Genomic DNA, 184,344 nt, shown 5'->3' with positions numbered 1-184,344 from the left:
AACGCCCGCCGTTAACGGCGGGCATTTGCTATCTATGGCGACACAATCAATCGGCAGTTAAGAGCGGTGGCTTATCTCCACCATCAGTGATCTTACCTTGCTCTGGGGCTTCATAATTTAAGACAAGTGCGCCACCTTTGACGCCTACCTTAACGATCCCACCCTTGACCAACTTGCCAAACAACAGTTCTTCGGCAAGCGGTTTCTTGATGTGCTCTTGAATAACACGGCCAAGCGGGCGGGCGCCCATCTTTGCATCATATCCCTTGTCTGCCAGCCATTCCGCTGCAGCCTTGGTCAGTTCAATATGGACGTTGCGGTCAATCAGTTGTGCTTCTAGCTGAAGCACAAATTTCTCGACCACTTGCATAATCACTGGTTTCGGCAGTGCGCCAAAGCTAATGATCGCATCTAATCGGTTGCGGAATTCAGGCGTGAACGTCCGCTCGATCGCGGCGGTATCTTCGCCTTCGCGGGTTTCGCGACCAAAGCCCAATGCGTTTTTCGACATTTCAGACGCACCAGCATTCGATGTCATGATAATGATCACGTTGCGGAAATCCGTTGTGCGACCGTTGTGGTCGGTCAGTTTCCCGTGGTCCATGACTTGCAGCAAGATGTTGTAAACATCCGGATGCGCCTTTTCCATTTCGTCGAGCAACAATACACAGTGCGGGTTTTGGTCAACGCCGTCAGTCAGCATGCCACCTTGGTCAAAACCGACATAACCCGGAGGTGCGCCAATCAGACGTGATACCGCGTGTTTTTCCATGTATTCAGACATGTCGAAACGTAGCAGCTCTACCCCCAATGTGTCGGCCAGTTGTTTGGCCACCTCGGTCTTACCGACACCGGTTGGGCCCGCGAACAGGTAGTTACCGATTGGTTTTTCCGGTTCACGCAACCCAGCACGCGCCAGTTTAATCGCCGAAGACAATGCCTCGATTGCGGTGTTCTGACCAAAGACGACACGCTTGAGAGACTTTTCAAGATCCTTCAAAACTTCGGCATCATCTTTAGACACGTTCTTGGCTGGAATACGCGCGATTTTTGCGACGACCGCCTCGATGTCCTTAGCGCCAAGCGTCTTGCGGCGTTTGGATTCAGACAGCAGGTGCTGTGCTGCACCAGCTTCGTCGATGACGTCGATCGCCTTATCCGGCAGTTTGCGGTCGTTGATGTAGCGCGCAGAAAGCTCTACTGCAGTTTTGATCGCGTCAGCTGTGTATTTGATGCTGTGATGCTCCTCGAAATACGGCTTCAGCCCCTGCAGAATTTTAATCGCGTCTGGAACCGAAGGTTCAGTCACATCAATCTTCTGGAAACGACGGGATAGCGCACGGTCTTTTTCAAAGTGCTGACGGAACTCTTTGTATGTCGTTGACCCCATGCAGCGCAGTTTGCCGCCCTGCAACGCAGGTTTCAGCAAATTGGATGCATCCATCGCGCCACCCGATGTCGCACCAGCACCAATAATGGTGTGGATTTCATCGATAAACAGCACCGCATCAGGATGGTCTTCCATTTCCGTCATCACGGCTTTTAGCCGTTCTTCGAAATCACCGCGGTAACGCGTACCAGCAAGCAAAGCCCCCATATCAAGCGAATAGATCGTCGCCTTAGACAGAACCTCGGGTACTTCGTTATTTACGATTTTATACGCCAAACCTTCGGCAATCGCGGTTTTGCCTACGCCCGGATCACCCACCAACAGCGGGTTATTCTTACGACGGCGGCAAAGCACCTGAATGCAACGTTCAACTTCGTGGGTACGGCCGATCAACGGATCAACATCGCCCTTTGAGGCCTTCACATTCAAATCAACGCAGTATTTGGCAAGTGCGCTTTCTTTTTCCTCGGCTTCGCCACCGGATGAAATCGTTTCACCATCTTCTGGTGATCCGGTTACCGGGCGCGATTCGCCAAAAGCGGGATCTTTGGCGACGCCATGCGCGATAAAATTCACAGCATCGTAACGCGTCATATCCTGTTCTTGTAGGAAGTAAGCCGCGTTACTTTCGCGTTCAGCAAAGATAGCAACCAATACGTTGGCGCCGGTTACTTCGCTACGACCAGACGACTGCACATGGATCGCTGCGCGTTGGATTACCCGCTGGAACGCGGCTGTTGGCACGGCCTCTGATCCTTCGACATCTGTGATCAGCGTCGCAAGATCGTCGTCGATAAAATCTTCTAGATCTTTGCGCAGATCGTCCAGATTGACCGAGCAAGCACGCATAACACGCGCCGCATCAGGTTCATCAATAAGCGAGAGCAAAAGATGCTCTAGCGTGGCAAGTTCGTGTTTGCGGGCATTCGCAAGGGCCAGCGCCCCATGAATGGCTTGCTCTAGTGTGGTCGAAAATGATGGCACTTTTGTGCTCCTTCACATCGTGGGTCTGCTCGTGCTGGGCACAAACCAACCGTGGCCTCTTATCCTTAAGGTTTGGTTTTATCCCGGAACCTTCAAGGACTTTTTTCCGATTCATCCTCACAAAACATGTGAAAAGTGGCTTTTGCGCGAAATTCTGGCCCAATCGGGTAAAATGGCTGTCAGAATCTGTCTTTTCTTGCGCGTATTTCAGCAAACACCTCGACGTCAGTCGACATTTCCATCCCTAGAACTGCTTTGAAGGCAGTGTCGTCGGCCCGTAAAAACGGGTTTGTCCGCTTTTCGTCGCCTAAGTTTGAGGGAATCGTTGGCTGATTGGTCGTCCGTGCGGCTGTGATCTTCTCTATACGAGAGATAAGCGCAGAATTCTCAGGATCAAGGGACAGAGCGAAACGTGCGTTCGATTCTGTATATTCGTGACCGGAACAAACAACCGTACTGTCAGGCAGTGCGCGCAGCTTTTGCATGCTGTCCCACATTTGCGCAGGCGAACCTTCAAATAGCCGTCCGCATCCAAGCGCCATTAAACTATCTGCCGTGAATGCATAACCCGGATCGGGCATGTAGAACGCGATATGACCTAAGGTATGCCCTGACACGTCAAACACATCCGTTTGTGTACCACACACGGTCAGCATGGCGCCTTCACTTACTTCGACATCTAGCGGCGGAAGACGGTGAGCATCTGCTTTTGCACCAATCACGCGCGCGTCCCCACGCAGTTCTTTGACGCCATCAATATGATCCGGGTGGTGATGGGTCAGTAAAATGTCGGATAGAACCCAACCACGCGCATCAAGTTCTGCTTGGATTGGGGCCGCCTCCGGCGCGTCGATCAACGCAGTTTCGCCAGTCTGTGCATTGTGGACCAAAAACGCATAGTTGTCCGACAAACACGGCACAGTGACCAATTCTAATGTCGTTGAAGTGTTTCCCATGGCAATGCGCCCTTCTGTTGATATGGTTAAACGTAATCTTTGCCCAAGGAACTGCAACCGCAATGCACCTAGATGTTTTGGATCTGCGTCAATTCTATTACCGAAGCGCCCTTGGGCGGGCGGCCCAAAAGGTAATCCGCACAGAGCTAACCCAAATGTGGCCAGAGGCCCAAGGCCAGATGGTTGTCGGCTTTGGTTTTGCTGTTCCGCTATTGCGACCATACCTAAAAGACGCTCGGCGCGTTATCGGGCTGATGCCTGGTCCACAAGGCGTGATGCCTTGGCCGCCGGGCGAAAAAAACCAAAGCGTTTTGTGCGAAGATACCCTTTGGCCCATTGAAACCGGTCACGTCGACAAGCTGGTGATGATGCACGGGCTGGATACAACTGAACAACCAACAGCATTGCTGGACGAAGCATGGCGTGTGTTGGGTCCAGGGGGGCGGGCTGTTTTCATTGTACCGAACCGTGCTGGGCTTTGGTCGCGATCGGACAAGACCCCATTTGGCTACGGGCGTCCATATTCACCTAGCCAACTTGAATCGCAACTACGCAAACATCGGTTCGTGACAGAACGAACGCTTTCTACGCTCTATCAACCGCCCTCAAGCGGACGAATTTGGCGTAAGTCAGCCGGGCTTATTGAACGTGTTGGGCACTCCATGCCATTGATCGCTGCAGGAGGCGTTCTTATGGTTGAAGTCAGTAAACAAATGGCTGCACCCACCCCAACAGGGCTTTCTGAAACCGTAAAGCGGCCGTTAAGGGTGTTAGAAGGCATGACCAAACCCGTACCAAAACCTGAAACCGCCTAGCGCTACATCTCTGTTGCTAACACCAACACCCAATAGGTGTTGCTACCTGAACCTGCCTTGGCTAATGCATAGTCTTCAAACGCTGGGTTGATGTTATTTGCATGGTGGCCCGGTGAATTTGTCCAGCCCTCCATCACCTGTTCTTCGGATGTCTGCCCCTTGGCAATGTTTTCACCATACGTACGCCAGACATAGCCGGTCGCGGTAATCCGATCACCGGGTGACGAACCGTTCAGCCCTGTGTGGCTAAAGTAATTGTTCGCAAGCATATCGTCAGCATGGCCTTGCGCGGCAGCACCCAGCCGCGCGTCATATGTAACCGCCCCAGCACCGTTGGAAGCGCGCACATCGTTTAGCATACCCTGAAACGACGCATCTACAGGTGTCGATGGCACCGTCGGGGTGCTTGGGGCCGTCGGCGTTCCGGTGCTGGTATCAGCACCCGAGGTTCCGCTGCTGCATGCGCCTAAAACTGATATAGCAACGACTGCGAGATAGGATTTCATAGCGTGACCTCATTTAGCTTACAGAATGCGTAGTCGAGTCCGATACAGCATCAAAGCCGTTTTCACGCCCCCATCAAAGCTGGCGACGAAACGCCGATCCACCGACTAAAGCGGTCAAAACGTTGCTGGTATCTCTGCACCGTATTAGCGATACTATTATGAAACGCTCATGTTACGCCATCATATTTGCGATCCTATTGTGTTTCGGAATCTCAGTCAGGAACGCCCACGCGTCCCCCACAGACATACTGTCACAATCGGAACAAGCACTGGTCAGTGGCAACCCAGAACGCGCGCGTGCACTGGCCGACGTTGTCATCGACCAAGAGCCATCCAATTACGCGGCGCTCATCTTACTTTCATTAGCACATGCGGACCTTGGCGCTGACCATGCCTCTGCAGACGCCGCGACGTATGCCTATCGGGTCGCCACAACAGCCGACCAACGGCTTCAAGCCGCCCGGATCGTTGCAAGTGCGCATTTTAAGGTGGGGCAATACACACGTGCACAATGGTGGCTTAGGCGCGCAGGCAACCACATCGATACACGTCAAGATGCAGCGAAAGTACAACAAGAGTTCACGAGAATTCGCACCAAAAACCCGTTGCGCGTCAATCTTGGTTTCTCGGTCGCGCCATCTGACAACATCAACAACGGATCCGAATCGGAATCGTTTTTCCTAGAAGGATTGGACTTTGAATTTTTTCTGCCCGAAAGCAGTCTCGCGCTAAGCGGCATCGAATACGCTGGCGATGTATTCGCGGCCTACGATTTGTCACAAGGGCCGAACCATCGCACACAGCTACAGGGCTACATTTTTGGCCGAACGTTTTCACTGTCTCGTAAATCCCAAGAAGCGGTGCCGGATATTTCCGGCAATGACTATGCCCTGATGTTGACAGAGGCAGCGATAAACCACAGTCGGTTATTGCAAAGCGGCTGGGGCCCAACCAGCGTCTCAGCACATATCGGCAAGGCATGGTTTAGCGGCGACCCTCTTTGGGATTATAGAAAGCTATCATTGGCGCAGACGATACCAGAGGGCGTTAACGACACGTTAACCATTGGGGGTAGTTTTGAAGACCGCACAGCACGTCGTGCGACACAGTCTGACACTCAGGTCACATATCTTTACGCAAGCCAGCACCATATACGTACAAACCAAGACAAGGTTACGATCACTGTTTCAGGACTTTCGCAGGACGCTGCATTCGAAACCGACAGTTTCACAGAATATCGGGGAAACATCGTCTACCATTTCGACCAACCGTTGATAGGAACACATGTCTCCGTATCCGGCGAACTTGGCTACAAAAACTACGACGAATTCACCCTTTCGCTTGATGGGCGTAGGGATCGCTATGCCAGCCTTGGCGGCACAGTGGTTTTTGACAGCATCAGCTATTTCGGGTTCGCTCCGACGGTTGCGCTTACCGCCACGCGTACGGAATCCAACGTGACCCAATTTACGACATCTCAACTACAAGCTCGCGTTGGCGTCCAATCCACGTTCTAAACGGAGCTTGCGCAGACGCCGTGCTTGGCCCTATGCACGGCGAATGAGCCAATTTGAAATATTCATGACCGCCACGCCCGGACTCGAATCTGCGTTACACGCAGAAGCGTTGGAAAACGGGTTCCTTGATGCCAAAGTCACACCCGGTGGGGTGACGATCATGGGCGGATGGCCAGATGTTTGGCGCGCCAACCTCATAATGCGCGGTGCAACCCGCGTTTTAGCGCGGGTGGGATCATTCATGGCGTTTCATTTGGCGCAGCTCGATAAACGGTCGCGCAAATTCCCTTGGGGTGACATATTAGACTCTAATGTGCCTGTTAGGGTCGAAGTTAGTACGAGCAAGAAATCCAAAATCTATCACGCTGGCGCTGCGACACAGCGGATCGAAACCGCACTACGCGAAAGCCACGGCATGACGATCAGCCCCGAGGCCGAGATCGTGATCAAGGCGCGCATAGACGATAACAGGGTAACCATCAGTCTCGATACATCCGGCGAAAGCCTGCATAAGCGCGGTCACAAAGAGGCGGTGAACAAGGCCCCGATGCGTGAAACGTTGGCTTCGCTGTTCTTGCGTGAATGTGGTTATGACGGAAAAGAGCCTGTGTTAGACCCTATGTGCGGCTCTGGCACCTTTCCGATTGAGGCAGCAGAAATCGCGCGTGGTTTGAACCCAGGTCGGTCACGCAGTTTCGCGTTCGAAAAGCTCGCCAGCTTTGATCAATCAGCATGGGAAGACATGCGCAAACAATCACCAAAGCCAACGACACAGCATTTTTACGGCAGCGACCGCGACGCGGGTGCCATCCGGATGAGCAAAGCAAACGCATTGCGCGCTGGTGTCGATGACCTGATCACTTTTGAAAACCACCCGGTGTCCGACCTGCAACGCCCTGACGGGCCACCCGGCCTGATCATCTGCAACCCACCATATGGTGGCCGGATCGGGAATCCCAAACTTCTGTTTGGACTGTACGGTAGCCTAGGTCAGACGCTCAAAGAACGGTTTGGCGGCTGGCGCGTCGGGATCATCACAAGCGACGCTGGGCTCGCCAAGGCCACTGGCCTGCCGTTCAAACCAAAAGGCGCGCCCGTTCCGCATGGTGGGTTAAAGGTCTGGCTGTTCCAAACAGGGCCGCTTTAACTCTGCACTTCCAATGTAATGACTCTACCACCTGCGGCGCGGGCGTCTTCGGCGTCGTGGGTCACCATCAACACAGGCAACGAACGGGCCCTTGCCCGTATGAACACCAAATCGCGAACCTGAGCGCGTAATGCGGTATCCAGCCGTGAAAACGGCTCATCCAATAGCAATGCGCAGGGTTCGGACAATAGCATCCGCATCAACGCGACACGTGCCTTTTGCCCACCAGATAGGGTAGCGGGATCGCGATCTTCAAAGCCGGCCAAGTCAACCTCCGCTAGTGCTTCAGCTATCTTCGCCCGGCGGTCTGCTGGTGAACCGCCCGGCGCGAGCCCAAACGCGAGGTTTGCGCCAACGGATAGATGCGGGAACAGCAGATCATCTTGGAACAAGATGCCAACGTGTCGCTTGTGCGCGGGTGCATTTGTGATGTCACGCCCATCCAAAACAACACTGCCGCTTCCGGTAAAGTCGGGTGAAAGGGTGCCGGTAATGTACGCTAGCAGCGTCGATTTCCCCACGCCCGACGGGCCCATGACGGTCAAAACCTCGCCCGGTGCGATGTCGTGTGACAACGTTAGCAGCGGCTGTGCACCGTTCGAAATTTCAATATTCCGCAGGAATAGACCCTTATTCATGCCGTAGACCCTTTCGATTGCGCCAGACTAAGGTTGGGATCAGCAGCGCCATAGCAAAGGGTAACAACGCGGCACCCGTTTGCATTAAACCATACACCCCAATCGCACGACGGTCGCCACCTGACGCAAGTGCCACTGCCTCGGTCGTTAGGGTCGCGACACGACCGCCGCCGATCAATAGCGTTGGCAAATATTGCCCCACTGAAACGGCAAGCCCAACGGCGAACGCCGTTAGTATGGGGCGTAGCAGCATCGGCAGCCGCACGCGCCACAGCACACCATCAGGGCTTGCGCCCAATGCAGCGGCGACCGTTCCAGTCCGCGCGTCCCACGCACGAAATGGATCGGAAAGTGACAAAAACACATAGGGCAATACGAAAACCAAATGCGCCAGCATGACAGGTATCCGCCCGACTTCGGCCCCGATCCCCAGCATTAGTGTCTGCAAGCCCGGTAAAAACGCCGTTTGCGGAACCAACAACGGCAGGTAAAGCAACCACACCGCTCGCTGCGTTACACGTAGCCCATGGCGATACTCTGCTTCTAGGCATCCGATGGTTAGGATCAAAGCGCTGAACCCCACCGCGACCGCGATGAACGCGGTTTCACCAAGCGCCGCGAATGCCCCCGGCCCATGCCGCATCCAATTGCGTGATGTGAACCCGTCTGGGAACGCATCGGGAAAGCCCCAATAACCCGCGACCGACCAGATCGCCAAGACGAACAGTCCAAACAGCACCACCAAGACCGATACCCCACCTGAAAAAAGGGCTACTTGGGCAATAATAGGGTCACATCTTCCACGCGCACCTGAAGCAATCCAACGTCGACCGAAATGGGCGAAAGCGATCTCTCCCACTCGCCAAAACGCGAGCGCGCCGACAACCAAGGCAAGCTGCATGATCGCACCAGCCGCAGCCAACAGGCGCATAGAAAGTTCCGGGTCCGACATCCATTTCACGATCTGTACCGACAGCGTCGGCGGCGTGTTTGGCCCAAGTATCACCGCGACATCAACGACCGACATCGAATAGGCCAACACCACATACACCGGTGGCCTGATCTGGGCATAGACACATGGAAACACCGTCTTAAGCCAACCTGTCACGCGCCCGTATCCCAATGCTTGGGCGATAGTGACACTGTTTTGCGCCTGCGCTTGGCCAAGGGCTGCGATGCTAATCAGGATAAGGAACGGGATTTCTTTGATGATAAGACCTGCCATCATGGTCAGGCCCAAAGGGTCTTGGACGATCAAAATATCCGGCGGGCGGTCCCAGCCAGTCACAATCGGAGACAGCAAACGCGCGATCCAGCCAGACGGCGCGATCAGAAACGCCAGACCAAAGGCGGCGGCGGCATGTGGCACTGACAAAAGCGGCGACAATAGCCTTTCAAGAACCCGAAACTGGCGGGTTCCCGACCACCCCGCCAACAGAAGGGTAACAACAGCTAACGACACGACGGTTGCGCCCACCCCCGTTGTCACTGAAAGCAATACAGCGCGCGCAAGGCCGGGCCAATCGAACAAAGCCACAAAGGGCTCCAACGACGGCCCTGTCAGCCCTGCGGCTGGCAGATGACCGAAGGCAGGCAACAGCGTTCCCCAAATGCCAGCGGCGACAGGCCCCAGCATAAGCAAAAGGGTCAGCGCGGGTAGAAGGGGTAAAACGGGACGTCGCATATGTATCAACGTCCCAAGATCGCGCTTATTGCGCAACACCGTAGCGTGCCGACCAATCATCAGCGATGCGTGTCATCCAGCTTGGGTGCGGTTCAGCCTGAACAGTGCCAAGCTCGGCCGGGGTCAGCGTCGCGACACCCAATTCCAGCCCGTCAAAGGCCGCACGATCTTCGGCGGTGAGCGCGTCCATGTTCAACACGGTCCCATACCCCAAGATCGCGGGGTCTTGTGCACGGGCTTGAGCCTCTGGTGACATCAAAAAATCTGCGACGACCATCGCGCCTGCTTTGGACCCGGAATTATACGGGATCGCCACAAATGACGCGTTGCCGATTGTTCCTTTGTCCAAAACAAACGTCCGAACGGTGTCAGGAAGTTCATAATTCGCAATCGCTGTAGACGCAGCACCCGGGCTGAAGGAGATCGACAGATCAAGTTCACCATCCGCGATCAACGGGAACATCGCTGTGCCGGTCGCCGGGTATGCTTTGCCTTCGCGCCATAGGTTTGGCGTGAGTTCATCAAGATAAGCCCACAATGGCGCTGTCACGGCATCATAGTTTTCATCGGTCGCAGGCGTGGCCAAGACCGATGGATCGTCCAAAATATCGACCAAAACCTGTTTTAGGAAAGTCGTGCCTAGGAAATCTGGCGGTTGCGGATAGCTAAAGCGGCCGGGGTTGGCTTGCGCCCAATTCTGCAGCGCCTGCATTGAGCCCACCCGATCAGGCATCGTCGCAGTGTTGTGGACAAATACCACTTGGGCCATGGCCCATGGGCTCTCGTATCCTTCGACGGGAACAGTGAAATCCGTCTGCACTGCTTTGCCTTCAGCATCGACCAAAGCCCAGTTTGGCAAGTCTTCGGCATAGGGGCCAAACAATAGGTCCGCGTCTTTCATCGCGGCAAAGTTGGACCCATTAATCCAGATCATATCAATCGCGCCGTCGTCGTTTTCGCCCGCCTGTTTTTCCGACAAAACACGCGTAACGGCATCGGATGTGTCAGTCAGCTTAACATGTTCCAGCGTGACACCGAATTCTGCAGACACCCGGTCACCGACCCATGCGATGAATTCATTGGTTGTGGTCGATCCACCCCATGCATTCCAATAAACGGTTTGCCCTGTAGCCTCGGCCAGAACGGCATCCCAGTCGGCGGGGTTCACATCAGCCAGGGCAGGCAAAGGCGCCAAGAGCGCGGCCAGAACAGCAAGGTGTTTCATCAAGATTGATCCTTTATTCGGTGAATATCTGTTTCGCGGCGTATAGCCGAAGTGTTGCGGTCGCAAAGCAAAGCGCGCCAAAAACCCAAGAGAGCGGAGCAAAATAACTGGGCAGCAAGCAAAGCACGACGAAAAACCCGATGGTTTCTGTACCTTCAAGAATTCCGTTCGAGTAATAAAGCGATTTTTGCCCTTGTGCGTCGGTCTTGTGGCCATGTTTTTCGGCAAGAATTGCATAACCTAAAAAGCTGGCACCGTTGAAATAGAACGACGCCAGCAAAAACGCGCCCGCAGCACCGTTCGTTGCGGGTGACATCCAAACGAACGCCATCGGGATCAGCCCGTAGAACAAGAAATCTACGGTAATATCGAGATATCCACCAAAGTCAGTTTTACGGGTCGCCCGTGCAACCGCGCCATCCAACCCATCTGCAACCCGACTTAGCAACAGCGGAACCAGCGCTACCCGCGGCGCATCAAGCGCAATAAATACAGCGGCCACCCCACCAAGGAACAAACCAGAAAGCGTGATGAAATCAGCTGTAATGCCACGCGCCGCTAACCCTTGGCCAAGCTTGTTCAGCGGCGGGTCAATCAATCGGCGTGCATATCGGTCGAGCATTCGTACCTCCCCAAGGTTTAAACCTTGTCGCCGATGCATTCATCAGGCGCAATCACGGTGACATGAATGTGAGAAAATCAACTGTTTTGACACATTAGACGTGGGCAATGCGCGGTCGCCCACTTGCAGTAACCCGCATGGTTGCCTCGATAAATGTATTCTGGCCTTCAATTTCGGCCTCTTTCACGTCACATGCGACAGTGATCCGCGGGTCCGTCACACCAGCGGTGGCTGCCTTTGACTTAGCCACATCTGTTAACGCCCGTTCTAATGCTGCAAGGCCGGTATCTTTGTCTGCAAAGCGATGCGGCCCATCCGATAGATATGCTGTAAACCCGCCGTCATTTATTAACGTACCGGTTTCTTGCATTCTGACCTGCCCAACGACGGCACCAACAGCGTTGGCCACATCAGCATGTTTCGGCAACACCATTTTTGCGCCAAGCCGTTTACCAACCGCCCCATAGTAGGCCGGCGCAGAGGCCCCGAGCCCGACAATCGGCACACCAATCGACAACTGCATTTGCAGCACACCTTGGTGTCGATCAAGCCCAGCCAGCGTCAGTGGATGTCGCGCAAGGTTTGTGGATTCGCCTGCAATCCCATCTTCTGCAAACGCAGTCTCAAGCAAGCAATTCACAGTTTGTGTAGTCAGCTGATCCACGATCATCTGTGCCAAAGCTTCAGAATGCGGCGCAATGCATTGACCAGAACCAGCCCGGCGACGGGCAAACAAGGTCAGCGCTTTGTCCGCTGCATCGCGGTCCCAGCTATCTGATCTGCCCAAAACATGTGATGCATCCGATGGGGTTACACCTGCAATCATCACCAGTCCGCGATTTATCAAACGAGTGATCGCAGGGCTTTCGACACGTGTCTGTACAGCTTTGCCAAGTCGCATCGGTCCATCAGAAAGCCGCGTTGCAACCATCAATTCGCGGTCGTCTAAACCATTGGGAAAGTTAGACCATAAAGGGATAGCAAATTGTCCGCCATCTTGCGCAGGAATGTCATGGGCCAACGCCCGATCTAGCTCGGGGTGGATAAGTTCGGGGAACTGGGTTGCCGCAAGTGAAATAGGCATTAACCGTCGCGGCCCCAGTAGCAACACACCCTCTAACCCATCCTGCACATGGACTTCGCTATCGCCACCTAGGCCGGTAGTGCGCATTGCGACGGCTTCGACCATCGTGCGAAACGGGCCCACGCGCGCGCCTTGCGGGTCGATCATGGGACGACCATCGCGCAGCAAGCACACGTCTGTCGTGGTCCCACCGATATCGCTTACTAATGCATCTGTTTCGCCGCTTAACCAGCTTGCACCCGCAACGGACGCCGCCGGTCCGCTAAGGATCGTTTCAATCGGTTTATCGCGTGCGACATCGGCAGGAATAAGCGCACCGTCGCCGCGCACGACCATCAAATTTGCCGTGATACCACGCTGATGAAGGTGACCTTTGCACGCTGTGATAAGCTGGTCGATCAGTCCGATTAACCGTGCATTCAAGACAGCAGTCAGTGCGCGTTTTGGCCCGCCCAAAGCCTGTGATAGCTCGTACGAACACGTCACAGGCTTTCCCGTCATCTTGCGAAGATAGTCACGTGTCGCGCGTTCGTGCGCTGGATTGCGGGTGGCAAAACTACTCACCACAGCAAAACCGGACACATCGACATCCAACGACTTAACCTCATCCTGCAGTGTTCGCATGTTAAGCTGAGCCACTTCGACGCCAGCGTGATCATGCCCCCCTGAAAGCCGGATTAACGGATCCCCGCCAAGCGCATCGGCCAAGCCTGACCTTTGCAGATCAGAGTCATCGAATCCGACGGCGATGAGGGCTATTCGGCCACCTTGCCCTTCGACCAAAGCGTTAGTTGCAAGGGTCGTCGACAGCGAAACCATAGCGATATCACATACCGGGACACTGGCCTGTGCCAAGGCTGCATCAATAGCATTACCAACACCGATCGCTAAGTCAGGTCGGGTCGTTAGCGCCTTTGCAGAGGCGACGATCACGTCGGTTTGTTCCGCTAAAACAACGGCATCAGTATAGGTTCCCCCGGTGTCCACACCCAATAGATACGCCATCAAACCTATCCTTTAGCTTTCGTCGGATGGCATACCTTAGCGCAATATCTCGAACAACAGCTGATCTTCGTGCGACACCGGAACGCGTCGTAACCAATCAGCCTCTTCACCAGTGGAAAGCCCGCGCACATATTCGCTTTGATAGTTAAAGCCTCGACATAGAAGAAGATGCGTTGCTTTGGTTTCCATTACGTAGCTTTTGAAGGCATCTTGATCGAACTGAAAGGGAACAATCCCGTTCATGAATGCCTCTGTGCTGCGGTGGTACGGTGCCGACAATACGCTATGGTGTGTCGCCCAAATCAATGCAGGCCCGAAATTTACATGGTTCAAGATAATCGCAGGCGCGACTTCGTTCAGCGTATTTAATGATGAATAGCTGCGGCAATCTCCCCGCGGACGTTCTTTGGATTGACTGCGAACCTCAAGCAAAGGCTCAACCGTCTTTACCAGCACCGTCGACCCTAAAACAGCCGTCGTAACCAACAGGCCAACAAGTCCGTCAGACAAGCTTCGGGTTCTAAGATAATTTCGCATTAAATTTGCGATCACCACGCCAGCGATCATCGGGACAACCGAAGCTGGTATAATTACCGCGCGGATTTGGATGAACATAATCGGTAGCCCAGCCAAACCAATAATGATTAACGTTCCCAAAGCAGCATGAGCATGACGGCCGAGATCCCCCCGCTTTCGCTCAACAAACCACAGAATGCTCCCTGCGATTAAAACCGTGAATATCGGCAACGCAAACACCAGAGCGCTCGCGGTGTTTGCTTTAAAATAAACCCAAGCGGGCTTGGCCTCGTTGATCTGGCGACCAATCAAATCGCGTAAATCATCTGGGATTTGCGCATATGGCCCAGCCATACAGTGTGACAAAAATGGCCACACCAGAAAAAGCCCCAAAAGTACGACCAAAAGGCCCGTACCTACGTGCACAAAGATGCCGCGCTCATATTGCGCTATAAGAACCAGAGCTACGCATGCTATACATGCAATACCAACCAACATCAGCGTTGGAGGGGCCAACTGGTCACACATCAGATCCATCCGTATTGCTGGACCAGTTTGCCCCAACCATAGCACGACGCTACCAATCGTAAGCGACACACAAAAGATGACCAGAAATTGTCGTTGAGGACGTGCATTTTCGACGGCGGCGCGTACGAACGCCACCGCACCAAGACCGACAATAAAAACAAGGCTCTCTAACCCTACGGCAAGTGATACGGCTGCAGCCAACCCGCCTACAATACCCGCCACATATGGCCAAGATGGCCAAGATGGCCAAACAACGGCAAAGGCCATCAGTGTCATCATTAGCATTTGGACGTTGTGATGGTCCACATCGCCCGCGCTTACATGAGTGCTCGACAGGACTGGCCAGCACACCGTGCACATCACGGCAAAACAAGCAGCCCATGCACCAAAAACGCGCCTTGTGCCGAACCCTATGACAAATATGCTGATTATCAAAAGAGCAGTAGGCCAAACCGTGACAGCTAACATTTCCGCTTGCGCCATAGGTAGAAACAGCGACGCTGGAATAATAATAGAAGCCATCCCTGCATCTATATAACGTGACCAATGCAACGATACGCCTTCGGGTGGCATCAGACGATACTGAGCAACATCATACCATCCCTGCCCCGCCAACCAATCGCGGACAGTAAGCAAGCGCATTACACTGTCGGTCCCCCTACCCGCAAAGTTCTCGTGAATTCCGAGGCCAGCTACAATCGCTTTGAAAACCGTGATTAATACCGCAAAGATCAACACAGCCGAAAATGCATTTTTTTTAAGAATATTAAGGAAGGGGTAGCGCGACATTAACAGTTCAATCCTTTTCAAAGTTCTAGCGTATTTGACGAGGCAAAGACGTTAGCTTTCATTGCGAAACGCGATTTCTCGCGCGCCCCAAAAATTAATAAACATCCCAACGAACGACCCAAGCAACAACCCCAACAAGATTGTCGCCCCAGCGCCGCTAAAACGGTGTACCACCAACGTGTAGACAGAAAAGTTTGCCGTCGCTCCGATGAGTTGAACCGTTAAATAACGATTGAACTGTCGAAGCTTTCTAGACCGATCGGCAGTTGTAAATGTCCAAATACGATTGAGCGCCCAGGTCGCAACGATCGCCACCGGAAATGAAAATGCGCGTGCTATGTAAGGGTTAAACCCACATGCTAACAAAAGCCAAAGCATGCCACCGTCGATAATAAAGCCCACGCCACCGACCATACCAAAGCGCACTATCTGCCTGACAAGCATTGCATCCACCAAAGACTACTGGTCCCGTGGGGCGTGGTGCGACAAGTAAGCTAATCGCTTCATCTCGCGACGGCCACGCGTTACGGTATCGAGGATCAGTCCGGTCATGAACGACAAGGTGGCAATAATCATAATCGCAGAAGCCAAGACCGCAGAGGGAATCCGCGAAACTAACCCAGTCGCGATGAACTCTGTTACAACAGGATAGCCGATTACGATGGATAGGAATGCTAAGGTTGCCGCGATACCGACAAAGAAAGGGAATGGTCGCTCTTCTTTCACCAGCGAAATAATCACTCGTAAAATGCGTATTCCATCACGAATTGTGTTTAGCTTACTGTTTGAACCGGGCATTCGATCAATATAGACTGTATCATGATCGGCAATTGGCATCCGTAGCTCTAATGCATGCACGGTCAGTTCAGTCTCTATTTCAAACCCCTGCGACAAGGCAGGAAAACTCTTGACAAACCGGCGTGAAAAAACGCGATAGCCTGTAAGCATGTCTTGGGTACGTCGGCCAAAAATGCTTGCCACCAAACCTGTCAACATCCAGTTCCCGAGCCGATGCCCAGGGCGGTATGCCTCTTGAATTTCGGTGACGCGGCAACCGCTGACCATGTCCAGCGTATCGCGTTTTAATAAAGCAATCATGTCAGAGGCCGCCGCTGCCTCGTAGGTGTTATCGCCATCGACTAAAACGTAAATATCCGCGTCAATATCCGCAAACATACGCCGCACGACGTTCCCCTTACCTTGCTGAGGTTCGGTACGCACAATAGCCCCCGCTTCCTTGGCAACGGCAATTGTATCGTCAGATGAGTTGTTATCGTAAACATAGATACTCGCCGTCGGCAGCGCGTTTTTGAAATCCTGCACGACAAGGCCAATAGGCTTGGCCTCGTTATAGCACGGGATCAAAACAACGATTTTGTCATTGAATTCTGCCACGATAGCATCCAGTCAAATTACCTGATTTAAAGCGCTGTATAAGTGACCATCGGTTTTGTTAACAGACTTAACTGCGTGCATACTAAATGACGATACAACGGGTGGTATTGCTGCCTCAGTTGTTTTGCCCAATAGTCATAGCATGACTGACCAAACTGCATTGATGAACGCCATTGATAATCGGCGCGAAGACCTGATCGCACTGACACAAGACTTGATCCGTATTCCGACGCTCAACCCGCCGGGTGAAAACTATCGCGAGATTTGTGAGTATTTGGATCATCGTTTACGAAAATCGGGCTTTAGTACCCAGATGGTCCGGGCACATGGCACCCCCGGTGACTGCGAAAAATATCCCCGCTGGAATATCGTCGCCCGCCGCGAAGGAACACGCACAGGTGATTGCCTACATTTCAACAGCCACACGGATGTTGTTGAAGTCGGCAAAGGTTGGACCGTGGACCCATTTGGTGGTGACCTAATCGACGGCAGAATCTATGGGCGCGGTGCCTGTGATATGAAAGGCGGTCTTGCCGCGTCAATCATTGCGGCCGAAGCTTTTTTAGAAGTGCACCCCGATTTTTCCGGCGCGATTGAGATTTCCGGCACGGCGGACGAAGAGTCCGGTGGTTATGGCGGCGTCGCTTATCTGGCCGAGCATGGATTCTTTGCCAACGTGCAGCACGTCATCATTCCTGAACCCTTGAACAAAGACCGTGTGTGTCTGGGCCATCGTGGCGGCTGGTGGGCCGAGATCGAGACCTTTGGCGAAATCGCCCACGGGTCAATGCCGTTTTTGGGCGATTGCGCGGTACGGCACATGGGTGCCGTGCTGGGCGAATTCGAAGACAAACTATTCCCTGCTATGGCTACCCGCCGCACCGACATGCCGGTCGTCCCCGAAGGCGCGCGATCATCGACGATGAACATCAATTCCATCCACGGCGGTCAGGCCGAACAGTCCGACGATTTCACCGGCCTACCCGCGCATTGCGTGCCTGATAGCTGTCGAATCGTGATTGATCGGCGTTTCTTGGTCGAGGAAAGTCTAGATCAAGTCCGTGACGAAGTGACTGGCCTGCTTGAAGGGCTCAAATCCACCCGTCAAAAATTCGACTATTCCCTGACCGAATTAAACAGCGTACTGCCCAGCATGACGGACCGCGATGCGCCCGTGGTTAAAACCGTCGCCGCGCAGATCGAACAGGTCTTAGGTAAACCCGTCAAATTCGTGGCCTCGCCCGGAACCTACGACCAAAAACATATCAACCGGATTGGGAAGCTGAAAAACTGCATCGCCTACGGGCCGGGAATTTTAGAACTCGCCCACAAACCCGACGAATACATCGGCGTAGATGACATGATTGTCAGCGCCAAGGTAATGGCGGGGGCGTTGCGGGAAATTTTGGTGGGGTGAGTTCCTCAACGATGAAGGTCAGCTTAGAGTCCAAATTACCTATTGCTGCGTTGTGCTCGAATGATTGCTCTTGTTAGTATTCAGATATAATTGCTTCAATTGAATCGCTGCCAGACAAGTTTTATACTTATGCCCATATTCGCGCTTCACAGCGCCCAAGTTTAGACTGGATTCGATCAGTTGTATGTCACCTTCTACCTTATCTTTCTTGTGGCATGGCTTGTAGGGATATCACGATCGGAAACTAAGGCTGTAAGAGCTCGAAAAGCTGGATTTCGAATAGCTATCAGGTCTTTCCTGTGGATCGTCGCCTTCTTTGTCGTTATCAATGGCATTCAAATGGGAGGGCTGATATTTTTCGCAATCCCAACTTTCATTCTTATACCTATCTTCTTGATCGGCGTTGGCCTTGCCGTTTCAACGACAGCGAAGATTGCACACGTTAGAGGCGTCAATAGCCTTGCGTATGCAGTTGGCGCAATTTCACTTTTTGCTCCGCTCAGTGCTATTCTTGTTTTGTGGTTGAGTAATCAAAGCTACGAATTGGAACGCCGAGAAAATTTGGCAAGATTCCAAGAAGGCAACGTTATTGGAATCTTAGGCGGCCAAGTGGTAAGACTTCCAGCAAGTCCACAATTGGAAACCATCCATAATTGTTTAGAATATGGCCGCTGTCGAACTCGCTTTCGGCGGAGCGGTGAAATGCTTCAAGTTCTGGAAAGTGACCCTACTGAAGAGGTGTTATTTGAGGAAGTCGAGTTAATCCCCATTCATGAAACCTGTGAGGGCAGCTCAGCGCCTATTAACGCATGCTTGCGTTTGTCCAAACTCCGAGAATGGTGCTCAACGCGAGTCGAACTGTCTCTGAGCATTTGGTGCAAGGGAACGCCGAGACATAGGCTCGTATTTGTTTCGGCAGAACAAAACGAATTTTCCTTTTATGATGATACACAGTTCTGGAGTGAAGAAGAAACAAAACACATCGGCATAGATGCTATTGGCGCGCCAATCACGGTTGAATGTCACAACCATCGTGATGATTTAATACGGCACAATGCTCACCTCAGTCGATATTGTCGTATCAGCTACAATGTGTCTGAGAGTATAATTACTACGATCTTTCTTGATAAGTTTGTCACCTCCGAAATGAACTCTCAGGCAACAATCATGGTGGACTACGCAAGTGGAATTTGGGAGACTATCAGGCAATAACGCTTTGTATCCTTGCCTTGTGACTATTATGAAAAACTGTTTTCAAGCGACCATTGGCGCAAACGCAGCGAAAGTCGGCAAAGTCCCGCACAGTGGGCGTACGTATTTGCGTATCTAACCTACCGCAATATTATCAATCAACCGCACACCCGCCAGCCACGCTGCTGCAAATAACCGCGCATCGGGTTTCGTTTTGTCCAATAGTGACAAATCCCCACCGTCGCGCAGTTCGAGGTAGTCGATGTCGTTGAACCCTACGGCCAGCAGGCGTGCGCGTGCGTCGGCTTCGATGTCTGACATTGCGGCACCTGCCAAAAGCTGATCGCGCAGGTCGTTCATCACCTCGGCCAGAACGGGCGCGTGAATGCGGGATCGGTCGGATAGCAGCAGGTTGCGCGATGACATCGCCAGCCCGTCTTCTTCGCGGATTGTAGGGCATCCGACGACTTCGATAGGGATATCCAGGTCAGCGGCGAGACGGCGCACGACCTGTAGTTGTTGATAATCTTTTTCGCCAAAGAACGCTTTGTCGGCACTGGTTTGCAAGAACAGTTTCGGCACCACAGTCGCGACGCCATCAAAGTGGCCAGGGCGGGTTGCCCCGCATAGCATATCGGTCAGGCCTGAAACGGTCACAGACGTCGCAAAGCCTTCGGGGTAAATTTGATCAGCTGAAGGCACATAGATTAGGTCAACGCCAATCGATTCCAATTTGCGCGCGTCGTCGTTTTCCGTGCGCGGGTAGTTCTCCAGATCGTCCGGGTTATTGAACTGTTTGGGGTTTACAAAAATCGTAACAATCACTCGGTCACATGCCGCGCGCGCGGCCCGGGCCAGCGACAAATGCCCCTGATGCAGCGCGCCCATTGTTGGGACAACGCCAATTATCTCGCCTGCTTTGCGCCAGACAGCCGTCTGGGCGCGTAACGCGGCAAGGGTCCGTTCAATCGGTGCGATCATTTCTTGGGGGCCTCGTCCGCGAAAATATGTTCTTGGGCTGGGAAGGTCCGTGCGCGGACTTCTTCTGCGTAGTTGGCGATCGCTGCTGCGCCATCGTCGCCCAAATGCGCATAGCGCTTCACGAACTTTGCCTTGAACGCCGTGAACAAGCCAAGCATGTCGTCAACGACCAGAATTTGGCCATCGCAACCCGCGCCTGCGCCAATGCCGATGGTCGGGATCGCAATGTCTGCGGTGATCTCATCCGCCAGCGTTGCGGGTACTTTTTCAAGGACCACGGCAAAAGCGCCTGCATCTGTGATAGCGCGCGCATCCGCAATCAGCGCGTCACGTTCATCACCGCGCCCTTGGACCTTGTAACCACCCAAAGTGTTCACGGATTGCGGGGTCAGGCCGATGTGCGCCATGACAGGAATACCGCGCGATACAAGGAACGCGATGGTTTCGGCCATCACGACGCCGCCTTCTAGCTTTACCGCGCCAGCGCCTGTTTCAGACATCAATCGCGCCGCATTACGAAATGCTTGCTGTGGGCTTTCTTCGTATGACCCGAATGGCATGTCCACAACCATCATCGCGCTTTTTAACCCGCGCGCGACAGCCTGAGCGTGCATGATCATCATCTCCATCGTCACGCCAAGCGTCGAAGGAAGACCATGAAGGACCATCCCCACACTGTCACCGACAAGAACGAAATCACAGTGTTCGTCCATCATTTGTGCCATGGGTGTGGTGTATGCGGTCAGGCTGACCAGTGGCGCACCACCTTTTGCAGCACGGATATCATCCGGCAAAGGGGCTCGTTTTTTCGCAGTCGCGCTCATCTGGTCCTCCAACCTAACGCCTAGTTGCACGTCAGATAACAGCCGAGCGGGGGTGTTTCCAGCGACAAGCCTCGAGAAACAGACAATCTAACCCAACGTTGAAACATTATTTCGTGTCCGATTTAGACGACAAACGCAAACGTATCACTGCAAATTTTGCATCATCCTCATTGTTTTAAGAGGCTTAAACATGCCAGCATGCAAACCATGACATATAGACCCGGACCGAAGAATCTGATCACCGACATAGCGGGGTTGCGCGTCGGGAATGCCCAAGACGCTGCACTAAAGTCAGGCAGCACCGTGTTAGTTGGTGATGCGCCGTTCGTTGCGAGCGTTCATGTGATGGGTGGGGCACCCGGCACGAAAGAAACTGATCTGCTGGCACCAGACAAAACCGTGGGTGCGATTGACGCGCTTGTGCTGTCTGGCGGGTCCGCATTTGGGTTGGATGCGTGTTCTGGTGTGATGGATGGTCTGCGTGCAATGGGCCGCGGATTTGCCGTTGGCAAGTTGGCGATCCCAATTGTACCGGGTGCAATTGTGTTTGATCTGATCAATGGCGGTAACAAGGATTGGGACGAAAATCCCTATCGCGCCTTAGGTCATACCGCGCTGCAAAACGCGGTCCCCGATTTTGATTTAGGAAGCGTCGGTGCAGGGACAGGCGCACTTGCCGCGATGCAAAAAGGTGGGCTTGGCTCTGCGTCAATGGTGTTACCCGATGGTACGACCGTGGGCGCGCTGGTTGTCGTTAATTCACTTGGCAGTGTGACGACCCCAGGTGATCGGCATTTCTGGGCCGCCCCGTTTGAAATTGACAGCGAATTTGGCGGCATCGGCCCTGATCCTGCCAGCGGGCTGGTCGCCCCACAAGAAAGCCGCAAAGAAAAGGCGATGGCGTTACAGGGTGCCGAAAACGCAAATACGACAATCGCCATCGTCGCAACTGATGCGCCTCTGACCAAGACGCAATGCCACCGCATGGCGGTCACTGCCCACGACGGAATGGCCCGTGCAATCGTTCCGTCGCACACTCCGCTAGATGGGGACTTGGTGTTCGCTGCAGCGACCGGAGACGGCTCAGGTGTTGATCCGACAGCCATGCGTGAAATCGGCGCTGCAGCGGCTGTTTGCCTAAGTCGCGCAATTTGCCGTGGCGTTTACGAAGCAACACCTGCAGCCAACGACCTTATTCCGTGCTATCAAAGCCGATCAATCCGGTAGGCGTACCGTTAGCTCTAGCTCAACCTTGAACTCTGGCGAAGCGAGCGCCGCAACGCCCACACCTGTGATGCATGGCTGTGCACCATCGAAAAGCGCGAGGATCGGTGGAAATACCTGTTCCAAACTTGCCGGGTTCAGGTCAGTCATAAAGCACCGTAAAATCACGATATCCTGTGGGGATGCGCCCAACGCGTCGAGCGCCGCTTTTGCATTATCGACCGCGATCTGCGTTTGCTCGATCAAGCCCTCGGGTACAGGTTCACCTGTTGCCCGTGTCGCGACCTGCCCCGAAACATAAGCCATCCTGCCCGGTTCAACGATTGATATCTGCGAATACCCCATTGCGCCTGCATCCGGCATCGTCGGGGGGTTCATACGTGTAATTGTCTGTGTCATAAGATCATCCAATAAGAAAAATTCTACTTCTGATTCTTAAATTGCTACATATGTAGAGGATGCAATTCAATGGCGCAAAAAGCCGAACGCAAGACCGCAATCCTGATGGGGGTAATCGGGCTGCTTGCATCAAGGGGGCTGGATGGGGTCACGCACCGCGCCGTGGACGAAGCCGCAGGTTTGCCGCAGGGCTCAACAACCTACTACTTTCCGAAAAAGACTGCTCTTTTGCTGGCAGCTGCCGATCATCTTGCTGATCTACTGGGCAAGGATTGTGATGAACTTCAAGTGGCGTTTTCTGATATCGCCGCCAAACAAGGCATGACCGCAGCGATCGCATATGTTGGCGATGAAATGGTTCGCTATGCAGAAGACAGCAAAAATTTATTCCTAGCCCGAATCGAGCTGACGGTCGCGTCATCCCGGCGCGAAGACCTAAGCGCGGTGGGCGATAAACTGACAGCAGCCGCACGCCGCCCTATCGCATTTTTTTTACAGCTTGTTTCTCACGGACGCGCAGATGTGCCAGTTGATACCTGTGCAGGGCTCGTTGACGGGATCACGCTCATGTACGTAACCGGACAAGGGCCAAAGCCAACAACTGATCAGATCAACGCCGTGTTGAAAGCGCTACTTTGAAAAGAAATAAGCGACGGACACGCCGCCGCTTATTCTTAGCATAGATGATGCTGTTTAATTCAGCGCAGCGTCCGTAATGACGCTTGTCCATGCGCCTTCGGGTGCAGCAGAGATCACAGGATCAGAACCGCCAGCAAGCAGCGTATCGACCGTCCGCTGATAATCAGCGGGATCAAGCGCGCCATTGGAACCAGCAGTCAGCTTAGCGATTTCGCCCATCATGCGAACCTGTGCAGCTTCGGTTTGCGCACCTGTTTCGTCGTTATCCAAAACGATACCAGCAGCATCTTCCGCATTCTCTTCGGCCCATTTCCAACCCTTCATAGATGCGCGCACAAAGCGGGTCATCTTGTCGACAAATGCCGGATCTTCAAGGTTATCCTCCAGCACATACATACCGTCTTCTAAGGTTGCGACGCCTTGGTCTTCGTAAAGGAATGTCACCAATTCGTCAGGTGAAACGCCCGCATCCAAGACCTGACCATATTCGTTGTAAGTCATCGTCGAAATGCAGTCTGCCTGACGCTGCAACAGTGGATCAACGTTAAAGCCCTGCTTGAGAACGGTCACGCCCTCCTCGCCGCCGTCAGTTGGAATGCCTGCTTGGGACATCCATGACAGGAACGGATATTCGTTACCAAAGAACCAGACGCCGATGGTTTTACCACGGAAATCTTCGACACTTTCAATGCCGGTATCTTTCCAGCAGGTCAGCATCAGACCCGATGTTTTGAACGGCTGCGCGATGTTCACAACAGGCAGACCTTTTTCACGGGCCGACAGTGCGGATGGCATCCAGTTCAGCATCACATCAGCGCCACCACCAGCAAGCACCTGCGGCGGTGCAATGTCAGGGCCGCCGGGCAAGATCGTGACATCCAGCCCTTCTTCTTCGTAGAACCCTTGGTCGAGCGCCACATAATAACCCGCGAATTGGGCTTGTGTGACCCACTGCAACTGCAGTGTTACTTCGTCGTCGGCAGATGCTGCACTGCCTAGACCTGCGGCAAGAGCTGCCGCCATCATCAATTTCTTCATTTTGACCTCCAAGTCAGATTAGAGCCCTCTTTGCGGGGCTTAATGTTATTTTCTTTGCGAAGGGTGCCAAAATGTGACCCGCCCTTCGACCCATGCCATCAGCCCGTAAAGCGTGCTTCCGGCGATTGCTGCCACCACAATTTCAGCCCAGACCATATCAAGCGCAAGCTGCCCGACGCTGGTTGATATGCGAAAGCCCATCCCAACCGTCGGAGAGCCAAAAAATTCAGCAACAATAGCCCCGATAAGCGCAAGTGTTGTCGCAATCTTGAGGCCATTGAAAATGAATGGCATCGCAGCAGGCAAACGCAATTTAAACAGCGATGCCCAATATCCAGCACCGTAAGTCCGCATCAAATCCCGCTGCATGGTGGTCGTATCCCGCAACCCGGCAACGGTGTTCACAAGGATCGGAAAAAACACCATAACGCCAACGACAGCTGCCTTAGATTCCCAGTCACTACCTAGCCATTTAACAAAGATCGGGGCGGTCCCCACAATTGGCAAAGCCGCCATAAATCCGCCAACCGGTAGAATACCACGCGTCAGAAACTCTGACCGATCAGCAAAGATTGCGACACCAAACGCGGCAGCTGCGCCAAACAAATATCCGGTCATCGCGCCTTTAATGATGGTCTGCTCAAAATCAGCCCAAAGGCGCGGCAGCTCGCTAACCAACCTTACACCAATAGACGATGGCGGCGGTAAAATCACCGCATTCACCTCCAACATGCGAACCAGCCATTCCCACATTAGCAGAAGGGTCAGTCCGAAAATGATAGGCACAAGCAGCCCTACCATACGGGTTTCAGACTTTACCCCATTTGCCAGCCGCGCGTTGATAAACCACCCAACAGCCCAAATGGCCAAGGCCCCGAAGATTGCGATCCACGTCATGCGTGCGCCATCCCCATCCGACGTAAGGTCAGACGTTCCAATAGGCTAAACAACCCCACCAAGGCCGCCGCCGTGATCGCCGCAGCAAACAACGCCGCCCAAGTCACAAGCGGTTGCCCATATTGGTCACCCACCAACATCCGTGCGCCAAATCCAGCACGTGCACCCGTCGGCAATTCAGCAACAATTGCCCCAACAAGTGACGCCGATATCCCAATCTTCAACGACGCAAACAGATAAGGAACCGAAGCTGGCAACCGTAGTTTCCAAAACCCTTGGGCGGGGCTGGCATGATAGGTCCGCAGCAAATCAAGCTGCATAGCATCCGGGCTACGCAGTCCCTTTACCATCCCCACGACAACTGGGAAAAAACTCAGGTAAGCACTAATAATCGCCTTCGGCAGAAGCCCCTGAATACCGATCGCACCTAACACAACGATAATCATCGGGGCCAACGCAAGGATTGGAATCGTCTGGCTCGCAATGGCCCAAGGCATCACGCTCATGTCCATCGCACGGTTGTAAACAATCCCAACCGCCAGCAGAATGCCCAAACCAGTACCAATCGCAAAACCAAGCAAAGTGGCGGAAAGCGTCACCCACCCATGATAAACAAGCGACCTCTTCGAGGTGATCTTCTTCATCACAATCGTATCCCACATCTCAGCCGCAACCTGATGTGGTGACGGAAGCCGTGGGCGTTCTTGAACAAAGGTCAGCCCCAACAATGACGGATTGCGAAGCGACAGCCCCAAACCATTGTACTCTTGGCGCTCTGCCGGTGTTTCGGGGGACACAGCCAGCCCATCACGCTGCGCCTGATCCGCAGTCAGATGCATATTCATCGGAATAACCGCCAGCACCCAAATCAGCAGAATCGCAACAACAATGGTCAAAACGGGAATGATAGACTTCATCGCATCATCCCCTCGCTTTGGGCAAAGTACTCCCGCCGGAGGCGCCTACACATCATCATGCCCCGCCCTCAATCCATCGCGCACGCGATGAGCAATCTCGATGAATTCCGCACTATCGCGAATGCCCAATGGGCGTTCTTTGGGCAGTGGGCTTTCGATGACATCCGTAATGCGACCGGGGCGCGGTGACATAACAACGATCTTGGTCGACAGATAAACCGCTTCGGGGATCGAATGGGTTACAAAGCCAATTGTCTTTTCAGTCCGCGCCCACAACTGCAATAGCTGCTCGTTCAAGTGATCGCGGACGATTTCATCAAGTGCACCAAAGGGTTCATCCATCAACAAAATATCAGCATCAAACGCTAGCGCCCGCGCGATTGACGCGCGCTGTTGCATACCGCCCGATAGCTGCCACGGGAATTTCTTTTCAAACCCGGTTAAATCGACCAGCTCCAAAACACGCGCAACACGCTCTGCCTGTTCAGACTTAGAAAAACCCATGATCTCAAGCGGGAGCTTGATATTCCCACCAATCGTACGCCAAGGATACAACCCTGCGGCCTGAAATACGTAACCATAGGCACGCGCGCGACGGGCCTCGTCTGGCGTCATTCCGTTAACAGTGATCGCACCCGAAGTTGGCGTCTCTAACCCTGCCATACAGCGCAAAAACGTCGTCTTGCCGCATCCAGAAGGCCCGATAAAGCTGACGAAATCACCCTTCTTGATCTCTAAATTCACACCCTTCAGCGCGTGCACCGGGCCGTCGTTCGTTTCAAACGTCAGGTTTAGCCCCTGCGCATTTATTATTGTTGGCTGGTTCAACACTTGCACCCTTATAAATTAAACCCCTGTCGCCGGAATGCCGGTACGTTCCACGGGCCGCGGAGCGGTTAGGTCTTTCCATTTCGACAGCGCAGTGTTCACCGTACCATTTGGATCGCGGGCGACGAATTCACCATGACCCTCCTTGGCCTTCAGTTCGCCATTATCCACCGCGACGTAACCGCGGGTTAGCACATAGCGAGGGGTCGCCGAAACTTCGACGCCTTCAAATACGTTATAGTCAATCGCTGACGCTTGGGTGCTGGCCGAGATGGTTTTCTTGGCGTTCGGGTCCATCACGACGATATCCGCATCTGCACCCACAAGGATCGCGCCTTTCTTTGGATAGCAGTTCAAGATTTTCGCGATATTGGTCGACGTCACAGCGACAAATTCGTTCATCGTGATACGGCCTGTTTCCACACCGTAAGTCCACAGCACAGGCAAACGGTCCTCTAGCCCGCCGGTCCCGTTGGGGATTTTTGAAAAATCGCCCACGCCATAACGTTTTTGGTCGGTGGTAAAGGCGCAGTGGTCGGTCGCTACGCAAGACAACGTACCCGACGCAAGCCCGGCCCACAGGCTATCTTGATGCTGTTTGTTCCGGAATGGGGGTGACATTACGCGGCGCGCGGCATGGTCCCAATCTTCGTTGAAATATTCGGATTCGTCCAAGACAAGGTGCTGCACCAACGGTTCACCCCAAACGCGCTTGCCCTGCATTTTGGCGCGACGGATTGCTTCATGGGATTCTTCGCAGGATGTGTGCACGACATACAGTGGCGCGCCGGCCATATCGGCAATCATGATCGCGCGGTTCGTGGCTTCGCCTTCGACTTGTGGCGGGCGGGAATAAGCGTGCGCTTCGGGGCCTGTGTTGCCTTCGGCCAGCAATTTAGCGGTTAATTCCGCGACAACATCACCGTTTTCGGCGTGCACCAGCGGGGTCGCACCCAATTCAGCACAGCGTTTGAATGATGCATAAAGCTCGTCATCGTTCACCATCAATGCGCCTTTGTAGGCCATGAAATGTTTGAACGTGTTGATGCCATGTTCTTCGGTGATCGTCTTCATGTCGTCAAAGACCTGTTCACCCCACCACGTGATCGCCATGTGATAAGAATAATCACAAGCCGCGCGGCCCGATTTATTGTCCCAAACCTTGAGCGCATCCAGCAGACTGTCACCCGGGCTGGGCAGACAGAAATCGACAACCATCGTCGTGCCGCCAGCCAGCGCCGCACGGGTACCCGTGGCAAAGTCATCTGCTGAATACGTACCCATAAAAGGCATCTCAAGATGGGTGTGCGGATCAATTCCACCCGGCATGATAAAACAGTCGGTCGCGTCTAAAACTTCGTCGCCCGACAGGTCCAGCCCGATCTCAATGATCTTACCGCCGTCAATCAGCACGTCTGCCTTATAAGTCAGATCAGCCGTAACGATGGTTCCATTTTTGATGACTTTGGTCATTTGTTTTTCCTCATTCTTTCACTCCCGCAGGCGGGCCTGGGCAATTCATCAGCTTTGTGATGAATTCAGCTTACAATCTCTGCCGTTTCAACGACCGCATGGAACAATACATCCGCCCCCGCCGCTGCCCATTCTTGGCTGATCTCTTCAGCTTCGTTGTGGGACAGCCCGTCAACGCAAGGGCACATGACCATCGCGGTTGGTGCCAGCCGATTGATCCAGCACGCATCGTGGCCCGCGCCCGAGATGATATCCATGTGGGAATAGCCCAGACGATCCGCCGCGCTCCGCACGGCTGTCACGCAACCTTCGTCAAATGTAACCGGGTCAAAGTGCCCAACAGGTTCTATTTCCATTGTTAGCCCAAGTTCTTCGATTATTGGCACTGCTTCGGCTTCTAGCCGAGCTTTCATACCGTCGAGTTTGTCCTGATCTGGTGAACGGAAGTCGATGGTAAACACGGCCTTGCCCGGGATCACGTTGCGTGAATTTGGGTAGACATCGCAGTGACCAATCGCGCCAACCGCCCCCGGCTGGTTATCCATCGCGATCGTGTGCACCAGTTCCGTGATCCGCGCCATGCCAAGCCCAGCGTTCACCCGCATATTCATAGGTGTCGATCCGGTGTGCGCGTCTTTGCCGGTTAGCGTGACCTGTAACCACCACAGGCCTTGGCCGTGAGTGACAACGCCAATTTGTTTGTTTTCCGCTTCAAGAATGGGCCCTTGTTCGATGTGCAACTCAAAGAACGCATGCATCTTACGATCACCGACCTTTTCTTCGCCCTTCCAGCCAATGCGCTCTAACTCTGCGCCAAATCTTTTACCCTCAGCGTCTTCACGGTCATAGGCCCAATCTTGGGTATGCATCCCGGCAAACACACCAGAGGCCAACATCGCAGGCGCAAAGCGCGTGCCTTCTTCGTTCGTCCAGTTTGTTACAACGATTGGGTGCTTGGTTTTGATGTCGAGATCATTCATCGTGCGCAGCAGTTCCAGCCCACCTAACACACCCAGAACACCATCATATTTGCCGCCAGTCGGCTGCGTGTCCAAATGCGACCCGACATAAACGGGTAGCGCATCGGGGTCAGCACCTTCGCGGCGCGCAAACATGTTGCCCATCTGGTCTAACCCCATGGTGCAACCCGCAGCTTCGCACCATTTCTGGAACAGGTGGCGGCCTTCGCTATCTTCGTCGGTCAGGGTCTGGCGATTGTTGCCGCCAGCAACACCGGGGCCAATCTTAGCCATTTCCATCAGACTGTCCCACAAACGTGCACTATTGATCTTTAAATTTTCGCCTGGGGCTGCCATGAGTTATCTCCGCCGTAGGATAAGTCTAATTTGACCATTCGGTCAAAGTGAGGCTAACAGAGACATAGGCCCAGTCAAGTTTTCTGCGCAGAGAACATGCAGTTGCCGCAAAAGGATGCAAATACGCTAGGCAGTGACCACCGACGCCCTAAAATTGAGCAATTACATACTATGAGTAAACCTGAGACACGTATTCAACAGCGTAACCGCGCCGCAATTTTATCCGCAGGGCTTGAGATTTTTTCTCAGTTTGGCCTTAGAGGATCGACGCTTGACCAAATCGCCGAGGCCGCCGGGTTATCTAAGCCTAATTTGCTTTATTATTTTAAATCGAAAGACGCGATTTACACCGCATTGTTGGAACGTCTTCTGGAAACGTGGCTTGACCCACTCCAGAAAATGGATGCCAACGGTGACCCCATCAAAGAAATACTTGGTTATGTGCATCGCAAACTGGCGATGAGCAAAGACTACCCCCGCGAAAGTCGTCTGTTTGCGAACGAAATCTTACAAGGCGCTCCGCATATCGCTAATCACCTTAGTCAAGACTTACGACAACTTGTCGATGAAAAAGCAGTGGTGTTAAAAGAATGGGAAGCGGCCGGTAAGATCGCGCCTATCGACCCACATCATCTTGTCTTTTCAATTTGGGCAATGACCCAGCACTATGCTGATTTTGACGTGCAGGTCCGTGCTGTTCTGGGTGACAAGGACCCGTTCGAAGACGCGATGACCTACCTTGATACGCTCTTCCGACGGATGTTAACGCCGCCTAAGCCATAGGCCGGCAACAGCAAAGACCTTGGCAGCGTTCACCTGCCAAGGCGCACCGCGTTAGAAATGATGATATTTCTACTGGACGATGCATGATCAAGAACCGATTAGTGAAAACTAACACCACCATCAGGTCTTGCGGTCCCAGCGTTGCTACGGCACCACTGCTTTATGACCCATACACTTCTTTCTTTCGGTCACGGCTTTAGCGCACAGGCGCTTGCACGTGTTTTACTGCCGCAGGGCCACACCATCATCGGAACAACACGCACCGTCGATGGCGTTTCCGAAATCGCGAAAACGGGGATCGATGCTATGCTATGGCCCGGCACCGATATGATACCTGCGCTGAACAAGGCGACGCATCTGCTGATCTCGACCGCGCCCGACGAAGGTGGTGATCCTGTACTTGCAGCCCTGAAAGACGCGATCGCAGCACGCGCCAAGCAATTCGAATGGGTCGGCTATTTGTCCACCACTGGCGTTTACGGCGATCATGACGGCGATTGGGTAGATGAAACGACACCGTTAACCCCTGCCACCAAACGCGGCATCGCGCGGGTCAAGGCAGAGGCCGCTTGGGCAGACATCCCTGACCTACCGCTGCATATTTTCCGACTTGCGGGCATCTACGGCCCCGGTCGTGGGCCGTTTTCTAAGGTTCGCAGTGGCAGTGCGCGACGGATCATCAAAAAGGGACAGGTCTTTAGCCGTACCCACGTTGATGACATCGCGCAGGTTCTTGCCGCTTCTATCGCCAAGCCGAACCCCGGTGCAGTCTATAACGTCTGCGACAACGACCCGGCGCCACCCGAAGACGTGATCGGTTACGCCGCCCAACTGCTAGGGTTACCCCTACCGCCCGCCGAAGACTTTGAAACGGCCGAGATGTCCCCAATGGCACGCAGCTTTTACGCTGAAAGCAAAAAGGTCCGGAACGACAGGATCAAAGAAGAACTGGGCGTAAAGCTTATCTACCCGGACTATCGCAGCGGGCTAATGGCACTATTGGCGCAGGAAGAACGCGCCTAACGGCCCACGCAACGGCGGCGAACAAAATCAAAAGCACGATGGCGATCGCAAAGTTTGATCCATAGAAAACCATCCGCTGTGGCAATTCTAGATCGTTCAAGAACCGGTACGGCAAGCCGCTTGTCACTGCACCCATAGGCGTCGGGTTGGTTGGACTAATCACAAGTTCGGTCCACAACACGTAGCCACCAATCACCCCGACAAGCCACGCCAAAGGCGCACCCAACCGCCGATAGCTACGATGAATAAAGATCGTGTCAATCAGCTGAAGCAGCGGTCCGAAAAGATGTAGGTACAGTTCTAAATGCCATGCCATCAGCTGCCCATTATCGGTGACCGAGGTCGGGTCTGCGAAATACAGCCGCCAAAACAAGAATACGACCATCGTGTTGATCACAGCGGTCATGCAGACGAACCCATCCCAGCGGCGCTCGCTACGTCCCTCTTGGATCGCCATCATACGGCTGGCTGCAAAGAATGATGCGAACAGCGCCCAAACAGTCAGATACCGCAATGGCCCACCAAATCCATCATAACTGCCAAAGAACAGCGTCCGCAGCACGTAACCTCCCGCTAGCAAAAAGACAGCCCAACGATAGATGTGAACAAAACGCGCCATTTAAATTCCTCCCGACATTTATGGTGCGTTAGTTAGGTCGTTGAGGTCTATAAGAACGCTACTCCGATCACATAAAGCAGTGTGATGATGGCCAACGCTCAGATTTCACATGAATGTCTTGGGCAATCACTTGCGCATTAAACTGGGTCACGCCATATGAAACCAATAAAATTGGTGGACTGATGACTTACAAAGAAACGCTTGCGCACTACCTAAGCCTACCATTCACACGCAACTTTATCATTGGTGTCATTCTATTTAATGCCCTGATACTTGGCCTTGAAACATCCGACGCCGTCATGAACCGCTTTGGCGGTTTGATCGAAGCGCTCGACACGCTGTGCCTTACAATCTTCGTTATCGAAATCGCTGCCAAGCTTATTGCGCATGGGCGGCAATTCTTCCGAAGCGGCTGGAACCTGTTTGATTTCATCATCGTAGGCATTGCCCTGATCCCTGCAGCGCAGGGTCTTGCTGTGTTACGTGCGCTAAGAATCTTACGGGTGATGCGGATTATGTCGGCGGCGCCCCGACTGCGGCGCGTGATCGAAGGCTTCGTGACTGCGCTCCCCGGCATGGGCAGTGTGTTCCTTTTGATGGCAATCATTTTTTATATCGGTTCTGTCATGGCGACGAAACTGTTCGGGGACAGCTTTCCCCAGTGGTTCGGGAGCCTTGGCCAATCGGCATATTCACTGTTTCAAATCATGACGCTTGAAAGCTGGTCCATGGGAATTGTTAGACCAGTGATGGCGACCTACCCCTATGCGTGGGCGTTCTTTATCCCATTCATCATGGTCACAACTTTTGCAGTCGTGAACCTTCTGGTTGGTCTGATCGTGAACTCAATGCAGGATGCCCACGCCGAAGAAGCGAACGCAAGCACCGACGCCTATCGCGATGCCGTACTCCAGCGTTTGATCGCGATTGAAAAACACTTGGATATGAAAAAGGCGCCTGAAGACTAGGCGCGTTTTCCAATCACTTCGACGCCCAAGACATCCAAAATCTTCGCTTCAATATCATCGGCGTTCAGCCCGGCTGTGTCATACATCGCACGCGGGCTGGCCTGATCGATAAAGGTATCGGGCAGTACCATCGACCGGAATTTCAAACCGTGATCGAACACGCCCTCGTCCGACAAAAACTGCGCGACATGAGACCCAAAGCCACCGACACTGCCTTCTTCGATACAAATCAGTGCTTCGTGATCTGCGGCTAGTTTCAGAATCATGTCTTTATCAAGCGGCTTCGCAAAACGTGCATCGGCCACGGTTGGGTTGATACCCTTTGCCGATAGCGCTTCGCAGGCGGCTGTGACCTCTTGCAGGCGCGTCCCGAAAGATAGGATCGCAACGCGCGACCCTTCTTTGATCATCCGGCCTTTGCCGATTTCCAGCAGCTCTGGATTTTGCGGCATCTCGACACCGACGCCTTCGCCGCGTGGGAAACGGAACGCAATCGGACCGTCGTCATATGCAGCAGCCGTCGCAACCATGCGCACCAATTCAGCCTCATCTGCGGCGGCCATCACAACCATCCCCGGCAAGTTCGCCAAGAACGCCACATCGAATGCACCTGCATGGGTCGCGCCGTCAGCACCAACAAGCCCAGCGCGGTCAATCGCGAAACGGACAGGCAAACGCTGGATCGCCACATCATGCACAACCTGATCATAGCCACGCTGCAAGAACGTCGAATAAAGCGCACAGAACGGACGCATCCCACCAGCGGCAAGACCCGCACTAAACGTCACCGCGTGTTGTTCGGCAATGCCAACATCAAAGCAGCGACTGGCGTAGCGCTTCATGAAACGGTCGAGGCCAGTGCCGTCTGGCATCGCAGCAGTAATCGCGCAAATCTTGGGATCATTGGCGGCCAGATCAATCAAAGTCTCAGCAAAGACCGAAGTATAAGACGGCGCGTTGCTTGGCGCTTTTTTCTGTTCGCCAGTAACAACGTCGAACTTTGCGCGGGCATGACCCTTATCGCTCGCATCTTCGGCAGGGGCGTATCCCTTGCCCTTTTTGGTAATCGCGTGAATCAGGATCGGCCCATCAGCGCGTTCTTTAACCGTGCGCAACACAGACAAGAGCTGATCCATGTCGTGCCCGTCGATAGGTCCGAGGTAGGAAAAACCAAGTTCTTCGAACATCGTGCCGCCGACGGTCATATGCTTCAGCATATCTTTGGCGCGTTTGGCACCTTCGCGGAATGGTTCGGGCAACAATGATACCGCACCTTTGGCCGCGGCTTTAAATTCCTGAAATGGCTCGCCAGCATATAGACGCGACAGGTATGAAGACATTGCGCCAGTCGGCGGGGCAATCGACATTTCATTGTCGTTCAGAATCACAATCAAACGCTTGCCCAAATGGCCTGCGTTATTCAGTGCCTCATATGCCATCCCGGCCGACATCGCACCATCGCCGATCACGGCAATCGCATCGCCACCTTCGCCGCCCAAATCACGTGCAACAGCAAAGCCCAGCGCGGCAGAAATCGACGTGCTCGAATGCGCAGCGCCGAACGGGTCATAGGGGCTTTCAGATCGTTTGGTGAAACCGCTTAGCCCACCTTCGGTCCGCAGCGTGCGAATACGATCACGCCGCCCGGTCAGTATTTTATGAGGATAGCATTGGTGGGATACATCCCAGATGATCTTGTCCTTGGGCGCATCGAACACCGCGTGCAAGGCGACGGTCATCTCAACCACACCCAGCCCAGCACCCAAATGGCCGCCGGTCACGGACACCGCTGCGATAGTTTCGGCGCGCAGATCATCGGCCAGCTGCCGCAGCTCTGCATCCGATAGCTGCTTCATGTCATCTGGCGTATTCACGCGATCCAAAATGGGGGTATCTGGCTGGCTGGTCATCTTGCTACCCTTCAATGCGTCCGCGAAATCACAAAGCGGGCGGCTTCTTTTAACGTCTCAGCGTCGTTTCCATAGATAGATAGCGCATCACAAGCGGTTTGTACTAGGTCCGCAGCGCGACGTTTCGCCCCGTCCAGCCCCAAATGCGACACAAAAGTCGCCTTGCCTGCGACGGCATCCTTGCCGACGGCCTTGCCCACTTGCTCAGCGTCGCCTTCAATATCCAAAACATCGTCCCAAATCTGGAACGCAAGGCCAAGGGCGTCACCGTATTGCTTAAGCGGAGCTGTATCAGCTTGCGCCATACGCGCACCTGCCATCGCAGACCACGAGATCAAAGCGCCGGTCTTACCCGCTTGCAACGCCATCACCTGTCCAAGGCTAAGCGGTGCACGTGCAGTCTCAGCTGCGATATCAGCGGCCTGCCCGCCGACCATTCCACGAACACCAGCGGCCCGCGCCAGTGTCTGTGCTAACACAATGCGTGCATCAGCTGCGATATCGGGGCGTAGAACACACTCGAAGGCAAGCGACTGCAGCGCGTCACCGACAAGTACGGCGGTCGCCTCGTCCCATTTCACGTGCACTGTCGGCTGGCCCCGGCGCAGCGCATCATCATCCATGCAGGGCAAATCGTCATGCACCAGTGAATAGGCGTGCATGCATTCAATCGCGGCAGCAACTGGCAGCGCTGAGGCCATCCCGAACAACTTGGCCGTTTCCAACACAAGAAACGCGCGCAAAGCTTTGCCGCCTTGCGTCGCATATACCATACCCTTGCCGATTTCACCGGGCAGGTTGTCCAGTTCACCAGCAATATATCGTTCGGTTTGCGCGGCGGCGGTCCGTAGCGCGACTTCAAATCTCTTAGCCATCCAGCGGTGCAGTCCCTTTAGGTTCACCGTTTTCGCCAAACGTAATGCGAGCGACTTTCTCTTCGGCTTCTTTCAGCTTTGCCTCGCAGCGCGCCTTTAGCGCGGCACCGCGTTCATAAAGGGCAATCGATTGATCCAAGGCCACATCACCACGCTCAAGCTGGCCAACAACGGCCTCTAGCTCTTTCATTGCGTCTTCAAAGCTCATCTCTTCAACAGGCGTGGTCATCGGCCTCTTTCCTCCAATACGCTGACATGGGCGCGGGCGGCATCGCCCAGTGCGTTCAGGTCATACCCACCTTCGAGCATGGACACAACGCGGCCTTCGCAATGTTCGTCTGCCACATCGCACAGACGCTGTGTTACCCAGCCAAAGTCGTCGGTTTGTAATCTCATGCCCGCCAATGGATCATCTTCATGTGCATCAAATCCCGCCGAGATCAGCAGAAGTTGAGGAGAAAACGCAGCAACGCGCGGGAGCACCACACGATCCATCACATCGCGAAACGCCGCTGAACCTGTTCCTTCGGGCAATGGCACGTTCAGCACATTCCCAACACCCGTTTCATGTGCTGCCCCGGTACCGGGATATAGCGGCGATTGGTGCGTTGAACAAAACAGGATACGCGGATCATCCTCGACCAAATCCTGCGTGCCATTCCCGTGATGGACATCAAAATCAACAATAGCGACACGCTCCAAACCATGGTGGTCCAGCGCATATTTCGCGGCGATCGCGATATTCCCAAAGAAACAAAAACCCATGGCTGTTTCACGTTCTGCATGATGCCCTGGAGGGCGTGTTGCGCCAAACGCATTCGCGGCATCACCGGACATGACCATATCGACACCACGAACAGCGGCACCCGCCGCACGATAGACCGCCTGCAAAGTACCAACCGACATATGGGTATCAGCATCCAATGATCGCCAACCACTTTCAGGGGCAGCGTCCCTGATCGCAGCAACATGCGATTTGGGATGGGCGCGAAGCAAGTCATCATCCGCAACAAGCAGGGCTTTTACCCTATGCAAATTCAGATCGGATAGCGCATTTAGAACCGCATCCAACCGCGCGACTTGTTCTGGGTGACCCGGCGGGGTCACATGATCATAACAGTCGTCATGGGTAATTAATGCGGTGACCATAGCGCAGCCTTTCGTCCGAAGTACAAAATCTCGATAAGACTAACCTAATAAATGTCGGGCGCCCACAGGGCGCACAACGAGGTCACTCCGGAGCGAGCATATATCCTGCACCGCGAACGGTTTGCAGATAGCGGGGTTGCTTTGGGTCCGCTTCAATCTTGCGACGTAGCCGCGTGATTTGCACATCAACGGCACGTTCTTGAGTCTGACCACCAGACCGGCTTAGCTCTTCAACCAATTGCGCGCGGCTCATCGGCTCTCCGGGATGCCCTGAGAAAATACGCATGAGCTGGCTTTCGGTTGCGGTTAAACGCACCAAGGCCTCACCCTCCCAAAGTTCTCCACGCTCAATATCATAGCGGACCGGCCCCATGTGCATGACCTTGGGCAAAACGACAACTGGTTCAGTCTCTGGCATGCGGCGCAGGATCGCATTGATCCGTAACAACAGCTCTTTGGGTTCAAAAGGCTTGGCTAGATAATCATCTGCACCAGCCTCTAGCCCGGAAATACGGTCATCCGTTTCCGCCTTAGCGGTCAGCAACATGATAGGTGTTGTCAGCTTTTGGCGCAGATCACGGCACAGCGTGACACCGTCTTCGCCCGGCATCATCACGTCCAACACAATCAGGTCAAATTCCAAACCTGACAAAATACGCCGCGCATGCGCCGCGTCACGTGCTGTCGTTACAAGAAAACCACTTCTGACCAAGAATTTACGCAACAGGCTGCGAATACGTTCATCATCGTCCACAATCAATAAATGGGCGTCGTCAGCCTTCATTCCGCTCTATCCTTCATCGCCTCATAATGGTGACGCGTCTGGTCATCCATCATGGCCTCCAACACTTGCCGAAACCCCGCCACAGCGTCAGGTCCAACAGTACGATATGCCGCCCGCATTCGATCACGTTGCGCATCCGACAATGCACGTTCTAACACAGCTCCCTCTGGTGTTAGATGCAAATGTCGTTCTCGCTTGTCCTTTTTACCGACAGTGCTCGCCACCAAACCGTCTTCGATCAATGTACGCAACACACGATTAAGCGATTGTTTTGTAACACCCAGAATTGACAGCAGGTTATTTACTGTCGTACCGGGACTGCGATGAATGAAATGGATAGCGCGGTGATGTGCCCGACCATAAGATTTTTCCTCAAGGATACGGTCTGGATCAGCGGTAAATCCACGATAGGCGAAAAACATCGCCTCGATTCCTTTACGCAACTGTTCATCCGTCAGGAAAAGCAGACTTTGCCCAGTCTGTTGCTGCGGCCCGTCACTCATGCGCGTACTCCTTTTAACTAAAGGAACAATACGTCAGCTTTGTTGACATTCCAAGAATCAACTGCTAGCGAAACCCACAAAATACGCAATATTATGTCCAAAACGGACCTAATGTCGTAACAAATGCAAATTCCCATGGAGGCAATGATGGCTGGTGCATATGATGACCGTGATGGCAAAATCTGGATGGACGGCCAATTGGTCGAATGGCGCGACGCCAATGTCCACATTCTGACTCACGCCATGCACTATGCTTCGTCCGTTTTCGAAGGCGAGCGCTGCTATAACGGCAAGATTTTCAAATCTGTCGAACACTCTGAACGTCTGATCAAATCTGGCAAACTGTTGGATATGGAAATTCCATACACCATCGAAGAAATTGAAAAAGCAAAATATGATGTTCTAAAAGCCAACGGTTGGGATGATGCCTATGTACGTGTGATCGCATACCGCGGCGCAGGCGAAGACATGGGTGTCGCTTCAAACAAAAACCCAGTGCGCATGGCTGTTGCAGCATGGGAATGGGGTGCCTATTACGGCGACGCCAAGATGAAAGGCGCAAAGCTGGACATCGCGAAATGGAAACGCCCATCGCCAGAGACCATTCCAACAGCGGCCAAAGCTGCTGGTCTTTACATGATTTGCACAATGTCTAAACATGCCGCCGAAGCCAAAGGCTGTTCTGACGCGCTGTTCATGGATTATCGTGGGTATGTCGCCGAGGCGACTGGCGCAAACATCTTTTTCGTCAAAGACGGCGAAGTGCACACACCCGACCCAGACGCGATCCTGAACGGTATCACGCGCCAGACAGTGATCGAAATGCTCGAGGCCAAAGGCATTAAGGTCAATGTACGCCGCATCATGCCGGAAGAGCTTGAAGGATTTGAGCAATGCTGGCTAACCGGCACCGCAGCCGAAGTAACCCCAGTCGGTCAAATCGGTGATTACACATTCGAAGTTGGCACGCTTACACGCGAGATCGCGGAAGATTACGAAAAGCTCGTTCGCGCGTAAAATTTGCGGCGCTTGGCTATCATACGTGCAAGCGCTGCACCCGATACGCATTTATCAGACCGTCGCTGGCTCTTGCTCGGCGGCGGCGCTGCAATGTTAGGCTTTGCTTACTTGGTTTCGCATTTCTTACAACAGCAATGAGCCGTCCTAAGGTGAGTCTGGTAGGGCTTTCTGGTTGATCAAGCATATGTTTTGTCATGTTGTCCTCCAAAGTAGGCCCTCATGATAGCACATTTTACATGCATTAGCTGTAAGTCAGCCATCTTTTTCTGCTTAAATCGATCATCTCATAGTTGAAGAACAAAATTCGGCCAGTTTTCAGAGTATAAACAGCACCGTAACCAGTTCTTTGAGACGATGAGAAGACACGAGAGCATGTATTCGACACGACGCAAGCATGACCAACCGAATGCGGATCTTTCCATCAGGCATGTTCTAAAGGGTGCGCCCCAGGATTTATGGCTAGATACGATCAGGCGCGCAAAATATGCATCGCACAATACGCTCATCTCGTGGATGCTAAGCCAACCCGAATGTGACTTTGCAATCGCAGTTCATGCGTTTTATCGCAGCAATCCCGCAAAACATCTGGATGACCCGAAACCGCTACCAGCCCACCCCGAACCAGACGACATATTCTCTCGGGTATTGATACAGTGGGACATCGGTTTTTATCGCACGCACCGGCTGGCTGTAGAAGAACGCGATGCCCCATTACGACAGATCGCACGGCTCAACCAAAAAATTATTGCGCGCCCCCGTGGATCGCTACCGTTTCAGGTGCCCGCACGGTTCTTAGAGCCAAAGGGCGGCACCACGCTGAGCCTTCCAGCACATCTTTCGCCGACAGCTGTGCATAATATCTGGAAAAAATACGCCGATGCCGGGCTTGATGTCCCCGCTTCAGCGCCCGGCTTACCGCGCCAAATCGCGCAGATTAAGAACCGTTTCCTACGACGGACAGAACGTCACTAAACTAGCCGCCCACATTTCCTGTCGCCTTGCGCTGTTGGGACCGTTTTAGCCCAAGCTGTCGTTCGCGCCAGATAATCAGCACACCCGCTGCTATAACAACAAAAGCCCCTAACAACATCGTTCGTGTCGGAACTTCGTCAAAAATGAAATATCCGATAACAAGCGCAAGAATCATCGAACTATAGTCAAAGGGCGCAACAAGCGAAGCGTCGGCAAAACGGTAACTAGAGGTCAAGAATATCTGCCCGATACCTCCGAAAAGCCCTGCAAAAATCAACATCAACGCCATAGGCGCTGACGGTATCGTCCACCCCCACGGAATCGTAAATAACGCCATGATCGACGATGTGATGGTGAACCAAAATACAATCGCCGCGGTGCCCTCAGTATTGACCAGTTTTCGGACAAACACCTGCGCCAAAGCCGCCATGACCGCCCCCATAAGCACAACGATTGCACCTAATGTTTCAGATGCGCCCAACGACGCACCGACCGACAGTCGGGGCGACAAGACGATCAAAACACCGACCATCCCCAATGCAACCGCAGACAACCGAAAAACACCAACCTGTTCGTTTAAAAACATCGCGGCAAAGATAACAACCAGCAGCGGCGCAGCGTAGCCAATCGCCGTCACTTCTGGCAAAGGCAGTAATCCCAGCCCAGTAAAGCCTAAGCCCATTGCAGACGTTCCAACCAAGCCGCGCCAAAAATGCCCCATCGGATTACTTGTCTTCCAGCCATGGCGTAGCTCACCCCGCAAAGCGAGCCAGCCAAGTATAATAGGAAGCGCGAAAAACGACCTAAAGAACACTGCCTCTCCTGGTGGTACGTCAGCCGACGCCGCTTTGATCAAGCTAGCCATAGCCATGAACATACAGACTGACATCACCTTGAGAAGAATTCCGCGTAGGGGCTGCATGATTGTCTCCTTTTGGGCACCCTAGGACGCATACCCAACACATTGAAGCCTTTATTGCTTGCTACCGCTCAGCGTTAAGGTATCCGTCACACAGTCACAATAAGAAGCACTGCATGCACTCAGATAACACCCCCCCGACATCGCCTAGCCCACGTGATTGGGTACGAATTCTCGCAAACTATCGTGAACCCAACAGCCTGCGTAGCAGCATAGAATTGGTAATAAGCTTTGTTCCGTTCATTGGCCTGTGGATATTGGCCTGCCTCGTGGCCCCTTACAGCTATATCGGCGCATTTTTGATCTCTGCATTTAACGGCTGTTTTCTTCTTCGCCTGTTTTGCATTCAACATGATTGCGGGCACGGATCATTCTACGGCAACCGCACAGTCAGCGATTGGGTTGGCCGCGTATTGGGCGTTGTTACACTAACCCCCTATGACGTATGGCGCCGTACGCATTCAATCCACCACAGCCACGCCGGTGACCTTGATCATCGCGGCATTGGTGACGTCATGACGCTAACCGTTGAAGAATACCACCAGCGCACCGCATTTGGTCGCTTTATGTACCGTGCTTATCGCCATCCGCTGGTCATGTTCGGCCTTGGTCCGACATATTTGTTCATCCTTCAAAACCGTCTACCTTTGGGGCTGATGAACCAAGGTAAAAAGTATTGGATTAGCGCGATGGGGACGAACGCCGCAATCGCGGCAATCCTTGGCACGATCGTGTATTTCGGCGGATTGCAGGCGTTGTTCCTCGTATTTCTTCCAACGACCCTGATCGCAGCATCGATTGGTGTGTGGTTGTTCTACGTCCAGCACCAGTTTGAAACCACGCACTGGGAACAGGCACCAGATTGGCAACTACACGAGGCCGCGCTTCACGGCAGCTCTCACTATGATTTGCCACCAATCTTGCGTTGGTTCACAGCGAACATCGGGATCCACCACGTACACCACCTGTACAGCCGTATCCCGTTCTATCGCCTGACAGAAGTACTGCGCGATCACCAAGAACTGGTCGAAGTGAGCCGCCTGACAATGCTACAAAGCGTTAAATGCGCGAGCCTTGATCTTTGGGATGAGAAAAAGCGCCGGTTGGTTTCATTCGCTGCTGCGCGCCGCGCTGCTGCCTAACCGATCCAGCGCCCACGCTGCAGCTTCTGCGACGGTGGGATCAGAATCGTTAATCAATCGGGCGACCACACCAGCAAGGGTTCGGTCGCCCGAATTGCCTATGGCATATGCGACATTGCGCACGAACCGATCACGTCCGATGCGTTTGATGGGCGACCCTGAAAACCGCGCCCGAAATGCAGCATCATCAAGCGTAGCAAGCTCTGACAACGGTGGTGCGATCAGATCTTCACGCGCGGCATATTTCGCGTCACGGCCCATGTTTGCGAATTTGTTCCACGGACAAACACCCAAGCAATCATCGCAGCCGTAAATCCGGTTCCCCATTAGGGATCGAAGTTCGAGGTCAACAGGACCTTTGTGTTCAATCGTCAGGTAAGAAATGCACCGCCGGGCATCCAACTGATACGGCGCTGGAAAGGCCGAGGTCGGACAAACATCAAGGCACGCGGTGCAGCTGCCGCAGTGGCTGACCTCTGGCGTATCTGGTTCTAATTCAACGGTCGTAAAAATCGCGCCAATAAAGAACCAAGATCCAAGATCGCGCCCTAAAACATTCGTGTGCTTTCCCTGCCAACCAAGCCCAGCGGCTTGGGCCAGCGGTTTTTCCATAACGGGGGCCGTGTCTACGAACACCTTGATCTGAGCCTCTGGCACCTGTTCGATCAGCCAACGCCCCACGCGCTTTAGGCGCTTTTTTACAACATCATGGTAATCCCGCCCTTGGGCATAGACGCTAATCGCTGCACGGTCAGGATGATCTAATACCTCAAGCGGGTCATGTTCCGGCGTATAAGGCTCTGCCAGCATGATAACCGATTTTGCCTCTGGCCACAGCGCGGCAGGGTTTCCCCGCCAATGCATACGTTCCGCCATCCATTCCATTTGCCCATGCATCCCTGCATCAACAAATGTCGCTAACCTCTCCGCGATTTCGGGAACTGCATCCGGGCGGCAGATGCCTACCTTAGCGAAACCCACCTCTTGGGCGTATGTGACCAACCGGTCCTTCACAGGCTTACAGCAGAACGTGTTCCGCGACCTTTAGAAATCCAGATCAGCATAATGCGCAGCCGGTTGGAAACCAGGCACCTCATCCGCCAAAAGCGACCGGAACGCGGGACGCGATTTAATCTTGGCGTACCAATCCTTCACGACCTCGTGGCGATTCCAGTCAACGTCGCTTGTGTAATCTAGGCAGGACAAATGCGCCGCTGCCGCGAAATCTGCGATAGTCATTTCGTTGCCAGCAAGCCAACGGCGGTCTTCCAGCAAATAGGCCATGTAATCGAGATGGTACTTGATCGCACGCGCCCCTGCTTTGACGTTCGTGCTGTCCGGGTAACCCGTTCCCATAACCTTGCGATATACACGTTCGCCGATCAGCTTTGTTGTGACCTCGTGATAGAATTTGTCGTCGAACCAACCAACAAGGCGTCGCGCCTCGTAACGGGCATCCAACTCGCGCGGCAAAAGAGCTGGCGTTGGGTGGAGTTCTTCGAGGTACTCAAAAATCGCGTTACTGTCGGCCATCATCCGACCGTTCATTTTTAGAATAGGTATTTTCCCGGCCGGGTTACGGCGCAAGAACTCAGCGTCCTGTTCCCAATAACGTTCTTCGACAAGACCGACTTCGATCTTCTTCTCGGCAAGGCACAACCGCACTTTGCGCGAATACGGTGACAACGGGTAATGATACAGGGTGTTCATGACGGACTCACAAATCGGTTTTCCCTTCAATGCAGCAAGGGCGCGTCCGGATCAATGGTTGGATCAGCTTTCGAAACAATCCGCGCGACCATCCGCCTTGATTGTTTGGGCTCCGCTGATGATGGCAGAAGTCCGATCGCGGGTGTAAGGGCTGGGGTTTGATGCCGAACGGGTTTTCGGCGCAGGTAGAATCGCGGCAAGCCGTGCGGCCTGTGTCGCAGACAGATTCGCAGCATCCACGCCAAAGTAATGGCGCGCAGCAGCCTGTACACCAAACACACCCTCATCAAATTCAGCGACGTTTAGGTACAGCTCAAGAATGCGGCGTTTGGTCCAAACGGCCTCTGACAATGGGGTCCATAATGCCTCCATCGCTTTGCGCAGCCAGCTGCGCCCGTGCCAAAGATAGACGTTTTTGATGACTTGCTGTGAAATCGTCGATGCGCCACCACGCCCACGATCAATCGCGGAACGGATGGCATTGACGTCCAACCCCCAATGCAAACAGAAATTGGCATCCTCTGCGGCCACCGCAGAACGCGCCATCACTGGTGCGATATCCTCGATCGGGGTCCAGTCATATTTGATTGAACCCAAACGGCTGCGTTCCGAGAACATATATGGCGTCGTTGGCGGCGGGACGACCGCGTATAGCAAGGTCGCCAACAAAACGAATCCAAGCACTGCAAAACCAAAGCCCCAAATCACCCGGCGCACCAATTGCCAGCCCCGCTCGATCAAGCTGGGCTGTTTTTTCCGCGTGTTTCGCTTTTTGGGCGCGGGTTTCTTTTTGGATGTTTTACGCTCTGCCATCGGCACCATAAGCCACGCGCCGGGTTGTGTGGTCAAGAAGCAGATCGCCCCCACACTTATTTCAGTGCAGGGGCGTTGTTTTTATTCAGCAGGTATTGCTGCGTCTTCGATGCTGAGCGGATGCTTGAGGTGCACCAGCATTTCTTTTGGGCAGATTTGGACAAAGTTGCCTTTTTCCAGTTCCCAGTGCTGCAGTAAATCAGCCGCTTTACGGCTACCTGTTTCTTTTGCGTGGCGTTCGATCAGGCCTTTCAGTTGGTCAAGCCAGTGATCCACGGTCACCGGGTTCGTCACCAGTGTCTCCATGTTGATCAAATCGGCAGCTTCGCCTTTTGGATCGTATAGATAGGCCATACCGCCCGTCATACCTGCACCAAAGTTCGCGCCAATTGACCCGAGGATTACCGCAACACCGCCAGTCATGTATTCACAACCGTTGGTTCCGCACCCTTCAATCACGACAGTCGCGCCAGAGTTACGCACAGCGAAACGTTCGCCTGCACGGCCCGCCGCAAACAGATAACCGTCAGTCGCACCGTATAGAACAGTGTTCCCAATTATCGTGTTATCGGCAGCGACCAGCGGGCTAACCATTGGAGGTCGTACAACGATCGTGCCGCCTGACAGACCCTTACCGACATAGTCGTTCGCGTCGCCAGAAACCTCGAGCTTGAGGCCCGGCGCTGCAAATGCACCCAGCGACTGCCCGGCAGAACCACGCAATTTGACCGTTAGGTGATCAGGTTGCAGTTCATTGCGCATGCCAAAGTTCTGAACGATATGGCTGGATGTGCGTGTACCGATGGTCCGCAGAGTGTTTTGCACTGCATAATCCAACTGCATTTTCTCGCCCTCGTTCAAGAAGCGCGCAGCGTCTTGAACGATTTGCGCATCCAATGTGTCATCGACAGCGTTACGTGGCTTGTTGCGGTCATAAGTGATCTTTTCAGCGCCATCGACTGTGATCAGCAACGGGTTCAGGTCAAGATCATCAAGATGCGCTGAACCACGGCTAACCTGCGTCAACAGATCGGCACGGCCGATAACATCGTCCAATGAACGCGCACCGATGCTCGCGAGGATTTCGCGTACTTCGGTTGCGTAGAAGGTGATCAGGTTCACGACCTTGTCCGCGTTACCAGTGAACTTGTCGCGTAGCGATTGGTCTTGGGTACAAACGCCGACAGGGCAAGTGTTTGACTGGCACTGGCGCACCATGATGCAGCCCATCGCGATCAGCGCAGCGGTACCGATGCCGTATTCCTCGGCACCCAGCATCGCAGCCATGACGATGTCGCGACCAGTGCGTAGGCCACCGTCTGTCCGCAATGTGATACGTTCACGCAAGTTGTTCATCGCAAGCACTTGGTGTGCTTCGGTCAGACCCATTTCCCACGGCAGACCAGCGTATTTGATCGACGTACCCGGTGATGCGCCCGTACCGCCGTTGTGACCTGAAATCAGGATCACATCGGCCTTCGCCTTAGCGACACCAGCGGCGATCGTACCAACACCAGACGCAGCAACTAGCTTCACTGTCACTTTACAGATCGGGTTGATCTGCTTGAGGTCATAGATCAGCTGGGCCAAATCCTCGATTGAATAGATATCGTGGTGTGGCGGAGGTGAAATCAGCGTCACGCCTTTGGTTGAGTGGCGCAGCTTAGCGATCAGGTCAGTGACCTTCATGCCGGGTAGCTGACCGCCTTCGCCGGGTTTCGCACCTTGGGCGACTTTGATCTCTAGCTCTTCACAGGCCAAAAGGTATTCGGCTGTAACGCCGAAACGACCCGATGCAACCTGTTTGATCTTTGCAGACGCGTTGTCACCGTTTGGCTCTGGTGTGAAATCCTCTGGGCTTTCGCCGCCTTCACCAGAATCCGACTTTGCCCCGATACGGTTCATCGCAATCGACAGCGTACGGTGTGATTCAGGGCTAAGCGCCCCCAAGGACATGCCGGGCGTCACGAAACGCTTACGGATCGCTGTGATGCTTTCCACTTCTTCGATCGGAACTGGCTTGCCCATAGGCTTAATCGCTAGCAGGTCACGCAAATGGATCGGCGGGTTAGCCTGCATTGATTTGCTGTATTGCTGCCACATCGGATATGATGCGTTGTTACAAGCAGCCTGCAGCATGTGCATTGTCTGCGCTTCCCACGCGTGCTTTTCACCTGAACGGCGGGCTTTGTAGAAACCACCGATTGGCAGGATATCAGACGGATTTTTCCAACCGCGCGCGTGGACTTCTTCCAGCTTGGTTTGAATACCGCTTGTCCCGATACCAGAGATACGGCTTTGCATACCCGGGAAGAATTCAGCAACCATAGCACGCGACAGGCCGACAGCTTCGAAGTTCAGACCACCACGGTAAGACGCAAGAACTGAAATCCCCATCTTCGCCATGATTTTCAACAGGCCTGCATCAACCGCTTTGCGATAATGAGACACGGCTTCGGCAAGTGTCCCTTCAAGCAATCCGCGTTCAACGCGGTTCGCAATCGAATCCTGCGCAAGATAGGCGTTCACAGTCGTCGCGCCACAACCAATCAACACCGCAAAGTAATGCGGGTCTATACACTCCGCAGACCGCACGTTGATCGAACAGAATGTGCGCAGACCTTTGGACGTCAAGCCAGAGTGCACAGCAGATGTCGCAAGGATCATCGGCATTGGCACGCGGTCAACGTTTTGGTGCTGATCTGTCAGTACCAAGTGCCCAGCACCTGAACGTACGGCATCCTCGGCCTCTTCGCGAATACGCTGAAGACCTGCAGAAAGCGCACCGCGACCTGCTTCAAAGGTACAATCGATAAAGGCAACGTTATCACCGAAATGGCGAACCATTTCATTGAATTCACCGTTTGAAACGAACGGGCTTTCGAGTACCAGAATTTCTGCTTGCGAAGAGTTTTCGTCCAGCACATTTTTCAGGTTACCAAACCGTGTTTTCAACGACATGACGCGTGTTTCACGCAGGCTGTCGATTGGCGGGTTGGTCACCTGGCTAAAGTTTTGACGGAAGAAGTGCGACAGCGGACGGTAGACGCTTGAAAGAACCGCAGATGGCGTATCATCACCCATCGACGCGATCATCTCTTTGCCGTCTTCGGCCATGGGCGCAAGCACTTGCTCTAGGTCTTCGATGGAATAGCCTGCAGCAACCTGACGCTGACGCAACTCTGCGCCCTTGAACATGGCCTCTTCTGCGACATCGCCCATTGAATCGGTTAGATCGGTAACTTTTTCGATCCAATCGCTAAATGGCTGCGCACCAGACAGGACATCTTTCATTTCAGTATCGTGGAACAGTTTGCCTTCTTTCATGTCGACGGCAATCATCTGTCCGGGACCAAGCGCGCCCTTTTCAACAACAGTGGCTTCGTCGATTGGCACCATGCCGACCTCGGAACCTGCGATCAGCAAGCCGTCACCTGTCACAACATAACGCAGTGGGCGCAAACCGTTCCGGTCCAAACCGCCACAGACCCAACGGCCATCAGTCATTGCCAACGCAGCGGGGCCATCCCATGGCTCCATCACGGCATTGCAATAGCTATACATGTCCTGCCACGCCTGCGGCATGTCAGATGTTTGCATCGCCCACGCTTCGGGAACCAGCATTGTTTTTGCCATTGGGGCATTCCGACCCGCACGCACCAAAACTTCGAAAACAGAGTCTAACGCAGACGAATCCGACGCACCTGATGGAATGATCGGCTTAATATCTTCGGCTTTGTCGCCAAAGGCACCAGATGCCATCCTGATTTCGTGGGACTTCATCCAGTTGACGTTGCCCTTAAGTGTGTTGATTTCACCGTTGTGGGCCAACATGCGGAATGGCTGTGCCAGTGACCACTGTGGAAACGTGTTTGTGGAATAACGCTGGTGGTAGATCGCGAATGCCGATTCAAACCGTTCGTCCAACAGGTCTGGGTAGAATTCAGCCACCTGTTCGGCCAGCATCATGCCTTTATAGATGATTGAACGGCAAGACAGCGAACAAATGTAAACGCCGTTGATCTGCGCCGCGGCCGCTGCTTTTTCGATACGACGACGGATGATGTACAGTTCACGTTCGAACTGTTCTTCGTCGATGTCTTTTTCACAGCGGATCAGAATCTGTTCGATCTCTGGGCGTGTGGCGTTCGCCTTTTCGCCCAAACATTCGGTGTTCACCGGAACGTGGCGCCAGCCATAAATATAGTGACCAAGGCGCAGAACCTCGGATTCGACGATTGTACGGCAGCGTTCTTGGGCACCGAAATCGGTGCGTGGCAGGAACACCTGACCGACGGCAATCATTTCACCATCTTCAGGTTCGTGACCTGTGCGGCGAATTTGATCTTGGAAAAATGGAACAGGGATTTGTACGTGGATACCCGCGCCGTCACCTGTTTTACCGTCAGCATCGACAGCACCACGGTGCCAAATCGCCTTGAGCGCATCAATACCGTTTTCGACAACGCCACGCGAAGGCGTACCGTCGATGGCAACCACAAGCCCAACACCGCAAGACGAATGCTCGTCTTCGTCAGCATAAAGACCGTTTTCGGTCATCCATTTGCGCTTAGCTTCCTCAGCCGCGACCCAAGCTTGATCATAAGTGGTCATAGGTATTCTCCTCAGAAAGTGGTGCGGATGAGATCGCAACCCCACAGCCGTGCTTTGGCCGTGTACTTAGAAAACCCGGTTCCCCGGGAAAGATGAATTCGACAGGGCGGTCGTCGTGTTCGAACTGCCCTTCGGGTGTTGTTGTGACGCCAGTGCCAGACAAAAATATGCGCCAGTCTGGGCTAATAAATTCGTTGCCTTTGCCCGACCAGATCACAGTTCCGTCGTCCGCAGTCGCGGTTATGTCATAAGCCGTCTCAAGCAGCGTGACGCCGTCGATCGTGATTTCGCGCCCGGTCAACGTGTCCTGACCGACGAAATGTGTTGCGCCGAACTGGTCAGACATTGTGCTGAAATCATAGTCATCAACACCATTCGCGATCAGGTCAGACAGCGAAGCTGGCTCTGCCGGGTTCGGCATTAGTTGTTCACTGTGGCCAGTCAACGCGTGGAAACTGGCGATCCACTGCGTTTCAGCATCGATTTCACCGGCGTAGGTCATGCCCTGTTCATCCAATGAAACGCGGCGTTGGTGGCCCGGTACATCGCCTTCGCAGGTAAAGTGATGATCAACCTGACAGCTTTCTGCCTGCACCGTTAAATACGCAGTACAGCCAGCGGGCAGACCAAAGGTTGCCCGACTGTCCTGCGCAGCCACAGGGCCGGCAGCGATCAAAAGACCAAGCACGATCCTCATGGCTGATAGCTCGTTTCGATCTCGTTACATTCGTAGACTGGTTGGTCCGCAAAGAACCCGGGTTCGTCTGGATAGATGAATTCAACTGGCGACATGTCAGTGATTTGGTCAGGATCTTCTTCCGACCAAGATTGACCGAAAAAGAACAGCCGGTGGTCTTGACTAACGTATTGACGACCGCTGCTTGCGTCCAAAACATTTCCGTCCGCGTCAATTGTCTGACCCTGATATTCAGTTTCGAACAATGTCTCGCCGTCGATCACTATCGTTTCGCCCGTTAGCATGTCAAAACCAACGTTACGCTCCGCGCCACCTTCGGTTTCGATTGTAAAATCCCATGTATCCACCTGATTGGCGAATAGCTCTGTCAGTGATGAAGGGTCTTCAACGGGTTCTTGCAGCGCCTCATTCCCAAGAACGGAATAGGTTTCCATCCACTGAAATTCGTCGTCAACACGTTGCACGCTAAACACGCCTGTTTGACCGATCAATGCAATCCACTGGTCGCCTTCGCTATCGGCTTCACAGGTCCACACATTAACCATCACGCAGCCTTTTTGCTGAACAGTCAGCTTGGCTTCGCACCCTTCGGGCGCGGCAAAACTTTGCTGGGCAGCAACGGGGGTGGCCAACAGTAATGTGGCGATGGTCAATACGGGCTTCATCATGTCTTAACCTTTCAGGTCAGTATAGTGATGTGGCGAAGTTTATTCGGCTGCGACGGCGGCAGCCTCGTTCAGATAGTCCAAGATTGCAGTGGCTGTGTCACGCCCATCACGGATAGCCCACACAACAAGCGAGGCACCGCGCACGATGTCACCTGCAGCATACACGCCTTCAAGGCTGGTCGCGCCTGTTCCGAACTCGGCTTTGACGGTACCCCAACGGGTGACCTCCAGACCTTCGGTCCCCCAAAGCGTCGGAAGATCCTCGGGCGAGAAACCAAGCGCCTTGATCACAAGGTCAGCAGGTTCAACGTAATCTGCACCTTCGATAACTTCGGGTGCTTGGCGGCCAGTTGCGTCCGGTGCGCCAAGACGCATCTTTTGCACTTTTACACCAGAAACAGGTCCACCTTCGAACCCATCAGGGGCAGCAAGCCAGACGAATTCAACACCTTCTTCTTCGGCGTTCTGAACTTCGCGCTGAGAACCCGGCATGTTGGCACGGTCACGACGATACAGACATTTCACGCTTTCGGCACCCTGACGAATAGATGTGCGCACACAATCCATCGCAGTATCACCGCCGCCAATCACAACAACGCGCTTGCCAGCAGCGTTAAGTTCACCGCTTTCGAATTCAGGAACAACATCACCAAATCCGTGGCGGTTGCTGACAGTCAAGAAATCAATCGCGTTCACGATACCTTCGGCATCTGAATCAGGCAGATCACGTGTTTTATAAACGCCAGTCGCGATCAGCACAGCGTCATGCTTGCCGCGGATCGCATCAAAAGAAAGATCCTCGCCAACGTTACAGTTCAACACAAACTGTACGCCGCCGTCTTCCAACTGGGCCATACGTTTCATGACAACGTCTTTTTCCAGCTTAAAACCGGGAATACCGTAGGTAAGCAGGCCGCCCCCACGATCATAGCGATCGTAGACAGTGACCTGCACACCTTGACGACGCAGCATGTCCGCCGCAGCCAAACCACCCGGACCAGCACCGATGATGCCAACGCTTTCTGAACGCTCAGCGCTTGGGCGGATCGGTTTAACCCAACCTTCCTCGAACGCGGTGTCAGTAACGTATTTTTCAACCGAACCGATGGTCACAGTGCCGTGGCCAGACTGTTCGATCACACAGTTACCTTCGCACAGACGGTCCTGCGGACAAATGCGGCCACAGATTTCGGGAAACGTGTTTGTCGCCTGTGAAATCTCGTAGGCTTCTTCCAGACGGCCTTCGGCAGTTAGGCGTAGCCAGTCTGGGATGTTGTTGTGTAATGGGCAGTGCGACTGACAATATGGCACACCACATTGCGAACAACGGCTCGCTTGCTCGGCTGCTTTCGCCGTCGCGAACTCGGCGTAGATTTCACCAAAATCCTGCTTACGCAGATTCGGCGGGCGCTTTTCCGGCATCTCGCGGTCTACTGCAGTGAATTTTAGCATTTTCTGGCCAGCCATACGCCGTCCTCCCGTATTACAGAGCGAACTGCCTTTTAAATCGGAACTTTCGAAATGAAAAGTCAGTATGACTGACCTATATTGAAATAAATTTATCCAATCAAGCACTCTTAGCTTGTTACTTTGCAAATATTAGGTCCGATTCGGACATACATATTCCCTTCCCCCCAATTCGCATCAGGTTAGGTTGAGAAAAAGCGAATCGCAGGCACATTCAGATGACAACATTTAACCTCCTCCTTGTGGCACTTATTCAAGGGATCACCGAATTCTTGCCGATTTCTTCGTCTGGGCATCTAATTTTACTGCCTTCCCTGACAGGATTGGACGACCAAGGACAAATTATAGATGTCGCAGCCCATGTCGGAACACTTGCGGCTGTTGTCCTGTATTTCTGGACGGACGTTCGGATTGCTATCGGCGGCACGCTGCGGCTAATCCAAGGCAAGGTAGACACACAAGGCGCGAAACTCGCGCTAGGCCTGATCATCGCAACCATTCCGGTTATTGTATTTGGACTTTTCCTGAAAATAACCGGAATAACAGACCATCTACGTGGCATTGCGGTGATCGGATGGACCATGACGATCTTTGGAGTGGTTCTATACTGGGCAGACCAAACCGGACCCACAGTCAAAACAACAGATCAATGGACCATAAAAGACGCGATCAAAATGGGTATCTGGCAAGCTGTTGCACTTATCCCCGGCACGTCGCGGTCGGGCATCACCATCACAGCAGGGCGCCTGCTTGGCTATACGCGCACAGATGCGGCTAAACTATCGATGCTGATGTCGATCCCAACTATCATCGCATCAGCCAGCCTACTTAGCTTGGACCTTGTTGGCGCTACAGACGTGGGCGCGCTGCGCGACATTGGTATTGTCGTGGTAATGTCATTTCTTGCCGCTCTCATTGCGCTAACACTGATGATGCGACTACTGCGCGCAGTAAGCTACACGCCCTACGTCGTCTATCGACTGGCGCTGGGCGTAATACTTTTATGGATCGCTTACACTTAGGCTTTTAAGTTTTTCGCAGATTCTTTGATTGCGTCGTATTGACCCGACGGACGAAAGCGCCACAGGTAGTCAGGAAGCACCGCATCAAGCGACGTTGCCTGAATACCAAAGGCATCCAATCCCTTGGCGCCTTCGGAAACGACATTATCAACCGTTAAACTTGCAACCTGATCTTTTGTGACCGGCCCTTTGACCAAACCAAGCGACAAGGTACGACCAACGCCAAAGCCCCACGCCATGATCCGAGCAATCCAAAACGGAATATTCACGATCAAACGACGACGACGCACAACACCCAGCATCTTTTGCATCAAACTGCGGAAACTATGAACGTCTGGTCCACCCAACTCATAAACGCCTGCTTCTGCATCGCCTATGATTGCCGTTGCAGCAGCAGCAGCGACATCATCAACATAAACCGGTTGAAATAGGGTCGCCGCACCAACGATTGGCAAAACCGGTCCAAACCGGGACATGCCCGCAAAGCGATTAAAGAATGTGTCTTCTGGGCCAAATACAATTGATGGACGTAGTATGACGGCCCCCGGAAAACCTGCCAGTACAGCGGCTTCGCCGGCGGCTTTGGTGCGCCCGTATACGCTGGGCGCGTTTTCATCAGCCCCAATCGCCGAGATATGAACCATACGCGCAACGTTCAAATCAGATGCGATACGGGCAATGCGCCCTGCGCCATCGGCATGAACGGCATCAAAGGTGTTTTTGCCTGCCTCGTCCAACAGTCCAACACAGTTAACAACCACGTCAGCACCTTCGGTAACGGCCGCTACGCTTGCGTCATCACGGATATTACAGAAAATAGGTTCAACCTGCCCCACAACACCGTAAGGACGCACGAACATTGCTTCGTTTACAGAGCGCACGGCAACGCGAACGCGCCAACCTTCAAGGGCCATGCGACGGGCGATATAGCGCCCCACAAAACCGGATCCGCCGAAAATGGTGACTAGCTTAGACATGGCAAGGCCTCTTTGCTCGTTTGCCACGGTTTACCCGGCCACCTATTGCCAGACAAGCCGCATTTGAAAGGTTTCATGCTACGTTCCTTTAACTATCGCATTTTTCCAGTCGAATCGCGTTGACAGCACCGCGCCACCACCTTAAATCGCCCCCTACGACACCTGCCCAGGTGGCGGAATTGGTAGACGCGCCAGCTTCAGGTGCTGGTGTCTGTATGGACGTGGAGGTTCGAGTCCTCTCCTGGGCACCAAGTCGTTTTCCCCGACAGATAACAATCGCGAACGTGCACAAAAAAAGCGCCACAATAGGTTTGCGTCTATCGTAGCGCTGGAATTTGCGTGATCCTGGCGATGTCCGCCAGAATCATCCTATCTTAGCCCCGCAAATCTGCAGGAAGCAGTGCTTCTGGTATTCCTTGGAAACAGACTGGTCTTACGAACCTCCGGATCGCCATGGTTCCAACACTAGTTGCCCCGAAATTCGTCGATGCTGGGAAAGGCCCACCGTGCACCATAGCATCGGCCACTTCGACCCCCGTGGGGAAACCGTTCACCAAAATACGGCCGGCTTTGCGTTCAAAGATCGGCATCAATGGCCGGGCTGCGTCGGTGTCAGCATCGTCCATTTGCAGCGTGACAGTAAGCTGACCATCGAGCTGGGTTGCTATTTTTTGCCGTTCGGCTGCGTCGTTGGCGAAAATTAGAATGCCTGCCGGTCCAAATACTTCATGCGCAAGCTCAGGATGCGCAAGCCAGTCAGCACCGGATACGCGGAACGCAGCAGGGGCGGCGCAGCGGGCGGGGGCGTCAGCAGGGGTGTTCAGCGCAGTTGCGACACCAGCATCCGCCAATGCCTGAACCCCACGGCCATAGGCAGCTGCGGTTCCATCGGTCAGCATGACTTGAGGTGCAACATCACCCAAGGCCGCGGCAGCCGTCGTTGCGAATTGTTCAGCCGCATCACCTGCCGCCAAAATCACAACGCCGGGGTTTGTGCAGAATTGCCCCACCCCCATGGTCAGCGATGCTGCCCAGCCTTTGGCGATGTCATCGCCACGTGTGGCCAAGGCGTTATCCATTACGAATACTGGGTTGATCGCACCAAGTTCGCCGAAGAACGGGATCGGTTCAGGGCGTGATATTGCGATATCGAACAACGCTTTGCCGCCGCCATATGATCCAGTAAAACCAACCGCGCGGATTAGCGGGTGGCGAACTAATGCTTCGCCCGCTTCGTTCGTGTTGGATTGCACGAAACCAAATGTTCCAGCAGGCATGCCAGTCCGTTTTATTGCCGCGTCAATCGCGCGGGCAACCAATTCGCCGGTACCGGGGTGACCGGGGTGACCCTTGAACACAACCGGGCAGCCTGCAGCCAGCGCAGATGCCGTATCGCCACCAGCTGTTGAAAACGCGAGTGGGAAGTTTGAGGCCCCAAACACGCCGACAGGGCCGATTGGTCGTTGGATCATGCGCAGGTCAGGACGTGGAAGTGGAGCACGATCCGGCAGTGCAACATCATGACGTCGGTCAAGATAGTCACCCTTACGGATGTGGTCCGCGAATAAACGAAGCTGGCCGCATGTACGGCCGCGTTCGCCCTGCAAACGGGCCTCTGGCAGGCCAGTTTCGGCGTGACCAATTGCCGTCAGCTGATCGCCACGCGCGTCGATTTCTTCAGCAATCGCCTCAAGAAACTCCGCGCGTGTTTCACGTGTGCTCCAACCATATGTCAGATACGCGTCTTCAGCCGCTTGCACGGCGGCATCTACTTCGGCTTGCCCGCCACAAAGAACGGTCATAACTTCGCCGCTCGCGGGATCAGATTGGAACGGCGTACCGCCATCGACCCATTCGCCAGCGATCAGATGTTGTCCGGTAAGAGTTGTATCGGTCATGGTTGGTCCTTTGGTTCATTCATGAAAGGGCGCGACTGTTTTTCGGTCACCCAGCATGAAGGCGTCAGCCACATGCAAAAGCGGGCTGATATCTACATCTGAATGACCTGCTTCGATCAATTCGGCAAAACGGTGATATAAGCCGGGATATTCGCCAGCGTCTGGAACGGTCTGAACAGCGCCGTTGATAGTCAGCGCCGCACCACCATCTGTCAGCTTTAGCGTGCCTTCGGTGGTTTCGACCGTGATATTCCACGTTTGTGGGCCTTCTTGGCGCCAGTCAAAATCAGCTTTGACAGTCATCCCTGCCGGGCCAGCAAAGGTCAGATCAGCCGCAATTGGCGTTGCACGGTTTTCCGGAAAAGACAGCGTCGATGCGGTCAGGTGCACGGGGTTCGGCAGGATTTCTGTCATGATCGACAATGCATTGATGCCGGGATCAAACACGCCCAGACCGCCTGCTTCCCAGATCCAGTCTTGGCCGGGATGCCAGCGGCGCACGTCTTCTTTCCAGTCGATTTGAACCGAGGTGATCTGCCGATCAGACAGCCAACCACGTGCGGCTGCGACGCCAGCGGCGTAACGTGAATGCCATGTCGCAAATAGGGTCACGCCCTTTGCCTTGGCCAGTTTTTCAAGCTTCAGAACCTCAGACACCGTCGCGCCGGGTGGTTTTTCAAGCATCGTATGCTTGCCCGCCATCAACGATTTGACCGCGATGTCATAGCGTGGCTGCGGCGGCATACACAGCGATAGCGCGGTGATATCCGAACGCTCCGCAGTCAGCGCGTCGATATCAGCATAGTTATCCACGCCATCAACACCGCCTGAACGGCTGACCGTCGCGGCAAGCTCCATCGTTTCGTTACCAGCAATCGCTGGGATATGTTGATCGCAGGCAATTTTGCCCACGCCGAGAATGGCAATCTTAGTGGCTGTCACGGGGTACCTCGTTTCCACGTTGTCCTTTGAGAACGTCAAAGTCCGCACCAGTGTCCGCACCTTCGACATGATCGAGATACATGCGTGTGTAGCCGCCGACCACACCGTTTTTCGGGGCTTGCCACGCAGCCAGCCGGGCGGCCAATTCTTCGTCGCTGATATCAAGGTGAACGCGCCGTGCTTCGACGTCCAGTTCAATCATGTCTCCGTTTTGAACGACGGCCAGCGGGCCACCTGCTGCCGCTTCAGGCGTCGTGTGCAAAACAACGGTGCCATATGCAGTGCCAGACATGCGCGCGTCAGAGATACGAACCATATCGGTAATCCCTTTCTTCAGCACCTTGGGCGGTAGCCCCATGTTGCCGACCTCGGACATACCGGGATAACCCTTTGGCCCGCAGTTTTTCAGGACCATCACGCAGTTTTCGTCGATATCCAGCGTGTCATCGTTGATCTTGGCCTTATAGTCGTCGATGTCTTCGAACACGACAGCGCGGCCGCGATGTTTCATCAGATGTGGGCTGGCTGCCGAGGGTTTGAGGACCGCCCCGTTCGGCGCAAGGTTTCCCTTTAGCACGGCAATCCCGCCAGACGCGGCAAGCGCTTTTTCGACGGGCAGAATAACGTCTGCATTCCAGTTGGTCGCGTCTTTGACTTCGTCCCAGATAGCATCACCGGATACAGTCAGAGCGTCTTTGTGCAACAACCCTGCCTCGCCCAGGCGTTTTAAAACAACAGGCAGACCACCCGCATAAAAGAATTCCTCCATCAGGTATTTGCCCGATGGCATCAGGTTCACAATCGTCGGAACGTCACGTCCGCAACGATCCCAATCATCTAGCGTCAGATCAACTTCGACCCGACCAGCAAGCGCGAGAAGGTGGATTACTGCGTTGGTCGAACCGCCGATTGCGCCATTGGTGCGGATAGCGTTTTCAAACGCTTCTTTGGTCAAAATGTCAGATGGTTTCAGATCATCTTTGACCATCTGTACGATCCGGCGACCCGTCATCTGTGCCATCACCTTGCGGCGGCTATCAACGCCGGGAATTGCCGCGTTCCCTGACAGTGCCATACCCAGCGCCTCGGCCATTGATGCCATGGTCGATGCTGTGCCCATCGTATTACATGTACCCGATGAACGGCTCATGGCTTGCTCGGCCTCAAGAAAATCTTCTTGGGACATTTTACCGGCTTTGATGTCTTCGGACATTTGCCAAAGCGCGGTGCCCGATCCGACACGTTCGCCACGGAACCAACCGTTCAACATTGGTCCGCCGGTCACAACGATAGACGGAATGTCAGTGCTAGCGGCACCCATCATCAGGCTAGGCGTTGTCTTGTCACATCCGACCAAAAGAACGGCACCGTCAATCGGCTGAGCGCGCATGACTTCTTCTACCGCCATCGCAGCAAGGTTGCGGTACATCATCGCAGTGGGGCGGAACGTGTTTTCTGACGCTGAAAACACAGGCACCTCAACAGGGAAACCGCCTGCCTCCCAAATCCCGGCTTTGACTTTTTCGGCCAGTTCACGCAGATGGCCGTTGCATGGGGTTAGTTCAGACCATGTGTTTAAGATGCCAATAACGGGTCGTCCGTCGAACAGATCATGCGGATAACCTTGGTTCTTCAACCAGCCACGGTGATAGATATTATCACGAGAGTTCCCGCCGTACCATTCTTGGGAACGTAGCTTGCGGGGCCATTCGGCGGGGATAAAAGTCATTTACTGGCTCCTACAGTTTACGGACGGCAACAGCGCCGTTAACCGCGGGGGTGGTCGAAAGGGAATTGCGCAATGGCAGGCCGAAATCAGGCGCGTTGATTTCAAAAACATCGCCATCTTGGGGGACAATGCCATCGGCAAACGACAGGGTCGCCGTGCCAAACATGTGCACATGCACATCGCCAGGCTGACAGAACACGTCGTATTTGAAATGGTGATGTTCAAGGTTGGCAATCGTGTGCGACATGTTCGTTTCGCCCGATAAAAATGGCTTTTCGAATAGCACGGTATCGCCTCGGGTGATTTTGCTTGTGCCCTCTACGCTATCTGGCAGGTCACCGATCAACATCTCGGGTCCAACAGAACACGGGCGCAATTTGGAATGCGCAAGGTACAGATAGTTCTGCCGTTCAGTCACATGATCCGAGAATTCATTAGCAAGCGCAAAGCCCAACCGGAACGGCGTGCCGTCTGCACCAATGATATAAAGACCAGCTAATTCAGGTTCTTCCCCCCCATCCAAAGCAAATGATGGTGATACCAAAGGTGCACCGGGCGCGACCAGTGCGGCACCTGTGCCTTTGTAGAACCATTCAGGCTGCACACCGACCTGCCCAGCATCAGGCTTGCCGCTTTCGACGCCCATACGAAACATCTTCATGGAATCTGTTTCTTCGTCGGCCTTTGCATGCATCGAAGCGCGCGTTGACGCAGACCCAAGATGGGTTAAACCCGTTCCCGTTAGATGCAAATGTGCAGGATCGGGATGGGTAAGCGGTGGTAGCAGGCTACCTGCGGCATAAAGCGCCTCTAGATCAACGGCTGCGCCAAGACCAACATTTGAAATGTGACCATGCAAGGTTTGGCCGCTCGCGGCGCAATCCATCGCCATTTCGTAAAGCGATTGATCCGAATTGACTTCGAATGCTTCGGTGCCATCACGAGCAACGATTTGAGTACGGCCATCAGCCTTGCGGTATTGTGAAATCAGCATCTGATCAGCCTTTCTTCTTGTTGAGAACGTCAAAGACAACCGCGGCCAAAAGCACGAGACCCTTAATCACCTGCTGCCAGTCAATACCGATCCCCAGGATCGACATACCGTTGTTCATCACACCCATGATGAAGGCACCGATCACGGCACCCACAACAGTACCAACGCCGCCAGCCATCGACGCGCCGCCAATGAACACAGCTGCGATCACATCAAGCTCGAATCCCAGCCCTGCCTTGGGGGTTGCTGTGTTCAAGCGTGCGGCGAAAACCAGCCCGGCTAGGGCGGCAAGCACACCCATATTGGCAAATGTTAGGAATGATATTTTTTTACTGTTGATGCCGGACAGCATTGCGGCCTTTTCATTACCGCCAATAGCGTAAATCCGGCGACCCATCGTGGTGCGGGACGTGATGAACGAATAGATCGCGATCAAGAGCGCCATAACGATGAACACATTCGGCAAGCCACGGAAATCGGCCATCAGCCAGCTCATGTAGACCAGAGCAACAAAGATCAGACCGTTTTTGGCGACAAAGAATGTGATGGGTTCTTCGATGCTGCCTGTCTTTGCGGCCTCCATCCGGCTGCGCACGGCCAAGCCCACAATCAACAATGCCACAGCAACACCGATGAATAGTGAAAACAGGTTCAGGTTCTCGCCGTTAAACAGATCAGGAATGAACCCTGACGAAATAAGCTGAAACTGTTTGGGGAATGGACCAACGGATTGACCGGCCAGCAGCCAAAGTGTCAGCCCCTTAAACACCAGCATCCCCGCCAAAGTCACAATGAACGATGGAATGCGTAGATAGGCGATCCAGAAACCTTGGGCCATACCGATGATCCCGCCTGCAATCAGGCAAAGCACAGCAGCAATCGGATAGGGAATATCCCAGTTCACGATCATCACAGCGGCCAGCGCACCGACAAACCCCATAACAGACCCGACGGACAGGTCGATATGTCCTGCCACAATGACCAACAACATGCCCACGGCCATGATGATGATATATGAATTCTGCAGGATCAGGTTGGTCAGATTGACTGGCTTTAGCAAAATGCCGCCCGTCGTGATCTGAAAGAAGATCATGATCGCGACAAGCGCAAACAGAATCCCATATTCGCGCATGTGGCTGCGTAGGAATGACAAACTTGATTTGACCTCCATCTTGGGCTGATCGTCGGTAGTGTTGGTGGTTGCCTGGGTCATGCCTGGTCCCCTGATTTAATGATGGTGGCCATGATTTTTTCTTGCGACGCGTCTTCGGTCGGCATTTCACCGACAAAGCGGCCTTCGTTCATGACATAAAGTCGGTCGGTGATGCCCAGCAGTTCGGGCAATTCAGAAGAGATAACGATGATCGCTTTGCCTGATGCGGCCAATTCGCGGATCACCGTGTAAATTTCGAATTTTGCGCCAACGTCGATGCCCCGCGTCGGTTCATCAAGGATCAGAACTTCAGGGTCGGAAAACAGCCATTTGGACAAGACGACCTTTTGCTGGTTGCCCCCCGAAAGGTTCACCGTTTCCTGCTCGATTGAGCTGGATTTGATGTTCAGCCGGTCACGATATTGGTTTCCGACAGCAACCTCTTTGGCGTTGTTCACTACGATCCCATTCGCAACACCTTCAAGGTTGGCCAATGGAACATTGCGCCGGATCGTATCATCAAGCACCAAACCATAGGTTTTCCGATCTTCGGTCGCATATGCCAGCCCCGCGTTAATCGCGCTGCGCACATTGGGCAGATGGACGGGTGCACCGTTGATCGACACCTCGCCACGGATGTGTGCACCATAGCTGCGCCCAAACAGGGACATCGCCAATTCGGTACGGCCAGCACCCATCAACCCTGCGATGCCTAGCACTTCGCCTTTTTTGACGTAGAACGACACGTCTTTGACGACTTCGCGCTCAGCATGAAGCGGATGCGTCACGCACCAATTTTTGACCTCCATCGCGATCTCATCACGGGCGTGTGGGATGCGCGGCGGATAGCGGTCATCAAGCGAACGACCAACCATATCGCGGATAATATCATCTTCGCTGATGCCCGCACTGCAATCCAAACGCGACACCGCAGCACCGTCGCGGATCACTGTAATCGTATCAGCAACGCGGGAAATCTCGTTCAGTTTATGCGAGATCAAGATCGAGGTAATGCCCCGCGATTTGAACTCGAGCAACAGATCCAACAGCTTTTCGCTGTCGGTCTCATTCAGGGACGATGTCGGTTCGTCCAAAATCAACAGACGTACGTTTTTCGATAGCGCCTTTGCGATCTCAACCAGTTGCTGTTTGCCTAGGCCAAGGTTGTCGACAATCGTATCGGGGTGTTCGTCCAGCCCGACGCGCGCCAAAACTTCGGCGGCACCGTTGCGGGTGCTGCGCCAATCAATCACGCCACGGTTGGCACGTTCGTTTCCGAGAAAGATGTTTTCTGCCACCGATAAAAGCGGCACCAGCGCCAGCTCTTGGTGGATAATAATGATACCTTCGTCTTCGCTATCTCGGATGCTGCCAAAGCTTTGGACCTGACCGTCATAGACGATATCACCGGTATAGGTGCCATGTGGGTAAACACCCGAAAGCACCTTCATTAGGGTCGATTTTCCGGCGCCGTTTTCGCCGACCAAGGCATGAATTTCACCCTCGGCCACGGACAGGCTCACCTGATCAAGCGCCTTTACACCCGGAAATTCCTTGGTGATCGCGCGCATTTCTAGAATTGTTGACATTTAAGGCTCTCGTCTGAGCTAGAATAGGTGGTTCCCGCCTTGAAATAGGGGACCGGGCGGGAACCAAATTGATGGCAAGCATGAACAACACTCGCCATCACGGGAGCGGTTGATTACTCGATTTGGTCGGCACTGTAATAGCCGCTTTCAAGCAAAACAGATTCCCAGTTTTCAGCTGTCACTGCGACAGGCTCTAGTAGGTAAGACGGCACGACTTTTACGCCGTTGTCGTATGTTGTTGTGTCGTTGATTTCAGGCTCTCCGTCATTCAACAGGGCTTCGACCATACCAACAGTCACACGGGCCAGTTCACGAGTGTCTTTAAACACTGTGGAATACTGTTCGCCTGCGATCATGGATTTTACAGAAGGTACTTCGGCATCCTGACCAGAAACGATCGGCATTGCCATATCGCCAGATCCGTAACCTACACCCTTTAGCGAAGAAAGGATACCAATCGACAGACCATCATAAGGCGACAGAACACCGTGAATTGTCGCATCCGTGTAGTTGGCAGACAGCAGGTTATCCATGCGCGCCTGCGCAACGGAACCATCCCAGCGCAACGTACCAACAGTATCCATGCCCATTTGGCCGGACTGGATCACGATATCACCAGAGTCGATCAGAGGCTGAAGAACCGACATCCCACCGTCATAGAAGAAGTAAGCGTTGTTATCATCTGGGCTACCGCCGAACAGTTCGACGTTCCACGGCTTGTCATCTGGAAAGCGTTCCTGAAGACCGTCAACGATCGTGGTCGCCTGCTGCACACCGACCTTAAAGTTATCGAATGTCGCATAATAGCTGACGTCGCCGCTGTCGCGGATCAGACGGTCATAGGCCACTACTTCGATGTCGGACGCCGCGGCGTTGGCCAGTGCGTTCGACAGTGTCGTGCCATCAATCGCAGCGATAACCAAAACATCAACGCCCTTGGTGATCATGTTTTCGATCTGCGCAAGTTGGTTCGGAATGTCGTCTTCTGCATATTGCAGATCAACTTCGTATCCGGCGGCTTCAAACTGCTGCACCATGTTTTCGCCGTCAGCGATCCAACGTGCCGATGATTTCGTTGGCATCGCGATACCAACATAACCTGAGTCCTGCGCGATTGCGCTTGAACCCAATGCCACCAACGCAGTGGTCGCGAGAATTGTCTTAAAACCAGTCATATTTTCCTCCCTGGCGCATCGCAGCACGGAATACAGGCCCGATGCGTTGTCTTTTTGCCACCTCGCGTGGGATCAATTTCCATCCCCACCACGCTTGGTACGCGCCAGACAGTCGCAATCTTCGTCATTGCAATCAAATCAGAAATTAGACATTGGATATACATAATTTGGTATATGAATAGATCAAAGCACATGATTAAATCCGTTTCTGAAACTGGACAAACAGCACGACTTATCCAACGTGGGCTTCGGTTCTCTCAGCTTCGGCTGATCGTATGCGTCGAAGACACTGGTCAAATCTCGACGGCGGCAGACCAGTTAGGGATGACACAGCCCGCCGCATCGCGACTGCTGTCAGAGCTTGAAAAAACATCTGGTAGCAAACTGTACGAACGTCATCCACGCGGTGTCGACTTAACCGAAGCCGGGCGTGTGCTTGCCGCGCGTGCCCGCACGACGCTTCAGGAACTGGACAGTGCATTCGATGAAATCAGCCTGATCAACAGTGGCGCACGCGGAATTGTACGGATCGGAACCGTCACCGGACCCGGGTTAGAACTTATCTTGCCGGTCGTAAGGGAACTGCGGGTGACCTATCCCGACATTGAATTTGACGTGCTGGTGGATACGTCCGACAAATTATCGGAGGCGCTGCTTGCGCATAGTCTCGATTTCTATCTCGGCCGTGTTTTAGGAAATACCGATCCGCGCGCTGTCACATTGCGCCCCATCGGCCCAGAACCAATCGCACTTGTCGTCCGAAATGGGCACCCTCTTTTGCGGAATACAAATTTAACGCTAAAGGACTGTTTGGCGTACGATTGGGTCATGCAGGCGAAAAACGGTCTCATGCGGTCAGCAACCGAGACATATCTACTTGAACACGACTTAGAACCGCCAGCGCGGGTGCTGAGTACGTCCTCGCTTCTTCTTACGATGGGCTTAATCAGTGACACGAATGCAATCACACCAATTGCGCGATCCGTGGCCGAGCTTTTTACGAATCCTGCCCAACTCGGCAGTAATGTTCGCATTCTTGATGTCGCTCATGACATGACCGTTGGGGCATATGCATTAATCCAGCGGCGCGGGTCCGACCCAAGCCCCGCTGTTCGACGTGTGCTAACCCAACTGGAAGCGCGACTTGATCAGATTTCTTGATTATCGAATTCAGCGAGAAAAACAGTATCAGGCGAAACATCTGACAGATCGACCGGCTGCGCCGATAGCCAATCAGAAAGGGCAGAGGTCACATCGGCTGCGCGGAACTGCACGGGACGGAACCGTGCATTCCAAGCGCCGGGCGTATATGCACCATCACGATCGAAAGTACCGCCGTTCCAGTCATCCCATGGCGCTGCCGAGTTGATATGTGCGCCAATTTTAGAACGCAAAATAACACACTTACCGACGGCTTCTAGCGTCGCGCGACTGATCGTTCCATTCGGTTCGTTGTATTCTGACACATGATCAAGATCACAAGTATAGTCCGGTACGGACGTCACACCATACGGCGTAGACCGTACAGATTCAAACCATTGCCGCCCTAAGCTGAACCGCCCAGCCAACGCGTTTTCACTGCCATCATGGGCAAACGTGCATTCGCTGAACACGAATCCAAATGATGTGCGAATATTCGTGCTTGGTGCCGCCACCCACGCATGAAGCGCACGTGATCCGCGCGACACAATCGTACAGTCGGTGAAATAAGCCGTCGTTTGACCAAATATGAAATCCACATCCCCAGCGATTTTACAGCCCTTAAAATACGACCGTGATGTTGTGAAAGGAGCAGGCGATTTCAGGTAAAGCGTGTCTTGAAAGCTTTCGAGATGCAGGTTCTCACAATGCACTTTATCTGCGCCTGCAACCAATAAGGCCACAGCCTGATGTTGCCCGGTGCTTTGCTGAAAATCAGCGCGGGTCGCACCGCTATCGTCTGCGCCCTGTGGCAACCGATCCGCGTTATAAGTATTAACCAGTGTCAGGTTTCGAAGCTGACAACCGTCGTTTTCAACCCGCAGCACCGACGCATTCGCCGTCGTGATCTTAATGTGCGCAGAAATTCGGTCAAATATCGCAATAATTTCGGGGGCATGTCCCGTAAACAGATCTGCAAATCGGTCTTGATATTCGTCCCCCGGCATTTCTGCATCGACATTTGCAGAAATTTTGGTGCGGCTTGGATCCCCATCCATTCCATAAATTGTGATAGGAACGGCCCGGCCCTGCCAAGTAATCTGAGGGATATAGACCGGACCTTTGTATACGCCCGGCTCTAAGCCGATATAAATGCGATCAGGACCAGCGCATTTTGTCACGGCTTGGTTCACAACTTCGGCCAAACCCATGTCTGGCGTGCCGATATAATCTGGGTCGCCCATAACCTGCCCGCCCATGAATTCATCCAACCATGGACACCACGGATCAACCGTTTCGTCGCCTGCAACACCTGTACAGCGCAACACATTGGCAGCTGAATATTCAACAGCTTGCGCCTTGGTTAATTGAGGACGCAGCACATTAGCCAACGGCGCGTTCCTTTTTGATTTCCAAGGATAACGCGTAGGCCGTGATTAATGGTGAAACACCTTTGGGATCATCAGAACAAATCTTTTCGCTGACGTAATACTCTGCGCTGCCGTCACGATAGCGCCCCTCGAACGGACCAAGTCCAGCAACCCAGCACATGTCAAACATCTCTAGCTGACCATCGGGGCGTTGGCGCACGGTTTGATCAATCAGCGTATCGACGAGATCGTCATAATTAGCGGGCAAAATGCCGATCCGTGATGCTTTGACCAGCGCATATACAAACATCGCAGAAGCCGAAGATTCTTGATAGTTTTGACCAAGGTCGGGTCGGTCAATAACCTGAAGCCACAATCCGTCGGGCTTACGTAGTTCATATATTTTCTCAAGCAGCGCGACCGTGTCTTGGTGTAACGGTGCGAACTCTTGTTCTGATACGACTTCGGCAACATCGACAAGCGCCATCGCAACCCAACCAATTGCACGAGACCAAAAAGCCGCAGAATGACCCGTCTTTTTATCCGCCCAAGGCTGCATTCGCGCTTCGTCATATGCATGGGCGAATAGGCCTGATTTTGCGTCGCGATTTGTGTTCAGTGCGGTGGCAATTTGCGTCAGTGAATCTTGCACCATCGCCTGATCACCGATTGCCTGCGCATAACCCACCTGAAATGTGGGCCCCATGTACAAGCCGTCCAACCAAATTTGCCAAGGGTAACGCAGTTTATGCCAATACACGCCCGATTTTGTGCGCGGATGATGTTTCAGTTGCAGCGCAAGGTAATCGGCCGCAATCATATATTTCGGATCACCCGTTTGCGCGTGAAGATAAACCAAAGCGCGTCCAGACAGGATGTGATCGATGTTATATTCTGACGGATCATACCCAACCGGCAATGACGCATCGGTTAATTGGCCGTCGACCAAACGCTTTAGGTGATCAAGCCAGCGATCTTCGCCCGTCGCCTGATGCATCGCTTCGAGCGCACGATAAACGAGCCCGTCTTCATAGCACCATGATCCACCTTTATAGTATTTATGATCACGCGCGTAGGCATCAAAATAGTCGCTTAGCATGGCTAGATTTCCTCTGGTGAAAGGACGGTCAGATCACCGTCCAATCTGGCAAATTCAGTAATAATTCCTGCGTGAAGTTCTGGGCCGACGTTGCTAGCCATGACGGGAACGCCCGGTGTTGCATTGGGATCGTAAGATACCCAAAACCCATCAACCGAAATTCCTGTAATCGGCGCTTCGGGTAACCCGATAAGCGCAGCGGCAGCATGCTGCACGCCCTTTGCCATCACGTTCTTAAGTGTAATATCGGTAATCAACGGGGTGGTTTCATCGACTGGTGCGGGATCACGCGATTGGACTGCATCACTGCGACCGTCAGGATCGCAAAAGTAAAATGCGTTCACAGCCAAAGGTGTCGCAACATTTTCCATGTGAACCATATCAAGCGCGATCCGTGCGACTTTGCCGCCGCGACCACGCCGGGTTTTGATCCGCACACCACGGTCCGTACCATCAAATGTGCAACGCGTAATCGTCACATCGGTAATGTCACCGCTCATTTCGGAACCCAGCACCACCGCACCGTGGCCACGTTCCATCAGGCAGTTACGGATAGTCAGCCGGGTTGTCGGAGCCAAATGACGGTTATCACCTTTTTGCCGCTTACCTGCTTTGACCGCGATGCAGTCATCGCCGACCGATATCCTTAGCCCAACCACCTGCATATCAACGCAACTTTCCGGGTTGAAGCCATCGGTGTTTGGACTGTCTGGCGGGTTCTGAATAAACATCGCCGCAGCAATAAGATTTGAGCAATGAAACGGGTGCACCGTCCAAGAAGGTGAATTCGCGACAGTGATCCCGCTTAGGGTGACATTCTGGCAATGTGCCAAAAACAACGTCCGTGGGCGTCGCGCGCCGTCTCGGGTTTCTTTTGGCCAGCTCCACCAATCGCCACTATCACCGCCACCGTCGATGCGGCCCAGCCCGGTGATCGTCAAATTTTCACATCCAATCGCAGTAATTGGCGACGCGAAACTCGCTTCGGGGAGCCCCTCCCAAGTACCGACATTCAATCCGTTTTCGTCCCAAGCTGGAAGAATAGGCCAGTCTGCACGGTCACCCGGCGCGGCGATTTCGGCACCTTTCGCCAAGTACAAGGTCATATCACTGCGTAGAAATATTGGTTTGGAAACATATCTGCCTGCTGGTACGTATAGCGTCCCACCTATCGGCAACGCATCAATCGCCGCCGCAAACGCAGGCGCATTATCAACACTGCCCGTAGCTGCACCAAAGTCAGTTAAATCGATTAGGCCCGCACATGGAGGCGTCTGAAACCTTGCCACACCCATTGCCGTGCGAAATTCATAGTTTGTGTCGGGCTCTAGTGCATCTAGAAACACTGAAACCTTAGCGGCTTCGCCTGTTTGAACAGGTTCATTTCCGGCCTTTGCCAACGACCACGCCCTAGGTTCAGCAAGATGATATAGCGCCTGATCAGGCGATAGCAGTACCGTGGCCGTGCGTGGTGTCACAGCAATAGTTTCAATAACAGACATGGGATAACCAGTTAGGTTTGAGATAGGTAGCGCCGCAAACCACGGCGCCACCAAAAGGATTTATTTAATGTCTTCAAGCGCCTCGTTGATGCCATACAGCATATCATCGGCGGCGGTTTCCGCATCGATTTCACCATAGGCAAACAGCTCTAGGTTATCGGACATCGCTGAACGCACATCTGGGTGCTCCATGAAGGGGTGGATTGCCGGCCCTTCGGCATCCAGAACCAATTGCTGCGCTGCAGACTGTTCTGGTGCGATAGCACCTGCGTCCGATAGCAATGCCTTTGCCGCGCTTGAACTTGGAACGCCGCGTGCGGTTCCCATTGCGGACACGCCTTCGGGTTCATTCAACAGGCAATTCAGCACTTCTGCCGCGGCTTGGGGGTTGTCCGAGTTAGCCGAGATCGAGAACACCATCGACGACTTGCGATAGATGCCCTCGGTCTGCTGGCCATCCTGGGAAAGGATACCGGTATAAACAATCTCTTGGCCTTCATCCAAAGGATCAGAGACTTTGAAATAGGTTGAATCCCACTGGTAAGTGCCCGCGATTTCACCGCGTGACCACCGTGGGTTTTCGTGCAAGGCAACGTTGCCCGCAGCCGCACGATCACGCCAAGCTTCGATCACATGCGCGTCGACCATCGCTTGGTACATCTCAATCGCGTCAACCAGTTCTTCTTTCGTCCAAAGAACGGTGTTTGTCGCGGGGTCTATCAAGGGCTTGCCCGTTTTTTGTGTGCCGTAAAGCGTAACGATCAAAGCAGCGTCTAGGCCAGCGGCCTCGAACGGATAAAAGTCTTCGCCCAGTTGATCGCGAAATACCGGACCCGCAGCCATCAGTTCGTCCCAAGTTGTTGGGACCTCTAAACCCGCTTTTGCGTAGGTGCCGGGGTTGAACACGAACAAGCGGCCTGTCGTCGAAACGGACAAACCATTCAACGCGCCGTTCATTGTGCCCGCATCAATTTGCGCGGCATCCCAGCTCGACAGATCAATCGTGTCGGACAGTTGGTTCATGTCCGCAAAACCAGTGCCGTCGGCAGACAAGATTGGCAGCCAAGGCCAGTTAATCTGCATGATGTCGGCTTCGGTGCCGCCAGCAACTTGGGTGACGACCTTTTCAAAGTGACCAGACCAGCCTGTAAATTCGGGGCTGATCGTATGGCCATGCTTAGCGCCGCAAGCCTCAAGCCCAGCTTGGGTTGCAGCGTGGCGGCTATCACCGCCCCACCAGCTCATGCGGAGTTCATCTGCGGTGGCCGATCCGGCCAAAATAGTCGAGGTCAGCGCGACCCCTAGAAGTGTCTTCATATGCGTCATTTGGTTTCCTCCCTTTGACGTTTTTATTCAGCCAGCGACACGTTCTCCCCACTGGCCTTGTCGAAAATATGCATCTGCACACCTGTAGGGCGCAGACCTACGCGATCACCGCGCTGTAATTTGAGGTTGAATTTTTCGGTTGGAACGACCGCGATAAATGCCGCGTCACCAATCGTGACGTGAACGTTCACCTCGTGTCCCATAAATTCAATGTTGTGAATAACGCCGGAAAATGCGTCGGCTGCGCCATCAGTTTCGATGGTCATGTGCTGTGGACGAATACCAAGCGTGACCGGACCCGGCGCTGCATTCAAACGCGCTGACAAATCAGCAGGCGCAGTTATCGTCTGCCCGGCAAGCGTCAGCTTTGGCGTGCCATCCATTGTGAGTTCGGCATCCGCAAGGTTCATTTCGGGCATACCGATAAAACCGGCGACAAACGCGTTCGCGGGCTTTTCATATAGCGTCACAGGATCTGCGACCTGCATGATGTGGCCGTCTTTCATCACACAAATCCGGTCGCCCATTGTCATGGCCTCGACCTGATCGTGTGTCACGTAGATCACCGTCGCGGGGCGACCTTCGTCGCGCAGCCGTTTATGCAAATCAGTGATCCGCACGCGCATCGACGCACGTAGTTTCGCATCAAGGTTCGACAGTGGCTCATCGAACAAAAACACCTCTGGGCTTTTGATCAGTGCGCGGCCCACGGCGACACGTTGCGCCTGACCGCCAGACAGCTGTTTGGGTAGCCGATCCAACAGTTCGTCGATCTCCAGGATGCCCGAAACTTCGCCAGTCGATGCTTCGATCTCGTCCTTTGGCTTGCGCTTCAGCTTGAGCCCAAAGGACAGGTTTTTACGGACCTTCATATGTGGATAAAGCGCGTAGTTTTGGAAAACCATCGCGATGCCGCGTTTGCCGGGCGTCAGGTCATTGATGATTTTGTCACCAATCCGAATTTCACCGCCAGAAATGGTTTCCAGCCCGGCGATCATCCGCAGTGTCGTGGATTTGGCGCAGCCTGATGGGCCAACCAGCACCATGAATTCACCGTCTTTGACATCAAGGTCGATGCCATGCACCGCCTTGAACCCGTTGCCGTACATTTTTTCGACGGATTTTAGTTGCAGCTCAGCCATTAGCCTTTGACCCCCCCGGTCGAGATACCTTCGATGAAATATTTTTGTGCCATGAAGAACACGATCAGTGACGGCGCGAGCGCCAGACAGGACATCGCCAAAATCTGGTTCCAAGCGAATGCCTCGGTCGTGTCGATGGACAGTTTCAGCGCAAGGCTGATCGGATAGTTTTCAACCGATGACAGGTAAATCAACGGCCCAAGAAAGTCGTTCATCGTCCACATGAACTGGAACAAACAGACCGAGATCAGCGCAGGCGTCAGCATTGGCACCACGATGTAGATCAAGGTTTGCAGCGTGTTCGCCCCGTCAACGCGGGCAGCTTCTTCCATGTCGCGTGGGATCGCCCGCAGAAATTGGATCAGCATAAAGACAAAGAACGCATCGCCAGCTAATGCCGAAGGCACCCACAGCGGTAGAAAGCTGTCCAACCAACCGATGTCACGAAACAACAGGTACTGTGGAATGCGCGTTACAACGTTGGGTAATAGCAGCGTTGCTATCACCGTCGAAAAGATGATCTTTTTGAACGGAAAGTCGAACCGAGCGAACCCGTAGGCGACCAATGTACATGATATCGCAGTCCCTATCATTTTCGGAATGATGATCATCATCGAGTTCATAAAGAACTTTGCAAAGGTGTACGGCGTCGATGTTTTCCAACCATCGATATAGCCCTGAACAGTGGGTTCCTTTGGCCAGAACGAAGGGCTCGAGAAGATCTCGGCATTGGTTTTGAACGATGCGCCGAACATCCAGATCAGAGGGTAAACCATGATCAATCCGACGATGATCAACAGGCTATAGCGAAACGCCGATGATATACGCGTTCGACGCCGCTGTTTTTCCATATTCGCAAGGGTATCTGCGCTGATTTGTGGCATAGCTGTCATGCGCTTAGCTCCTCTTGTCGCCGGCGTAGTAGACCCATTTCTTTGATGACCAGAAGGCGATCAAAGTCAGGACCATAATGATCACGAAAAGCACCCAAGCGATCGCGCTGGCATAGCCCATGTCAAAGCTCTTGAAGGCCTTGTCATAGATATAAAGCGGCAACAGATAGGTCGATTTCAGCGGGCCGCCTTCGGTGATGATGTAGGGACCATTGAATTCTTGGAACGCCTGCACCGTCTGCATAATCAGGTTGAAAAAGATCACAGGTGTGATCAGCGGCAGGGTAATATAGCGGAACAACTGCCATTTGTTTGCGCCGTCAATCGACGCGGCCTCGTACAGGGATTTGTCTACTGACTGCAGCGCGGCGAGGAAAATCACCATCGCAGAACCGAACTGCCAGCAGCGTAGCAAGCTGATGGTAAACAATGCGTTTTCGGGATCTCCGAACCAGTTCACACCTTCCAGCCCGATACCTTCAAGCATCATGTTCACAAGGCCAGTGTCAGCAAAGATATAGCGCCATAGAACCGCAATCGCGATTGACCCACCAAGGATCGAAGGCACATAAAATGCCGTCCGAAACAGACCGATCGCGCGTAGGCGGTAATTCAGGATCACCGCGATGAACAAAGCAAAGGCCAGCTTTAGCGGCACTGTCATGAACACATAGACCAAGGTGACCTTGAGCGACTTGTCGAACGTCCGATCACGCGTGAACAATTTTTGATAGTTATCAAGGCCGGTCCATTCCGGCTTTGACAGCAGATCGTAGTCCGTGAAGCTCAGGTAGAAGGACGCAATAAATGGAAACGCCGTGAACAACAACAACCCGATGACATAGGGCGCAACGTACCAAAGCCCTAGATATTTACTGTCACCACCCATTTACGCGGCCTCCTTGACTATTTCTTTCGGAAGATGGCCCACCGTGGCAGTCTCCATATCCCGATAAAGCGCGTGCAAAAGGCGGTCGTCCAGACGTGTGCTCAACGGATTAGCGCGAAGTAAGTCTGCCCCGGCCGCAACACCCGGAAAATCGCAAGAAGCGGTAGATATACCTTTAAAAGGGGCAACAACCAGCGGTGCTACGCGGTTGTTCACACCTTTGATGGCATAGGCAGTTGACACGGGAGTACCGTGTTCGGAATTATTCATGCACAAAACCCCAAACCCATCGACCGCACCTGCGTACGATAAACAAGTAAGGCTCCTCCCTTGCTGCAAATTCAGGCGAATCTTGCAGACGATTTGTTTATTGCCTGTTATGTTAATCTGGCAGTAGGGGCCCTTGAATGAACAGTATGCAACAAAAAGATGGATAAAATCGAACACTCTTTGCTTGCAGGCATGCCAGTTCAGGCATTTTCTTTGAAACTGGCCCGTACAGCGATCCGAATGCACCACACGCCAAGCTGGAAAATAAACAAGGTTAACCCCGATCATGACCTGGTCATTTGCCTTAGCGGGACGGCGAAATATGACATCATCGGCGAAGAAATATTGCTTGAGCCGGGAATGGCGATGCTAATACCAGCGTATCAACGATTCAGGGGGAAATACGCCGGGTCTGGCGAGGTCGTGACCGGCGTCGCCCAGCATTTTTCGCTCGAATTATTCGGGCGTGGCGACGTGATCAGCAAGATGGATTTGAACCGCTGTGTGCGGCTGTCCAACTGGGATGTATTAGAACCGCTGGTTCGGCATTTTCGAAATACCCCTCAAGGGACCGCGACCACACTTGCCGCGCATCACCAGTTCATGGTGCTGCTGCTGGCATATCTGGACGATGCGTTGATCGGATGGCGCATGCAATCAAATCAACAACAAGACCAAGATCAGCTATCGCTTCAGATTATGCTAACTGCATCCCGGCTTGCCGCGGACCCCGTTGGTGCTGGCGGCCTAACCGAGGCATTGGCTGCTGTTCCATACAACGCGGACTATTTTCGGCGTGCCTTCCGTGATCGGATTGGCATGACCCCACAAAAATACCGCGAACTTAAACGGATGGAATTCGCCGTAAACCGTCTGGGCGTTGGATTGTCAGTGAAAGAGGTTGCCGCAGAGCTGGGCTATTCCGACCCCTATTTCTTTAGCCGGATGTTCAAACAATACATCGGAGCGAGCCCGTCGCGGTATCGTTGGGCGGGCTCGTCACCGATTGATGCAGACGAAATCTCTTAACCCACGTGCGATAATCCTGCGATCACGCCACGCAATTCTGCCAGCCCGCGCAAGCGCCCGATCAGCGGATAACCCGGATGGGTTTCGCGGTCAGCGTCAGACAACAGGTCATGACCGTGATCGGGACGAAACGGGATTGATGCATCGACGCGACCTTCGGACTCGCGTCGCTTTTCTTCATCCAACAGCACTTTGATCAGCGCGACCATATCGGTATCGCCTTCCAGATGCGCCGCTTCTTCAAACGCGCCGTCTGGATCTTTGCGTACGTTCCGCAGATGGGCAAAGTGAATACGTTCAGCATGGGTTGCCGCAATTGCAGGAACATCATTGGCGGGATTAGCACCCAACGATCCGGCGCACAGCGTCAGCCCGTTTGCGTTGCTGTCATGTGCAGACATGATCCAATCAATATCTGCAGCATCCGACACAATCCGGGGCAACCCCAAAATATCGCGCGGCGGATCATCAGGGTGAACGCAAAGTCGCATTCCAAGGTCTTCGGCCGTCGGAATGATTTCTTCAAGAAACCGTTTATAGTTTGCCCGAAGCGCTGCGCGGTCGAGACCGTCATATAATTTCAACGCATCGTGCAACCCATCCACATCATAGCGATCATATGCACCGGGCAAGCCCGACATAATCGCGTGAAGCAGCGCTTCGCGGTCGGCGTCAGTCGACTGCTGGAACCAAATCGCAGCGCGATGACGTACTTCTTCGGGGTAATCGTCCTCGGCTTTGGCACGACCCAGCATGTGAATTTCGAACGCAGCCATGCGGTAGGCTTCGAACCTGAGACATGTCCCTCCGCGTGCAACAGGCGCTGCAAGATCGGTACGTGTCCAATCAAGCAAGGGCATGAAGTTATAGCAAATAACCTGCACGCCAGCCGCGGCCAAGTGCGCCATAGATTGACGGTAGTTCGCGAACAATTGTGTCAGATCGCCTTCGCCACGTTTGATCCGTTCGTGGATCGGCAGGCTTTCCACGACAGACCAGTCGAACCCGGCCGCACGTATTTCATCTGCGCGGGCGTTGATGGGTTCTGGTTGCCACACCTCGCCATAGGGGATTTCGTGCAAAGCATTTACAATCCCAGTCGCGCCCGTTTGCGCGACCTCTGGCAGTGTAATGTTGTCAAAAGGTCCGTACCAACGCCATGTTTCTTGCATTAGCTAAACCCTTGAACCGTTGCACGCGCGCCATCGTGGCACAAACGCAAAAATGCCTGCGTAACGGCACGACGAAACACTGTGTTATTCGCCAGATCAGGTGCGAAGACTTCTTTGATATTCAGCAAAGCGACCACCTTCTCTTCGGGGTCGCCACTACTGTCGTACGTCGCACGCAGTCTATCAGACAGGGGATCTTTTACCTCGATCAGTGCACCTTTTTCATCGACTCCGCCGATGTATCGCATCCATCCAGCAACACCCAATGCAAGCCCCGGAATATCGCGACCAGCGGCAAGGTTATCGGCAACAGTCCCCAACAAGCGCTGCGGTAGTTTCTGCGAACCATCCATCGCGATCTGCCAAGTTCGGTGGCGGATCGACGGGTTTTGGTATCGTTTTAGCAATGCCGCGCAATAGGCCAACAGATCTTCGCCTTCGGGCTGCGGCACGGTTGGCGTGATTTCATTTTCCCATAGTGAGTTGATCAAATTCACAAACGCAGGATCAGCAACCGTTTCAGAAATCGTTTCATACCCAGCCAAGTAACCCAGATAGGCCAATGTAGAATGGGTGCCATTTAGGCACCGCAGCTTCATCAATTCAAACGCTTCGACATCGCGCACCAACTGCGCACCAACGCCGCCCCAATCAGGACGATCACCGTTTACAAAATCATCTTCGATGACCCACTGCCGAAACGGTTCGTGCATGACACAGGCGTTATCAATGTAACCTTGCGCCGCGGTCAACGCGTCAACATCGGCTTGGGTCGTTGCAGGCGTGATGCGGTCAACCATCGTCGCAGGAAAGCGCACGTTCGCTTCAATCCACGTTGCCAAATCTGCATCCAGCGCCCGCGCAAATCCCAGCACAACGCTACGCGTGAGTGGTCCATTATTTGGTAGATTATCACAAGGCATCATGGTGAACGGTGCAACACCAGCCAAGCGGCGGCGGTTCAGCGCGTGCACAATATATCCAATCGCAGATTTTGGCGCATCGGAATGCGTTAAATCATGGGCGATATCAGGGTGATCCAGCAGCAATTCACCCGTCGCTGGATTATGGCAGTACCCTTTTTCAGTAATCGTGGTTGATACGATTTTGACCTGTGGGTCAGCCATTGCATCAAGCACCGCCCCCGGATTTTCCGGTGCGACCAAGATGTCTTCGATTGCTTCGACAACAGTATATTCCGCACCTTCGGGCGCAAGTTCAACGGCTGTGTAGGCACAATCTTGGGGCTTTAACTTGTCGCGGATGTCGGCGCTGCGCAGACTGACTGTCAAAATCCCCCAATCGCCACCAGATTTCGCCATCGCCTCGGCCGTGTAAGGCGCGTTGAAGGCGCGGAAAAATGCGCCCGGCCCAAGGTGGACAATGCCAACCTTGGGACGCGGTGCATCGCTACGTGTAAGAAGCGGATTAGCGGGCAAGCCAACCTCCATCGACGTTCAGCACGGCACCGTGCACATAGTTTGCAGCAGATGACGCAAGGAAAACAGCAGCGCCACCCATGTCAGATGCATCACCCCAACGGGCGGCGGGAATCCGGTCAAGGATTGCTTTGTTGCGTTCTTCGTCCGCGCGCAATGCGGTCGTGTTGTTGGTCGAAATGTAACCGGGTGCCAACGCGTTCACATTGATCCCTTTGGCGGCCCATTCGTTTGCCATCAGCTTTGTCAGGCCTGCAACGCCATGCTTAGACGCCGTATATGACGGCACGCGGATGCCCCCTTGGAACGAAAGCAGTGACGCAATATTGACGATCTTACCGCCACTCCCACGTGCCAAAGCCGCCTTGGCAAATGCTTGGCAGGTAAAGAACACAGCCTTCAGGTTCACATCCATGACGTCATCCCAGTCGGCCTCGGAAAAATCAACGCTATCATCGCGGCGGATGATGCCTGCGTTATTCACAAGGATGTCGATCTGTTGATCAGCGAAAACACCTGTGGCAGCCATCGGATCTGCGAAATCAAGCTTTAGCGCGGTCCCATTGGGGACCAACGCCAGTGTTTCATCCATGCCGGATCGTCCCGCACAGACCACTTGCGCACCCGCATTGCCCAAAGCGACCGCAATCGCCTGACCAATGCCAGTGTTCGCGCCCGTCACAAGGGCGCGTTTTCCAGTGAGGTCAAAGGGGTTCAACGCAAGTCTCCCATTGGAACCATGTCCATGTCTGTGAAATCAACGTTGTCGCCAGCCATCGCCCAGCAGAACGTATAAGACCCAGTGCCCGCGCCGCAGTGGATCGACCAAGGCGGAGAAATGATGGCTTCTTCGTTGGCGATCACCATGTGACGTGTTTCCGATGGTTCACCCATAAAGTGGAACACCCGCTGGTCAGCATCTACGTCAAAGTACAGGTATGCTTCCATCCGGCGGTCATGACGGTGGGCAGGCATTGTGTTCCACAATGAACCCGGCTTGAACTGGGTGTAACCCATCAACAACTGACAGCTTTTGCAAACGTCCGGGTGTAGCACCTGAATGATAACACGCTCGTTTGCTTGTTCACGTGAACCCATTTCAACGCGGCGCGCATCAGATTCTTTGATGTGCGTGGTTGGGTAGGTCTGGTGCGCAGGGGCCGACAGAATGTAGAAACGGCCAGCGCCAGAAAACTCAACAGCGCCGCCGCCCATACCCACATACAGAACTTCGCCTTTGGCCAATTCGTACGCAGCGCCATCGACTTTGACGGCCCCTGTTTCGCCAATGTTCAGCACAGCCATTTCACGACGTTCAAGGAATGTCTTCGTGCCGGTTTCGGGCATGTCAGCCAGCGTCAGCGTACCATTGCCCGGAACAGCCGACCCAAGGATTAAGCGGTCATAGTGGCTGTACACCAGACGAATTTCACCGTCGGCAAACAGATCACCAACGTGGAAGTGGCTGCGCAGCCCTTCGGTATCGAGGGTTTTCGTGGTTGCGGGATCAATGGCGTAGCGGGATTCAGATTTCAGCATGGGGAGGTTCCTTTTTTAAAGAAAGTCGTCACGGCGCGGCGTGAAAGTGTCGATCAGACGGCCGTCTTCGAGGCAGCGACAGCCATGAACAGCTTGGGATGGAATGACAAAACTATCGCCCTGCCCGACAATGGTTTCGACGCCATCGACGGTGAATGCAAAGCGACCAGATTCCACATAAGTGGATTGGACGTGCGGATGGCTGTGCAGTTTGCCTTCGCCATCTTTGTCAAAGGTGAAAGCCACGACCATCAGTTCGGGGCTTTCGGACAGAACCTGACGCGTGACGCCGGGGTCTGCCTGCACGATGGGGAATTTCTGGGTCATGTTATCCTCAGTGAAAGAGTGACGGCAGCCAAAGCGACAGCGCCGGGATGTAAGTGACAAGCATCAGCGTACCAAAGGCCGCGCCGTAGAACGGCCAGATCGAACGAACGGCGTCCCAAATTGGGATACGCCCAACCGCACAGCCCACAAACAGAACTGCACCGACAGGTGGCGTACATAGGCCGATGCCAAGGTTCAGGATCAAAATGACACCAAAGTGTACCGGATCAACGCCAAACGCGGTGGCAACAGGCAAGAAGATCGGCGTCGTGATGACGATCAGCGGCGACATATCCATGAACGTGCCTAGGATCAGCAATACTACGTTCAGTAGCAGCAAGATCATAATCGGATTGTCCGAAAGCCCCTGCAGCGTTTCAACCATCGTTGCTGGCACTTTGAGGTAGGCAAGCAACCAACCAAACGACGCAGCACAGCCGATCACCAACAGCACCATCGCGGTTGTACGCACGGCAGCGAATGTCGCTTCGACAAAATCATGCCAGCTTAGGCTTTTGTAGACAAAGAACGTGATCAACAGCGCATAGACCACCGCGATGTTCGACGATTCAGACGCGGTAAAGATACCTGACCGCACCCCGCCAAAGATAATCGCCACAAGGATCAGCCCCGGCGCAGCAGACACAAACAATGTGCCCATCATGCGAAAGCCTTCGAACTTTTGAACGGGATAGCCTTTTTTGACAGCCACCCACCAAGCGGCGATCATCAGCGACACAGCCAAAAGGAAACCGGGTACGATGCCTGCGGTAAACAGGTCAGCGATTGAAATGCGGCCTCCAGCGGCAATCGAATAGATGATCATGTTGTGTGACGGTGGTAAAAGCAGCGCGATGATCGAACTAACCACCGTGATGTTCACAGCGTAATCGACATCATATCCACGTTCTTTCATTTGCGGGACCATCAGGCCACCAACGGCGCTGGCATCGGCAGCGGCAGACCCTGATACGCCGCCAAACATGACAGACGACAGCACGTTCACTTGGCCCAGACCGCCGCGCAAATGGCCGACAAAGGCCCCAGCAAGCGCGACAAGCCGTCGGGCAATATCACCCCGCACCATCAGGTCGCCCGCAAAGATAAAGAACGGGATCGCCATCAGCGCAAACACGGAAACCCCGGAATTCAAACGCTGGAATACAACGACAGGTGGTAAGCCAAGGTAGGCAATCGTCGCAAAGCTAGAAACACCAAGGCAGAACGCAACAGGCGTACCGATCAGAAGCAGGAACACAAATGTTCCAAATAGGACGTAAAGCTCCATTTAGGTCGCCTCGCTGTTATCGTCGCCAAAGCGGGCGGTGGGCAGACCTGCGGCACGGCGCGCGATACGCTCGACCGAGAAAAGCACGACAAGAACGCCGCCAGCAACGATAGGAATAAAGTCAAAGGCACCAGAAATGCCCAAAGATGGCAGCGTATTTCCGGCGGTCTTTTCCGCCAGCTGCCAGCCAAACCAGATCATGCCGGTACCAAAACCAGTCACGACCAGATCAGAAAGTGAATAAAGGAACATCTTGCCCTTGTGCGGGATCAGATACAGCAGCACGTCAAACGACAGATGATACCCTTCGCGGATACCCACCGCAGCGCCCAAAAATATGAACCAACCCATGATCATTACCGAAGCAGGTTCGGTCCACGAAATACTGTCATTCAATACGTAACGCCAAAACACTTGCGCAGCGATCAACACAGTCATCAAGACCAACCCGGTTCCTGCCGCCCAAAGCGCACCGCGCCCGATTAGCCCGGTAAAAACCGCAAATTTTAGCATAAAACCCTGCAAAGACATTCCCCCGAAAGTATCGGCCCGCAACATGTGTTGCAGGCCAAATTTGGTATTATTCAGTTGCCTGAATGTCTGCGACCATCTGCTGAAGCACAGGTGAAGTTACGTATTTTTCGTAAACTGGAACCATAGCTTCGATGAATGGTGTTTTGTCGATCTCGGTGACGATCTCGACGCCAGCTTCGCGAATGCGTGCTTCTGATTCTGCTTCACGTGCAGCCCAAAGTTCACGCATTACAGGAACGGAATCGCGTGCGGCTTGGCGTACGATTTCCTGATCTTCAGCAGACAGCTTTTCAAAGCTGGATTTCGCCATCACCAGAACCTCTGGCACGATCAAGTGCTGATCAAGCGTGTAGTACTGTGCAACTTCGAAGTGGCCAGAGCTGTCGTATGAAGGCCAGTTGTTTTCCGCGCCGTCGATCACGCCAGTTTGGATCGAAGAATATACTTCGCCATAAGGCATCGGTGTCGCATTTGCGCCCAGCGCAGAAACCATATCAACAAACATGTCAGACTGCATCACGCGGAATTTAAGACCAGCAAGATCTTCGATAGAGTTGATTGGTTTTTGCGAGTTGTAGAAGCTGCGTGAACCACCATCAAAGAATGCCAGACCTACCAGATCATGGTCGCTGAACGCTTCTAAAATCTGATCGCCGACAGCACCATCCATAACGTTGTGCATGTGCTCAACTGAACGGAAGATATATGGAAGCGAAGGAATTTGTGTTTCTTCAATGATGTTGTTGAACGGCCCAAGGGAAACGCGGTTCATGTCGATCACACCGAACTGTGTTTGCTCGATCGTATCTTTTTCCTGACCCAGCTGCGCTGAGTGGAATACTTCGATGCACAGGCGCCCGTCGGTGCGCTCTTCTAGCAAAGTGCCCATGTGGTTCACCGCAGCGACGGTAGGGTAACCATCAGGGTGTGTATCAGACGAACGAAGCGTTACTTCGCACGCGGTTGCCGCCGAAGCCATCGCAACGCTGGCAAGCAGTGCCGCACCGATTGTTTTAGTAAATGTCATTGTTTTCCTCCCAGAAAATTGGCTCTCCTCAGAGCCGGTAAGCCTGCTTTGCAAGCCGGTAAGTGAGGTCATGCGCGACCTCATGTGCATCCGCCAAACCAAGCCGCCCAGTCGCGACAAGATTTGCCAGATACGCACAATCAGACCGCCGGGCGACGTCATGCCGGGCGGGAATTGAACAAAATGCGCGGGTGTCGTCGTTAAAGCCGACAGTGTTGTAGAACCCACATGTTTCAGTCGTTGCTTCGCGGAACCGTTTGATCCCTTCGTTGCTGTCAAAGAACCACCAAGGCGGACCCAAACGCAGCGCCGGGTAGGCCCCCGCAAGCGGTGCCAATTCGCGGCTGTAGCTAGTTTCGTCCAACGTAAAGACGATCACTGTTAGCGACGGCTCCATTCCAACCGCATCCAAAAGTGGTTTCAGCGCGTGCACGTAGTCAGTCTGGCTTGGGATATCGAAACCTTTATCCCGCCCAAATCCGGCAAAAACACTGGCCGAGTGGTTGCGGAACGATCCGGGATGGATTTGCAAAACCAACCCATCGTCAAGGCTCATCCGCGCCATTTCGGTTAACATCTGCCCGCGAAAGGCGTCCGCCTCGCCAGGGGTACATGTCCCCGCCAATGCCTTAGCAAACAACGCCGCAGCATCAGCCTGCGGCATATCTTCGGTACGGGCGGTCGGATGACCGTGGTCGCTGGCGGTCGCGCCAAAGGTTTTAAAGAATGCCCGACGGACACGATGCGCCTGAAGGTACCCCTCCCACGTCGATGTATCTTCGCCAGTCAATGCGCCAAACTGCGCGACATTCTCAGCGAAACCTTCGAATTCAGGATCAACGACATTGTCCGGGCGATAAGTCGTCACAACGCGACCATTCCAGTCACTGTCGTTGATCATCTTGTGCCATTTCAGATCATCCAATGCGCTTTCGGTCGTCGCTAGCAGTTCAATCCCAAAGCGGTCAAACAACGCCCGTGGGCGGAACGCATCCTCGGCCAGCTTTGCGTCGATATGATCGTAATGTGCATCAGCGGTATCAGCCGACAGGCGCTCACCTAGGTCGAACACGTGTTCAAACGAATGGTCCAACCACATCGACGATGGGGTTCCACGGAGCAGATGGTAGTTTTCAGCAAAACGACGCCAGATTTTGCGCGGGTCATCTTCGACCGCACGACCATCGGCGCTTGGCACACCTAGATCAGCCATCGACACCCCTTGGGACACAAGCATCCGGAACACGTAATGGTCCGGGACGACAAACAATTGCGCGGGGTCTGGAAACCGCTCGTTCTTTGCAAACCAGCTGGGGTCACAATGTCCGTGCGGGCTGATGATCGGCAAATCCGCGACGCTCTCGTAAAGGTCGCGCGCCAACTTTCTTGTCGCTGATTCGACCGGAAAAAGACGGTCCGGATCAGTTAATTTCATCAGATTTCCCCCCAAATGCCTTGCTATACGGCTGGTCATCTAATATGTTAGTCTGGTAGATACGTCAAACTGGAAATTACCATGCCCGCGCTAGCCTCACTCGCCCAAGTGCAAACGACGACAGCCACTGACCAAGTATTTCAGGCGCTGTATTCCGCAATTATCACACTTGAACTTGCCCCCGGCAGTAAGGTTTCAGAGGCAGAGATCGCCCGAAATTTGGGTGTATCCCGGCAGCCCGTGCGCGATGCGTTCTATCGTCTATCTGAACTCGGCTTTATGTTGATCCGTCCGCAACGCGCGACAACGATCACATATATCTCTGAACAAGCGTTGCTGGATGCACGCTTCATCCGCACCGCGCTTGAGGTCGAGTGCATGCGCACTGCTATCTCTAAGATTACAGATGACGATATCCTACGCCTTGAAGGGCTCATCAATCAGCAAGAGGCCGCGATAAAGGCTGACGATAGATTAGGCTTTCACGCGCTCGACGACGAATTCCACGAAGTCATCTGCGAAATTGCAGGGCATCCAAACGCGTGGAACCTGATCCACGAACAAAAAGTACATTTGGACCGTGTGCGTTACCTATCACTGGCGTTTGGTGCAAAAAGCGCATTGGATGACCACCGGGCCATCATGCAGTGTATCCGTGACCGCGATCCAGATGGCGCTGAACAACAGTTACGCATCCATCTTGCGCGCATCCTGAATATCCTTGAACAAGTCAGCGCATCCCACCCAGAGCTGATGGAAAGCCAACAAAAATGACGAATAAGATACTGGCGATCGGCGAATGCATGGTCGAAATGGCCCCGCAAGCGCAAGGTGGCTATGCGATGGGGTTTGCAGGCGATACGTTTAATACTGCTTGGTATCTGCGCCAAAACCTACCCACTGATTGGAAAGTTTCATACCTAACTGGCGTCGGCACCGACACGATGTCAGGGCAGATGACTGAATTCATCAGTAGCGCCGGAATTACGCCAGAGTTGTTGACGGTGCCGGATCGCACGGTCGGACTTTATATGATTTCTCTCAAGGACGGCGAACGTAGCTTTAGCTATTGGCGTAGCGTGGCCGCAGCACGCACGCTGGCGCAGCATCGCGCGCCGATTGATGCACTGGGAAAAGGTGATGTCGCTTACTTTTCCGGGATCACAGTCGCGATTGTCGAGCCCGAAGACCGCCAAACATTGCTGGACACACTGTCCGCTGCCCGCGCGCGCGGTGTCACCATCGCGTTTGATCCCAACCTTCGCCCCCGGCTTTGGGCCAGCACGGATGAAATGCGCGACTGGATCATGAAAGCGGCCGCCGTTTCCGACATTGCGCTACCTTCGTTTGAGGATGAAGCAACTGTTTTCGGCGACGCTGACAAGGCCGCGACGCTTGCCCGCTATGAAAATGTCGGGGTGACTTGTGTTGTGGTCAAAGACGGACCCGACGATGTTCTGGCACAAAACGGATCGGCTGCGCCCGTGACAGTCAGCCCAGTACTGAATCCCGCGCCAGTGGACACCACTGCCGCAGGGGATTCTTTCAACGCCGCCTTCCTTGCCGGTCACTTGCGCGGCGAAGATCTGTCACTCGCGATTGCCGCAGGCTGCGCCCTGTCGCACAAAGTTGTGTCGCACAAGGGCGCATTGGTCGACGTTACCTAAACGATCCCACCACCAGCACCCGACGACACGGGCCGTGTTTCAGCAACCTGCGCCCGATACCCGGACGCACGGTAAGTCGCGACAGGGTTAATCGCACCGCCCTTTTCAAGACGCGCCATCGCAAGAATAGGCTCGACGTCAGTGCGATACGCGCGTTTGAGCGTCTCGCTCGCCATCAATGCATCATTCCCATCTTGAAAGCCCGACAACGCATCGCGATCCACAATCAGCGCTTGTGCATAGACACGTTGAACCTCCATCGCTGATGAAATCAGACTTTCGATTGGGTCGGTTACGTTGTGGCTTTGATCAAGCATATGGGCGGGGTTAAATCCTGGGGCACCTGTCGCATCAACCAACTCGTTAAACACAAGAAACAACTGGTAAGGGTTGATCGACCCCGTATCGAGATCATCATCACCGTATTTGCTATCGTTAAAATGAAAACCACCCAATTTACCGAACCGGATCAACCGGGCAACAATCATCTCGATGTTCACATTTGGCGCATGGTGCCCCAAATCAACAAGACATTGCGCGCGATCACCCAATTCAGTCGCAATCAGATAGTTGGTGCCCCAGTCCTGAACCACGGTCGAATAGAACGCAGGTTCAAAGATTTTATGTTCCGTCAGTAACCGCCAATCATCTGGGATCGCTGCATAGACCTCTTTCGCGCTATCAAGGTAGCGATCAAACTGGCGAATGAAATGCGCCTGCCCCGGAAAGTTGGACCCATCGCCGACCCAGATCGTCAGAGCCTCTGACCCGATCTTTTGACCCAGTTCGATACAGTACAGGTTATGTTCAATCGCTTGTTGGCGTACGGCTATGTCCGTGTGTGAAAGCGAACCAAATTTGTAGCTATGCGCCTGATCCGGTTGATCCTGAAAGGTGTTCGAATTCATCGCATCGAACGCCAAATTGGTTTCTTCGGCCTTTGCCAACAGATCAGCGGCAGGGGCGTCATCCCACGGGATATGCAGGGACACATTTGGTGTCGCACCCGTTAGCTGATGAATGACACCGCAGTCATCCATCTTATCAAAGATATTCACAGGCTCGCCCGTGCCCGGGAACCGGGCAAAGCGGGTGCCGCCGGTGCCAGTGCCCCATGACGGAATGGCAACGCCGTAATCCGAAACCTGTGCCTTGATCGCGGCAATATCGATGCCGCGACGATCAAGCTGTTCGCCCAAGGCATCGTAATCCGCACGCAGCGCTGTTTCAGCCTGCGCATTGGCGGCGGTAATTTGGTCAGTCTTAATCATAGTATCCCCCGATCAACGCGTGAACGCTTGGACGTTGCCGGCATCCACGTTGATGATGTTCCCTGTCGACTTTGCACTGACATCGGCGGCAAAGAAATAACACGCCTCTGCAATATCTTCGGGCAGCACCGACCGTTTTAACAACGACCGCTGGCGATACATTTCCTCTAACCCGTCTTTGTCAGTGTCATAGGTCGATGCCCGTTGCGTCAACCATTCGCCTGACCAGATTTTGGACCCTTTCAACACCGCATCAGGATTCACGACGTTCACGCGGATGCCATCAGGCGCGCCTTCCAACGCTAGACAGCGGGCAAGGTGGATTTCGCTGGCCTTAGCCGTGCAATAGGCGGACGCGCCCGGCGATGCGGCCAACCCATTCTTGGACGCAACAAAGATCATGGACCCGCCGATGCCTTGGGCCTTTAGCAGTTTGAATGCCTCTCGCGCGACAAGGAAATAGCCGGTCGAAAGGATTGACATATTCTTGTTCCATAGTTCCAGCGTGGTGTCTTCGACCTTGGCGGATGATGCGATCCCTGCGTTGGACACGACGATATCGACGCCACCGAATTCAACCGCCATATCCGCATAAGCTTGGGCGACGGCAGCTTCCGAGGTCACGTTCATTTCGACTGTGCGCACAACATCAGCACCGTATTTCGCGGCTAAACCATCGCGAGTTGACGCCAATGCATCAGCATCAATATCGGCAAGCACGACACAAGCGCCGTCCATCAGATACCGCTCGGCCGTTGCGGCCCCGATGCCGCCAGCACCACCAGTCACAATGGCAACGCGACCAGCAAGCGCTTTTGGCTTTGGCATGCGCTGCAGCTTTGCTTCTTCTAGCAACCAATATTCGATATCGAACGCCTCTTGTTCAGGTAGGCCTTGGTATTCGCTGATTGCGTGTGCGCCGCGCATCACGTTGATCGCGTTAACATAGAATTCACCAGACACGCGCGCCGTCGCCTTATCCTTTGCAAAGGTGATCATGCCAACGCCGGGCACGAGGTATACTATCGCATTGGGGTCACGAATTGCAGGGCTGTTATCGTGTTTGCAGCGTTCGTAATAGGCAGTGTAATCCGCGCGGTAATCAGCGACCATGCCAGCCAGACCCGCCAGCGTCCCGTCAATATCAGGGTTCGCTGGATCGAAATCGACAACCAATGGGCGGATTTTAGTGCGCAAAAAATGGTCAGGGCACGACGTGCCCAGCGCGGCCAAAGGCTCCATATCATTTGAACCGACAAATTGCAGGACAGCGTCCTGATCATCGAAATGACCAACCTTATGGCTATCCTCGGAAATCATACCGCGGATCGCAGGCATCAGTGCTGCTGCGACACGGCGACGTTCATCCGCAGACAAAGCTGTATGTTTTTGTCCGCCGAATGCGGGCACATCCGCCGTCTTTTTTTCAAGCCACGCCGTCGCGGTGTTAATCACCTCTAGCGTCGTTTCATAACAAACCTTGGCATCATCATCCCATGTGAACAAACCATGCGACCCCAGAATAACACCTTTCGCATTTGGGTTCTTTTCGCAAAAATCCGACAGCCACAAACCCAGTTCATAACCGGGGCGCTTCCAAGGTAGCCAACCAACTGTATCGCCAAAAATCTCTTGGGTAAGCGCAATACCGTCTTTGGAAGCAGCAATCGCGATGATCGCATCTGAATGTACGTGATCAACATGCTTGCGCGGCACATAGGCGTGTAACGGCGTATCAATCGACGCCGCACGCGTGTTTAGATTGAACGTGCAATGAGGAAGATAGCCGACCATCTCGTCTTCAAATTCGACACCGCGATACAATCCCTTAAGGGCGTTCAGCTTGTCCATATAGAGCGTTGAAAATCCGTCCATCTTGATCGAACCGATATCACCACCCGACCCTTTGACCCAAAGAACCTCGGCCTGATCACCCGTTAGCGGGTCCGTCTCCATGACCTTGGCCGAAGTATTGCCCCCGCCATAATTGGTGACGCGCTTATCGGACCCCAAAAGGTTGGACCGATACAGTAGCTTTTCAGGCTCGGTCATGTTTGAAGCAGTTGCATCGTCCCATAGGTTTTCAAGTCGCGCCTTTGGCGAAGATGTCGGCATGGTTTTCCTCCCATTCGAGACCAGTAATTGGTCACGTTTGCCAGATTACTGCGCGAGATCGAGCGTCACGTCAATCACTTTCAATCATTATCGATCACGCTGCGCCGCAGAAACGATCAATAATGAAAGAAATTGATTGACAATGACTGGTTGAATGATTGAAGCTGCGACCAAAGAACGGGACAAAAAACCATGATCGAAAGCGAACGCCACCGCGTTATTCTCTCTGCTGTAGAAGCCCGGCCCGTTGTCACGGTTGCCGAAATGGTCGAACTGACAGAAGCGTCAGAAGCCACCGTGCGCCGCGATATCGCCACGCTTCATATGCAGAAAAAGCTGCGCCGCGTGCGGGGTGGGGCAGAATCAATCGCTCCACCACAGTTCGTCGGTCTTAAGGGGCGTCCGTTCTCGATGAACGAAACCCACAAGATCGCCGAAAAACGCGCAATTGCGAGTGCAGCAGTCGAACTATGCGATGATGGGGATCCGATCATTATCAACGGCGGCACGACTACGTTTCAGATGGTGCATCCGCTGGCAAACAAGCGGTGTCTTGTTTTCACAAACTCTTTCCCCATAGCGGAACATCTGCTGCACCAATCCAAGAACACGGTCATGCTGTCGGGCGGCACGATCTATCGCGAACAGAACATCATTTTGTCGCCGTTCGATAATGACGTCACCCGAAACTTTAGCGCCAAGCGTCTATTTCTTGGATGCCAAGGCGTGTCTAAACTGGGCGTGATGGAGCAAGACCCGCTTATCATTCAGGCCGAAAACAAGCTGATGGGCCAAGCGGACGAAGTTGTATTGCTTGCTGACAGCACAAAATTCAAATCGCGGTCTAGCCTCATTTTGTGCGGCCTTGATCAGATTGCCACCATTATTACCGACGACAGGATTGAGGACGCCCATGCCAGCATGATCGACGCGGCTGGCGTCAGATTAATTACCGTTACCCCGACCCGTGCCGAGGAGGAAAAGCGCGAAGTGGGATAACGCACGACTGCTCATTAGGGAGGAACAACATGAGCTTATCAAAGAAAATCGCACTTGCCGCAGGGCTTGCGACATCATTCATTGCGACAACAGCTATGGCCGACGACGTGCGTATCGCGCTTGTCGTTAAATCACTGGGCAACGGTTTCTTCGAGGCCGCAGCACGCGGCGCAGAAGAAGCCGCCGGTGAATTGGGTGGAGTAGAAATTATCTATACCGGTCCAACTGACACCACCGCAGAAGGACAGATCGAAGTCATCAATTCGCTGATTGCGCAGCGCGTTGACGCGATCGCCGTTTCTGCAAACGACCCTGACGCGCTGGTACCCGCGCTGCAAAAAGCGATGGATCGTGGGATCACAGTTATTTCATGGGATTCAGGCGTTGCACCTGAAGGTCGCGAAATGCACCTATCACCTTCATCCAACGCGCTGATCGGTCAAACCATCATCAAACTGGCGGCAGATGAAATGCCAGACGGCGGTCAGGTCGCCATTTTGTCAGCGACGTCTACATCGACAAACCAGAACATCTGGATTGAAGAAATGAACGCCGTCATGGGCGATTATCTAAACATCGAAGTCGTCGCAACAGTTTACGGCGATGATCTGGCTGACAAATCCTACCGCGAGACTCAGGGTCTTATCCAGACTTACCCTGACTTGGATGCAATCATTGCGCCGACCTCTGTCGGTATCGTCGCAGCCGCCCAAGCCGTGGCTGACGCTGGCAAGATTGGCGAAGTTAACGTGACCGGTCTTGGTCTTCCGTCGGAAATGGCTGGCGCAATTGAAAGCGGTGCGTCAAAATCCTTCGCGATCTGGAACCCAGTTGATCTAGGCTATGCGACCACGATGCTAGCCTACAATCTGGCGACAGATGCCGCGACAGCCGAAGTCGGCGCAGAAATCGGCATGGGCCGGATGGGCACTGCCACATTGGACGACAATAACGAGGCAGCAATGTCGACGCCGTTCAAATACGACGCCAGCAACATCGACGAATTCAAAAGCGTCTTTTGATCTAACTTGCAGGTCCGGCTTGACTGGGCCTGCATCCATATTCTCAAGTGAACATCATGACTTTGGACAACACCAAGCAGCCAACAGCGGCGCGCGGGGACACGGCTGATCTTGCCCCGGTTCTTGCGCTGCGTGGCATCACCAAGACTTTTCCCGGCGTCCGCGCGCTGGGTGGCGTTGATCTGGCGCTTTATCCCGGCCAAGTCACCGCTCTCGTTGGTGAAAACGGCGCCGGGAAATCGACACTCGTAAAGGTGCTAACCGGTATTTACCGCCCAGACGCTGGTGACATTGTCATTGATGATACGCCCACCCAATTTCAAACCGCCACCGACGCGTCAGACGCGGGTGTGACAGCGATCCACCAAGAAACCGTGCTTTTTGATGATCTGACGGTCGCTGAAAACATCTTTCTGGGTCACGCGCCACGTACCCGCTGGGGGCTAATTGATTGGGGCACCATGCGCACCCAAGCGACCGAAATCCTGACACGGATTGGTGCAAATCTGGACCCAGATGCCACCCTGCGGGAATTGGGCATCGCGAACAAACACCTTGTCGCTATCGCCCGTGCTTTGTCCGTGCAGGCCCGCGTCGTGGTGATGGACGAACCAACCGCTGCCTTGTCTAGGGCAGAGATCGAAGAACTGTACGATCTGGTTGATCGCCTGAAATCCGAAGGCAAAGCGATCCTGTTCATCAGCCACAAATTTGATGAAATCTTCCGCATCGCCGACCGTTATACTGTGTTCCGCGATGGCGAAATGGTCGGTGCGGGCATGATCGCCGACATCACCGAAAACAAGCTGGTCGAAATGATGGTCGGCCGCCCCGTTGGGCAAGTCTTTCCGACGCGCAGCACAAATATCGGTGACGAAATCCTGCGGGTAGCGGGATATTCCCACCCAACCGAATTCGCCGACATCAATTTCGGCCTACGCCGAGGCGAGATTTTAGGGTTTTACGGGCTTGTCGGTGCTGGTCGTTCCGAATTCATGCAGGCGCTGTTTGGCGTCACAAAGCCATCAAAGGGCGCGATTAAGATCGACGGTAAAATCGCCATCATCCGAAGCCCAAACGAGGCAATAGAACAAGGCATCGTTTACGTCCCCGAGGACCGCGGCAAGCAAGGCGCAATCACTGATCTGCCGATCTTTCAAAACGTGACGCTTCCGTCGTTGGGGCGGATTTCTGGCAATGGTTTTCTAAAAATGGCCGAAGAATTCAGCCTTGCGCGCAAATACACTGAACGGCTTGATCTTCGTGCGGCTGCGCTTGACCAGAACGTCGGCAATCTATCTGGCGGGAACCAGCAAAAGGTGGTCATCGCCAAATGGCTCGCCACATTGCCTAAGGTGATTATCCTAGACGAACCCACCAAAGGGATCGACGTAGGTTCCAAAGCAGCCGTGCATGAATTCATGGCCGAACTTGCGAACGAAGGGCTGTCGGTGATCATGGTCAGCTCTGAGATCCCGGAAATCTTAGGCATGTCCGACCGCGTGATTGTGATGCGCGAAGGCCGGATCGTGGATGAATACGACCGCGAAGGTCTAACCCCAGAAAAGCTAGTGCGCGCCGCCGCAGGTTACGAGGAGAGCGCCTAATGCTGAAACGTCTAAAATCACGGGAAACGATCCTGCTAGGTGCAATCATCGCGCTGATCGCCTTGGTTGAAACGCGGTTTTCTGGGTTTGCTGCGCCGGGCAATCTGGCAAGCATCTTTAACGACACGTCAATCCTGATGATCCTTGCCTTGGGGCAAATGACGGTCATCTTGACCAAATGCATTGATCTATCGGTAGCGTCCAACCTTGCCCTAACAGGGATGGTCGTTGCGACAATCAACGCCGCGATGCCGGGAATGCCCGTTGCGGTCTTGATCCTGATCGCTATCGCTCTCGGCATGCTTATGGGGGCATTCAACGGCGTGTTGGTCTGGCTTTTAGACCTGCCTTCAATCGTGGTCACCTTGGGTACGATGACGATCTATCGCGGTGTCATTTTCCTGATCTCGGACGGTGCGTGGATCAACGCTCATGAAATGAGCGATGGCTTTAAGGCGCTGCCGCGTCATGTGATCCTTGGCCTACCCGTGCTGGGGTGGATCGCGATTTTGGTTATCGCGTTGTTCGTTCCGTTGATCATGCGCACCCCGATGGGCCGCGCGTTCTATGCCGTTGGTGGAAACCCACATGCGGCGGTTTATACTGGCATTAACGTTGGTCGGACGCGGTTCAACAGCTTTGTCTTATCCGGTGGGCTTGCCGGGCTTTGCGGGTATCTTTGGGTGTCGCGCTATGCCGTGGCCTATACGGACGTCGCTGGCGGGTTTGAGTTGGACGTTGTTGCCGCCTGCGTCATTGGAGGCATTTCCATCGCCGGTGGGATCGGTTCCGTTGGTGGTGCAGTTTTGGGCGCGCTGTTCCTTGGCGTGATCAAGAACGCACTTCCAGTCGCTGGCATTTCGCCATTCTGGCAGCTTGCCATTTCAGGTGCGGCGATCATCATCGCCGTCGCATTTAACGCCCAGTCTGAACGGACCAAGGGCCGTGTTATCCTTAAATCTGCCGAGACCACATCATGAGCATTTCTGACACAGCCCTGCGTACCATCCCGAACCGACTGCACAGTCGCGGTTATCGGCTAATCCGATCTTGGGAAGTCCTATTGCTGGGCGTCGCGATCCTTATCTTTTTCGCCAACACTCAGGCCAGCCCATATTTTCTGGACCCCTGGAACCTAAGCGACGCGAGCTTTAACTTTACCGAAAAAGCCATGATCGCTTTTGCAATGGCGCTGCTGATCATCACGGGCGAAATCGACCTTAGCGTTGCCGGGATTATTGCACTGTCATCCACTGCGATGGGCTATGCGCTGCAGCTAGGGGCAGGCACGCCAACGCTGGTTCTGATTGGTCTAAGCGTGGGAGTGTTATGCGGCGCGTTCAACGGGGTGCTAATTACCAAGATGGGCTTGCCATCTATCGTCGTCACCATCGGAACCATGAGCCTGTTTCGCGGCATCGCGTATATTGTCTTGGGTGACCAAGCATTCAACGGCTACCCCAGCGACTTTAGCGTCTTCGGGCGGGGCTATGCCTTTGGCGTTATCACATGGGAGATCGTGATTTTCGTCGTACTTGCAATCGGCTTTGGGGTCTTGCTGCATCTGACCAACTTTGGCCGAAAGCTCTATGTCATCGGGAATAATCCCACGGCCGCGTTGTTTTCCGGGGTGAAGGTTCAAAGAACCAAGATGATCTTGTTCTTGCTCACGGGGCTAATGTCAGGGCTTGCTGCTGTTTGCCTCACGTCCCGGCTGGGGTCGACGCGCCCATCCATCGCATTGGGCTGGGAACTAGAGGTCGTCACGATGGTCGTTCTGGGTGGCATTTCGATCTTGGGCGGGTCAGGCACAATTGTCGGCGTCGTGATCGCGGCCCTTGTCATGGGCATGGTCACATTTGGTCTAGGACTGTTGAACGTTCCGGGCATCGTCATGTCGATCTTTATCGGCGGGCTGCTCATCGGGGTTATCGCGCTACCACGTTTGATCGGGCTGATCGCCGCACAAAGGAAACGCTGATGGAACGCTACGCCTTTCGAATGACCTTACTTCCCGGCAAGTCCGCAGAATACAAACAACGGCATGATGACATCTGGCCAGAGCTATCCGCGCTGCTGACTGAAGCGGGGATCAGCGATTATTCGATCTGGTTAGACGAGGACACAAACGCCTTGTTCGGAATTCTAATGCGGACAGACGATCATGGTATGGACAGCCTGCCAAACCACCCTGTGATGCAAAAATGGTGGGCGCATATGGCGGATATCATGGAAACCCACCCATCAAACGAACCCATCGCGGTGCCACTAATGCCAATGTTTTACATGCCATGACCCACCATCAATTCATTGCTGTCATTGATGTCGGCAAAACAAACGCAAAGCTGGCAATAGTGGACGCCGAAAACCTAAAAGAAGTCGCCGTTCGAACCCGTCCCAATACCGTCTTATCAGGCCCGCCTTGGCCGCATTTCGACCTTGAAGGGCATTGGGCATTCTTTCTGGATGCCCTTACTGAATTTGGCCAGACACACACGATTACCGGTATTTCTATCACCACACATGGGGCCGCTGTCGTTCTGTTGGACAAAGACGGTGCACTTGCTGCGCCGATGTTGGACTATGAACATACCGGGCCTGATGACAGGGCAGCTGAATACGACGCAATCCGTCCTAAATTTTCGCAAACAGGATCGCCGCGCCTTCCTATGGGGCTTAACGTTGGGGCGCAGTTGGATTGGCAATTTACGGTGGACCCAACGCTCCGCGACCGCACCGCGCATATCCTGACCTATCCTCAATACTGGGCATGGCGGCTTACGGATGTCATGGCAACCGAAGTCACATCGTTAGGCTGTCACACCGATCTGTGGAACCCATATGAAGGTGATTTTTCGTCCCTTGTCGATACGCTTGGGATTTCTAAAAAACTGCCTACTGCACAAAAATCAGGGTCTATTGCTGGGAAATTGGCAGATAATATCGCGACGCAGACTGGGCTTTCATCGGATATCCCCGTCGCCTTTGGCATTCACGATAGCAATGCTTCACTTTATCCGCATGTGATCGGACAGGACGGGGCGTTCAGCGTTGTTTCAACTGGAACATGGGTGATTGCCATGGCCGTGGGTGGCGCTCAGGTCACGCTAGACCCTGCGCGCGACACGCTGATCAACGTAAACGCATTAGGGGCAGCAGTTCCATCAGCGCGGTTCATGGGCGGACGTTCATTCGAAGATATCCGAGGCACCTCAACCGCCGAACCCAATGCCCAAGACCGCATGCGCTTAATCGCTGACGGCGTGATGCTTCTGCCATCGGTCGTCCAAGGGTCAGGCCCCTATCCAGACCGAATGCACAGCTGGACAGTAGAACCAGAAACCGACGGCGCACGGATGCTTGGCCTATCCTATTATCTGGCCCTCATGACGGACACCTGCCTGAACCTAATTGGCGCGACCGGATCAACCATCATCGAAGGCCCTTTTGCGCGGAACGCTGATTACCTAGACATGCTGGCAGCGATCCGGCCGGACGGCGTATGCGCGTCGGCGGCATCAACGGGAACGAGCGCGGGCAGCGCGTTGCTGTTGTTAGATGATGCGCCCTACCAATCGCCCTCGAAGGTTACATGCCCGCAGGATGCCGCGGATCTACGTGCCTACGCCAGCCGTTGGCGAAATGAAGTCAAGCCTTTGTAGCAATTGTCTTTCCGTCAATTCTTCCGTTATCAATTTCAAAACGCTTGGAGGAGCCCGCACTATGACCGTGAATATCGAAACACTCGTGGATCAAATGACGCTGGAAGAGCAGGTTTCGCTGCTTTCGGGCGAAGACCTCTGGTCGATCCCGGCGATAGAACGGCTTGGCCTTGGCAAACTTCGCGTGACTGATGGCCCAAATGGCGCACGCGGTGGCGGTGATTGGTTCGGCGGCGTCACAGCGGCAGCGTTTCCGGTTGGGATCGCACTTGGCGCGACATGGAACCCCGAACTGGCGTATGAAGTCGGTGCAGCGTTGGCCCAAGAAACCAAATCAAAATGCGCACAGGTGTTGCTTGCCCCAACAATCAACATCCATCGGTCCGTCACCAATGGTCGCAACTTTGAATGCTTTGCCGAAGATCCTGAACTCACGGCATCGCTGACCGTGTCATATATTCATGGGCTTCAGGACAATGGGATTGCGGCAACGCCGAAACACTTTGCGGGGAATGAATCCGAAATTCAGCGTACGACGATGAATTCAGAGGTCGACGAACGCACCCTGCGCGAAGTCTATCTTCGCCCGTTCGAGGCGGCGGTAAAAGATGGCAACGCTTGGGCGATGATGTCATCATACAACCGATTGAATGCTGACTATACGTCCGAAAATACTTGGCTGCTGACCGACGTTCTACGTGGCGACTGGGGTTATGACGGCATTGTCATGTCTGATTGGTTTGGGTCCCACACAACCGCTGAAACCGTCAACGCAGGGCTTGATCTGGAAATGCCCGGACCACCCCGTGACCGAGGTGACAAGCTGGTTGCAGCAGTAAATGAGGGCGATGTTACGCCCGAAATAATCCGCACCCGCGCGCTGAATATGTTGCGCCTGATGGAACGTACCGGGGCGCTTACCGATAAAACACCTTACGCAGAAAAGTCAGAAGACCTACCAGAAACCCGCGCACTTATCCGGCGTGCAGGGGCCGAGGGTACGGTGTTGTTAAAGAACGAAAGCATACTGCCCCTGACGGCAAAGCCCGGCAAGATTGCGGTCATCGGGCCTAACGCGGCCGAAGCGCAGATCATGGGTGGCGGATCGTCGTTCATCAACGCGCATTATCGTGTTTCGCCGCTCGAGGCGCTGACCGAACGATTTGGCGCCGACAACATCATCCACGCACCGGGATGTCATAACCACCGGTGGGAACCACTATTCATTGGCGATGTTAAAGTTGATTTCTTTGACAATGGCGATCTGTCCGGTGACCCGGTCGCGACACAAATGCTGGGTCAGACACAAACCTTCTGGATGCCGCCCATTGGTGAAGGCAAGGTTGACCCCACAGGTTTCTCGGCCCGGATTAGCTGGACTTACACGCCCGATGCATCAGGTCCGCACCGGTTCGGGCTGCACGCGACTGGACGTAGTAAGCTGTTTGTCGATGGCAAGCTTGTTGTAAACGCTGCCGATGGTTGGTCGCGCGGTCGTACCTTCTTTGAGGAAGGCTGCGACGAGATCGTAGCAGAGGCTGACCTGATTGCAGGACAATCCTATGCGGTCACCGTCGAATTCGTTGCGCGCAAAGGCGAGATGCTTGATCTGTCGGCCTTCCGCGCTGGTGTTGGGCGACCGCTGCCAGACGACGCAATCGCACTAGCGGCCAATGCCGCCAAAGAGGCTGACACAGCGATTGTATTCGTCGGGCGATCTGGGGAATGGGACACCGAAGGGTCCGACCTTGAACACATTGCTCTGCCCGGCGCACAGGATGAATTAGTCGCCGCAGTTTTGGCCGCCAATCCGAACGCAATCATTGTGCTGCAAACGGGTGGTCCGATTGAAATGCCTTGGGTGGATCAGGCCAAGGCCGTTTTGCAAGCATGGTACCCCGGTCAAGAAACAGGCAATGCGATCACTGACGTTCTGTTCGGCGACGTTGAACCGGGCGGTCGCCTACCGCAAACTTTCCCTGTGCGCTGGCAAGACAACCCAACATGGTCACAAGACCCCGAGGTTTACCCCGGCATAAACGGCAAAGTGCGATACGAGGAAGGCGTGTTCATCGGCTATCGACACTATGACAAACATGGGATCACACCGCTGTTCCCGTTTGGCCACGGGTTGGGCTATACCGAATTCGCCCTGTCCGATTGCACTGTCAAAGCTGTGGATGACGGCGCGCGCGTGACTGTCACACTGACCAACACAGGCGACCGACGCGGCGCTACTGTCGTGCAAGTTTACGTTGGCGATAAGGCGTCAAACATTGTGCGGCCCGTCAAAGAGCTAAAGACCTTTGCGAAGGTTTCATTGGCGCCGGGCGAAAGCCAACAGGTTGATCTTGATCTGAATGGCCGCGATTTTGCGTATTTCGATGTCGATGCCGCGCTTTGGCGAGTTGAGGCAGGCGGATTTAATATCGCGGTCGGTTTTTCAGCCACGGACATCGCCTGCACCGCGCAAATTACGATGCAGGCAACCACCTACGAAAAGTAACCTAAGCCGATTGGCCTGCCTTGCGAATTTGATCTAGGCAGGCCGACAGCGACGCATCCTCGATCTGTTGATAAAGCGCGAATTCATCGGCCACGGTTGTGCCCAGTGCCTTTTCAAATTCGACTTTGCTGGATGCGTTGTGACTATCTTGCCCTGCATCATCGCCAAGGTTTGATTGGAATATGCCTGCGGCGCTGACTGGCAGGAAATCTTCATAGATGATCGGGCTAAGGCTAAGCACACCTGCATCTAACAGCGCGACTGTTTCTAGGTCGCGAATAACCTCTGGCATATGGTCGATCGAGAATTTGAAATGGGCCAAGCCTTGATCATACATACCACGCCAATCGTCAGGGAACACTTTGAACGCATCTGACAACGCGGTCATATATGCGTCAGCGTTCGATCCATCGCCTGCAGGCAGTATTTCGGCGCGAACTGCTGCAAGCGTCAGATCATAAAGATCGCGACCATTAGGTGTCAGGGCGACGCCGCGCTGCTCGATCTCTCCGAAACGGGCGGTGTGGCTACCAACTGTCTCTGTGCCATCGGTAGACGGAAAATTCACGGGTTCCTCTAGCGCCTTGAACGATGTCTGTCGCAGCAAGATCGGGCAATTACGGCGCGGCGGGCCTTCGACGACGGCTTTGGCAGGCAGGCCGCGTTCGACCATGCCGACCTGCGCGGCATCAATATCCAACGTGCGCGGGGTAAGGTGATTGATATGCGGACCCTTAAACGAAACCACATCTGCAATCAGGCGGTGGGCGGCGTTCAGTTGATTGAACGTGTCGATATCGACGCAGGCGTCGGCGTGCCAACGAAAGGTTTCCAACACCTCGGCCACGAATTTTGTCGCGTCTTCGGGTGACAGACCGCCTTGGGCCTCTGCTTTTTCGGTCAGGGCGACGGCATCAGCGGTGAAAATTTGCCGCTTTGCCAAAATGGCCGCGGCTTGCGCGCGCAGCGTTTCATCCGCGATCAATTCTAGGCGCAACAGCGAAGTAAATACGCGGAACGGATTCGCAGCCAGTGCAGCGCGGGTCGTTGGCCGAAAGGCGGTCGAATGCACAGGCACCGCAGCCGCCGACAGGTCGTAATAGCCTACAGGGAACATCCCCATCACCGCGAAAACGCGTGCCATCACTGCCAGCTCATCCGCTGTACCCAGCCGGATCGCACCGTGCCGTTCTTCGGAAATGCGTGTGGTGTCTTCGTCAGGTGTGAGGTTCAACCCTGCCGCCGATGGCCCGTTCAGGGTCGCGGCATTTGTGTCCTGAACAATCTCTAGCAGGTCGCCATAGGCTGGGACCTCTGTCCGGTACATCGCTGACATCGCCGCTGAAAAATCAGAGCGGATCGTGTCAGGTTGTGCAAAATTCGGGGTCATCACGGTTCATCCTTGCATTCAACGACCGGGCCAAACGAATGGCCACGGTCATTTGTAAACCATGCTTTGACGACGCTGAATAGTCTTATGACGTGAGACCGACTAACCCGGCTACCCAAACATAGAGTTCGGGATCGCAAGCGCGATTTGCGGGAACAGGATGATCAAGACCAACGTCACAATCATAGCGATCAAAAACGGTATAACGCCCTTAAAGATCGTGTGCAGTGGAATGTCTTCGGCGACGCTACGCACGACGAAAACGTTCAACCCGACAGGTGGAGTAATCATTCCCATTTCGATCACGATCACCGCGATCACGCCGAACCAAATTGGATCAAAACCAAGGCCAAGAATAATCGGATAGTAGATCGGAATGGTTACAACCAGCATCGCCAGCCCATCCAAGAACATGCCCAACACAACATAGCTAAGCAAGATCAGCACAAGCGTCCCATACGGCCCAAGCCCAAAGGAGGTCAGCATATTGCTAAGCGCTAGCGGGATGTCGGTGATCGCCAAGAACGGGTTCAAAACGTTCGCCCCAACCACGATCATATATAGCATTGCTGATGTTTTGACGGTGTCGCCAATCGCACTGACAAACCCGGTGCGTGATAGGCTCCCGGTCAGCAACGCAATCAAGATCACCAGCCCTGCACCAACTCCAGACGCTTCGACCGGGGTGAAAACACCCAAATAAATACCACCGATTGAAATCATGATGACCCCAATCAAAGGTGCAGCGCGGCCAAACAAACGAAGACGCTCCGCGAGTGGCTTGGCTTCGCCGCGCGGGCCAGCATTCGGGTTGCGCAACGTGACGATCCAAATCGCCATGATGAACAGGCTGCTCATGAGCAAACCGGGCAGGATACCTGCCATAAACAAGCGTCCAATCGATTCCTCAGTCAGGATCGCGTAGATAACAAAGCCTGTCGAAGGGGGGATCAGAAAACCCAACGTACCACCCGCAGCAATGGCGCCCGTCGATAGGCCCGGACCGTAGCCAAGGCGCTTCATCTCGGGCAGTGCAACACGGCCGATTGTTACCGCAGTCGCGACCGACGATCCGGACACAGCCGAAAACGCCGCACACCCGATAACAGATGCAGACGCCAAACCGCCCCGAAATCGCCCGACCCAAGCATGGGCGGCATCATAAAGGGCGCGGCTAAATCCCGACTCTGACGCGATGTTGCCAAGCAGGACAAACATCGGAACGACAATCAGATTGTAACTGCTGATCGACGAATAGGTTTCGGTGAACATAATCGCCGTCGCACGGCGTAATCCGTCAAGATACCAAACCCCGAAAAAGCCAGTCATAAGCATGGCGAAGGCGACAGGTGTCCGCAGGATCATCAACCCAAACAATGCGCCGATCCCAAATATCCCAATAGCTAGGTCAGTCATCTATCGTCTTCCATCCGAAAATCAGCGCAATCATTTGCGCTGCAAACACAATCGCGCACAGCGCCATACCCGCACAGATCGTCCCGTAAACAGGCCAAAGCGGCAGTTGGAGCATATTGGTCAAATCATCAAATTCGACAGCCTCGGCCGCTTTTTTCCACGCCTGGCCGCCCAAAACATACAGGGCAATGATCGACAGCGTTCGCGACATCAGGTCACCAAACAAGCGCCCCCAACGTCCAAGCGGTTTATCAAACAGGTCCACCCGGACATGCGAACCCGTGTAGGTCGCATAAGGAAGCGCCATCATGACCAGCGCAACAGCGACCAATTGGACGATTTCGTTCACCCCAAGCAGCGGCGCGCCAAAAACGTACCGCAAGATCACGCCAGTGCTGACGATAATCACCATGGTAATAAGGCAGATGCCAGCCCCGATGGCCAGCAATCCGGGAACCCGGGCGGACCACGCCGCCCAAGTTGATTTACTGAAACGCGACACGGTTTATTCCGCTGTCAGCGCGTCGACGACCGCTTGTGCAGCTTCGCCCGTGTCGGCCACAACCTGATCCACAATCGGTGCAGACAATACGTTGAACGCTGCCGCTTCGTCATCGCTTAGGCGAACGACTTCGCCGCCCATTTCTTCGAATGCGACAATCCCGCCTTCGGCGACGGTTAGCTGGGTGGTGTTCGCCAGCACGGATGCCTCTTTGCCAGCCTCAACCACGGCGGCTTGGGCATCGTCAGACAGACCACGGAATGCATCACGGTTCATCACGATGAAGAACGGCGAATTCGTCGCCTCGAACCCAAGGGTCAGATAATTGGCGACTTCGCCCAACCGGAAAGCACGGGTCGCGGTTGTGTCGATCATCGCACCGTCAATCACGCCGGTTTGCATCGCATTGTAAATCTCGGTCACGGGCATGGATACTGGGTTACCACCCCATGCTTCGACCTGAAGGCCCGCGTTTCGTGACGGCACCCGAATGTTCATCCCTGCAACGTCCGCAGGGCTGTGAACAGCAACATCACGCGTATACAGGACGTTTGGTGCGCTGGACCAAAGCGAAACCAGCTGCACGCGGCGGTATTCGTCTTTGAATAGATCAATGTTTTCCCACAAATCCGCCGTACCCGTTTCGGTGTTGATCACACCGGGCAATTCAGCGGTTAGCGTCAATGGGAAATTCGACGCGGTGTAACCGGGAAGACCGATCGCAAAATCGGCAACACCGTCTACAGCACGGTTATATTGTTCGACCGGTCCCGGCCCAAGTTCACCTCCAGAATAAAGGCGCACGGTCACGTCACCGCCAGTCTTTTCACCAACCAAGTCAGCGAACGGCTGGAACGCGCCTGCAACATACGGATGCCCCGGCGGCATAAAGTTGGCAAAGCTTAGCTCTTCGGCGACTGCGTTTGTCGCCCACAAAGCGACAACGGCAGTGGCAATAGATGTAGTTAGGCGCATGTTTCTTCCTCCCGAAAATTCACGATGTACGAGGTTCAGCTCGTACGCATGCGCACCTTATGTCAGCGCATCCAGTACCAACGCGAATTCAAAGCCAGAGGAACAGCATAAGTATCCACTATAGCTGACCCGAAGCCGCAGCAGCACGGCGTACCAACCCCAATAGCAACGCTTGGGCTTTGGTCGGGACCCAACCGGTCCGATAAGTCAGGCCAATCGGGCGACCTTTCCAATTGGTGTCAACATCCAGCGCGACCAGCAAACCACGTAAAGTTTCAGCTTCTGCCTGCTTTTCAGAAATACAGCCCAACATATCGCTACGTTGCAAAATTTCCCGCATCAAAAGAATGGAACCGCACTCAAGAATGCTGGTCGGTGCATCAATCTGCGCCGTTGCAAACAGGTCATCAAATTGGGTTCGACTTGGCGTACCCTGACGTGACACTGCCCACTGCTGTTTTGCAAGAACATCCAGCCCAATATCTACATTACCTACCAATGGGTGCGCAGGCCGCGCCAAAATCGCCATCCTATCTAAAAATAGCTGCTCTTGCTCGACATCACGAATTGGCAATGGATCACGCAAAGCGCCGATCATAAAATCTATTTCGCCAGAACGAACCCCGCCCAACAGATCATCATAAGTCCCATCCAATACGGTCACGGGTTGCGTCGACCGCTGCGCACGAAACTGGGCTAACGCCTGCGGCAGCACGACAGACCGCGACAAAGGCAGTGACCCCACAACAATTGTTCCAACTTCGCGTCCGTCAAATTCGCCTAGATCTGCTTCGGTTTGATCAAACTCAGAAAACGCCAACTGCGCAGCTTTTGCCAGATCACGGCACGGACGTGTGGCGACCAGACCGAATGTCGTGCGCTCGAATAATGGGCGGGCGGCCTCTTGCTCGATCTGCATGATGGCCCGGTGCACCGTGGGCTGTGCCAACCCCAAATGACGTGCAGCTAAGGTGAAGTTTTGCGCGCCAACAACCGCAATGAGCGCCTGCAATTGCGCAACGGTAGCTGTCACGGTCAAACGCGGTGATACCTCTGCTAATGCTGCATCCATGCGCTGCATAGCCCGGCGTAGGCGATCTTCGAACAATGCGCCGCGCTCGGTCAAAAAGAACCCGTGACGTGTACGTTCAAAAAGTTCGCCACCCGCTTCTCGCTCTAGCTTAGCCAACGATTGGGTCACGGCGGGTTGCGACACGTTACACCGGGCCGCTGCTATAGTCGGTGAACGCGAAGTGGCAACGGCAAGAAACACCCGAAAGTGACGAAGATTTCGCGAAATCATAGCGTGCGCTCCAAACCGTAATCTGGCGCAGAATGCGTTACAGGACCTAATTCAAGTATCGTGCTACTTTTCACTAAATTATCCCTCTGCGATACCGAAACATTATGCGTATCCCCCCAAACAAGCCTGCCATCCGAGGGCCACCATGACCATACGCTATAGCAAATTCTTATCCTAATAGACGGCCTTCAAAATTGTTTTGCCGGGGACTGCCATGTGACAGTCGGACAACCACGATTTTTCGGAGCAATTCCATGACCGCCCAAAAGAAAACCGCGCTTATTATTTCTGCCCATGCTGCTGATTTTGTTTGGCGCTGTGGCGGCGCAATCGCGCTGCACGCAGAGCTTGGCTACGAAGTCACCGTAGCCTGCCTGTCATTTGGTGAAAGAGGAGAGAGCGCGCGTCTGTGGAAAGAAGGCAAATCGCTACAAGAAGTCAAAGACAACCGTCGCGGCGAAGCAGAAGCCGCCGCTGACGCGCTTGGTGTGCACCACTTTGAATGCTTTGACTTGGGGGATTATCCGCTTGAGCTTGATAAGGATGACAAGTTCAAACTGGTCGATCTTATCCGCAAGGTGCAGCCGTCATTCATGATGAGCCACAGCCAATACGACCCCTACAACACCGACCACATGTATATGACGCAGGTCGCGCTTGAGTGCCGGATGATCGCGCAAGCGTGGGGACATAACCCCGGTGAAAAGGTTCTTGGTGCGCCACAGCTATACCTGTTTGAGCCACATCAAACCGAACAAATGGGTTGGAAGCCCGATACGTTCCTCGACATCACGTCAGTCTGGGACAAGAAACGCAAAGCGATGGAATGTAATCAGGGTCAGGTACACCTGTGGGACTATTACACCCGGGTCGCCCAACAGCGCGCGAACCACTTTAAGCGAAACTCTGGCGGCCAATCCGGCGGACGCGATTGCCAATACGCCGAAGGGTTCCAATCAATTTTCCCACGTACCGTAGACGAGCTGTGAGGTCGACACGCATGACAGACACAACAAACCCATCATTCGATATGGCGCACTTGGGTCACGTCGAAATGCTGACCGACAAATTCGAAGAAAGCCTTGATTTCTTTACTCGCGTTTATGGTCTCAAGCTCTCTGGGCAGGACGAGACATCGGCGTACCTCCGGGCGTGGGACGATTACGAATTCGCAACGCTCAAGCTGACGAAGGCGGACACCACAGGGGTTGGTCACATCGGTTACCGGGCCACTTCGCCAGAAGCATTGGAACGCCGCGTTAAGGTGATTGAGAAAAGCGGATATAAGGTTCACGGCTGGAACGATGGCGACTTAAGCCACGGACGGGCGTTCCGTTTCGAAGATCCCTTTGGTCATGTATTCGAAATTTACTACGATACTGTTTGGTTCAAAGCCCAAGGCGATGACGTTGCCGCACTGAAAAATACGGCCTCTGCATTCGAAGGTGCCGCGCCGCGCCGGATCGACCACCTGAACCTACTTTCCAGTGATGTGACCGAATTCAAACGGTTCATGGAAACCTGCCTTGGTTCACGTGTCACGGAATACATTGAACTGGACAACGGACGCATTGGCGGCTGCTGGTTCACGGTGAATAACAAGACCTACGATCTGGCCTGCACCGAAGAACAAGGCGGCGGCGACGCCCGACTTCATCACGTGACCTACGCCACAGACCAACGCGAAGACATCCTGCGAGCCGCTGATATCTTTTTGCAAAACGGTGTCCATATTGAAACGGGCCCGCATAAACACGCCATTCAAGGGACGTTCTTTCTATACGTCTGGGAACCTGCGGGGAACCGCGTGGAATTGGCGAATGCGGGCGCACGTCTGATCCTTGCTCCCGATTGGAAGCCAATCAAATGGACACAAGCCGACCGCATGAAAGGTCAGGCTTGGGGGCTAAAGACCATCGAAAGCTTCCACACCCACGGCACGCCGCCGGTTAAGAAATAAGGAAACCCCATGTCTGTAGTTGTTCAAAACGTGAAACGCGCTGACCCTGAAACCATCAAGAAACTGGGTGAAGCAGGCGTCGCAACCGTTCACGAGGCACAGGGTCGCAAAGGCTGCCTAGCCTCTTACATGAGCCCGATTTATCGCGGTGCACAGATCGCTGGATCTGCCGTCACAATCAGCGCAGCGCCCGGAGATAACTGGATGCTTCATGTCGCGATCGAGCAGCTGCAGGCAGGCGATATTCTTGTGCTGTCACCGACATCGCCCTGCGACAACGGGTATTTCGGTGACTTACTCGCCACATCGGCCATCGCGCACGGTTGTCGTGGGCTGATCATTGATGCGGGCGTGCGTGACATTCGCGACCTGACCCAAATGAATTTCCCGGTCTGGTCCAAAGCGATCAGCGCGCAGGGCACCGTCAAAGAAACGCTTGGTTCTGTGAACGTGCCAATCGTTTGCGCAGGGCAAGCGATTGACGCAGGTGATGTCATCGTCGCGGATGATGATGGCGTTGTCGTCGTAAAACAGGCCGAAGCCGCGGCAGTCTTGGTCAATGCGCAAAAACGGCTTGATGCGGAAGAGGCCAAACGCGTGCGCCTAGCAGCGGGTGAGCTGGGATTAGATATCTACGACATGCGGCCACGGCTGGCAGAGAAGGGTCTGAAGTATGTCTGAAGGCATCCCATGTCTTTGGATGCGCGGCGGGACGTCTAAGGGCGCATATTTTCTTGCGTGCGATTTGCCCACCGACACGGCCGACCGTGACGCATTGTTGTTGCGGATCATGGGATCACCTGATCCGCAACAAATCGACGGGATCGGTGGGGCAGATCCTCTAACGTCCAAGGTGGCGATCATATCGCCAGCGTCACGCCCTGACGCTGATCTCGATTATCTGTTTCTACAAGTATTCGTTGATCGGGCCATTGTTACAGACGCCCAAGCCTGCGGAAATATCCTTGCCGGGGTTGGCCCTGCCGCAATTGAACGGGGCTTGGTTCCTGTCAATTCGAATGAAACATCTGTCCGTATTCATATGCTAAACACCGGCGAAATCGCGACTGCGAACGTGCAAACGCCAGACGGTATCGTGACCTACGCAGGTGACGCGCATATTGATGGCGTTCTCGGCACCCATGCGCCAATTCCACTGATGTTTGATAATATCGCAGGGTCTATGTGTGGGGCGCTGTTGCCCTCTGGCAATGCTGTCGATGTTATAGATGGGGTCGAATGTACGCTAATCGATAACGGCATGCCTTGCGTGATTATGCGTGCCACCGATTTTGGGCTAACGGGCTATGAACCCCGCGAAATGCTTGATGCTGATACCGGGCTGAAAGCGCGGTTAGAGGCAATTCGCCTACAGTGCGGGCCACTGATGAACCTTGGTGATGTCGCGCAAAAATCAGTTCCGAAAATGACCTTAGTCGCGCCGCCAAAGAGCGGAACGATCACGACCCGTAGCTTTATTCCGCATCGCTGCCACGCAACGATTGGGGTCTTTGCGGCGGTTAGCGTGGCGACGGCCTGCACATTGCCCGGATCGCCTGCCGCGAGCGTCGCGGTTTTGCCAACCGACAACACATTCGCAATCGAACATCCGACTGGTGCTGCCGAAGTGTTGATTGAACGCGATACACAAGGTCAGGTTCAGCGCGCGGGCACATTAAGGACCGCGCGCAAACTGTTCGATGGGAAAGTTTTCCCCGCGTCCTAGTCACCAAAAAGATGCAGCAACCCTTCGGCTAACGCGCCGCGCCAAACAAGGTAATCGTGACCGCCCACGAATTCGCGGTAGGTCACGTCGTTGATCCCCTGTAACGTCAGCACATCGCGTAGGTGCCGGGTCGTTTCAAAGATCGACACGCTGCCCGGCAAACGGCTGATTTCATAAATCCCCGCAGACATCCAAATGCGAACATCCTTAGGCGCATCATCCATCCAAAGCGACGAAACATAGGGGGTTCCTTGGCCTTCGTATCCTTGTGGCGCCCACCAAAAGCTGCCCGATAGAACGACCGCATTGCCAAAGGTCCTGGAATGGCGATGCACAAGGCACGCCGACGCTAGACCGCCATACGAAGACCCAGACACAACCCGTTGCGCAGCCGTTGGTGCAATTTCCAAAGTGCTCTCAATTTGCGGCAACCAATCATTGGCCAACACATCGAGAAATTCAGGATTACACGTCAAATCCACACCGCGTTGATCAGCGTCTACCGGATCAATGAACGCGACAACGACTTGTGGCAGTCGTCCATCTGCGATCAAACGATCTAAAATTTTGGGGATAGGAGCGCGTTCTGTCTGATAGGCTGGACCGTCAAACATCACCAAAAGCACTGTGCTAGGGTCGCTTGGGTCAAAATCTGCTGGGCGGTAGTAATCAACTCTCCGATCTGAGAAAGCGACCGCGCGTAGCAGCCCGGGTTCAATGGTTCCCTCCGCAATATCACCTTGGCCAACCATCCCCGGCTGAACGGGCGCGTTCGGGGCTTCAAAGAATGAACGCTGCGCCCATTGGTCTGGCGCATCCGAATAGACGGGCGTCTTGTTCAGCGGATCCGCTTGCAAGGTGGCTAGCAAGGCCACACGGTTTTCACGCATGCTACCGTCGAACTGCGGAACATCTGGCGAAAAACCGTAGGAAAGGCGACCGCTGTCGGGCATTTTGAAAGAAATGTACCACACATCAGTGTCACCGAGGCGATCCATCCACATGTGGTCAGCCGCCGGACCACCCCAAAGCCGCACGTTTTTTTCAGCACCTCGCCATAGGAATGTCGTGATGATTTGACCGTCTTGTGTAGACGGTTCAACCATCGGAGTACCCTGAACAGCACGTTCCGCCCAAAACGCGTCCGTATCACCGCCTTCAGCAAGTGCTGCAATTGCTGGGCTTAGATAAGCAGTCGTTTTGCCAATTTGTTCATCTGGGGTGACAATGCGTTCGATCTCAAGCGTCACTTCTACCCCCACATCACCATCATTCAACGCCCGAAATTGCTGCCCTTGTTCGCCGATCACAACGTGAAACTGCCCAGCGCCTGTGTTGTCGTCTAGCAGCCGCCGAACATGCATGCCTGTCTTGTCGGTCAAAGAAAGGTCGAAGGGATGCCCCAAGGAATGCAAGCGTCCCCGAACATAGGTACCCGGCGTTGCATCCACTTCAAACGACGCTGTTTCCCCCGGCGCGACCCACGTTGTTTGTTGAGAAAGGTCACTACCGAGGTCTTCACACATGCCGATACTCGCACTCAAAAAGAGTACCGGTAGAGCAGCCCGAACGTATTTCAGGGTCATAATTTACCACTCGTATCCGACGGTCGCGACAACAGCACGGCCTTCGCCTTGCCAGCAATACCCATTGGTGCAGGACGCGGTATAGCGCGTATCCGCAACGTTAGTGACTGCTACGCGCGCGCCGATACCATCTAGGCCACTGTTAAGAGCACCTAAATCAGCGGTCATACCGATGTCGTAAAGCGTTGTTGATGGCACCTCGACGGTGTTTGTTGCATTGCCCCAACTTTTGCCAATGAAGCGCCCACCGACAGATACGCCAACGGCTTCGGTCACATCATAGTCCAGCCATACGGCGGCAGATTCCAAAGGCACGCGCTGTTGTTGGTTACCGGTATTTCCGCCTTCTTTGTAAACAGGATCAAGATGCGCGAATGATGCAACGACAGCCAGACGGTCATTCACCTGACCTTGCGCTTCAAGTTCGACACCACGGCTTTGAACTTTGCCGACTTGTGACCAGCCAACACCGGACACCCACTCCATCACACCTTCTTGGGTGATATCAAAGACTGAACCGGACACTTGCAACGCGCCATCAAGCGTCGCCCATTTCGCACCAATTTCCCACTGCTCAGCCGTTTCAGGATCAAAAGGTGTTCCCGTACCGCTGCTGCGGGTAACCGGAGTGAATGAACTAGAATAGCTGACGTATGACATCAAACCATTTGCAAACTTGTAGGATAGCGCAGCGCGCCCTGTTGTAGCTTCATCTGTGAAGTTGGATGAATACGATCCATCCGTCGCACCAGTGTCTGTTTCAGCCCAATCGTGGCGCAAACCAACAACCGCGCTAAAATTACCAACCTTCATTTGGTCCTGCACATAAGCGCCGACTTGGGTAACAGTTGTGGTTTCGTCATATACTGGGTTCACTGTAATCGTGCTTAGATCTGTGGTTGATCCGTCTGCAAAGTAATATGTACCGATACCGAATGCGCGCGCATAGTCGGTTCGTGTTTCGATCCATTGGGTATCAACACCACCGACGACCTCGTGTGAAATCGTTCCTGTCGCGAACGATGTGGACAAATATGAATCGGTTGTCAGCTGCTCACTGTGATCCACAGAATGGAAGGCGAACAAATCAACACCCAAGCCATCAGCAGTGACTGCGTCGCCCGAAACACCTTTGTGATCCAGATCAATCGTGTTGTAGCGCGCCTTTTGGTTAAGCGTCAGACCATTGCCAAAATCGTGTTCAACCCCATAACCGAGCGAAGTCGTCGTGCGGTCCGCTTCGTCATAGTCAGGTGCGTAAGACGCAAAACCATCTGGGTATAGATAGCCCGCAGACGTTTCCTCTAGGGTACCGCCTTGCGTTTGGTGGTTACGATAACCTGCTTCGGGGTCAGCTTGGTAAATGCCATAAACAGTGACTTCGGTCTGGTCAGACAGGTTTGCCGTTACAGATGGCGCAACAAGCACACGGCTTTGACCCAGCCCGCTTTCGATTGTTTTATCCCAAATGGAACTTAATAAACGATAGCGCACAGAACCGCTGTCGTTCAGATCACCCTGTAGGTCGGCACTAAAGCGACGGTAATCCTCACTACCCACCGCGATTTCAGCGCGGTTTGTTTGGCTCTCGGTCGGTGTTTTTAGCACCTGGTTAATCTGACCACCGGGCGAGACCTGACCATAAGTCAGTGAGTTCGGGCCTTTGACGACTTCAACACTTTCAAGCAGGTATGTATCAAGCTGACCATTAGATGATCCCCCAAACGACATGCCGTCTAACGATTTTCCCGAATAAGATGTGAAGCCACGGATCATGACTTCGTCATGAAAATTCGACGTGCCGCGGTATTCGCCCTGTACGTTCGAAACATAACGTACAGCCTCCGCCACGGAATTAGCGCCCTGTGCTTCGATCTGTTCAGCGGTCACGACATTTACAGTGATCGGCGTTTCAGACAGCGGCGTATCAGTCTTTGTACCCGCAGACGATTCAGTTGCGACATAGCCAATTGCAGTACCATCTTCTGTTTCTAGAACGACAGTGCCGATGTTGATCGCATCTTGTGCATACGCTGGACCGACCAGTGCTGTGCTTGCCATAAGCCCAGCCAAGATTAGATGGCGCGCGTTTGAATGTCTGTTTGTTCGCAATGTCATTATCGTGTCCCAATACATACTTATCCGGACGCAAGGCCACGTCCGATTTACTTGAGTTTTTCTATCAGGTTTACTAAAGTGACCACGCCAGCGCGTCCACGTGCCAGCCCCCTGCGCGGGCGACTCTTACCTTTGATCGCGCGACACAATGGTTATTCACGCACTTCAAAGGCGACACAGTATGGCGGTTCAACTATTTCCCGGCGATTTACGCATCGGCGTTCTAGACGAGGTCGTGACACCCGGACGACGCCCGCCTGTTGATACAGTCGATCCAAAGTTTCAAATAATGGTGCTGTTAAAAGGCTATCAGCGATTTTCAATCGACGATCACCAGATCGAACTTGACGCGAGAGAGCATCCTGTCGCGATGATGATGCATCTGCGGCGCACCGCAAAGCTACACTACGACATTTCCTATGGCGCGCCCTACAGGAAGATCGCACTGGCAACGCCAAGCGAATGGCTACACCAACTCACCGCAAGCGGAGATACTGTTGCAGCTAGCCTATGCAAGGGCAGCACTACATTTACCTATCACATTTGGTCCATTGATACCGAACTGACCCGGCTCGCGACGCAAATTTTACTACCCCCTCCCCAAGACAACGCAACGCAAAAGGAACTGTTTCGGATTTCTCGTGCGCTGGAATTGATCCGTCGGGCCTTGACCGACTGCATCAATGAACCTGCCCAGTCCCCCAGCGACGCACATCCGATTGCAGAACGCATACGTCTGTATTTGTTACGCAACCTTAATCAGGATTTGACACTGGATCGGATTGAAAAAGATTTGGGCATGAACAGGCGTTCGCTTCAACGGCATTTTAAGACGGGTACCGGCATCACGTTAAGCAACTTTATGAGACGTGAACGGCTGATACAGGCACGCCGCGCCCTATCAGAAGAAGGATTCACAGTTGCACAAGCAGCACATATTGCGGGCTATTCAACACCCGAGAATTTCTCGACTGCGTTCCGACAGGCGTTTGGTCATCCACCACAAACAATGCGCAACTGCGCAATTTAAGTCATGTTACCGTGGGCTTTGCCTGACGCCAATACCCAGACAGATAGCTATGGTCAGTACCAATGCCCAATGTATCACGGAAATGCGCGCGCGCCTTTTGTACCTGCGATTTTTCAGCGCCGCACCAAACGAACGGCGGGTTGTCAGCAGACAGGTTTGAATGATTATCAATCAGCGCTTGTACTGAACCAACATCGCGCCCGCGGATCAGCCATCGCAGATCAACCCCGGCAGGCTTTTTAAGGTCCTGAACATCCTCTGCCGCTCCAACTTCGATATAGGCGGCGCCTGTCACATCTGCCGCCGATGCCGCCAAAATCCGTCGGATCGCAGGTAATGCAGTTTCGTCACCCGCCATAATGATCTTATCTGCGACAGGCATCGTGCCACCACCGGGACCATTGATGCCGATTGTGTCGCCCAATCGCGCGTTACGCATCCATTCGGTGATCCTTCCACCTTCGTGGATATAAACATCAAAGGTGAACTGCTGTGCAACGACATCGACCGAAACAAAAGTATAGACCGGATTGTGAAGCTGATCATCCCCAGTTGGGAACCGCGCGCGACCTGTTTCGTCGATATAAGGCCAAACAGGTGTGCGACCCTTTGGCGGCAGAAGTAAACGAAAATGCATCCCGCCTTCGGTATAGCGCTGCAAATCAGGCGCGCGCATCGTGACACGAAAGAAGCTCGGGAATGGCCGATCAATCGACACTAATTCCGCAAGGCGGAACGCGTCGGAAAGTTGCGGAGCAGTGGTGTTCATACGGGATCCTATTGCGTCGAAGGCGGTGCAATCTGATGCAGGGCAAACGGGTGACCTGCGATTTGCTGCACCACAATATCAAGATCGAAAATATCCTTTAGCATCGCTGGGGTCACAATCTCGGCCGGGGTTCCGGTCGCGAGCACACGACCGTCCTTTAGCGCGACAATCCTATCCGCATAGGCCGCAGCGAAATTGATGTCGTGAATCACAACGACAAAGCTTTTGCCTTGTGTACGGGCAGCCGTCTGTAGCCGTATCATCATCTGGCGTGCATGGCGCATATCAAGATTGTTCAGGGGTTCATCCAACAGTACGTAATCTGTGTCTTGCGCCAAAACCATCGCGACCAACGCGCGCTGCCGCTGGCCACCAGACAGCTCATCCAGGAACCGTGTTCGCAGCGGCGTCAACGCCATTGCCTCTAAGGCGTCGTTGACAAGTTTCACATCATTCGGCCCCGGTCGCCCTTTGTGGTGCGGATACCGGCCAAACCCAACGAGATCCTGTACCGTTAAGCGCGCAGTCAACACATTGTCTTGGCGTAAGATCGACAACCGCTTGGCGAGCTCTTGCGTCGGTGTTTCTGCAACATTTGCATCATCAAAAGAAATGCTACCGCTTTGAATACGCGTCAGGCGTGCCATCAATGAAAGCAGCGTAGACTTGCCCGCGCCATTCGGCCCAATCAGTGCGGTAATGCCCCCCTTGGGCAAGGTTAGTGTCACATCTGATAGAATAGGCATGCCCGCAATCTGATGACTGACCCCATTAATCCGGATCATTTTGCAGCCCCCTTAAGCAGCAGAGTAAGAAAAACCAGTCCGCCAAGCATATCGATGACAACCGACAGCGTGCCTTTGAAACCTAACACATGTTCGAAAATCGCCTGCCCGCCAACGAGCGTGACAATCGCAACCAGCGTGGTTGCGATCAGCGTTACGCCAAAGCGTGCTCCGGGTAAGAACCGATAGGCTAAATGCGTTACTAGCAGCCCAAAGAATGTGATCGGGCCAACAAGCGCTGTAGAAACCGACACTAGCAAGCCAATCGTCGCAAATGAAATAAGCATCACACGTTTGTACCGTAGGCCTAGATTAATCGCGGTTTCGCGTCCTAACGACAGCACGTCAAATTGGTGACGCATGCCCCACAAAATCGGCACTGTTCCAGCACAAAGCAGGATAGAAATCCAAAGTAGATCAAGGTTCACTGCGTTGAAACGGGCGAACATCTCGCCTTGGACAACCACAAAATCATTGGGGTCAATCATCCGTGCGGCAAAGTTGGACAGGCTGCGGAACAGCGCGCCAAAGATGATCCCAACCAGCACCAATAGATGCAGGTCCCGTGATTTCGCGGTGAACAACCACAAGAACAATCCGGTAGAAAACACCATCATCGCGACAACTTCCGCCGAGAATTTAGCAACTGGGTCGATCGAAAGCGTTGCCATACCGCCGATGCTGTAAACCAATCCAGTTTGTATCATCAGGTATAGCGCATCAAAGCCCATGATTGCAGGCGTCAAAATCTGGTTGCGGGTCGTGACATGAAACAGTTGCGTCGACGCCGAAATTGCAAACGCCACAAGGATCAATGCAACAACCTTGCCCACTCGAAACTTGAGCGCAAACGCCCACGCCCCTGCCGGTACACCCAGCACAAAAAACAACGCGACCGCAATCAGGGCCGCCCCGCCAAGCAACCCAAGCCGCAAGCCAAAGCGAGGAGCAATGCTATCGGATCGCATGGCTTTGGCGCCCCAAAAGTAAGTATAAGAACACGGCCGATCCAATAACGCCAAAAATTGTGCCAATGGGAATTTCATAAGGCGCGCGGACAACGCGGCCCAAAATATCGCATAACAAAAGCAGCCCCGCACCAAGACTGGCAGCCCACGGAACAGCTGCACGCAGATTATCCCCCATCATTCGGCTCACAATATTCGGGACGATCAGTCCTAAAAATGGGATGGTTCCCACCGTCACCACAACAACCGCGCTGATAATCGATACAATCAGCAATCCGACCCACATCACACCGCGATAGTTTAGCCCAAGCGTGACAGAAACGTCTTTGCCCATACCCATGATCGAAAACCGGTCTGCAAAAACGTAGCCCAAAGCAGCCAAGATACCTGTGATCCATAAAATCTCGTACCGGCCACGCAGGACGCCGGAAAACTCACCTGTTGTCCATATGCCAAGGTACTGCAAAAGATCTGCTTGGTAAGCAAAGAACGTGCCAACGGCCCCAATGACCCCGCCAAGCATCAGGCCGACAAGCGGCACAAGCAATGGTTCGTGTACAGGCAGCCGATCAAGGATGCGCAAGAACAGCACTGTGCCTGCGATGGCGAAAACCGCGGCGACTGTCATTTTAACGATCAAAGGCGCGCTTGGCAGGAAAAACACGGCAACCAGCAAACCCAACCCAGCGCTTTCTGTCGTGCCAGCGGTTGCTGGTTCTACGAATTTATTGCGGGTCAGCATTTGAAAAATAAGACCGGATATCGCCATCGATATCCCTGTGAGAATGATGGCCAACGTCCGAGGAACACGGCTGGCCATCAGGATAAGTGTATCGTCCCCTTGCCCACGCCACACCGCGCTGATCGACATATCAGCGGCGCCGATTGTCAAACTAAGCATCGCCATGGCTACGATCGCAGCCAAGGCCAACAGCATGTGCAAAGAAAGCGATTTCATCGATTACGCTTATTGATTGGCGCTATAAGCTTCGATGAATTGGTTGACTGTATCTTGCAACGACCGCACGCCAGATGTCGCGATATAGAAGTCAGCGGGGTTCACATAGATGACCTGACCTGTTTGCATCGCAGTCGTTTGCGCAACTAGTTCGTTGTCCAGTGTTTCGTTCGCGCTTGGCCCGTCGCCGCCAGTGGCAGATGTTCGATCAAAGACGATCATCCAATCTGGATTTGCATCGTGCAAGAATTCAAAACTAATTGCCTCGCCATGTGTTTCGGCCTCAACGTTTTCAAGCACGGGCGCAACGCCAAGCGTGGCATGCACCCAACCGAAACGGGACTCTGGTCCAAAGACAGAAATCTTTGGCCCGTTGGTCATCACAATCAGACCTTTACCCGCGTTTTCGGTCAGGCCGCGCAGTTCGACCAGTGAGCTGTGTAGTTCCCCAACAAGCGCTTCGGCTTCGGCTTCTTTGCCAAATAACGCGCCAAGCTCTGTCGTTTGCGTAACGACAACCTGTTCTAGATCGTCTGAAAAGGGACTTAGATTGACTGTTTGCGCAATGTCAGACAGCGCTTCCATCTGGCTCGCGCTGCGCGGTCCAACGATGATCAGATCAGGCTGAATTGCAAAAACTTGTTCAAAGTCGGGTTCGAACAGCGATCCAATTTTGGGCTTAGTTCCGTCATCCAAGGCAGCAAGCGCTGGAACATACAGCGGCTCTGTCAGGCCAGCAACATCGACACCTAACGCCGTGAGCGTATCCAGTGCACCAACATCAAAAGTAATAACAGTTTCGGGTGTTTCAGCAAGAGACACCACGCCGTCCGGCGTTGTTAATGACGTGTCAGCAAAACCAGAGGTCGCAACCAATGCCGCAAAAGCCGCACCAAAAATAGATCGTTCAAACATAGTAATCCTTTCTGTTTGACGGTCACAGGCTCTGGCGGCAGCTAACAGCACAGTGTTTTCAATATACAATGCGATGTATTCGAAATAATAATCGATAAAAAGAGTAAACTTTAAAACGTGATCTAACGGATAAACCGACCCAACCAAGACAGGCGGGTCGGTTTGCTATTACAGTTAGGCGTCTCGTTTAACCCGAAAGACCGCCAGATAAAGCGCGGGTACAAAAACCAGCGTGATCACCGTACCAGCGATGATCCCGCCCATCATTGCATAGGCCATCGGACCCCAGAAAATCTGACGCGAGATTGGGATAAGCGCGAGGCTCGCTGCGGCAGCGGTCAGCAGGATCGGACGCGCACGCGCATCGCTGGCCTCAAAAACCGCATCCCAAGCACTGCGGCCTTTGTCGCGCAGCACTTCGATTTCGGACACCAAAATGATCGAGTTCCGGATCAAAATCCCCATCAAAGCAAGAACACCCAAGATCGCAACAAAGCCTAGCGGCGCGCCCGATGGTACCAGCGCAGCAACCACACCAATCAGCCCCAATGGCGCGACGCAGAACACGATAAACGCGAGCCTAAACCCCTGCATCTGGACCATGATCAGTGTAAGCATGATCAACAGCATCACAGGCACAACCGCAGCAATAGGTGCTTGGCTATCGACGCTAGATTCAACGGCGCCGCCGATTACCGCCTGATAGCCAAGCGGTAGGTCCGCGTTAAACGCAGCAATCTTATCTGTCAGTTGGGTTACAATCGTGGCAGGTTGGTCATCTGTAACAATTGCAGCCTTAACGGTAATCGTCGGCGTGCGGTCGCGTTGGTGGATCACCGGCTGTTCAGTGTCATAACTAAACGTCGCAATTGACCGAAGCGGGATCGCAGAACCGCTAGGTGTGGACAGTTGCAGGTTTGACAATGCCTCAACCGACTGACGATCCGCTTCGTTTCCGCGCACACGGATATCAACCAGATAATCATCATCGCGCAGCGCCGTCACGGTCTTACCATCGTAAATGGTATTCAGTGATGTCGCGATGTCGCTGGACGAAAGTCCAAGCTGGCGCGCTTTGTCCTGCAAGATATTGATGCGCACCACGCGTGCTGGTTCATTCCAGTCAAGGATGATCCCCGTCAGACGGTCATCTGTCGCCATAAGCGCCGCGAGGTCGCGAGCGTGGTCGCGCAATGTGTCGGGATCCGTCCCGCTTAGGCGATACTGCACTGGGCGACCAACAGGCGGGCCGATTTCCAGCAATTTGACAAAGATATCAGCACCCGGGAACCGCGTTTCGGCAACATCTGTCAGCTTCGCACGCAAGGCATCGCGCGCCTCGACCGACGGTGTTTGAATGACAATTTGTCCGGTATTCGGGCCGGGTGTCGGCACATCAAACGCAAGCAAGAAACGTGGCGCACCACGGCCAACATAAGACGTCCAGAACAGTACGTTTTCGTCATCTTCAAGGTAGGTTTCGAACCGATCTAGCTGGGCTTGGGTTTCAGTGATCGCAGTGTTCTGCGGCATAGCCAAATCAACGATAAGCTCGGGCCGGTCCGAACTTGGAAAGAACTGCTGTTCGACGAAACGCATTCCATAAATCGAAAACCCAAAGACCCCAATTGTCAAGGCAATCGTCAGCCAACGAAACCGCATCGCCCCACGTAACACAACATGAAACATCCGGCGGAAACGTCCGGGCTCTGCGTGATGATGTCCAACGTTTTCCTTTAATAAGGTCACCCCAATCAATGGGGCAAACAACACCGCAACAACCCAAGAGATCAACAAAGCTACAGCGATAACGACAAACAGTGAGAAGGTGAATTCACCAGCAGCGGAGGAGTTCAAACCAATCGGAATAAACCCCGCCACCGTGATCAATGTCCCCGTTAACATTGGGAACGCGATCGAAGTCCACGCATAAGATGCAGATGCCGTCAGGCTTTCGCCCTTTTCAAGACGCGAGATCATCGTCTCAATCGCGATCATCGCATCGTCCACCAAAAGGCCAAGCGCGATAATCAATGCACCCAATGAAATCCGCTGCAGCGTGAACCCGGTGTATTCCATGATCACAAACGTAATCGCCAGTACCAACGGAATCGTCAGAGCAACAACCAAACCGGCCCGCATACCCAAACTGACAAAGCTAACCGCCAACACGATCAACACGGCTTCTAGCAATGCCTGTAGAAAGTGGCCGACGGCTTCGTCAACGACGTGCGGTTGGTTGGCAACCTGTTGAATATCAATCCCAATGGGTAATTCTGTGATCGCCTGCGCCATCACTGCGTCTAGTTCCACACCGAAATCAACGATGTTCGCGCCTTGGCGCATACCAACCGCAAGACCGATTGCTTCTTGGCCGTTGTAGCGGAACATTTCAGACGGTGGGTCTTCGTAGGCACGCTGAATGTCGGCGATATCGGTCAGCGGGAAAAACTGATCACCAACACGCAAGTTAATATCGGCAAGGCTCTCTGCATCTGCGAATTGACCGCCGATACGAACCAGCACCTGTTCAGGGCCCGCCTTAATCACACCCGACGGCAGAATGGCGTTCTGGGCGGCAAGCGTTGCTTGCACCGTCTCTTGGTTCAGGCCAAGTGCGGCCATCCGTTCAGTCGAGAATTCAAGATAGATAACTTCGTCGCGCACGCCGTAAATCTCGACCTTGCCAGCATCATCCAACGCTTGGATTTCACGACGGACACGTTCGACGTAGTCGCGGACCTCGCGCGGGGTGAACCCGTCATAGGTAAAGGCATATAGATTGCCGAACACATCACCAAAGCTGTCGTTGAACTGGAACCCCGAAAACTCCTGTGGGAAATCGCCCCGGATGTCGCTCATCATGCTGCGGACGCGCTGCCATATCCGTGGCAACTCGTCGGCATCAGTCGAAGCCAGCAATTCAATGTAAACAATCGAAGTACCCGCAGCAGTGACCGAACGGGTAAAGTCCAGCTCTGGTAGTTCCTCTAGCTTCTTCTCAATGCGGTCAGTGACCTGCGACAGCGTCTGTTCAACATCTGCACCCGGTAAGGCGGCCGATACGATCATGGTCTTAATCGCAAAGTTAGGGTCTTCTTCGCGGCCGATGTTAATATATGACATCATCCCTGCAACGACCGAGACGATCATTAAAAACCAGACAAAAGATCGATGCGACAGCGCCCAATCGGACAGGTTAAAACGGTTCATTGCGATACACTCCGCCCGATGGTTTGGCCTTCATGCAGGGAATGGATACCCCGCAGGACGACTTCGTCGCCCAATTCAATTCCTGTGGTCACGCGGACATGATCACCAAAGTTCAACCCAAGCGTTATGTGGCGTAGGTTCACCACGTTGTGGTCCCGATCAACTAGCCAAACTGCCGGGTCACCATCAGGGTCCAACACTGCGCTTATCGGTAAACTGACAACTACCGCACCATCGCTAACCGCGCGAACTTGGACCAACGCGCCAAAGCGGAACCCCGGAGGCGGGTCGGATAGCAACAAATGCGCACGACGGTTCCGTGTCAGGCTTTCGGCAACGGGATCAATCCGTGCCAGACGCGCGCTGGTTGTCAAACGTGGATTTGATACCAACGCCACCTCAAACACCGTTCCGATTTCTAGTTCAGCAAGACCCTGTTCGCTGATATCCACGACGATTTCTCGGCGATCAGTGTTCGCAAGGCGCAACACCTCTAGACCCGGCGAAACCAGTGCGCCTGCATCTTCATAAGCTCCGGTGATCACACCGTCTTGTGGTGCGCGTAACTCAGCAAGGTCAAGTTTGTCTTGGGCGCTTGCGAGGTTTGCTTGGGCTTGTTCGACACCAGCTTGCGCTGCGACCAAAGCCCGCTGTGCATCTTCCTGACGCGTGGCGGAATCAACGCCACGTTCTGCCAGTTCAACAGCACGGTTCCATGCTTCTTGGGCTGCTCCTAAATTCGTTTCAGCAACAAGAACACCTGCCTGAGAGCTACGCTCTTCGGCCTGCAAATCTTTTGGGTCTAGCAGCGCTAAAACATCGCCCTTGGCAACCAAGGCACCCAAATCAACCCGGCGTTCTACCATTGTGCCGCTGATCGGAAAGCCAAGAGACACTTCGTTACCGGCAGCAACCGTCCCGATATATGTCGCCTGCTGCACAGCATCTGCGCCAACACGGCGTGATATAACTGGCCGAGGAACATCCGACACGATTTCGGCCGATACTGGCGCGGATTCCGCGAAAGCGGATTGGCCGCTCATCAAGGCGAGTAATAGAAATAGACGGTTCATTCGTTTGTCTCCGCTTCGGTGCGAACAAGGCGGCCGGGGTAAAGCAACTGCGCACCCGCTGAAACAACCTGCGCGCCTTCCTCAATACCGTCCGCGACTAAGATGTTTCCAGTTTCAAACCGGTCCACTGTAATCTGCGCAAGCGATACCCGCATCGTTTCTGGGTCCACCACCCACACTGCGGGGCCCTGCGCGGACGCGCTCATCGCACTATAAGGAAGGACGACAGCCTCACCGACTGATTCAGTTGTAGAACCGCGGACGGCATCGCCATATTCGATACCGTTTGGTTTGTCGTCGACGCTCACCTTAACAGCGACAGTACCTGTCGTTGGGTCAACAAGAGGCGACACCTCTCTCACGATGCCCTCAAACAGTTGGCTGGGGCGTTCCAACGGGAACATACGCACGTGTTCGATTTGATTTGTACTGGTCATAAGGTTTTCAGGGACATCAAACACCGCATCGACCGCGCCACCTAACGCAAGTTCAACAACGGGTTCAACCGCGCCGACAACCTGCCCCGGCTCCGCATAGCGTGCGGTGACGGTTGCGGCCCCTGGCGCAGTTACAACAGTGTCTTCCAGCGCCTTTTCGGCAAGGTCTAAATCCGCCCGCGCTTGCGCAAGAACGCCTTCCTTAACGCGCGTCTGGTCAGCAGCATTGTCGCGAGAAACGCGTGTTGTTGCCCCCCGCTCGAGCAGTGCATCTTGGCGACGAAGATCTTCGAGCGCTTGATCCCTATCAGCGGTAGCCGTCGAAACACCGGCGCGCGCGGCACGAAGCGCCTGCTCTTGCTGAATGGCTGTGATACGCGCTAATACGGCACCGGCCTCGACGACATCACCCTCACGGACCTCAACACTTTCAATGCGGCCGCCGCTTGGAAATGATACGCTCAGGGAATTTCGTGCAACGATTTCACCTGTTAGCGAAATTCCGCGTTCCAGTTCAGTTGACTGTGCGGTGACAATCACCACGGTCAATGGCGTTTCCGCAACGGCAGGTGACCCAATGATCAATGCCGCCGACGCAACCAAGACATTTAGACGCAACATTCGCTTTCCCCTATATTCTTGGCTCGTTTAGTTACAGCCTACCGCAGAGCCACTGCCCCACAACACATCTAAAAAGCGCATGCAGATAATTCAGATAGCGACTGCTATTTGACGCTACATAAAACTGGCCTATTCAGATTACAACTGCTATTTCGTCGCATATGTCAGAACAATCCAATCGCGCAAAATCCCAACAGCAAACACGGGACGCCCTGCTTCAAGCGGGCGCACAATTAATTGCCCAAAACGGGTATGCTGGTGCTTCAGTGCGCGACATCGCCGCCCAAGCTGGTTTTACCCAAGGCGCGTTCTATTCGAACTTTAAAAACAAAGACGAACTGGTCTTTGCGATCATGCGACGGTTATTCCAACACGCCTATGATTCAATTTCGCACTTCAGCAAAGATACCACGACACCAACGGACGAAATGCTGGCAGAAGCATCAGTCTGGTTGCAAGATATGTGCGGGTCAGACGAAAAAGCCCAACTTGAAGCCGAAATTAGCCTGCATGCAATGCGGGATACGAAATTCGCCGATAGCTATTTTGCCTTACTTGATGAACACGCAGCAAAAATGACAGGTATCGTATCCGAGATAGCGCGTGCACGTAAAATGACGCTCTGTGCACCTGCGGATCAAATTGCGCGCGGCATGATCGCGATGGCACGCGGGTTAAAGCTCATGATGCCACGGCACGACCCTAAAACAGTGATCGAAACGCTGGGTGTGTTCTTGGATGCTACGATGCGATCGTGCCAGAAGTCACGCAACGATCAAAGCGACTTATAATCCCTAAGAAGATCACCAACGTCATCGTAAAATGTGACTCCGCCGTTGTTCAGAAGCAGGCCGCAGTCGCAATATTCTTTGATCGTCGCGGCCGAGTGAGACACCATAATGATCTGGCTACTCTTTAGCTTTTCCTGAAACACCGCGTTACTTTTCTTGCGAAAAGTTTCGTCGCCCACGGCCGTGATTTCATCAATCAGATAGACCTGAAAATTGATTGCCATGCTTAGCCCAAAAGCCAAGCGCGCCTTCATCCCGCTTGAATAAGTCTTGATCGGAAGCTGTAGCGAAGGCCCCAGCTCTGCAAAGTCTTTCACGTATTCGATCACACGTTCTGTATCTTGCCCGTATATACGTGAAACAAAACGTATATTCTCGATCCCCGTCATGCTGCCGTTAAAACCGCCCGCAAAACCTAGCGGCCAAGAAACTCGCAAGCTGCGATACACGTGGCCAGTCGTAGGCGGCTCTGACCCAGCAAGCAAACGCATCATGGTTGACTTACCTGCGCCGTTTTTCCCCATGATCGCAACATTACGATCTTCGGGAAATGCAAATGATAGATCATCCAAAATTACTTTTCGGACGCCCTTCAACTTATACACTTTCGACACACGATCGAATGCAAGCATCGTTAAAACCTCGATCTGCGGAACAACCGCTCGCCGGTCAGCCCCAGAAGCAACAAGATTGCCCCAACAATTGCTGGGTATGTCATGTCCAAGATGCTTGTTTTATAGTTAGGATAGAACCCATGGCGAAAACCTTCAACAAGATGAAGGATCGGGTTCCATTGCAGCACCTCTTGCGCACGCACGGGCAACTGGCTTGGCACATAGAAAATACCGGAAATAAAAAACAGCGGGCGCGTCAGAACCTTTTCAATCTGAATCCAAGTATCCCAAAGCGAGGCAATAACCGCATTTAACGTCCCATACCCCAACCCCAAAAAAGCAGTTGTAAAGAACACCAAAATCAGTTGCTCAGGCTGCGCTGGCAACTCTGCCATGCCAACGGCGATTAGCGCCGAGTAGAAGATAACCATGATAACAAGATAAGTGGCTGAGATTAACAGCGCACGCGCCAAAATCGTGTCGACATCTTTAATCACAGGGTAAGTTAGTAGCGCCTTGTTTGCATCGAACACAGTCATCAATTTGCTTGATACTTCGGTAAAGAATTGCAACGTCAGAATACCTGTCGCAAAGAACAACGCTAAGCTAGACCCAAAGGGCGCATGACGACCGATCAAGGAAAACAAGATTACGAGCACCGCGACACTCGCTGTTGGCGTAATGACTGCCCAAGCATAGCCGAATGACGATGTGCCAAACGTCGCCCTTGTCTCACGCAGGACAAGGCTCAGAATAACCCGAAGCTGCAATGTAAGCAGTTCGGCTGTGTTCATTTGCCTCACGTCAAATGGTCCCGCACAGAATAGGTCAGCAGCGTACCGATGCCCCAAACCGCGAAAAACATAAAGCTGGCCAGCAAAATGTTTCGAACGCGTCGCGGATATTCTGACTTTTCTGGGGTTTGCGGTCGCACGTGAACAGCAAGGTAACGTTGTTGGCGATCTGCGTCACGGCGCGCTTGTTCTAATGAATTCAGAGCAGACGCGTAAGACTGTTCGGCCAACCTACGTTCAACATCCAGCGTTTCAAACGCAGCAAGCTGTTCAGTTACCGCCGACGTACCTGTTTCATCCAACAGTGTTCCGCCAATCTCAAGGCGACGCCTGTCGATTTGCTCTGATAACGCCTCTGCCTGTCGGCGTAACGCGACAAGGCTGGGCGCATTTTCGTCAAGCGACTCGCGTTGTGCAGCCATCCGCGCGTTAATATCAATTAACCGGGATTCGAGCCCGGACAAAAGCTGAATCTCAAGCGCGGCGCTTGCCGTTGGATCAACCGATTGTTCAGAATTCCGGAAATCACGAATACTGTCCAAAGAGTCGCGCAACCTGATTTCTTGTAACTCGACCTCTTCGCGGGCAAAGCTAAGCGCATCTTGGCGTGCACTTGCCGACAGTTCGTTCACAAGGCTTTGTGTCAATTCAAGCACAACCTGCCCAATTTGCTGGGCATGTTCTGGCGTAACCGATTGCACCTCAAACTCAATTATACCGGATGTCGGATCAGATTGTGTCCGGATACGACGGTTCCAGTATTTCACGAAATCCTCGATAGGGGCGTCGGGATCCAGCCGTGTCAGAAAATCAATATTCGGGTCGGAAAACACTTCTCTTAGGGATAGGCGCGCATCGACGTCCTCAAGCAAACGGCGGCTTTCGAGGTAGTCTAAAACAATATAGGTGTCCGCAGTCGTAGAACCCGCACTTGCCAATCCCGTCAGCGCGCCCAAGCCGTCAAGACTTGCTCCAGTCTCGATCCCTCGGATGGAAAACCCTGCGCGCGCAGCGTAACGATCTGTCGCAATCGCCGTGTAATAGAATGTCGCCAAAGTAATCGGGGCCAAAACGAGCAGGACGAATGACACCCACAGCTTATTGCGGCGCTTACGCTGCAACCGAACTGTAGACGATTTTTGCGCCTCGGTTTTCGTCAGCGAAACGACCTTTTGCGCGGCCTCAGCTTTTGGAGCTTCGCTCATTTTTTTACGCCTCTTAATTTTAGGGCGGATACTATCAGTGATCTACGCAACTTACGATACCAGTTGTAACTTAGGCTCGCCTCACGCGCTTTTTCGAGCGCATAAAGCGTATCTTCCGGACCCACAAAACTGTTAGCAGTGAAATCAAAATAACGTGGATAGCTAATCAATGTACCAAACACCAATTCATCCAACGACAATACTTTTACCCGCCTCGGGCACGGTAGCACATCTATCGTAAGCCCCCATCCCGCATAAAATGGTATACCATGACAGGTCACAGCAACCCCGCGAAGTAGTGCTTCAAACCCCATCAATGATGTCATTGTGTGCAATCCATCGATCTGCCCTAGCAAACAGTCAGCTGACACATCTGTGGTTAAGACTTCATCGCAGAATTCTGCAAACGGACCTGCAACCCCCTTAAGATCACGCAAACCCGCCATTACATCGGGGTGGGGTTTGAAAATGATATAGTCATCGGGATGCAGCTGACGTGCACGTTGCAATAGCTCTAGGTTTGTTTTGACTTCAGGCGATCCGAATGCCAGTGATGCATCTGTTTCCACCTGTCCAACGACCAATACAACGCGTTTCACATTACCGGGACGCGTCCAGTTGTCTGCGCCAACATTATATTTACTGACCCGACCAGCCACGATGCTTTCTCGCAGCCTTTCTGCACGCGCCATTTGTGCATAGGTTAAGTCCTGCGTGTTTAAAATGTTCTCTAGGTCAGAGGGGCAGGTCGCATCGTAATAGATTCCCGTCTGGTCAATAACCAACGACATAGGACGGACAAGATCGGCCCCCAAACCCGCGGAACGCAAAAAACCGTCTTCAATACGTAAAATAGATTTCGCATGACTAGGTACATTCGCCCTGCCCCAGACAGCAACTGCGCTTTGCGGTGCCGCTTCTTTCGCGAAATGTACCTTTGTGTCAGCAAAAAACTGGGAGATAAAGCGACGTTTCCATGCCGAAAATCCTATTGCGGTCACATCTGGAGGGAGCATAAAAAGCAACCTGCGTTGCTCTGCAATATAGCCAATAGCGTCTTCCACTTCCCACGGTTTTCGCGTCACCGGGTTTGCATAAAACGCGTATCCAACCAACGCAGCGTGAACAAGCTGATGAAGGCTTGCCCGTCCACGACGTAGCGGCGCGGGCAAGGCATCAGTGGTCAATCCCCATCCTGCATAAAACGGCATCCCAAACGTATGAACTGGCCGCCCCCAAATCAAAGCCTCGAACCCGACTTGAGATGTTACCGCATAAACAGCACGCGCCCCCGAAATGAGAGAAACCGGGTGACAGTTTTCCGCGATGACATGAACACGGTCCATTTTGCGCAACTGATCAGGGTTAAAGTGGCTTTTAGCCGCGTTCGTGTAAACATCGGGGTGTAGTTTTACGACGATATCAATATCTGGATTTTCGTTCAGCGCCGCTTGCAGCATGACATCGAAACTGTCTGCCGTCGCACTACCAAACCCAATCGACATATCACCGCGCACCTGATCTACGACCAATACGTATTGGTCAGGCAATCTGCGGGTTAGTTCCGGCGCGGCGTTATATTTTGATACGCGACCGTCACGCCAAATCTGAATTAATTTTGCGGCGCGCGCATCTTCGTGTGGTGAAAGTTCGCCTGAAATTAGAGTTTCAAGCCGTGACGGCACCGAAGCATCATAATGCACACCTAAATTGTCCACCGCGACTGAAACCGCGGGATCGCGGCGCCCGACAGATCGTAAAAATCCGTCTTCAAGCAACACAAAAGCAGCCCCGTGATCTTGTGCAATATCAACGGCACGGCGCCCAGACCATTTGCGCCCCCAACCGACAAATCGGTTTGCGTGAGGCCGGATAAGCCGACTATGAAAAGCTGGAACAGCACCCAAAGCATCCGCGACAAGAGGGTCGTCGCACAGATCCATTGACGTAACCAAATCTGCACCCGGCTGGCTTCGCAATCGACAAGACATCAACCGCAACCACTGACCGAGCTTTGATGCGCGACGCCAAGTCAACGCAAGAGTGCGGATAATCTTCATTTTTCTAACAGGCACCATTTTTGCGGCGTTATGAAACTAAATCGCGTCATTCCAAGCATAACATGCTCTTTGACGCGCGTTAACGCTCACTCCTCTACTCCGGCCCGCAAGCAATCGTGGATATGCAACAGGCCAAGCATCTTGCCACTATCATCTACGACGATAGCAGCCGTAATTGCCTGACTGCTCATGAACGTAAGAGCAGAGGCGGCAGTGGTCCCCGGAACGACAGTTTTCGGTGGGCCAGAAACAAGATCGGCAGCCCGCGACTGCCAAAGTCGCGCTACGTTGCGACGCATATCGCCATCTGTGATCAGACCAATCACGTCGGTTCCTTCGCAAACCATCGCAGCACCGAAACCTTTGGCGGACATCGTGATCACGACCTCTTGCATCGGCATATCAGGTGCAACAATTGGCAAAGCATCGCCCGTGTGCATAAGGTCTCGCACTGTCAGCAAGCGTGCGCCAAGTTTACCACCGGGATGATACCGCCTAAAATCCTGCGGTTCTGTTTTTGAAAGGTGGCTCACACCAACGGCCAACGCATCGCCAATTGCCAAAGCAACAGTCGTAGACGTTGTTGGCGCAAGGCCGTTCACACAAGCCTCTTGTACCTTGCCATGTGCAATGACGATCTTGCTCGCTTTACCCAAAGTGCTGTTTTCAGATGCCGTAACGCCGATAACCGGAATTTCATATTCGCGACAGTACGCCAATAAATCACCCAGTTCGGTTGTTTCACCAGAATTGGATAGAACAAGCACAACACTGTCATCGTGAATGATACCAAGATCACCATGGCTGGCCTCGGCCGCGTGTAGAAACACCGACTGCTGGCCAAGCGAACGAAATGTGGACGCAATTTTGCGACCGATATGCCCACTTTTACCGACCCCCGCGACCACAACCGGACCACGGGCTGCAAAAATCATCTCTGCAGCGGCACACAGTTTGTCAGGTGGACAGGCGGACAGATGTTTTAGCGCGTCTGCCTCGATCGTAAGTGTTTGCTGAACTACCTCACGTAGACTGAAGGAAGCTGGCCGCGATACGCGATCATCCGAAACAGTATTAGGCATTTAGTTCCCTAAACTTTGCACGCTGTTTGCACTGCTTACGACAGGTCCAACAAGCGTTGCGACAAATTTGCGGAACTCGCTTGCATCGGCGGTGGCAACATAAATTATGTCTGTTTCTTTCAGCATGAACTGATCCGCCAAAAGAAATGCATCAGCGCGGGCAAAATCGACCCGGTAAACGATAGGGGTTTCCGTGTTTCTTCGTGCGCGACGGAACACAAACACAGAATTGGGCGCGGCTTGCATATCATTGAGACCACCCACCTCGGCAAGTAAGTCAGACAGCGTCGGATTAGCCTTATTCAGGTTGGTATTTCCAGTGCGTGAAACCGCGCCATACACCGCGTAACGCCTTGGCACATGTGTCACCTGAACGGTGTCGCCGGGGAGTATGATAATATTGTCAGCGGCATGGCCTTTTAGGTCGTCCATCCGCATACGGCCGAAATGCGTGCCACGCGAAACTGCAATCTCGGCCTCCCAAGTCGGGTGAGGCACACCGCCCATTTGTGCAAGCAGATCCAACAGCCGAATGCCATTCGCAGGAATATCTGCCCGCCCCGAAGTGCGAACATCACCTAGAACCGTCGCCGTCCGCGAGGAGGTATCGACGATACGCACATTGATTTCTGGATCAATCGCCTGACCCTGGTATTTTTCCAGCAACACCTGACGCACACGCGCAGTTGTAAGGCCGGCAACATTGATGCGTCCCGCATATGGTACTTCGATCGTACCAGCATTTGAAACTTGGAACGACAGAACCGTTTCGCGTTTACCCGAGGATGCAAAAAGCCCGTCATTTGCAGTTTCCCAAATACGCAGCTCAAGCACATCAGCCACCGAAATACGTTCATTCTCTGCTAACAAACGCTGGGCGCGGAAACTATTCGGGAATCTGCTAACAGCAACCTGCGACTGCGGAAGCGTCGCAGCGGTCACGTTTACAAGATGAAACTGGGTTACAGCTTCGTCCGTTCCAACCTCAAACGCGGCGGCTTCGACGATTTCATCTGTAGACGGACCAAATGCGGGTAAACTTGAACAACCGGCAAGGACCAAGGCCAAAAAGACACATCCGCCGTAACGGCTGAACGACTTAAGTCGGGTAAACGGCATTAAACGACTTCTTCCTGTTCGCGACTAAGCACTAAATCTTGTTCTAGTTTCTTAGTGATTGCATCTACAGCAACCTTGCGACCTTTTACATAGTAAAAGTCCCCGGGAAGAAGCGCGCGCGCTTTCACGGCCTCGATGAACGCGTCGGCGCATTCAACTGATTTAACCTTGCGAGAAGCAAGAAACGTCTGAATGGTTGTTGTTTCAGTTCCCACAGTCACCAAATTTTCATGACGGTAAATGGCATCGCCAAGCACCAGTAACGGAATGTGATGATGCAGCGCAGAAAAAGCAGAGGTCGAGTTGATAACAATCATACCAGACGCATGATTGACGACATCGCCAATCGCACCGAAATTCAAGACCATAATACGATCAGCAAGATTCAGCTGCCGCGCGGTTTCTTCAATGAAACGCCGTGTCTTGCCAACGCGCCGATCCATTGGGTGAAGTTTAAAGACAATCGTATCTTTGGCAGCACTATCCTTAAGCGCGCCCAAAGTATCAGAAATCAGCTTTTCATTCGACCAACCACGCGCAGCAAACTGTAGCTGGCTATCTTGTGGAGTCTGTAAGGTAACAACGATGTACTGACCATTAAGTTCGTTTTTCAATCGCTTTAGCTTGGTAAAGGTTTCGAGCCGCGCCAATGCACGTGACCCCATATGCGCAGCCCAAGACACGGCAAGCGTACCAATTCCTTCGTGTTTGCGATGGAACAGTGCAACCTCGTCAGGTGACGATCTAAAATCGCGGACAAGATAATAAATGGTCGACCAGATACCTAATGCCCCATACTTTCGCGGCATATCTACGGGCTTTGGTGTATTTTGCGGCGCGTCCTGCTGCCATTTCCAATCACACAATGGCGAGCTGTCGTTGTTACCGCCAAGCTCACAAGTGATAAAGCCAGACCTTAAATAACCTTCTTCAAGGCAGATCACGCGAACACCAAACAATGCCGCAACTTTTCTTGCGGTAGCGTGCACTGGGCGTCGGGCACCGAAGACAACGATATAGTCAGGGCGATTATCCCGCATCTCGGTCTCTAACCACGCAGTCCAATCGTCAGGTGATCCCGTAAAACGAAAACTTTCGCCAGCTCCGGCGAACAATTGGTCGGCGGCATTGAACACGACTCTTTTGGTGGCAAACCCAGCGGCGCTTAGTCCGCGCTGTAGCTCTTTAAAAAACGGGCCAACTGGCCCCTGCAAGATAAGAACTTTGGGTGTCGCCATCATATTAGGCTGGTCTACGTAGTGAAACATCACGACCCCGCACAGATACCATCAAGGGCATACTGCCCGTGTGATCTGGCGACAAACGCATACGCAGCTCGAGGGAAAGACCCTTTACTGAGGTAGCGCGGAATTAAGTTATCTTGTGTAATCACTGTTTCTTATCTGCTGTAGATTTACATATTAAACCAACACGACACTTACGCTAATGTGATCCAAAGATCCGGATTTTGCATCACCGCTCCGTTTCGTACTTTCACACAGATTGCAAGACATGAACGCATTCCCGCTAAAGGTTAGATCGTGTGTACACGTTACGCTGTATGTTGGTCTACCTTCCTTGTCATAGTGCAGGAATGGCGACCCTTTTAAGGCTTTTTGCTGTTCTGAATTATCTCGGCCAAATACCACCCAATTGCGCTGTGTTTTCAGTATAATAGTTTCAAAGCGCTATCAATCATTACAAAACTGAAATGAAATTGGGTGATGCAAGATACACACGCCGGATTTAGTGAGGCGTAAATTACGTCAGGTTAAATCGTGCCGGGGCATGATTCGGCATTTTTAGAATTGGGTAGATGACGCGCAAAGGCATGTCATAAACGCGCGCCATCCAATTGCTTATCCAGCGTCAAGCAGCTCATTCGCCCGAGCAAGGACCGCGGCACCGTCGTGGTCAAAGCCGTTCAGCTTTTCGATCCATTCCGCATGCACGGGTTCAGCGATTTCGCGCCATGCCGCAATTTCTTCAGCTGCAATTTCGCCGATCGTGTTACCTTGCGCTTCAACGGCTGCTTTGCCTCTGGTTTCGAACTCATCAAACTGGCGTCCGATACGCTGCGACAATGCCGCGCCTGAGTGCGCGTCGATAACCCCACGCAGATCGTCCGACATGCCCTCATAGGCAGCTTGGTTCATCAGCATTGCAAATGTGTTCGCGTACAGCCCACGTGACGCAGGCGCTGGTGCAGAAGTAAAACCTGTCAGCTCTTGCAGTTTAAACGCTGGAACGATCTCATATGGTAGACAGCATCCGTCGATCACACCGCTCGATAGCCCGACGACCATCTCGGTTACTGGGAAGAACACCGTTTCCGCACCCAATAATTCAAGCATCTTACCAGTTGCTTGGTTCGGTGCGCGCAGTTTTAGGCCACGCAGGTCGTCCGCAGTCTGGATCAACCCGTTGCGGGTATGCAGCTTACCACCGTCATGTGTATGAAATGCCAGCGTCTTGATCCCGGCATAGTCATCTTGGCCGAACTCGTCCATCAACGTGTGCATCACCACCGATGTCTTTTCGGCGTTGGTTACCATGAATGGCAGCGCAAGCGTTTCTGCTATCGGGAACCGGTCAGGTGTGTAGACTGGTAAGGTCCACGAGATATCGCAAATTCCCTGACGTACCTGATCAGGCAATTGCGGCGGCTTGCCACCAAGCTGCATCGACGGAAACAACTGAACGTCAATTGCTCCATTCGATGCCTCACGTATTTCATCCGCCCATGGCACAAAGAACTGCGAGTTCATTGGCGCCGGTGCGGGCAGCATGGAATGCAAACGCAGCGTGACTTCGGCGGCATTTACACGGCTCAAAAGCGCGGGCGTCGCAAGCGCGGCCCCCGCGCCAGCCAGCACGGCTCTTCTTTTTAGGTTTTGTTTCATCGTTTCCTCCCTGGGTGTTGTCCGGCACTCCTCCTGCCGGGTATATGCGCACGTTTTTTGGGCGCTTATGCGGATTACATCATACCAGAACCTCTGCTGGGGTGATGTTAAATTGTTGCCGGGTCAGCGGCACGCCGCTCGCCATGCCTTTGCGTGCGGTCATATGAGCCTTGGCGTTATTGATCGTTTCAACTGCAGTGATGCGCGAGCCACAAAACCTTAACACGGTTCCATCGGCCAATTCCTCTGCAGTGTCAGTTGGACCTGCTAGACCAGCGATCTGCAGCTTCCAATCTGCTTGATCAGACCAGAACCACGGGACGGCGCGGTAAGGCGTATCAGCCCCCTTGGCGATACGCTTTGCAATCATTCGGGCGTGGTCGGTCGCGGCCTGAACGCTTTCCAGCCGAATACTTCGGCCCGTCACCGGATCAGGGAATGCAGCGCAATCGCCCAGCGCCGAGATTACAGGGTCAGACGTGACAAGCATTTCATCAACGACAATGCCATTGTCGACTTGAAGGCCAGCAAGTTTGGCTAACTCGACGTTCGGAACAACACCTGCGGCAAGCAGCGTCAGATCAGAATCGATCCGCCGTCCCGATGCCAAAGTAAAACCTGCTGCATCAATCTCAGCGACACCATCACTCAAGAGAATATCGGTGCCCATTTCCCGGTGCTTTTCGGCGAACCTTGCTGACATGGGCTCCGATACCGCACGCGCCATCAAACGGGGGGCAGCTTCGGCCACTGTCACGCTATGGCCTAGTTCGCGTGCAACTGCCGCGAATTCCAACCCGATAAATCCGCCCCCGATCACGCCAACACGCACTCCATTGACCAAAGACGCTTTGATCGCGCTCGCATCATGAAGCGTCCGCAAGCCCACAGCATGTTCAAGCCCAGCGATCTGGGGGCGAAGGTTGCGTGCACCTGTTGCGATAATCAGATGATCATAAGCAATCTGTTCGCCGTCTATCTCGACCCGGGCATTCGCCCGATCAATGGCGCGGACCCAACAGCCCATCCGCAAGTCGATCTTATGCGTCTCAAAAAAGCTATCTGGCCGCAGCGATAGGGCCTGAACTGTCCCACCTTTGAGATAAGCCTTGGACAGCGGAGGGCGTTGATACGGGTGGCCCGGTTCATCGCCGATCAGTAGGATTTCACCATCAAACCCTTCTTGCCGAAGGCTTGCCGCGGCCTGAAACCCGCCTTGGCCAGCACCGATGATGACAACGCGTTCCATCTAAGCCAGCTCAGACGGAAGACGCACGACCAACCCATCAAGGGCATCGGTGACTTTGATCTGACAAGTCAGCCGAGAAGCATCAGTTACTTCGGTTTCGGCGCAGTCCAGCATATCGTCTTCGCCATCACTTTTATCGCCAGTTTTCTCTGCCCATTTATCGTCGATATAACAGTGACAGGTTGCGCACATCATCGCCCCGCCACATTCAGCAAAGATGCCTTCGATATTATTGTTGAGCGCAGTCTGCATCACGCTGTCGCCCAAAGTTGCCTGCACGGTCTGCGCCGCACCATCGGGTTGAATGAATGTAATCGACACCATCTTGTGCCCTTTCGTAAATGCCTGCGGTTAGTCCAAATAGATCGGTAGGTTGAGCGGTCCGCGAAATCCGAACCCGCTCCAAACGACATCTTCGGGGTTTCGAAGTTGCATGTTGGGAAACCGATCAAACAACAGCGGCAGCATGATATGCCCCAACGTCCGGCGCGCGATTTGCGCACCTGCGCAGTGATGCGGCCCACTGCCGAATGATTGATGGGGATGCTTTTCGCGAAACACGTTAAAGCTTTCTCCGTCGTCAAATATCGCCTCGTCGCGGTTCGCGGATGCCTGAATGGTCATGACGGTTTCGGCTTTGGGTACCACAACATCGCCGATCTGAATTTCTTGGGTCGTGCGGCGGCCAGAAACCTGAATGGGGGCAACCCACCGGATCCCTTCCTCAAAAGCGTCCATCCACGCCTCTTGGCGTTTCACCTCTTCCAACTGGTCTGGGTTGGTCAGCAATCCGTAGACAATCGTTGCCAAGGCATCACGCGGTTCGTTGATGCCGCCACCGATCGCGATTTTAATGTTGGCGTACATCTGGCTAAGCGGAATAGGATTCTTCGCGCGCAACATCACCGAAAACGCAGAGTTATTCGGCTCTGACTGATGGCGCTGCGCAATCTTTTCGAACAGCGCGTTCATCTCGACGTTTGCCGCGTCGGATGCTTCAAACAACTGTGGGTCACGGCCAAAGTTTCCGGCACCGTCGATCAGCCGCTGCGACCAGCGTTGCATTTCTTCGTCGGTCGCATCCTCTAGGCCCAGCATATGCGCAAGAATGCGTGCAGCAACGGGACCACATAGTTCAGAGAACAGATCAACCGTTTCACCACGCGGAAGGCGCGACACGTATTCGTTGACGATTTTTTCGTAAAGCGCCGCCCAATCAGAGCGAATAACCTTAGGCGAAAACGAAGGCTGCATCGCCATACGTTCAGCGCGATGTTCTGCACCATCCTTGCGCATCAAAGTATGCGCCTGAAACGCAGGTTTCATCGGAGTCATCGGATCATCCGAGCTAAAAATATCGGGGTTTTCTTTGATCCATTTGGTGTGCTCTGCCGTGGTAACAAAAATACGGTTCGTCTGTGCCACACGGACCACCGGAGTTTGCGCACGCATCTGTTTGTAGATCGGATATGGATCATGGGTGAGATCGGCCAACGTGACCGTCTCGTTAACTGGAATATCCAACATGACTTTGTTCCCCCCGTCGTCACCTCCCCTCCCAAGGTGGTGCTTTGACATGGAACCCTTTACCGCAGTATCAATCAATACGATGGTATAGATATTTAGGATCGGAATTTCAGATACGATGACGAAATCATTCGACCCACTCGCCGTCGACTTTCGTGCACTCGAGGTTCTGATCAGCGTCTATCGCCATAACTCGTTTACGCGGGCGGCCGAAGATCTTGAAATCAACCAATCCGTTGTAAGCTACACTATCGAAAAGCTGCGCGGTGTGTTCAGCGACCCACTATTCGCCCGCGAGGGTCGTAGCCTCATCGCTACCCCGCGTTGCGAAGAAGCCGTAACCGAAGCGATTGAACTTGTGCAGCGCTTCACCCAATTGACCGCCGCCCAAGACTTTGACCCAAAAGAAAGTGCAGGGACGATCACCATCGCCTGCAATTACTACGAACGGGTTTTGATTATTCCGCGCGTGGTCCACGCAATCCAAAAACAAGCGCCCAATCTAAAGATCGAAATTGTTGATTCATCGTATCTGGGCCACGACCGCCTGCTCCGGATGGAAGCTGATCTGTTGATCGGCCCGTTCCAGAAACTGGGCGCGGCGTTTTACGGACGCAAGCTGTATGATGATCGATATGTGTGCGTGATGGATCCCGAACACCCGCTTGCTGAAACGACGTTGACGTTGGACCAATACCTGCCGCTTGACCACATCTACATCACCTACGGCGGCAAATGGAAATCACGCTATATGCAGGTGATTGAACAAGAAGGGCACGCCGTTTCAATCGCGATCAAGGTGCCAAGCCCCGCAGGCATTCAAAGCCTTATCGCGGGAACCAACCTTGTTGCGACTGTTCCCGAACGCCTATCGCGTGAAATTGGTAAAGGGTTGCGGATTACACCATGCCCAGTGCCGACACCGATTGATATCCAACTCGTCTGGACAACGCGCACACTGAATTCGCCCATGCATAAATGGGTCCGCGATCTAATCGTTCAGCAATGCCGCCTGCTTTGACACTTAGCCGACAGATAGCCCCGCATTCGTATCAAGCAAGAACTGCGAAAAAATCGGTCCGCTCGCCGCGCCCAGCGCACGTGCATTCCCGCCAATCGTCCCGCTTTCGATTACCGGCGGGATCAGCCCGCGCGTATCTTGGTTCGAAATATAGCGGCGCACGCGCTCAACAAGATCAGCCCTGATTTCACCTGGAAAAGATCCGTCAATTAAGATGGCTTCGAAATCAATCACCGCGCACGTCGACAGACTCGCTTTGGCCAGCTCTTGGGCAGTTTGACCCAACCAAGGCTCGACGTAGCGCATGATTTTCGACCAGTCTTGCGGATTTTGCCAAATCATAGCGGGGTCAAGATCGACCTCTTCCAATCGTGTTTCAAGCAGATGAATCGATGCCATATCAACCAACTGCTTACTTTCTCCGTGCAGGCCGATGCTGCGCAGTGAACCCAGCGCCCCCGCGTTACCTTGGCGGCCAGCGACCACAGAATGGTTCAACACGATGCCGCCACCGATAAATGCGCCCACAAAGAAATACGCGTAGTCTGCAAAGTTCTTGCCCCGGCCATAAACATGTTCGGCCTGACAGGCGGCAGTCGCATCATTCACCAATGAAACAGGTAAATTGCTAAATGTCGCGATTTGCGCGGGGATGTTGATGTCCTTCCATGACAAAAACGCAGGTGACGGTTCACCAACTAGCTCATCCCAGTTCCACATCTCGAATGGTGCAGCGATGCCTAGCCCGCAAATACGTTTGGCAATGCCCGGTGGCAAAGCGCTCGATATCTCGGACATTCCTTTTGATAAAAATCCGAACACCTCTTCTGGGGTTGGAAATGTATAACTGATGTGGCGTTGTTCACGGACTTGTCCCGTAAAGTCCATAAGCAATAGATCAGCCGAGCGGCGCCCTATCTTAAGCCCGAACGAAAGCACTCCGTCGGGTGAAAGCCGCATTGGCACCGAAGGTTTTCCCACCTTACCGCGTGTCGGTTCACCCCTAACAAGCAGACCGTCAGTTTCAAGTCGCTTTAGAATTGCTGAAACAGTAGGAGGTGAAAGCGATGACAGTTTAGCAAGATCGCTACCCGGCATTTCACCGTGGCGCTGGAGCAAAGATAGCAAAAGCCGTTCATTGTGGTTGCGCACGCCTCTTTGACTTAGGCCTGCACCGAACGATTTTATTACTGTGTGCTCCATCCCAGCCTTCATAGTATGCTCTCCCACAGGAAGGAATACATGAATTCGATTAATAAATAAAGTTAACTAATTAATTGACAGTCGCGCAAAAATCGCGTTGTTTGTTCGCATTCACTTCGATCCGTTCGAAGCGAGGAGGTCGGGGGATACCCCATTTTATACAGAGTTTCTGGGAGGAAATCATGAAAAAGCTTCTTATCGGTACAGCGCTGGCTGCCATCACATCAGCAAGTGGCGCGATGGCTGCGGGCCACGGCACATCTGCATGCCTTATCACGAAAACCGACACAAACCCGTTCTTTGTGAAGATGCGCGAAGGCGCTGAAGCCGCAGCAGAAGCTGCCGGCATCACTCTACGCTCTTATGCAGGTAAGGTTGACGGCGACCACGAAACACAAGTTGCGGCGATCGAAACATGCATCGCTGATGGCGCTTCTGGTATCTTGATCACAGCTTCTGACACATCTTCTATTGTTGGCGCAGTGACCCAAGCGCGCGACGCGGGCCTGCTGGTTATCGCTTTGGATACGCCGCTTGACCCAATCGACGCGGCAGACGCAACATTCGCGACTGACAACTTTCTTGCGGGTGAATTGATCGGTCAATGGGCCGCTGCGACCCTAGGTGATGATGCCGCAAACGCGCGCATTGCTATGCTTGACCTTGCGGTTAGCCAGCCAACTGTTGGTGTTCTACGCGACCAAGGTTTCTTGCAAGGCTTTGGCATTGATCTAGGCGACCCAAACAAATGGGGCGACGAAACCGATCCACGTATCGTCGGTAACGACATCACTGCCGGTAACGAAGAAGGCGGTCGCAAGGCTATGGAAAACCTGCTCGCGGTCAATCCATCAGTAAATGTTGTCTACACAATTAACGAACCAGCCGCCGCTGGCGCATATGAGGCGCTGAAATCATTCGGCCGTGAAGATGACGTGCTTATCGTTTCCGTCGATGGCGGCTGCCCTGGCGTGCAAAACGTTGCTGACGGCGTGATCGGCGCGACTTCGCAGCAGTACCCACTGTTGATGGCATCCAAAGGTATCGAAGCGATTGTTGCTTATGCAGCCGACGGTACGCTGCCAGAAAATACACCCGGCAAGAACTTCTTTGATACTGGCGTTGCGCTTGTCACTGATCAGCCCGCTGACGGTGTCGAAAGCATCTCTGTCGCTGAAGGCACGGATTTGTGCTGGGGCTAAATCTAGTCTGAGCTAAATATACGGGGGCGAGCAAACTGCTTGCCCTCGTTTGTCTATGCCACGCCACCAAAATAGATCTAAAAAGGGGAAATCATTATGTCGGGGGATGCTGACAATTTTGAAGCCGCGGTAAAGGCAAAGGGTGCCGAAGCCGTCGCGGAGTTTAAAGATACGCGCAAGGGCGTTCTTGCAACGATCCAACACGCGTTACATGTGAACCCGGCGCTTGTGCCGTTGTTTGTTTTGGTCGCTTCAATCATCGGTTTTGGCCTGCTGCTTGGGTCCAAGTTCTTTTCGCCATTTGCGCTGACGCTGATCCTACAACAGGTTCAAATCGTCGGTATTGTGGCTGCAGCCCAAAGCCTTGTTATTTTAACTGCTGGCATCGATCTATCTGTTGGAGCGATCATGGTGCTGTCGTCCGTGGTAATGGGGCAATTCACGTTCCGCTATGGAATCCCCGTAGAGATATCGATCACGCTTGGCCTGATCACCGGTATGGTTTGTGGTTACATCAATGGCTGGCTTGTTGCTGTGATGAAACTCCCCCCTTTCATCGTTACGCTTGGTATGTGGCAAATCGTACTGGCAAGTAACTTTCTTTACTCAGCCAACGAAACAATCCGTGCCCAAGAAATCGAAGCAAACGCGCCACTGTTGCAGCTGTTTGCAACCAAATTTCAAGTTGGCGGCGCAGTTTTGACCATCGGCGTTATCTTTATGGTCCTTTTAATGCTTTTGCTGACCTATGTTCTTAAGCAAACCGCGTGGGGCCGTCATGTGTATGCTGTCGGGGATGACCCTGACGCGGCACAACTGTCAGGCGTGAACGTGCGCCGCACACTGATCTCTGTTTACGTCCTTTCTGGTTTGATCTGCGGGTTTGCAGGTTGGGCACTGATTGGGCGGATCGGGTCTGTTTCCCCAACCTCTGGCCAACTGGCCAACATTGAATCCATTACTGCTGTTGTGATTGGTGGCATTTCACTGTTCGGCGGTCGCGGTTCTATCCTTGGTGCGCTGTTTGGCGCGCTTATCGTTGGGGTGTTTACGCTTGGCCTACGGCTTGCCGGGGCAGACGCACAGTGGACCTATCTACTGATTGGTGTGCTTATCATTGCGGCCGTTGCCGTGGACCAATGGATCAGAAAGGTATCTGCGTAATGGAACCCATTCTCAAAGCTCGTGGACTGGTCAAACGCTACGGTAAAGTGACTGCTTTGGATCACTGTGATTTTGATCTCTATCCCGGCGAAATTCTCGCCGTGATCGGGGACAACGGCGCCGGAAAATCCTCCCTGATTAAAGCGATTTCCGGTGCTGTTGTGCCTGACGAAGGCGAAGTCGAACTGGAAGGGCGCAAAGTACGCTTTACGTCGCCGACCGATGCACGCAAGGAAGGCATCGAAACCGTCTATCAGACGCTCGCCATGTCCCCTGCCCTGTCTATCGCGGACAACATGTTCATGGGACGCGAACTGCGCAAACCGGGGTTCCGCGGCAAATGGCTACGCCAGTTAGACCGCCCCCGCATGGAAAAGATGGCCCGCGATAAGCTAACCGAACTTGGCCTGATGACAATCCAGAACATCAACCAAGCCGTGGAAACGCTTTCGGGCGGTCAGCGCCAAGGCGTTGCCGTGGCCCGTGCCGCCGCATTTGGGTCGAAGGTTATTATCTTGGACGAGCCAACTGCAGCCCTTGGGGTCAAGGAATCGCGGCGGGTGCTCGAACTCATCCTTGATGTGCGTGCGCGTGGCATTCCGATCATTTTGATCAGTCACAACATGCCGCACGTGTTCGAGGTCGCAGACCGGATCCACGTACACCGGCTGGGCAAGCGGCTATGTGTGATCGACCCCAAAGACTACACGATGTCCGATGCAGTAGCGTTTATGACCGGTGCGAAAGACGCTCCTACCCAATAAAATAAAGACGCACGGGGCCTTTTGGGTTCCGTGCGTCTTTATTTCCCGCCAAATCACGTTCTTAGCTGCGCACAATTTCTACCGGTTTATCAAAAATAGTGATTAATCTTATTGCAGGTTGATAATTTAGCGCATTTTTCGTGCAACTTATTCTGCCACGCATAGTCAAATCCTTGCAACGCAGCAGCACCGCCCCGTACAATTTTTCCTAAGAGGCGCGGGCAGGATCGTCCGCGACACGTCGCAATGGCGCGGCACAATTCAGATATATCAGCAGTGATGCTGTGCAGTTTGTTTCACCGAAAGTATGTTCGGCGTTCAAAGTATCTTTGTTTTATGAACCGCGCTGATCCCGCGGACGAATATCTTTCACATTATAAGAGTAAACTGTCCGCCCGCTTTCCTGGCTCATACGATCCACAGGAAAATTGATCCAATTTCATAACTCCGCCTGCCAGCAGGCGTGTGTTTTTCTCCCCTCCCGAAAGGTTTCGAAAATGTCGTATATCCAACCAAAGGAATTCGCGTCGAAGATGGTCGACGCAGGCGAATCCAAGATATTCATGGCGACCAAAGACACGCTGATCCGTTCTTATATGGCGGGTGCGATCCTTGCTCTCGCGGCGGCGTTCGCGGTGACCATCGCCGTGAACACCGGGAACTTTCTTGTCGCTTCGCTGCTTTTCCCTGTTGGCTTTTGCATGCTTTACCTGATGGGGTTTGATTTGCTGACAGGGGTGTTCACGCTTGCACCGCTGGCCGTTATCGCCAAACGTCCCGGTTGCACATGGAAAGGTGTATTTCGCAACTGGGGGCTCGTGTTTTGCGGTAACTTCGCAGGTGCGATGACCACCGCCGTGTTTATGGCCATCATATTTACGATGGGCTTTAGCCAAGAACCAAATGATGTAGGTCAAAGGATTGGCCAAATCGGCGAAGCACGTACGTTGGGCTACGCTGCAGCTGGCGGAGCAGGTCTATTGACCGTGTTTATCCGCGCCGTCATGTGTAACTGGATGGTTTCAACCGGCGTCGTGGCCGCTATGATGTCCAGCTCTGTATCGGGCAAGATCATGGCGATGTGGATGCCAATCCTTGTCTTCTTTTACCTTGGCTTCGAGCACTCAATCGTGAACATGTTCCTGTTCCCATCAGGCATCATGTTGGGCGGCGAATTCACGTGGTTTGATTACTTTGCGTACAACGAAATTCCTGTTGTTCTAGGCAATCTAGTTGGCGGTCTAACCTTTGTGGGCGGCATGATTTACATGACCCACTTCCGTGAATCCCCAAAGCGGAATGCCACTGTCGCACGTAACGATGACACGTCATCTATGCCTGCTGAATAAATAACGTCACTGACGTGGAGGCGCGGTTACAAGCTGCGCCTCAAACCGTGGGGAGCGCGCAATGCCAAAGGATATGAAAGCCACCGATACCTTAGGCGTTTCGATTGGCCAATATTCTTCTACCGGCCGCAAATCCGAAAACCAAGACTTTCACGGCGCGCTGATCCCAGTGGGGGCGGCGCTTGCACTTAAAGGCGTCACGTTGGCTGTGGCCGACGGAATTTCATCCAGCGACGTCAGTGCCGAAGCCTCTGAGATCGCCGTAAAGTCGCTTTTAGTAGATTATTACGCGACCTCTGACGCATGGACAGTTAAGACATCAGCGCTTCAGGTGATAGCGGCGACAAATGCTTGGCTTCACGGGCAAAACAGCACGGTGCCTGACATCAATGCTGGCCGGGTATGCACCCTGTCCACGTTAATCCTAAAGGGACGCGAAGGACACATTCTGCACGTTGGAGACAGCCGCGTGCAGCGCTTGTCAGGAACCAGCCTAGAGCCACTGACTGACGATCACCGTATAACGGTTTCCCCTGAACGAAGCTTTCTCGCCCGTGCATTAGGTGCAGAACCCGAAGTCAAAGTCGACTACCGTCGTGTTCCGCTTAGCAAGGGTGACATATTTTTGCTAACGACCGATGGTGTGCACGACGTGATCGAAGGGTGTGACGTTAACAGTATCCTGCAAGAAGCCGCAGACCTTGATAGCGCTGCGAAAAAGATTGCCGATCTCGCTTTTGATCGCGCGAGTGACGACAACCTGACAGTTCAAATCTTGCGTGTGGATCAACTGCCTGCGCCCGGTGCTAATTTGCAACTGGAAGCGACCCAGCTGCCGATTCCGCCGCTGCCGGATACAGGCGATATCATTGATGGGTTTCGGATTGTACGATCACTTCACGCGACGGCCCGCAGCCATGTCTACCTTGCTATCGCTCTGTCAGGAATGCGCGTCGCGCTCAAAATTCCTGCGACTGAAACAGCGCAGGATGGGTCCTATCTAAACCGCTTTATGCTAGAAGAATGGATCGCACGGCGATTGTCTTCGCCCCATGTTCTAAGCGCGGCCATGGTTCCCGAACATCGCAGCGCGCTATACGTAGTCACGGAATACGTCGAGGGCGCAACGCTACGTCAGTGGATGACCGACAATCCCAAACCTAGCCTAGATCAGGTTCGCGGGATCATCACTCAGATCGCAACAGGGCTACGCGCATTTCATCGCCGCGAGATGATCCACCAAGATATTCGTCCCGAAAACATCATGATCGACAGCGACGGCACCGTCAAAATCATCGACTTTGGGTCCGCATCTGTCGCGGGGATAGAAGAGGCCGCACCGGGAACATTGGGGGAATTACCAGGCACGTATCAATACACCGCCCCTGAATACCTATCAGGCGACGCGATCAGTTGGCGATCTGACCAATACGCATTGGGCGTCATCGCCTATGAAATGCTTTCGGGCCGCCTGCCCTACGGCACCCAAGTCGCTCGGATCCGTTCACGACGCGATCAAATGGCACTTCGTTACCAAGCTGCACGCGATGAATACACCGGCGTGCCAGATTGGATGGACGCCGCGCTACGCAAAATGCTGCACCCAGATCCGATTAAACGTTACGACGCGCTGACTGAATGCGTGGCGGACTTAAAGCGCCCTAGCAATTCGTGGACCTCTGCCCACCAGCGCCCCCTGATGGAACGCAACCCTCTGCGTTTCTGGCAAGGTTTATGCGCAATCTTGGCATTATTGTGCATCATCCTTGCCGCCAGATAACCCCGCAACAGGAGACAATAAAATGAAAGACCAGCTCACGACATCCACTCTCGACAAAGAAGACGTGACCGCATTGATTATCGCCGCCAAGAAAGAGCTGGGGCAAACTTGGGAAGGTATTGCCGCAAGCATTGGCATGTCACCCGTTTGGACCCATTCGGCATGCATGGGCATGAATGCAATGTCAGCCGAAAAAGCGCAGGCTCTTGTTTCACTGCTTCAACTTCCACCAGAAGCGGTTACAGTCTTAGAAGAAAGCCCCACAAAGGTTTGGTCGCAAACCGTCCCAACCGACCCATGCATCTATCGGCTGTATGAAATCGTAGGTGTGTACGGCCCAACGATCAAAGCACTGATCCACGAAGAATTCGGCGACGGTATCATGTCAGCGATTGATTTTGATATGCAAGTCACTCGCGAACCTCATGAAAAAGGAGACCGTGTGAAAATTGAAATGTCTGGCAAATATCTGGGCTACAATGCTTGGTAATGCACTTTTGGCACCAAATTGCGCGTAACTCTGCGGGTTCGCATATTCGAAACAGCGCCATTATATCTTTCTCATATCGGAATTTGATGCAGTATTCTGCCCTTACGCAAATATACGCCTGACTGATTGGTCAGGCGCTACATTTATACGACTGCAAAGTCGCGCCACTCTGGCCCGGCGGGAACCTGATTTGTTGTGGTGTATCGTATGTTTTTCTAGCCTAACATTGCAAAATAGGCGGATTGTCGTGCGACCAGTTCGTCGTGGGTTCCTATTTCAACGATTTTACCCGCGTCGATGACTACGATCCTGTCGGCGTGCCGGATTGTGTCTAGCCGGTGGGCGATGATTAGCGTGGTTCGTCCGACGGCAAGCCTTGCGAGTTCGGCCTGTACTTCGCGTTCGGTGCTACGGTCCAGCGCCGAGGTGGCCTCGTCCAGCAATAAAACGGGCGGATTGCGCAAGAAGACCCGTGCGATTGCAACCCGTTGGCGTTGTCCGCCCGACAGCATCACGCCGCGTTCGCCGACCATTGTGTCCAACCCTTCGGGCAGGGTCTCGATTAGGGGCTCTAGCCGGGCCTGTTTTACGGCCTCGCGGATTTCTGCGTCGGTTGCATTTAGCCGCCCGTAGGCGATGTTGTCACGCAATGTGCCGCCGAATAGGAACACGTCTTGGGACACCAGCCCCACTTGTTTGCGCAGGGATTCGAGCGTCATTTGCTGTAGCGGAACACCGTCGATCCGGATTTCACCACCGGTTGGGTCGTAGAACCGTGGGATCAACGCCATGAGAGAGGTTTTCCCAGCCCCCGATGGCCCGACAAAGGCGACGGTTTCGCCGGGCTTCACATCTAGCGACACACCATGCAGCACACCGCGGGCGCCGTCATAGCTTAGCTGTACATTGTCGAATGTGATTTCGCCGCGAAGCGCGGGGGCCGGCGTTGCGTCAGCCGCATCGGTAATGTCTGGCTGTTGCGAAAGCAGGTCCAAATAATTGCGAAATCCGGCAATCCCGCGCGGATATGTTTCAACCACGGCTGCGATCTTTTCCAACGGACGAAAGAACACACCGACAAGCAGCAGGAACGCGACGTAGCCCCCAGCGGAAAGACCGCCCTGAAACACATAACCTGCGCCGGCCACCATTACGATGACCTGAACCGCGCGTAGCCCCATGTAGTGTAGCGACGTCAAGGCTGCGATAATGCGGTACGCATCAAGTTTTGTTTTCCGGTAGCGCTGATTATCGCCTTCAAACAAAGCGCGCTCGTGTGTTTCATTGGTGAAAGCTTGGACAACGCGGATGCCACCGATGCTTTCTTCAAGCCGGACATTAAAGGCACCCACGCGCCCATAAATGGCCTGCCAAGTACGTGTCATACGCCCACCGTAAACAGCCAAAAGCCAAACCATGGCCGGTACAATCGCAAGTGTGATGAACGCAAGCGGCGGATGCAGATATAGCATCAACGCGAATGCTCCGGCGAATGTCATCAGCGCGATCAGCACATCTTCGGGGCCGTGGTGAGCGACTTCGCCTATTTCTTCGAGATCACGGGTGACACGCGATACCAGTTTCCCGGTCTCGTTGCGGTCAAACCAGGTCCAGCTAAGCCGCGTGATATGCGCAAAAGCACGGGTACGCATTTCGGTTTCTATATTGATCCCAAGCGTATGCCCCCAATAGATTACCACAGCCATCAATCCAGTATTTACAAGGTAGACCGCAACGAGACCAACAGCGGCAAGCACCGTCATCGCCCAGTTTCCCTGCGGTAGGAGGTAATCGATGAAACCAGCAATCGCGAGCGGGAACACAAGTTCCAGCAGCCCTGATAAGACGGCACAGGATAGATCCAGCCACAAGAGTTTCGTATGTGGGCGGTAATAGGCGAAGAATTTGCGGAGCATGTGGCTGCGTGACCTTCAAACTTAATTGGGATGTGCGATTGGGGTGCCGTCGGCGCGGGAAAGCACCTCCATATTGGCACCATAGATGGATTGCAGTTGCGTCGGGTTCATGAGGTCTGGCGGGGTTCCTTGCATGGCGACCGTCCCGCCGCGTAGCGCGACAATGTGGTCGCAGAACCGTGCTGCCATATTTAGATCGTGTAACACGACGATGATGCTGCGCCCGCTGTCGCGGCTTAGTTTATGCACGAGGTTTAGCACCTCGACCTGATGCACGATATCCAGCGCCGAGATCGGTTCATCAAGCAGCAGGCAATCGGCCTCTTGTGCGATCAACATGGCAAGCCACGCGCGCTGTGCCTCGCCCCCCGAAAGCGTATCAACTCGCCGGTCGGCAAGTCCGTCCAACCCGCAGGCGGTGACGGCTGCATCGATGGCGTTTTGGTCTTCGGGGCCGGGTCGGCCAAGGGGCCCATGCCACGGATACCGCCCAAGTGCCGCGAGTTCGCGCACCAGCAACCCTTCGGCTGGGGGTAGGTGTTGCGGCAAATACGCCAGTCGCCGTGCCAGTTTGCGGGCATTCCAGTCGGGCAGTGCTTGCCCGTGAAAGGCGATGGTGCCGGATGTGGGTGTGATCTGCCGTGCCAGCAGTTTGAGCAGTGTCGACTTGCCAGACCCATTATGCCCGATCAGCCCGGTTACCTTGCCCGCAGGCACTGACAGCTTCACATCGTCCAGCAACGTACGTCCCGGCACGGTGAAGGACAGGTTTTGAATGTCATAAAGCGTGGTCATGCGGGTCTCCGCAGTAATAGCCAGATCAGCCAGGGTGCGCCCAGAAGCGACGCAAACAGGCCAAGCGGCAGGTCATAAGGAAAGCTTGCCATACGTGCGCCGAAGTCGGCGGCAAGCATAAGCAACACGCCGATAAGCATACTGCCAAGCAAGTGATCAGTTGCGCGGGCAAATCCCAGATGCCGCGCCAGATGTGGTGCCATCAACCCAACAAAGCTAAGCGGCCCAACAAGGATAGTCGCAGCCCCAGTGGCAAGCCCGGCAAGAAGGACCATGGCAACCGTCGCCAATCGTACGGGAATGCCAAGCGCGCGCACGACCTCTGGCCCAAGTGGGAGGATCGCCAGCCAACGGCCCAAGAAGAGCGCGCCGATAGTTAATCCGACTAGCAATCCGGCCAATGCCGCCGCCCCAGTACCAGTGAGTGCCGAAGCGGAACCAGACAGCCACGCGAGAATGGCAAAGCTTTTCATTGTGCCTGCGGCCATCAAAAGTGAAAGTACCGATGCCGCAAGCGATGACACGGCAACACCTGCAAGCAACAGCCGCTCTGGTCGTGCATTTCGTCCCAACACACACAGCGTAATTAATGCCAGCGCCAGCGCCCCGCCGACTGTTGCCCCTAGCGTTAACTGGAATGCAGTTGGTGCCGCCGTTAGGAACAACAACCCTGCATATCCCATTGCCGCGCCGCCAGAGACACCCAAGACTTCGGGCGAGGCAAGCGGGTTCGCCGTAAGCCGCTGAAGGATTGCGCCTGAAAGGGCGAGCAGCCCACCAGCGCTTGCCGCGCCAATCAGACGCGGTAGGCGATTGGGCAGGAACAGGGCAAGGCTTTCGCGGTCAAGCAGCGCCCAGCCATCTGGTAGGCGACCGACCATGACAAGGATCACGAGCAAGACGATTGAAAAGACGGCCAATGCCCATAGCATCACGGCAGGGCGTTTGCGCCGTGGTAATGCATCTGAATGCGCAGGGGGCGGAGTTGCGCGAAGGCGCGGCAGTAGCCACAGCAATAGGGGCCCGCCGATCAAACCTGTTACAGCGCCAGTTGGGAACATTTCGCCGCCGGCGCCCGCGATGGTCAGCACAAGCCCATCACAGACCGACAAGAGCAGAGCACCTGCGATTGGTGCCATCCAAAGCACCTGCGCCGGTTTGCGTGCGCCCAATGCCCGAGCGATTGCGGGGGCTGCAAGCCCGACAAAGGCGACTAGTCCAACAGTTGCCGATACGCTTGCCGCCAGTCCACATGCCAAAAGCACCGCCAAACCGCGCACCCACGCGACGTTCAGCCCAAGCGACCGCGCCGTTTCTGACGCTACTCCCAAAACGCTAAGCGGGCGCGCCAAAAGCGCGGCACCGATACCGCCAACGAACAAGGCCACGATCAATGTGAGCGTTGGTCCCCAGCCGGTTTGCACCAATGATCCGCCATTCCAAACGACCAATGAGAATAGATATTGCCCCTGTGCCAGCGTTAACGCCGCCGCAAATGATGACGCGAACAGTGCGACAAGCATACCCGCGATTACCATTGTCACAGGGTGGAATGCGCGGGCGGCACCGATGCCCATCACGATTGTCAGCGCTGCCATCGCGCCGAACATGGCGATGGGCCAACGCCCCCACGCCAGCCATTCGGGGGCCAAAACAGTCACCGCGACCAGCGCCAGTTGCGCCCCTGCGGAAATGCCCAGCGTTGACGGATCCGCAATAGGGTTGCGCAGGACAATCTGCAGCAATGCACCCGAAAGCCCAAGTAATGCCCCAACAAGTAACGCGATAATCCCGCGCGGCATGTGACCATAGGCAAGCAGGATGTGGTCAAAACTAAGTTGTGTAGCGTCAAACGGCGGCAGCGGCCATCCACCCGTCAGCCAAGGCTGCGCGGCAGCTAGCCAAAGCCCAACCGCAAGAAGAAACGAAAGTGGCAGTATAGCGATCTTCATCCGGCGTGCCCTTGGGTTAAGGCGTTGGTCAAAAGCCGTGCGAACCGCAGCCCGGCGGGAAGCCCGCCAAATGGGTTGATGTTGCCGATTGTGGTAAAACGGCCTTGGGCGACTGGCTCTAGCCGGTTCCAAAGTACAGAATTGCGTAGCCCTTGTTCGGCGACGGCGGGGATACCGGACACCGCGATGATGCGCGCGTCAGGCTTTGGTGCAAGCCGTTCAAGCGGGACCGGCGCGGCAAATGAGTATTCGGTGCTGCCATCCCATGCATTTGTCAGACCCAAAAGGGATAGGACGGCGCCAAACATGCTATCTGCGCCGAACGCGCGGAAATGCCGGGGGTCGCCGATTTGGGTGACGTAAACGGGGCGGTCACGAAATGGCGCAAGCGTTTCGCGCATTTGTGCCAGTTCAGCCTGGGCAGAGGCTTCAACCTGATTTGCGGTTTCAGGGATATCAAGCTGCGCGGCCAAACCATGCAATGCCTCGATGGATTTTTGCCAAGGGTCTTTGTCGGCGAAGTAGAAGGTCTGGCTGAACACAGGCGCAATCGCGGAAAGGCGCGGCTCAATATAGCCGTACCATGGCGACGAAAGGATCAGGGTCGGGCGGGTGAGTTGCAAAAGTTCGAAATTTGGTGCGCTGCGTAGCCCCAAATCAACAACCGATCGCGGAAGGTCGGGGGTCACGGCATCTGCGCGAAATCGGATCAGTTCGCAGGCGGCGACGGGAACAATGCCAAGCGCCATAGCGGTTTCAAGCATGGCCCAATCAATGGCCGCAATCCGAGGCGTATCCGCCCGCACAGGAAGCGCGACAGACGCAAGAGCGCCGCACATAAATGCGCGGCGCCCAAAGCTATTATAAGCGTTTACCACTTGTAGGACATACGCGCCTGAACAGTGCGGCCGTCGCCATAGTAGCAGCCGAATGAACCGCAGTTGGCCACATATGCGACGTCAGTCAGGTTGGTGACGTTCAGTGATACTGCGATGTCTTCGGTCACGTCATAGCTTGTCTGAAGATCAAGCAATGTGACGTCTTCCATCTCGTAAGCGTTTGCTGTGTCACCGAAACGTGTGCCGATGTAGCGAATACCACCACCAACGCGCAGACCTTCAAGAGCGCTGTCGTTGCCAAAGCCATAGTTGGCCCAAAGGCTTGCGTTATGCGCGGGTGCGTTTGGCATTTCGTTACCGACGTTGTCGCCCTTGGTCTGCTCTGTTTCGTTCCAAGTGTACTGTCCGCGAATATTCCAGCCGTTGTCCAGATCAACAGAACCTTCCAGCTCTAGACCTTTGGACGTGACTTCGCCGATCTGACGCGTGCCAGCTACGCCGCCTTCTTCGACGTTTGCCGATAGGTTGCTTTGGGTCAGGTCGTAAACCGCAGCAGAGAAGAAGCCGTTAAACGTTGTTGGTTCCCATTTGACGCCCAATTCATATTGTTCGCCTTCGGTTGGCTTCAGCGCATTGCCGTCAATATCGCTTCCGACTTCTGGATCAAACGATGTTGCATAGCTTGCATAAGGTGCAATGCCATTGTCGAACACATAGGATACGCCCACGCGGCCAGTCGTCGCTTCGTCGCTTTGGCTGGCGTCCGATTCACCACCAAAGTTGTTCCAAGATGTGCCAGTCTGCTTGGCGCGATCATGACGCAGCGCCACTGACCCGCGCCAGTTACCTACAGAAATTTCATCTTGTGCATAAACGCCAATTTGATCCATGACCAAATCATCAATTGAGCTGTACCATGGTGCGGTCAAGTTCGCGCCACTGTATTGCGGGTCGGAGTAACTGATGTCGTCAGCGTACATGAAGTCTACGACTTCTTTGACATCGTAGCGTCGGACGTCCAATCCGAAAAGCAGATCATGCGCCGTGTTCCCAGCCCAAACTGAACCTTGAACACGGACATCTAGGTTGTCAGTAACACTTTCTTCGTCTTGAGTACTGCCACCGCGAGAAATTGTGTCGTTATCTGCAGCAACACCTGTCACATAAAATCCGGTGTAGTCCCAGTCAAAACGCTGGTGACGGTAACCAGCATTCAGCGACCAATCTTCGTTCAGATCGTGGCTAAGCTCGAACCCAAGGTTTAACGTTTCACGATCACTATTGTCGTCTGTTGGGTCACCAACATAGAAGCTGCGCAAATCTTCGTCATCTACTTGGCCGATCAAGCCATGTGGTACGCCCGCCGGTGTCAGCGGGTTATCCTTCTGGTAGGATCCGAGAAACTGCAAAGTCGTCGCATCGGTGATATCCCAACGTGTCGCCACGCCCAGATAGCCACGCTGGTTTGTCAGTTCTTCGACATCTTCTTCGCTGTCGCGTGCCACGGCTGTGAAACGTGCTGCAAAGTTGTCGGTGTAGTTATGGTTCCAGTCAACAAAGCCTTCGGTCGCTTTCGGATCACCGACGCCAACGCCAGCTTCTCCAAAGTCGACAAATTGCGCACGTTTCTGGACTTGGTTGATGATGCCACCCGGGATGCCTGAACCATATAGGACGGACGATGGGCCCTTAAGGACTTCGACACGCTCAAGCGAGTAGATCTCAAACGATGGCGCACCAAAGCCGCGCAGGATGCGCAAACCATTGAGGTATTGTGCGCCGGAACCATTGAAGCCGCGAATGGTTGGGCTGTCAAAGCGTGGGTCGGTGCCATAGGGCTGTGCGGTCAGACCGGCAGTATAGCCGAGCGTATCACCCAGTGTTGTTGCGCCTTGGTCCTCGATCTGTTCGCCGGTGATCACAGAAACAGATTGCTGTGTCTCAAGGATGGGCGTGCCTGTTTTGGTCGCGGTTTGTGCGTTCGCGGCAACATAGCCGGGGACTGGATCAGATGGATCGATCTCTCCTTCGAGCTGGATCGAGCCAAGATCGTACAGATCCGCAGTGGATTGGGCGTGAGCGGCCGATGATGAAAGCGCAAAGATGCTGGCGCTAGCCAGCAAAGTAAGCCGAGATGTAAGGGTCATGTGCGTGTCCGAGGTAATTTAATTTCCGACCGTTTAAGTCAGAAATTAACGATTGGCTTGAACCAAACTGTCGTGATTTGTCGGATTCGGGACAAAACGACGCTTTCTCCAATCACCCGGCGTCTGTCCGTGATGGGTTCGGAAGACGCGCGTCAGGTGGGCTTGGTCGGCGAATCCAGCCTCAGCTGCGACGGCGGCCAAGGGGAGTGACAAGTTAGCCATCAGGTCTTGGGCGGTGGCAAGACGCAGAGATGTCAGCCACCTTTGCGGGGTCGTGCCAAGGCTTTGACGGAATGCGCGTGTTAGCCAGCTTTCGGACAGGCCAGCAACTTCGGCCAGCTCAGCGACAGTAATACGCCGATCTAAACTTTGCCGCGCGTAGTGCTCTAGCTTGGTCAGCGTATGCGGTGACAGACCACCGCGCTCGGCCTCTGGCTGCGGCGCAGGAAGTTCGAGGACCTCTGTCATCAGCGCAGAAAACAACCCGTCAGTCATAAGATCAGGGCGCGATGGCATCATCACTTCTTCGGCGATCATACCGGCAAGCGCATTGATCCGGTCTGTGCTTTTCAAAAGCTGTGGTTGTGTGAGCGCAGATGGGGCGACCAGTGTCTGCAACCGCTGCGCAAGTGGTCCTACATCAAGATGCAGGTCAAGGTGGGCGTATGGGCCTTCGCGGTCCAGCTCGCTCCACATTGGGACACCGGCCGGGACATAAAAGACACCCACATCTTGGGTCCATGGCGCATTTTCATGCGTACGAATGCGAAGATCGTTTGCCCCGTCCCCTAAAAACACCACCAACCGCGGATCGGGTGAGCGGTAAAAACCACCGCCACCTGCATCGCCGTGAACATGCCAAACATCCGCAATGATACCCGGCCAGCGACGCCATGACAGCGGACGCAGAGTGCGGATCGCACGTGTCTCGGCAGTCATACGGGGCATAAATGTCATTGCGGGCTCGCTGGAACGGGAGTTCACAACGCCTGCGGCGCAACGCGACGATACATGTCATGAACAAGTGATAAAGGGGTGGCCTGGCGATAGCTGAGCAAAAATATAGTGCCGCATGACGACAAAAACGTCAATGTTCGCCAGACCTAGCCTTTAGTTACCCATCAGAACCTGTTCCAGACCAAAGCAGAGCCTGATCACCGCCCAGTTTACTGTTCGACATCGGGCGGAACCGATCCGCATATGCGTCAATATCGGGGTTCGGGGACAACACGAGATACGCCTCGAGCCAAGCCATCTGAAAGCTCTCAAGCTCTTCAGTGCCGTCAAACAAGCTTTGTTCTTTACCAGAATAAGCAGCACTTGCTTCACCTGTTTCGAGATCAGCGATTGTAAACGCGACAATCCGATCTAGTGCATTGTCACACACGCCCTTGATAGAACGCCCCTGCTGTTCCAGTAACAACGTTGTTAAAACCAGCGGGGCAACAGCGTGCAACTGATAGTGCAGTGCATATTTTCCGCGACGCATTTCTTGGGGTAGGCTGCCGTCAGCAAGCGCCTGACATTGAAGATATGTCGCTGACCACTCGGACCAGCTAAGCGCAATTGGATCATTCCTGATCTGACCGACAAGGTTAATCCCCAATGTTGCCCAAGCCCGCAGGTTACCCGTTTTCGCACCAGAGGTTGCGTCTTCTTCCCAAAATGTCATTTGCTCCGTGGCGCGGCGACCAAGCCAATCTTCGATGACATCACGTGCTTGGATATCCGTCGCGTAGGGTACGACCTGCCGATAAACCATCGCAAATGCACCAAGACGCGATCCAATCGAAAAATTGGCGGTGATGGTGTTAAGTTCGGAAAAGGCGTCAGCCTCGGCCCAAGTCAACATTTGGGCAATTGCACAATCCGCCTGTTCAACGCGGTCTCCATCGCCTTTGGTGACATTATTCGCAATCTGCGTGAGATCCCGCACAAAATCGTCAATCGGTCCAAGCGCTGCATTGACCTCTGCATTACTTTCATCGTCGATTTCAGACCGCGATTTGCTATCATCCGTGTAGCGGCTACCAAAGCCAAGCGTCACAACAGGTTCAGGTGCTGCGGCGCAGGCTTCTTCATCTGCAAGAGCAGGGCTAGCGAAAGACATCAGAATTCCGGCTCCTGCGATGCTTATAAATTTACGCATTATGTATCCTCATTGAGGTTAAGAAGTGCCGTAATCGTCGCGGCTTTGTCAGACCCATTTGCTGCAGCACGTTCCAGCCAGACAACTGCATTGTCCAAATCGGCCTCGGTTCCGATCCCAAATGCAAGCGCGTATCCTAGTTCGGCCATTGCTGTTGTGTCGCCACCTTCGGCCGCACGCGCCAACCATTCGGTTGATGTTGCAAGGTCGGTCGTGTTGGCCGCATTTTCGCGTAGGTAAAGTGCATAGGTACGCATTGAGAAGATATCGCCAGATTCAGCGGCAACCATATAGACCTGAGGCATATCAAGACGAGATTCGATCTCGGCTTTGACTTCGTCGTTGGCGCCACGATAGGCCCCTAAGAAGCGGTTCAAATAGGCGTGCTCTGGATCGTCCATAGCCTGTGTAATTAAAAGAGCCGCACGTTCAGGATCATAGGTTTCCGCATCGTTTGTGACTAACAAATCAAACATTCCACGGGGCGCGTTTACGTCACCCAGCGCCGCAGCACGTTCAAACAAGTCCATCGCTTTGGGTGCTGCTTCGACACCAAGAACGTTTAGCTCTGAACGTGCGAGGTCGACCATTGTCCATGGATTGTCTTCCATAAGATATTCAGCAATCCGCATCCAGTGCACAGCATTTTCGGAATTGCCAATCTCGAGATAGAGACGCGACATGGCCATCACGTTTTTATAGTCGCACGGGATGATACCGGCGGCCCGCGATAGATAATTTTCCTGCTTTTCCGCCTCTAAGAATGGCACGGCAAAAAGAAGCGCATCAAAGTCGCCATTTGCTTCGATAACGTCAGCGAATTGTTCGAATACAGCGCGACCGCTATCATCGCTTGGGTCAAGCGCGGCAAGCAATTGCATCGCGGCCCCCTGACCCTCACCGGCTGGTGCTTCCAGCAGTGTGCGAACGTCTGCGGTGCTGAATTCGGTATCAGACTGATAATCCAATATCGCTTGAGCAAGAGCGAGAGCCGCCGGAGCACCAGAGAGTTTATACTCTTGCCTTAACAGACTAAACGCAACGATACGCTCGGCTGGGTTTTCGGCCAATTCGAATTCCAGATCGGCCAGCGCCTCCAAAACACTTGTGTATTGGTTCGAATATTCGTGCCAAAACGCCAGCATCTCGGGCGTTGTATCAGGCGAATTCTCAAGATACTTTAAGTAGCTCGCCATCGCTTTTGCACGACCATACAACGCATGAGATTGTATCAGCGCAATGGTCAGCGCGTCATCTTCGTTATCTAATTCAATAAGATCACGTGCCGCAATTTCAACATTCGACGTCCCTGTCGCAGCTTCGATGCTTTGCCAATACTGTGCCTCTTGGACACGTGGGCTATCGGGAGCTTGGCACATGAAGACACCATGTAACAACTTGGCCGGATTGACGCCGCCCAAAGCTGATACTGAATACGAAAGCAGATCAACCGCGCGTTCAATCTCATGTTCGCCACTTCGTTGCGCGACAAGGTTGATGGCAAGGTTGATCGAACCATCCATGTCGCCCAGCTCTGCTGCGCGTTCCAGATAAACCAAAGCCTCTGCCTGACCACCCCAACGACCTTTACGCTCGTAAACGTCATCCGCAAGCCGAGAGAAAACCCAGCCCGCCGCACCTGGATGTTCGGCAAGGTTATTCAATGCTGCCAAGCGTTCGTCATTGGTGCCGGGGTAGCGATCAGCATAGGTTTCTAAAAACAGCGCCAGACGTGTCAAGCCGGGACGCCCACCTGATTTTGCAGCAGCGCGAAACAATTGCAAAGTACGATCAAGGTCGCGTTCAACCAATGCACCGGTTTCATAAACACGGCCCAGCGCAATTTGCGCATACGGTAATTGCGCATCTGCAGCCTGCGTTAAATAATGCAGCAGAACGTCGTTATCTTTTTCGAAATTCTCTGCCAGCATATGAAATTCAACGATTTTCCAGGCCGAATTTGAATCGCCTAGGTCGGCTGCAAACCGAAACCAATCATGCGCAAGCTGCGGGTTTGGTCGCACGATTTCACCGTTGCTGTATTCGCGTGCAATACGTGCAACGCGGTCACAGATCGAAGGGTTCAATTCCCCCACTAACGAACCAAACGCCATCGTCACGGCAAGTTCAGGGGCAACATCCCACCCTTCGGGACTAGTTCCAGCAAGTTCACGTTTCGTGAGGGTCAGCAACGCATCGGCGTTGCCTGAATATCCAGCATCAACAAGCAATGCATCTGCGTGTTCGACGTCACGTTCAACACCAAGCCCGTTCCGAAAATATCCTGACAAAGCTGTTTTGATACGTGGCGAAAGGAGTTCTTCGTCAGCAGCAAGCTGCGCGATAAGCTGCTGACTGCTTAATTCTTCAAACGCGCCGGCGGCAACCATCGCAGAGATCCGCGCCAACAGCGCGTTGTTCCCTGCGTAGCTTGGGTCGGCTTCGGCCAAACGCGTGATAATCAGCTCAATCGTTTCGAGCCAATAAGAAGCGTTAATTTGCTGCAACCGATTGATGTCACGCTTGATCAGCGCGTGGTCGACATTTGGGAGCCTGACACCGTCCCAATTTCTCCAAGTTTCTATCGTGTCAGCATCCGGCGCGCGCGGCACACAGATGTGTGACGGCGTAATCTCAGGTGGTAAAAATTCGAGGTCGAGCACATTCGTGCTCGCCTCTTGGGCAGATGTCGCAATAGGTGCGACCGACAGGGCAAGCACCGAAAGGATCGCTGACCAGTTTTGTTTTGGCGAAGATACGAAACCAAACATGTGGTTACTCCTGTATGGCTACCTTATTTAAGGTAGGAATTGTCCGTGGCGAATGCAGAGTATCCGTCGTCGTTCTGTAGCAGAACGATGGACACACCAGCGTTACGGATAAGTTCCACCTCTGAAACAGTTGCTAGAACTTCGTCACCAGAGCGCAGTTCAAAATCCAATGTGAGCGGTGCTTTGATCGCTACGGACTGCCCCTGCATGGCTTCGATGCCTTCAACAGCGACGGCATTTGCTTGTGGGACAAATACGTCAATGCTTGGTGTATCAGTCAGATTGTAGACCGATATGTCAGCTTTTGAAGGGCTGTTCGTGATGTCGTCTGTGACGATTTCTGTTTGACCATCTTCAGTAAAAAGAACCGTATAGTAGGCGCTTGGTCCAACTTCGACCACTCCAGTCCCATTCGGGACAACAACGTCAATCTCTCCGGGCATGACGTTCACATAATCTGAAACGCCTGATGCAATGTCACTAACACTTTCACCATTTATCGAAGCAACAGTCTGACCCGGTGCAACAACCCGGACGAAGCTCGAGTTCGGATCAGCCACATCTTGATATAGGCCATCATCGGCCAGAGCGGGACTAACCTGAGTGAGGATAGCCGCTAAAGCGACAGTAAACGGGAGTTTCATATTTCTTCCTTTGTTTGAGTGGTGCAGGCAAAGACGCTGGGCTGGGAGGTAAAAGGCCCAGACGTCGAAATATCGACCGAAGCTGCGCCGTCGGCCCAAAGTCCAGACAACGGCATATAGAAACGACCCGTCCGGCTTTGGCGTTCGCCTCGTTCGATAAATTTGCTCCGTGTCAGGCCATCATGGGACTGAAACAGAAAGTTAGCGCTGGTTCCCGCAAGCTGATGGATATCGATAAAGATCGTATCCTCAGGACCCAAGTCATAGTCGGTAAGATCGACCGTCACCACGGTGTTGGCTTCATTAGCTTGCGCTTCTAGCGGTAAGGTGCAGGTCTGTCCGGCGGCAGCAATAAGTTCACGCATCGGCTGGTCGCCGTATTGTGCAAGGTTGGTGTAAACCGGATTTTCCCACACCAAAAACCGTGGCCGCGTTTCTTGGAACTCGGTTGATGTCAAATAAGACGTCATGGCACCATATTGGTTCCCACCAGTTAAAGCATAGTTCACGACCTCTAGCTCTGTGTACTGGGCGATAAAACCGGGGAAGTTATTGACCGGACTGTCAGAAAACGAAGTTCCCAGCAGCGCGATGGGAACAGTCAGATCATCTTCGCCAAACAGGTCAAGACCACCGTCACCAAGATCGATATCTTCTGTTTGTGTGGTCGAATATGTCATAATTTCTGCTTCGGGCAGCGTTTTAACGCAGTGCTCTTGCAAATCTCGCCTCATGCCAGAAAAAGATATTTCAATCCCCTCTTCGACGGTCTCGAATGGTGTATGTTCAAGATCAGCGTATTCTGGCAGGCCTTTAATCTTTTCGGCAATCGCTTCGGCTGTATGACGCGCACCAATGTGGGACCAGTGAAAGTCTGCCTTAAAGAAAGGAATTTCTTCGGCATCCATCATTGCTTCGCGGGCATCGACCGTAATGACACCCGCGGCATTCAGCCGGTCCAAGATATCGTCATGCACTGCGGTCGCGATACCCAAGTCAAACCCGTACAGCGCCGCCTCTTCCGGCAGATAATCCGGCATTGTGACGCTTTTCGTCGGGATCGGAACAAAAATTAAAGTTGTCCCATTCTCGGCTAGCGCTTGCGACAGCTCTGAAATGAATTCAACGTTTTGATCCGAAAACGGATGGTTCATGCGCAGGTCTGTTTTAATCCTGAAAAATACACCGTCTTTGCCCTCCAAAGCGGGTAGTTCAGTATCGGTTTCTAGGCCTGCACAGCCAAACATCGATTCAGCCACCGCAATATTCGGCATCATCCCAAATGCGGATAAGGCAATACATGCCAGCTTTAGATTGCGCTGTTTCACTGCATGACCTCCGTTGGTGTTTCAGACTGCTTAGAAAGTGCTTCATCAAGCAGCGGGGTAAGATTTGCCGCAACCAATTGCGTTTCAAGTGAATCTGATTCAGCGGCCGTTTGAATATAGGCCTGCGCACGCGCCAAATCGTCTGGTGAATGCGCTTCGTTTTGGAGAATGGTCAGCGCGAGGTGCAACGAAATCGAAGATGCCGTATCTCCGTGCGCTTGGGCGAGCAGGCTTTCGACCTCGCTATCGATACGCCCAAATGGTTTTTGCGCAATTTGATAGCGAATGACGGCATCTACCGCACGGCTATTTCCAGCGCGGGCATATGCAAACACTATGCCTTCCAGAACATTACTACGTGCGCGTGGCAGTTCCGCTGGATCAATGTGGTCAAGTGCATCAAGCAATCTGTTAAACGCGTTTAGCCGTCCAGTGGCTGCTGCAATCCCATAGTAATGTGCGATATCGGACTGTTGTGCTGTTTCAGAGTCTTCTAACCATTCGGCAAATTTGAGCGCAGCAAAACCATCTCCTAGGTCTGCAATTTGACGCAGTTGAGACGTGTAAATTCTTCGGCCTTGCGTCAGTGATTTACGCGCGTCGATCAATTCTTGCGTTGGCAGTTGCGCTGATGATGTGATGCCCGGCATCATCTTTACCGTAATGCGGCTTGGTTCTATCGCATCGTCGCTATCTTGTGCGACGGCTGATGTCGCAAGCCCAAGGATGAGTGCGGTTGCGAGTTTAAACATTGTCGTCCCCATTTGTTGGCAGAAGGCTATCCATCAAAGCAGGGTCGCTTAGATAACGCACAGGGAACTCCCAAATAACAATCGGAGGAGCCTCGGCCGGATCAAGCGTTTCAAGATATGCGCGCATTGGCGCAACAGGGCCTTGGCCCTCTTCTGCGTAGTTTAAAATGTCTTGGGCCAACTCTAACTTTAGCGCTTCGGCGAAGCTCCAGTTCGGGTTGGCAGAATAACTGGTACCGACCAATGCGATTGGCGCAGGCCCATCTGATCCGAACAGATCAATTGTGCCGGTTGCCTCATCGTTTGCCACCATTTCAGCGACATATGGCGTAACGGTTTCCATGGTCAGACCAACGGTTGGCGCCAATTCTTCGGAGGTCACGAACGATACCAAATCGCCGGTAAAATGGATCGGGTCGAGGTCAGTTCGTGTGAATTTGTCCACGCCAATCTCAATCGTGCCGGACGCTGCAACGGTTTGCGCAACCGTGCGTGCGCCAGCAGATGTCCAGTGCGTGTCTGTTTGAAAGAAGGCGGCGGTTTCGGCGGTTAAGGCCGCACGCGTATCGACCGTTACAATGTCGCGCGCGGCAAGTTCGGCCAGAAACAGGTCGTATGTACCCGCAATAGACTGGGCTTGCTCGGCATCGCCGCCGTGAATTTGGGCAATCTCAAGCTTAGCAGGCAGGGGAACGATAACCAGTTCAGTCCCGGTCTTAGAAAGCTGTTCTTGAACAGACGCTATCCAATCCAAAGTATCAGTCAAGCCAATCTGATCGGGATCTTGCGCGCGGAATTCTTCAGAGCTGAACAGCCAGCCTTTTTCGCCAGCAATCACGCCTTTGCGGCCTTCGTTCAGCAGGACATAGCGCGCGGCGCCAACCCAACCCACGGCGACTTCGCGGTGGGGCAGGTTTGCCCGGTACAGGGTGTCGACATCTTGGGTGAAGCCACCTTTGACGAACCCGTCTAAGTGCGGCCCTTCGACATCCGCCTGAAACAGCGCAATGTTCGCAAATGCGGCGTATCCAAAGAATGCCACGGGGGCCGCTAGTCTTATCGCAGTTTGGAAATACATCACGTTCCTCCGATCAAAATTGGAAATACAAGAAGGGTGAAAAGCTTTGCTCGGCCAGCTTGAGGATGGTCACAGTGCCGATCAGCAAAATGGCAAGCGTGTTCAGCACCTGCACCGTTGGGTTGGCGACCGCAGTTCCATCTGTGCGGATTTGGGTCATGCCAGTGCCGTTGGCGTCGATTGCTGCCGAAATACGGGGTTCGGCAAACACAACCATGACGGCCAGCGCAGTCAGGACAAGGCTTTCGCGGGTTACAGACAGCCAGACGGTTGGATCACCGATCAGCCCGTTCAATCCGATCATGCCGCCGTAAATTTCGAACGCTTCGCCAACATAGGCCGCGCGAAACATGACCCAACCGATCAACACAAAGAACAGCGTCAGGGGCAGGGCGAACCAGTGGTTTTTGGCGTTCCGATCCCAGCCGACAAAGCGTTCGGTTGCCAGCAGACCGCCGTGCCAGAAGCCCCACAGAACAAACGTCCAGTTCGCGCCGTGCCATAGCCCACCTAAAACCATGACCATCATGAGGTTCACATAGGTGCGCCCCGCTCCTTTGCGGTTACCGCCAAGCGAGATGTAAAGATAATCGCGCAGCCAGTTCGACAGAGAGATATGCCAGCGCCGCCAGAATTCAGTGATTGATTTGCTGATATACGGAAACCGGAAGTTTTCAAGGAAGTTGAACCCCATCATCTTGCCCAGCCCAATCGCCATATCACTATAGCCGGAAAAGTCGAAGTAAAGCTGAAGCATATAGGCAGCAGCCCCCGCCCAAGCGAGCGCCATTCCGGGATTGTCAGTCGCAAAGGCCAGATCAGCCAGCGGCGCGACGGCGTCGGCAAGGATGACCTTTTTACCAAGTCCGATGATGAACCGTGCAAAGCCGTCGCTGAACATTTCAACGGAATGGGTGCGTTCGCGGAACTGATCTTCTAGGTCTTTGTAGCGCAGGATTGGGCCAGCGATTAGCTGCGGGAAAAGCGCGATAAAGGCCGCAAAGTCAATGAATGGCGCGTCGGCAGTGGCATCACCACGGTGCACGTCGATGAGATAGCTAAGCGCCTGAAACACATAGAACGAAATCCCGATAGGCAGGATCAAACGCCAGTGAATGCCCAGTCCAGCTGTATCGGTACCAAGAAGCGCGGCAAAGCTGTCGATAAAGAAGTTCAGGTATTTAAAGATGCCAAGCACCCCCAAACAACCGACGACCCCGATAATTAGATAGGTCCGGCCAAGTGACGTGCCGCGGTGTTTGGCGACCTTTTGGCCGATCACATAGGCAAAGGCGGTAGCCAGGAACAAGAGACCCAGAAAATCGACACGCCACCATGCGTAAAACACATATGAACCCGCAAGGATCGCATAGGATTTCAGCCGCTCAGGCGTGGCATAATAGACCAACAAAAACACTGGTAAAAATAGGAACAGGAATGATTCTGACGAGAATACCATTGCTCAGCTATCCAATTTATATGTGCAAGTTACGGGCGTAGTGGTGAATGTCGCGATCCCACCAGCGGTCAGGTCGATATCCTGATCGCCACGCAAATCCGCGACGATCTTGTGGCTTTGCGACGCCAGATCACCATCCAAAAAGCGCGGGAACTGATTCAGGAAATTATTGCCCTGTAGCGTCAACCGGTGCGCCGAGGCAGACGAAAGTCCAATCCGGTTTCCAACAAAGATATTGTCGCTGATTGTGGTATGGCTTCCGATCGGTTGATCCCCGACGAACAACCCAGAGCTTTGGTTTCCCAAAAGGTGGTTCGCGATGATCTCAGAGCTTTGACTGGTGCGCAGTTCGATACCTTTGCGGCGGTTATCAATGGCGATGTTATTCGCAAGGTAAACGCAATCAGAACCGCTAACAGAAATACCGCCGCCGACGCTTTTCCAGACGATGTTGTCTGACACAACGATATTGTTACTACCATGATTTACGGTGATTCCGTTGCTAGCGCTATTCAACACAACGTTTCTGGCAAGCGTTGCACCTGCCGAACCATCGGTAATCCGCAATGCGCTACCATTCGCGCTGTCGGCAAATATATTTGCAATCACTCGGGCATGCTGTGTGTGACGCAATTCGACTGTGCCGGCTTCTTGGCCTGCAAAAACATTGCCTTTAATGATCGTATTTTCGGTGCTGTCGAACGTCACTTTTTTGACGTCACGCAGTACGCTTTGCATCATGTAAGAATCACCGATAGGCGCGTATAGCCCTCGGTTAATGATTGACACGCCGGAAAATGCAGCTGTGTCACCAAACCCCAACCCTTCGAACAAACTGTTCGAGATTTGCGTCATCCCTGTACCTGCAGTGGTTACAAATGGGACAAAATCCGACGTTTTTGGGTTTTCTTCATCTGTCGCTATAATCTCGGCACCGTCGATCACCATCGCACCGAGGTTTGCAATGAACGCGCCATCGGCGCGGCTTAGGCGCAACACGTCATCTGGGGCAAAATTAAACTGCGCCTGCTGAAACACAACCAACGGAACGCGTAACGTATCACCCGACAACAATGCATCTGGGTTTGGTTGCGTCGCGGCCCATTCCCGAAGTTGCGCAAAATCGACAATACCGTTTTGAACGGCAATAACCTTTGGCTGTTCGTCAGCTTGAGCGCGCACGACAGTAATTTGATCATTGCTTCCAACAGCGAACGAAATTTGAACCAGAGCAAGGCGCAAATCAATAAGCTCAAGCTCACCGTCTTGCATGGGCGGCAATTCTTGCGAAGTCTGAGAACCCGGTGTGGTCGGTGTCGCACTAAGTGCGTGCGTGGAATCCGAAAGGTCCGAGGGTTTTCGAATATCCGGAACCTGCTCTTGCAGGTCTGCATAGATATGCTCGACCTGTTCGCGCAGCGCCGTGTACCCCTGCATCGTCTGAGCGTGGGACATAGATGCCCCAACACTACAGAACAATGCAGTCAGGCCAGAGGCCAAGGTGATATGCGTGCGCCGCTTAGGCATTGAGCGCAGCGTCCATCGGTACAGATGACGTCGAAATCGAAGAGTTCAACGTCACCATGATAACGTCAATCTTATCTGACGACGTGTTGGTCAGCTTTGTGCGATCCAGCACATCAAGCATGGCGCGTTCGCCCTTGCCCAATGTCCGGTTGCTGAGACCATCAAAGACAGACAATCCACCGCGACCTGCGATGATCTGGCGACCAGGCAGCGGATCAACGGTGATTGAAGAACCGGGGTTGATGCTAAGCATGGTCATGTCATGGTCTTTTGATGTCATGACATGGTGACTTTGGCCCCATTGGTGTTCGCGTGCCAAATGGCGCACGGATTCACGACGCGATTCTGATTTCAGTGTCTCGACAACCTTTTTCACGTCTTGGCATTGACCGCGTGCAGTCACCAACACAGCATCAGGCGTATCCACGACGATCACATCAGATACACCAACCACCGCAACAAGCCGTTTGTCACCGCGTACCAATGTGTTTTTAGAATTCACCGAGATCACATCCCCGGTCAGAACGTTGCCATCCTTATCCCCATGTCCAATCGCATGCATCGAGGTCCAGCAGCCGACGTCGCTCCACTCAACATCAAGCGGCGCGAATGCGACCGATTTCGCACGTTCAAAGATAACGCGTTCAGTTGGTTCGTTCGTTGCCTTGCGGAAACTATCCGCGTGCAGCTTCAGGCAATTGTCAGCCCATTCACCTTTAGACACGGCCTCGGTTACGGCATTCAACGACGGCTTATCAAGACGCGTGAATTCTTGGATGATCGTCTTAGTGGAATACAATGAAATACCAGACGCCCAATAGGCGCAACCAGTACCAACCAAGGCAGACGCTTTGCTAAGCGGCGGCTTTTCGACAAATTCTGCAACGCTGTGCAGACCTGCATAGTTCGAAAACGCGCCGCCGTCAGTGATATAGCCATACCCTGTTTCTGGGTAAGTTGGGGTAATACCAAATGTCACGATACGTCCGTCACTTGCAGCTTGGCGCATAGCAAGGATCGGCGTATTCAAGTTACCTTCGATGATATGGTCAGCTGGAAGGATCAGCATCAATGCTTTGGGGTCTTCTTCTGCCAATACCATCGCCGCAGCCAAAACAGCAGGCCCGGTGTTGCGCGCCATTGGTTCGCAGATAATTGTCGCGTCACACTGCAGTTCGGTCAGCTGCTGCTGAACCGTGTGGTAATGTTGCATCGCGGTGACAACGACAGGCTTACCAAAGCCTTTAGAACGGTGACGCTGCACTGTCGCTTGGAAAAATGTAAGTGACCCGGGGCCGCCAACAGGTTGAAACTGTTTAGGGCTTTGGGTGCGGGACATTGGCCAAAGGCGTGAACCAGTTCCACCACATAGGATAATCGGTCTAATATCTTGCATCGGTCTAAAATTCCTAGTTAGAGCCCGTTTTTGTTAGGCTGTTAGGGAAATTAATCCGGCTCATTTTGAGCCGGTGATGATGCCCTTCGTATGTTTAAAGGGCGCTGTTTAATGCGTTTGGCAGCAGTTGGCGTCGGAACCGGAGCCGTGCAGTTTCGCCTACGGCGATCTGTGCCGCAGTTTCGTCGCTGATGGTGATTTGGGCGGCGATATAGTCGTTCGCCCGCGCACCTTCAGCAGTTTCAGCTAGGCTAACTGTCACAGGGACAACACGGCCGTCGCTAAGTTCCAGTTCGGCAGTGTCACCAGCAAGTAGACGCGCGGCACCTTCGAAACTGATTTGGGTATTGGCTTCGATTTCGGCATCTTGGCCGACAAGTTTCACCAATGGCGCGCCCGCAAGGATGGTCGCACCTTCGTAGAAATCGGGGGATGGCAGCATGGTGCAGTCACACGGCATCCGCACGCTAAGTAGATCACCAGAGTTGGCACCGATTGAGTAAACAACGTCGCCAACGCCTGCCGCCTCGTTGATATAGGTGATCTGCCCGGCAGAGGTCGCGCGCAGCGTTTCACCGCTTTGGCTGATCACAACAGGACGAGGTTCATAGTTAAAGATGACCCGCTCGCGCACTACGTTTGCAGCCATCGCAACAAGCAAAAGGCTTAGGACGATGATCCCCGCCTGACGGACCGTACGACCAACACGTTCTGTGAGGCGCGGCTTTTCAACGGGTTTCTTGGGCTTAACTTGTGTCGGCCCCGTGTAGCCCAAAAAGCGACCAACTGTGACCAGATCACCCGCCAAGTGGCTGTTCATAATGTAACGCAGCGGCGCAAGGTGGCTGCCGGATGGGTCACAGAACTGAAGACTGTATTCAGGGCTATCGGGTGCGCCAATTTTTAGAACATTTGCTTCGAGAAACAGGTTTACAGAAAAACCTTCAAAGTCGAACTGAAGCGCAACCGGGCATTTTTGCATGTTCCCGTTCGGCGGCATTAGCCCAGAAACAAGCGCTTGCGTGATCGAGATTGAATTCCCTTCAAGCCGGCGGTCGCCAACCCGTGCAGTGAACGGGATCGGCAGTTGCGGATGTTCGTTTTCATAGATGAAGCCGCCAGAAACAGAAGTGTCGGGGCTCGTTGGCTGTGTTGGTTGTGTTTCGCTCATCGTGATTTCCAATACTTCGATATGATTTAGACGACGCCGGTCAGGTACAGGGCGGCGATCGTGAGCCATCCAAGAGTTAAGACGTGCAGGTAAGCAGAGCTGGCAGCGCGGATGCGTTCACCAATAGGACGGCGGACGCCCGACGAACCGGCACTTGCCTGACGTGTCCATTTTTGGCGGTCCAGCCGGAACAAAACATAGCTTTTGACCGCCGCTCCAAACAATTGGCCGAAATACAGTAACCCCGTGTAAACAATGGGAAAACTACGGCCACGGAATAAACAAATTGCTGTACAAAACACGTAACGGGTCAACATGACCCAGGCGATGTAGATCGGGATCACCATTGGGTCGAAAAAGATTGCTGCAGCGACCATGCAGATTGGGCCAGCGAGCGTGGTCCACATGGAAAGGCGCTGATCAAGGATAGACCACCAGGTGAAATAACCGATCTGTGATGGGGACAATTCCAGCGCGCGGCCATTGGTGCGCAGCATATTGCCAAACCAGCGCACCATAAGAGCTGTGGCGCTACCGACAAATGTTGGCTTTGGCTGTGTTTCCATCGAAGAACTGGCCACATCAGGTAGATACGCCATTTGGTAGCCGTGCTTCATCAGCCAGTACCACGTTGACTTGTCATCACCGGTCAGGAAATTCACCCGACCCAAGCGCCAGTGGTCAATAAAGTCGTGTTGGACGGAATTGATGAAATCAGGGTCAGTCGCCAGATCACCACGGAACACGGACATGCGGCCGGTCAGGGTCAGTACGCGGTTACCCAAACCCATAGAACACATCATCACTTGGCGTTGGTCAAAGCGTAGTTCGAACCAATCGCGGAACAGACCGGGTTGCGGGATCTCGACTTCTTCGTCAGTGGTAAGCGCACCAATTTTCGGGTTCGTGAAAACTGGTGCCGATTGCGCAACAATATCTTCGGGAACACAGCTGTCGCCATCGACGAAAAGAACGATATCGTTTGCAGTCGGGCATTCCCGCGCAATGATATTCAACGCCTTGGCCAAAGCGTCACGCTTACCAGTCCCGGGAATGCGGTCGATAATCAGTTTTACTGAAGACATATCGACCTGCATCGTGGCAAAAATATCTTGGATCAACCGCTCATCAGCGCCATCGACGACAGATGACACGATGGTTGCACCATTTTCGGATTTTGACGCAGCCAGAAAGATACTGCGATAAACCGGGATCGTGACGCTACTTTCGATCATATAAGATGTGGTCAGGAAATATGCGTGGGCACGAACCGTACGATCCGCATAGCGCGCATGTGCGCGAGCCTTGCGGCGCGGATAACTATACCACCGGAAGATGGCGGCCCGCGTAAAGTTAATAGACGCCCACGTATACCGCCAAGCGCCAAGAACCCCCAGCACAACAACGGCTTCTTTCACGTCGCCAAGCAGCCCTGCCGGGACAAGCGCGGCTAGCATGACAATGACGGAAAGATACGCGATGTGGCTGAGGGCTTGTAGCATGACGGATTACCAACAAATCCCATCATAGCCACCACCGGACACCCGGTTACGGCTGATGCGCGTCAGGTCAACCATTGGTTTGTTGCTGATAGCCGCATCAAGTTCAGAAAGCGTATCTTTGTAGATATTACCAACCACGATCATGTCTGATCCGTCGATCATCGCCGTCAGGTTCGGATTCAGGCGTTCCTTAAGATCAGGAACAACATCGTTACCGCGACCCGCAGTCGAGTTATCGTTTGCATAGGCTTCGTGCACGAATGGGTCATAGATTTCGACAGCAACGCCGGACTTGATCAGACGCGACGCAAGTTCAGCCAACGGGCTTTCGCGCATGTCGTCTGTACCCGGTTTAAAGCTGATCCCGACAAAGCCTACTTTTGACGCCTTAGAAGACGCGACCATCTGTTCCGCTTTGACGATCTGCGCTTCGTTCGCATCAAGGACGGCATTCAACAGCGGGGCAGGGGTGTTGTTTTCGGCTGCCAGATGGCGCAGCGCGCGAACATCTTTGGGCAGGCAAGACCCACCAAAGGCAAAACCAGGCCGCATAAAGTAGGGCGACATATTTACCTTAAGATCGGAGCACAGAATTTCCATCACGTCTTGGCCATCAAGGCCGCATGATTTGGCGATGTTCCCGATTTCGTTCGCAAAGGTCACTTTGACCGCACGCCATGTGTTAGATGTGTATTTCACCATCTCTGCGGTGCGCAGATCCACGGTGTGGATTTTGCAGTTCAGGTTCTCGTTTAGCTCGGTCAGGATCGCACGTGTGCCATCATCCAGCGCGCCGAACACGATCAGGCCCGGATCATAATAGTCTTCGATCGCAGTGCTTTCGCGCAGGAATTCAGGGTAATAGCCAACGCCGAAACCAGTGCCTGCTTTCTTACCCGATGCCGCCTCGAGCGTCGGGATGCATGTGTTTTCACAGCTGCCCGGAACGATGGTCGACCGGATAATCACCGAGTGGAATGCATCCTTTTTCGCGAGCGCCTCACCAATGTTTTGACAAACCACATCAACGTATGTCAGACCAACTGACCCGTCAGGGGCGCTTGGGGTGCCGACACATACGAATGATGCATCAGTGTTGTTAACTGCATATTCCACATCGTCGGTGGCGGTTAGGCGGCCAGCGGCGACAACATCTTTAATAAGGTCGTCTAGACCGTTTTCCACAATAGGGGACAAACCCGCATTAATCGCGTTAATTTTGCCCGGATCGACATCGACTGCAATAACGTCGTGGCCGTCTTTAGCCAGACAACCAGCCGCGACAACACCGACATAGCCGATTCCAAAAATACTAATACGTGCCATTGTTTCCTCGCAGTAATTTGCTTCGCCTTGAAATTGCCGCATTGCAGAAGATTCACCAGTCAGGAAAAATCCCTACACTGTAAGGATTCATTAACCTTTTGGCGGAACCTTGCCTAAACCACTGATTTACTGTGGATAAAAATGAATGCCAGATATGCAAAATGCAGGTGGCAGCTATGCTGCACCTGCATTGTAAACCGTCTAAAAATGTGGCGTTTTGAAGGCGGCTAGGTCATCCAGCCTTGTTCAAGCACGTATCCGACGAGTTGGGCCCGATCGTTCAGGTCCAACTTTTGGCTTGCGCGTGCCTTGTAGGTATCAACCGTTTTGTTGCTGATTTTCAGGTCATGTGCGATTTGCTTTGCGCTCAATCCACGGGCAAACCCGACAAGTACTTCTTTCTCACGTTCGCTCAGCCCGTCATCGTCAGTTGTTTCGGCCAGCATCGGGCGCAGATGTGCGCCGAAAGCATCATCAAAGTAGATGCCGCCATCAAGAATCACCGCCAATGCGATCGCCAACTGCCGCAAATTTGCATTCTTTGAGATGCAGCCGCAAAAACCCGCATCCAGCATGCCACGAACCATACTGTTGGTCGTTTTGAAACTATAACCCAAAACCCGCGTTGTCGGATTGGCACGGCGAATATTGCGACCCAGCTCGAGAATGTCGCTTTGCTTTGATAGCTCCATATCGGCAGGATCAAATATTAAGGCATCAGGACGACACGCCGTAATCTCATCAATAATTTGAACCCCGTGAGGCACAAAGGTACAGTCAAGAACACCTGTCAGATTCAGCTCGTTTGCTAGAACTTCTGCTAGAACGGGATTTCTATCGGTAATAAGTACACGCCGTTTGGCCTTCTCGTCGCTCACAAGCGTCGAGATACTATGGTTGTCGAATTTGTTCACAACTACGTTCCTTATAACCTTCCGCGCACCCTCCTCCCAGAGTTTTAACCTACGAGAGCACACGCGATGCCACACAAAAAATTGCCGAAACTTTCGACTTGTGGACTCACCATTTAAATTTTCGACCGCTGGTCCGGACCTCCCCCCACGAAAGGTGAACCGCTAAATGCATTGTGCAAGTTATGATCCTTAAGGCCGAGACAGCGCTAGTTCTTTCTGCAAACCGTGGACAATGTGGCGGATTTCCACCGATTACGTGGGTTTAAGCCCCCCCATCAACGGACACGCTTTAGATTTTTCCACTAAGTCGTACAGTGAAATTAATTGAACCGAGTCATGCGTGTTACTGATTCTGACTTGTTTTCTTCAGAGATAGAGGAATTGGTGATGCCATCATCGAACGTTTACACAACCGCCGATATTTCAACAGCTGAGCTACAGTCGTTGATCGATTCAGCTGAATCTGGCACCACAATTCATCTGGAGGCGGGGACGTATACGTTAACCCAAACGCTTGTCATTGACCGAAGTGACATATCGCTTGTGGGTGCAGGTAGCGAAGAAACAATCATTGTTGCCGCAGAAGGGCTGGCCGATGACGCCGCCATTCAGCTTGGTCACGATACATTCGAACCCGACATCATCGACACACATGATCTGGCGCAATCTGCATCCGCTGGCGAAACCGAAATAACGTTGGAATCTGGGCATGGCCTAAGCGTTGGTGACTTCATTTACATCACCCAAGAAAACACTGACGAATTCTTCGAAGAAATCGGTGATGAAGATTGGCAAAGGGATTCGTCGCTTAGGACCGTACTGGTCGAGATTACAGAGGTGAGCGGAAATACGGTCGCGTTCGATACGGAACTTCCGTTTGATTTTGACCCAGACATTACAACCGTCGAAGAACGCAATATCATCGAAGATAATACGCTGTCGGGCTTTACGATCGTTGGATCATGGGGCGAAGCTGACCCAAGCAAGTTTTCAAATGTGATGAAAACCGACATTGGGGCAACTTTGATATCGGTTGCAGGCACGAGCAATGCAGTTTTGACAGATATCGCTGCGTTAGACTCTTCTTCGCACGGCATTACCGTCGGGAATTCTACTAATTTGGATATGAGCGACGTTATTATCGACGGCGCACATGACAAAGGTGATGGTGGCAACGGCTACGGTATCTGGATTCGCGACGTATACGATAGTTCGTTCACTGATCTATCGATCACAGACACGCGGCATGCAGTGGTCTTTGCTAGCTATACATCTGCGTCTGGCAACACGATTGAAGTCGTCAATACCAACCGTGATATCAACTTTCATGGCGGACTTGATCAAAACAATACCGTTACCGTTGAAAGTTCGACACGCATAGGCGACGAAACAGAATACATGTCGCCCACAGTGTTCTTTAACGATGGTACACATTACGGCGCGCCGACAGATCGCAGCGCAAACGATGTAACCTTCTCAACAGTGGTCGGCACCGTCCGAGCTGAAGAAGTCACCGCCGCAGACACCGGATCAACTATGTCGATGAATGCGGGTGCAGATATCGTCCATACCGGCGCAGGTAACGATGTCGTGGATTTGGGGACAGGCGCAGATATTGTCTATGCATCTGGCGGTCAAGATACTCTTACTGGCGGGTCAGGCCGCGACACCGTTGTGTTTGAGCTATCCGAAGACAGCTATAGCACTGCTTGGGATGGCGACACTTTGGTCGTATCGAACGGCGATAACGTGACACGTCTTTCAAGGTTCGAAACAGTCATCTTTGGCAACTTAGAAAGAGAATTCGCGTCTATTCAACCACATGTCGCAGTTCCCGCAAACAGTAGCGAAGTAGAAGAGCCCACAGAGGAAGACGAGCCAGAAATCGAAGAGGAAGAAGTCGCCGCACCTGAACCTGAGCTCGAAGAAACACAAGAAGAGCCAGAGCCAGTCATCGATGAAGTCGTTGAAGATGAGGAAACAGAGGTCGAAGAAGCTGAACCCGAAGAGGAAGAAGTAGAAGACGCACCTGAACCCGCGACAGACGACGTCGACACTGGCGTTGATGACACTGATACTGATGACGTCACAGAAGAAGCCGAGCCAGAGGTCGAAGAGACCGAAGAAATCGCCGAACCCGTCACTGAGGAAATCGTTGAAGAAACGGACACCGAGGTAGACGAAGCTGACACCGATGATGCCGACGACGAAAGCCCCTATGACGTCATAGAAGGTGGCGACGGGTGGGAGCGTGCAACGGTTACCGCCTCTTCTGTTATGGGCGAAATCCTAGATGGCGTTCTTGTCACAGGTGAAGAAGACGCCGAAATTGTTGGCAATATTTGGGACAACAGCATCTTAGGCAACATTGCTAGCAATACGATATCGGGTGAGGACGGCGAAGATCGCATATTCGGACGTGCAGGCGATGATGTCATCAGCGGCGGTGATGGAGATGACTTTTTACACGGCCAGTCAGGCGACGACATCATTGATGGTGGTGCCGGAGCAAACACGTTGGTGGGTGGATCCGGTGCCGATATCTTTGTTGGTTCGTCTGGTATAAGCACTGTCATCGACTTTGATTCAGCCGAAGGCGATAGCATTCAGGTTAATGGTCCAATCTCGTTCGCATCGTCAAACGGAGACCTAACTGTTACTTATGGCGACGAAGGGTCGCTTGTGTTGTTGGACACAACATTCGCGGACCTTTACTTTTAGTCGTCGCTCGGTTTTGTCCTATGAGCCCGCAGTCTCTGCGGCTTGGGGCAAGACATATCGCATATCTGATATAGGAGGCGTATTTGTCCGTAATGTGCAATCATACGCTGATGATAACGATTGATCGTTAAGCACATCTTGTACACCGCCTTGGGCGACAACCCGTCCACGCGCCACGATTGTGACGGCATCCGCGACCATGGCGGTCAGGTTTAGGTCGTGCATGACAGCGATCACACCCCCACCGCGTCTGGCATAATCCTGTAAACACCGCATGATCAACAGCTGGTGCCCGATATCAAGGCTTGCAACCGGTTCGTCCAACAGCAGCCAGCGGGGTTGGCGGTCCAATACCGGCTCCCAGACTTGGCACAAGACCCGTGCAAGATGCGCGCGTTGCTGTTCCCCGCCCGATAATTCTTGGAAAAACCTGTCTTCGTAACCGGATAGGCCAACGCGCGCCAATGCTTGCGATGCAAGCCCATCTTTGTTGCCATGCACGCCAGAAGTCAGCCCCATCCGGACGACTTCGATCACAGTGAATGGGAAAGCCAGAGTTGCTGCTTGTGGAAGCACGCCGCGCACCGCGGCCAGTTCCCAAGCCTTATAATCACCAATTGACTTGCCGTTGATTGATATCTGCCCAGTCCAAGGGATTTCATCGGTAATCGCCCGTAATAGGGTCGTTTTTCCTGACCCGTTTGGTCCGACGATTGCGGTCACTTTGCCCGGCTCTGCGGTAAAATTGACGCCATCTAGGATTGCGGCTTTGCCGATTTTGACTTTGATGTTTGTCGCTTCAATCATTGATCAGAACTCCACCAATCCACGACGCCGCAAGAGAATCCACAAAAATACGGGCGCCCCAAGCACGGCAGTGACAATCCCAATAGGTAGCTCGGCTGGGGCGATGATCAGGCGACTGATGATGTCTGCCCCCAATAATAAAGTCGCGCCAAGCAATGCCGCATTTGGCAAAAGCGTGTCATGGTCTGGCCCCGTGGCCAACCGCAGCAGATGCGGCACGACGATCCCGATAAAACCGATCCCGCCAGAGACAGCGACCGCAGCGCCGGTTGCGCCGGCGACAATCATAATTGCCGCAGATTTCAACCGTTGAACCGAGATACCAAGGTGGGCAGCCGTGGCTTCGCCCAAGGCCAGCCCATTCAGCCCCTGCCCCAAAAAGAATGATGCGACGACAGCAATCCCAATCAGTGGAGCGGCGACGATAACCTTGGCCCAGGTTGCCCCAGCAAGCGACCCCATGCCCCAAAAGGTGAGGTCACGTAGCTGTTGATCATCGGCCATATAGACCAAGATTCCAGAAACCGCCCCTGCCAGTGCACCAAGTGCGATCCCCGCCAGCAGCATCGTTGCCACCGACGTTTGCCCGCGTCGCGTCGATACGCGGTACAAGATAATTGTAGATAGCCACCCCCCAAAGAAGGCCGAGAATGACACGAGGTAGTTGCCAACTATATCGCGTAGCCAAATCGGCAGCAACGCACCAAGAACAATCGCAACAATCGCGCCAAGCCCCGCGCCTGCTCCTACTCCGACAAGACCTGGGTCAGCCAACGGGTTACGGAACAAGCCCTGCATCACAGCCCCGGACACCGCCAGAGACGCGCCGATAACCATACCAAGGATCAACCTTGGAAGCCGAATATCCCATAGGACAACCCTCTCCATTGTGGTTAATTCTTCGCCAGTGATTAGCTTGCCCAGCGCACCCCAAAGCGAAGTACCCGTTGGGCCTGTCGCGAGGCTAAGAATTGCCGTAACGGCCAACAAAGCAGCGAGCCAAATATGCGCACGACGGGCCTTTACCCGCCGATCCTCGCGTTGAATGGGGATGGTTAGATTGTCAGCGACAGTCATCGTTACTCTCCGTAAAGAGCGGCGCTTAGCTCAAGAATAGCGTCGGCCGTACGAGGACCAAAGCCAATCATATAAAGGCCATTCATGCGCACAACAGACTCAGTTTCAGCGGCTGGCGTCGTGACAATGGCAGGCATCGATAGCAGTTCAGAATTGTCCGCACCGTGATCGCCGCCACGGTCCATCATCAAGATGACATCGGGTGCGGCAACGCTGATGGCTTCGTCGCTGAGTTGCTTGTACCCTTCGAATTCAGTGATGGCATTTACGGCACCGGCCATTGAAATAATGCTGTCCGCTGCTGTGTTCCGACCTGATGCCATAATGCGGCCGCCTTGAGTGCTTAGGATGAACAAGACGCGTTTGGGGGTGTCGCCGGCACGGGCCGTTGCCGTTTCTTCAGCAGATTGCAGTTGCGCATCGACATCCACAGCAAGCGCTTCGGCCTCGTTCGTTGCGCCGACAGCTTCACCCACTGCACGGATCTTGGTGACGATCCCCGCACGCGAAAATTCGTCGGTGATCATAACAAGCGGAATGTCCGCGGCTTTTAGCACGTCTATTGTTTCCGGCGGTCCCGCGCCGTCTTCAGACACGATGAGCCCGGGCGACACCGAAAGAACGCCTTCGGGGGATAGCGCGCGCATGTAACCAACGTCAGGCAGATCATTCGCCTCCGCTGGGAAGCTGGACGTTGTATCGCGCGCGATCAGTTGGTCGCCCTTACCAAGCGCATAAATGATTTCGGTAATCGAACCGCCAATGGACACGATGCCTTGGGTTTCTTCGGCTTGTACGAAGCTAGGTACAACAGCCGTAAATGCGGCCAGTGCCGCCGCTTTCATGTGCATGCGCATTATACTGTCTCCGCTTGCTTGAGACCCGGAAGCCCCTTCACCAGTTCGTCCCACGCAGCGCGATGGTTGTTATCCGGTTTGCCCACACCAAAGATCTGAAAGATATTGCCTCCATCAGCATCAAACGCCTCGATCGAAATCGCAGGGCCACGTTGGGTCGGTTTCTCAACAGCCCAGACTTCGGCGATGTGGTCTGCGCGTAGGTGCATGTTGAAACGTGGATCCATGACGTTTTGCCAAGGCCCCATTGGGCGAAGCGTTTTGATCGGGCCACTGTGAATTTGGATGCAACCACGGTTACCGGTAAAGACCATGATCTCGATCTCTTTGGCGACGGCAGCTTCTAGTGCTTGGTTAACAGCATCAATGGCAAGCGGTCGCACGAAAGGCGCACCAACGATACGATACGCGCCAAGGCGGTTCATCTTTAGCTTGCTGGTCAAACGCATAAACTGATGCGTATCCGTCATGCGCGCCCATTCTTTGCGCAAGATATCCAGTTTCTCAGGTTCGGACTTTGGTGTTTCTGTCGGGACACGCGGCGTGGTCGTGATGGTCTGACTTTGATCTTCGCTCGCGCCGTTATCCCGGGCAGCTTCCCAAACGGCGTGACTAGCCGGATCGCGCAAGAAAATCTTGTGAACGGCGTCGCCTGCGGCATCAAATACTTGAATGCTGCGGCGCATGGATTCATCTGTGCGCTTTTCAAACAAGAACGCGTGTTTCCAGTGTGCCGGGAAAATCCGCAGGTCAATGTCGTCTGCCAATATCATCGACGCATGCGGACCAGAGCGGTAGTTTTCGTACACCCCAACCTTTTCGTTCACACAGCTTTCGTTGCGGGTCAGCGCCATGACTTCACCTAATTTCTGCGCAATGCCCATGATGTTGTCTGGGTGCGCGTCAATACGTGTCGCCCCTTGCCCGCAATATGCGGCGATGATCTGAGCTTCGCTGATGCCTAACTTGTGCGCAAGGTCGCGTTCACGTGTTTTGGGGTTCTCAGCGTGTTGAGTCCGAATGTCTTCGGGTGTCATTAGGGTTGTGTCGGCCATGGGTCACCTTGCTTGCGTGCAATTTCAGTGGGTTATGGCTGGGCCGGGAATGCAAAAACCGCCTGGCTAAGGTGACATAAAATGCCACCGATTTATTCTTGACAGAATTAGTATGGTTTAATAGCGAAGCGCCAGGAGATGCAAATATAATTCGCACCTCGGGACAAAAAACATGCGCCGCCAGCCCCACAGCAAGCCCTCGCAACCGTCAGCTTCAAGGGAAATGAAATGGCAAAAGTACAAGTAAAAACAACGTTGTTAAGCACGACCAGCCTGGTATTTGGGTTGCTGGTCGCACAAGCTGCGGTGGCACAAGAAGAAACATTTTTAGGCACGATCGAACTGGCAGAAAGCAAGCGGGACGTACAAACGGATACAGCGGTAGCAGTTACTAAGGTTGATCAAGAAGAAATTGACGACCGTCAAGCGGGTACGATTGCAGAATTAATTGATTCCGTACCGGGCGTTTCATTGATCAATGGTTCGACGCCACAAAGCTCTGGCATCAACATTCGCGGATATGGCGCAAACGGCACATATGGGTCCGACCAAAAGGTCGCGATCATCGTAGACGGTGCTTCGGTTGGATCAGAAGAACTGTACCGCATCGGTACTCAGCTTTACACTGATCCAGAACTATACAAATCAGTCAGCGTCATCCGCGGAACCGTCGGCAGCTTTGCATATGGTTCTGGTATCGTTGGCGGTGTTGTTCAGCTTGATACCAAAGATGCATCCGACTTTACTGATGGTGAAATCGGGTTCAAAGCACGCGAAACGCTGCAATTCTCTAGCAACGGCGACGGTGTGACCAGCTCGACCATTCTTGCGTGGCAACCGACAGAAAACATGGAATTCCTCGCGAACTATACACAGCGTTATCTTGATGTTCAGACAGATGGTGTTGGCGAAGACATTGGCGAAGATGGGATTGAACTGCCATCAGGACTGATCAAAGGACGCTACACATTTGGTCAGAACAACGACCAAGCGATCACCCTGTCATACACTGACACGCGCACTGACGAAAAAGGCGTGCCTTATGATGCATTCAGCGGGAACCCAATGTTCGGGTATGTTAACCGTGAAACGCATACAATCACTTCTGCGCTAAACTATGAATACAACCCCGTCGGAAACGATCTAATCGATCTGAACGTCACCTTGTCCTATTCAGATCAAGAAATTGAGCAAGAAGACGCGTCCGGTGGAACATCTGCGTTGCTTAATGCGGACCATCAGTATCAAACAACTAAGCTACGTGCAGAAAACACCAGCCTTTTTGCGACAGGCGCCGTAAACCATACGCTGCAATCCGGTCTTGAGCTTATTCACAAAGATCGCTTAACGGCCTCTTCAGCACCAGGTGGCTCCGACGACAGGGTTGCGGTCTTCTTGATTGACGAGCTGCAGTTTGGTGACAGCTTTACATTGACCCCAGCATTGCGTGCCGAAACTTCGCATATTGAGGGTGACACAGCACCGACCGATGGAACATATGACAACGACGCTGTAATGGGCGGCATTTCCGCACGCTATGCCTTTGAAAGTGGCTTTGCTGTATTTGGTAGCGCCGCATATACCGAAAATCTTCCAATTCTCGATGATTTGGGCAACGCAACGTATATGACCCAAAGCGAGAAAGCAGAAACCTTTGAAGTGGGTGCGTCGTTTGATAATCTTGATGTCATTACATCGGGCGATAGCCTGAGCGTAAAAGCCAACGTTTATCAAACCACACTTTGGGACGTTACATCGTACTCTGGCGTGTCCAAGGTCGAAACCGAAGGCGTAGAAATCGAAGCATCCTATTCCTTGGAAACCGGTATATACGTTGACGTGAACGCAAACATTGTTGACGGCACGTCTTATGATGCGACCGGTACTGCAAGTGACTGGCGCAACACCCCAGCCAACAGCCTACTTCTTGCCGTTGGCAAAAAATTCGGCGAAGAACTCGACCTGAGCTTTGAAACCGTTGTGGGCGCTGACATCACACGCAATGGTACAGAGTATGACGGTTACGTCGTGAACAACCTGCGCGCTACATATGTTCCGCAGTCTGGTATTCTTGAAGGCACACAAATGCGCCTTGGTGTCGAGAATGCCTTTGACGTCGACTACACTCCCAGCTTGGCACAAGCCACACGTCCCGCACCGGGCCGCAATGTAAAACTCACCCTAGCAAGGACCTTCTGATCATGCGTATCAGCACACTTTGGCACTTCGCCATCGTCCTCTCTGTCGCGGCACCCGCCGCGGCAGAGGAAGTGGCGGTAGAACCAAAACTCAACATTGAATTGAACACTGCACAAACCACCGACACCGCGTGTCGGTTGTCGTTTTTGATACAGAATGATCATCCATCTGACATCAGCAAAGCAGCCTACGAAGCTGTCTTGTTCAACGCAGATGGCGGCGTTCAGCAGCTAACATTACTTGATTTTGGAAACCTACCAGCCGGACGCGCACGCGTTCGTCAGTTTGAATTCGCAGGAATGACATGTTCCGACCTTAGCCGGATCCTCATCAATGGCGCGAGCACATGTGAAGCTGGCGAATTGGGCGCAGATGTTTGCGCAACGACGCTGGAATTAACCAGCCGTACCGAGATTGGACTATTAGGATAATGGATTTTCAAACGCTCATCGCCCCGCTTCTTGGGATTATCGAAACTGGTGGCCCGGTTGTCGCTATTTTGATTGCCTGCTCTGTGCTCGCTGTGACTGTCACCCTGTATAAGCTATGGCAGTTTTACCGTGCTGGCGTTGGTCGCCATGTTGTGCTGCGTCAGTCTGTGAACCTTTGGGACCAGAACCAGCATGCGCCCGCGATTGAAGCGTTGAACCGCAGCAATAGCTATCTCGCTCCGGTTATCCGCACCGCATATTACGTGCGCGACACCGCACCATCTGATCTATCTGCACGACTAGAGGCCGAGGCCGAGGCGCGTTTCCTAAAGCTCGAACGCGGTTTTCGCTTTTTGGACAACGTCGCTCAGTTAGCACCACTGTTGGGCCTTTTTGGTACCGTTCTTGGCATGATTTCAGCATTCCAATCACTACAGGACGCAGGCAATCAGGTTGATCCTTCGATCCTTGCTGGCGGTATTTGGGTCGCGTTGATGACAACAGCTGTGGGGCTGGCGGTTGCCATGCCAACTTCACTGGTCCTGTCATGGTTTGAACAGCGCATGGATGCAGAACGTGTTTTTGCGGGCCAAGTGATCCAAGCCGTCGTCGCCCCAAGCGAAAGCTGGAGCGAAAAGCAGCCAAGCGCCAATGCAGCGTAAGAAACGTAAAAACCGGCTATCGATGACATCACTCATTGATGTCATCTTTTTGCTGTTGTTGTTTTTCATGCTGTCTTCGACTTTTTCAAAGTTCTCCGAAGTCCCACTTCCGGTTGGAACTGCCGGAACGGTTGCATCACAAACGACGCCCATGTTCCTTCGGGTCACATCAGACGAAATCAGCTTGAACGGCGAAACGATTGCGCTTGATGGTCTGCCTGCAGCGCTTGCTGGCGAACCTGATGCACCGACAGCAGCAATCGTCGGTCTAGGGCCAGAAGTAACCGCCCAGCGCCTGACGGATGTCTTAGCCGTGGTCAAAATGATCCCTCATCTCACCCTTAATGTGTTGGTGCCAGCATGAAACCAAGACGTCGCAAGGCAAAGGGCGAACCAACAATCGCGTTGATTAACGTGGTTTTCCTGATGCTCATCTTCTTTCTGATTGCTGGCACTCTCGCGCCGCCTTTGGACCCAGAGCTCACTCTAGTGAATACCGCTGACCTTGATAGCGCGGCGCCACCCGAAGGGTTGGTTATAAACGCAGACGGAACGCTGCAGGCTGACGGTCAACCGATCGCGAGCGCCCAAGACTATTACGCAACCCATGACGCGGAAACCGTTCGGGTTGTTCCCGATCAAGCGCTTCCCGCGAAAACACTGCTACAGATTGGTGCAGCTTTGCGTGAAGCTGGTGCTGAAACAGTCCTCATTGCTACCGAGCGGTCCATACAATGATTGCCCAATCTCATAGTATCAAAGTAGTTGCTCTTGTTGCGGCGATGGCGCTGCATGTTGCTGTTTTTTGGCGGCCTGCTGCCGCGCCTCCACCCATTCTCATCGCAGCTGCGGGTGCGTCAGTTGAGGCAAAGATGGGGTCGTCTTTCGCTGATATGGCCGTTGGGGTAATGACGCCCACGGTTGCAGCCCCTGCCCCTGTTGCACCAACCACTCCGGCGCCTGTGATGCCCGCCACGATGACTGGTGTGAACCCGGTTGTCGCGGCCCAAGTTGAACCAGCCCCAGCACCCGAGGCACCAGAGGTCGTGGAGCCGACCGTTGCACCCGTAGTCCCACCGACACCACCAGTTACTCCGGTCGAACCAGTCGAAGCCGAAGCGATCGACAATTCCCCAACGACGTCCATCCGGCCAACCGCACGTCCCAGAAACCTTGCGCAGCGGACAACGCCAGTACAGGAACGCGGCAATGCAAACCAGCAGGCAACCGCTGGATCAAATAATCGTCAAACGGCATCCACCCAAGTATCATCTGGATCGCAAGCCTCATCTGGGGATTCAGCACCAGTCAGTAATGCAGCAGTTACAAACTACCCTGGACAGGTGATGCGACGCATTTCACGTGTGCGCCGTCCGCGCACCAGCGAACGAGGTGCTGCAATGGTCGCGTTTAGCATTGGCGCGAACGGCAGCCTTGCCTCAGCACAAATAGCACGCAGTTCTGGCAGCGCGGCATTGGATCAGATGGCGTTGCAAATTCTGCAACGTGCCAGCCCGTTCCCTGCGCCACCCGCAGGTGCGCGCACACGCTTTCAGGTCGAGATTACCACCCGATAGCCACCTGATTACTAGGTCAGCATCTGCTGGCCTAGTAGCACGTAAACGGCGAGCGCCGCAGTTAGGATAAGGATCATAATCGGGGCAGATTTCCCTACCGATCGCAGGTCCTCGAATGATGTTTTCATGCCAACGGCAGCCACAGCTGTTACCAAACAAGCACGCGATACGGTGTCGGCGAATTGAATTGCCCATGTCGGTAGCCAGCCAAATGAATTCAATCCTGCAAGGACCAAGAACCCAATGACAAAGCCGGGGATGAGGGGTACGCCTTCGGCCCCTTGGCCAGACTGCCGTAAGAATAGCGCCCCAATGAACACGACCGGTGCAAGCATTCCGACCCGGAACAGCTTTACCAATGTGGAAATATCACCTGTTTCGTCCGATACCGAATATCCTGCGCCGACGACTTGGGCCACGTCATGAATTGTGCCGCCCAGAAAGACCCCGGCGGATTGGCTATCCATGCCAAGGTAGCTGATCAAAATTGGATAGGCGATCATCGCAACCGTTGAGGCAAGCGTCACCGAAACGACGGTAAACGTCACATCGCGTTCGCTGTTTTCGCCTTTGGGTAACAGCGAGGCAATCGCCATTGCCGCAGACGCCCCACAAATCGCCACCGCGCTGCCTGTCAGAAACCCAAAGGCCCGATCACGGCCGAATAGCGGGGCCATCATCAGCCCCAATGCAATGGTTAACACCACACCGCAGGCAACGAGCGCAACATTGGCGAACCCAATTTCCGCAACCATATCAACGCTAACACGCACCCCCAGTAATGCTACTCCGACGCGCAAAACATTGCGTGATGCAAAACCGATACCGGGCGCGGTGCGTTCTTCGGTTGATAGAAACTGGAACGGGATCCCAAGCAAGATCGCCATAAGCATAACAGGCGCGCCATAGTGATCGGATAAAAACTGTGCCGCCATGGCGACCATTCCGGCAAATAGAAGGCCAGGAAAGGTGATCTTTAATTTCATTAGCATGATATTCCGTTTGCTGTGTCGAATATCTGGATCTGCAAACAACGACTACCAAAAAGCACAAAATCAACAAAGCTGCAAAATAGAAAGAAAAAGTTCCTGCCACGCAGGCCTGCTAGTACTCAGATCACACCTGCGGGTAATGAATAGCCCGTGGTATTGTAGACACTTTGGGGCCGTCGCGGTTTCGTGCCGCCCCTTTGATAGCATTTACTGCATGTATGGATGCCCCCATTGGTGCAAGAGATTTCTGAACGGTTTGAGTGTGTGATCGGATGCGGTCATGTATCAGGCCTCTCGTTGCGGCGGTTGATACAGCCACGGGCCGGTATGGCGATGCGCGAACCAAAGACAGATCAACAAATCGAGCTCATTGGCTCCTGCAGTAAAACTGTTTTGTCTGGTCCGGATCTTTCCGATCATTTTCCCTTACTGTTCTTCGATCTCCTCACACACTCAAGTCCCGGATGTTGATGTACGTTGCATTGCGCTTATGCCATCGCTGCCGGGTTTCGGTAGTCCTCCTGCTTCGTCACCATGGCCCACAGGCCACGAGCCATTTTATTCGCTAATGCAACGCCGACCAGCATGCGGGGTTTGCGTTCTAACATGGAGATTAACCAACCGTCATGAGGCTTGCCAAAGCGCTCAACGGCTTGAAGAAAGGCCATTGCACCAGATATCAATAACCTTCGAATCTCACGTTGGCCCATCTTCGACGTCTTACCGAGGCGAGGTTTACCGCCCGTCGAGGTCTGCTTGGGGACCAAACCCAGCCATGCGGCAAAGTCCCGACCTCGGCGAAAGCAGTTAAGGTCAGGCGCAAAGGTTTCTATGGCCAAAGCCGTGATTGGCCCCACACCCGGCATGGTCTGGGCGCGACGTGCCGCTTCAGCTTCTTTGGCGGCACCCTTCATCTGTCGATCCAGTGCTGCAATCTGAGCACTGAGATCTTCGATTTGGACGAGGTATACTTTGGCGAGTTCTCGAACGCCCGCAGGCAAACTAATGGTCTCATCTGCAACTGCGTCAGCCAAGCGTTTGACCTGGATAGCGCCTTGTGGCGCAACAACGCCGTGCTCAGCTAGATGGCCACGCAATGCGTTGATCGTTTGAGTGCGCTGACCGACAAACATCTGTCGTGTGCGAAACAGCATGGCCCGCGCCTGCTGGGCTTCGGACTTTAGTTCTACAAACCGCATGGTTGGTCGTGATGCAGCTTCAACGATGGCTTCAGCGTCTGCAACATCGTTCTTTTGTCGTTTAGCGAACCGCTTCACATAGTTTGGCGCAATCAATCGTACGGTATGTCCAAGCTTCACAAATTCTCGGCCCCAGCTATGCGCAGTCGCACACGCCTCCATCGCAACGACGCAGCGGATTGTTGGCTCATAAACGCAAGAAGCCGAATGCGTGTCAGCTTTTTGCGAAAAACAACTGTTCCTTTGGCGCAAGCCCCGTGAAGTTGAAACACACGCTTTGCAAGGTCTATGCCGATCATGGCGACTTCTGACATGGATACTCTCCCTTTGTTGATGCTTTCTGAAACACCACAGTGGCACTTTACGATGCCGGTTGGTCGGGGGCATCCACGCCATCAGCAAAGGAGACTGACTATGGGACTGAAACCGACGAACGAATTCCGCCAAGATGCGGTGCGCATCGCGCTGACCAGTGGGCTGACACGCAAGCAAGTGGCTGACGATCTGGGTGTTGGCATGTCGACGCTGAACAAGTGGATTACGGCGCATCGAGACACGCATGTGTTTCGGGCGAGGATTTGAGCCTTGCCCAAGAGAATGACCGGCTGCGCCGCGAGCACCGCATCCTCAAGGAGGAGCGCGACATCTTAAAAACCTTTCCTGGTTGGGCCGGCCTGTGCGCTGTAGAAATAGCCTGTGCTACGGTCGC

General features: G+C 53.6%; 160 protein-coding genes, 1 tRNA gene and 1 pseudogene. 48 read left to right on the top strand and 114 right to left on the bottom strand.

Features of this window, described 5'->3' with window-relative positions; all coding sequences use genetic code 11:
- Nucleotides 1–46 precede the first annotated feature (46 nt).
- Both clpA and gloB read right to left on the bottom strand, forming a co-directional pair.
- Nucleotides 47–2,374 carry an ATP-dependent Clp protease ATP-binding subunit ClpA gene (gene clpA / locus CYQ09_RS16905; RefSeq protein ID WP_106746563.1) on the bottom strand — a complete coding sequence of 776 codons (2,328 nt, stop codon included), beginning with the start codon at nt 2,372–2,374 and terminating at the stop codon, nt 47–49.
- 179 nt (nt 2,375–2,553) lie between these two features.
- Nucleotides 2,554–3,330 (bottom strand): hydroxyacylglutathione hydrolase, encoded by a 777-nt coding sequence (gloB, locus tag CYQ09_RS16900; protein WP_106746562.1) that lies wholly within the window; start codon nt 3,328–3,330, stop codon nt 2,554–2,556.
- 62 nt (nt 3,331–3,392) lie between these two features.
- Here gloB and CYQ09_RS16895 point away from each other — a divergent pair, with 62 nt between their 5' ends.
- Nucleotides 3,393–4,145: a methyltransferase domain-containing protein gene (locus CYQ09_RS16895; protein ID WP_106746561.1), complete on the top strand. Its 753-nt coding sequence runs from the start codon at nt 3,393–3,395 to the stop codon at nt 4,143–4,145.
- 2 nt (nt 4,146–4,147) lie between these two features.
- Here the strand turns inward: CYQ09_RS16895 and CYQ09_RS16890 are convergent, their stop codons facing one another.
- Complete coding sequence (locus CYQ09_RS16890; RefSeq protein ID WP_106746560.1) at nt 4,148–4,651, bottom strand: CAP domain-containing protein; 504 nt, start codon at nt 4,649–4,651, stop codon at nt 4,148–4,150.
- 158 nt (nt 4,652–4,809) lie between these two features.
- Here CYQ09_RS16890 and CYQ09_RS16885 point away from each other — a divergent pair, with 158 nt between their 5' ends.
- Both CYQ09_RS16885 and CYQ09_RS16880 read left to right on the top strand, forming a co-directional pair.
- Entirely contained in the window at nt 4,810–6,168 is a 1,359-nt protein-coding gene (locus CYQ09_RS16885) for a tetratricopeptide repeat protein (RefSeq protein ID WP_106746559.1), read from the top strand.
- A gap of 43 nt (nt 6,169–6,211) precedes the next feature.
- Complete coding sequence (locus CYQ09_RS16880) at nt 6,212–7,315, top strand: THUMP domain-containing class I SAM-dependent RNA methyltransferase (RefSeq protein ID WP_106746558.1); 1,104 nt, start codon at nt 6,212–6,214, stop codon at nt 7,313–7,315.
- On the opposite strand, the gene CYQ09_RS16875 is transcribed toward CYQ09_RS16880, so the two are convergent.
- From CYQ09_RS16875 to CYQ09_RS16840, 8 genes are all read right to left on the bottom strand, one after another.
- Nucleotides 7,312–7,953, bottom strand: a complete 642-nt coding sequence (locus CYQ09_RS16875; RefSeq protein WP_106746557.1) for an ATP-binding cassette domain-containing protein — start codon at nt 7,951–7,953, stop codon at nt 7,312–7,314. The genes CYQ09_RS16880 and CYQ09_RS16875 overlap by 4 nt on opposite strands.
- The gene (locus tag CYQ09_RS16870; RefSeq protein ID WP_106746579.1) at nt 7,946–9,637 is read right to left on the bottom strand and encodes an ABC transporter permease; all 1,692 of its coding nucleotides are present in this window, start codon (nt 9,635–9,637) and stop codon (nt 7,946–7,948) included. Before CYQ09_RS16870 ends, CYQ09_RS16875 begins: the two co-directional genes overlap by 8 nt.
- A 25-nt stretch (nt 9,638–9,662) precedes the next feature.
- Nucleotides 9,663–10,862, bottom strand: a complete 1,200-nt coding sequence (locus CYQ09_RS16865) for an ABC transporter substrate-binding protein (protein ID WP_106746556.1) — start codon at nt 10,860–10,862, stop codon at nt 9,663–9,665.
- 13 nt (nt 10,863–10,875) lie between these two features.
- Nucleotides 10,876–11,484: a CDP-alcohol phosphatidyltransferase family protein gene (locus CYQ09_RS16860; RefSeq protein WP_106746555.1), complete on the bottom strand. Its 609-nt coding sequence runs from the start codon at nt 11,482–11,484 to the stop codon at nt 10,876–10,878.
- A 94-nt stretch (nt 11,485–11,578) separates the two neighbouring features.
- A complete protein-coding gene (locus CYQ09_RS16855) occupies nt 11,579–13,573 on the bottom strand; it encodes a hydantoinase/oxoprolinase N-terminal domain-containing protein (protein WP_106746554.1) in 1,995 nt (664 codons plus the stop codon).
- Between the two features lie 36 nt (nt 13,574–13,609).
- Entirely contained in the window at nt 13,610–15,406 is a 1,797-nt protein-coding gene (locus CYQ09_RS16850; protein WP_106746553.1) for a hypothetical protein, read from the bottom strand.
- A gap of 51 nt (nt 15,407–15,457) precedes the next feature.
- Nucleotides 15,458–15,850 (bottom strand): GtrA family protein, encoded by a 393-nt coding sequence (locus CYQ09_RS16845; protein ID WP_106746552.1) that lies wholly within the window; start codon nt 15,848–15,850, stop codon nt 15,458–15,460.
- A 15-nt stretch (nt 15,851–15,865) separates the two neighbouring features.
- Entirely contained in the window at nt 15,866–16,801 is a 936-nt protein-coding gene (locus tag CYQ09_RS16840) for a glycosyltransferase family 2 protein (protein WP_239495986.1), read from the bottom strand.
- Nucleotides 16,802–16,943: 142 nt separating this feature from the next.
- Here CYQ09_RS16840 and CYQ09_RS16835 point away from each other — a divergent pair, with 142 nt between their 5' ends.
- Together CYQ09_RS16835 and CYQ09_RS16830 are read left to right on the top strand one after the other, a co-directional pair.
- Nucleotides 16,944–18,218 (top strand): acetylornithine deacetylase/succinyl-diaminopimelate desuccinylase family protein, encoded by a 1,275-nt coding sequence (locus CYQ09_RS16835; protein WP_106746550.1) that lies wholly within the window; start codon nt 16,944–16,946, stop codon nt 18,216–18,218.
- A 180-nt stretch (nt 18,219–18,398) separates the two neighbouring features.
- Entirely contained in the window at nt 18,399–19,430 is a 1,032-nt protein-coding gene (locus CYQ09_RS16830) for a hypothetical protein (RefSeq protein WP_106746549.1), read from the top strand.
- Nucleotides 19,431–19,544: 114 nt separating this feature from the next.
- Here the strand turns inward: CYQ09_RS16830 and panC are convergent, their stop codons facing one another.
- The gene (panC, locus tag CYQ09_RS16825) at nt 19,545–20,390 is read right to left on the bottom strand and encodes a pantoate--beta-alanine ligase (RefSeq protein WP_106746548.1); all 846 of its coding nucleotides are present in this window, start codon (nt 20,388–20,390) and stop codon (nt 19,545–19,547) included.
- Nucleotides 20,387–21,214: a 3-methyl-2-oxobutanoate hydroxymethyltransferase gene (gene panB, locus CYQ09_RS16820; RefSeq protein ID WP_106746547.1), complete on the bottom strand. Its 828-nt coding sequence runs from the start codon at nt 21,212–21,214 to the stop codon at nt 20,387–20,389. The genes panC and panB overlap by 4 nt, the downstream gene beginning before the upstream one ends.
- Nucleotides 21,215–21,421: 207 nt before the next feature.
- Between panB and CYQ09_RS16815 the strand changes: the two genes are divergently transcribed.
- Nucleotides 21,422–22,441: a P1 family peptidase gene (locus tag CYQ09_RS16815; protein ID WP_106746578.1), complete on the top strand. Its 1,020-nt coding sequence runs from the start codon at nt 21,422–21,424 to the stop codon at nt 22,439–22,441.
- Here the strand turns inward: CYQ09_RS16815 and CYQ09_RS16810 are convergent.
- On the bottom strand, nt 22,430–22,837 hold the full coding sequence (locus CYQ09_RS16810; RefSeq protein ID WP_106746546.1) for a RidA family protein: 408 nt from the start codon (nt 22,835–22,837) through the stop codon (nt 22,430–22,432). The genes CYQ09_RS16815 and CYQ09_RS16810 overlap by 12 nt on opposite strands.
- A gap of 69 nt (nt 22,838–22,906) precedes the next feature.
- Here CYQ09_RS16810 and CYQ09_RS16805 point away from each other — a divergent pair, with 69 nt between their 5' ends.
- Complete coding sequence (locus CYQ09_RS16805) at nt 22,907–23,476, top strand: TetR/AcrR family transcriptional regulator (protein ID WP_106746545.1); 570 nt, start codon at nt 22,907–22,909, stop codon at nt 23,474–23,476.
- 54 nt (nt 23,477–23,530) lie between these two features.
- Here CYQ09_RS16805 and CYQ09_RS16800 read toward each other — a convergent pair whose 3' ends face one another.
- The 6 genes from CYQ09_RS16800 to CYQ09_RS16775 all read right to left on the bottom strand — a co-directional run bounded on the left by CYQ09_RS16800 (nt 23,531) and on the right by CYQ09_RS16775 (nt 29,945).
- Complete coding sequence (locus tag CYQ09_RS16800; RefSeq protein WP_106746544.1) at nt 23,531–24,514, bottom strand: ABC transporter substrate-binding protein; 984 nt, start codon at nt 24,512–24,514, stop codon at nt 23,531–23,533.
- 45 nt (nt 24,515–24,559) lie between these two features.
- Nucleotides 24,560–25,411 carry an ABC transporter permease gene (locus CYQ09_RS16795; protein WP_106746543.1) on the bottom strand — a complete coding sequence of 284 codons (852 nt, stop codon included), beginning with the start codon at nt 25,409–25,411 and terminating at the stop codon, nt 24,560–24,562.
- On the bottom strand, nt 25,408–26,328 hold the full coding sequence (locus tag CYQ09_RS16790) for an ABC transporter permease (protein WP_106746542.1): 921 nt from the start codon (nt 26,326–26,328) through the stop codon (nt 25,408–25,410). Before CYQ09_RS16790 ends, CYQ09_RS16795 begins: the two co-directional genes overlap by 4 nt.
- Nucleotides 26,329–26,373: 45 nt before the next feature.
- Nucleotides 26,374–27,156, bottom strand: coding sequence for an ABC transporter ATP-binding protein (locus tag CYQ09_RS16785; protein WP_106746577.1), 783 nt, complete (start codon nt 27,154–27,156; stop codon nt 26,374–26,376).
- An 18-nt stretch (nt 27,157–27,174) separates the two neighbouring features.
- Nucleotides 27,175–28,629, bottom strand: a complete 1,455-nt coding sequence (hydA, locus tag CYQ09_RS16780) for a dihydropyrimidinase (RefSeq protein WP_106746541.1) — start codon at nt 28,627–28,629, stop codon at nt 27,175–27,177.
- Between the two features lie 65 nt (nt 28,630–28,694).
- Nucleotides 28,695–29,945 (bottom strand): Zn-dependent hydrolase, encoded by a 1,251-nt coding sequence (locus CYQ09_RS16775; RefSeq protein ID WP_106746540.1) that lies wholly within the window; start codon nt 29,943–29,945, stop codon nt 28,695–28,697.
- A gap of 171 nt (nt 29,946–30,116) precedes the next feature.
- Between CYQ09_RS16775 and CYQ09_RS16770 the strand changes: the two genes are divergently transcribed.
- The gene (locus CYQ09_RS16770; RefSeq protein WP_106746539.1) at nt 30,117–30,728 is read left to right on the top strand and encodes a TetR family transcriptional regulator C-terminal domain-containing protein; all 612 of its coding nucleotides are present in this window, start codon (nt 30,117–30,119) and stop codon (nt 30,726–30,728) included.
- 162 nt (nt 30,729–30,890) lie between these two features.
- Nucleotides 30,891–31,751, top strand: a complete 861-nt coding sequence (locus CYQ09_RS16765; RefSeq protein WP_106746538.1) for an SDR family oxidoreductase — start codon at nt 30,891–30,893, stop codon at nt 31,749–31,751.
- Here the strand turns inward: CYQ09_RS16765 and CYQ09_RS16760 are convergent.
- Nucleotides 31,690–32,370: a hypothetical protein gene (locus tag CYQ09_RS16760; RefSeq protein ID WP_106746537.1), complete on the bottom strand. Its 681-nt coding sequence runs from the start codon at nt 32,368–32,370 to the stop codon at nt 31,690–31,692. The genes CYQ09_RS16765 and CYQ09_RS16760 overlap by 62 nt on opposite strands.
- 182 nt (nt 32,371–32,552) lie before the next feature.
- Between CYQ09_RS16760 and CYQ09_RS16755 the strand changes: the two genes are divergently transcribed.
- Nucleotides 32,553–33,338 carry an ion transporter gene (locus CYQ09_RS16755; protein WP_106746576.1) on the top strand — a complete coding sequence of 262 codons (786 nt, stop codon included), beginning with the start codon at nt 32,553–32,555 and terminating at the stop codon, nt 33,336–33,338.
- Here CYQ09_RS16755 and dxs read toward each other — a convergent pair.
- The 6 genes from dxs to CYQ09_RS16725 form a co-directional block, all read right to left on the bottom strand.
- Nucleotides 33,335–35,248, bottom strand: coding sequence for a 1-deoxy-D-xylulose-5-phosphate synthase (gene dxs, locus CYQ09_RS16750; RefSeq protein WP_106746536.1), 1,914 nt, complete (start codon nt 35,246–35,248; stop codon nt 33,335–33,337). The two genes, CYQ09_RS16755 and dxs, sit on opposite strands and share 4 nt — an antisense overlap.
- Before the next feature lie 11 nt (nt 35,249–35,259).
- Nucleotides 35,260–36,123 carry a polyprenyl synthetase family protein gene (locus tag CYQ09_RS16745; RefSeq protein WP_106746535.1) on the bottom strand — a complete coding sequence of 288 codons (864 nt, stop codon included), beginning with the start codon at nt 36,121–36,123 and terminating at the stop codon, nt 35,260–35,262.
- Entirely contained in the window at nt 36,116–36,352 is a 237-nt protein-coding gene (locus CYQ09_RS16740; protein WP_045995436.1) for an exodeoxyribonuclease VII small subunit, read from the bottom strand. The genes CYQ09_RS16745 and CYQ09_RS16740 overlap by 8 nt, the downstream gene beginning before the upstream one ends.
- Nucleotides 36,349–37,272, bottom strand: a complete 924-nt coding sequence (locus tag CYQ09_RS16735) for a histone deacetylase family protein (protein ID WP_106746534.1) — start codon at nt 37,270–37,272, stop codon at nt 36,349–36,351. Before CYQ09_RS16735 ends, CYQ09_RS16740 begins: the two co-directional genes overlap by 4 nt.
- An 82-nt stretch (nt 37,273–37,354) precedes the next feature.
- Complete coding sequence (locus CYQ09_RS16730) at nt 37,355–38,056, bottom strand: response regulator (protein WP_106746533.1); 702 nt, start codon at nt 38,054–38,056, stop codon at nt 37,355–37,357.
- Nucleotides 38,053–38,559, bottom strand: a complete 507-nt coding sequence (locus tag CYQ09_RS16725; protein ID WP_106746532.1) for a MarR family winged helix-turn-helix transcriptional regulator — start codon at nt 38,557–38,559, stop codon at nt 38,053–38,055. The genes CYQ09_RS16730 and CYQ09_RS16725 overlap by 4 nt, the downstream gene beginning before the upstream one ends.
- Nucleotides 38,560–38,706: 147 nt before the next feature.
- On the opposite strand from CYQ09_RS16725, the gene CYQ09_RS16720 reads away from it, so the two are divergent.
- Both CYQ09_RS16720 and CYQ09_RS16715 read left to right on the top strand, forming a co-directional pair.
- Nucleotides 38,707–39,576: a branched-chain amino acid aminotransferase gene (locus tag CYQ09_RS16720; RefSeq protein WP_106746575.1), complete on the top strand. Its 870-nt coding sequence runs from the start codon at nt 38,707–38,709 to the stop codon at nt 39,574–39,576.
- Nucleotides 39,577–39,951: 375 nt separating this feature from the next.
- Nucleotides 39,952–40,551: a hypothetical protein gene (locus tag CYQ09_RS16715; protein ID WP_106746531.1), complete on the top strand. Its 600-nt coding sequence runs from the start codon at nt 39,952–39,954 to the stop codon at nt 40,549–40,551.
- A 1-nt stretch (nt 40,552) separates the two neighbouring features.
- On the opposite strand, the gene CYQ09_RS16710 is transcribed toward CYQ09_RS16715, so the two are convergent.
- On the bottom strand, nt 40,553–41,473 hold the full coding sequence (locus CYQ09_RS16710) for a DMT family transporter (RefSeq protein ID WP_106746530.1): 921 nt from the start codon (nt 41,471–41,473) through the stop codon (nt 40,553–40,555).
- Nucleotides 41,474–41,586: 113 nt separating this feature from the next.
- Between CYQ09_RS16710 and CYQ09_RS16705 the strand changes: the two genes are divergently transcribed.
- Nucleotides 41,587–42,612: a fatty acid desaturase gene (locus CYQ09_RS16705; protein ID WP_106746529.1), complete on the top strand. Its 1,026-nt coding sequence runs from the start codon at nt 41,587–41,589 to the stop codon at nt 42,610–42,612.
- Here the strand turns inward: CYQ09_RS16705 and queG are convergent.
- The 7 genes from queG to CYQ09_RS16670 form a co-directional block, all read right to left on the bottom strand.
- Nucleotides 42,580–43,626 carry a tRNA epoxyqueuosine(34) reductase QueG gene (gene queG / locus CYQ09_RS16700; RefSeq protein WP_106746528.1) on the bottom strand — a complete coding sequence of 349 codons (1,047 nt, stop codon included), beginning with the start codon at nt 43,624–43,626 and terminating at the stop codon, nt 42,580–42,582. The genes CYQ09_RS16705 and queG overlap by 33 nt on opposite strands.
- A 30-nt stretch (nt 43,627–43,656) precedes the next feature.
- Nucleotides 43,657–44,322 carry a glutathione S-transferase family protein gene (locus CYQ09_RS16695; protein ID WP_106746527.1) on the bottom strand — a complete coding sequence of 222 codons (666 nt, stop codon included), beginning with the start codon at nt 44,320–44,322 and terminating at the stop codon, nt 43,657–43,659.
- Between the two features lie 63 nt (nt 44,323–44,385).
- Nucleotides 44,386–45,135, bottom strand: a complete 750-nt coding sequence (mtgA, locus tag CYQ09_RS16690) for a monofunctional biosynthetic peptidoglycan transglycosylase (protein WP_106746574.1) — start codon at nt 45,133–45,135, stop codon at nt 44,386–44,388.
- Nucleotides 45,136–45,216: 81 nt separating this feature from the next.
- Nucleotides 45,217–49,749: a glutamate synthase large subunit gene (gene gltB / locus CYQ09_RS16685; RefSeq protein ID WP_106746526.1), complete on the bottom strand. Its 4,533-nt coding sequence runs from the start codon at nt 49,747–49,749 to the stop codon at nt 45,217–45,219.
- Complete coding sequence (locus tag CYQ09_RS16680) at nt 49,736–50,446, bottom strand: hypothetical protein (protein WP_106746525.1); 711 nt, start codon at nt 50,444–50,446, stop codon at nt 49,736–49,738. Before CYQ09_RS16680 ends, gltB begins: the two co-directional genes overlap by 14 nt.
- On the bottom strand, nt 50,443–51,114 hold the full coding sequence (locus tag CYQ09_RS16675) for a hypothetical protein (RefSeq protein WP_106746524.1): 672 nt from the start codon (nt 51,112–51,114) through the stop codon (nt 50,443–50,445). Before CYQ09_RS16675 ends, CYQ09_RS16680 begins: the two co-directional genes overlap by 4 nt.
- Before the next feature lie 39 nt (nt 51,115–51,153).
- Nucleotides 51,154–52,581 (bottom strand): NAD(P)-dependent oxidoreductase, encoded by a 1,428-nt coding sequence (locus CYQ09_RS16670; protein WP_106746523.1) that lies wholly within the window; start codon nt 52,579–52,581, stop codon nt 51,154–51,156.
- A 218-nt stretch (nt 52,582–52,799) separates the two neighbouring features.
- Here CYQ09_RS16670 and CYQ09_RS16665 point away from each other — a divergent pair, with 218 nt between their 5' ends.
- Entirely contained in the window at nt 52,800–53,603 is an 804-nt protein-coding gene (locus CYQ09_RS16665) for an undecaprenyl-diphosphate phosphatase (RefSeq protein WP_106746522.1), read from the top strand.
- Here CYQ09_RS16665 and CYQ09_RS16660 read toward each other — a convergent pair.
- Complete coding sequence (locus CYQ09_RS16660; RefSeq protein ID WP_106746521.1) at nt 53,600–54,580, bottom strand: complex I NDUFA9 subunit family protein; 981 nt, start codon at nt 54,578–54,580, stop codon at nt 53,600–53,602. The genes CYQ09_RS16665 and CYQ09_RS16660 overlap by 4 nt on opposite strands.
- A gap of 164 nt (nt 54,581–54,744) precedes the next feature.
- On the opposite strand from CYQ09_RS16660, the gene CYQ09_RS16655 reads away from it, so the two are divergent.
- Nucleotides 54,745–54,831, top strand: a tRNA-Leu gene (locus CYQ09_RS16655).
- Between the two features lie 123 nt (nt 54,832–54,954).
- On the opposite strand, the gene CYQ09_RS16650 is transcribed toward CYQ09_RS16655, so the two are convergent.
- The 7 genes from CYQ09_RS16650 to chvE form a co-directional block, all read right to left on the bottom strand.
- Nucleotides 54,955–56,478 (bottom strand): aldehyde dehydrogenase (NADP(+)), encoded by a 1,524-nt coding sequence (locus CYQ09_RS16650; protein WP_106746520.1) that lies wholly within the window; start codon nt 56,476–56,478, stop codon nt 54,955–54,957.
- A gap of 15 nt (nt 56,479–56,493) precedes the next feature.
- The gene (locus CYQ09_RS16645) at nt 56,494–57,420 is read right to left on the bottom strand and encodes a Gfo/Idh/MocA family protein (RefSeq protein WP_204353980.1); all 927 of its coding nucleotides are present in this window, start codon (nt 57,418–57,420) and stop codon (nt 56,494–56,496) included.
- On the bottom strand, nt 57,407–59,149 hold the full coding sequence (araD, locus tag CYQ09_RS16640; protein WP_106746519.1) for an L-arabinonate dehydratase: 1,743 nt from the start codon (nt 59,147–59,149) through the stop codon (nt 57,407–57,409). Before araD ends, CYQ09_RS16645 begins: the two co-directional genes overlap by 14 nt.
- A 10-nt stretch (nt 59,150–59,159) precedes the next feature.
- Entirely contained in the window at nt 59,160–60,143 is a 984-nt protein-coding gene (gene araD1 / locus CYQ09_RS16635) for an AraD1 family protein (RefSeq protein ID WP_106746518.1), read from the bottom strand.
- Between the two features lie 4 nt (nt 60,144–60,147).
- A complete protein-coding gene (mmsB, locus tag CYQ09_RS16630) occupies nt 60,148–61,356 on the bottom strand; it encodes a multiple monosaccharide ABC transporter permease (protein WP_106746517.1) in 1,209 nt (402 codons plus the stop codon).
- A complete protein-coding gene (mmsA, locus tag CYQ09_RS16625) occupies nt 61,353–62,885 on the bottom strand; it encodes a multiple monosaccharide ABC transporter ATP-binding protein (RefSeq protein ID WP_106746516.1) in 1,533 nt (510 codons plus the stop codon). The genes mmsB and mmsA overlap by 4 nt, the downstream gene beginning before the upstream one ends.
- Nucleotides 62,886–62,998: 113 nt before the next feature.
- Complete coding sequence (gene chvE / locus CYQ09_RS16620) at nt 62,999–64,060, bottom strand: multiple monosaccharide ABC transporter substrate-binding protein (RefSeq protein ID WP_106746515.1); 1,062 nt, start codon at nt 64,058–64,060, stop codon at nt 62,999–63,001.
- A gap of 192 nt (nt 64,061–64,252) precedes the next feature.
- Between chvE and CYQ09_RS16610 the strand changes: the two genes are divergently transcribed.
- Nucleotides 64,253–65,221, top strand: coding sequence for a LysR family transcriptional regulator (locus tag CYQ09_RS16610; RefSeq protein ID WP_106746513.1), 969 nt, complete (start codon nt 64,253–64,255; stop codon nt 65,219–65,221).
- Here the strand turns inward: CYQ09_RS16610 and CYQ09_RS16605 are convergent.
- The 8 genes from CYQ09_RS16605 to CYQ09_RS16570 are packed head-to-tail and all read right to left on the bottom strand — an operon-like array spanning nt 65,209 to nt 73,691.
- Nucleotides 65,209–66,582: a pectinesterase family protein gene (locus CYQ09_RS16605; RefSeq protein ID WP_106746512.1), complete on the bottom strand. Its 1,374-nt coding sequence runs from the start codon at nt 66,580–66,582 to the stop codon at nt 65,209–65,211. The two genes, CYQ09_RS16610 and CYQ09_RS16605, sit on opposite strands and share 13 nt — an antisense overlap.
- A 1-nt stretch (nt 66,583) precedes the next feature.
- Complete coding sequence (locus CYQ09_RS16600) at nt 66,584–67,669, bottom strand: glycoside hydrolase family 88/105 protein (RefSeq protein ID WP_106746511.1); 1,086 nt, start codon at nt 67,667–67,669, stop codon at nt 66,584–66,586.
- Nucleotides 67,670–67,671: 2 nt separating this feature from the next.
- The gene (locus CYQ09_RS16595) at nt 67,672–69,171 is read right to left on the bottom strand and encodes a glycoside hydrolase family 28 protein (RefSeq protein ID WP_106746510.1); all 1,500 of its coding nucleotides are present in this window, start codon (nt 69,169–69,171) and stop codon (nt 67,672–67,674) included.
- A 60-nt stretch (nt 69,172–69,231) separates the two neighbouring features.
- Nucleotides 69,232–70,497, bottom strand: a complete 1,266-nt coding sequence (locus CYQ09_RS16590; protein WP_239495985.1) for an ABC transporter substrate-binding protein — start codon at nt 70,495–70,497, stop codon at nt 69,232–69,234.
- A 23-nt stretch (nt 70,498–70,520) separates the two neighbouring features.
- The gene (locus tag CYQ09_RS16585) at nt 70,521–71,639 is read right to left on the bottom strand and encodes an ABC transporter ATP-binding protein (protein ID WP_106746508.1); all 1,119 of its coding nucleotides are present in this window, start codon (nt 71,637–71,639) and stop codon (nt 70,521–70,523) included.
- Nucleotides 71,639–72,532, bottom strand: coding sequence for a carbohydrate ABC transporter permease (locus tag CYQ09_RS16580; protein ID WP_204353978.1), 894 nt, complete (start codon nt 72,530–72,532; stop codon nt 71,639–71,641). Before CYQ09_RS16580 ends, CYQ09_RS16585 begins: the two co-directional genes overlap by 1 nt.
- A 4-nt stretch (nt 72,533–72,536) precedes the next feature.
- Nucleotides 72,537–73,421, bottom strand: a complete 885-nt coding sequence (locus CYQ09_RS16575) for a carbohydrate ABC transporter permease (RefSeq protein WP_106746507.1) — start codon at nt 73,419–73,421, stop codon at nt 72,537–72,539.
- On the bottom strand, nt 73,422–73,691 hold the full coding sequence (locus tag CYQ09_RS16570; RefSeq protein ID WP_106746506.1) for a hypothetical protein: 270 nt from the start codon (nt 73,689–73,691) through the stop codon (nt 73,422–73,424).
- A gap of 159 nt (nt 73,692–73,850) precedes the next feature.
- Here CYQ09_RS16570 and CYQ09_RS16565 point away from each other — a divergent pair, with 159 nt between their 5' ends.
- A complete protein-coding gene (locus CYQ09_RS16565) occupies nt 73,851–74,720 on the top strand; it encodes a helix-turn-helix domain-containing protein (protein WP_106746505.1) in 870 nt (289 codons plus the stop codon).
- On the opposite strand, the gene uxuA is transcribed toward CYQ09_RS16565, so the two are convergent.
- From uxuA to uxaC, 9 genes are all read right to left on the bottom strand, one after another.
- Nucleotides 74,717–75,892, bottom strand: a complete 1,176-nt coding sequence (gene uxuA, locus CYQ09_RS16560) for a mannonate dehydratase (RefSeq protein ID WP_106746504.1) — start codon at nt 75,890–75,892, stop codon at nt 74,717–74,719. The two genes, CYQ09_RS16565 and uxuA, sit on opposite strands and share 4 nt — an antisense overlap.
- Complete coding sequence (locus CYQ09_RS16555) at nt 75,892–77,331, bottom strand: mannitol dehydrogenase family protein (protein ID WP_430383356.1); 1,440 nt, start codon at nt 77,329–77,331, stop codon at nt 75,892–75,894. Before CYQ09_RS16555 ends, uxuA begins: the two co-directional genes overlap by 1 nt.
- On the bottom strand, nt 77,321–78,049 hold the full coding sequence (gene kduD, locus CYQ09_RS16550; RefSeq protein WP_106746502.1) for a 2-dehydro-3-deoxy-D-gluconate 5-dehydrogenase KduD: 729 nt from the start codon (nt 78,047–78,049) through the stop codon (nt 77,321–77,323). Before kduD ends, CYQ09_RS16555 begins: the two co-directional genes overlap by 11 nt.
- Nucleotides 78,046–78,870, bottom strand: coding sequence for a 5-dehydro-4-deoxy-D-glucuronate isomerase (gene kduI / locus CYQ09_RS16545; protein WP_106746501.1), 825 nt, complete (start codon nt 78,868–78,870; stop codon nt 78,046–78,048). The genes kduD and kduI overlap by 4 nt, the downstream gene beginning before the upstream one ends.
- 15 nt (nt 78,871–78,885) lie before the next feature.
- Nucleotides 78,886–79,197, bottom strand: coding sequence for a cupin domain-containing protein (locus CYQ09_RS16540; RefSeq protein ID WP_106746500.1), 312 nt, complete (start codon nt 79,195–79,197; stop codon nt 78,886–78,888).
- Nucleotides 79,198–79,204: 7 nt separating this feature from the next.
- Nucleotides 79,205–80,485 (bottom strand): TRAP transporter large permease, encoded by a 1,281-nt coding sequence (locus CYQ09_RS16535; protein ID WP_106746499.1) that lies wholly within the window; start codon nt 80,483–80,485, stop codon nt 79,205–79,207.
- Nucleotides 80,486–80,998 (bottom strand): TRAP transporter small permease, encoded by a 513-nt coding sequence (locus CYQ09_RS16530; protein WP_106746571.1) that lies wholly within the window; start codon nt 80,996–80,998, stop codon nt 80,486–80,488.
- A 67-nt stretch (nt 80,999–81,065) separates the two neighbouring features.
- A complete protein-coding gene (locus CYQ09_RS16525) occupies nt 81,066–82,046 on the bottom strand; it encodes a TRAP transporter substrate-binding protein (protein WP_106746498.1) in 981 nt (326 codons plus the stop codon).
- Between the two features lie 28 nt (nt 82,047–82,074).
- Nucleotides 82,075–83,481, bottom strand: coding sequence for a glucuronate isomerase (gene uxaC, locus CYQ09_RS16520; RefSeq protein WP_106746497.1), 1,407 nt, complete (start codon nt 83,479–83,481; stop codon nt 82,075–82,077).
- 81 nt (nt 83,482–83,562) lie between these two features.
- Between uxaC and CYQ09_RS16515 the strand changes: the two genes are divergently transcribed.
- Together CYQ09_RS16515 and CYQ09_RS16510 are read left to right on the top strand one after the other, a co-directional pair.
- Nucleotides 83,563–84,255, top strand: a complete 693-nt coding sequence (locus CYQ09_RS16515) for a GntR family transcriptional regulator (RefSeq protein WP_106746496.1) — start codon at nt 83,563–83,565, stop codon at nt 84,253–84,255.
- Nucleotides 84,252–85,148: a sugar kinase gene (locus CYQ09_RS16510; RefSeq protein WP_106746495.1), complete on the top strand. Its 897-nt coding sequence runs from the start codon at nt 84,252–84,254 to the stop codon at nt 85,146–85,148. The genes CYQ09_RS16515 and CYQ09_RS16510 overlap by 4 nt, the downstream gene beginning before the upstream one ends.
- Here CYQ09_RS16510 and rhaI read toward each other — a convergent pair.
- Both rhaI and CYQ09_RS16500 read right to left on the bottom strand, forming a co-directional pair.
- Nucleotides 85,145–86,419, bottom strand: a complete 1,275-nt coding sequence (gene rhaI, locus CYQ09_RS16505; protein WP_106746494.1) for an L-rhamnose catabolism isomerase — start codon at nt 86,417–86,419, stop codon at nt 85,145–85,147. The genes CYQ09_RS16510 and rhaI overlap by 4 nt on opposite strands.
- Before the next feature lie 12 nt (nt 86,420–86,431).
- Nucleotides 86,432–88,534 (bottom strand): bifunctional rhamnulose-1-phosphate aldolase/short-chain dehydrogenase, encoded by a 2,103-nt coding sequence (locus CYQ09_RS16500; protein ID WP_106746493.1) that lies wholly within the window; start codon nt 88,532–88,534, stop codon nt 86,432–86,434.
- 192 nt (nt 88,535–88,726) lie between these two features.
- Here CYQ09_RS16500 and CYQ09_RS16495 point away from each other — a divergent pair, with 192 nt between their 5' ends.
- The 8 genes from CYQ09_RS16495 to CYQ09_RS16460 all read left to right on the top strand — a co-directional run bounded on the left by CYQ09_RS16495 (nt 88,727) and on the right by CYQ09_RS16460 (nt 98,330).
- A complete protein-coding gene (locus CYQ09_RS16495; RefSeq protein ID WP_106746492.1) occupies nt 88,727–89,533 on the top strand; it encodes a DeoR/GlpR family DNA-binding transcription regulator in 807 nt (268 codons plus the stop codon).
- A 29-nt stretch (nt 89,534–89,562) separates the two neighbouring features.
- On the top strand, nt 89,563–90,555 hold the full coding sequence (gene rhaS / locus CYQ09_RS16490; protein ID WP_106746491.1) for a rhamnose ABC transporter substrate-binding protein: 993 nt from the start codon (nt 89,563–89,565) through the stop codon (nt 90,553–90,555).
- A gap of 56 nt (nt 90,556–90,611) precedes the next feature.
- The gene (locus tag CYQ09_RS16485) at nt 90,612–92,162 is read left to right on the top strand and encodes a sugar ABC transporter ATP-binding protein (RefSeq protein ID WP_106746490.1); all 1,551 of its coding nucleotides are present in this window, start codon (nt 90,612–90,614) and stop codon (nt 92,160–92,162) included.
- Entirely contained in the window at nt 92,162–93,142 is a 981-nt protein-coding gene (locus CYQ09_RS16480) for an ABC transporter permease (protein WP_106746489.1), read from the top strand. The genes CYQ09_RS16485 and CYQ09_RS16480 overlap by 1 nt, the downstream gene beginning before the upstream one ends.
- On the top strand, nt 93,139–94,143 hold the full coding sequence (locus CYQ09_RS16475; RefSeq protein WP_106746488.1) for an ABC transporter permease: 1,005 nt from the start codon (nt 93,139–93,141) through the stop codon (nt 94,141–94,143). The genes CYQ09_RS16480 and CYQ09_RS16475 overlap by 4 nt, the downstream gene beginning before the upstream one ends.
- On the top strand, nt 94,143–94,457 hold the full coding sequence (gene rhaM / locus CYQ09_RS16470) for an L-rhamnose mutarotase (protein WP_204353977.1): 315 nt from the start codon (nt 94,143–94,145) through the stop codon (nt 94,455–94,457). Before CYQ09_RS16475 ends, rhaM begins: the two co-directional genes overlap by 1 nt.
- Entirely contained in the window at nt 94,454–95,824 is a 1,371-nt protein-coding gene (locus tag CYQ09_RS16465; protein WP_106746487.1) for an FGGY-family carbohydrate kinase, read from the top strand. Before rhaM ends, CYQ09_RS16465 begins: the two co-directional genes overlap by 4 nt.
- Nucleotides 95,825–95,885: 61 nt before the next feature.
- Complete coding sequence (locus CYQ09_RS16460) at nt 95,886–98,330, top strand: beta-glucosidase (RefSeq protein ID WP_239495984.1); 2,445 nt, start codon at nt 95,886–95,888, stop codon at nt 98,328–98,330.
- Between the two features lies 1 nt (nt 98,331).
- Here the strand turns inward: CYQ09_RS16460 and hglS are convergent, their stop codons facing one another.
- From hglS to CYQ09_RS16435, 5 genes are all read right to left on the bottom strand, one after another.
- Complete coding sequence (gene hglS, locus CYQ09_RS16455; protein ID WP_106746486.1) at nt 98,332–99,720, bottom strand: 2-oxoadipate dioxygenase/decarboxylase HglS; 1,389 nt, start codon at nt 99,718–99,720, stop codon at nt 98,332–98,334.
- Between the two features lie 111 nt (nt 99,721–99,831).
- Entirely contained in the window at nt 99,832–101,136 is a 1,305-nt protein-coding gene (locus tag CYQ09_RS16450; protein WP_106746485.1) for a TRAP transporter large permease, read from the bottom strand.
- Nucleotides 101,129–101,638 carry a TRAP transporter small permease gene (locus CYQ09_RS16445; RefSeq protein WP_239495983.1) on the bottom strand — a complete coding sequence of 170 codons (510 nt, stop codon included), beginning with the start codon at nt 101,636–101,638 and terminating at the stop codon, nt 101,129–101,131. Before CYQ09_RS16445 ends, CYQ09_RS16450 begins: the two co-directional genes overlap by 8 nt.
- A gap of 3 nt (nt 101,639–101,641) precedes the next feature.
- A complete protein-coding gene (locus CYQ09_RS16440) occupies nt 101,642–102,613 on the bottom strand; it encodes a TRAP transporter substrate-binding protein (protein WP_106746483.1) in 972 nt (323 codons plus the stop codon).
- 118 nt (nt 102,614–102,731) lie between these two features.
- Nucleotides 102,732–103,916 carry a LysR family transcriptional regulator gene (locus tag CYQ09_RS16435; RefSeq protein ID WP_106746482.1) on the bottom strand — a complete coding sequence of 395 codons (1,185 nt, stop codon included), beginning with the start codon at nt 103,914–103,916 and terminating at the stop codon, nt 102,732–102,734.
- 254 nt (nt 103,917–104,170) lie between these two features.
- Here CYQ09_RS16435 and CYQ09_RS16430 point away from each other — a divergent pair, with 254 nt between their 5' ends.
- Genes CYQ09_RS16430 through CYQ09_RS16415 form a run of 4 tightly spaced genes read left to right on the top strand, consistent with a single transcriptional unit; the run spans nt 104,171 to nt 107,602 of the window.
- Nucleotides 104,171–104,905: a PIG-L deacetylase family protein gene (locus tag CYQ09_RS16430; RefSeq protein ID WP_106746481.1), complete on the top strand. Its 735-nt coding sequence runs from the start codon at nt 104,171–104,173 to the stop codon at nt 104,903–104,905.
- 11 nt (nt 104,906–104,916) lie between these two features.
- Nucleotides 104,917–105,876 carry a VOC family protein gene (locus CYQ09_RS16425; RefSeq protein WP_106746480.1) on the top strand — a complete coding sequence of 320 codons (960 nt, stop codon included), beginning with the start codon at nt 104,917–104,919 and terminating at the stop codon, nt 105,874–105,876.
- A gap of 9 nt (nt 105,877–105,885) precedes the next feature.
- The gene (locus tag CYQ09_RS16420) at nt 105,886–106,557 is read left to right on the top strand and encodes a 4-carboxy-4-hydroxy-2-oxoadipate aldolase/oxaloacetate decarboxylase (RefSeq protein ID WP_106746479.1); all 672 of its coding nucleotides are present in this window, start codon (nt 105,886–105,888) and stop codon (nt 106,555–106,557) included.
- Complete coding sequence (locus tag CYQ09_RS16415; protein WP_106746478.1) at nt 106,550–107,602, top strand: 4-oxalomesaconate tautomerase; 1,053 nt, start codon at nt 106,550–106,552, stop codon at nt 107,600–107,602. Before CYQ09_RS16420 ends, CYQ09_RS16415 begins: the two co-directional genes overlap by 8 nt.
- Here CYQ09_RS16415 and CYQ09_RS16410 read toward each other — a convergent pair.
- Nucleotides 107,599–109,128, bottom strand: a complete 1,530-nt coding sequence (locus CYQ09_RS16410) for an esterase family protein (RefSeq protein ID WP_162617708.1) — start codon at nt 109,126–109,128, stop codon at nt 107,599–107,601. The two genes, CYQ09_RS16415 and CYQ09_RS16410, sit on opposite strands and share 4 nt — an antisense overlap.
- Before the next feature lie 63 nt (nt 109,129–109,191).
- Entirely contained in the window at nt 109,192–111,306 is a 2,115-nt protein-coding gene (locus CYQ09_RS16405; RefSeq protein ID WP_162617707.1) for a TonB-dependent siderophore receptor, read from the bottom strand.
- A 181-nt stretch (nt 111,307–111,487) separates the two neighbouring features.
- Between CYQ09_RS16405 and CYQ09_RS16400 the strand changes: the two genes are divergently transcribed.
- The gene (locus CYQ09_RS16400) at nt 111,488–112,336 is read left to right on the top strand and encodes an AraC family transcriptional regulator (RefSeq protein ID WP_162617706.1); all 849 of its coding nucleotides are present in this window, start codon (nt 111,488–111,490) and stop codon (nt 112,334–112,336) included.
- A gap of 1 nt (nt 112,337) precedes the next feature.
- On the opposite strand, the gene CYQ09_RS16395 is transcribed toward CYQ09_RS16400, so the two are convergent.
- The 8 genes from CYQ09_RS16395 to CYQ09_RS16360 form a co-directional block, all read right to left on the bottom strand.
- Nucleotides 112,338–113,105, bottom strand: a complete 768-nt coding sequence (locus CYQ09_RS16395) for a siderophore-interacting protein (RefSeq protein WP_106746474.1) — start codon at nt 113,103–113,105, stop codon at nt 112,338–112,340.
- Between the two features lie 8 nt (nt 113,106–113,113).
- Nucleotides 113,114–113,890, bottom strand: a complete 777-nt coding sequence (locus CYQ09_RS16390; protein ID WP_106746473.1) for an ABC transporter ATP-binding protein — start codon at nt 113,888–113,890, stop codon at nt 113,114–113,116.
- Nucleotides 113,887–114,858: an iron chelate uptake ABC transporter family permease subunit gene (locus CYQ09_RS16385; RefSeq protein WP_106746472.1), complete on the bottom strand. Its 972-nt coding sequence runs from the start codon at nt 114,856–114,858 to the stop codon at nt 113,887–113,889. Before CYQ09_RS16385 ends, CYQ09_RS16390 begins: the two co-directional genes overlap by 4 nt.
- Entirely contained in the window at nt 114,845–115,816 is a 972-nt protein-coding gene (locus CYQ09_RS16380; protein ID WP_162617705.1) for an ABC transporter permease, read from the bottom strand. The genes CYQ09_RS16385 and CYQ09_RS16380 overlap by 14 nt, the downstream gene beginning before the upstream one ends.
- Nucleotides 115,817–115,825: 9 nt before the next feature.
- Nucleotides 115,826–116,731: a siderophore ABC transporter substrate-binding protein gene (locus CYQ09_RS16375; RefSeq protein WP_106746567.1), complete on the bottom strand. Its 906-nt coding sequence runs from the start codon at nt 116,729–116,731 to the stop codon at nt 115,826–115,828.
- 174 nt (nt 116,732–116,905) lie between these two features.
- Nucleotides 116,906–119,944, bottom strand: a complete 3,039-nt coding sequence (locus CYQ09_RS16370; RefSeq protein WP_106746471.1) for an efflux RND transporter permease subunit — start codon at nt 119,942–119,944, stop codon at nt 116,906–116,908.
- Entirely contained in the window at nt 119,941–121,017 is a 1,077-nt protein-coding gene (locus CYQ09_RS16365; protein ID WP_106746470.1) for an efflux RND transporter periplasmic adaptor subunit, read from the bottom strand. The genes CYQ09_RS16370 and CYQ09_RS16365 overlap by 4 nt, the downstream gene beginning before the upstream one ends.
- Complete coding sequence (locus CYQ09_RS16360) at nt 121,014–122,075, bottom strand: efflux RND transporter periplasmic adaptor subunit (RefSeq protein ID WP_106746469.1); 1,062 nt, start codon at nt 122,073–122,075, stop codon at nt 121,014–121,016. Before CYQ09_RS16360 ends, CYQ09_RS16365 begins: the two co-directional genes overlap by 4 nt.
- Nucleotides 122,076–122,236: 161 nt before the next feature.
- Between CYQ09_RS16360 and CYQ09_RS16355 the strand changes: the two genes are divergently transcribed.
- Nucleotides 122,237–122,866, top strand: coding sequence for a TetR/AcrR family transcriptional regulator (locus CYQ09_RS16355; protein ID WP_106746468.1), 630 nt, complete (start codon nt 122,237–122,239; stop codon nt 122,864–122,866).
- Here the strand turns inward: CYQ09_RS16355 and CYQ09_RS16350 are convergent.
- From CYQ09_RS16350 to CYQ09_RS16300, 11 genes are all read right to left on the bottom strand, one after another.
- The gene (locus CYQ09_RS16350; RefSeq protein WP_106746467.1) at nt 122,851–123,498 is read right to left on the bottom strand and encodes an ABC transporter ATP-binding protein; all 648 of its coding nucleotides are present in this window, start codon (nt 123,496–123,498) and stop codon (nt 122,851–122,853) included. The genes CYQ09_RS16355 and CYQ09_RS16350 overlap by 16 nt on opposite strands.
- A 2-nt stretch (nt 123,499–123,500) precedes the next feature.
- On the bottom strand, nt 123,501–124,274 hold the full coding sequence (locus tag CYQ09_RS16345; RefSeq protein ID WP_239495981.1) for an ABC transporter permease: 774 nt from the start codon (nt 124,272–124,274) through the stop codon (nt 123,501–123,503).
- Between the two features lie 5 nt (nt 124,275–124,279).
- On the bottom strand, nt 124,280–125,479 hold the full coding sequence (locus CYQ09_RS16340) for a lipopolysaccharide biosynthesis protein (protein WP_106746465.1): 1,200 nt from the start codon (nt 125,477–125,479) through the stop codon (nt 124,280–124,282).
- Nucleotides 125,476–127,539: a capsular polysaccharide biosynthesis protein gene (locus CYQ09_RS16335; RefSeq protein WP_162617704.1), complete on the bottom strand. Its 2,064-nt coding sequence runs from the start codon at nt 127,537–127,539 to the stop codon at nt 125,476–125,478. The genes CYQ09_RS16340 and CYQ09_RS16335 overlap by 4 nt, the downstream gene beginning before the upstream one ends.
- 86 nt (nt 127,540–127,625) lie before the next feature.
- Entirely contained in the window at nt 127,626–128,621 is a 996-nt protein-coding gene (locus CYQ09_RS16330) for a KpsF/GutQ family sugar-phosphate isomerase (protein WP_106746463.1), read from the bottom strand.
- Nucleotides 128,622–129,740 carry a polysaccharide biosynthesis/export family protein gene (locus CYQ09_RS16325; RefSeq protein WP_106746462.1) on the bottom strand — a complete coding sequence of 373 codons (1,119 nt, stop codon included), beginning with the start codon at nt 129,738–129,740 and terminating at the stop codon, nt 128,622–128,624. It abuts the gene before it with no gap.
- Nucleotides 129,740–131,008, bottom strand: a complete 1,269-nt coding sequence (locus CYQ09_RS16320) for a hypothetical protein (protein ID WP_106746461.1) — start codon at nt 131,006–131,008, stop codon at nt 129,740–129,742. The genes CYQ09_RS16325 and CYQ09_RS16320 overlap by 1 nt, the downstream gene beginning before the upstream one ends.
- 591 nt (nt 131,009–131,599) lie before the next feature.
- Nucleotides 131,600–132,643: a TRAP transporter substrate-binding protein gene (locus CYQ09_RS16315; RefSeq protein WP_106746460.1), complete on the bottom strand. Its 1,044-nt coding sequence runs from the start codon at nt 132,641–132,643 to the stop codon at nt 131,600–131,602.
- Between the two features lie 79 nt (nt 132,644–132,722).
- Nucleotides 132,723–133,892 (bottom strand): NAD(P)/FAD-dependent oxidoreductase, encoded by a 1,170-nt coding sequence (locus CYQ09_RS16310; protein WP_106746459.1) that lies wholly within the window; start codon nt 133,890–133,892, stop codon nt 132,723–132,725.
- Nucleotides 133,893–134,216: a 2Fe-2S iron-sulfur cluster-binding protein gene (locus CYQ09_RS16305; protein WP_106746458.1), complete on the bottom strand. Its 324-nt coding sequence runs from the start codon at nt 134,214–134,216 to the stop codon at nt 133,893–133,895.
- Nucleotides 134,217–134,243: 27 nt separating this feature from the next.
- Complete coding sequence (locus tag CYQ09_RS16300) at nt 134,244–135,419, bottom strand: cytochrome P450 (RefSeq protein WP_106746457.1); 1,176 nt, start codon at nt 135,417–135,419, stop codon at nt 134,244–134,246.
- Between the two features lie 118 nt (nt 135,420–135,537).
- Here CYQ09_RS16300 and CYQ09_RS16295 point away from each other — a divergent pair, with 118 nt between their 5' ends.
- Entirely contained in the window at nt 135,538–136,440 is a 903-nt protein-coding gene (locus tag CYQ09_RS16295) for a LysR family transcriptional regulator (protein WP_106746456.1), read from the top strand.
- Nucleotides 136,441–136,443: 3 nt separating this feature from the next.
- On the opposite strand, the gene CYQ09_RS16290 is transcribed toward CYQ09_RS16295, so the two are convergent.
- A complete protein-coding gene (locus CYQ09_RS16290) occupies nt 136,444–137,643 on the bottom strand; it encodes an ROK family transcriptional regulator (RefSeq protein WP_106746566.1) in 1,200 nt (399 codons plus the stop codon).
- A gap of 182 nt (nt 137,644–137,825) precedes the next feature.
- Here CYQ09_RS16290 and CYQ09_RS16285 point away from each other — a divergent pair, with 182 nt between their 5' ends.
- From CYQ09_RS16285 to cynS, 6 genes are all read left to right on the top strand, one after another.
- Nucleotides 137,826–138,845, top strand: a complete 1,020-nt coding sequence (locus CYQ09_RS16285; protein WP_106746455.1) for a sugar ABC transporter substrate-binding protein — start codon at nt 137,826–137,828, stop codon at nt 138,843–138,845.
- Between the two features lie 96 nt (nt 138,846–138,941).
- Nucleotides 138,942–140,009, top strand: coding sequence for an ABC transporter permease (locus CYQ09_RS16280; RefSeq protein ID WP_106746454.1), 1,068 nt, complete (start codon nt 138,942–138,944; stop codon nt 140,007–140,009).
- Nucleotides 140,009–140,773 (top strand): ATP-binding cassette domain-containing protein, encoded by a 765-nt coding sequence (locus CYQ09_RS16275; RefSeq protein ID WP_204353976.1) that lies wholly within the window; start codon nt 140,009–140,011, stop codon nt 140,771–140,773. The genes CYQ09_RS16280 and CYQ09_RS16275 overlap by 1 nt, the downstream gene beginning before the upstream one ends.
- 497 nt (nt 140,774–141,270) lie before the next feature.
- Nucleotides 141,271–142,122 (top strand): formate/nitrite transporter family protein, encoded by an 852-nt coding sequence (locus tag CYQ09_RS16270; RefSeq protein WP_106746453.1) that lies wholly within the window; start codon nt 141,271–141,273, stop codon nt 142,120–142,122.
- Nucleotides 142,123–142,183: 61 nt separating this feature from the next.
- The gene (locus tag CYQ09_RS16265; RefSeq protein ID WP_106746452.1) at nt 142,184–143,902 is read left to right on the top strand and encodes a bifunctional protein-serine/threonine kinase/phosphatase; all 1,719 of its coding nucleotides are present in this window, start codon (nt 142,184–142,186) and stop codon (nt 143,900–143,902) included.
- Nucleotides 143,903–143,924: 22 nt separating this feature from the next.
- The gene (gene cynS / locus CYQ09_RS16260; RefSeq protein WP_106746451.1) at nt 143,925–144,392 is read left to right on the top strand and encodes a cyanase; all 468 of its coding nucleotides are present in this window, start codon (nt 143,925–143,927) and stop codon (nt 144,390–144,392) included.
- 215 nt (nt 144,393–144,607) lie between these two features.
- Here cynS and CYQ09_RS16255 read toward each other — a convergent pair whose 3' ends face one another.
- From CYQ09_RS16255 to CYQ09_RS16165, 19 genes are all read right to left on the bottom strand, one after another.
- Nucleotides 144,608–146,308 (bottom strand): ABC transporter ATP-binding protein, encoded by a 1,701-nt coding sequence (locus CYQ09_RS16255; RefSeq protein WP_106746450.1) that lies wholly within the window; start codon nt 146,306–146,308, stop codon nt 144,608–144,610.
- A 21-nt stretch (nt 146,309–146,329) separates the two neighbouring features.
- Nucleotides 146,330–147,103: an ABC transporter ATP-binding protein gene (locus tag CYQ09_RS16250; RefSeq protein ID WP_106746449.1), complete on the bottom strand. Its 774-nt coding sequence runs from the start codon at nt 147,101–147,103 to the stop codon at nt 146,330–146,332.
- Entirely contained in the window at nt 147,100–149,055 is a 1,956-nt protein-coding gene (gene fhuB, locus CYQ09_RS16245; protein ID WP_106746448.1) for a Fe(3+)-hydroxamate ABC transporter permease FhuB, read from the bottom strand. Before fhuB ends, CYQ09_RS16250 begins: the two co-directional genes overlap by 4 nt.
- On the bottom strand, nt 149,052–149,933 hold the full coding sequence (locus tag CYQ09_RS16240) for an iron-siderophore ABC transporter substrate-binding protein (RefSeq protein ID WP_239495980.1): 882 nt from the start codon (nt 149,931–149,933) through the stop codon (nt 149,052–149,054). Before CYQ09_RS16240 ends, fhuB begins: the two co-directional genes overlap by 4 nt.
- Complete coding sequence (locus tag CYQ09_RS16235) at nt 149,927–152,041, bottom strand: TonB-dependent siderophore receptor (RefSeq protein ID WP_106746446.1); 2,115 nt, start codon at nt 152,039–152,041, stop codon at nt 149,927–149,929. Before CYQ09_RS16235 ends, CYQ09_RS16240 begins: the two co-directional genes overlap by 7 nt.
- A gap of 45 nt (nt 152,042–152,086) precedes the next feature.
- Nucleotides 152,087–152,998: an AraC family transcriptional regulator gene (locus CYQ09_RS16230; protein ID WP_106746445.1), complete on the bottom strand. Its 912-nt coding sequence runs from the start codon at nt 152,996–152,998 to the stop codon at nt 152,087–152,089.
- 157 nt (nt 152,999–153,155) lie between these two features.
- On the bottom strand, nt 153,156–154,190 hold the full coding sequence (locus tag CYQ09_RS16225) for an alginate lyase family protein (RefSeq protein WP_106746444.1): 1,035 nt from the start codon (nt 154,188–154,190) through the stop codon (nt 153,156–153,158).
- Nucleotides 154,190–156,961 (bottom strand): tetratricopeptide repeat protein, encoded by a 2,772-nt coding sequence (locus tag CYQ09_RS16220; RefSeq protein WP_106746443.1) that lies wholly within the window; start codon nt 156,959–156,961, stop codon nt 154,190–154,192. Before CYQ09_RS16220 ends, CYQ09_RS16225 begins: the two co-directional genes overlap by 1 nt.
- Nucleotides 156,962–156,984: 23 nt before the next feature.
- Complete coding sequence (locus tag CYQ09_RS16215) at nt 156,985–157,605, bottom strand: alginate O-acetyltransferase AlgF (RefSeq protein ID WP_106746442.1); 621 nt, start codon at nt 157,603–157,605, stop codon at nt 156,985–156,987.
- The gene (locus CYQ09_RS16210; RefSeq protein WP_106746441.1) at nt 157,602–158,933 is read right to left on the bottom strand and encodes an alginate O-acetyltransferase AlgX-related protein; all 1,332 of its coding nucleotides are present in this window, start codon (nt 158,931–158,933) and stop codon (nt 157,602–157,604) included. The genes CYQ09_RS16215 and CYQ09_RS16210 overlap by 4 nt, the downstream gene beginning before the upstream one ends.
- Complete coding sequence (locus CYQ09_RS16205; RefSeq protein WP_106746440.1) at nt 158,930–159,685, bottom strand: hypothetical protein; 756 nt, start codon at nt 159,683–159,685, stop codon at nt 158,930–158,932. The genes CYQ09_RS16210 and CYQ09_RS16205 overlap by 4 nt, the downstream gene beginning before the upstream one ends.
- Nucleotides 159,678–160,763 (bottom strand): alginate O-acetyltransferase AlgX-related protein, encoded by a 1,086-nt coding sequence (locus CYQ09_RS16200; RefSeq protein WP_106746439.1) that lies wholly within the window; start codon nt 160,761–160,763, stop codon nt 159,678–159,680. The genes CYQ09_RS16205 and CYQ09_RS16200 overlap by 8 nt, the downstream gene beginning before the upstream one ends.
- Nucleotides 160,764–160,776: 13 nt before the next feature.
- Nucleotides 160,777–162,222 carry an MBOAT family O-acyltransferase gene (locus CYQ09_RS16195; protein WP_106746438.1) on the bottom strand — a complete coding sequence of 482 codons (1,446 nt, stop codon included), beginning with the start codon at nt 162,220–162,222 and terminating at the stop codon, nt 160,777–160,779.
- 3 nt (nt 162,223–162,225) lie between these two features.
- The gene (locus CYQ09_RS16190; protein ID WP_162617703.1) at nt 162,226–163,677 is read right to left on the bottom strand and encodes a NosD domain-containing protein; all 1,452 of its coding nucleotides are present in this window, start codon (nt 163,675–163,677) and stop codon (nt 162,226–162,228) included.
- A gap of 64 nt (nt 163,678–163,741) precedes the next feature.
- Entirely contained in the window at nt 163,742–165,145 is a 1,404-nt protein-coding gene (locus CYQ09_RS16185; protein WP_106746436.1) for a mannose-1-phosphate guanylyltransferase, read from the bottom strand.
- Nucleotides 165,146–165,239: 94 nt separating this feature from the next.
- Nucleotides 165,240–166,316 (bottom strand): hypothetical protein, encoded by a 1,077-nt coding sequence (locus CYQ09_RS16180; protein ID WP_106746435.1) that lies wholly within the window; start codon nt 166,314–166,316, stop codon nt 165,240–165,242.
- Nucleotides 166,317–166,342: 26 nt separating this feature from the next.
- Complete coding sequence (locus CYQ09_RS16175; protein ID WP_106746434.1) at nt 166,343–167,818, bottom strand: glycosyltransferase; 1,476 nt, start codon at nt 167,816–167,818, stop codon at nt 166,343–166,345.
- A gap of 6 nt (nt 167,819–167,824) precedes the next feature.
- Nucleotides 167,825–169,144, bottom strand: a complete 1,320-nt coding sequence (locus CYQ09_RS16170; RefSeq protein ID WP_106746565.1) for a nucleotide sugar dehydrogenase — start codon at nt 169,142–169,144, stop codon at nt 167,825–167,827.
- Between the two features lie 227 nt (nt 169,145–169,371).
- Entirely contained in the window at nt 169,372–170,058 is a 687-nt protein-coding gene (locus CYQ09_RS16165; protein WP_162617702.1) for a response regulator transcription factor, read from the bottom strand.
- Nucleotides 170,059–170,394: 336 nt separating this feature from the next.
- On the opposite strand from CYQ09_RS16165, the gene CYQ09_RS16160 reads away from it, so the two are divergent.
- Complete coding sequence (locus CYQ09_RS16160) at nt 170,395–172,779, top strand: hypothetical protein (protein ID WP_106746432.1); 2,385 nt, start codon at nt 170,395–170,397, stop codon at nt 172,777–172,779.
- Between the two features lie 18 nt (nt 172,780–172,797).
- Here CYQ09_RS16160 and CYQ09_RS16155 read toward each other — a convergent pair whose 3' ends face one another.
- From CYQ09_RS16155 to CYQ09_RS16140, 4 genes are read right to left on the bottom strand one after another with little or no spacing between them, the layout of a single operon-like run.
- Nucleotides 172,798–173,586, bottom strand: coding sequence for a heme ABC transporter ATP-binding protein (locus CYQ09_RS16155; RefSeq protein WP_106746431.1), 789 nt, complete (start codon nt 173,584–173,586; stop codon nt 172,798–172,800).
- 3 nt (nt 173,587–173,589) lie between these two features.
- Entirely contained in the window at nt 173,590–174,663 is a 1,074-nt protein-coding gene (locus CYQ09_RS16150; RefSeq protein WP_106746430.1) for a FecCD family ABC transporter permease, read from the bottom strand.
- A 2-nt stretch (nt 174,664–174,665) separates the two neighbouring features.
- A complete protein-coding gene (locus tag CYQ09_RS16145) occupies nt 174,666–175,514 on the bottom strand; it encodes a heme/hemin ABC transporter substrate-binding protein (RefSeq protein ID WP_430383357.1) in 849 nt (282 codons plus the stop codon).
- A 5-nt stretch (nt 175,515–175,519) separates the two neighbouring features.
- Nucleotides 175,520–176,575: a hemin-degrading factor gene (locus tag CYQ09_RS16140; RefSeq protein WP_106746428.1), complete on the bottom strand. Its 1,056-nt coding sequence runs from the start codon at nt 176,573–176,575 to the stop codon at nt 175,520–175,522.
- Nucleotides 176,576–176,803: 228 nt separating this feature from the next.
- Between CYQ09_RS16140 and CYQ09_RS16135 the strand changes: the two genes are divergently transcribed.
- The 6 genes from CYQ09_RS16135 to CYQ09_RS16110 are packed head-to-tail and all read left to right on the top strand — an operon-like array spanning nt 176,804 to nt 181,444.
- Nucleotides 176,804–178,774 carry a TonB-dependent receptor plug domain-containing protein gene (locus CYQ09_RS16135; protein WP_106746427.1) on the top strand — a complete coding sequence of 657 codons (1,971 nt, stop codon included), beginning with the start codon at nt 176,804–176,806 and terminating at the stop codon, nt 178,772–178,774.
- Nucleotides 178,775–178,776: 2 nt separating this feature from the next.
- On the top strand, nt 178,777–179,205 hold the full coding sequence (locus CYQ09_RS16130) for a hypothetical protein (RefSeq protein WP_106746426.1): 429 nt from the start codon (nt 178,777–178,779) through the stop codon (nt 179,203–179,205).
- Entirely contained in the window at nt 179,205–179,867 is a 663-nt protein-coding gene (locus CYQ09_RS16125; RefSeq protein WP_106746425.1) for a MotA/TolQ/ExbB proton channel family protein, read from the top strand. The genes CYQ09_RS16130 and CYQ09_RS16125 overlap by 1 nt, the downstream gene beginning before the upstream one ends.
- Nucleotides 179,857–180,231: an ExbD/TolR family protein gene (locus tag CYQ09_RS16120; RefSeq protein ID WP_106746424.1), complete on the top strand. Its 375-nt coding sequence runs from the start codon at nt 179,857–179,859 to the stop codon at nt 180,229–180,231. The genes CYQ09_RS16125 and CYQ09_RS16120 overlap by 11 nt, the downstream gene beginning before the upstream one ends.
- Nucleotides 180,228–180,605: an ExbD/TolR family protein gene (locus tag CYQ09_RS16115; RefSeq protein WP_106746423.1), complete on the top strand. Its 378-nt coding sequence runs from the start codon at nt 180,228–180,230 to the stop codon at nt 180,603–180,605. The genes CYQ09_RS16120 and CYQ09_RS16115 overlap by 4 nt, the downstream gene beginning before the upstream one ends.
- Nucleotides 180,602–181,444 (top strand): energy transducer TonB family protein, encoded by an 843-nt coding sequence (locus tag CYQ09_RS16110; RefSeq protein ID WP_106746422.1) that lies wholly within the window; start codon nt 180,602–180,604, stop codon nt 181,442–181,444. Before CYQ09_RS16115 ends, CYQ09_RS16110 begins: the two co-directional genes overlap by 4 nt.
- 11 nt (nt 181,445–181,455) lie before the next feature.
- On the opposite strand, the gene CYQ09_RS16105 is transcribed toward CYQ09_RS16110, so the two are convergent.
- Nucleotides 181,456–182,430 carry a YeiH family protein gene (locus tag CYQ09_RS16105; RefSeq protein WP_239495979.1) on the bottom strand — a complete coding sequence of 325 codons (975 nt, stop codon included), beginning with the start codon at nt 182,428–182,430 and terminating at the stop codon, nt 181,456–181,458.
- Between the two features lie 494 nt (nt 182,431–182,924).
- The gene (locus CYQ09_RS16100) at nt 182,925–184,022 is read right to left on the bottom strand and encodes an IS110 family transposase (protein WP_239495987.1); all 1,098 of its coding nucleotides are present in this window, start codon (nt 184,020–184,022) and stop codon (nt 182,925–182,927) included.
- Nucleotides 184,023–184,049: 27 nt separating this feature from the next.
- Between CYQ09_RS16100 and CYQ09_RS16095 the strand changes: the two are divergent.
- Nucleotides 184,050–184,344: pseudogene (locus tag CYQ09_RS16095) on the top strand (transposase); the annotation flags it as partial.

Origin of the sequence: Yoonia maritima (assembly GCF_002933395.1) — a bacterium.
GTDB classification, from domain to species: Bacteria; Pseudomonadota; Alphaproteobacteria; order Rhodobacterales; family Rhodobacteraceae; genus Yoonia; species Yoonia maritima_A.
Note: the sequence above shows the minus strand (reverse complement) of the source record. Positions and strands in the feature narration are given on the sequence as shown.

What these genes read in the sequence shown, in the direction of transcription:
- CYQ09_RS16385 (WP_106746472.1), bottom strand. Translation starts at nt 114,858, where the DNA reads ATGCGATCCGATAGCATTGCTCCTCGCTTTGGCTTGCGGCTTGGGTTG.
- CYQ09_RS16330 (WP_106746463.1), bottom strand. Translation starts at nt 128,621, where the DNA reads ATGCCTAATACTGTTTCGGATGATCGCGTATCGCGGCCAGCTTCCTTC.
- CYQ09_RS16150 (WP_106746430.1), bottom strand. Translation starts at nt 174,663, where the DNA reads ATGACTGTCGCTGACAATCTAACCATCCCCATTCAACGCGAGGATCGG.
- rhaM (WP_204353977.1), top strand. Translation starts at nt 94,143, where the DNA reads ATGGAACGCTACGCCTTTCGAATGACCTTACTTCCCGGCAAGTCCGCA.
- CYQ09_RS16250 (WP_106746449.1), bottom strand. Translation starts at nt 147,103, where the DNA reads ATGACCACGCTTTATGACATTCAAAACCTGTCCTTCACCGTGCCGGGA.
- CYQ09_RS16320 (WP_106746461.1), bottom strand. Translation starts at nt 131,008, where the DNA reads ATGTTTCACTACGTAGACCAGCCTAATATGATGGCGACACCCAAAGTT.
- CYQ09_RS16135 (WP_106746427.1), top strand. Translation starts at nt 176,804, where the DNA reads ATGGCAAAAGTACAAGTAAAAACAACGTTGTTAAGCACGACCAGCCTG.
- CYQ09_RS16200 (WP_106746439.1), bottom strand. Translation starts at nt 160,763, where the DNA reads ATGTATTTCCAAACTGCGATAAGACTAGCGGCCCCCGTGGCATTCTTT.
- panC (WP_106746548.1), bottom strand. Translation starts at nt 20,390, where the DNA reads ATGATCGCACCGATTGAACGGACCCTTGCCGCGTTACGCGCCCAGACG.
- CYQ09_RS16850 (WP_106746553.1), bottom strand. Translation starts at nt 15,406, where the DNA reads ATGTCGCGCTACCCCTTCCTTAATATTCTTAAAAAAAATGCATTTTCG.
- CYQ09_RS16255 (WP_106746450.1), bottom strand. Translation starts at nt 146,308, where the DNA reads ATGCTCCGCAAATTCTTCGCCTATTACCGCCCACATACGAAACTCTTG.
- CYQ09_RS16480 (WP_106746489.1), top strand. Translation starts at nt 92,162, where the DNA reads ATGCTGAAACGTCTAAAATCACGGGAAACGATCCTGCTAGGTGCAATC.
- hydA (WP_106746541.1), bottom strand. Translation starts at nt 28,629, where the DNA reads ATGACCAAAGTCATCAAAAATGGAACCATCGTTACGGCTGATCTGACT.
- CYQ09_RS16190 (WP_162617703.1), bottom strand. Translation starts at nt 163,677, where the DNA reads ATGTCCCACGCTCAGACGATGCAGGGGTACACGGCGCTGCGCGAACAG.
- CYQ09_RS16720 (WP_106746575.1), top strand. Translation starts at nt 38,707, where the DNA reads ATGGCTGGTGCATATGATGACCGTGATGGCAAAATCTGGATGGACGGC.
- CYQ09_RS16400 (WP_162617706.1), top strand. Translation starts at nt 111,488, where the DNA reads ATGGCGGTTCAACTATTTCCCGGCGATTTACGCATCGGCGTTCTAGAC.
- mmsA (WP_106746516.1), bottom strand. Translation starts at nt 62,885, where the DNA reads ATGTCAACAATTCTAGAAATGCGCGCGATCACCAAGGAATTTCCGGGT.
- CYQ09_RS16565 (WP_106746505.1), top strand. Translation starts at nt 73,851, where the DNA reads ATGGATAAAATCGAACACTCTTTGCTTGCAGGCATGCCAGTTCAGGCA.
- CYQ09_RS16870 (WP_106746579.1), bottom strand. Translation starts at nt 9,637, where the DNA reads ATGCGACGTCCCGTTTTACCCCTTCTACCCGCGCTGACCCTTTTGCTT.
- CYQ09_RS16115 (WP_106746423.1), top strand. Translation starts at nt 180,228, where the DNA reads ATGAAACCAAGACGTCGCAAGGCAAAGGGCGAACCAACAATCGCGTTG.
- CYQ09_RS16770 (WP_106746539.1), top strand. Translation starts at nt 30,117, where the DNA reads ATGAGTAAACCTGAGACACGTATTCAACAGCGTAACCGCGCCGCAATT.
- gloB (WP_106746562.1), bottom strand. Translation starts at nt 3,330, where the DNA reads ATGGGAAACACTTCAACGACATTAGAATTGGTCACTGTGCCGTGTTTG.
- CYQ09_RS16540 (WP_106746500.1), bottom strand. Translation starts at nt 79,197, where the DNA reads ATGACCCAGAAATTCCCCATCGTGCAGGCAGACCCCGGCGTCACGCGT.
- CYQ09_RS16865 (WP_106746556.1), bottom strand. Translation starts at nt 10,862, where the DNA reads ATGAAACACCTTGCTGTTCTGGCCGCGCTCTTGGCGCCTTTGCCTGCC.
- CYQ09_RS16395 (WP_106746474.1), bottom strand. Translation starts at nt 113,105, where the DNA reads ATGAACACCACTGCTCCGCAACTTTCCGACGCGTTCCGCCTTGCGGAA.
- CYQ09_RS16340 (WP_106746465.1), bottom strand. Translation starts at nt 125,479, where the DNA reads ATGAGCGAAGCTCCAAAAGCTGAGGCCGCGCAAAAGGTCGTTTCGCTG.
- CYQ09_RS16155 (WP_106746431.1), bottom strand. Translation starts at nt 173,586, where the DNA reads ATGATTGAAGCGACAAACATCAAAGTCAAAATCGGCAAAGCCGCAATC.
- CYQ09_RS16430 (WP_106746481.1), top strand. Translation starts at nt 104,171, where the DNA reads ATGACCGCCCAAAAGAAAACCGCGCTTATTATTTCTGCCCATGCTGCT.
- CYQ09_RS16845 (WP_106746552.1), bottom strand. Translation starts at nt 15,850, where the DNA reads ATGCTTGTCAGGCAGATAGTGCGCTTTGGTATGGTCGGTGGCGTGGGC.
- CYQ09_RS16805 (WP_106746545.1), top strand. Translation starts at nt 22,907, where the DNA reads ATGGCGCAAAAAGCCGAACGCAAGACCGCAATCCTGATGGGGGTAATC.
- CYQ09_RS16315 (WP_106746460.1), bottom strand. Translation starts at nt 132,643, where the DNA reads ATGAAACAAAACCTAAAAAGAAGAGCCGTGCTGGCTGGCGCGGGGGCC.
- CYQ09_RS16675 (WP_106746524.1), bottom strand. Translation starts at nt 51,114, where the DNA reads ATGATGAAGCCCGTATTGACCATCGCCACATTACTGTTGGCCACCCCC.
- CYQ09_RS16390 (WP_106746473.1), bottom strand. Translation starts at nt 113,890, where the DNA reads ATGATCCGGATTAATGGGGTCAGTCATCAGATTGCGGGCATGCCTATT.
- CYQ09_RS16370 (WP_106746471.1), bottom strand. Translation starts at nt 119,944, where the DNA reads ATGAACCGTTTTAACCTGTCCGATTGGGCGCTGTCGCATCGATCTTTT.
- CYQ09_RS16465 (WP_106746487.1), top strand. Translation starts at nt 94,454, where the DNA reads ATGACCCACCATCAATTCATTGCTGTCATTGATGTCGGCAAAACAAAC.
- CYQ09_RS16600 (WP_106746511.1), bottom strand. Translation starts at nt 67,669, where the DNA reads ATGCTAAGCGACTATTTTGATGCCTACGCGCGTGATCATAAATACTAT.
- CYQ09_RS16665 (WP_106746522.1), top strand. Translation starts at nt 52,800, where the DNA reads ATGACAACATTTAACCTCCTCCTTGTGGCACTTATTCAAGGGATCACC.
- CYQ09_RS16435 (WP_106746482.1), bottom strand. Translation starts at nt 103,916, where the DNA reads ATGATTTCGCGAAATCTTCGTCACTTTCGGGTGTTTCTTGCCGTTGCC.
- CYQ09_RS16735 (WP_106746534.1), bottom strand. Translation starts at nt 37,272, where the DNA reads ATGGTCACCGCATTAATTACCCATGACGACTGTTATGATCATGTGACC.
- CYQ09_RS16350 (WP_106746467.1), bottom strand. Translation starts at nt 123,498, where the DNA reads ATGCTTGCATTCGATCGTGTGTCGAAAGTGTATAAGTTGAAGGGCGTC.
- dxs (WP_106746536.1), bottom strand. Translation starts at nt 35,248, where the DNA reads ATGACCAGCCAGCCAGATACCCCCATTTTGGATCGCGTGAATACGCCA.
- CYQ09_RS16855 (WP_106746554.1), bottom strand. Translation starts at nt 13,573, where the DNA reads ATGGCGTATCTATTGGGTGTGGACACCGGGGGAACCTATACTGATGCC.
- CYQ09_RS16270 (WP_106746453.1), top strand. Translation starts at nt 141,271, where the DNA reads ATGTCGTATATCCAACCAAAGGAATTCGCGTCGAAGATGGTCGACGCA.
- CYQ09_RS16610 (WP_106746513.1), top strand. Translation starts at nt 64,253, where the DNA reads ATGATTAAATCCGTTTCTGAAACTGGACAAACAGCACGACTTATCCAA.
- cynS (WP_106746451.1), top strand. Translation starts at nt 143,925, where the DNA reads ATGAAAGACCAGCTCACGACATCCACTCTCGACAAAGAAGACGTGACC.
- CYQ09_RS16185 (WP_106746436.1), bottom strand. Translation starts at nt 165,145, where the DNA reads ATGCAAGATATTAGACCGATTATCCTATGTGGTGGAACTGGTTCACGC.
- CYQ09_RS16195 (WP_106746438.1), bottom strand. Translation starts at nt 162,222, where the DNA reads ATGGTATTCTCGTCAGAATCATTCCTGTTCCTATTTTTACCAGTGTTT.
- gltB (WP_106746526.1), bottom strand. Translation starts at nt 49,749, where the DNA reads ATGACCACTTATGATCAAGCTTGGGTCGCGGCTGAGGAAGCTAAGCGC.
- CYQ09_RS16415 (WP_106746478.1), top strand. Translation starts at nt 106,550, where the DNA reads ATGTCTGAAGGCATCCCATGTCTTTGGATGCGCGGCGGGACGTCTAAG.
- CYQ09_RS16535 (WP_106746499.1), bottom strand. Translation starts at nt 80,485, where the DNA reads ATGGAGCTTTACGTCCTATTTGGAACATTTGTGTTCCTGCTTCTGATC.
- rhaI (WP_106746494.1), bottom strand. Translation starts at nt 86,419, where the DNA reads ATGATTAAGACTGACCAAATTACCGCCGCCAATGCGCAGGCTGAAACA.
- CYQ09_RS16285 (WP_106746455.1), top strand. Translation starts at nt 137,826, where the DNA reads ATGAAAAAGCTTCTTATCGGTACAGCGCTGGCTGCCATCACATCAGCA.
- CYQ09_RS16680 (WP_106746525.1), bottom strand. Translation starts at nt 50,446, where the DNA reads ATGAGGATCGTGCTTGGTCTTTTGATCGCTGCCGGCCCTGTGGCTGCG.
- CYQ09_RS16310 (WP_106746459.1), bottom strand. Translation starts at nt 133,892, where the DNA reads ATGGAACGCGTTGTCATCATCGGTGCTGGCCAAGGCGGGTTTCAGGCC.
- CYQ09_RS16570 (WP_106746506.1), bottom strand. Translation starts at nt 73,691, where the DNA reads ATGAATAATTCCGAACACGGTACTCCCGTGTCAACTGCCTATGCCATC.
- CYQ09_RS16890 (WP_106746560.1), bottom strand. Translation starts at nt 4,651, where the DNA reads ATGAAATCCTATCTCGCAGTCGTTGCTATATCAGTTTTAGGCGCATGC.
- CYQ09_RS16775 (WP_106746540.1), bottom strand. Translation starts at nt 29,945, where the DNA reads ATGGCAGCCCCAGGCGAAAATTTAAAGATCAATAGTGCACGTTTGTGG.
- chvE (WP_106746515.1), bottom strand. Translation starts at nt 64,060, where the DNA reads ATGACTGGTTTTAAGACAATTCTCGCGACCACTGCGTTGGTGGCATTG.
- CYQ09_RS16405 (WP_162617707.1), bottom strand. Translation starts at nt 111,306, where the DNA reads ATGACATTGCGAACAAACAGACATTCAAACGCGCGCCATCTAATCTTG.
- CYQ09_RS16335 (WP_162617704.1), bottom strand. Translation starts at nt 127,539, where the DNA reads ATGAAGATTATCCGCACTCTTGCGTTGACTTGGCGTCGCGCATCAAAG.
- CYQ09_RS16180 (WP_106746435.1), bottom strand. Translation starts at nt 166,316, where the DNA reads ATGAGCGAAACACAACCAACACAGCCAACGAGCCCCGACACTTCTGTT.
- CYQ09_RS16440 (WP_106746483.1), bottom strand. Translation starts at nt 102,613, where the DNA reads ATGCGCCTAACTACATCTATTGCCACTGCCGTTGTCGCTTTGTGGGCG.
- CYQ09_RS16345 (WP_239495981.1), bottom strand. Translation starts at nt 124,274, where the DNA reads ATGAACACAGCCGAACTGCTTACATTGCAGCTTCGGGTTATTCTGAGC.
- CYQ09_RS16790 (WP_106746542.1), bottom strand. Translation starts at nt 26,328, where the DNA reads ATGAAGTCTATCATTCCCGTTTTGACCATTGTTGTTGCGATTCTGCTG.
- CYQ09_RS16375 (WP_106746567.1), bottom strand. Translation starts at nt 116,731, where the DNA reads ATGTTTGAACGATCTATTTTTGGTGCGGCTTTTGCGGCATTGGTTGCG.
- CYQ09_RS16410 (WP_162617708.1), bottom strand. Translation starts at nt 109,128, where the DNA reads ATGTGTGAAGACCTCGGTAGTGACCTTTCTCAACAAACAACGTGGGTC.
- CYQ09_RS16110 (WP_106746422.1), top strand. Translation starts at nt 180,602, where the DNA reads ATGATTGCCCAATCTCATAGTATCAAAGTAGTTGCTCTTGTTGCGGCG.
- CYQ09_RS16280 (WP_106746454.1), top strand. Translation starts at nt 138,942, where the DNA reads ATGTCGGGGGATGCTGACAATTTTGAAGCCGCGGTAAAGGCAAAGGGT.
- mtgA (WP_106746574.1), bottom strand. Translation starts at nt 45,135, where the DNA reads ATGGCAGAGCGTAAAACATCCAAAAAGAAACCCGCGCCCAAAAAGCGA.
- CYQ09_RS16795 (WP_106746543.1), bottom strand. Translation starts at nt 25,411, where the DNA reads ATGACGTGGATCGCAATCTTCGGGGCCTTGGCCATTTGGGCTGTTGGG.
- CYQ09_RS16235 (WP_106746446.1), bottom strand. Translation starts at nt 152,041, where the DNA reads ATGACCCTTACATCTCGGCTTACTTTGCTGGCTAGCGCCAGCATCTTT.
- CYQ09_RS16800 (WP_106746544.1), bottom strand. Translation starts at nt 24,514, where the DNA reads ATGAAGAAATTGATGATGGCGGCAGCTCTTGCCGCAGGTCTAGGCAGT.
- kduI (WP_106746501.1), bottom strand. Translation starts at nt 78,870, where the DNA reads ATGCTGAAATCTGAATCCCGCTACGCCATTGATCCCGCAACCACGAAA.
- CYQ09_RS16265 (WP_106746452.1), top strand. Translation starts at nt 142,184, where the DNA reads ATGCCAAAGGATATGAAAGCCACCGATACCTTAGGCGTTTCGATTGGC.
- CYQ09_RS16710 (WP_106746530.1), bottom strand. Translation starts at nt 41,473, where the DNA reads ATGCAGCCCCTACGCGGAATTCTTCTCAAGGTGATGTCAGTCTGTATG.
- CYQ09_RS16220 (WP_106746443.1), bottom strand. Translation starts at nt 156,961, where the DNA reads ATGTTTGGTTTCGTATCTTCGCCAAAACAAAACTGGTCAGCGATCCTT.
- CYQ09_RS16130 (WP_106746426.1), top strand. Translation starts at nt 178,777, where the DNA reads ATGCGTATCAGCACACTTTGGCACTTCGCCATCGTCCTCTCTGTCGCG.
- CYQ09_RS16325 (WP_106746462.1), bottom strand. Translation starts at nt 129,740, where the DNA reads ATGCCGTTTACCCGACTTAAGTCGTTCAGCCGTTACGGCGGATGTGTC.
- CYQ09_RS16765 (WP_106746538.1), top strand. Translation starts at nt 30,891, where the DNA reads ATGACCCATACACTTCTTTCTTTCGGTCACGGCTTTAGCGCACAGGCG.
- CYQ09_RS16670 (WP_106746523.1), bottom strand. Translation starts at nt 52,581, where the DNA reads ATGGCTGGCCAGAAAATGCTAAAATTCACTGCAGTAGACCGCGAGATG.
- CYQ09_RS16175 (WP_106746434.1), bottom strand. Translation starts at nt 167,818, where the DNA reads ATGCTACAAGCCCTCAGCCACATCGCGTATCTTTCCGTCATTGTCATG.
- CYQ09_RS16510 (WP_106746495.1), top strand. Translation starts at nt 84,252, where the DNA reads ATGACGAATAAGATACTGGCGATCGGCGAATGCATGGTCGAAATGGCC.
- hglS (WP_106746486.1), bottom strand. Translation starts at nt 99,720, where the DNA reads ATGACCCCGAATTTTGCACAACCTGACACGATCCGCTCTGATTTTTCA.
- CYQ09_RS16420 (WP_106746479.1), top strand. Translation starts at nt 105,886, where the DNA reads ATGTCTGTAGTTGTTCAAAACGTGAAACGCGCTGACCCTGAAACCATC.
- CYQ09_RS16740 (WP_045995436.1), bottom strand. Translation starts at nt 36,352, where the DNA reads ATGACCACGCCTGTTGAAGAGATGAGCTTTGAAGACGCAATGAAAGAG.
- CYQ09_RS16595 (WP_106746510.1), bottom strand. Translation starts at nt 69,171, where the DNA reads ATGTCTGTTATTGAAACTATTGCTGTGACACCACGCACGGCCACGGTA.
- CYQ09_RS16715 (WP_106746531.1), top strand. Translation starts at nt 39,952, where the DNA reads ATGTATTCGACACGACGCAAGCATGACCAACCGAATGCGGATCTTTCC.
- uxuA (WP_106746504.1), bottom strand. Translation starts at nt 75,892, where the DNA reads ATGCAAGAAACATGGCGTTGGTACGGACCTTTTGACAACATTACACTG.
- panB (WP_106746547.1), bottom strand. Translation starts at nt 21,214, where the DNA reads ATGAGCGCGACTGCGAAAAAACGAGCCCCTTTGCCGGATGATATCCGT.
- CYQ09_RS16360 (WP_106746469.1), bottom strand. Translation starts at nt 122,075, where the DNA reads ATGTTGCGTCTAAATGTCTTGGTTGCGTCGGCGGCATTGATCATTGGG.
- CYQ09_RS16215 (WP_106746442.1), bottom strand. Translation starts at nt 157,605, where the DNA reads ATGAAACTCCCGTTTACTGTCGCTTTAGCGGCTATCCTCACTCAGGTT.
- CYQ09_RS16660 (WP_106746521.1), bottom strand. Translation starts at nt 54,580, where the DNA reads ATGTCTAAGCTAGTCACCATTTTCGGCGGATCCGGTTTTGTGGGGCGC.
- CYQ09_RS16530 (WP_106746571.1), bottom strand. Translation starts at nt 80,998, where the DNA reads ATGCTAAAATTTGCGGTTTTTACCGGGCTAATCGGGCGCGGTGCGCTT.
- CYQ09_RS16100 (WP_239495987.1), bottom strand. Translation starts at nt 184,022, where the DNA reads ATGCCCCCGACCAACCGGCATCGTAAAGTGCCACTGTGGTGTTTCAGA.
- CYQ09_RS16105 (WP_239495979.1), bottom strand. Translation starts at nt 182,430, where the DNA reads ATGAAATTAAAGATCACCTTTCCTGGCCTTCTATTTGCCGGAATGGTC.
- CYQ09_RS16880 (WP_106746558.1), top strand. Translation starts at nt 6,212, where the DNA reads ATGAGCCAATTTGAAATATTCATGACCGCCACGCCCGGACTCGAATCT.
- CYQ09_RS16575 (WP_106746507.1), bottom strand. Translation starts at nt 73,421, where the DNA reads ATGGGTGGTGACAGTAAATATCTAGGGCTTTGGTACGTTGCGCCCTAT.
- CYQ09_RS16225 (WP_106746444.1), bottom strand. Translation starts at nt 154,190, where the DNA reads ATGCGTAAATTTATAAGCATCGCAGGAGCCGGAATTCTGATGTCTTTC.
- araD (WP_106746519.1), bottom strand. Translation starts at nt 59,149, where the DNA reads ATGACTTTTATCCCCGCCGAATGGCCCCGCAAGCTACGTTCCCAAGAA.
- CYQ09_RS16425 (WP_106746480.1), top strand. Translation starts at nt 104,917, where the DNA reads ATGACAGACACAACAAACCCATCATTCGATATGGCGCACTTGGGTCAC.
- CYQ09_RS16515 (WP_106746496.1), top strand. Translation starts at nt 83,563, where the DNA reads ATGCCCGCGCTAGCCTCACTCGCCCAAGTGCAAACGACGACAGCCACT.
- CYQ09_RS16875 (WP_106746557.1), bottom strand. Translation starts at nt 7,953, where the DNA reads ATGAATAAGGGTCTATTCCTGCGGAATATTGAAATTTCGAACGGTGCA.
- CYQ09_RS16290 (WP_106746566.1), bottom strand. Translation starts at nt 137,643, where the DNA reads ATGGAGCACACAGTAATAAAATCGTTCGGTGCAGGCCTAAGTCAAAGA.
- uxaC (WP_106746497.1), bottom strand. Translation starts at nt 83,481, where the DNA reads ATGAAATTAACTGATCCGGACCGTCTTTTTCCGGTCGAATCAGCGACA.
- CYQ09_RS16705 (WP_106746529.1), top strand. Translation starts at nt 41,587, where the DNA reads ATGCACTCAGATAACACCCCCCCGACATCGCCTAGCCCACGTGATTGG.
- CYQ09_RS16730 (WP_106746533.1), bottom strand. Translation starts at nt 38,056, where the DNA reads ATGAAGGCTGACGACGCCCATTTATTGATTGTGGACGATGATGAACGT.
- CYQ09_RS16380 (WP_162617705.1), bottom strand. Translation starts at nt 115,816, where the DNA reads ATGAAATCGCTTTCTTTGCACATGCTGTTGGCCTTGGCTGCGATCGTA.
- CYQ09_RS16365 (WP_106746470.1), bottom strand. Translation starts at nt 121,017, where the DNA reads ATGAACCGTCTATTTCTATTACTCGCCTTGATGAGCGGCCAATCCGCT.
- CYQ09_RS16300 (WP_106746457.1), bottom strand. Translation starts at nt 135,419, where the DNA reads ATGTTGGATATTCCAGTTAACGAGACGGTCACGTTGGCCGATCTCACC.
- CYQ09_RS16140 (WP_106746428.1), bottom strand. Translation starts at nt 176,575, where the DNA reads ATGGCCGACACAACCCTAATGACACCCGAAGACATTCGGACTCAACAC.
- CYQ09_RS16125 (WP_106746425.1), top strand. Translation starts at nt 179,205, where the DNA reads ATGGATTTTCAAACGCTCATCGCCCCGCTTCTTGGGATTATCGAAACT.
- mmsB (WP_106746517.1), bottom strand. Translation starts at nt 61,356, where the DNA reads ATGACCCAGGCAACCACCAACACTACCGACGATCAGCCCAAGATGGAG.
- CYQ09_RS16230 (WP_106746445.1), bottom strand. Translation starts at nt 152,998, where the DNA reads ATGACATTTATGCCCCGTATGACTGCCGAGACACGTGCGATCCGCACT.
- CYQ09_RS16355 (WP_106746468.1), top strand. Translation starts at nt 122,237, where the DNA reads ATGTCAGAACAATCCAATCGCGCAAAATCCCAACAGCAAACACGGGAC.
- CYQ09_RS16835 (WP_106746550.1), top strand. Translation starts at nt 16,944, where the DNA reads ATGACTGACCAAACTGCATTGATGAACGCCATTGATAATCGGCGCGAA.
- CYQ09_RS16450 (WP_106746485.1), bottom strand. Translation starts at nt 101,136, where the DNA reads ATGACTGACCTAGCTATTGGGATATTTGGGATCGGCGCATTGTTTGGG.
- CYQ09_RS16760 (WP_106746537.1), bottom strand. Translation starts at nt 32,370, where the DNA reads ATGGCGCGTTTTGTTCACATCTATCGTTGGGCTGTCTTTTTGCTAGCG.
- CYQ09_RS16815 (WP_106746578.1), top strand. Translation starts at nt 21,422, where the DNA reads ATGACATATAGACCCGGACCGAAGAATCTGATCACCGACATAGCGGGG.
- CYQ09_RS16295 (WP_106746456.1), top strand. Translation starts at nt 135,538, where the DNA reads ATGACGAAATCATTCGACCCACTCGCCGTCGACTTTCGTGCACTCGAG.
- CYQ09_RS16885 (WP_106746559.1), top strand. Translation starts at nt 4,810, where the DNA reads ATGAAACGCTCATGTTACGCCATCATATTTGCGATCCTATTGTGTTTC.
- CYQ09_RS16895 (WP_106746561.1), top strand. Translation starts at nt 3,393, where the DNA reads ATGCACCTAGATGTTTTGGATCTGCGTCAATTCTATTACCGAAGCGCC.
- CYQ09_RS16460 (WP_239495984.1), top strand. Translation starts at nt 95,886, where the DNA reads ATGACCGTGAATATCGAAACACTCGTGGATCAAATGACGCTGGAAGAG.
- CYQ09_RS16305 (WP_106746458.1), bottom strand. Translation starts at nt 134,216, where the DNA reads ATGGTGTCGATTACATTCATTCAACCCGATGGTGCGGCGCAGACCGTG.
- CYQ09_RS16810 (WP_106746546.1), bottom strand. Translation starts at nt 22,837, where the DNA reads ATGACACAGACAATTACACGTATGAACCCCCCGACGATGCCGGATGCA.
- CYQ09_RS16585 (WP_106746508.1), bottom strand. Translation starts at nt 71,639, where the DNA reads ATGGCTGAGCTGCAACTAAAATCCGTCGAAAAAATGTACGGCAACGGG.
- CYQ09_RS16525 (WP_106746498.1), bottom strand. Translation starts at nt 82,046, where the DNA reads ATGACATTTACTAAAACAATCGGTGCGGCACTGCTTGCCAGCGTTGCG.
- CYQ09_RS16755 (WP_106746576.1), top strand. Translation starts at nt 32,553, where the DNA reads ATGACTTACAAAGAAACGCTTGCGCACTACCTAAGCCTACCATTCACA.
- CYQ09_RS16170 (WP_106746565.1), bottom strand. Translation starts at nt 169,144, where the DNA reads ATGGCACGTATTAGTATTTTTGGAATCGGCTATGTCGGTGTTGTCGCG.
- CYQ09_RS16860 (WP_106746555.1), bottom strand. Translation starts at nt 11,484, where the DNA reads ATGCTCGACCGATATGCACGCCGATTGATTGACCCGCCGCTGAACAAG.
- fhuB (WP_106746448.1), bottom strand. Translation starts at nt 149,055, where the DNA reads ATGAAGATCGCTATACTGCCACTTTCGTTTCTTCTTGCGGTTGGGCTT.
- CYQ09_RS16495 (WP_106746492.1), top strand. Translation starts at nt 88,727, where the DNA reads ATGATCGAAAGCGAACGCCACCGCGTTATTCTCTCTGCTGTAGAAGCC.
- CYQ09_RS16475 (WP_106746488.1), top strand. Translation starts at nt 93,139, where the DNA reads ATGAGCATTTCTGACACAGCCCTGCGTACCATCCCGAACCGACTGCAC.
- CYQ09_RS16205 (WP_106746440.1), bottom strand. Translation starts at nt 159,685, where the DNA reads ATGTTTAAACTCGCAACCGCACTCATCCTTGGGCTTGCGACATCAGCC.
- rhaS (WP_106746491.1), top strand. Translation starts at nt 89,563, where the DNA reads ATGAGCTTATCAAAGAAAATCGCACTTGCCGCAGGGCTTGCGACATCA.
- CYQ09_RS16650 (WP_106746520.1), bottom strand. Translation starts at nt 56,478, where the DNA reads ATGACCGATACAACTCTTACCGGACAACATCTGATCGCTGGCGAATGG.
- CYQ09_RS16580 (WP_204353978.1), bottom strand. Translation starts at nt 72,532, where the DNA reads ATGACAGCTATGCCACAAATCAGCGCAGATACCCTTGCGAATATGGAA.
- CYQ09_RS16160 (WP_106746432.1), top strand. Translation starts at nt 170,395, where the DNA reads ATGCGTGTTACTGATTCTGACTTGTTTTCTTCAGAGATAGAGGAATTG.
- CYQ09_RS16500 (WP_106746493.1), bottom strand. Translation starts at nt 88,534, where the DNA reads ATGCCGACATCTTCGCCAAAGGCGCGACTTGAAAACCTATGGGACGAT.
- CYQ09_RS16745 (WP_106746535.1), bottom strand. Translation starts at nt 36,123, where the DNA reads ATGGCTAAGAGATTTGAAGTCGCGCTACGGACCGCCGCCGCGCAAACC.
- CYQ09_RS16590 (WP_239495985.1), bottom strand. Translation starts at nt 70,497, where the DNA reads ATGACGCATATGAAGACACTTCTAGGGGTCGCGCTGACCTCGACTATT.
- CYQ09_RS16275 (WP_204353976.1), top strand. Translation starts at nt 140,009, where the DNA reads ATGGAACCCATTCTCAAAGCTCGTGGACTGGTCAAACGCTACGGTAAA.
- CYQ09_RS16485 (WP_106746490.1), top strand. Translation starts at nt 90,612, where the DNA reads ATGACTTTGGACAACACCAAGCAGCCAACAGCGGCGCGCGGGGACACG.
- araD1 (WP_106746518.1), bottom strand. Translation starts at nt 60,143, where the DNA reads ATGCTGATTTCACAATACCGCAAGGCTGATGGCCGTACTCAAATCGTT.
- CYQ09_RS16145 (WP_430383357.1), bottom strand. Translation starts at nt 175,514, where the DNA reads ATGCACATGAAAGCGGCGGCACTGGCCGCATTTACGGCTGTTGTACCT.
- CYQ09_RS16695 (WP_106746527.1), bottom strand. Translation starts at nt 44,322, where the DNA reads ATGAACACCCTGTATCATTACCCGTTGTCACCGTATTCGCGCAAAGTG.
- CYQ09_RS16725 (WP_106746532.1), bottom strand. Translation starts at nt 38,559, where the DNA reads ATGAGTGACGGGCCGCAGCAACAGACTGGGCAAAGTCTGCTTTTCCTG.
- CYQ09_RS16120 (WP_106746424.1), top strand. Translation starts at nt 179,857, where the DNA reads ATGCAGCGTAAGAAACGTAAAAACCGGCTATCGATGACATCACTCATT.